We start from the raw sequence: 165,245 nt of genomic DNA, 5'->3' as shown, positions 1-165,245 counted from the left end.
GCAACTTTTCAAACTTACCCGGTTTCCAGCCCCGTTGCAAATCCATCTCTCAGGACCTGCACCGGTCAGAAACCCGTTCTTCACCCGAACTGAAGCACTCTAAAGAGCTACCAGAATCTGGTGTTGAATTGGGGGTTTGGCCGCCCGCGGAAACCAGCTCTTCGCTGTCTCCCTCGCGGCGACTTAGAAAACATTACACCCACTCTGCCCCCACCGCAAATCCCCTCAACGCCGGTCGGAATCCCCGCCGTTTCGGGGCTGGAGGCGTCATCCGCACCCAGGACCGCGTGCCGCCGTCGTGATCCTGTTCTGTGGGCTGCAGCACATCAGACACGTGCCGGCACAGTTGGTCGTTAATGCACAGAAGGGCCGGCAACCTGATGGTTGCCGGCCCTTCTCAAGCAGCTGGAATCAGCGGTGCTGGATTACCAGGAAGACTTGGTGATGCCCGGGAGCTCACCGCGGTGAGCCATGTCGCGGAAGCGAACACGGGAGATACCGAACTTCTGGAAGGTTCCGCGGGGACGGCCGTCGATGATGTCGCGGTTACGCAGACGGATCGGGGACGCGTTGCGGGGCAGCTTCTGCAGGCCGAGGCGTGCAGCTTCGCGTGCTTCGTCGGTGGCGTTTGCGTCGACGAGGGTCTTCTTCAGTTCGAGGCGCTTTGCAGCGTAACGCTCAACGATGACCTTGCGCTGCTCGTTGCGAGCAATCTTGGACTTCTTAGCCATGGTTTAGCGCTCCTCTCGGAATTCGACGTGCTGGCGGATCTTGGGATCGTACTTCTTCAGAACCATGCGGTCCGGGTCGTTACGACGGTTCTTGCGGGTTACGTAGGTGTAACCCGTGCCCGCAGTCGACTTGAGCTTGATGATCGGACGTACGTCCTTGTCCTTAGCCATTAGAGCTTCACTCCCCGAGCAAGGATGGAGGCGACGACAACGTCAATGCCGCGTACGTCGATGGTCTTGATGCCCTTTGCAGAAACCTGCAGCGTGACATTACGGCGCAGGGACGGAACCCAGTAGCGCTTCTTCTGGATGTTCGGATCGAACCGGCGCTTGTTGCGGCGGTGCGAGTGCGAAATGCTGTGCCCAAAGCCCGGCTCGGCTCCGGTCACTTGGCAGTGTGCTGCCATGACTTCTCCTCAAAAATTGAAAGTAATGATCCGCATATCTGCTGCTGGATCATGCGTCCAAGTGCGACCCAAAGTGATCAGGGTGAACGGTTAGTCACGCAACTTGAGCCCCTAACTACCGGCTACCCTGGAGAAAATTACCGGGCCACCGGAGCAATTGCGCACGCTCCGCGCACTTAGCGCCTACCAAGTCTACGAGTTCGGGCAATTAAAGACCAATCCGGCCTCTGATGGTGTATACGGGTCTTGCTCCGCCTCTCCCGAAGTCACAGCGTGTGCACCGGTCGTTTCACAGGAGAATGAAAGCTTCACGGCGCACCTTTGAAGCATGAAGACACAGCTCCTGCCGGCACCCCCGGCTGATAGCCGCTCCGGCCGTCCGGAGCTTCGTACAGGTCCACGGGGCCCCTCCGGGTCCCAATACTTTGTGGCACAGCACCGCCGACGGCGGCTCCGCGCTGATGCCCTGACTGTCACGGCCTGGAGCTCAGTGGCCGCCGCCGTCGCGCTGTGGCTGGCCGACGGCGGCGCAACAGTGATCGATTCGGCCGGCTCCGCGTTGACCGCCTTGGGGATCGTTGCCGGTTTGACGGGGATGGACCTGGTCCTGCTTATGCTGCTCCTGGTAGCCCGAATCCCGCTGATCGACCAGACCATCGGGCACGACCGAGCCCTGGAGTTCCACGGCAAACTCGGTAAACCCTCGCTCTATCTCCTGCTGGCCCACGGCCTCCTGATTGCGGTGGGTTATGGAATGGCTGAGGGGCTGGACCCCATCAGCGAATCGGTTGCCTTGTGGGTCCAGGTGCCTGATATGTGGTTGGCCTTCATTTCGATGGCCCTGTTCATCGCAGTAGTGGTCACGTCCCTGGCGGCTGTCCGCCGTCGTTTTCCGTACGAATTCTGGTACGCCGTGCACCTGCTGACGTATGCCGCCGTCGGCACGTCGATCCCGCACCAGTTCAGCGTAGGCGCGCTCTTCGCCGAAGGTACGTGGCAACGCTGGTACTGGATGGCCATCTGCATCGCCACGGGGACGGCCCTGCTCTACTACCGCGTACTGCAGCCGGTCCTGGCCACTTCCCGGCACCAACTCACGGTCAGTCGGGTTCAAACCGTGGCCCGTGACGTTGTAAACATCGAGATGACGGGGCGTCAGCTCAATCGGCTTACCGGCTCCGGCGGCAGGTTCTTCGTCTGGCGGTTCCTCGCTCCCGGGCTCTGGTGGCATCCGCACCCTTTCAGTCTGTCGTCCGAGCCCCGGGTGCCGGGCACCAATGGCGAGGGCTCGCTGCGGATCACGGTCCGCAACCTGGGCCGAGGCTCGTCACAGCTTCTCCGGCTGCGGCCCGGCACGAAGGTTGCCGTGGAAGGACCCTACGGACTCTTCGGCACGGCAGCGCGGAGCCGGGAGAAGGTGGTCATGATCGGTGCCGGAATCGGGATCACTCCCCTGCGTGCCCTGCTCGAAAGGACTCCGTTTACTCCCGGGAACGCCACTGTCCTGCTGCGCGGACACAGTGAACAGGAGCTGTACCTCAGCTCCGAAATCCTGGAAATCTGCCGAAGCCGCGGCGTCAGGCTCTTCCACCTCACAGGTCCCCGCGCCGAGCGGAGTCCCCACAGCTGGTTGCCCGAGGACGCGGTCCGCAACGGGCACAACCTCGCGGCCTATGCCCCGGACATCGCGGATTCGGACGTGTATATCTGTGGTCCCGCAGCCTGGGCCCGCAGCGTCATCGCCGATGCCGGCAGGGCGGGCGTTCGGCCGGAACAGATCCATCACGAAAGGTTTGACTGGTGAAGGCACGGGGAGCAGTTTCAGCAGCGCTGGCATCAGCCGGCATCCTCCTTGCAGGCTGGCAGGCCGGCGCCCAGGTGGCTGAGATCCGCAGATCAGTAGTTGCAACATCCGCCGGAACCAACGCCGGCACGACATCCGGGGGCGCGACTTCCGGCCCCGGAAGCGCAAGCTCCGGTTCCTCAGATTCCGCAGCGGCGGCTGAGTCGTCCGGATCGTCGGGAGCCGGTGCGGCAGCAGCTGGCGGCGGAACCTATGCGGGTGCCGCTGTCCAGACGAGGTTTGGAACCGTCCAGGTCCAGATCACGGTGAAAAGCGGCGTGATCACCGATGTGACGGCACTCCACCTCACCGACGACGACCGCAAGTCCGTCCAGATCAGCAATCGGGCGGCCCCGCTGCTGCGGAGTGAAGTACTGGCAGCCCAGTCCGCGAATGTCCAGACCATCAGCGGCGCCACCGTCACCAGCGATGGGTATCTCACGTCCCTCCAGGCAGCCATCGATGCCGCAAACCTCTGAGAGCCAGGTGGCAATGACATGCCGGGAAGCCATGAAGGCCAGGACGTTCCAGTGCATGGGCACGGTCATGAGCCTGACCTTTCCAAGCGGTCCGGCTGCGGAAGGGCACCCATCCGATGACGAGATCGCAGCTGCCGCCGCCGTCGTCGAACGTCTTTTCCTGGACCTGGACCAAACGTTCAGCCTGTACCGGCCTGATTCGGAAGCGAGCCGGCTCGCCCGCGGTGAGCTAGCGCTCCGGAATGTGTCAGCCGGCATGCGCGAGCGGTATGAGGAGGCGCTTGACTGGCGGCACCGCACCGAAGGTGCATTCACTCCAGAAAGGTCCGACGGCGTGCTGGATCTTTCCGGTCTGATCAAGGGCCACGCGATCCGTGAGGCGGGGACTTCGCTGCTCGCGCTGGGCAGGCATGACTGGTGCCTGAACGGCGGCGGCGACGTGCTGGTCACAGGGTCGCCCAAGCATGGAATCGATGAGCCGTGGCAGGCCGGGATCGTTGATCCCGAGGACCGCGGCACCCTGGTGGCCGCATATCCCCTCGGCGCGGGAAGAAAGCACGCGGCGCTGGCCACATCGGGTTCCGCTGAACGAGGCGACCACATCTGGGGGCAGCCAGGCGCAGCCCGGGCTTTTATCCAAGTCTCCGTCGCGGCAGCAGACATCGTGACCGCGGACGTCCTGGCCACGGCGATTGTGGCCGGCGGTGCGCCAATGCTGGACCGTGCGACGGACTGCTGGGATATTTCCGTGCTTGCAGTCGCGGCAGACGGGCAGCTGCTGGCGACGCCTGGTTTCCGCCGCTAAGGACGGGTCAGCTGGGCGTATTTCGGTGTGAGGCCGTCCCCGGAGGACTTGCCGGTCAGTCTACGGACCACCCACGGGGCGGCGAAATCGCGGACCCAGTGTGCGTTGGCGCGGATGGCTTCGGTCCGGCTCAGCTCAGGGACCGGCGTCATGGGCGGGACCTCGATCGAGTGATTGTGTTCCAGGACCGTCAGCACACGCTTTGCCATGTTGGCATGCCCGGCGGCGGACATGTGCATCCGGTCCTGCGCCCACATCCCCCAGTCGTAGTATTCGCTGAAGCGCCAGTAGTCCACCAGCAGAGCGCCGTGATCGCCCGCGATGCCGCGGACGAGCTCGTTGTAGATGGCGGTGCGGCCACGGGTGGTGCTGAAAATTTTGGAACCCCGGGAGTCAAAACCGGTGAACATCACCACCGTGGCGCCGGTGGCGCTCAACTTCCGGATGCCGGCGTCGTACTCCACCAGCAGGTCATCGATGTCGATCTTGGGGCGCAGAATGTCGTTGGCTCCTGCATATATGGTCACCAGGGTGGGTTTAAGCTCGACGGCGGCGTCCACCTGCTCTGCCATGATCTGGCGGAGTTTCCTACCGCGGATCGCGAGGTTGGCGTAGCCGAAGCCCGGATCTGCAGCGCCCAGCTGCTCCGCTACCCGGTCTGCCCAGCCACGAACGCCGTTGGGGCGCGCCGGGTCGTCATCGCCGACGCCTTCCGTGAAAGAGTCACCGAGGGCTACGTAGCGGGCCGAAAAATCCATAGCGCCAGTGTGTCATCAGTTGCTGGGAGCAACCAAGTGTGGGCGCGGCGCCGGTCAGGGACGGCACCCGGGCTACGGCTGGTTTTCGCGCAGGATCCAATGATCATCATCGAGCCGGGCCACAATCTTCTCCCCGATCCGGGCCAGGTCAGCGACGTCACGAGCCGTCAGTGCGTCCAGGAACTTGGTGCGGACCGCTTCCACGTGCCCCGGTACGAGGGCCACCAAAGTCGCCATGCCGGCGTCGGACAGGTGGGCCGAGGTGACCCGTGCATCGCCCGGATGCGGCCGCCGTTCCAGCCAGCCGCGCTTTTCCAGCTTCGTGACCACATGCGACAGCCGGGACAGTGAGGAACTCGTGCGGGCGGCAAGTTCACTCAAGGGAAGAAAGCGACCTTCCGCCTCCGACAGCATGGCCATGACGTTGTAGTCGAACAGCGACACCTTGCCCGCAGCGTGCAGTTGCGTGTCCAGGGCGGCAGGAAGCATGGTGTTGATGCTCAGCAGGGCTAGCCAGGCACGGCGTTCGTCGGCATTGAGCCAGCGCGGTTCGGTCATGCGTACATTCTAGGTTCCTTGCCTCCTTGACAGTTCAAGTGACCTCATATCCTCCCGGTAGGCTGATTGTATGTATGTTGTGTCGCTGAGCTACAAGGTGCCCGAGGACGTAGTGGAGTTCCATCTGGAGGCCCACGTCGACTGGCTAAAGGGTGCTTTTGAGGACGGTGTCTTTGTTGCCGCCGGACGCAAGGTGCCCCGGACCGGTGGATTGCTGCTGTCCAGGGCAGACCGTTCCACGCTGGATGCCAGCCTGGCCAAAGACCCCTTCTACGTGAACGGCGTTGCTGACTTCCAGGTCACCGAGTTCGCGGCCAACAGGGTTGCCCCGGGCTTTGAAAACCTCCTCGACGCCTAACACTCCGCTGCGTTGGCCCGGGATTTTTCCGCCAGCTTTTTCAGCCCACCCTTCTTCGGCACCTTGACCGGTTCGGGCCACCGTGGGCTGAGTGCATCTCCCAGCGTGGTGCCCCTGATCTTGCGGCCGAACAGGGGCAGCACCCAATCGTGGACCCAGCGCCGTTGATGCCTTTCCCATTCCCGCAGGCTCAGCCGGGCCGGCGGGTCCCATTCCTTCGGAACGAACTTGTGCGGTACACCGAGTTGATCCAGCACCTGCCCCGCGAGGTACTTGTGGCCCGCCTTTGACATGTGAAGCCGGTCAGCGTCCCACATCCGCCGGTCATGGAACGCGTCCAGGCACCAGTAGTCCACCAGGACCGCACCGTACTTCACTGCGATCTCGCGCACGCGCTCGTTGTAGCTGGTATTGCGCTTCCTCAGAGGCTCAAGGAGCGCCGAAACCTTGACGTCGAAGCCCGTGAACAGGACCACCGTGGCTCCCGTTCCGGCAAGGCGCGCCACCAGATCTTCGTAAGTTTCCATCAGTGCGGCCACGTCCGTGCCCAAGTCCAGGATGTCGTTCCCGCCGGCATAGAGAGTCACCAGCGTTGGCTCCATGGCCAGCGCCGGTTCAAGTTGCTCGCTGATGATGTGCCTCAACCGCTTACTCCGGATGGCCAGGTTGGCGTACTCCCACCCCGGTCGGGCCTTCGCCAGCTTCTCCGCTACCCGGTCGGCCCAGCCCCGGACCCCGTTGGGCAGGCGCTCATCCCGGTCCCCCACACCCTCGGTGAACGAATCCCCCAAAGCAACGAAAACCCGCCGGCCCTCCCTGACCGGAAGCAAAGGATTAGAACCCATACACACAAAGTAGCCTCCCAAAGAAACGCCGAGGTAAACGGACAGCAACAGAACTGGGGGCCGTTGGTTCTGGCGCACAGCTGGTTCTGACCAGCCTTCGGCCGGCATGCACCAGACATTGCAGATGGATTGGTTCCCGGACGGTTCGGCGACCAAGCCCTCGCAGATGCATGTCGATTGGGTCCGCGTCTACGGGTAAGGCAGGCCGGAGGAATGCCCTACAGCTCCGCTTTCCCCCGTCGCCAGTACCCCATGAACGCAACCTGCTTGCGGTCGATCCCCACGTCCCGCACCAAGTAGCGCCGCATGTCCTTGATAACGCCGGCTTCCCCGGCGATCCAGGCGTAGAAGGGCATGGCACCGGCGGGCATGTCCGGGTTCTTGGTAGCGCCGATCGCCGCAGTGTCCATCCGCGCGGGGGTCTCCCAGAGGATGTCCACATCCACGTTGACCTCCTCGGGCTCGGGGCCCGCGCCGCCGTCGGCCGCTTTGATGCCTACCCAGCCCGGCACCGGAACGGCCAGCCGAACCGCTTCCTGGAGCAGTTCCCCGTGCGGACGTGAGCGTCCGATGGCCGCACCACGGGCAAGCCAGGTGACGTCGACGTCGGCGGCGGTCCTGAGATCCAAGAAGTCAGCGGCCTGCGGAACTTCCAGGAAGGCTTGGCCACTCATATAAGGAGGCAGGCTTTCAAGGATGGCGGAGATGGCGGGGACCGCGGTCTCGTCGCCGGCGAAGAGGACGCGCTGGGCCATCCCGGGCCGCCATTCGATGCCTGAGTAGATCTCGGCAGTGACGCAGTGGGCGGCGCGGCTGTTGGGACCGATGATGGTGATGGCGTCGCCCGGCTTGGCGTTGAGGGCCCAGTTGGCGGCGGGGCCGCCGTTTCCTTCGGAGTCAAAGTGCATCACGAAGTCGACGTCGATCTCCGGGTATACAGAATCCAGGCGTGACTCGCGGACGGTGTAGGTGCGCATGGAGCCCCGGACGGCGGGATCCATGTCCAGCCATTCCCGGTACCAGCCGGCCTGGTCCATCCGGAACGCCGGCAGCGGAAGCTGGCTTCCGTCCTGCGCCAGCGACGGGATCATCAGCTTGATCCGCAGATCCATCGTGTCCCCATGGACGCCGAAGTTGCGCAAGGAATAGCCGCCGAACGTGATCCGGCGGAAGTTTGGGCTCAGTTCCAGGACTGAGGAAACGCTGACCTCGAACGCCAGGGTCATGGGCTCCGTTAATGCGGTCTCGCGGGTCTTCATGAAACAGGCTCCAGTTCGTTGACGACGTCGTTGGCGGGCGTGCGATGGCGGCCGGCGTGATGGCGGCCGATGGGGATGACCAGGGGCGTTCCCGAGACGGGATCGGGAATCACTCGGGACTCGAGGCCGAAGACCTCACGGACCAGGTCCTCAGTGACCACGTCCCCGGGGGCGCCGAGGGCCACAACGGCGCCGCCCTTCATGGCGATAACGTGATCCGCGTAGCGGGCAGCCAGGTTCAGGTCGTGCAGGACGATGGCGACGGTGGTGCCCCGTTCGCGGTTCAGGTCCGTGACCAGGTCCAGGACTTCTATCTGGTGGGCCAGGTCCAGGTAGGTGGTGGGCTCGTCCAGCAGCAGCACCTCCGTTTCTTGGGCGAGCGCCATGGCGATCCAGACGCGCTGTCGCTGACCGCCGGACAGCTCATCCACATTCCGGGCGGCGAGGTCCAGCGTTTCGGTGGCTTGCAGCGCGCGCTGCACCGCGGCGTCGTCGCCCTGGCTCCAACTGCGGAAGAAGCCCTGGTGCGGGTACCGCCCCCGGCCCACCAGGTCCCGGACAGTGATGCCGTCCGGCGCCGCGGGGTGCTGCGGGAGTAGTCCCAGCGTGCGGGCCAACTCGCGGGCCGGACGGGAGTGGATGTCCTTGCCGTCCAGCGTCACTGCTCCCGCTGCGGGCTTGAGGAGCCTGGACAGTCCACGGAGAAGGGTCGATTTTCCGCAGGCGTTGGCGCCCACGATCATGGTCACCTTGCCCTCGGGAATCTCCGCGCTGAGTCCGTCCACCACACAGCGCTGGTCATATTTCAGCGTGAGGTCCCGGGCGTTGAGAACCGCCATCTCAGGCATCCTTTCGGTTGGCCGTGACCAGGAGCCACAGTAGGAAGGGCGCTCCAAGGGCACCGGTGATCACGCCAACAGGCAGCACAGTGCCGTCAAGCAGCAGCGGCGCGATGTTGGCGGCGATGTAGTCCGCCGCCAGGACAATCACAGCACCGACGAACGCCGACGCCGGGAGGCTGGCTTTCCGGGTGAAACGCCGTGCGATGGGGCCGGCAAGGAACGCGACGAACGAAACGGGGCCGGCTGCAGCCGTCGCGACCGCTGCCAAAGCGACGGCGGCAACCACCACAGCGAGGCGGGTGCGCCCGGCCCGGATGCCCAAGCCTGCGGCAGCGTCATCGCCGAGCTCCAGCACACGGAGCGGGCCTGCCAGGGCAACGACAACTGGAATCAGGACCAGGAGGGACAGCGACAGCACGCCGGCGCGCTCCCAATTCGCGGAGTTGAGGGAGCCGTTGAGCCAGACAAGGGCGTCGGCAGCCGTCCGGACGTCCGCGCGGGTCATAAGGAAGCTGACTACGGCATGAAGGGCGGCCGCGATGCCCACACCCGCCAGGATGAGGCGGTTGCCCGCGGCGTTGCCGGCGCTGCCGCCGCCTCCGCGGAGTGAACCTCCGCGGGACACGGCGTAGATGAGGCCGGCAACGGCGAGCGCTCCGCCCAGCGCAGCACCGGAGACAGCAGCGCCGGAGGCCCCGAAGATGACGATGACGGTGACGGCGGCGGCACTCGCGCCGGAGCTGATGCCGATAACATCGGGGCTGGCCAGCGGATTTCGGAGCATGGTCTGGAAGAGGCCACCGGACAGGCCGAATGCCACGCCGATCATGGTGCCGGTCGCGGCCCTCGGCAACCTGTTCTCCATCACGATGAAACTGGCCCCTGGCATCTTTTCGCCGCCGGTGAGGTGGGCGACCAGGATCCTGAAGAAGTCCGGGATGGTCACGGTGTAGCTGCCCAGCAGGACTGAAGCAGCGAAGAGTGCGAGGACGCCGACGGCCAGCAGGGCGGTGCGAACTGGCAGATAATGCCCTCTATCGGCGCTTTTGAGGGCATTATCTGCCAGTTCGCGCGTAGTGGTGGTTGCTGGTGCCGTGGTGGTCACAGGCCGGCTCCCTTCCCGCGCCGGATGAGCCAGACGAAGACGGGCGCGCCAACCAGAGCCGTCATGATGCCGGCCGGGACTTCGCCGGGCAGCAGCACCACCCGCCCGATGATGTCCGCGCCCAGCAGCAAAGCAGGAGCCAGGACCAGGGAGAACGGCAGGATCCAGCGGTAGTCCGGGCCGGTGAGGGAACGCACGGCGTGTGGAATGACCAGGCCTACAAAGCCGATGGGGCCAGCCAGCGCCGTGGCGGAGCCGCACAGCAGCACAACCCCGAGCGCGGTGGCTCCCCTGGCCACGCCCACGCGCTGGCCGAGGCCGCGGGCGATGTCATCGCCCAGGGCCAGGCTGTTCAGGATCCGGCCGGTGGACAGCAGAATGACCGCACCTACAGCCAGGAACGGCAGACCGGGCAGCACCACCGACCAGTCCCGGCCGGCGATCCCGCCCACCTGCCAGAAACGGAAGCGGTCCAGCGTGTCCTGGCTGGAGACGAGGATGACGTTCATGAGCGAGTAAAGCCCCGCGCTAAGCGCAGCCCCCGCCAAGGCGAGCTTGACCGGCGTCGCCCCTTCCCTGCCGAGGGAGGCCACGAGGTAAACCACGACGGCGGCCCCGGCGGCGCCGATGAACGCGAACCAGATGTAGCCGGTCAGGGAGGAAACGCCGAACACGTAGATCCCACTGACCACGGCCAATGCGGCCCCGGCGTTGACGCCCATGATGCCCGGGTCTGCCAGCGGGTTGCGGGCCACACCCTGCATGGCCGCGCCGGCAAGTCCCAGGGCGCCACCGGCGAGCAGGCCAAGCACTGTTCGCGGAATGCGGGCGTGGACCACCGCATGATCGCCGTTGGCCGGATCAAACTGCATGAGCGCCTGCCACACCGTACCAACCGAGAGGCCCCTGGCGCCGACGGCCAGGGACGCGCCGGTCAGGAGGGCAAGTACGACGACGGCAGCCAGCAGCCAGGCGGCCTGCCTGGTACCGGTTCTCCCGGCCCTTCCCCCGGCGCGAACCATTCCCCCGGCGCGAACTGGCAGATAATGCCCTGTTTTTGCTTTTTTGGGGGCATTATCTGCCAGTTCGCGCGTGGTTGCGGGCGCCGCCGTCGTACCTTCCGTCATGGGACGGTACTTACTTCACAGCGCCGGTGACTGCGTCGGCTGCAGTCGCCAGCTGCGGCAGGAACGTGTCCAGCGACCACGGCAGGCTCAGCGGCGAAGATGCCGAGATGGACAGCGTCAGGGTGTTGTCCGAATCGGCAACCAGCGCACCATTCCGGACTGCCGGGATTTGGCCGAGCAGGGGGTCGGACTTGATGGAGTCGGTGGTTGCGGCGTCCGGTACCCAGGTGACAAAGATGTCGGACTTGAGCTCATTGGCCTTCTCCGCGGACCACGGGATGAAGAATTCCTTGGAGTCCTTGGAGTTGTCCTCCACAACGGGCGCCAGCTTCATGCCTATCTCCGAAAGGAAGCGGGGGCGGTTGTCGTTCGCCGTGTATACGTTGACGCCGTCGGCTGAAGCAGGCTCCAGGTTGCCGTAAATGAAGCTTTTGCCGGCGATTTGCGGGTACTTGGAGACCTTGTCCTTGATGGTGGCCTCAGTGTCAGAGATCAGCTTGGTGGCCTCTGCTTCCTTGCCCAGGGCCTTGCCAATGATGGAGGTGGAATCCTGCCAGGACGTACCGTAGGCCACCTCGGGCTGGGCCACCACGGGCGCGATCTCGCTGAGTTTCTTATAGTCCTCTTCGGTGAGGCCGGAGTAGGCGGCCAGGATGACGTCCGGGGCGAGTTTGGCGATTTCCGTGAAGTTCACGCCGTCTGCTTCGGAGTACTGGGCGGGAGCCTTGGCCGAGCCGAAGCCCGCGCCCAGCTTCTCCAGCGCGGAGTCCTTCCACGGCGTGGAGCCCTGCGCGTTGCCGCCCCATTCATTCTTGGGGACGCCTACGGGAACCACACCAAGGGCGATGGCCACGTCATCATTGACCCAGGAGACGGTGGCCACGCGCTGGGGCTGGCTCTTAATGGTGGTCTGGCCAAAAACGTGCTTGATCGTGACCGGGAACTGCGGGCTGGAGCTTGCGGTGCCCGCGTCCGAGGCCGAGGATACGGGTCCTGTAGAGCAGGCAGTCATGGTGAGCGCCGCTGCGGCCAGGACGGCTGTTGCCTTGCCGGCTGACTTGAACAGCGTGCGGCGTGTGGCACTCGGGCCGGGGAGGAAGGGGGAAGTCACGGAACTCCTTAGGTGAATGATGCGAACCCGAGTAAGGCTAGCCTATCCTTGCAAGGATTACGCAAGGTTTCCGTACCTTAATTGGTTTCTCGTGACGAAGCACACACTCTGTTCCGGGATCTGGACACGGCCACTTCACCTTTGGCAGGATGGCAGGGCCGGTCAGGACCGGCTGAACTTGGATGGAACGAGGGGCAATGAGCACGCAGAGGACCTCCCAGGTCGTCGCTGCCATGGTGAGCGGGGTGGCCGTTCTGGCCTGCTTTGCGCTGGCTAATGCGTCAGCTTCCACGCTCGACGGCAGCCGGCCGTAGCCTTTCCCGACCCGCCTCAGACGCAATGCACAGGGGGTTTCCTTGCTGCGCCCGGAACCGCTGACACTCTTGCCGTCCCCGGTGCAGGGGAATCCGACATCTTCGAGAAAGTTCAGCCATGCAGCAAATTACTTCCCAGCAGATCCGTTCCTCCTTCGTCAACGCCAGCCGGTCCGATGCCGCCAAGCTCAACCTGCCCAAAGATTTCGCCACCCTGGACTGGGACACGCTGGACTTCCTGGGCTGGCGTGACGACAAAATGCCGCTGCGCGGCTATCTGGTGGTCCCGGGGCCCAAAGGCCTGACCGGGATCATGCTCCGTGCGCCGGACGGCGGCGCCAAGAAAAACCGTTCAGTGCTGTGCGAGCTGTGCCGGGACGTTTTCTCCAAAGAGGATGTGGTGCTGTGGGTCGCCAAGCGGGCCGGGCAGTCCGGACGCGACGGCAACACCGTGGGCACCCTAATCTGCGCCGACTTCCTGTGCTGTGGAAACGTCCGCAAAGAACCGCCCGCGAATGAAATCAACCCCGACCCGGCCGCCGTCGTGCTCCGGCAGATCGACGGGCTGCAGGCCCGGACGGCCCAGTTCGTTGACCGGGTCCGGTCCCGCTGACCTCGCCCTGTGTGGCGCTCCCTCACAGCTAACGTGAGGGAGCGTCCGGGCAAAACCCACCAAAGGTGAGAGAGCGTCCGGGGGGAAGGTAGTCAGCGGAGGACGATATCCACGGGGTTCGCCTCGGACCGCCAGGCTCCTTCAGCTCCCGGCGTGCGCCGGATCACCGGGGCCGTGAGCACGCCCGAGCGGTTGGTGCGCTTGTCCCGCAGGATCTCCGTAACGGATCCGAGGTGTCTGGAAAGGTCAATCACGTTTTCCGGCGCAGCGAGGAGCAACTGGAACCCAAACTCGTGCAGCGCCTTAATACCGGCGCCGGCAAACTCCTCGGACGCCAGCACAAAAGCCTCGTCCATCATCACGGTGCCATAGGTGGTGAAGCCCTGCTCGGCAATGCCCAGCTGGTAGCTCAGCGCCGCGGCCATGATGAACGCCGTGAAACGCTGCCGCTCGCCGCCGGACATGGAACCGGTGTCAGCGTGCATGTAGACGTCGGTCTTCCTGCCGCCCTTTTTGCCCGAAAGCGCCCCCTGAACTTCGCGGTGCTCCTTGCACTGGATGAACAGATGTCCGCGGACATCCAGCACCTCCGCCCGCCAGCGCCGGTCCTCCGGCGTCTGGGAGCCGAGCCGTTTCACCAGCGTTTCCAGGGATTTGTACCGGGTGGTCAGCTCGGCGTCGTCGTCGGGACCGGCCGCTTCGGAACCGGAAGCCGCGCGGGGCGGCCGGGCATGCCGGGCCTTCAGCGCGTTCTGGATGGCGTCCTTGAACTGCTTGGCGGTGGCCGGCAGCGTCTGCTTGATGTCCAGTTCCAGGAAGCTGCCCTCATGGAAGTTGACCTGGGAGAGGATGCCGTTGAGGGGCAGGATGCGGCTGGTGATGGCGCGGCGTTCCTCGTCCAGCAGATGCAGCAGCGTACTGAAGGATTCGTGCGTGCGCTGGTTGAAGAACTGCCGGAACTCGGCCTCCTGAGCCGGAAGGCCATCGCTCACAATCGCGTGGTACCGGGTCTCGAACTCCCCTGCGGCGCCGATGGACGTTCCATGGTCCGCCGAGATGGCCATGCCCCAGTCCCGCACAAAACCTTCGAAAATCCGGGTCAGCCGCTCCGAGGTGGCCTGACCTCGGGACTCCGCAGCGTGCAGCTCGCCCAAGAGCGCCGTGCGCACGCGGTTTGCCAGGTTGTCCAGCTCGTGCATTTCGGTGATGTCGCCGAAGTCCTTGAAGTACGGCTCAAGCGCCATGACGGTAGCGTCCGACGGCGGCGACTGCTCCAGGCGCGCCCGCGCGGCTTCCAGGAGTGAATCAGCAGTGCTCAGCTGGCGGTCCAGCGCCTTGTACTCACTCTGCAGGACGGCAGCGGCCTCCGTGCTGGACTGGTGTTTCTGCCGGGCCGCTTCGATGTTGGCGCGCAGCGGTTCCAGGTCCGCCTGGGCTGCCAGTGCGTCCTTGAGCCGCTGTTCGATCCGGGCGAGCTCATCCGCGGCCACCGCTGCGGACACGTGCTCCCAGGGCCGGTGGTCCTCGGCGATATTCCGCAGAGCCTCGAGCTGGCGGCTCATCCCCTGGTGTGATTCCTCCCGGCTCTTCGCCAGCTCGGCCGCCTTGGCCAGTTCCTGCTGCAGGTCCTCCACTTGCGCGCCAACGAGCTCCAGCTTGGAGGCATTGTCGAAGCCCAGCACATAGTCCTGCCGGCTGGTGAAACGGTCGTCCTTTTCCACCGTGTGGCGGTTTCGCTTCACGACGCCGCCCAGGCTCAGGCCCTTGTCCAGCCTGGCCAGCTCGGCCGGGTCCTGGACGCACGGGTAGGCGAAGTCGAGGGCGATCCGCTCGCGGATCCATTCCCCGGCGTCCGCTGCCGCGCCCGTGGCGAGGATGTCCAGCTTGGTGAGCAGATCGCCGTCGCGCACGTCCTCCACAGCCAGCGCGCCGCCGGTCAGGGGCTTGGACACGTCCACGGCGCGCAGGGCGCCGCGAACCTTGTTGTCGTTGAGGTAACGGGTCACCTCGGCAAAATGTTCGCCGGGGACGAGCAGCGTGGTGGCGAGGTTCCGGAGCGCGCGTTCCGCGGCTGGCCGCCACTGCTCTTCCCCTTCGGCGAGGTCGATCAGCTCGCCGCCGAACGGCATCCGCTCCTCGGAAACCCCGGTGGCGGCAGCGATTGCCGCGCGGTTTTCAATGCTCGACGGCGGCAGCAGGGACTTGCGGGTTTTCAGCGACACGAGCTCCTGCTGCGCAGCAGCGAGCTCGCGTTTCTTGGTGGCATGGTCATCAAAGGCCTCGAAGCGGAGTTCCTGGAGGGCCTGGGAATCGTCCTTCAGTTCTGCCGACCGGGCGGCCGCCTGCTCATGGGCCTGTTCCCATCCCGCGAGCGTCCATTCAAGCTGTAGACCGGCGTCGGCCAGTGCGTTCCGGGCCGCTTCCTCCACCTGCTGGCGGAGCCGGAGTCCTACGCGGGCGTTGTCGAGCGACTGCTCGATCGCGGAGATCGCGTTGCCGCCCTGGTTGTTGTAGTCGGTCTCCAGCTGGCGCAGTTCCTTGGCCAGGCCGTCACGAACGGCGCGCTCAGCCCCGAGTTCCTTGGCCTTCGCCTGGGCAAGCTCCTTGAATCGCGCCAAGGTTTTCTGGTGCACCGTGACCGCGAGCTGCTGCTTGTAGGCCTCGAACTCCTCCCCGGCCAGGTCCCGGAGGCGGTTCGCATCCAGCAACGACTGGGCGTAATCCTTGTTCAGGCCGGGAACCGGCGCCAACTGGTCCCGCTGCTGGCGCACGTCCTCCAGCCGCTGCCGGATGGACATCAAGTTGCTGAATTCCTCCACCACGTCATCCGCGGCGGTGAGGGTGGCAGGCGCGTCGAGGACCTGGTCGCGGAAGAACGTGTTGACGCTGCCGCCCAGGCCCTTGCCTGCCTGGATGACACGCAGCAGCGGCAAGGCCTGGTCTGAGCTGATGCCCAGCAGGCGACGGAACCGCTCCGCGAAGGCCTTGTGGACATCGAAGATCTGGGCGTCGGAGAAGATGGATTCCAGCGCTGCCTTGGTGAAGCGCCTTTCTGCAATGTCCTCGATGGCGGGCAGATCCAGCGGCTTCCCGTCGATCAGGTAGAAACGGCCGACACTGGATTCGGTCCCATTCTTCGGCAGGTCGAACAGGGCCGATACGGTAAGCCGGGCACCTGCTGCATTGTCGAACGTCAGGGCGACGGCGGACCATGTGGCACCCGGGCGCTGGAACGCACTGGCCGACCCCTCGCCCACAGCTTTGTCGCCAACTTTGCCGCGCATGTACGTGAACGTGGTCCTCTTGTCCTCAACGGCACCGCCGGCGCGTTGGGCGGCCGCCTCGTTTGACCGCGGCCGGGCGTCAAACACCCGCAGCATGGCGTCAAAGAGCGTTGACTTGCCCACGCCCGAGTTGCCCGTCAGCAGCGTGCCATTGCGGTCCACGTGCATGGTGTGCGCCCCATGGAAGGTCCCCCAGTTGACTACCTGGACCAGGGCAAGGCGCATCTGGCCGGGGTTGGTGAGCTCCCCCATCGGCAGCATGGTCGCGATGCTCATTTGGTGTCCTCTCGTGCCGCGCTGGGGGACGCCGACGGCGATGCCGCTCCCTGGGCGGCATCGCCGCCGTCGTCGTTTGTTACTTCACCATCGGCGTCGTCGTCCCCGCCGTCCTCCTCCGCGGAAGTCTCGCCGTCGAGCTCTAGCAGCGGCTCCGTTCCCGACTTGTCCGTGGTGGCCGCAACCAGGGCTTCGATTTGAGCCGGGATGTCGCCGATGTTTTCGAAGGGCAGGGCCAGGGGGAGGGCGTTGGAGATGGTGTAGACGTCGTCCAAGCCTGTGGTGAGGAGGAGCTGGCGGGCCAGGAGTTTGGTGATGGCCCGGTTGACCACGTCCGAATCCCTGAGTGCATCCTGCTGGCCGGCAGGCTGGTAGTGGGCCACGAGGTCGGCGATTTCCTCGCGGGTGATGGTCGGATCCGTCTGGGCCGTGACGTGGCGGTCCAGCAGCAGGCGCAGGCGAAGCAGCACGATCGTTTCCACCCGGCTCAGCGCGCGCTGCTGGCGCAGGATACTGGAGCGTGTGCTGCCGCCGATGGCCTCCGGATCAACCGGGCGCAGCACGGCGATCTTTCGCTCGTGGTCCAACTGAAGGTTGAGGAAGACTTCGGACAGGCGGCTGCGCAGGATCAGCTGATTATCCAGCAGCGTGGTCCACAGTTTTTCGTCCCGGCCACCGTCGACATACGGGCCCTTCAGCAGCTTTACCAGCGCCTGGCGGACCTTCATGGACAGCACACCGGTGTCTCCCGGAAACAGCGCCGCCCCGTCCACAAATGTATCCCGGGGGGTGACGTTGAAGGGGCGTTCGGCAGCGGTCGCCGCCGGGACATGGGCTGCTTCCTCTTCAACTGCGGGCGCCGCCGTCGTGATTTCTTCAGTCATGTGAATCCTTTGCGAGGGTGACCACCGGCAGGTACGCCCTGCGGGTGGTGCCGTCTATCTGTTCGAAGTCCAGGCCGTGCCAGGCTTCGCGGTCAAAGTCGGCTCCGGCTTGAAGGGCGTGCGAGAGGAGGGCGCGGATGGTATTTATGTGCCGTTCCTCCGGCGGAAGCTGCCCCCACGCCTCGGCGAGAGTGGAGGCCCCGGCGACTGCGGCACGGACAACTTCGGGGCTGGCCTTCCCTGTCCTCGGCGAGCGCACGCGGTCTGAATCGCTGAAGGCGATGGGATCCGCGAGCCTGGGCGGCACCGCGAACTCGTCCGGGTCGTAGAGCTTGACCATGGCCAGGGACTCAAAACCGGCGTTGAACAGCACGGGACCGCGGACCAGGCCCGGGCGTTCCCGCTCGTAGGGGAGCGACCGGATGGCCTGCTCGGCCTCACGGAGTACTTTGCGGAGCCGCACGGACTGGCGAAAGTCATCGCTCTGGACGTAAGTGTTGAGGCTTTCGCTGAGTTTGCCGTAGATGCGCTGGATCTGGCTGTGCTGCTGGCGCAGTTCGGCAACGAGGTTTTTCAGGGTTTCGCGGTCCTCAGGAGACAGGCCGTCGGCGAACTGCCGGCTGAGGACTTCGCCGATGGCCGAGCGGAACCGGAGTTGTTGCTGCGGGTCCTCAAGGAATGCGGTGAAGGAGCGGAAGGTCCTTCCTTCTGGGCTCTGCCGCAGCCGCTTGTCCGCATCGAGGACCTGTGCCATGGTGGCACCCTTGCTCAGCGACTCTTCGATGATCTGGTTGCGCAGCTCGCCCACCAGGTCCTCGATACGGTCGCGCATCTTCTTGTAGTCGGCGGGCAGGCTCGCAGCCAGGTCCAGGATGTTGCCGGCGGCTTCAACGGCTTCGTCGTCGTCGAGCAGGCCGTCATAGTCGCCCGAGCTGATGTCCTCGATCAGCTGCTGACGTTCTTCGATCTCTTCCTCAAGGGATTCCAGCCGGGCGCTCTGGTCAGGGTTGGTCTCGTTGGCGAGCTTCTCCACATCGCCCAGCAGCGTGCCCAGCCGGGAACCATTCAGCGTGGACCGTTCGCTGGAGAGGCTGTCCAGGAAGGCAAGCACGCGTGCGGCTGGCTCGGTGACTTCGTAGACGATCTGGCCCGACTGGTTGCGCCTGGTCAGGAAGTGCTTGCGGGTCCACTCGTCCGCGTATTTTTTTCCGGACGGCGCGCCGTTGACGGCGCTTCCCTGTTGCTCTCCCGTACCGGGCGTCTGCCGGCGGAGCTGCTCAAGGAAGGAGTCGACGTCGGCATGGAACTCTTCCAGCGGAAGCTGAGGCCGGGTGCGGGTGAAGGACGCCTGGAGTACGGCGATCACCCAGGGTGCCGACCGCGTCAAGGCCCACGCGGGCCCCTTGGTGAGGAGTTCGAGGTCCCGGAGCCGGGCGCTGATGGCGTCAGCGGATGACCTGGCGGAGCGGGGCACACACACTCCTTCAGCTGCTGGGGGGACGTCGGCGCAGGATTCAGCGAAAACTGCCAACTACAAGGTTAACGCAGAGCCCTCGGAAGCAAGGCGGGGGACGTTTCCCGCGACCGTCCCGTGACCTACCTTCCGGTAGCATTTCGATCCCATATCAACAGGGGGTGCGGGCGCGCCGGATCTGGATAAAAATGGCAGCCAACCCTACGCTCAGTCCTACTGATCCAACGCAAGCAACGGTGCAGCAGGGGGAAGCATGCAGTTCGACTTAGATGCAGTGGAGACAGCCACCATGGTGTTCGTCGGAACGCTGGCGGTTGCCCTGCTTCTGCTGGTGTTCGTCCTGATGGCCGGGTTTATCTCATTGCTCCTCCTGGGCGTGGGGAAGCTGGCCTGGTTCCTGGCGTACAGCCTCCTGGTGGCCGTGGTCCACGGCATTAACCACGGCTGGGACAGGCTGGTGCACCACGCGTCAACGGTGGAGATTCCCGGCGAATTCCAAGGACAGTCAGCCCCTAGCACCGGAAGCTACCCGCGGGTAATATAGGGGGACAGCTGAAGGGTTCTCCAACCCGGCGGATCCTGGGCTTTACCGGCCATCCGGTTAGAGGAGATGACCCATGAGCTCCGCCACTGACAGTCCCGCAACCGACAGTCCCGCAGCAGAAACCCCCGTTGCCGCCCGCAAGATCGGCCCTGAGGTCACCGCGGAAGAAGCCCGCGCAGTTGCGGAGGCCGCCCGCGAGACCGGCTGGGACAGGCCCAGCTTCGCAAAAGGCCTGTACCTGGGCAGCTTCGACCTCAGCCTGATCCATCCGTGGCCGACAGCCGCCGCGGATGACGTGGAGCGCGGCGAGGCTTTCATGGCACGGCTTACGGAGTACGCCCGCACGCTGTCCGGCCGAGTGATCGAACGCGATTCCAGGATCCCGGACGACTACCTCAGCGGCCTGGCTGAGCTGGGCGCTTTTGGCATGAAGATCCCGCGTGAGTACGGCGGCCTGGGTCTTTCGCTGGTGTACTACGGCCGAGCCCTGGCGTTGCTGGGCAGCGTCCACCCCAGCATCGGCGCACTACTCTCTGCCCACCAGTCGATCGGCGTGCCGGAACCCGTGAAGGTGTTCGGCACGCCGGAACAGAAAAGGGAGTACCTTCCCCGGTGCGCGGCCGGCGCCATCACTGCCTTCCTGTTGACGGAACCGGATGTGGGCAGCGATCCTGCCCGGATGGGCAGCACGGCAGTTCCCACGGACGACGGCGGGTCCTACCTTTTGGACGGCGTGAAACTGTGGACCACCAACGGGGTGATCGCCGAGCTGGTTGTGGTCATGGCCCTCGTCCCGGCGCACACGGACACCGACGGCACTATGCACAAGGGCGGCATCAGCGCATTTGTGGTGGAGATGAACTCCCCCGGCATCACCGTGGAAAACCGGAACGCTTTCATGGGGCTGCGGGGCATCGAAAACGGGGTGACCCGCTTCCACCAGGTCCGCGTGCCTGCCGCGAACAGGCTGGGCCGCGAAGGCCAGGGCCTGAAAATCGCGCTCAGCACCCTCAACACGGGCCGGCTTGCCCTCCCGGCCCTGTGCGTCGCGTCGGGTCGGTGGAGCCTGAAGATTGCCCGGGAGTGGTCCAACGCGCGAAGTCAGTGGGGCCGGCCTGTGGGCGAGCATGAGGCCGTGGGCAAGAAAATCGCCTTCATTGCCGCCTCCGCCTTTGCCTTGGACGCCGTCTTTGAACTGTCCGCTGAACTCGCCGACGCCGGCCAGAAGGACGTGCGGATCGAGGCCGCACTCGCCAAGCTGTGGTCCACGGAGATCAGCTGCAAGATCGCGGACGAGTTAGTGCAGATCCGCGGCGGCCGCGGCTTCGAGACCGCCGAATCGCTGGAGGCCCGGGGCGAGCGTGCGGTTCCGGCCGAGCAGCAGCTGCGCGATCTCCGGATCAACAGGATCTTCGAAGGGTCCTCGGAGATCATGAAGCTGCTCATCGCCCGGGAAGCTGTGGACGCGCACCTGGCGGCCGCCGGTGACCTCGCCTCGGTGGACGCCAGCCTGTCCGAAAAGGCCAGGGCCGCCGTCGGGGCTTCAGGATTTTATGCGAAGTGGCTACCGAAGCTGGTGGCTGGTGCAGGGATGGACCCGAGGTCCTACAGCGAGTTCGGGCGGCTGGCCAAGCAGCTGCGGTTTGTGGAGCGGTCCTCGCGCCGGCTGGCCCGGCAGACGTTCTACGGCATGGGCCGCTGGCAGGCCAAACTGGAGTACAAGCAGGCCTTCCTGGGACGCGTGGTGGACATCGGTGCGGAGTTGTACGCGATGGCTGCGTGCTGCTCGCGGGCCGAGATGATACTCCACACCGCGCCGGAGCGGGCCGCTGCCGCCTACGAGCTGGCCGAGGCATATTGCGAGCAGGCCCGGGTCCGTGTTGACGAGTACTTTGACCAGCTCTGGCGGAATACCGACGACCTCGACCATGACCTTTCACGCAAGGTCCTGGCCGGCGAGTACACGTGGCTGGAGGCCGGCGTTCTGGACCCGTCCGAAGGCACCGGACCGTGGATTGCTGACGCAACTCCGGGGCCCTCACAGAAGGAAAACCTGCACCGGAGCTACCGCTAGCAGATAGTAAGCTTCCTTGTTATCTGTCACGAGCAGTGGTTGAGTTGTGTCATGAGCAGCCCAACAGATCCACAGGACCTTCCGCGGCGAGCCCGGAATGAGAATCTACGGAGTGAAACAGCCCGTGACGAAGCGTTCGCCGGCGGTGAGCCCACACGTTCCTACGAGCAGGCGCAGGCTGCCCCCGGTGGAACGGAGTACCGGACGGGCTCCCAACAGGTTGACCCGGCCGTTGTTGACGACCGGTCTGCCTACCCTGTGGTGGCAGACCCGCGCCTGACGGACAGGCAGACCGCCGTGGCCAGGGAGAAGGAACAGTTCGGCGGCATCAAAGTAGGATCGGCGTTCTTCGGCTGGCTCACCGCTACCGGCATGTCGGTGCTCCTGACTGCCCTGGTGGCCGCAGCGGGGACGGCCGTGGGCCTGGCCAACAACGCAAACGTCGCTGATGCCGTCAGGCAGATGACAACCAACGGCACCGTGGGCATCGTCGGAATCGTCGTCCTCCTCGTGATCCTGTTCGTCTCCTATTACTCAGGCGGCTACGTCGCAGGCAGGATGGCAAGGTTCAACGGGGCGAAACAGGGCTTCATGGTCTGGATCTGGGCGCTGATCGCCGCTGTCGTGGTGGCCTTGCTGGGGCTCATTGCCGGGCAGCAGTTCAACATCCTGGCCAACCTGAACAGCTTTCCACGGATCCCAGTCAATGAAGGGGAGCTGACCACGGCGAGCATCATTGCCGCCGTTGTGGTGGCCCTGGTTGCGCTCGTGGGAGCGGTGCTGGGCGGGCTGGCAGGGATGCACTTCCACCGCAAGGTGGACCGGGCAGGCTTTACCCCGGACGAAGAGTACGACGAGGGCTAGGCGGGCAGAACGGCGTCGACGTAGTACCAGCGGCGGTTCTCACGCACGAAGGAGCTGGTTTCGTGATGGACTCCGCGTTCGCTGTTGTGCACGAAGTGGGCTTTGAACTCCACCCAACCCTCGGTGTCCAGCGGCCCGCCCCGCCTGGTGGACAGGATGTCCAGGCGGCGCCATTCCAGGCCCGGGTCCAGTTCCAGCTCGGACGGTGCGGTGTCCGGATGCCACGTCCGCATCAGGTAGTCGGCCTCCATCAGGACGAAAGCACTGTAACGGGAGCGCATGAGCTGCTCCGCCGTGGCCGCCTCCGCCTCGCCGTCATGGAAGCGCCCGCAGCACTCGAAGTATTCCTCGCCGGACAGGCAAACGCACCTTCGGGCATTGATCGGCGGTTCAAACATGGTGCTCCTGTCCGGTAGGGCCGGGGCCACTTTGCCGTGGCCCTCGGTGTCAGTTCCGACTATAGGCGCCCTGCTGTTGTCATATCCGGTAACAGGTTCGAAACAACCTCGGGCGCACCCCGCCCGGCGGCAGTGTGGCCCACAAATAGTCCGTAAGGTAGTGGAGGGGCTGTTGCCCGTGGTGATGGGTGCCGGCACGGACTCCGCTGCTGGCAGATAGGAGAGGTGACGTGGGAGATTCGACGACGATTGCCCTGAACCTGACCTTTTTCGGAACCCTCGGCCTCGCCTTGATGATGTTCTTTGGCCTGTTCCTGCTGGTTGTTGCCACGCTGGTTCTGGCGGGACTTGGCCGGCTGGTTGCCTTGACGGTCATGGCCCTGTTCGGCAGGGTTCCCAAGAGCGAAACCGTCGCCGTGGTGCACCTGCCGCTCCCTGACGGCTCCGGCGTCGTTCCGCCAGCCGAACCCCCGGTTTCCACCGCTCGGCCAGCCGCACGGCGGAGTCCGCGTGACTGGGGAACCCTCCTGAAGCCGTCGCAGCTCCGCTCCCGGCTCCGCACCGCCGTGGTACATCACCCCTTGCTGACCGCCGCCCGCCGCGAGCCGCCTGTGCTGGCCAAGGACTGGGCCACCGCGGTTGCAGAGGCGGACGCCCGGGCCATGGCGCGGGCACGGGCGTCCGTTCCTGACATCAAGCACCCGGCTGCTGATCCACCCGGTCCCGGTGTGCCTGCGGAAACGGTGGTGGCGGTGGCCCCGCTCGTGGAGTCGGCACTGCACAAGGACCATCCTCTGCGCGACGTTCCCCGGACCTTCAAGAAGCCTTCCGCCACTGCGCCGCTGTCCCTGCTGGATACCGGTTCACTCGTGTCAATGTCCGCCCACGACAAGGCCCTGAAGCCCAAGCTGCAGGCGGACCGGCACTAAGCGTGCCCCTGGCAACAGCTCGGGCACCTTCATAAATCGTCACCGCACCTTGTTTCGTTACCCCTTGCTACGAAAAGCGAAGTACTAATTCCCCGACCGGCCGGGTGCCGCCGAATCTGTGTAGCCTCGTGACGATCCACAGCAACCGCGTGGGCAATCGAATGTGAGGAACCCTGGATGAGCCTCGGCGCACTGCGGGTATTCGGGCGGTCAGGCACGCCTGTCAGCCCGCTGACTTTGGGCACCATGAACTTCGGCGAGGGCCCGGGCGGCGCGTCCGGCGGTGCGCCTACTGGCGCGGACGAGAGCATCCGCATTATCCAGTCGGCCCTTGATGCCGGCATCACCGCCGTCGACACTGCCGACGTGTACTCCCAGGGCGAGTCGGAGCAGGTAGTGGGCCGCGCCCTCCGCGGCCGGCGCGACGACGTCTTCCTGGCAACGAAGTTTCACGGGCAGATGAGCGCCAACCCGGCCCATTCCGGTAACTCCCGACGATGGATCATGCAGGCCGTGGAGGGCAGCCTCCGCCGGCTCCAGACGGACCGGATTGACCTTTACCAGGCGCACCGGCCGGACTACAACACGGACGTGCTCGAGACCATCACCACCCTCAACGACCTGATCCGGCAGGGGAAGATCCTCTACTACGGCACCTCCGTGTTCACGCCGGCGCAGCTCGTTGAGGCGCAGTGGTTGGCCACCACCAACCACCTGATCCCGCCTGCAGCCAACCAGGTGCCCTATTCCATGCTCGTGCGCGGAAACGAGCGCGATGTCCTCCCCATTGCGCAGCAGTACGGGCTGGGCGTGCTCGCCTACGGCCCGCTGGCCGGGGGCTGGCTCTCCGGGGATTTTGTCCTCGACGCCGGCAAGCCGCCCACCCGGGTACATTCCCTCCCGGGCCGGTACGACATTTCCGGGCCAGCCAGTGAACGCAAGCTGCTGGCCGCGGATTCGCTGGCGCGGCTCGCGGACAAGCTGGAACTGTCCCTCGTGGAGCTGGCCGTCGGCTTTGCGTTGAACCACCCCGCCGTCAGCAGCGTGATCATCGGCCCGCGCAACGAGGAGCATCTCCACGCGTACCTCCAGGCCGCTGACACCGTACTGGGCGAGTCAGTGCTGGACGCGATCGACGAACTGGTGGCGCCGGGGACCAACTTCGTAGAGCGCGACGCGGGAGCCATCGTGCCGTCGCTGGAGTATGCCGAACTCCGACGTCGCTAGAACTTCCTCTTTCACTCCGGAAAGCCCTTACCTTGAACAACCATCTCGGCTAGCGTGAAACCCATGGAATTCAGGTACCTCGGAAACAGCGGCTTCAAAGTCTCGGAAATCACGTTCGGCAACTGGCTGACCCACGGCTCGCAGGTGGAGAACGATGTCGCCACCCAGTGTGTGAAAGCAGCACTCGACGCCGGCATCAGCACCTTTGACACCGCGGACGTGTACGCCAACACCGCCGCGGAGACAGTCCTCGGCGAGGCTCTGAAAGGCGAGCGCCGCGAATCGCTGGAAATCTTCACCAAGGTCTTCGGCGCCACCGGGCCCAAGGGCAAGAACGACGTCGGACTGTCCCGCAAGCACATCATGGAGTCGATAAACGGTTCGCTGAGCAGGCTGCAGACGGATTATGTGGACCTCTACCAGGCCCACCGCTACGACTTCGAGACGCCGCTGGAAGAGACCATGCAGGCGTTCGCGGACATCGTGCGGCAGGGCAAGGCCCTGTACATCGGCGTCAGCGAGTGGACAGCCGAACAGCTCCGGGCCGGCCACGCCCTGTCCAGGGAACTGGGCTTCCAGCTGATCTCCAACCAGCCCCAGTACAACATGCTCTGGCGGGTCATCGAGGCGGAGGTTGTTCCGGCGTCGGAAGAGCTGGGGGTGTCCCAGATTGTCTGGTCACCCATCGGGCAGGGCGTGTTGAGCGGCAAGTACCTGCCCGGCCAGCCAGCGCCCGAAGGCAGCCGCGCCACGGACGAAAAAGGCGGCGCCAGGATGATCGAGCGGTGGATGGGCGATGACGTGCTTACCGGCGTCCAGAGGCTTAAGCCGATCGCCGAGGAAGCCGGGCTGTCCATGCCGCAGCTTGCCGTGGCCTGGGTGCTGCAGAACCCCAACGTGGCCTCGGCCATCGTGGGTGCTTCCCGGCCGGAACAGCTCGCGGACAGCGTGGCGGCCGCAGGCGTGATCCTTGAGCCCGAGATCATGAAGAACATCGACGACGCAATCGGCTCCCTCGCCGAACGCGATCCTGCCCTGACCAAGTCTCCGCCAAGCCGCGAGGCTTAGGAGGACCATGACACTCCCGCCAGACACGTCGTCCCTTCCAGACCTCGGAGTCACCGGTTCCACCGGGGGCCTGGGCGGAATGGTGGCCAAGGAGCTATGTCGGAACCACCTACTCCCTCACGGGGCCGGAGGAACTAACCCTCGAGCGGGCGGCGGAACTGCTGACCGCAGGGACCGGGCGGACCATCACCTACCACCCCGAAACCCTCGAGGAGGCTCACGCCTCCAGGGCCCACTTCGGAGCACCGCCCTGGCAGGTTGATGCCTGGGTGAGCACCTACACGGCCATGGCAGCCGGCGAAATGGCGGGGCTGTCCCCCGACGTGCGCACCCTGACGGGCCAGCAGCCGCTGAGCCTGGCAGAGTTCCTGGAGCGGCCGCAGCTCTGACCCACCCTGGGAGAAGCGTTGACGGACACGCAGCCCCGGCGTAAACCTGTGACGAGGGGAACCAGCCGGCCTCACTGAACAGAATCGCAGCGCCATGACCAAGCAGATCTTCAGGACCCGTCGCCCTATCCGTCCCGCTTCGCACGCCGGAGAGCCCACATCCGAACCCCTTACGGCGGAGGAACTCCAGCTGGCGTCGCGGAACCATTCAATGCCGCTCGAAGCACTCCGCCGGGATCTCACACCACCGGGGCTGCACTACGTCCTGACGCACTTCGACATCCCGGACGCCGAGGCCTCCTCCTGGCACCTGCGGATCAGCGGCGCGGTGGAGCGGTCGCTGGAGCTGAGCCTGGCCGCGCTGAAGAAGGACCCTGCCATCACAGTGCCAGTCACCCTGGAGTGCGCGGGCAACGGCCGCTCACTGCTCAAGCCGCGGCCAATCAGCCAGCCTTGGGTCCTCGAGGCAGTAGGCACTGCTGAGTGGACCGGTGTGCCGCTGGCCTACCTCCTGGCGAAGGCCGGGGTGCTGGCCGAAGCCGTTGAAGTGGTCTTCACCGGCGCTGACGCCGGAATCCAGGGCGGCGTCCGCCAGCGGTACGGGCGGAGTCTGCCAATCCGCGAGGCACTGCGTCCCGACGTCCTGCTTGCCTACCGGATGAACGGCAGTGAGCTGCCGCCGCAGCACGGGTATCCCCTGCGGCTGGTGGTCCCCGGCTGGTACGGCATGACCAGCGTCAAGTGGCTGGAGTCCATCGAAGTGGTGACGGCCCCGTTTACGGGATTCCAGCAGCAGGTGGCATACCGGTACCAGCACACCGCGGACGACGCCGGCACACCGGTTTCGCGGATCAGGGTCCGTTCGCTGATGGTTCCGCCGGGCATCCCGGACTTCTTCACCCGCAAGCGGGTGCTGGCGCATGGTCCTGTAATGCTGCAAGGCAGGGCCTGGTCCGGCGAAGGAGCGGTGACCGGCGTTGACGTTGGAATCGACGGCCAATGGGTGCCTGCCCACCTCGAAAAACCACCGGGCCCGTTCGCGTGGTGCAAGTGGACGCTTCCATGGGTGGCGGACCCGGGCGAGCACGAGCTGGCCTGCCGTGCCACGGACTCCACCGGCGCCGCCCAGCCGCTGGAGCAGAGCTGGAACTACCAGGGGCTGGGCAATAATGTGGTGCAGCGGGTGAGCGTCACCGTGGAGTGAGGCCGCGCTTGAGGTGCTCGGCGTTGAGTTGGTCAAGCTCCTGATCGGTGAGGTCATCGAAGCCGCGTGCCTCCCGCTTGTCGCTCCGTGCGAACCGCATGAACATCAGGATGATCAGGGGAAGATCCACGATCTCGCAGATGAACCACAGGAGGTCCCCCGCCAGCTGCTGGTCACGGAGGGGGCCCGGGAACCAGGCCGACTGGGAGCTGGCAGTCAGGACGTGGTCAAGTACCTGGCCGTTGAGCCGCAGCAGGATGCCCGGGACTGCGTCAATCAGCAGCTCGATGAAAACGAAGACGAATTCCAGTGTGATGAAGGCGCTGGAGCGCTGAAAGTCGGCTTCCTCGATGATCGGCAGCGCCATCAGCAGGCCCAGCAGCGGAACCGCGATGGTGATCAGGGCCTCCGCCAGCGGATCCGTCCGAAGTGTGTAGAACAGCGGGGTCAGGAACGTGGAGAAGAGGGCAAGCCCGAGCAGCGGGGCCGCCATCGAGTTGCCCAGGAACCGCACCAGGCGATGGGACAGCACGGCGTTCAGCCGCACAATTCCCCTGGTCGGGAGTGCCGCTCTTGCCAGTGAGATGGGCTTTCCCAGGCCGATCAACAGCGGCACCACGAAGAGCAGCAACGATGCCTTCAGCGTGAACGCCCACCTCAGCTGTGCACTGTAGACCCCGGGAAATCCGCAGGTGAGCAGCGTCAGGGACCCTAGGCCGAGGAGGTAAAACGCCAGAGTCCTCCACAGCGGCCAGGGGTTACCTTTCGTGGCCGCCGCCCTGAGGCCGAGCCCATAGAGCAGGGCGCCGGCGCTGATCATCACCAGGGCCGCCCAGTCAATCTGCCAGGCGGCAATAACAACGTCAAGTGGGGGCACGGGTCTAGGGTAGGGGCTCTTCCTTGGAGAATGCCCTGGAGTCCGACGCCGTATACTCGGTGCCAGCCATGAGCAGTCTTCCTTCCTCCCCCGCCAGCGTCCGCATCGACGCGTGGTTGTGGGCCATCCGGGCGTACAAAACCCGTTCGGCGGCCACAGCCGCCTGCCGTGCCGGCCACGTCCGGCTCAACGGTAGCCCGGCCAAGGCGTCGGCCACCCTGGTGACGGGCGATACTGTGACCGTGCGGCAGCCGGGGTACGAACGGATTCTGGAAGTCCGCCGGCTGATTGCCAAGCGCGTCGGCGCCGAGGCTGCCTCGCACTGCTTTACCGACCACACGCCGCCCCGGCCCATCGCGCCTGCACTGGGCCTCCCGCAGCGGGACCGTGGCGCCGGGCGCCCCACCAAGAAGGACCGCCGCGAGATGGAGCGGCTCCGGGGCCCGGCTTGAGGGTAGACAGGGCCTAGTTCCGGGTGCGCGCCTGCACCAGGTTCGCGAACGGCAGCCTGCCGTAAGTTTCGACGAACTCCGCGTGGTACCGGGCCTCTGAAGTGACTAATTCAGCTGCCGGGAGCTCTTTCCAGGCGATGACGAGCGCCTCAGAATTCGCGAGCTGCCAGACCAGTCTGCCGTCCCAATGGCCTGGTGGCTTCCCCTTGCCGAAGTCCAGGAACTCCTTGATCTGCCGCCTGAGTCCACGGTTGCCTTTGCTTCCAGGCCCCGCCTTGCCCATGTAGAGGATGTCCGCGCCATCCACCCATTCGGCGTCGAGGGCCTGTTCCGGCAGCGAGGGGTCCTTCTTCTTGAAAGTTCCGGCAATGCTCTTTTTCAGGAACAGCGGCTCGAAACCCTCCGGACGCAGCACCGCGAAGATACCGGTGCCTTGCGGGATCCTCATGATCTCAAGGCTGCCGAAGGCCCTGAATCCGGCGAACCCATCGTCCTTGAGCGTTTTCTTATCAAATGGCAATGGATTTCCTTGGAATGGGGCAACCTTGGGGGATCTACGCAAGCCTACGGGGAGACGCGTCACACAAGCGCCCCGGGAAGCCAACCCTGCCGCGCACCGCAACTCCCAAAAGCGTAGAGTAGCCTAAGACGCCTGATTCTGGACGCCTTGCTGCTGAGGGAGAGATCGTGACGATTGACTGGGACGAAAAAAAGGCCCTGCTACAGGAACCAAACATCGCGGCGGTAACGCAGCTCTGCGATGAACTGATGGAAAAGAAGCCAGGGTCCATCGTCCCCTATATCGATCCCGTGCACGACGAGGACGAATGCCGCATCGTCAGCCTCCAGGTCAGCCCCGGCAAGGGCACCGAATCCGGCTTCGTGTCCCATTACAACGACGATGAAGCAGCCCGCAGGGCAACCCAGATCTACGAGCTTGCAGACCTCGACCCCCGCTATGTGATGCCTTGGAACGCCTACCCGTGGGTCCGCGACCCCGAACTTCCATCGGCGCTCAACGTCCAGGAAAAGACGGACGGCCTGCGCCCGTTCCGCCAGTTCCTGAAGATCAACCGGCGCGTCTCCGCAGTCATCGCCCACGGCACGGACGCCTCCACATTCCTCACCCTCTTCGAGAAGACATACCACTCCTCCCTGAAGAACAGCGGAATCAAGATCTACAAGGCCAGCGCCCTCGGCGGCCGCGCCTTCGCCGTCTCTGAAGCCAAGCAGGAGGACCTTCTGGCCAGGAGCGTCGAGATCTACAAAGACGCCATGCAGCGCGCAGGCATCCAGCACCTCTAGATTTACCCAGGAGGGCAACGAACGACGGCGGCACCCGGCCAGCATTGCACGTAGCCTTTTCGCCTCACCCCTCCAGCAACCTCCGCCGGTGCCGCAGCTCCTTGACCCACGCCCTGGTGACCAGATCCGGAAACGGCGAGCCGCCGCCGTCGTTCCCGCCGGGCCTTAACGCGCCGGCGAACGCGGTGCCCTTCTCCAGGTCCGAGATCAGCGGCCCGGACGCTTTGAGCGCCAGCTCCACAACCTGCGCCGCCGCCCGCTCAGTGAGCCCCAGCTCTGCGGCCCAGCCCATAAAATGCCGGCGCGAGATCCCGCTGCGCTTCCCGGCCAAGGCCAGCGCGAGGGTTTTATCGCCGTACACGACGGTTGAGGGGATGTCGTACACCGGGGCGATGGACCACTCTCCGTGCGGCTGCTGGACCATGGAGACGTTCTTGGCATGCAGATCCCCGTTCCCGCTCAACCATGCGAACACAGCTTGGAGCGCGAGGTTGCGAAGGGCCGGAAGGGGCGCGGAGCAGTACTCGGCCAGGGCACGGCAGACCTGCCCGAACCCTACGTTGTATTTGTCCGCCGGGTACAGCTTGAGCACCTGGGCGCCGTCCTCCACGGCAAGGCGCCGCACTTCGTCGGTGCCGCTGCCCGCAACCGGCACCCGGTCGAAGCGTTCCACCAGCAGTCCCGGCCGGCCGGCGACGTCGCGGATCAGCCGGACCCTGCTTAGCGGGATCCGCAGCCTCGCAGCGTACCGGAACATGACCAGTTCGTTCTCAACCACGTGCGGGAACTCGGGGGCGTTGAGTTTGAGGATGAACCGCTTGCCCGCGCTCGCTACCGGCAGGGAAATCATCCCCGCGGACAGCTTGTCCTGCACGCCCGCCAAGGCAACGGGGTCGATCAGGTCCGGATCCCCCAGCAACTGGTCGAAGTCCACGGCATGCTTCGGATCCAGCTCAACCACGTGCTCGTCCGGGTCCAGGGGTTCCCCGTGGCCCACGATCTGCACATCGCCCACCGGATTACCGCCGGCCGCGATCAGCAGCGAAAGGTCATCGTCCGCGCTCGTCTTCACGGATCGCCTCAGCGCGTTGAGCCGGCGCCCCTCAGGCAGCAGCCCGGTAAAGTAGGGCGGCGCGGCGCCCGCTGCGGCCAGCACGGGTTCGGCGGTCAGCGGCAGGGAACTGGCGACGGCGGGCCGCCCGGACGCGAGGTACGCAGGCAGGTAGGTGAACCGTGTGCCGCCGTCGTACCTTTCGAGCCTGGCAGCCAGGAAGCCCGCCTTGTAGATATCGGCGATCCGGTGCTTCACGCCGGGGCTTCCTGATCGCCGGCCCGGCCCGTGAGCGCGTTGGCGGCCTTGCTGGTCCGGGTGCCCAGGCGCAGCTCAAGTCCCAGGGTTTCAAGTACAGCGGTCAGCGAATCCAGCTGAATGCTTGGCTTGCCCTGCTCAACGAACCGGACAAAGCGTTCGGAGACGGCCGCCAAGGCGGCCAGGTCCTCTTGGGTGAGGCCCAGGGCCATCCGGCGGGTACGAACCTCGGCCGCAAGGAGGTCGCTGATCTCGGCTGCCATGAATCCTCGAATTCGGTACGATCGTGCCGCTTTGTCTCTCATCCTCAGTCTACGTCCAGTAAACGCACGGGACCAGCGGACGATTCGGAACGAACGTACCGCTGGCGTCAGCGTGTCCATGCTTCACTCCAGTTACCGGAAGAACGACCTGCGACGCGTCGTCATATCTCCCGGGCTGGTTTTACTTAGGCAAGCCTTAACTAATACCATCGCGGGGTGACCATGCAGCTTGATCTACCCCGGATCTCCTTTGCCGCGGATCTTGCGAAGTACGGGGACCAGCCCGCCATACTTGCCGACGACCAGGTGCTCACCTACCGGGAGCTCGCTGAGCGCGTCGACGCCTTCGCTCTCCGGCTCGGCACGGGGCGACGACTCGTTGCGCTGGCGGCTTCCAACGACGTGGATTCCCTCGTTGCCTACCTGGCCGCAATGGCCTCGGGGCACCCGCTGATCCTCGTCCCGGAAGACAAACCAGCAGCCCTGGCCTCGCTTGTAGCGGCTTATGACCCCGACGTCGTCCTGCGGTCTGGAAACGGACAACTCGGCTTCGAAGAACGTCGGGCCGGTTCACGGCACGTCCTGCACCAGGACCTGGCCTTGCTGCTCAGCACGTCGGGGTCCACGGGGTCACCAAAGCTCGTTCGCCTCTCGCACGAAAACCTGCAGTCCAACGCCGAGTCCATTGCCGAGTACCTGAATATAGGCCCGGATGACCGTGCGGCGACCACGCTGCCGATCTCCTACTGCTACGGCCTCTCGGTGATCAACAGCCACCTGCTCCGTGGGGCCGGCCTGGTGCTCTCGGGCCTTTCCGTCGTTGATCCATGCTTCTGGGACCTCTTCCGCAACTGCCAGGCCACGGCTTTCGCCGCCGTTCCCTACACCTTCGAACTGCTGGAACGCGCCGGCTTCGCCGACATGGAGGTGCCCAGCCTCCGCTACGTGACGCAGGCCGGAGGCCGGCTCCCGCCGGAGATGGTGCAAAGGTATGCCGAGCTCGGGCAGCGGCGAGGCTGGGAACTCTTCGTCATGTATGGCCAGACGGAAGCTACCGCCCGGATGGCCTACTTGCCACCGGAGCTGGCAGCCACCGTACCGGCGGCCATCGGAATACCGGTCCCCGGCGGGGATTTTCGCATTGATCCGGTCCCCGGGCTTGAGCACGGCGAGCTCATCTACACGGGACCGAACGTCATGCTGGGGTACGCCGAAGTCCCGGAGGACCTCGCCCTGGGCAGAAGTATCCAGGAACTGCGCACCGGCGACCTCGCCCGGAAACATCCCGCAGGTGTCTTTGAGGTGGTGGGCAGGCGCAGCCGGTTCCTGAAGATCGTGGGACTGCGCGTCGACCTCGGCCAGGTCGAACGTATGCTCGCGGATATGGGCGTCCAGTCCGCAACCGCCGGCACGGACCAGGGACTCGTCGTCGCCGTCGAAGGCGAGCAGGACACACGACTGCTGGGCAAGGTCCTTGCCCAGGGGCTCGGGTTGCCGAGGGCGGCCGTCGACCTTCACGCCGTCGAGCACCTTCCGCGGCTGGCTACCGGCAAGCTGGACTACCGGGCGGTCCTGGCACTTTCCCGGACTGACGAGGCGGAGCCGGTCCCGGATCAGGGCACAGCCGCTGCCGTCGGCCCACACAACGTAGACAGCGCCAGACGGATTTTCGAAGACGTCCTGGAGCGTGCGGACATCGCAGACACGGATACTTTTGTGTCGCTGGGAGGCGATTCCCTGTCCTACGTAGCGGCCTCCGTCAGGCTGGAGCAAGCACTGGGCCACCTCCCTGCGGACTGGCACGTGACTCCTGTCCGTGAACTGGAACCGCGGATCCTCCCTGGACCGGTCCGGAAACGTCGGCGGATCTTCGCTCCCCTTGAAACCAGCATCGTGCTGAGGGCCGTCGCCATTGTGTGCATCGTCAGCACCCATGTCGGGCTTTTCCACTGGCAGGGTACGGCTCACGTCCTCATGGCGCTTGCCGGTTACAATTTCGCGCGTTTCCAGCTCGCCGGCAAACGCGTCCCCCGCCTAAGACGGCAAGTGACCAGCCTGGCCAGGATCGCGGTCCCAAGCATGGTCTTCATCGCGGCCGCCTGCCTGGTCACCGACAACTACACACCGGCGAACATTCTGCTCCTGAACGCCATCATCGGCCCTGAAGCGGTCACCACCCAATGGCATTTCTGGTTTATCGAAGTACTCGCGTACCTTCTCGTGGCAATGACGGCCCTGCTGGCAGTTCCCTGGGCGGACCGCGCCGAGCGGCGCTTCCCGCTGCTCTTCCCCCTGGCCCTTACCGGGGCGGGACTGCTCACCCGCTACGAACTGGTCGATCCGGGCGTGCCGCACACGGCGCCGGCCCTGTGGCTCTTCGCGCTTGGCTGGGCTATCTCGCGGACGCGGAACGTGGCACAACGCGGCGCCGTCTCGGCCCTTGCAGCCCTTACAGTTCCAGGATTCTTCGAGAACTGGGACAGGGAATGCACACTGCTCGTCGGAATCCTGATGCTCATCTGGCTGCCTAGCGTTCCGGTGCCGAAGGGGCTCCGACGGCTGGCTATGCTGCTGGCGAACGCTTCCCTCTACGCCTACCTTGTCCACTGGCTCGTCTACCCACCGCTGGCACCGATCAGTCCGGCGCTGGCGGTGATAGCATCGCTCGCCGCCGGGGTGGCGTACTGGGCATTGTGCACGCGGGTCATGGGCGCTTTTGGCCCTTTACGCACTCGCTTGAAGAGGCAAGGTTAGAGATGTGAAGGTTGCGACTGCATAGAACCTCCACGCCCGGCAGGACGACCACCTTGCAGATCTGCGGCAATGCCCCGCGCTCGCGGTCTGGTAAGTCCCCTACGAGTGTGTGTAGGTAAGGCAGTCGGCGTTGTCTGCACCCGGACCCACGTGCACCTCGGCTGCGTTGCACATCAGGTGGTCGTTGTATACGCATTCCGAGCGTTGGCAGGCACCGACGTCGGCCAGCACTTTGGTCAGGCCACCGTGCGCGCCGGTATCGATGAACGTGGCGCAGGCGGCATGGTCTTCGGTGCCGCCCACCGTGATGGCCGCCGCGTTACATTCAGAGTGGTCGTTGAAGGAGCAATTGGTCACGCTGCAGTCTGCGACATGCGTTGTCATGGGGATCCTCCGTGTTCCAGCCGCCCGGGACGGGCCGCTTCCTGTCTTCACGGTAGGCCAGCACTGGGGGATCAAAAAGACCCAATTGTGTGCCCTAATTGCCAAGGGCCCGGGTGGCCTGTGGGGAACCTTAACAACAGGGCCTGATGGGCGTATTTTATTGGTGTCGGAATCCGACCCTGGCCTTGGCCGTGTCGGCTGCTTCAGGGCCGGGCAGCCGTGGAGGCACAGCTGCCGGAGCCGGAGGCGACGCAGACAGTGGGACCACGGCAGGCCAGGCGTAAGGGCTACCAGAGAGCGGAGGAACCGGTACGGAAAACGACATCCGCGTTGTCGTCGACAGGGCGCAGGAAGAGATGATTTTCATCGGGCCTGACCACCCGTACTATCCGTTGTTGGCTGGCTTGGTCTCCGCCGTTGCGGGTGCGTGGCAGCAGGGCTACGACCATCGCAGCTCGGGAGGCCCTGACCACAACCCCTACCGGTGGGGCTGCGGTGGGGGTTGACGGGTACCTGTGTCGCCTGCTGCCTGTCGATGGAGCGTTGATCCGAGCCCTGGTAGAGAGGGGCGCCAGGGAATGGGACGGCGGCAGGCCCCTCTGCCGGTGCCTGCCGACATTGCTCGGCTCGCGCCTGTGGCTGGGCCTCCCGAAGGCTGCGTGGTTCCGGGAATATCTTCCCTTAGTGCCCGGTTGGAGTAGTGATCCTGCGAACGTTCGCAGGATGGAGACCCAAGGAAGGAATCGCGATGTCCATCGACTACGACGCTCCGCGCCTGACGCCCGAGGATGAGTCGACCGAAACCTTGGACGAACTGAAGACAGATAAGACAGCGGCACGAGGGGCCGTCATCGACGTGGACGAGGCCGATCTCGCCGACAGCTTCGTACTGCCGGGGGCGGACCTTTCGACCGAGGAACTGCTCGTCCAGATGGTCCCGGTCCAATCCGACGAATTCACGTGCATGTCCTGCTTCCTCGTCCACCACCGAAGCCAGCTCGCCCGCGAAAAGGACGGCAAGAAGTACTGCACAGAGTGCGAGGGATAACCAGGGACTTCCGGCCTATTAATCCAGTCGGTGTATGATCCTTACTTCCCGTCCCTAGTCTTTGTCCACAGAGATCCTGGATGAGGTGCCATTCCGCCTTTTACTGAAGGAGCTCCCGTGAGTCACCGAAACGGCAACGCGGATTCCAGGACCCCTGCGACGGATCGCGTTGCCGGCAATGTCGAAAGCCGTCCGAACACACCCACGGAACGGCCGGGGCGTCCTTCCGAAGGACCAAACCGGCCAGTCAGCAAAGACATCATGATGGCACTCTTGGTCGGGCTCCTCGCCGGACTGCTTGGCTTGGCACCTTGGCTGATCACCGGAGCACGGCTGCCAGTGCAGAACCTTTGGGGATCGGATGTATCGCCTGGACAAATGCCGTTGGCGCTCTTGCCGCTGAGCCAGTACGAGGCCACCACATTGGTCGCCCTCATGATGACGGGCGCGGCGACCGCCGGCCTGGCGGTGCGGCGATGGTTCCCCGCGCGGCGCCACCTCGCCACATGGTGCGCAGCTACGGGTTTGCTCGCGGTGCAGGTCGCTGCGACGATTCAGGCTTTCACCGTGGTCTCTAACGGCCTGGCCGCCGGGCCGATGTCGGGCCTCTACGTTGCCGGCCTGCTGTCCGGGTAGTGGCTGCCATCATCGGAGGTGTAGTGGCTATGTTGCTCCTCGCGGCAGGATCCAGGGGCCCGGTGGCCCTTGGCGTCGGCATCACGGCGGTCCCGTTTGTGTCATGGATTGCCGCTGGCGTCGCTCATGTGGCCGGGATAGGTGGCGTCCCCCCATTGGTGACTACGTTGTGGCAATGGTTCCCAGCAGTGCTGGTGGGTGCCGCACTCGCATGGTGCGGGCTGCGCCCGGGTGTACGCGCCCTGGTGTGGCTGGTGAACCTGGCCCTGCTGTGGGTGTTGCCGGCGATATTCACTGCGGTCAGCAGCGTATTGGGCACACGCGTGCTGTTAGGCAACCTGCAGGAGATGATGGCGATGGGCAAGCAGGTGTTCACCGGAGCGCTCAGTCCTGCGGGCGGTGCGGCCCCTACAATCTTTCTGGCAGTGGCTGTCGCACTGGTCGGGACAGTAATCCGGACACGGGCCAGTCGATCCACGACGTAACCACAGGCGATAGTCGTAACTCGCCAGTCACAAGGTCAGGTCAGTGCTGGCGGAAGGAATGACCCGCACACATTGACAGGGCGTGTGACCCGTGCCATATTTTAAGCGTGAACCTGTCAGACAGCAGGACAGCAGGACAGCCTGCAGAGTCCGCCGCCCAGCCCGCTGCATCTCCCGCAGCGCAGGGGCAGGCCCAGCCCTTGGCTCGGCTCAGCGCTGCCGAAGCCGTGTTCAACGCCATCCGCTCTGACATTGAGTCCGGCCAGATAGCAGTGGGGGGCAAGCTCAGCTCCGAGGCAACGCTCGCACAGCAGTACGGAGTCAGCCGCTCGGTTATCCGGGAAGCGCTCCGTTCCTGCACCGCGCTTGGCCTCACCGTCACCAAGACCGGTAAGGGCACCTTCGTGGTCGCCAATAAGGTGGCCAACGACCTCACGTTGGGGCAGTATTCCGCCCGGGACCTTACAGAAGCGCGCCCGCATATCGAGGTACCCGCGGCTGGTCTGGCCGCAAAACGCCGCAGCGGCGAAGAACTGGAGACACTCCGGCACATCGTGGAAGCCATGTCCGCCGAAACGGACCCCGAATCCTGGGTGGCCTTGGACTCAAGCTTTCACGCCACCATCGCCCGCGCCAGCGGCAACAAGGTATTCGCCAGCGTCGTGGCGGATATACGGAGCGCGCTGGCCTACCAGTCCGAGACCCTGAACATGGTGGCGGACAGGCAGCACGCCTCTGACGTGGAACACCAGCAGATCCTCGCGGCCATTGAGGCAGGCTCAGCCGAGGCTGCCAGCTCTGCCATGGCCGAACACCTGCGCGCCGTGGGCGCCGCACTCGATTCCATCCTCAACAAGTAACCGCACTCAAGGACGCTATGCCAACCCCAGCCTCTCCCGCTGCCCAGACTGCTGCTTCCGGCACCACAACACGTGCAGCCGCACAGCTCCCGCGGCATGCCGCGCTGGCGGTGGCCGTCCGTGACGGCCTGACGGAAAGCATCCATTACGGATCGGTCATCGCGACAGCAGTGGACGGTTCCACCCTGGCATCGGCCGGCGATCCCCTGGCTCCCTTCTATCCGCGGTCCTCACTCAAACCGCTGCAGGCCGTGGCCATGGTCCGCGCCGGGCTGCAGCTGCCGGCCGACCTCCTGGCCCTGACCGCCGCCAGCCACTCCGGCGCGGCCAAGCATCGCGACGGCGCCCTGCGGATCCTCGAAATGCACGGCCTCACCCCCGACGCCCTTGAGAACAGCACTGACCTCCCGTACGGCGTCACCGAGCGTGAGGAATGGCTTCGGTCCGGCGGCCACGCCACGCAGCTGGCCCAGAACTGCTCCGGCAAACACGCCTCCATGGCCGCCACTTGCGTCATCAATGGCTGGCCGGTCGATGGCTACCTGAACCCGGACCACCCGCTCCAACAGCTCGTGGCCCGCACAGTCACCGAGTTAACGGACGAGGAGCCGCTGGGCCTGAGCACTGACGGCTGCGGAACTCCGCTCTTCGCCCTGACCCTCCGCGGTATGGCCCGCGCCTTCGGGCGCATCGCGGCGGCAAGCAGCACCTTGTCCGGCATCAGCACGTCCAGCACCTCCGACGACGGCGCGACCGCCACGCTTTCCGCGGAAGCCGCCGTCGGGCTGGCCATGCAGCAGCACCCTGACATGGTGGCCGGCGAAGGCCGGGACGTCACCGAACTCATGCGCGTGCTCCCCGGCGCAGTGGCGAAGGACGGCTTTGAAGGCATCCAGCTGGCGGGCCTGCCGGACGGCCGCGCCACCGCGATCAAGATTTCCGACGGCGGTGACCGCGCCCGGATGCCCGTCACCGTCAGCGTGCTCGAGGCGCTCGGCGTGGACACCACATCGCTTTCCGGCATCGCCACCGCCCCCGTCCTGGGCGGCGGGCGGCAGGTCGGCCTCCTGCAGGCCACAGATTTCCTGTCCGAACCCGTCAACGAAGCCCTGTGAGGACCCCATGACCATAACTAATACCGCCAGCGCCGCCAGTAGTCCGGCGGGCAACCAGGCCGGGACGCGTTCCGAGCATGATCTGCTCGGTGACCGTGAGGTCCCGGCCGACGCGTACTGGGGCGTGCATACCCTGCGCGCGGTGGAGAATTTCCCGATCACGGGCCAGCCGCTGGCCTCGAACATGCACCTGGTCCGCGGCCTGGCCGCCGTGAAACAAGCAGCCGCCCGCACCAACCGCGAACTCGGGCTCCTGGACGCCGGACGGGCCACCGCGATCGAACAGGCCTGCCAGGACGTCATCGACGGCAAACTCAGCGCCGAGTTCGTCGTGGACGTCATCCAGGGCGGCGCCGGGACCTCCTCGAACATGAACACCAACGAGGTCATCGCCAACCGCGCCCTGCAAATCCTCGGCCACCCCAAAGGCGACTACGCCCGCCTGCACCCCAACGACCACGTCAACCTCTCCCAATCCACCAACGACGTCTACCCCACCGCCGTGAAACTCGCCACGATCTTCGGGATCAAAGAGCTCCTCGCCGCCCTGGCAGAACTCGAAGAAGCCTGCGCCGCGAAAGCCGCCGAGTTCCGCACCGTCGTCAAGATGGGCCGCACCCAGCTCCAGGACGCCGTGCCCATGACCCTGGGCCAGGAATTCGGCACCTACGCCATCACCATCAGCGAAGACCGGCTCCGGCTCGCCGAAGCCGAAGTCCTCATCCACGAAATCAACCTCGGCGCCACCGCCATCGGCACCGGCCTGAACGCCCCGCCCGGCTACGCCGCCACCGCCTGCCGCCACCTCGCCGAGATCACCGGCCTGCCCCTGGTCACCGCCCCGGACCTGATCGAAGCCACCCAGGACGTCGGCGCGTTCGTGCACCTCTCAGGCGTCCTCAAACGCGTCGCCGTGAAACTCTCCAAAATCTGCAACGACCTGCGGCTGCTCTCCTCCGGCCCCCGCGCCGGATTCGGCGAAATCAACCTGCCCGCCGTCCAGTCCGGCTCCTCCATCATGCCCGGCAAAATCAACCCGGTCATCCCCGAAGTCGTCTCCCAGGTCGCCTACGAAGTCATCGGCAACGACGTCACCATCACCATGGCCGCCGAAGCCGGCCAACTCCAACTCAACGCCTTCGAACCCATCATCGTCCACAGCCTCCACAAGAGCATCTCCCACCTCGAAGCAGCCTGCCGCACCCTCACCAAACGCTGCATCCAGGGCATCACCGCCAACACCGAACACCTGCGCCTCACCGTCGAACAATCGATCGGCCTGGTCACCGCACTAAACCCCCACCTGGGCTACACCACGGCCACCGCCATCGCCCAGGAAGCACTCGCCACCGGCAAAGGCGTCGCCGAACTCGTCCTCGAACACGGACTGCTCACCGCCACGCAACTCCAAGAACTCCTCAGCCCCCAACGCCTGGCAAACCTCACCAAACAACCCACCCAGCAATAAGCCCCAGTCGATAGTCCCCACCCCAAGAGATAAAGGACTCCCCCGTGACAAAGCCCCCAATGGACGCCCAGCAACAAGCGGCCATCTCCGACCACACCATTCCAGCGCACGCCCACGCCTCCGAAGCCACCCTGCACCGGGAGGACGAGGGTTACCACAAGGGCCTCAAGCCCCGCCAGGTCCAGATGATCGCGATCGGCGGCGCCATCGGCACCGGTCTTTTCATGGGCGCCGGCGGCCGGCTCGCCACGGCAGGCCCGGCCCTGATCATCAGCTACGCCGTATGCGGCTTCTTCGCGTTCATGATCCTTCGCGCCCTCGGCGAGCTCGTCATGCACCGCCCGTCGTCAGGCTCATTCGTTTCCTATGCCCGCGAGTTCTTCGGTGAGAAAGCCGCGTTCGTCACCGGCTGGCTCTACTGGCTGAACTGGGCCATGACAGCGATCGTGGACATCACCGCCGTCGCGCTTTACATGAACTTCTTCAAGAAGTACTGGGCCCCCATTGCCGATGTCCCGCAGTGGATGTGGGCACTGGCGGCGCTTATCCTGGTGCTCGGCCTGAACCTGATTTCTGTCAAGGTGTTCGGTGAACTCGAGTTCTGGTTCGCGCTGATCAAGGTTGTTGCCCTCCTGACCTTCCTTGTCGTAGGCATCTACTTCGTCATCTTCGGCACCCCGGTGGCAGGCCAGGAAGTCGGATTCTCCCTGATCGCTGACAACGGCGGCCTCTTCCCCAACGGCCTGTTGCCCGCCATCGTCGTGATGCAGGGTGTTGTGTTCGCCTACGCGTCGATCGAGCTGATCGGTACCGCGGCCGGCGAAACGGAGAACCCCGAGAAGATCATGCCCAAGGCCATCAACACGGTCATCGTCCGCATCGCGGTCTTCTACGTCGGTTCCCTGATCCTGCTGTCGCTGCTTCTGCCGTACACGTCGTACAAGTCCGGCGAAAGCCCCTTCGTCACGTTCTTCGGTTCCATCGGCGTTGAGGGTGTGGATGCCATCATGAACCTCGTGGTCCTCACGGCAGCCCTTTCCTCGCTGAACGCCGGGCTCTATTCCACGGGCCGCATCATGCGCTCCATGTCGGTCACGGGATCGGCCCCGAAGTTCGCTGGCCGCATGAACAAGGCCGGTGTCCCCTATGGCGGAATCGCACTGACAGCCGCCGTAGCGTGCCTGGGTGTGGTGCTCAACGCTGTAGTGCCGGCGGAAGCGTTCGAGATCGTGCTGAACATCGCGTCGCTGGGCATTATCAGCACGTGGGGCATGATCGTCCTGTGCCAGATGCAGCTGGTCAAGCTCTCCAACCGCGGCGAACTGCTGCGCCCGGCGTTCCGGATGCCCGGCTCCCCGGTCACCGGCTGGGTCACCCTCGCGTTCCTGGCCGCGGTGCTGGTGCTGATGGCGTTCGATTCCCCCGTGGGCACCTGGACCATCGCCTCGCTGGTGGTAGTGATTCCCGCGCTGATGCTGGGCTGGCGCCTCTGCCGCGACCGTATTCTGGAGCTCGCCGCGGTGCGTGACGGATTCACTGGCCCGTACCCGCTGGTCGCCAACCGTCCGGCTCCCGGTGCCGGTAAGGACGCCAAGTAGCCGCCTAACCCCTTGAAGTAAGCGTCCGACGGCGGCACCCGGGTTCCGTTCCCACGGAACCGGGGTGCCGCCGTCGTGGTTTAAGTCGCCTGCTGGCCGCGGCTCAACTTCCCGTCCGGCGTTGGGGCCTAGCTACCCGGCGAGGAAAAGCTCAAGCACAGGGAGGTCGACGTCCGGCCGCTGAACGGGCAGCTTGATGGTCAGGGTGCCGGCGGGCTGGGCTCCGGGCTGCATGTTGTGTGCCTGCGCCTGCGGATCGTTTTCCTGGAGGAAGACCTCCGAGGCGTCGTTGAGCAGCTGCGCATACTCCACCTTGCCTTCGAGTCCTGGCAGGTGGACAAACTGGAAAGGCCACGCGAACAGGTGGACGTAGAGCCGGTTTCCGGACTGGGTGTACCGTGCATCCGCGGGCGGCGTGAACGTTGACGGCCCCGCGCCGTAGACGGACCGGCCGTGCAGCCGCATCCATGCTCCGATCCCTTGCAGCGCCTCGGTGGCGCGCGGATCGAAATTGCCGCGGCCGGTCGGGCCCACGTTAAGCAGCAGGTTACCGCCCTTGGAGACCCCGTCCACGAGCATCCGAATGAGCAGGTCCACGGATTTGAAGTTGAGGTTGTCCCGGTCGTAGCCCCAGCTTCCGTTGAGCGTTTGGCACGCTTCCCAAGCGACCTGCTGGTTGTCCACCAGCATGGGCCCGGCCGGCTGGTACTGCTCCGGGGTGACGAAGTCGCCCGGGATTTCCAGGCGGTCGTTAACCACGATGCCCGGCTGCAGCTCCCGGACCATGGCCAGCAGCGCCTCGGAGTCCCACTCTTTCCGGCCCTTGCCGCCCCAGAACTCCTCCGGGCCGTGCTCTGAGTAGGAGAAATCGAAGAACAGATAGTCGATTTGGCCGTAATCCGTGAGCAGCTCACGGACCTGGCCGTGCAGGTAGTCCCGGTACCGGGCCATGTCCCGGCCTGCGTTCAGGGCCTCCACATCCGGGGAGTTCCGCTGCGGATGCGCGCCGTCGATGGTGAAATCCGGGTGATGCCAGTCAATCAGTGAGTGATAGAACCCGACCTTCAGCCCCTCGGCCCGCAACGCATCCACGTAGGGACGAACAAGATCACGCCCAGCCGGGGTGTTGGTGGACTTGTATTCGGTGAGGGACGAGTCCCAGAGGCAGAAGCCGTCGTGGTGCTTGGTTGTCAGCACCACGTACTTCATGCCGGCATCCTTCGCCGCCCGCGCCCATTCCCGGGGATCGTACAGGTCCGGATCAAAGCGCCGGAAGTAGCGGGAATAGTACTCTGCGGTGAGTTCCTCAAGGTTCATCACCCACTCATGCCTGGCAGGCAAAGCATACAAACCCCAGTGGACGAACATGCCGAGCCGGGCTTCTTCGAACCAGGCAGCGTGCTGAATCATTGAACATCCTTTAGTGAGAGGAGGGGATACGCCTGCCAGCTTAAACATCAGATGTATCAGGAGTCAACGATGTATTTTCAATAGAAATTGGGGCAAACGTACCGGACAGCTCCGATGTAAGGGTTCAAACTAGCCTTCCAGCGGAAAACGAAAGACCTATGCCTGGTCCCAGATTGCCGCGTCATAAGTGCAGCTAAACATCCGACGATTGAGCGCTAAGATGTTCGCATGGCAGTCACAGATGAGGCGATCGACAAGATCAAGGACATGCTCCTGCGCGGCGAGCTCAATGCGGGCGACCGCCTGCCCCCGGAGAAAGAGCTCAGCGACCGGCTAGGGCTGTCCCGCAGCTCATTGCGTGAGGCCGTGAAGGCGCTGGCCCTCATCCGCGTCCTGGACGTCCGGCGCGGTGACGGTACCTATGTGACCAGCCTGGATGCAAAACTGCTGAACGAGGCAGTGGCCTTCGTGGTGGAACTGCACCAGGACAGGTCCATCCTGGAACTCTTCGAGGTCCGGCGTATCTTGGAACCGGCCACGGCATTCATCGCGGCAGGCAAAATAGGCGCCGAGGAACTCCTGGAACTCCGCGGCACCATGGACGGCATAGACGAGAACACCGATGTTGAGGAACTGGTAGCCCACGACCTTGAATTCCACCGGCTCATCAGCAGGGCCGCCGGCAATGCGTACCTGGAGAGTCTGCTGGATGCCCTTTCCGGCAGCACTGTCCGGGCAAGGATTTGGCGCGGCCTGACCCAGGACAGGGCCGTCGCGCACACGCTGTCGGAGCACAAGGCCATCGCCGATGCCCTGGCCCGTGGTGACGCAGAGCTGGTGCGCGCGCTCGTGACCGTCCACATCAGCGGCGTAGAGACCTGGCTGCGGCAGGCGCTCTAGCCATCCCCATGGAATGACAGAGCGACGGCCCATCACCGGGAAGGTGAGGGGCCGTCGCCGTGGAGGGCTGCTGGGCCAGGTCCGGCTGCGGGTGCGGCCTACTGGTAGAGGTTCGGCTTGATTTGGTCCGAATCGATGTTCTTGGCGTCGTACCAGAAGAAGCCGGTGTCTATGACTTTCTCCAGTTTGTCGCCCTTGATGGCGGCAACGGCGGCCTTCACTGTTTCGTACCCGATTCCCACCGGGTTCTGGGTGACGGCCCCGGCCATCAGTCCGGACCTGATGGCATCGATCTGGGCCTTGCCTGAGTCGAAGCCGACAACGGTCAGCTTGCCCTTGAGTCCCAGTTCCTCAACGGCCTTGACAATGCCGATCGCGGATCCTTCGTTCGTGCCGTACATGCCCTTGAGGCTTGGGTTGGCCGTAATGATGGCCTTGGCTGCGTCGGCTGAGAGGAGCTGGTCCCCGCCGGCGTACTGGATGGCCACGATCTTGATGTTCGGGTTGTTCTTTTCGATGTACTCCTTGAAACCGTCCCGGCGGTCCGTCCCGGACTTGGAGGTCTGGTCGTGACCGATGACAGCGATGTTGCCCGTGCCGCCGATGAGCTCGGCGAGGTGTTTGGCGGCCTCCGCGGCAGCAGCCTTGTTGTCGGTTGAGGCTGTGGTGACAGGGATATCCGAATCGACGCCGGAGTCGAAGGCGACAACCGGAATATTCTTGCTCTTGGCCTGCTCCAGCAGAGGCGTGGCAGCCTTGGAGTCCAGGGCTGCGAACCCTATAGCGGCCGGAGACTTGCCCAGCGCCGTCGTGAGCATCTGGACCTGCTGGTCCACGTCCTTTTCGGTGTTCGGACCTTCAAAGCTGACTTCGACGTTGAATTCCTTGGCCGCCTTGTCAGCACCCTGCTTCACGGCCTGCCAGAACTGGTGCTGGAAGCCTTTCGAGACGATGGCGATGTATGGCTTCGCTCCGCCGCTGGCGGCACCCCCTGGGGTACCCGCCGGGGCCTCGCAGCCGGCAATTGCTATGACACCGAGGGCCAGGCCGGACATAGTGAGGAAACTGCGCCGGTCGAAACTGGACTTGTTCATGGGTGAAAACTCCGTTGTTTTTCTCAATGGGAAGGGAATGGAATGGGGTTGGTGCAGGAGGGACAGGGGCTTGCAGGGGCCAGCTGGAGCAACTACGTTGCGGCCTCCTTCCGGCGCAGCATGTCCAGGTAGACAGCTACCAGGATGACGACGCCGATGGCCACGTTCTGCCACTCCTGCGGCACCGAGATGACGCGCAGGCCGTTGGTGAGGACGGACATGATGAGGGCACCGATCACCGTTCCCACGATGGAACCCTTGCCTCCGGCCAGGGACGTTCCACCAATCACGACGGCGGCAATCGCCTGGAGTTCATACCCCATGCCCTGCCCGGGCTGGGCGGAGTTAAGCCTGGCCGCGATGATGACGCCGGCCAGCCCGGTGAACGCCCCGGCCGCGGTATAGATCCAGAGCTTCCAGCTGCGGACATTGATGCCGGAGAGCGCCGTCGCTTCCTCGTTGGAGCCGATCGAGAAGGTGTAGCGGCCCAGCAGGGTCTTGCTCATCACCACGCCGGCCACTGTTGCCGCAGCAAAGAAGATGAAGACCGCGTTTGGAATCACCAGGCCGGCAATGGGCTTGCCCAGGGCCAGGTTCGAGAACCCCTCGGTGCCGGTGAAATAGATGGGCTTGGTTCCGGAGACCACCAGCGCCATACCCTGGCAGACCAGCATGGTGGCCAGGGTGGCGATGAAGGGCGGGATTTTCAGGAAGGAGATCAGGAAGCCGTTCACCGCCCCGATGAGCGCCCCCATCAGGATGCCGCCCACCACCCCGGCCCACAGCGGCAGGCCCAGGTAAGTGAGCACAACACCCACCATCACTGAACAGAGGCTCATGCCGGTGCCCACAGAGAGGTCGATGCCGCCGGTGATGATGACGAACGTCGCACCGAGCGCCAGGAGGCCTATGACCACAGTGGAGAGCAGGATGTCCGAGAGGTTGCCCGGCAGCAGGAACCGTGAGTTCATGACGCCGAAGAAGACCACCAGGACAATCAGCGATCCGAAGGCCAGGAGCTGCTGGAGGGACGAGCGAAGCCGCAATGTCAGCCCCTGCCCCCGGGGAGGTGAGGACGGGGCAGTTGGCGCCTTGGACTCTTTCGGCTTGGGGGTTTCTACGATGCTCATAAGGTTGGTGCTCCTGTGGTGATGGAGACGCGCCGGGTGGCAAGTTCCATGATGTTTTCCTGGGTGGCTTCCTTGTTACTGAGGAAGCCGGTGATTCGCCCTTCGCACATGACGGCGATCCGGTGGGACAGGCGGAGGATTTCGGGCAGTTCGGAAGAGATCATGATGATCGCCTTGCCCTCGGCGGCCAGCTCGTTGAGGAGCCTGTAGATCTCATCCTTGGCTCCCACATCGATGCCCCTGGTGGGCTCGTCGAAGATGAGGATGTCGCAGTCCTTGACCAGCCACTTCGCGATCACCACCTTCTGTTGGTTTCCGCCGGAAAGGTTCCTGGCCAGCTGCTTGATGGACGGCGTCTTGATCCGGAGCTTCCGGGCGTATTCGTCGGCCGTGCGGCGCAGCGATGCATCACGGATAAAACCCGCGGAAGAGTTTTCGGCGAGTGAGGACAGCATGATGTTCTCCTTCACGTCGCGTTCCAGCATGAGGCCAAGATGCTTGCGGTCCTCAGACAGGTAGCCGATGCCGAGCTTCGCGGCGGCGGCGGGGTTGGGAATCCGTACGTCGTCCGCGTTCACCTGCAGCCGCTCAAAGCTTGCCTTGTCCGCGCCGACAAGCGCCCGCGCCACTTCGGTCCGGCCCGCTCCCATGAGTCCGGAAAAGCCCAGGATCTCGCCCCGGCGCAGCTCGAAACCGATGTCCTTGAGCAGGGAAGGCGTGCTGAGCCCCGCAACGGACAGTACGACGTCGTCCGGACGCTCCGTTTCTTCCGCCGCCGGGCGCTGTTCACCGGAAATCGTGCGGCCGACCATGAGCGAGATGACTTCCCGCATGGTGGTTTCCTCTGTGTCCACGGTGTCAACGTATTCGCCGTCGCGGATGACCGTGATGCGCTGGGATATCTGCTTGAGCTCGTCCATGCGGTGCGAAATGTAGATCACCCCCGTCTCCGGCGAGACAAACCCCCGGATCAGTTCATGGAGGGTGGCCACTTCGGCGTCGTTCAGCGCGGCGGTGGGCTCATCCATGATGATCACCTTGGAGTCGTGGCTGAGGGCCTTGGCAATCTCCACCATCTGCTGTTTAGCCACCGTCAGCTGGCCGCAGCGCTCCCTCGGATCCAACCTGAGGCTCATGCGGTCAAAGAGGTCCTGGGTCTTCCGGTTGAGGGCGCGCTCGCTGAGCATTCCATAGCGGCGTGGTTCGCGGCCGATGTAGATGTTCTGCGCCACGGTCAGGTCCGGCATCAAGTTGAACTCCTGGTGAATGATGCTGATGCCCATTTCCTGGGCATGCTTCGGGCCGGCCGGCGTAAAGGCCACACCGTTAAGCTCGAACGTTCCCTCGTCCGGGACGTAGATGCCCGAGAGCAGCTTCATCAGTGTTGACTTGCCGGCCCCGTTCTCACCCACGAGCGCCAGGACCTCTCCGCGCTGTAAGTCCAGCTGCATGTTGTGCAGGGCCCTGACTCCGGGGAAGGTCTTCCCTACGCCACGCACGGACAACAGCGGTGTTTGCTCCGTGGTCATGCTTTCACCTCGTCTTGCCTGGTTAAATTCTCCGATTCCGGACGTTCCGGTTTCGACAATGCGGATTCCGGCGTGCGCAATCCGTAGGTGCGGGCCGCGGTGCCCTCCAGGAAGGCGTGCCGGGCCGCGGGGTCCAGGTCGGCGGCCAGTTCCAGGAGCACTTCCAGGGTGCGGTGGTAGGGCGCGCCCAGCGTGCTGACTGGCCAGTCCATGCCGATCATCAGCCGCTCCGGGCCAAAAGCCGCCAGGGCCTCTTCCCACAGGGGACGCAGCGCCGTAGCCGTGTATTCGAGTCCGGGCAGGTGCAGCCCCGATACCTTCGCCACGGTGTTGGGCTGCCCGGCCAGCGCGCGGAACTCCCGGCGCCAGCGCTCCAGTTCAGGATGGGGCCTGCGGCCGGCGGACATAGCGTCCGTGAGCGGCGGTTTGCCCAGATGGTCCAGCACCACGGTGAGTTCGGGGAGGTCACGGGCCAGGGCGACGGCACGGTGCAGATGGCGGGGATAGGCATCCGGAATGTCCAGGGCCAGTCCCCTGTCAGCGACCAGCCTCAACGATTCGCGAACCCCGGGCAGCTCAAGGAAGTCATCGCGTGGATCGTCGTGGACAAGGTGGCGGACCCCACGGAACTTCGGATTCGCGCCCAGCCGCTCAAGCTCCGCCTGCGCCAGGTCAGGGTGTTCCAGCGGTATCCAGCCGACGACGGCGAGTACCCAGTCGTTGCGGTCCGCGGCCGCGAGCATGGATTCCGTGTCCGCGAGGGTGTCGTCGGCCTGAACGAGTACCGCACCCCGGACGCCCGCGTCCACGAGCGTCTCCTGGGCCTCCTGTTCCCCAAAGCTGCGGAACAGGGATCCATGCTGCGGACCCAGCCAGGCATAGGGACGACGGGGCGCGCCCGGAGCGCCGGACTGCCCGGCCGCATCGACTTCGGTGGCAGAGGTTTCGGTGGCAAGGGGCAGTTCCCACAGGTGAAGATGCGAATCGATCATGACGGAATCAACCCCTGGTGTGAGAGCTCAGTCCAGAGTTCTTCAGGAATGTCTTCGGCCATCCGTGCGGCGTTGTCACTCATCTGCTCGGGGGACGTTGCCCCCACCGTCACGTTGACCACGGCGGGGTGACGCAGACCGAACTGAAGCGCCGCCGCCGGAAGCTCCACACCGAAGCTGCCGCAGATCCCGGCGAGCCGCCTGGCGCGTTCCAGCTGCGTGTGAGGTGCCTGCCCGTAGTTGTAATGGGCGTTTTCGGGTACGTTATGCCTGGCCAGCAGCCCGGAATTGTAGGCTCCGACATTGACCACTCCCGTGCCCTTTTCCACACAGCGCTCCAGCAGCGGAACCTTTGGCTGCTCCAACAGCGTGTACCGGCCCGCGAGCATGACCAGGTCCAGGTCCGCGGCCTCCACACACTCAAGGGCCGCTTCGGCCGAGTTAAGCCCGACGCCGATGGCGCGGACCAGCCCTTCGGCTCGCAGTTTTTCGAGGGCGGGCAGTCCGTCCCGGATGCCACCGGCGAGGTCGTGGACGTCGGCATCGTGAAGATAGGCGATGTCCACCTGGTCCAGGCCGAGCCGTTCGAGTGACTCCTCAATGCTCTGCCGGATCCCATGCTCGGAAAAATCCCAGACGCGGCGGCTCGTGGCAGGCACATCGAAGCCTTCCGGATCCCCTGGTACTCCCGGAGCTTCGCCGGTACCCGGGCCGGTGCCGCCCATCAGCACGCCCTGCTTGGGCGCCAGGAGGCGTCCCACCTTCGTGGACAGGACAAATTCCTGCCGCGGCTTCCCCTTCAGCACCGTACCGAGGCGCCGCTCGGATAGGCCCAGGCCGTAGTGCGGAGCGGTATCGAAGTACCTGATGCCGGCGTCCCAGGCGGCCTCGACTGTCGCAGTTGCCCTGCCGTCCGACATCGCCCGGTAAAGATTCCCGATCCCGGCGCCACCGAAGCCCAACCTGCCGAGGTGGAGCGTTCCTGCCCCGGAAAAAATACCCTCGCTCATGGCAGCTCCCAGACCAGCGGCACGCCTGAATCGTTGCCGCTGTAGTCGTCCTCGATTTCCAGAAGCTCAGCCATCCGCGCCTGCCAGGCAATATTGACAGGGTTCCCGGCGAGCTCGTGGCGCATGGCCTTGTAGTCATCAACTTCCACGACGTGGATCAGCTCCTGGCCGCTGCGCCAGATCCGCCAATTGCCGACACCTGCGTCCTTCAAGGCAGCCACCAGCTCCGCCGGTATCTCAGCGTGCGCGTCCGCATAGGCCTGGGCTGCACCGGGCTTCAGCCGGGTATGCAACACGATGGTCTCAGACATCAGCGGCAGCCTCATTGAGAGCCAGTTCCGGCACGGGGACCGTACCACCGGCCGGTAGGTCACCGCTCCAGATCTCGCCGTCGGGAAAGCTGTAACTGGCCAGCGTCTGCCGGTGCATTTCCGCGCCCGCGCCAGGTGCTGACGGCGGCCAGTAGCAGCCCCCGTGTACATCCACCGGGGTGATGAAATGCTCGTGGAGGTGGTCCACAAACTCAATCATACGGTCGTCCTTCTCTCCCGAGACGGCGATGAAATCGAACATGGAAAGGTGCTGGACCGCTTCGCAGAGTCCGACACCGCCGGCGTGCGGGCACACCCGGACGCCGAACTTTGCCGCGAGCAGAAGGATGGCGATGTTCTCGTTCACCCCCGCCACCCGCGCGGCGTCAATCTGGAGTACTTCGATGGCTTGTGCCTGCAGAAGTTGCTTGAACACCACGCGGTTCTGCACGTGCTCCCCGGTGGCTACCGGGATGGGCGCCACGCCCCGGGCGATGGCGGCGTGCCCCAGGACGTCGTCCGGGCTGGTGGGTTCTTCGATCCAGGCGATGTCGTAGGGTGCCAGATGAGCCATCCATTCGATGGCTTCCTGCACATCCCATCGCTGGTTGGCGTCGACGGCGATCTTGATGTCCGGACCCACGGCTTCGCGGGCGGCCCGGACGCGCCGGATGTCATCCTGCAGCGAGGCCCCTACCTTGAGCTTGATCTGGGCAAAGCCGTCCGCTACGGCCTCCTTGGCCAGCCGGGCGAGCTTCTCGTCGCTGTACCCGAGCCAGCCGGGCGTTGTGGTGTAGCCGGCATAACCTTCAGTGAGGAGCCGGGCATGCCGTTCGGCCCGCCCTGGCTCGGCGCGGCGGAGGATCTCCAGGGCTTCTTCCGGCGTCAAGGCATCGCTGAGGTAGCGGAAGTCCACCAGGGCAACGATCTCCTCCGGGCTGAGAGCGGCCAGCAGCTCCCACAGCGGAAGTCCGGCGCGCTTGGCTTTCAGGTCCCACAGGGCATTTACCACAGCGCCGATCGCCATGTGCATTACTCCCTTCTCCGGACCCAGCCAACGCAGTTGGGAATCATGGACCAGCAGCTTCCAGCTCGCGCCCATATCGGCGATCAGCTCTTCCACGTTGCGGCCCAGAATGTGGGGACGGAGGGCGTCGATGGCTGCGGCTTCCACCTCATTCCCCCGCCCGATGGTGAAGACAAAGCCGTGGCCCTCCAGGCCGTCCCCTGCATCGGTGCTGATGATGAGGTAGGCGGCCGAGTAATCGGGGTCCGGGTTCATGGCGTCCGAGCCGTCCAGTTCCTTCGAGGTGGGAAAGCGGATGTCAAAAGTTTCTACCGCGGTGATGACGCTCATCATGCTCCTATGTGTGCAACTGCCGTACGTTGCGTTTCGTGGCCCACCGGGCGCCAAGTCAGGCAGCCGGGTGGAGGATCTGGATTAACCTAAACATCCGATGTTTTACTTGTCAATGGGTCACTTCTGCGTAGTATTAGGGAAGCCGGGCGGCAAAAGCTCGGATGTTATCGGGAACTTTAACCCTAAAATCAAGGGAGACCATGAGTATCAAGCTGGCCCGGCTGGGCGAACTAGGACAGGAACAACCGGCGGTGATCACAGTTGACGCCGACGGGAACGAAAACTACTTCAGCCTCACGCCCCTGACCGGGGACGTCGACGGCCCGTTCCTCGCCCAGGACGGCGTCGCCCGCACCCGGAGGGCCCTCTCCGCAGGGGAACTGCCCGAGCTTTCAGCGGCCTCCAGCCTTCGGGTCGGAGCACCCATTGCCCGCCCCGGCTCTGTTGTCTGCATCGGTATGAACTACGCGGCGCATGCCGCCGAATCAGGATCCGCCCCGCCCGAAATCCCCGTGGTTTTCCTCAAGCCGTCCAACACTGTCAGTGGACCGTTCGACGCCGCCCCCATCCCGCCGTCGTCGGAAAAGTACGACTGGGAAGTTGAGTTGGGAGTGGTCATCGGGAAGGAGGCCAGCTATTTGGCAGATCCCGCCGATGCCCTGGATTACGTCGCAGGATATCTGGTGGCCAACGACCTCTCAGAGCGCGAGTACCAACTGCCCGGCGCGGCCGGCCAATGGACCAAGGGTAAATCCCTGCCCGCGTCCACACCCCTTGGCCCTTGGCTTATCCCTGCCGATGAAGTTGATCCCGGCCAGCTGCGGTTGCGTTCAGTGGTCAACGGCGAAGTCAGGCAGGATTCCTCGACGGCGGACCTCATCTTTGACGTTGCCACGCTGGTCCACCACGTGAGCCAGTACATGCTCCTTGAGCCTGGAGACGTGATTCTCACCGGCACTCCCGAGGGTGTGGCCCTGTCCGGCCGCTTCCCGTATCTCCAGCCCGGCGACGTGGTGGAGCTCGACATTGAAGGCCTTGGCCGCCAGCGCCAGGAGTTTTACCGGCAAGGAGCAGCAAAATGAACACGTCAGTAGAGACGGAATTCGACGGGCTGGTGGCCATCGTGACGGGCGGGGCTTCCGGCATTGGGGCAGCAGTTGCAGACCGGCTGGCTGCCGGGGGCGCCCGGGTGGCGGTCCTGGATCTGAACCCGGCAGGGACTCCGCACTTCGGTGTTGAATGCAATGTGGCGGACGACGCTTCGGTGCGTGCCGCCGTCGAAACCGTCACGGCTCAATTCGGCAGGTTGGACATCGTGGTGAACAACGCCGGCATCGGAGCAACGGGTGACGTCGCCGCGAATGACGACGACGAATGGGCCCGCGTGCTCAACATCAACGTCGTGGGGGTGGCCAGGGTGACACGCGCCGCCCTTCCGTTCCTGCGCCAGTCACCGTCAGCTGCCATCGTCAATACGTGTTCCATCGCGGCCACGGCGGGGCTCCCCCAGCGGGCGCTGTATTCGGCGTCGAAAGGGGCTGTCCTCTCGCTCACGCTGGCAATGGCCGCTGACCACATCCGCGAGGGCATCCGGGTGAACTGCGTCAACCCCGGCACGGTGGACACGCCGTGGGTGGCCCGGCTGCTTGGCTCTGCGGCGGATCCGGAGGGCGAGCGTGCCGCGCTCAATGCGCGCCAGCCACACGGCCGCCTCGTGGCGGCCGAGGAAGTGGCCGGGGCGGTGGCCTACCTGGCAAGCCCGCGGTCAGGGTCGACGTCCGGCACCGCCCTCGCTGTTGACGGCGGTATGCAGGGCCTGCGGCTGCGCCCGCTGGGTTAGCAGTCGGGGTTGTCCCCATCCGTAACCAAGACTGCATGCAACCTTCCCGCAGCCCACGTTCGCTTATGCTCAGTTGTGCGCCTCACAGCGCTCCACGCGCCGGAACGGCGCGGTCCAACTGAGCAGTTCAACGACGAACCACCCGGGAGACACGGCATGACCAACTGGCGCATCAGGGATTTCCACTCGGCTGACCTGGACGGGATCCTGCACCTGTGGGAAACGCTCAAGGCCACCAACGTAGAGCCCGTCTATGCCCTCTCCGAGGTCCTGGCCTCGTGCGAGAAGGACCACGCGGTGGTGGCGGTGCAGGGCGACATGGTGGTGGGTGCCGCCGTCGGACGCGCCGCCCACGACCAGGGCTGGATCGTCTTCCTTGCCACCCTGCCGGAGTACCGGAGCCGTGGGATCGGCACCTCGTTGCTGGCCGCCGTCGAAAACCGCATGGCCCCGCACGGGCTCAACAAACTCTCCGCGCTGATGCCCGAGTCAGAAACCCGGGTGGAGGCCTTCCTCAGCCGCGGCTTCGCGCTCAAGAAGAACCTGCGCTACTTCGAGCGGACCATCCCCGTGCAGCGCCAGGAGCTCGGCGCGCTGGGGCAGTTGGGCGGCCGGATCCTGGCCCGGGACCTGTGGGAAAACGTGGCCGGCATGCGGCGCGAGAAAGAGCTGCTGGAGCGGCGCCTGGTCCTCCCCCTGGCGGAGGCGGACCTGGCCGATGAGTACGGCGTGGTGCCGCCGCGCGCCGTCGTGCTCTTTGGTCCGCCGGGCACGGGCAAGACCACATTCGCCAAGGCGATCGCTTCCCGGCTCGAATGGCCGTTCGTGGAGGTGTTCCCGTCGCGGCTCGCCTCGGACCCGAAAGGGCTGGCCGGTGCGCTGCGCGAGACGTTCCTTGAGATCGCCGAGCTGGAGCACGCCGTGGTGTTCATCGACGAGGTCGAGGAGATCGCGTCCCAGCGCTCGGGCGAGCCACCATCACCGTTGCAGGGCGTTACGAACGAGCTCCTGAAGATCATTCCGGCTTTCCGTGAGCAGCCCGGCCGACTGCTGGTCTGCGCCACCAACTTCATCCGCGCCCTGGACACAGCGTTCCTTCGCCACGGCCGGTTCGACTACGTCATCCCCATTGGCCTGCCCGACCGCCAGGCCCGCGAAGCGATGTGGCAGCGCTTCATCCCGGCCCCCGTGGTGGACGACGTGGATGTGGAGCTGCTGGTGGACCGCACCGGGGGCTTCTCTCCCGCGGACATTGAGTTCGCTGCCCGGAGCGCCTCCCAGCGCGCGCTCGAAAAATCAGTTTACGGCGAAGACAGCGGCGGCGGCGCGGCCTCCACGGGCAGCGTTTCAGTCCGGGCGGCCGTCCGGAAGGGTCCCTCCACAGAGGATTACATCGACGCCATCGGCGACACCCGGACAACCGTCAGCGACGAGGTTCACCGGGACTTCCTGGAGGACATCGACCGCCTGGGCCGCGTTTAGGCTCTTAGCCGACCCCGAATTCGCCGGAACCGTGCCAACTCGCCGTGAACTTCCGGCGAACGGACACGGTTCCGGCGAACTCGGGACCCTGGAGCAACGTCACTGAGCGGCTTCGGGGCCGGCGTCATCGTAGGACAGGTTCTCGTAATCGACGTCGTCCTCCTCATCCAGCCGGTCGTCCAGCTCCTCGAGCAGCCAGGGGTTGACGCGCGCCAGGATCTTGCGGACCTCTTCCACGTCGACGGCGGAGTAGAGCACCGGGCGCGCATCCCGGTACTTGGTAACGGGCGGTTTGTCCGGCCACTTCTCGGCCAGGGCCCTGACCCTCTCGGGCAATGAATTGTGGGCGTTGTCCGCGATTTTCACCAGGGTTGCGTCGTGGTCCTCGGCGATGAAGCGGATGCCGGCCTGATAATCATCGGGGTTGTCGTGCAGGCGCTTGGTCACGCGCTCGATGATGCCCACGGCCCGCTCGGAAACGCCCATGTCCAGCAGCGCCTGCCGGGTGATAGGAGTGTCTTCGGCAATGTCATGAAGGTAACCGGCAATCCGGATGTCGTCGTCGAAATCGGCCAAGGCGTCCCCGACGGCGATCACGTGCTCGCGGTATGGCCGCTTGAGCTTATCCTTTTGGCGGTTGTGGGCCACTTCGGCCAGGACCTTGGCCGTCTCAATGGTGAAGCTGGGGGCGGAACTGTGCTCCGTGGAGTGCGCGTCTGACATGGCTCCAGCCTACGCGTCGCTCAGTAAACAGCAGGTGGCAGGTTCCTGACCATCCCTTTGAGTTTTGGCCAGATAATGCCCCGAAACTGGCTTTGACGTCCGATAACTGGACAAAACTCTCAGCGTGAAGCAGCCCGCCCGGGCCAGGCTACTGTTTCCCGTACTTCCGGTGGACTGCCTGCTTGCTGACCCCCAGGCACAGAGCGATGGCTTCCCAGGACAGCCCCGCCTGCCGGGCACTCCGAACGAGTGTTGCTTCTGCGCGTCCCACTTCCTTTTGCAGTTCGGCGACGGCATACAGCGCCTCGGCCGGACCTTTGCCATCCATTGATCCAACGAGTGTCTTCATTCGATCCACCTCCATTTTGTCAACAATAGTTGACGCCGGAAGCTTCGTCAACATCAGTTGACACCGGAGGCTGGTGATGGCTACTTCGGGCGCCTCCGCGGCTACACTTCCTGCCATATCCATGGATTCCGGGGAAGCACCGCGGGGTCAAATACTGAGAGCGCCTGCGCCAAGGTTCCGGCCGGCAGCCCCAGGGAGCCCAGCAGGTCCCTCACCCCATCCGCCGAAAGCCCCTTCAGTGCCAGGTCGCCGAGCGTAACGGCACCGTCCCGCTTGGCCAGCCGGACGCCGTCGCGATTCACAACGAGCGGAACATGGGCGTACTCCGGCACGGGCACCCCCAACAGTGAGCAGAGGTGTGCCTGCCGGGGCGCGGATGGCAGAAGGTCGTCCCCGCGGACCACTTGGTCGACGCCCTGTGCGGCGTCATCCACCACCACCGCCAGATTGTACGCCGCGACGCCGTCGTTGCGGCGCAGCACAAAGTCGTCCACCACTCCGGTGAACTCCCCGTGCAGCACGTCCCGCACCGTGTTTACGGGGACCGAGGACCGGAGGCGGACAGCGGCGGGCCGGGTGGACCGTTTGAACTCCAGCTCGGCCGGTTCCAGGTTCCGGCAGGTGCCCGGATAGGCGCCCTGCGGCGCATGCGGAGCGGACGGCGCCTCCTGGATCTCCCTGCGGGTGCAGAAGCATTCGTAGGTCAGGCCCGCGGCCGCCAGGCGGCTGATCGCTTCGGCATACACATCACCACGGTCCGTCTGGCGGACGACGGCGCCGTCCCAGGTCACGCCGACGGCCGCCAGATCGCGGAGCTGCCCGGCCTCCGCTCCCGCACGCGCCCGGTCCAGGTCCTCCACGCGCAGCAGGAAGTCCCGGCCCGTAGAGCGGGCAAACAGCCAGGCGAGAATCGCCGTTCGAAGGTTGCCCACATGCAGATCACCGGAAGGGCTGGGGGCGAAGCGGCCGGCTGCGGTCATGAAACAACCCTATGCGGACACGGCAACACACAAGAGCCCCTCAGCTACCGATGACTTCGGGGAATCCGACGTCGGTAGCTCAGGGGCTCTTGCCGTGGTTGCGGAGTGACGATGCGTGAACAAGTGTCAGTCAGCGGGGCGGCCTCCTTGCGGGAAGCGGAATCCAGGAGCCGGGTGGTGTGCCGGGAAACCTGTAGCCTGCGGGCGGCGGCGGTAGCCTTTGCCCTTGTTGCCACTATTTGAACAGAGGCCCTACAGTAGGCACAACCGGCACGGCTTTGATTGATCAGTCCGACTACTCTGTGCCGCATTCATCGACAGGAAATGATCAGATTGCACGAACTGGACGCCACGGACAAGCGGATCCTCAAGGCCCTGGACGAGGACCCGCGCGTACCCATCATGGTACTGGCCCAGCGGCTGGGCCTGGCGCGCGGCACGGTGCAGTCGCGCCTGGAGCGGATGACGACGTCGGGCGCCCTGCGTCCGAACAGCAGCCGGGTGCTTCCCTCCGCGCTGGGACGCGGAGTGGCAGCCGCAGTGAGCGCCGAACTGGACCAGAGCCACCTCAACGAAGCCATCGCCTCCCTCCGTGAAATCCCGGAGGTCCTCGAATGCCACGCCCCCGCGGGCGACACCGACCTCCTGATCCGCGTCGTCGCCAGCAGCCCGGACGATCTCTACCGCGTCTCCGAGGAGATCCGACTCTGCCCGGGGATCGTCCGCACGTCCACGAGCATGTTCCTGCGCGAGGTGATCCCCTACCGGACCACGGGGCTCCTGGAGGGCTGAGCCCCTGGCCATGAAGGCGGTCCGCCTCCGGGCCCGCACCGGGGAGCTCTCCCCATCGCGCCCGCAGCACCAGCACCGCTAGGCTGGCACGGGAATTCATTCAGGGGGGAACATGGCGGGGAACTTTTATGGCGCAGACGTGGAACAGCTGCGCCGGCTCGCAAAGGATCTGGCGGGCGGAGCCAACAGCCTCAACCTGCTCAGTCAGCAGCTCAGCAGCAGGATCAGCACCAGCCCTTGGAAAGGGCACGACGGCGACCGGTTCCGCAGCGATTGGACCTCGGCACATCTGAAGGTGCTGAAGTCGGCGTCGGCAGGACTGGAATCGGCATCCAAGGCACTGCTCGCCAACGCGGACGAGCAGGACAAGGCCAGCAACAGCGGCGGTGCGGGAGGTGCCGGCCTGGGCGGACCCGGTGGCGCCGGTTCCGGTGGCACAGAATCCGGTGGCGGGACGGTCCAGGAGCTGACCGACACGCTGAACGGAATGACCGCTGAGGAGCGCCAGGAGTACCTGAACAGCGACGAATTCAAGCAGTGGGCCCTGGCGAATCCCGAGGCAGCGAAGGCGGCCATGGACGCCGCCGCGGACTCGGGCCTGATCGACAAGAAATCCCCGGGGTACGCTGACTTCCTGAGCGCCTACTGGAACCAGCAGGCCATGCTGGAGATGGGCATCGACCTGTCCGACTGGGATACGTCCAAGGGCACTGAATACAACTGGGAGACCATCAAGAAGGTCTACGACTTCTACGGTCAGGCCTACCTCTCCAACCCGGATCTTCAGTGGGCTGGAATGGCCAACATGATCGGCCCCTCCTTCGCCGGAGGCTTCAAGGACATGGCCATGATGCGTGATCTCGCCCAGCAGATCGCGGACAACCCAGCCTCGGACATCCCGCTGCCTGTCATTGACCAGATGGAGCAGCTCGCCGGAATGACGGATGAAGAGATCCGCTACTACGAAACCAGCATGCTGGACATGAACAAGGAAATCTTCCTCGACCAGGCCCGGCAGCACGAGGCGTACATGAACGGCGGCATCGAGGAAATCAACCGGCTGCGGGATTCCGGCGCCATCGACCCCCAGACTGCCAAAGCGTGGACCCAGATCGATTCCGGCGATCCCGCCGAGGTCCAGAAAGGCAACACAGCGCTGCTTTACCGCGAGCAGAACGAGATCATTGCTGACGACTACGACAACATGCGCAGCCACCCCGGCGGCGAGGCCGTGACTTACATGGTGACCCTGGCCGGCGAGCCCTCCATCCCCGGGGCCAAAAGCTACCCCGAGGTGTTCCCGTATACGTTCAGCGTGGAAAGCCCCGGCCCGGAAAACATCCCCTTTACCAGCTGGGACAATCCCAGCCAGTTCCGTACGGACTTCACCACGGGGTTCCCGGCCGGCAACATCGCGGATGCGGACCAGCGTTGGGCCCTCATCAGCCAGGACACCCTGCCGGCATACCAAAACCTGCTGGCTAACGATCCCGCCCGCGCCCAGGAGATCATCGGCTCCGACTTCAATGACCGCGTGGAGCAGTACCGCCCCACCAACAACATTCCAGGGATCATGGACCGCTTCGTCAGCGGCTTCGACGCTGAGGTACACCAGTGAGGCGTCGTCCGCCAGTGGCCGCCGCTCTTGTAGCCTCGGCGGGGCGCGCAAGGTACCGGACCGCCGTCGTCCTGCTTGTCCTGCCCGCGCTGGCAGGCAGCCTTGCGCTCACCGCCTGCCAGCCGGCCGCGCCCACGCCCACCAACTCAACCTCCCAGGGGAGCCCAGTGAACACTTCCGAATTCTCCACCCTAGACGCCGCCGGAGTGGACCAGATCCGTGAAACCAAGTCCGCACGGCTGGACATGGGCTCAGGCACACTGCAGAAGGCCGCCGTACGCGTGACCGAGGACAGCTACGGGCCCGAAATCAACACTATGGACTCCGGCAAGATCGAACTCACCATCGTGGGGCCCGCCGGGGAGGTCAGCGGCGAAACGGACAGAATCCGCTTCAACACCACCGAACTAGAGACGGACTTCAGCGAGATCACCTACTTCCTCACGGCAGACTCCGCCGAGGAGTATTTTGACCTCATCCGGGACGGTGTGGCACGGTACGGCATCGATGCAGGATCAGCCGAACGCTGGATCAGCACCGCCACCAAGAAACCCGACTTCAAGAGCGACTTCTCCCTCACCTCCGGGACGGCCACGGGGCTGGAAGTGAACTATGACCTCCGGTACGACGGCGGTAAGGACACCCAGGTGATCATCGTCCACGTCGCACCGCTCAGCTGACGCTGCACGACGTGCGGCCCGCCTACACCGGCGGCCCGGCGTTCGATTTCAGGTTTTTCATCACCAAGGTGGACGTGAGCCGTTCGACGCCGGGCAGCGACGTAAGCTCGGCGTCGTAGAAACGCTGATAGGCCGGCAGGTCCTCGGCGATCACCTTCAGCAGGTAGTCCGGGGACCCGAACAGCCGCTGGGCCTCCACGATGTTGGGATTGTCCGCCACCCGGTTCTCGAAGATCTCCATAGTGGGCCGGTCCACCTGGCGCAGCGTCACGAACACGATCGCCTCGAACCCGAGCCCCACGGCAGCCGGATCGATGTCAGCTTTGTAGCCGCGGATCACCCCGGAAGACTCAAGGTCACGCAGCCTGCGGTGGCACGGCGCAACAGTCAGCCCCACCTCCGCCGCGAGTGCCGTGGCAGTCATCCGCCCATCCTCCTTGAGGTGACGCAAAATATTCCTGTCAATGTGGTCGATCACGCAATAACCTTACCCAAGCGACCGCCTGTTGAGCGAAAAAGGGGAGCACTTATGGCTTCGAGATCCATAGGATTTGTCCTGTAGCCACTGACAGGAGCCCCGCCATGAACCCCCAGCTGTTTTTCGCCTTTGTGCTGTTGGCGGGAGCCCTCGCGTGCACGCCCGGCGTGGACTGGGCGTACTCCATTACCGCCGGCCTGCGGCAGCGCAGCTTCATACCTGCCGTGGCCGGCCTGTGCGGAGGTTACGTCCTGCATACCCTGCTGATGGTGGCGGGCCTGGCAGCGCTGCTGGCCGGAATGCCTGACATCCTCGGCTGGATCACCGTGGCCGGAGCCGCTTACCTGCTCTGGCTGGGCATCAGCACCCTGCGTTCCTGGCGCGTAGCCTCCTTCAGCGCGGCAGACGCCGTCGGGAGCCCCGCCTCCAACCAGCTGCGCACCTTCCTCCAAGGGATGGGCACCAGCGGCATCAACCCCAAAGGGCTGCTGTTCTACGTAGCCCTGGTCCTCCAGTTCGTCAGCCCGGAAGCACCCCTGCCCGTACCCGTGCAGTCGGGGCTCCTGGGCCTGACGTTTGTGCTGCTCGCCGCGATCGTCTACACCTGCGTGGCGCTCCTGGCCCGCAAGCTCCTGCAGTCCCGGCCCGGAGCGGCGCGGAAGGTCACACTTGCCAGCGGCGTCATCATGGTGGGCCTGGGCGTGGTGCTCCTGTCCGAACAGCTGGTTCCGCTGTTCGTCTCCTAGAGTGTCCGCCTCCCGGTGCACCCTGCCTGGCCCGAACCAGGCTCAGACCTTCCGCTCCATGAACCATTCCGTGAATTCCGTGACCCGTCCGTCCGGCGCCAGGCGGATGACCCAGAGGTTGTCATAGCTGGGCCGGTCGCCCAGGTAATGCGTGAAGCCCTGCACAAAGGCCAGGTCACCGTCAGCGCCGAGCTGCGTCCATTCGAAGATCCATTCTTCGGGCTCGTCCCTTGCCGCAAGCCAGCCGTCCACAATCTGCTCACGCCCCCTCCAGGGGTCCTTGTCATTGGGACGGGTGGCGTAGACCGCGTCCTCGGTGAACAGTGCCCTGATATCTTCAGGCCGGTTGGTGGTCCACGCGGCGATGTACTTTTCCATCCAGGACCGGACTGCGTCGCTCATTTGTCCGTTGTACTCCGAGTCGGTTCAGCCCACAAGGGCACGCGGCCTAGGCGAGCGGGAGAGCAACCGTTTCTTTTCAGTCCCCGCCCAGCTGCTTCCAGTCCTGCTCCCAGAGCCTGCGCTCCTCCACGTCCTTGCGGATGACTTCAAATGTTTCGAGCTCCGCAGGCCTCCCGCGGAGCCAGCCCAACGGATTGAGGGACTTGCGGCCATTGTCAAAGACCAGCAAAGCACTGTCCGTCAGTGCGTCATTGCGCAGCATCAAATCCGTCTTGCGCCGGCGGAGTACTTCCTTTAGCGTCTCCTGCGCCCTTGAGTGGCCGCCGAGCCGCCTCAGCGAGCGTGCCCGGACCAGCAGCAGTGCCGCGGAGAGATCATCAGAGTTGAGCAGGCCATCTGTCCAGATCACCACTTCCCTGTCCCTGCCAAGCGAGTGTGCCACGGCGCAGCGGGCCAAAGCACTGGGCAACGACGGCGGCAGCGCAGCCAGTGCCTCAAGCGCGGCTTCCGTCTGGCCCGTCTCCCGCAGCGAGTGCGCCAGGGCCAGGAAGACAGACTCCTCGCCGAAGAGCACGGGGACCTCGATCCTTTCCGCGAGCTCCACCCGGGTGACCACGCGGCTGAGGTAGGTGGACGCATACTGGTTGGCGTCGTCGTCGTTCCTGGTTGACAGGCCGCGCTGCAGGAGTTCGGAGGCACGAAGGTAGCTCCGGTGCTTGTACGCCAGCAGTCCTGCCATGATGTAGCAGAGGCCAGCCCACCCCGGGTGAGCCCGGCCAACGGTGATCAGCCGCTCCGGTTCCCTGCTGGTGAAGATGGCACCGTGGACGGCCTTGGCCGCTTTACCCGGCAGGCGCTTCAGCCTGGGGACGTCGCCGTCCACGGAAATCAGCGCCGCATCACGCCCGCCCAGGACTCCGTGAATGAGCCCGCCCACGCCGTCGGCAAGTTCGCGGACCGGCGTCCTGAGATGGGCGTGCCCGAACGGCGTCAGGTCCCGGGTATCCCGGTAGATCGGCGCTGCTGCATCCCCCGCGGTCATTTCTCCATGCTACGTGGCCACGGAGACCCAGAGGCCAATCACCCATGTGCTCGCCGCCAGGCAGGCCAGGCCGAATTCCACGAGCATGCCGAGCCCGGTGGCCTTCAGGGCGGCCCAGCTCGATGCGGTAGCCGTCCCGAGGTTCCGGGTCCGGAGGAACTCACTGAGCAGGAGGCCGGCGGCAAAACCCACGAAGAGCCCCACCACGGGAATGATGAACATCCCCGCCACGCCGGCCACCACGCCGATTACGACGCTCCGGTTGGGGATCCTGTGCTGCTTGAGCTTGCGTCCTGTCAGCACGGCACTGGCTGCCATGCCCGCCAGCACGAACACGAGGCCGATCCCGAACACCACCCAGCCTGCAGTTCCGGCGCCGCCCCAGATGGCCCAAGCGAGCAGGCTGAGCCCGATCAGGATGCTGCCGGGGAGGACTGGAATGACAGTATCGGCCACGCCCACCAGGATCCCCAGGCCACACAAGATGGTCACTACCGTTTCGGAATTCATGACTCCCAGCTTATGGTGGCAGCCCTGTTCAGCGGCTTAACCTCCGACGGCAGCGCCTCCCCAGCACGGGAGGCGCCGCCGTCGAAATCTATGACCAGCGGGCAACTGGGGAGGCTACTCTGCTTCCACCGCAGCGGCGACGGCCGCCGTTACCGCAGGCGCCACGCGCGGGTCCAGCGGACTGGGCACGATGTAGTCCGCGGAGAGGTCCGCTTCCGCGAGCTCGGCGATGGCGCGGGCGGCGGCAAGCTTCATAGCGGGCGTGATCCGGCGCGCTCCGGCGTCCAACGCGCCGCGGAAGATCCCGGGGAACGCCAGCACATTGTTGATCTGGTTGGGGAAGTCACTGCGTCCGGTGGCAACCACGGCAGCGTACTTGGCTGCCACCTCGGGCAGGACTTCGGGGCCCGGGTTGGAGAGGGCGAACACGATGGAGCTGTGGTTCATCAGCTTCAGGTGCTCCTCGTCCAGCTTTGAGGAGGAAACGCCCACAAAGACGTCGGCGCCTAGGAGGGCCTCGCCAGGGCCACCGCTGATGCCGCGCGGGTTGCTGCGCTCCGCCATCTGGGCCTTCTTGCTGGCTGCGTCGGCGGCGATGTCTGCACGCTCGCGGTTGATGACGCCCTTCGAATCGAGCAGGATGACGTCCTGGATGCCGGCGGTGAGGAAGATTTCGGCGACGGCGATGCCAGCGGCGCCCGCACCGGAGACGACCACGCGAAGGCCCTCGAGGTCGCGGCCGGTCACCTTGGCCGCGTTGGTGAGGGCGGCAAGGGCCACGACCGCGGTGCCGTGCTGGTCATCGTGCATCACCGGGCAGTCCAGGGCCTCGATGAGCTTTTCCTCCAGCTCGAAGCAGCGCGGGGCGGAGATGTCCTCAAGGTTCACTGCGCCGAAGCTGGGGCGCAGCCGGACCAGGGTTTCCACGATCTCGTCGACATCGGTGGTGTCCAGGACCAGCGGGATGGAGTCCAAATCGCCGAAGGTCTTGAACAGTGCGGACTTGCCCTCCATGACGGGGAGCGAGGCGCTGGCTCCGATGTTGCCAAGTCCCAGCACGGCGGTGCCGTCGCTGACGACGACCACCAGGCGCTGGGCCCAGGTGAGGGTGCGGGCGAGTTCAGGTTTGTTGTGGATCGCGCGGCTGACCTCGGCCACGCCCGGGGTGTAGGCGATGGAAAGATCGCGCTTGTTGGACAGCGGGACCGTGCTGGAGATCGAGAGCTTGCCGCCCTGGTGGGCGTCGAAGATCTCCGCTTCGGTCAGCGCGGTGGCTGCGGAATTGTCAATGGATGCGATTGCGTCAATGGACACGTCTTTGTCTCCTGGGGCTAGCCGTGGGCGCACGGCGCATGAGGGCTCAAGCACATGGAGGCTCAAGTAGTGGATCGGCGCTTCGCAGGACCCAGGGGTGGCGGGCCCGGTGTGAAGTCGCAGCAGGTGCGGTCTGCCAACCACTCCGGTTCTGCAATGGTAGCCAGAGGCTGCGGGCCCGAAATGACAGTGGCGCCGCAAACGCGGCGCCAAAACGTTTAGTCGGGCGCTTTTGTGATCCGGATCATGCCAATAAGACGGATTTAAGGCCCTATTGGTCTAGACCAGCTACACGTTTTGATGCAGGGAGCGGGTGTCCGATTTGGCCGGAACCACGAGCGCGCAGGCCTTTTTCAGGTCTTCCTCCGCCTCGAACAGGGACAAACGCCGGTTGCGGACAGACTGGACCAGACCAGTGACCGTCAACAGCAGGACCCGGGCCGCCGTAGCGTCGTTGCAGGCCGAGGCCACAGCCTTCTCGCCCAGCGCGTCGATCTCGCGCAGCAGGGCTGTGGTGTCGTGGTCTTTGAGATAGACGCCGCGGCTGAGGCACTGCTCGACGGCGGGCTGCATCACCCTCATGTGGAAGATCTCCATCACCACCCCGGCAAGGGCCCGGCCACGGAAGCGAGCGGCCGCGTTGCGGGCTGCGGCATGCAGCTCATCCAGCTGGTGGCGGTACAGGGCCAGCATCAGATGCGTGGGCGAGGGAAAGTATCTGTAAAGCGTCCCCAGCGGAACGTCGGCCTTCGCCGCAACCTCGGACAGCTCCACAGAGTCAAGCCCTTTGCGGGCGGACCCTGCGGCGGCCTCAAGAATCCTGGCATAACGCAACTGCTGCCGCGGAGCAGAGGGGCGGGCGGCCATGGGCGGATGGTCTGAAAGGGTCTCGGGCATCGGCATTCCGGGGTTGTTTTTCATGTGCGGCGGCCAGGCGAACCCCAATCCCGTTCCGCCTGCAATCCGGTCCAACTATACGCCACGCTTTCGTGGCGTAATTAGTCAACTCCCTTGATTTTGACCACGAACACGGCACCCAGCAAGCCGATAACCGCGGCTGCCACATACAACGCGACGTAGCCTCCCCACAGCCTCACAAAGGGAAAGGCGATGAGCGGCGCAAGGACCTGCGGCAGGGAATTGGCAACGTTGATGACCCCCAGATCCTTACCGCGGTCGAGCGCGGTGGGCAGCACCTGGGTAATCAGCGCAAAGTCCACGGCCAGGTACGCACCGAAGCCGATGCCCAGGACAGAGGCTCCCGTGATGGCCCCCGCCCAAGTAGGCGCAAACGCCAGGATCAGCGAAGCCACTGCGATGGTCACCGACGACGCAATCACCAGCGGCTTGCGTTTGCCCATGCGGTCACTCAACGGGCCACCGATGACGCTGGTGACAATCACCATCACGGCATAGAGACCGGTAAGGATCAGCACGCCGAACTCCGGCTCGATCCCCTGCGTCTCCTTCAGGTGCACGGCATCCGTCAGGAAGAACAGCAGGTACAGCGTCACCATGTGGTTGCCGACGTTCACCAGCAGCCGTGTCAACCACGCCCAGGCGAAATCGGGATAGAGTGCCGGCGAAATCCAGAACCCCCTGGCAAAGGCCGCGAGGCTCAGTGGCGTACGCATCGCGGCTGGCAGGGGGAGGTCGTCGCTCTCAAAGAAATAGAGTACGACGCCGGCGAGAAGCGCGGCGGCACATAGCCAGTACCCGACGGCGAAATTTCCGCTGACGACGGCGGCAATCACCGCTCCGGCCAGGATTCCCACCGTTTGGCCCATGGCAGCCAAGCCGCCCACCGTGCCGCGCTGCGGGACCGGCACCCGGTCAGGGATGGCAGCCGTGATGGCCGCATAGGCACCGTTGCACCCGGCCTGGACGACGCACCACAGAAGCGCCATGACGGCCACGTTGGGAGCACCGGCCAACGCAATCAGGGCTGCGGCCCCCAGGACCGCACCGAAGAGAACCCACGGCACGCGCCGTCCAAGCCGGGACGTGGTGCGGTCGCTGAAGGCCCCGAACAACGGATTGGCCACGAGGGACACTGCTGCTCCGGCACCCGTGACCAGCGCCAGGATGGCCTCTTTGTCGTCTTCGCTGAAGTGGGCGGCCTGCTGGCCCAGAAGCACTTGGATGGGCCCGAAGAACGCGGCATTGATGCCCAGGTTGACCAGCACCACGCCGCTGATCCACAGAGGGCGGACACGCTGCGTTGGCTCCGTCAGCGCCGCCGTCGCGCTCGCTGCCGCTGGGCTGCCGGAAGCAGCGGGGTTTGGCACTGCTCCGGGCATGTCGGACAGGCTCATGGCTGGCTCCCCCAAAGAACGGTTGATGGATCTGAGAATCAGACTATCGTGGGCATCACCGCAGCGCTCGTACGGCGTATCGCCAGGGGCGCATAGCCCTCGAAGCACCATCCACCTAGGAGGACCCATGACTGCAGCCGCCGAAAGCCCATCCAGCTCCGTCGTCAACACCGCCGACCTCTACGATGAGCGCGGCGAAGATCTGGCATCCGTGTCGCTCCAGTTCCAGTCCTTGGGTGGCCACACGCATTTCAGCGGCCCGGCCCGCACTATCCGCTGCTTCCAGGACAACGCATTGGTAAAGGCCACTCTGGCGACCCCGGGCAACGGTGCAGTGCTCATAGTGGACGGCGCCGGCTCGCTGGGCACGGCCCTCATGGGGGACATGATTGCCGAAAGCGCCGTGGCAAACGGCTGGGCCGGCGTCGTGATTTACGGAGCTATCCGGGACCGGGAAGCGATTGCGCGGCTGGAGCTGGGGGTCAAGGCCCTCGGCAGCAACCCGCGCAAGAGCGCCAAGACCGGCGCGGGCGAGGTGGACGTGGACGTGCAAATCGCGGACGTGACAATCCGGCCCGGCGCCATGGTCTGGTGCGACACCGACGGCATCCTCGTGGAGCGCTGATCCGGAGCCCAGGGAAATTTCTGGCGGCCGGGGAACAAATTGGGAAGTAACATAGTTACTGAAAGCAACTATCAAGCTTAATTCCCCCTTTCTTCCCGTTGGAGCAGTCATGTCCAAAGCCACCGCTGTGCGAGCCGCCGGCGAAACCCTGACCCAGCGTCAGATCATCACCGTGATGGTGGGACTCATGCTTGGCATGTTCCTGGCATCCCTGGACCAGACCATCGTGTCCACGTCCATCTACACCATCGCCAACGACCTGGACGGGTTGTCGCTCCAGGCCTGGGCCACCACCGCCTACCTCATCACCTCCACCGTCAGCACGCCGCTCTACGGGAAGCTGAGCGACATCTTCGGCCGGCGCCCGCTTTACCTGACGGCCATCCTGATTTTCCTGATCGGCTCCCTGTACGCAGGTTCGGTGCATTCCATGACCGAACTGGCCATCGCCCGCGGCGTCCAGGGCCTCGGCGCCGGCGGCCTGCTGGCACTCGCGCTGACCATCATCGGCGACATCGTCTCGCTGAAGGACCGGGCCAAGTTCCAGGGCTATTTCATGTCCGTGTTCGGCATCTCCTCGGTGCTGGGTCCAGTGGTGGGCGGCGCCTTCGCCGGATCAGCCAACATCCTGGGTTTCGACGGCTGGCGCTGGGTCTTCTTCATCAACCTCCCCATCGGCCTGGCCGCGCTGACCGTCGTGTTTATCTTCCTGCACCTGCCCGCGAAGCATGTGAAACAGAAAATCGACTATTGGGGTGCCGCAGCCATCACCCTGGCCATCGTGCCCCTTCTCCTGGTGGCTGAACAGGGCCGGAGCTGGGGCTGGACATCCTTGGACTCGTTCCTCTGCTACGGCCTTGGCGTGGTGGGCATCATCTGGTTCCTGCTGGCTGAAAAGCGCGCCGGGGATTACGCCCTGATCCCGCTGCGGCTCTTCGGGAACGTTACCTTTGGCCTGTCCTCGCTGCTGAACTTCATCATCGGCATCGGCATGTTCGGCGCCATCGCCATGCTGCCCATGTACCTGCAGCTGGTCAAGGGACTCACCCCCACCCAGGCTGGCCTGATGATGATCACCTTCACCGTGGGCATCCTCACCGGCTCCATCACCGCGGGCCGCACCATCTCGGCGTCCGGGACCTACCGGATCTTCCCCATCATGGGTACGGCCATACTGACGGCCTCCGCCCTGGTCATGGGGTTCTCACTGGGTGTAGATACCGGGCTGTGGGTGCCCGGCCTGATCGCTGTGTTCTTCGGTATGGGCTTGGGTTTCTGCATGCAGCCGCTCACCCTGGCCATGCAGGTTTCAGTCCCGCCGAAGGACATGGGCGTTGGAACCTCCTCGGCCGCGTTTTTCCGCTCCATGGGCGGCGCCGTGGGCACCGCCGTGTTCATTTCCCTGCTGTTCAGCCTGGCCGCGAACCGGATTGCCGACGGCATGAAATCGGCCATGCAGAACGCGGACTACCTGGCCGTCCTTAAAGATCCCGCAGTGGCCGCCGACCCCGCCAATGCCAAGCTCTACGAGTTCTTCCAGAACGGGGGGTCCAACGATTCCCTCAACGACACCAGCTGGCTGCACACCGCCAACAGCGCCCTCACCCGGCCCATCACCGAAGGTTTCGCCTATGCGATCGACACCGTGATGATCACCGCGGCTGTGCTGACCGGCATCGCGTTCCTCATCAGCTTCGCGCTGCCGAACAAGAAGCTCACGGACGCGAAGGCCGTCGCAAAAGACGCGGTGCCAGCTCACTGACTCTTGGTCCGGAGCAACGTCACGGCAGGCAGTCTTTTGGACTGCCTGCCGTTCCGCTTTCCGGGTGGGCAGGCTCGCCGTCCTCACAAGGCGGAACGTCCGACGGCGGTGCTCGGAACGTCCCGCCGTCGCCGCCTTCTGTTCGGGCGGGACCTTCCCAAGTGGAACGTCGCCCGGTGACGTGCCACACTGTTAGCGCGTGTGCGCCGGCCGTCTGGGCCGGCACCCGAGCCGATGACGTCCGCACCGCATCCACCCGACCCCAACCCCAGGGAGCACCATGTCCACCGCCAAGGAGCAGACAACCGCGAAGATCCCCCGGCGGGTGATCTGGCTGGCCCTTGCGGGAGCGGTGGGCGGTTTCCTGTTCGGGTTCGACTCCTCAGTGGTCAACGGCGCGGTGGACGCCATCAAAGAGGAATTCGCCCTGTCAGAGGCGGTCACGGGATTTGCCGTGGCCATCGCCCTCCTGGGTTGTGCAGCCGGGGCTTACCTCGCCGGAAAGGTCGCCGATCTCTACGGCCGCATCCCCGCCATGAAGCTGGGCGCGCTGCTGTTCCTCGTCAGCGCCATCGGTACGGGCTTCGCGTTCGGGATCTGGGACCTGATCTTCTGGCGCCTGGTAGGCGGCCTGGGCATCGGGCTTGCCTCGGTGATCGCCCCCGCGTACATCTCCGAGATTTCCCCGCGGCACGTGCGCGGACGCCTGGCTTCGCTGCAGCAGCTGGCCATCACCACGGGTATCTTCGCCGCGCTCCTCTCCGACGCCCTCTTTGCCACGGGAGCCGGCGGGGCCAACCAGGGTTTCTGGCTGGGCCTCGAAGCATGGCGCTGGATGTTCCTCGGCGCAGCCGTCCCTGCCGTGGTCTACGGCTGGATTGCTTACACCCTCCCCGAATCCCCCCGCTTCCTGGTGTTCCAGGGCAAGGAAGAGGAAGCCCGCAAGGTCTTTGACTCCATTGCCCCGGCCGAGGACACTGACCGGCACATCCGCGAAATCCAGGAAGCCATCGAAGAGGACAAGCTGGCTGGCCAGAAGGGATCCCTCCGCGGTAAGACTTTCGGCCTGCAAGCAGTGGTCTGGGTCGGAATTACCCTCTCCGTGCTTCAGCAGTTCGTGGGCATCAACGTGATTTTCTACTACTCCACGACCCTTTGGAAGGCCGTGGGATTCCAGGAAAAGGACTCGCTCAGCATCTCGGTGGCCACGTCCATCACCAACATCCTGGTGACCCTGGTAGCCATTGCACTCGTGGACCGCATCGGCCGCCGCCCCATTCTGCTGGCCGGCTCCATCGGCATGGCAGCCTCGTTGGGAACGATGGCGTTGGCCTTCTCGTCAGCGGTGGGATCAGGATCGGACATTTCCCTGCCTGGAGCCTGGGGTCCTGTTGCCTTGGTGGCCGCCAACATCTTTGTGGTCAGTTTCGGCGCATCCTGGGGCCCGCTCGTGTGGGTGCTGCTGGGCGAGATCTTCCCGTCACGGATACGTGCCCGCGCGCTTGGCCTGGCAGCAGCCGCGCAATGGGTGGCCAACTTCGCCATCACACTCAGCTTTCCCGTCATGGCCGCCGGTTCGCTGCCGCTGACGTACGCCTTGTACGCACTGTTCGCGGCGGCGTCGTTCTTCTTTGTGATGTTCAAGGTGCCGGAGACCAATGGGATGTCCCTGGAGCAGGCGGAGACGCTGTTCGTCCCCAAGGGTTCCGTAAAGATCTGACCCGTCGAAGACTCCGTTACGTTTAGCGGGCGGTCTGTACAGACCGCCCGCCTGCGTCTACACGACGTGCGGTTCGTGCGACTTCAGAGAGTTCCGGCCCGCGAACGCGACGCCGATGGCAACCATCATGGCCACGGCTCCGGCGAAAAACGGGATCTGGGGTCCGAAGTGCTCCCCGAGTTGTGCGGCGGCAAATGGCGCCAAGGCACCACCCATCCAGCGCACGAAGTTGTAGCCAGCAGAGGCAACAGGCCGCGGTGAGTCCGAAACGCCCATTGCGAGCTCCGTGTAGATCGTGTTGTTGACGCCCAGCAACGCTCCGGAGATCACCACCAGAACGACGACGGCGGGAACCGAGTGCCCGGCAGCCAGCCCCAGCCCGAACAGGTCCAGCATCAGGACAAAAAGTGTCCCGGTGAGGACCTTGGTGGCTCCGAAGCGGTTCTGCAGCACCGGCGCCACAAAGACGGAGAAGACCGCCACCGCGACACCCCAACCGAAGAACACTCCCCCGATGCCGTAGGCGTCCATGCCCAGAATGAACGGGGTAAAGGCCAGGATGGTGAAGAAGCCGTAGTTGTAGAACAACCCGCTGGCCGCGGTGGTCCGGAGCCCCTTGTGCCCGAGGGCCAGCAGCGGATCGCGGAGCCTCACCTTGCGTTCGGGCAGCGGAGTCTTGGGAAGCAGGGCGATCAGTGCAAGGAAGGCCGCAGCCATCAGGACCGCCGTCCCAGCGAAGGGCGCCCGCCACTGCCAGCCGCCGAGCAGGGCGCCGAGGAGCGGTCCGAGCGAAATACCGAGACCCAGCGCGGCCTCGTAGAGGATGATAGCGGTACCCGCCCCGCCGCTGGCCACCCCGACGATGACGGCCAGCGCGGTGGCGACAAAGAGGGCATTGCCTAGGCCCCACCCCGCGCGGAACGCCACTAATTCATTCACGCTGCCGGACAGGCCGGACAGCGAGGCAAAAACAACGATGACAGCGAGGCCGATCAGGAGGGTTTTCTTGCCGCCGATGCGCGACGAGGCAAAGCCCGTGACCAGCATGGCCACCGCCGTCACCAGGAAGTAACTCGTGAAGAGCAGGGAGACCTGGCTGGGGCTGGCCTCCAGGTTTTTTGCAATGGCGGGGAGGATGGGATCCACGAGCCCGATGCCCATGAACGCGAACACCGCCGCCAAGGCCGTAGCCCAGACCGCTTTGGGCTGCTTAAGGAGGGAAGCCTTTTCAGCCTGGAAGGTTGCTTCTGCTGCCGGCAGTGTTTCTGCGAGCTGGCCATTCATGGAAGATGCTCCTAAGGGAGGTGCTGGATCAGTTCTGAAAGGTGGTGTTGATCTTGTCGATGACAGGGAGGGCAGCTGCCAGGGCGCGACGATCCTGGTCGCTGAGGGAGCTGAGGATGCCCGCCATGACGGCATTGCGCCGCTCATTCGCAGAGTCGACGGCGGCCCGGCCTTCGGCTGTGAGGATCACGCGCACGGCTCGGGAGTCGTCCGGATCCGGCTCCCGCCGGGCGAGCCCTGCCCGCTCGAGTTTGATGATCTGCTCGGTCGCGCTGGGCACCTTGACGCCCAAATTCCTGGCAATCTCCCCGACCCGGATGCCGTCGTCAAGAAGCATCTTCAGCGTGCTGAGCTGGGCCGCACTGAGTTCGCCGTCGGCATCCAGGCGCCGGACCAGGTAAACGCCGTGGCGGAGGGCCTCGCGGAAATCGCGGGCGAGCGCCTGAAGCGCCCTGTTGTGCTGTTCGGAAGTATTCATCGTTAGGCAGCCTAACAGTTAGGCTACCTAACGGTCAAGAATCAGAGAAGGAGCTTCATTCCTTCGTGGCTAGCGTCAAAGCCCAGCCGCTCATAGAACCGGTGGGCATCCGTCCGCGTCTTGTGCGTGGTCAGCTGCATGAGAGTGCAACCGCGGCGCCTGGACTCGTCGATGGCCCACTGAACCATCAGATTGCCAATGCCCTGGCCGCGAAGGCTGCCGGCCACCCGGACGCCCTCGATCTGCGAGCGCCAGGAACCGCGCCGCGAGATGCCCGGCAGGAAAGTCAGCTGGAACGTCGCGACCACAGAACCGGAGTCCACGCTGGCCGGAACCAGTTCGCCGACAGCCAGAAGGTGGGAAGGATCGGCGTCGATCGCTTTAAACGCCTTTTCATAGGGAGCCAGATCCTCGCCGCTTTCGCGCGCGGCGCCGAGGGAGTCGTCCGCGAGCAGTCCCACAATGGCTGGCAGATCGGCCGGCGAAGCGTGCCGGAGGCGGAAGGTCCCGCCGTCGACGTCGGAGGTCATCAAAGGGGTGCGGGCAACTTGGTTCTGGGTCACTGAACCAGCATTCCACACCCCAGGACGGACGCCGCGGCACGGCCGGATCCGGTCAGAGGCGCAAGACCCTGAAACTGTTCTCGGGCTCAGAGCGGCGCGAACCAGAGAAGTGACCTTCATCAGCGGGGACCGTGTCCAGATCAGTGGTTACGGGGTTGATCTGAAGGCCGCCGCAAAACGCGGGTCGCTGGTCATGGCCAAGGTCCCTGCTGAAATGGACCTGCTACCGAGATTGAAAGCCACTTTCCAGTGAACTAAGCCAGTTTCACCCAGTTAGCTTCCGTCGGGTCGCCCCCGACCGTGCAGAACCAAAGGCTCGTGATCTCGATATCGCGTTGCTCCCGGTCTACCCAAACAGTCGTCAATAACTCCCCAGCGGTCGACTGTTTAAGGGACAGCGGGTTTTCGATGCGCAGCGGAACCAGGAGAAGTTGAGCCATTCGCCGCGATTCCAGGACGGCGCCCTGCTCTACCGGCGAGGAAGCTAACAGCCCTGGCCCTGCCTGCCCGGTCGCGTTCACGCCTGTTTGGCCATCGCCCAGCAACCCGGGGCCGGTGCTGGAGAGGCCGTGGACGCCAGGGCCCCCTCTGCCGAACACTCCGGGCCCGTTCGCGCCGTCCCCGCTGACACCTGTTTCGCCGCGTCCCAGCACCCCAGCCTTTTGAGCCGTTTCGAAGGCAACATCGCGGGGGGTGGCTTGTTCGTACCCAACGACACCGTTATGTCCGGAACCGAACACGCCGGCGGCTCCATCACCACCTACTCCCAGTAACCCTGCACCAACAGAACCCTCCAACGTCTTATCCCGCCCGGCCTGGTGCACATACCCAACCGCGCCGTTGAGTCCTTGAGCGATGACGCCGTTGCCAGCCGGAATGGTACCAATGGCCCCACCCGTTGGGAAGGACACCGTGCCCTTGGCGTGAATACCATCCACGCCGTGGGACGTTCCCACCAGGACCTTGTCATCCTTAGTGGACACGTGCAGCACGAAATCTTCGACGTATCCGCCCGGTGCGTTCTCGCCATTGCTGGCCAAAAGAAGCGTTCGCTCCTCGCTAACGTTTGTCCTCCCCACCACCATGTCATCGCCAGATTCATCCGCCACTAGCCATCAAACACCTCGCATGTTCAGGGCCGGACGGATGACCGCAACGCGGAAACCCCCAAACCAACCGGCCAATAGACCGTCATTGTGCGCCCGCCTGCCAACACAGCACAAGCACCCGCACGTCCTTCTAGCCGGTTCAATCAAGCGTCAGCCGTCTCAAAGCCGCCGCCCGTGGCCATGAGGACGGCACACATGACTCGAAGCCTACTGGGCCCGCAGACAAGGGGACGGAAAAGATACAAAGGCATGAGAGCCAGGATCGAAGACACAAGGCACGACGCCGGCACACATGGTGAGTACCGGCGTCGTTGTGGACCTGCGCGAGGGTTTCCCGAAAAGCTGCAGGACCTGCGGGAGGGTTCGAGGGAAAGCGGTCAGGCTGGAGTCTTGGCGCCTTCCGCCTGGCGTTCCTCCACCAGCGTGGACACGGCTTCGAAGAGGGGATGCTCCGGAGCGAGGCCTGTAATCTGCGCCGTGGCGTCGGCCGGGCTGGAGGATGCCAGGATCTGTGCCAGTTCCGTGGCCTCGGCGTCGGCTGGGTCATTGAAGCGCAGGGCTGCGGCGATGGCGCCCAGGAGCGCCTCCGGCACAATGCCTCGTTCGGCAAGTTCCGCGGCCGGGCCGATGAACCGCTCATTGCGGCCAAGCTTCCGCAGCGGGGCGCGGCCCACCCGGTTCACGGTGTCCGGCAAGTGCGGGTTGGAGAACCGGACTAGGATCTTCTGGACGTAGGCTTCCTGTTCCTCGTTGTTGAAGCCGTGTTTGGCAACCAGGAGCTGCTTGGTCTCCTCAAGGACTGACCTTACGTCTTCGGCAACATCCTGATCGGCCATGGCATCTGAAAGCTTCTCCAGGCCAGCCTCGAACCCGAAATACGCCGCGGCTGCGTGGCCCGTGTTCACGGTGAAGAGCTTCCGCTCGATATATGGCGAGAGCTCGTCCACGAACGTCACCCCGGGGATCACCGGCGCCGCCCCGCCGAAGGGCGTGCGGTCGATGACCCACTCGTAGAAGGTCTCCACCGTGACGTCCAGGCCCTGCCCGTCTTCCTGGTTGGGTACGATCCGGTCCACGGCGGTGTTGGCAAAGACCGCCAGGGAGTCCAGGGAACCGGCGGCGTCATCCCAGCATCCAGCGACTTCCTGGCGCAGGATGTCCGTGGCGTTGATGGCGTTCTCGCAGGCCATCACCTGCAGCGGCGCCAGGGCGGTGTCGCGTGCGGCGATGCCCCTGGTGATGGCCGGTGCCACGAACTTCAGGATGTGCGGCCCGACGGCGGTGGTGACGATGTCCGCCGTCGCGATTTCCGCCACCAGCTCGGCCTCCTGGAGGGCGGAATTCAGCGCCCGGAAGTTCTCCACTGTACGCACTGTTGGGTTCTCCCCCACCTCGTGGACGGCGTAGCTGTCCGCCGCGGCAAGTTGGGCGATGAGTGCCTCTGCTACGTCGGCGAAAACCACCTCATACCCGGCCTGATGCAGCAGCAGCCCGACGAACCCGCGGCCGATGTTGCCGGCTCCGAAATGTACAGCCTTCACTACGCGTTGACCTTTCCGAACAGCTCCAGCACTTCGTCCACGGACGTCGCCGCTTCCAGCTGTGCCACCTGGGCCTTGTTGGTGAAGACCTTGGCGATGGAGGACAGGATGTGGAGGTGCTCGTTATTGATGCCGGCCACGCCCACCACGAACTTGACCTGCTTGCCGTTCCAGTCGATGCCGTCCGGGTAGCGGATCACGGATACCGCGGACTTCTTGATGTGGTCCTTCGCAGCGTTGGTGCCGTGCGGGATGGCCAGATAACTGCCCATGTAGGTGGAGACGGATTCCTCCCGCTCGTGCATCGCGGCGACGTAGCCCTCGTCCACGGCACCGCGTGCCAGCAGGAGCCGGCCAGCCTCGTCGATTGCGGCGTCGCGGGTGGTTGCTGTGCCGTTGAGGATCACACTGTCGGACGCCAGGATGTCAGAACGCCCGACGGCGGCGTGGGCGCCTTGGCCGGCCGCAGCCTCGACGTTCTCCGGGGTCACGGTGCCTGCGGCGGCTTCCGGAGCGTTGCTCTGCATGACGAGCTCAAGAACCTCGTCGTACTTCGGGCTGCTCATGAAGTTGTCCACGGAGTAGTGCACGGCGCTTGAGGTCCTGGGCTTGGCCCGCTCGGTCAGGTCCTGGTGGGTAATGACCACGTCGTAGGTGTCGTCGAGGTTGGCGATAGAGGCGTTGGTGACCTTGACGTCGGGGAAGCCGGCTGCCCTGATCTTGTTCCGCAGCACAGACGCGCCCATCGCGCTGGAGCCCATGCCGGCGTCGCAGGCGAACACAACGTTGCGGACTGGTCCTGTCAGCACTGCCGTTCCTACCCCGCCGCCGGCACCCGCGCCAGCGGCACCGGCACCTGCACCTGCACCTGCACCGGCACCGGTCAGGACAGAGGAGACGGAGCTCTTCTTTCCCTTCATGGCTTCCATGCGGCTGGTGGCATCACCGAGATCGCTCTCGTCACTGTGGTGCGTGGCCTTCAGGATCACCGAAGCGACGAGGAACGAAACGAGGGTGGCGAGGAGGACCGAGAGGATCACGCCGAGATAGCTGTCACGTGAAGTCTGAGCCAGCACGGCGAAGATGGATCCCGGGGCCGCCGGCGCCACGAGGCCGGAGTTGGTGATGGCCAGGGTGGCAATGCCGGTCATGCCGCCCGCGATCGTTGCGAGAATCAGCAGCGGGCGCATCAGGACATACGGGAAGTAGATCTCGTGGATGCCACCGAAAAAGTGGATGAGGGCCGCGCCGGGAGCCGAAGCCTTAGCGACCCCGCGGCCAAAGAACATATAGGCGAGCAGAAGTCCAAGTCCCGGGCCCGGGTTGGCTTCGAGCAGGAACAGGATGGACTTGCCCTGGTCCAGGGACTGCTGGATACCTAACGGGGTCAGCACGCCGTGGTTGATGGCGTTGTTAAGGAACAGCACCTTGGCCGGCTCAATGAAGATGCTGGTCAGGGGCAGTAGGCCGTTGTTGACCAGGAACTGGACCACATTGCCGGCTCCCGCACTGAAAGCCTGGACCAGCGGAGCAATCCCATAGAAGCCCAGCATGGCCAGCAATGCGCCCCAGATACCGGCGGAGAAGTTGTTCACCAGCATCTCGAAGCCAGGACGGATCTTGCCGTCCCAAAGGGAGTCGATCTTCTTCATGGTCCAGCCGCCGAGGGGTCCCATGATCATGGCACCGATGAACATCGGGATACCGGCACCAACAATGACGCCCATGGTGCCAATGGCACCGACCACGCCGCCGCGGACGTCATAGACCATCCTGCCCCCGGTGTAGGCGATCAGGAGCGGCAGCAGGTAGGTGATCATGGGGCCAACGAGGCCCACGTTCGGCTTGCCGGCAGCGTCGACGTCGAATCCACCGAGTTGAGGGACCGGGATCCAGCCCTTCTCGATGAAGAGGGCGGTGATGAGGCCCCAGGCGATAAACGCCCCGATGTTGGGCATGATCATGCCGGACAGGAACGTCCCGAACTTCTGGACGCCAACGCGCATGCTGGTGCGGGGTTTTGCAACCGTCTCTGTTGCCATGTGATTTCCTAACCGTGATTCCTGCTGCTCCGCAGGGATGGTTCGTTGTTTACGACGACGTACTGGTGCTCAGAGGGTGACGCCCGCCCTAGGGCGGAAACGCCTGGTTTTGTGGCTGATTACGTGCTCGAGATCCGGTGAAGCCATTCGAGGAAGAGTTTGAGTTCAGAGCTGGAGAGCTGATCCGAGTGCGACGCCTGAAGTGCGGCATTCAGGGCGATCGCTGCCACCACCACCGAGGACTTCCCGGAATCATCCGGGCCGGCACCGGCTGCTTGCTCCGCGGATACCGCAAAGATCATGGCATCCCGGGTCATGGTGGAGAGTTCGAGGTTCCGCTCAGTGGCGGGTTCCGCAATCAGCATGAGGGTCACGCCCACGTTAGCGGCCAGGATACTCCTGGCTGCTTCCCTGGGCTGGACATTCAGCTGGCCCGCCATTGCTGCCTTGTTCAGCATCTCCTCCATCAGGGCCTCGGCATCTGCAACGATGGCGGGGCGGCTTTCAGGACGGATGTTACCGAACATCACGAGGTAGAGTTCCGGCTGGTTGAGCCCGAACTGGACGTGGTTGTCCCACATCCGCCGGATATCCACCAGCGGATGTCCGGACGGGGCGAAATCCCTTTCGCCCGCAACATAGTCTTCAAAACCTGCGGCGACGACGGCGTCGAACAGACCTTCCTTGTCACCGAAGTGGTGGTACAGCGTGGGCGCCGTAACCCCGGCCAGCTGGGTGATCTGGCGGGTTGAAACGGGAGCCCCCGCAGAGTTTGCCAGCAATTCGGCCGCCGCACGCAGCAGTCGCATTTTGGGGGGAAGCTGGCCATCCAAACTCATAGCCGCTACCCTATCACCTATAGCGTTGCTATATGAACTGGATCACATACAATTTTTTCAGGCACGTTTCCGCCGTCGCACACAGCGGTTGCGGCGGGCCCCGGCATGGCGCCGGGACAACCTTGGCGGGCCTGGCTACCGGCAGAGAATGAGGACCTTCAGTGCAGAACTTCCCAGGAGTAGGCGTGAGCCCCGGCCGCATCATCGGCACCATCCGGCAGATGCCCAAACCGATCAGCGAACCTCCGGCGGGCGAACAGCTTGCCTCCGGCACCTCCGCAGAGGAAGCCACCGCCGCCCTCAAGGCAGCCGCGGGAACCGTCCATGACCAACTCAAGGCTCGAGCGGAAACGGCAACCGGGGACGGCAAGGCTGTCCTGGAAGCCACTGCGCTCATGGCCAAGGACACCATGCTCATCAAGGGTGCTGCCAAACTGATCGCCCGCGGCACCTCGGCACAGCGTGCAGTCTGGGAGGCCGGAGCGTCGGTCGCCGAGATGCTGCACAACCTCGGCGGCTACATGGCCGAGCGCGCCACCGACGTCCTGGATGTCCGGGCACGTATCGTGGCCGAGCTACGCGGTGTTCCCGCGCCGGGCATCCCATCCTCCAGTGCCCCGTTCATCCTGGTGGCCGAGGACCTGGCTCCGGCGGACACAGCCACGTTGGACCCGGAAAAGGTCCTGGCCCTGGTCACCGCCGGCGGGGGGCCACAGTCCCACACCGCCATCATCGCCCGATCCCTCGGCCTGCCGGCCGTGGTGGCTGCGGCAGGGGTCGACGAACTGCCGGACAGCACTGAGGTGTACGTCGACGGTGCCGCCGGCCTCATCAGCGTTAACCCGGATGGCGACCAGCGAGCCGCTGCGGAGGCGTGGGCCACCAACGCCTCCCTGCTGGCGGTCTTTGACGGCAACGGCACGACGGCGGACGGCCACCTGGTTCCGCTCCTCGCCAACGTGGGCGGCGGCAAGGACGCAATAGCCGCAGCGGCACTCAACGCCCAAGGTGTGGGCCTGTTCCGCACCGAGTTCTGCTTCCTGGAGCGCGACACCGAGCCCACAGTTGAGGAACAGGCCGCCGCGTACAAGGGCGTCTTTGATGCGTTCCCGGGCAAGAAAGTGGTCCTCCGTACCCTGGACGCCGGAGCAGACAAGCCGTTGCCGTTCCTGACCGACGCCACCGAACCCAACCCGGCCCTGGGCGTCCGCGGCTACCGCACCGACTTCACGACCCCCGGCGTTCTGGAACGCCAGCTGCAGGCAATCGCGCTCGCCGAAAAGGACTCGGAGGCGGACGTCTGGGTCATGGCACCGATGATTTCGACGGCGGATGAGGCAGCCCACTTCGCCTCCATGTGCGCCGCGGCCGGTATCACCAACCCGGGCGTCATGGTGGAGGTCCCCTCCGCAGCCCTCACCGCTGAATCCATCCTGCGCGAGGTGGGCTTCGCCAGCCTGGGCACCAACGACCTCACCCAGTACGCCATGGCCGCGGACCGCCAGCTGGGCCCGCTCGCCAACCTGAATACACCCTGGCAGCCTGCCGTCCTGCGCCTGGTAGGCCTGACCGTTGAAGGGTCACGTGCCGAAGGCAACAACAAACCCGTGGGCGTCTGCGGTGAGGCTGCTGCGGATCCCGCCCTCGCCGTCGTACTCACCGGGCTGGGGGTTTCAACCCTGTCCATGACAGCGAGATCCCTGGCCGCAGTGGCAGCGGTGCTGAAGACCGTCAGCCTGGCGGAAGCACAGCAGCTGGCCAAGCTGGCCCTTTCCGCCCGCAGCGCCACGGAAGCGCGCGCCTGGGTGCGGGAGAAACTGCCCGTACTGGAAGAACTCGGCCTGTAAATTGCGGACGCAGCATCACCCGGCAGGCCCCGCACCATTAGGAGGAACAATGCCCGAACGCACCGCCACGATCGCGAGCCGTTCCGGCCTCCACGCGCGTCCGGCCGCGCTCTTCGCAGAGGCCGCCGGCGACGTGGGAGTGGATGTCACCATTGCCATGCAGGGCGAGCCGGAGGATGACGCGCTGGACGCCTCGAGCATCCTCTCCCTCATGACGCTCGGTGCCGGCAAGGGCGACGTGGTGGTGCTGCGCGCCGAAGGCGAGGGGGCAGAGGCGGCGCTCGATTCGCTCGTGAAGCTCCTGGAGACGGACCTCGACGCCGAATAGGGCGGCAGTGGATTAAGCAGTCACGCCGAAGCCGTCCACCGTCCGGACCCAGCTGCTGATGGCCGCGGCGGCCGGGCGGGGGGCTGTGTGCTGGAAGACGTGGCCCTGCCCGGGGATCTCCACCAGGGTGCCTTGGGGTGCCTGCTTCGAGAGGCGTTCGCACCACGGATGACGTGCAACTGGGTCCCGGCTTCCGCGCATCACCAGCACGGGCTGGCTGACGCCCTGGACCCTGGATTCAAGGGGATAGCTCATCATGACCGGCAATTCGGTCAGGTACCAACGGGGCCCCGCGCGGACATAATCCGAAAACACAACGACGTTCGAGGACAGGCTTTCACTGAACATGGCATCGCGCGTCAGGGCGGTTGCCTGGGCCAGCACCGACTTCCTGCCGGAGTCCACCACCGGGCCCATGAGCACCACGCCGGCCACCAGCCCGGGCTCCTGCAGCGCGAGTTCCACGGCAAACTGGGTGCCCATGGAATGGCCTATCACTACGCACGAGCGGACACCGGCACCGGCCAGGGCGGCATTCACAAACGCCGCATACTCCCCCACGGGCACCTGGCGCCGCGGCTGCGGGGCGTCGCCGAAGCCCGGAAGGTCAAACGAGTAGACGTCCGCAGACATGGCGAGTTCCTGGTGCAATCGCGCGAGATAGCGGTGGGAGACGCCGATCCCGTGCAGGAGCACGTACGTTGCGCGGGGGACGCTCCCGCCGTCCGCCAGGGACACGTAAAGCCGGCCCTTCAGACCGCCAGATTCAACGTCCTTTCCGCCACTGAGTTTCATCAGCCGAGCATACCGCCACCGTCCAGAGGAGCCGTCCATAGAGACCGGGCTAGGCTGTTGCCATGGCACTGATAGCTCCGAGGATGACGTCCGGCCTGGCGGCCGAGGATGCAGAGAAACTGCAGCTGGCGCTCGAGGGCAGCCATGACATCACCGTATTCGTGGACGGGACGGTCCACCGGCTCCCGCCCCAGGCGAGGGACGCCGTGGTAGACCTCCTCGGCCGGTTCAGCCGCGGCGAAGCGGTGACGGTCAGCAGCGTCGAGGAATTGCTCACCACATCGAAGGCTGCGGAACTCGCGGGGATCTCCCACACCTACCTCCGCAACATGACGGACCGCGGCGAGATTCCAGTGGAATACCGCGGCACTCACCGGCGCATCCGGCTGGCCGCCATCATGGCGTGGCTGGACCAGCAGAAGAAGACCGAGCAGGCCAAGCAGCCGCCCGCAAAAAATGACGGCGGATCCGCCACCGCGTGACGGAGTGATAAGGATCAAGCAACGATCCTCACCAAGCCCTGAAACACGTCGCTGACCGGGGTTAAGCTTAGAATCGTGGGGAGATTCAGAGGGTTGCACGTGGTGGCGGGCATTGCCGCCATGCTGGTGGCTGCCTTTCTCGGATCAGCCATGAAACTGAATAATACGGCCGTGGTGATGTCCAGCTGCGTAGTTTTTGTGGCCGTTGCGATGTGGGCTGACAGCGCGCTGACCCGGCGCCGCCGTGCGTCCGTGACGTTGCAGCAGGCGGCGTCGCTGGAACAGGCCACCTCCCTGGAGCCGGCAGCGACCCTCGAGCCCAGACGGGAAACAGGTCCGGCCCTTCACCAGGGCATCGCTCAGCAGTCTTCCCTGGACCGCCCTGGGCAGGGGAACCAGCCCGCAGTTGGGAACGACACCTCGGGCCTTGATTCATCCGTCCTTGGCCGGCCGCCGGGTGAACCACCCAAGCGCGAAGGCAACGCCGCCTGATACTGCCGTACGCGCCCCGGCCTGATGCCGGGGCGCCTATATCCTGGGCCGTGCTGCCCAGCGCCGCATCTTGAGGGCAGCATGGAGTTCCAGCCTCGCCATACCCTTGAGCGGGTCCACTCCCAGGAGCTGACGGATACGGCCCAGCCGGTTGTAGATGCTGCTGCGGTGGAGGTGGAGCTTCATGGCCACATCCTGGACCGAGCCGTCGTTGTCGTACAGGAGTTCGAGGACGGGGATAAGTTCGCCGTTACGGTCGTGATCCTCGAGCATGCGGAAGAAGACAGATCCGGAATCCGCCCAAGAGCCCGCGCCGCCGCCAGCGGAGGCCAGCAGCTGGTAGACCCCTGTGTCGCGGCAATCCACCAGCTCCCCAAGCTGAGGATCGACAGCTGCGGCCTGCGCCGCCTGCTTTGACTGCCGGTAGGCCTCTGCCAATTCGCGCGGCTTGGCAAACCCCTCACTGATCCCCAGGATGATCCGGTGCACGGGGCGGCCCGAGCGCTTGGCCAGCTCCAGCTGGTAGTGGACCAGCACCTGGGCATGGTTTGCCCGGCCGATGGATTCCCGGAAAAGGACCACGGAATGGGTCTCCGTGCCTGCACTGAACAGGGCGACGTCCACGCCCACCGTGGCCTGCAGGGCAGCGGATCTGTGGATCAGTGTGGAGGCTATGGGGTCTGGGCCGCCCGTCCAGCCGTCCGCATCGAGGACGGTGACCACCTGCCACGGCCCCCTGCCCTGGATTTCCTTCCATCCGGCTACGGCAGCCACGGCGTTGGACTCACCGGAACATGCGGCGAGGAACTCGCGCTCGCGGCCGCGCCGGAACTCGGATTCCGCCGTATTGGATTCCAGCAGCAGGCCGGACAGCAGCTCCAGTTCCTGGTTGACGTCAGGCAGCTGGGTGAGGATCGCCGCGGGGCTTTCCTCCGCCGAGTCCTGCTGGACCCACAGGTAGCCCACGCGAAAGCCGCGCACCATCAGTGGAACGCAGACCCGGCCCAGCATCCCCAGGTCCGGGTTGGCGGGGACCACTACCGGCCGGACCGCCGTCGCGATGCCGTGCGACAGCTGCCACGCGCTGACGTCCGCGGGGACGCGTTTACTCAGCAGGAAATTGACCCGGACCCGGTCGGCATGGGACTGGTTGGAGCTGTAGGCGAGCAGCAAACCGTCCAGGTCCTCCAGCGAAAGTCCTCTACCGAGCTTCTGTGCCACATGCTCCACAAGCTGTTCCACGTCGTGCTGCTGCATGGGCCCACACTACTGGCCGCCGGAGGATTCAGGTGAACGGACACGAGGCGACACCTGACGTCCCCACACAGGACAAATGTCTAGGTAGAAGAATAAAAAACCGTGGAATCACGCGGTTTTGGCTTCGCGCCTGGCGGCACTTCGTGTCGCCTGCCTCACAGCCGGATTTATTCTGGAATCACAACTTACCCCGCGATTTCAGGCCTACCCGGCCTGTGAAACTGGAGCCCAGAATGATCATCGGTGTCCCCAAAGAGATCAAGAACAACGAATTCCGCGTAGCCATCACTGCCGCCGGCGTTCATGAATTCCTCATGCATGGCCATACGGTCCTCGTGGAGCGCGGCGCCGGCCTCGGCTCGGGCATCACGGACGAGGAATACGCGATCGCCGGCGCTGAAATTGTTGCCGAAGCGGACGACGTGTGGGCCCGTGCTGAGATGGTGATGAAGGTCAAGGAACCCATCAAGGCCGAATACCACCGCTTCCGCAAGGGCCTGGTGCTGTTCACCTACCTGCACCTCGCCGCTGAGCCCGAGCTGACCCACGAACTCATCAACTCCGGCGTCACCGCCATCGCCTATGAGACCGTTCAGGAAGGCCGCACCCTCCCCCTGCTTGCGCCGATGTCCGAAGTTGCCGGCCGCCTCTCTGTCCAGGTGGGGGCCACCTCACTCATGGCACCAGCCGGCGGAAAGGGAGTGCTGCTGGGCGGCGTCCCGGGAGTCCGCCCGGCCAAGGTTGTGGTGCTCGGCGCGGGCGTGGCGGGCACCAACGCCGCCGCGATGGCCCTTGGCCTCGGCGCCGATGTGACCATCCTGGACATCAACATCAACCGCCTCCGTGAACTGGATGCCCAGTACCAGGGCAGGCTGAAGACGGTGGCATCGAACAAGTACGAGATCGAGAAGTCAGTGGTGGACGCGGACCTGGTAATCGGCTCCGTGCTGATCCCGGGAGCCAGGGCTCCCAAGCTGGTCAGCAACGAGCTCGTCGCCCGGATGAAGCCCGGCTCAGTACTGGTCGATATCGCGGTGGACCAGGGCGGCTGCTTCGAGGACACGCATCCCACCACCCACCAGGAGCCCACGTACAAGGTTCACAACACCATTTTCTACTGCGTGGCCAACATGCCCGGCGCCGTGCCCAACACGTCCACGTACGCGCTGACCAACGTCACGCTGCGGTACGCGGTTTCGCTGGCCAACCTGGGCGTCAGGGCAGCGTTCGACCGGGATCCGGCCCTCGCTGCCGGCCTCAACATCGCGGGCGGCCATGTGGCGCACCACTCGGTGTCCGAGGCGCATAACCTGCCCCTCGTGGCCGACTGGCACGAACTGGTTTCCGCCTAGCCCCGTATTGTCCGGTCGGCTTTCAGGTATTATCAGCGCCCAGTTCCCGTGCTTCTTCTATTAATTTGAGGGTTTCGACGGCGTCTTCCGGGTCCACTGGAAGCGGCAGCGGCGATGCCGTCCCGCCGTCGAGAATCTTGTCCCCCAGCATCCGGTAGAACTCAGGGTAGGCGCCGTGTTCGGTGGGCAGGGCGTCCAAGTGGCCGTTTCGGCCCAGGACTCCGGCCCATTCCGGTGCCTCCACGCCGTAATCCTCATCCAGCGGGCTGCCGCCGGCCAGAATGTACGGCTCCTGCGGATCCACGCCCTGTTTCGTGAAACCTCCGGCCGAGCCAAGGACGCGGAAGCGCGGACCCTGCTGGGCGCAGAGCATGTTCATGGTCAGATGACTGATCACCCCGGACTCGTGCCGCAGCACCAGGAAGCAATCATCGTCAACCTTCTCGTCCGGGCGCCGGGCCAGGAGTTCGGCATGGACCACTGTGGCTGGGCCGAAGAGCTGGAGGGCCTGGTCGATGAGGTGGCTGCCAAGGTCAAACAGGACTCCTCCGCCGTCAGCCGCCGTGGCGTCGGCCTTCCAGGCCTTGGAAATTTCCGGCGACCAGCGCTCAAACCGGGACTCGAGCCGGGTCACGTTTCCCAGGGCGTCACCCGCGAGCAGCTTCCGCAGAGTCAGGAAATCCCCGTCCCACCGCCGGTTCTGGAACACGGTCAACACCCGTCCCAGCCGGCCCGCCAGCGCGATCAGTTCCTGCCCCTCCGCACTGCGCACCGCGAAGGGCTTGTCGACCACGACGTCGAGCCCCGCCTCGAGAGCGGCCTTCGCCAGCGGATAGTGGGTTGCCGGCGGAGTCCCCAGCACCACGAGGTCAAGGTTCCCGGCGCGCGCCAGCACCGCATCGCCGTCGGGCACTGTGGTGGCACCGGGGTAACGCCCGCGCGCGTCAGACTGCCGCCCGGCGTCGGACGTTGCGATGATGTCCAACGAATAGCGGGGATCAGCCGCGATCAGCGGCGCGTGGAATACGCTCCCCGAGAGGCCGTAGCCGACGACGGCGGTGCGGATGGTGGTGCGTTCAGCTTCAATCCCCGTCATAGGGGAAACGCTACCCGGCCCGCCTTCCAAACGCTCTCTCACGTCCTGTCGCCTTTCCACAAACGCTCTCTCACATCCTGCCGCCTTTCCACAAACGCTCTCTCACGTCCTGTCGCCTTTCCGGCGGCCCTCTCTCATAGATCAGGAGAGGATTGAGCAGGATCTGCAAGAGGGTCTGGAGAAAACCAGCAGGATCTGCAAGAGGGTTCCCAGGATGCGGGTTGGGGAAAACGGCGAAGGCCGGCACCTCGGGAAATCCAGAGGATGCCGGCCTTGGCCGTGTTGGTTTGTGCGAGGCGGGAGGGGTTACTTCTTGACCCAGCCCAGGGTGCTCCAATCCGGAACCTGGGACAGGCTCTGGAACAGTGACGGTCCGTAGTTTGCCAGGCCGGTGCGGACGAAGGAGATCTGCGGGCCGTTGAACACGGGACCCAGAGAGAAGTACTTGGCCATATGCTTGCGCTCAACTTCCATGGCCGCCTTGTTACGCTCGGCGTTGTCTTCGATGGTGGCCAGCTTGGCGATGTCTGCGTCCAGTTCCGCGTCGCCCAGTTTGTTCTCGCTGACCTTGGAATCGTAGTACTGCTTCACGGAGTCCGTTGCATCGGCTCCAACGGTATAGCCGGAAAGGCTGAGGTCGAAGTCACGGCCGCCCATGACCTTGTTGAAGTCCGCGGAGGCGCGCTGGTCGATGCCCACATCCATACCGCCTGCCTGCAGCTGCTTCTGCAGCGTCTGCGTGGTGGCGAGCGACGTGGGGTCGTCGCCGAAGTTGCTGATCCTGAAAGCGGCCGGCTTTCCGTCCTTCTCCATGATGCCCGACGCGTTAGGAGTGTAGCCGGCGTCGGTCAGGACCTTCTTGGCCGCATCCGCGCCGGTTTCCTTGACCGGGTAGTTGTCCTGGTAGTACTCGGAGAACGGCAGGAGCATCATGGAGCCGGAGCTCGGCTCGTCCCAGTTCAGGCCGTTGAAGCGGACCTTGCGCACGGCCGCGCGGTCAACAGCGGTGAAGATGGCCTTACGGACAGCGACATCTGGAACCTTCTGGGCGTTGATGTTCATGCCACCTGCGAAGAGCCGTTGCCCGCGGCGGACCTCGGAATCCTTGGTCCCGTCCACCTGCTTGTAGAGTGCGACCGTATTCGCCGACATGGCGTCAATTTCGCCGTTCTTGAAGGCAGCGATCTGTGCACTTGACTCCAGCTGACGGAAGGTGACACTTTCCAGGACAGGCTTGGTTCCCCACCATTTGTCATTCGCGACGGCCGTTACGGTCTTGGCTGCGCTGTCATACTTGTCCAGCTTGAACGGCCCGGCCATCCATTCCGGGTGCAGGTTGCCGTTGAAGCCGTTGTTGAAAATCTCGGGGGAATTAACATTAGGGTTGATTAGGCCGAAGAAGAGGGAGTCCAGCGGGTAGACCGGTTGGCTGGTCTTGACGATGACTTCCTTGTCGCTGCTGCCCGCCTCCACCGAGTCAACGAACTGATAGGCGCCGGAGTTCACGATGTCGTAATCGGGATTTGAGCCCTTGAGAATGTTCCAGGTGTTCTGGAAGGCCTTGATGTCGATGGGCGTGCCGTCGTTGTACGTGGCCTTAGGGTTGACCTTGATGGTGATGGTCTGCTTGCCATCCTTGATCTCGCTGTCCACCGACTCGCAGAAGTCCTTGTTGGGGGTGGCCTTTCCCACGAAATCGAACTTCCAGCACCCCCCGATGCCGCCACTTGACACCGTTACCGGATTGATCGAAGCCATCAGTGCCGAGTTGTCAGAACTGTTGCCGTTGTTGGAGAACCCGTTGAAGTCCGGGCCGATACTGAGCAGTGGAAGCGTGACCTTGCCGCCCTGCTGAAGGTCCTTGGCGTCCTTGGCATTGATGCTGATCAGTTTGGAGAGATCGCTGCCGGCTTGCTGTCCCTTGGCGGACTCCGGCCCCGTGGGTGAGCCTCCCGAGCCACAGGCCGTCAGCGTCAGAGCCGCAGCAATGACCGCCGCTCCGCCAATTCTGGTCCGATTCTTCATGGTGTTCCCTTCATTGGTGCGAGTGGTGGTGCTTGTGATGGGTCGAAAAAATCTACGGTGCATCGTGGTCCGCCGTTTCATGGACCACCAGCATGTCCTCGTCCAGTTCGCCATCGGGGAAGAAGCAGGCGAATTGCTGGTCCGGAGCCGGTACGGGTCCTGCCTCGAGCGCCTGGGCTGCGGCTGACGGCGGATCGTATTCCAGGGGCGGTTCCAGGGTGAGGCACTGTTCCTTCTTGGCCGCAGGCAGGGCGGCGAAGACGGGGCAGCGGGTGGCGAAGTTGCAGCCCTTGGGCGCCTCCAAAGGAGATGGCAGGTCTCCTTGCAGGATGATCCGTTCGCGTGTGCGTTCCAGATGCGGATCCGGCACCGGAATGGCGGACAGCAAAGCTCGTGTGTAGGGATGGCGCGGATTGTCAAAGACCCGGTCCACCTCGCCGATCTCCACAATCTTGCCCAAGTACATGACCGCCACGCGGTTGGATATGTGACGCACCACGGAAAGATCGTGCGCCACCAAGAGGTAGCTGAGGCCCAGTTCTGCGCGGAGCTTGTCCAGGAGGTTGATGACGCCTGCCTGGACGGAGACGTCCAGGGCGGACACGGGCTCGTCCAGCACCACCAGCCTCGGGTTTACGGCCAGGGCCCGGGCTATGCCAACGCGCTGCCGCTGGCCGCCGGAGAACTGGTTGGGGAAGCGGTTGACGTGGTCCGGCTGCAGGCCCACGAGCTCCATCAGCTCCATGATCCGCTTTCGGATGGCCGGCTTGGCGAGGCCGGCGTTCTGCAGCGGTTCCGCCAGGACCTCGTATACCGTGAACCGCGGATCAAGGGCACCGGTGGGATCCTGGAAGACCATCTGCAGTTCCTTGCGCATGGCACTTTTGGTCTTGGCGTCGGCTGCGTCCTTGTTGCTGATCCCGCCGATGACCACCTCCCCGTCCTGATCACTATGGAATTCCATGATTTCCAGGAGAGTGGTGGTTTTGCCCGAGCCGGACTCCCCAACGATCGAGAAGCACTCGCCCTCGCGGATGTCGAAGCTCAGGCCGTCCACGGCCTTCACCGTGCCGATCCGCCGTTTGAGGAGGGCGCCCTTGGTCAAAGGGAAATGCTTGCGGACATCCTTGAGCTGGAGGACAGCGCGGCGTTCCTCGCGAGGGATGAGATCAAACCGGGATTCCGGCCGCGGCGGCGCGGAGAAGACCTCGTGGACGTCCACGTCTGCGCCCAGGGAAGCGGACTTGATGCAGGCCGCACGGTGAAGGGCCCCTCCCGGGACGGGCGCCAGAGCCGGCTCACCGTTCAGGCATGCCTCCGAGACCAGGGGGCACCGTGGCGCAAAGGAACAGCCCGTGGGGGTGCGGACCAGGTTAGGCGGGATGCCCTCGATCGGGACCAGCGAGGCCTTCTCGGCCACATCCACCCGGGGCACTGCCCCGAGCAGTCCCATGGTGTACGGCATTCGCGGGTTGTAGTAAATGTCATCCACTCCCCCGGTTTCCACCGGTTTGCCCGCATACATGACCATGATGTCGTCGGCCATGCCGGCCACCACACCCAGATCGTGCGTGATCATCACGACGGCGGCGCCCGTTTCCTCCTGCGCGGTGTGCAGCACCTCCAGCACCTGGGCCTGGATGGTGACGTCGAGGGCCGTCGTCGGCTCGTCCGCGACCAGTACCCGGGGGTTGTTGGCGATCGCGATCGCGATCATCACCCGCTGGCGCATGCCGCCGGAGAACTCGTGGGGGAAGGCCCTGAGGCGGTCCTTCGGGCTGGGGATGCCCACCATGGACAGAAGTTCGACGGCGCGGGCTTCTTTGGCCTGCTTGCTCATCGTCGGGTTGTGGATGGTCAGGGCCTCGGTAATCTGGGCGCCAACCGTGTACACCGGAGTGAGGGACGACAGCGGGTCCTGGAACACCATCGCTATGTCGTTGCCGCGGTAGGCGCACATGGCCTTATCGTTGAGGCCCAACAGCTCCTTGCCCTTGAGCATCACAGAGCCGCTGACGTCCGCCGTGGTGGGCAGCAAGCCCATGATGGCGAGCGACGTCACCGACTTTCCTGACCCTGACTCCCCCACGATGCCCAGTGTCTTGCCCGGCATCAGGTCAAAATCCACTCCGCGGACCGCGTGCACCAGGCCGTTTTCGGTATTGAACCGGACGTTCAGGTCCCGAACGGAAAGGACGGCACCGTCCATTGGAAGGGATCGGTCCAGGCCCGCAATGTGCAGGCGGTCAGCCGGGGAGGGCCTGGAATCCGCCGGTTCGAGGTACGTTTCGCTGCTCATGCCTGCTTCTTCTTTGCGCTGTTTTTCCTGGCGCTTCCTATGGAACTGGAGCTGGGGTCGAACGCGTCCCGCAGGCCGTCATTCATCATGGCAAGGGACCCTGTCAGCAGGAACATCACTGTCAGCGGCACCCAGAACATCCACGGGAAGGTCTGAACCTGGGAGGTGGCGCTGCCGATCAGGACGCCCAGGCTGACGTCCGGCACCTTGATGCCTATGCCGATGAAGGAGAAGGCGACTTCAGCGAGGACGGCGCCGGTGACGCCGCGGGTGATGTCCAGAACCAGCAGCGAACCGATATTGGGGACCAGGTGCCGCCACACGATCCTGCGTGGCGGCACCCCCATGTACTGGGCGGCTTTGACGTAGTCCCGCTGCATGAGCGACATGGAAAGGGAGCGGATCAGCCGGGCGGTGCCCATCCAGCTGAAGACCAGCAGAACGATAATCAGTAGCAGCCAGCTGGGGAGGTCCCTTTTCAGCCCAGCACCGCCACCGCTGGTGGCCACGGCAACCACTAGCAGTGCCGGCATCATGATGAGCGCTTCGAGAACGAAGAGCATCACCTTGTCCACCTTGCCGCCGAAGTAGGCCATGGTGCAGCCGTAAACCGCAGCGATCAGCACCGAAACAAGTCCAACGATCAGCCCGATCAGGATGGAGATCCTGGTGCCCTCCACGGTCATGGCATAGAGATCGATGCCCGCCTGTGAAGTGCCCAGGAAATGTTCTCCCGACGGCGGCATGGCGATGTTGAAGGGGTCGATTGTCTCCTTGTCCCAGGGAGTGAAGAACCCGCCCACAAAGGAGAAGACGGTAAGTCCCAGGAAGACCACGAGGCCGGCCACGGCGGTCTTGTTGCGCATGAAGCGGCGGAAGATGATGGTGGATTTCCCGATCACCACATCGGCGTTTTGGAGGTGCGCCTCCTCTGCGACGGCCGCGGCATCCACTGCATTGAGGTTTGTCATGGCTACTGCACCCGCACTCTCGGGTCGACAAGCGTCGTGGCGAAGTCGGCCAGGATGGCGCCGAGGGCGAAAATGACTGAACCGTAGGCCAGGGTGGCCGTCGCGGCGTTGACGTCTTGCAACGAGATGGCGTCAATGCTCCAGGAGCCGACGCCCGGCCAGGCGAAGATTTTCTCGGCGAAGAAGCCGCCGGCAAAAATGGCCGGAATCGTGAAGGCGATGCTCTGGGCCACGGGAATGAACGAAACCCGGAGGGCGTGCCGCGTGATGGCCTGGTTGCGAGTGAGTCCCTTGGCACGGGCTGTGCGGACAAAGTCGGCATTGACGTTGTCCAACAAGTACTGCCGCTGGGCGATCTGGTAGGAACCCCATCCCACCAGGGTGATGGCGATGGTGGGCACCGCGTAATGCGCCAGCATGTCGACGAATTGCGGCCAACCGGGTTCCATTCCGGGGGTGGAGATGCCCGTGACAAAGAAGATGCGTTCTCCCACCGTCTCGTTGACATTGATGGCGCCCAGTTGGACCAGGAAGTAGGCGATGGGTGCAGGCACGATATAGGCGAGGTAGCTGTAGGACGTGATGATCCGGTCCTGGTACTTGTACTGCCGGGCGGCCGAGTAGACGCCAAGGGCAACGCCGATGACGAGCGTCAGGATGATGGCTCCCAAAAAGAGCCGGGTTGAGATCCACACACGGTCGCCGAATTCAGCGTTGATGTACGCCCCGTTAGGGCTGCGGCCCCAGTCCCAACGGGTTACGATGCCGGTGAGCCAATCGACGTAGCGTTCCCAGGGACTGAGGCCGGGATCCAGGCCTTTCAAGCGCATGGAGTTGGCAACCTGCTCGGGTGTGGGGCGAGGGATCCGCTCCTGTTCCAACAGTGCAGGCTTGAGGGAAGTGACAGCCAGGAAGTACCCGGCGGAGGTGGTCAGGAAGATCATGAAGACATACGTGATGCCGCGCTTGGCGAGGTACTTAAGCATGTGGCGGCTACTTCTGTATCGTCGCCGCCAGGAATCTGCCCGGATACCGCAAGTGGGCCCGATGCTGTGGCGTCGGGGTGTTGAGCTTAACAACATTCACGCGCTTGATCCTTCCGTCTTCCCGGGCGGCGGGGGTTGCGTCACCACTCGGGATTGTGCACCAGCGGGTAGCTGGTCTCCCGCGGCCTTTGCAGGCTAGTTCCTGGTGGACTATGGTGCGGGTCACATTCCAGAGGAAATTACCACACAAATCCTGTCAATAAGCGCGATAATGGGCGAAAATCACAAGTCCAGTACGGAATCGTTATGAATAGTTTCGTGTAGTTGATTTGACTGGCAGATTTCCCGGATTCCCCGCTGTCTAACCGCCTCGTACGACCCGTGTGACAAGCTCCCGCCACGAATCGGCCAGCCGCTCCGGAGTGACGCCGTGAACGCGGACCGCATGCAACAGCCGTTCGGGGTCCAGGGCGGCGCTGAGGGACGTGGCCATCAACCAGGGATCCGCGTCCATCCCTTCCTCGCGGAGAAGGTACTCTATGTGGCGGTGCCATAGCACCACAGCCGGGACCTCAAACCGGTTGGGGCCAGAGGCCTCCGCTGCCCGCGCGAGATCCCCGTACTCCAGCACGAAGGCGATCCGTTGGGCCCCGAAGGCGATCAGCCGGTCCAGGCCCGGCGCGCCGGGGCCCAGCGGGGGCGGACCAAACATGAAGCGGCCCTGGAAATCGGCCTCCGCATCGCTCAGCAACGCCACCATCAGGCCTGCGCGGCTGCCGAACCTCCGAAAAACAGTTCCCTTGCCCACCCCGGCAGTTTCGGCAAGCCGGTCCATGGTGAGCGCGTGTGCCCCGCATTCCTCGATGAGCCTTCGGGCTGCTTCCAACAGGCGCTCCCGGTTCCGGGCAGCATCTCTGCGTTCAGGGGAAGCGCCGGATAGTGATCCGGGCTCCAACGGGATGAACCTCACATCCCATATTCTAGACCCCGGGAATAACATCCGGACCGTAGTCCGTTTAGTGTGGTGAAGGCGTCAATTGCCTCCACACTTCAACTGGTTCGCGGTCCGCCGCAGCCCGACCCAAGGAGTTCCTATGTCCAAGAGCACCGTACTCACCCTCGTCGGCAGCCTCCGCGCCGATTCCACCAACCAGAAACTTGCCGAGGCAATCCAGCTGAACGCTCCGGAACAGATTGACGTGGTCATCCACGAAAGCCTGGGCAACATCCCGTTCTACAACGAGGACCTCGACGTTGACGGCCAGGTCCCCCCAGCTGCCGCCGCCCTGCGTGCAGCAGCGAACGAAGCCGACGCGCTGCTCCTCGTCACCCCCGAGCACAACGGCACGGTGCCGGCTTCGCTGAAGAACGCCATCGACTGGCTGTCCCGCCCGTTCGGGGCAGGCGCCCTCGCTGGCAAGCCGACCGGCGTCGTTGGCACCGCGTTTGGCCAGTTCGGCGGGGTGTGGGCCCAGGACGAAGCGCGCAAGGCAGCTGGCATCGCCGGCGCCCAGGTCCTCGAAGACGTCAAGCTGGCCGTTCCGGGCTCGATGGTCCGCTTTGCGGAACTGCACCCGAAGGATGATGCCGAGGTTGTTGAGCAAATCAAGGGCGTCTTTGACGCCTTGGCCGCCGTCCGGTCCGTCGCCTGAGACCAGCCGAGGTCCAAACGCCCCGGGAACCGCAAGGTACCCGGGGCGTTTGTTATCTCCCCGTGAACGGCCCTGGCTTGTTATGGGGAAGTGTGACCAACTCTTGTCCCAACCGGTACCAGCCCGGCATTCTCTGCCGCTTCGGATCGCCGTAACGTTAATGAACGGAACGTACCGGGACAGGAATGCGGTGCAGGCATGGCAAGCAGGCGGAGTGCTGGAGCAAGGATGACGGCGGCGGCAGCGGTAGCGCTGGTATTTCCGCTCTGGCTCGGAGCGTGCACCGTCGGGCCGGGGTCTCCAACTGGTACGGTAGCGGGCGGACAGGCAGCAACACCCGAGGACGCCGCAGCCCCCGCCCCCCAGCCGGCACCACCGGCCGGATCCTCAACGGACAATGCTCCTGATCCCGGCCCCCTCCCCGCTACCACGCCCAGCGCGTCGCCGGAAAGTCCTGCCACGCCAGACCAGGGCACCGGTGGAGCTGGCGGCGCCGGCCAGGCCGAGGCCGCCGTCCCGGGCACCGCCCCTGTATCCGGCGCGAATGCTACATCGGCTCCTCCGCCGCCGCCTGCCACTCCTGCCCCGGGCAACGTCGGCGGGACCAAGACGGTCACCGCCTACTACGTGCTCCTGGATGACGGGGGCAGCGGCGGTGTGCGCTTTGGCTGCAATGACAGCCTGGTGGGTGTCCACCTGCCCGCCGCCGGCTCCACGGAGCCGCTGCGTGCGGCAATGGGCGCCCTCCTGGACGGCGCTGAGCCCCCAGCGGGTGACGCCTACAACTCCTTGCAGGCTTCAACGCTGAAGTTCCTCTCCGGCAGCTTCGATGGCACCACGGTGACGGTCTATCTGTCCGGCACCATCCGGCCGGGCGGGGTGTGTGATGTCCCGCGGGTGGAAGCACAGCTCACCCAGACCGCGGTGGCCTCCGTAGAAGCCATCCGGGCTGACATCTATGTTAACGGGGTTGCCCTGACCGAGGCCTTGAGCCTCAGATAAACCCCTGCGCTTAGCTCTCGAAAAGCGCGTCCATGGCTGCGTGGCTCCGGGCCCCCGCCAGCTCGGACCAGTTGCCGCCGCCCAACACCCCGCCTGCCACCTTTGACACTTTTGTATACGCGGCCTTGGCAGTATTGCCGCCGATGCTGATGCGCTGCACGCCGGCGTCGTGCAGTTCACTCACAGATGGCGCCCCCAGTCCGGCGAGCGCGTTCAGCGGCGCGTCAATCCGGCGCGACAGTTCGTGCAGGATGTGCAGGTCAGTCACCCCCGGCACAAAGATGCCGCTGGCCCCTGCCGCCAAGTAGGCCTCCGCACGTCGAACGGTCTCCTCGAAGGCCTGCTCCGGGTAATTCCCGGACAGGTAGGTGTCAATGCGGGCATTGATGAAAAGGTCGACGCCGGCCGACGCCGCGGTCTTCCTGATCAGGTTCAGGCGCCGGCACTGTTCGTCCACCCCGGTGAGGGGCTGGTCGCCTGAGTCCTCGAAGTTGACACCGATTGCGCCGGAGTCGAGCACCGCCAGCACCGTGTCCCGGAGGAGTCCTGTGGCATAGTCACTTCCGCTGCCTGCGTAGCCGGTTTCGATGTCAGCCGTCACCGGGAGGCCGGTAGCGGCGACGATCCTCTTCAGCGCGTCCATCGCCAGTGTTCGGGGGAGGTTATTGCCGTCAGGGAAGCCCAGGCTCCAGGAAATCGCCGAGCTGGAGGTGGCAAGGGCACTGGCCCCGGCCTCCTCCACGAGTCTGGCGGATGCGGCGTCCCACACGTTGACCAGGACCAGGGGCGGAGTGCCGGCCTGATGGAGGGCATGGAAGGCGGCTGCGTTGGAGGCGGCGTGCGTTGGCGTTGTCATTGCTCCATTCCAGTCCCTGAGCATGCCGACGTAAAGTCACGGGGCGAGCAGGTGCACCACATATCAACAAAGGTTGCCTAAAGGGCAACACACGGTTGTATCCTGAGCGTGTGACTTACGAAACACTTGATACGGCAGCAGCGCTGCTGCCAGCCGAAGCCATCGACGCAATCGAACGCGCCGCCACGTCCGCCCATCGCCACGATGACCTCTTCTCGGATCGCGCAGCAAACATCAGGCAGTCCGCAGTACGTGATGTTTTTGACATCTCCATGCGGCCCGGGCTGGTTTCCCTCGCCGGCGGCAGCCCCTACCTGCAGTCCCTGCCGCTGGACCGGCTGGCAGCGACCGCGGCTGCGATCATCGCCGATGAGGGACTCACCGCGCTGCAGTACGGCGGAGGCCAGGGCATGGAAGAACTCCGCACGCAGATCTGCGACGTGATGGCGGCCGAAGGGATCCTTGACGCCATCCCGCAGAACGTGGTGATCACCGCCGGTTCGCAGTCCGCGCAGGACGTTGCCACCAAGGTGTTTTGCAACCCTGGAGATGTTGTCCTGGTGGAAAACCCTACGTACGTGGGCGCCCTTAACACTTTCGAGGCCTACCAGGTGCAGGTGGAGACGGTGGAAATGGATGGTGACGGACTGGTACCGGAACTGCTTGAGGACAAAATCGCCGCACTCCAGGCCGCCGGGAAGAACATCAAGTTCCTGTACACCATTCCCAGCTTCAACAACCCGTCAGGGATCACCCTGGCTAAGGAGCGCCGCCAGCGCATCGTGGAGATATGCCGCGATTCGAATATTCTGGTGCTCGAGGACAACCCCTACGGCCTGCTGAAGTTTGACGGGGAGCCCCTGGAACCACTGCGGGCGTCCAACCCGGGCGATGTTATCTACATGGGCTCGTTCTCCAAGATCTTTGCGCCCGGGCTGCGGATCGGCTGGGCCCTGGTTCCGGAACACCTCCAGCGGCGCTACTACCTGGCTTCCGAGTCGGTTACGCTGTGTCCGCCCACGCTCAACCAGATGCTGGTGTCGGCTTACCTCCGGGAGTATGACTGGAAGGGTCAGATCGCGACCTACCGCGGGCTGTACGCCCAGAGGTGCCGCGCAATGCTGGATGCCCTCGACGAACACATGCCCGACGGCACCAGCTGGACCACCCCGGAAGGCGGCTTCTTCGTGTGGGTGACCCTGCCCGAGGGCGTGGATACTTACCCCCTGCTGCAGAAGGCGATCGACGCCGGCGTCGTGTTTATCCCGGGCGCGGCCTTCACGCCGTCCGATGAGCCGTCCAATAAACTGCGGCTGGCGTTCAGCGCGGTGCCCCCCGAAGCCATTGCGGAAGGGGTTCGCCGCTTGGCCCCCGTGCTGCGGGAAGCCATCGCGGCGCTGTAGCGTTGGCATTGAGTCTGGCAGGAATGACCATTGAGCAAAGGAGCACACAGATGAGCGGAATTATTGTTGTTGGGGTTGACGGCAGCGGAACCGCCAAGAAGGCCGCCGAGGCCGCACGCGATCTGGCTGCCGCCCTCGGCGCCTCGTTGCATGTGGTGTCAGCCTTCGACAGCGACCGCACGGAGGTCTTTGGCAGTGGCAGCGACCAGTGGATCGTCTCCGACGCGGACGACGCCGAGAACGTGGCCCGGACCGTTGCAGGCTCTCTGGCGGGGGACACCAAAGTGACCTACTCGGCAGCGCGAGGCAAGCCCGCCGAGGCACTCATCAAGGAGGCCGGGCGCCTGGACGCCAGGATGATCGTGGTCGGTAACCGCAGGATGCGGGGCATCGGCCGGGTGCTGGGGAGCGTGGCGAACAGCGTGGCCCACAACGCTCCATGCGACGTCTACATCGCCAACACCTACGACGCCGATTAAGTGGCCCTCGGGCACCATGCACCGGCGCTTGCCGTGCATGGTGCCCGTTCTCACGCCCTGACCCAGAGGCCCTATTCCCACCCGGCCTATTGAAGCTTCCGCTGCACGCGCCGGGCTAGACCTTCGGCCGGCCGCCACAGGACGCTGCCTAGACCAGCCAGCCGCGCAGCAACCACCACAGGCCTGCCATCACCAAGCATCCGAACAGTGAGCCGGCCACTACCTGCGCCGCCGTGTGTGCGCGGAGCGCTACCCGGGACCAGCCGACAGCCGGTATCAGCATCAGCAAAGGCAGCCACCCGGGCCCCAGCATCAGCACGGAAATAGCGGTGGACGATGAAATGGCTGCCGCGTGGCCGCTGATCTTCCAGAACGGGCTCACGGCGGCCAGCACCAGGATGCCGCCCACGATGGCCAGGGTCATGACCAGCACGCTCCGCGGCGCGCCGACGGCTTCCAGCACCTGCAGCCCCGCCAGCACCGACACGAGTGCCATGAGCAGCACGGGTGCACGCTGTTTGCGGTTGCTGACGTGGTGGTCCGTAACCTTACCCAGCCTCACCAGGCCCAGCAGCAGGAACAGGGGAAGAACGCAGACAAAAAGCGCCGCCAGCGCTCCGTACCCGACGGTCCCCGGGAAGCCCGCCTCGATGACCGGGCTGATCAGCAGCTGCACCGTCACCACCACAGGGGGCTGGAAAATCTCTGTCAGCCATCTGGCCGTCCGGTTTTTGGCCCGAAGGGCTGTGTTGTCCACGGTTGCCAGCCTGTCAGCGTGCTCAGTCAAGCAGGAGCGCCGGCTCCTCAAGGATCGCGGCGACGTCGGCCATAAAACGGGCGGAAAGGTCACCGTCCACCACGCGATGGTCAAAGGAACCGCCGAGGGTGGTGATCCAGCGCGGGATGACTTCCCCGTCCAGCACCCACGGCTTCTGCTTGATGGTTCCGAACGCCACGATGGCCACCTCACCCGGGTTGATGATAGGCGTCCCGGTATCAATTCCCAGCGCACCGATGTTGGTGACGGTCAGGGTCCCGCCCTGCATTTCGGCAGGCTTGGTCTTGCCCGCCCGCGCGGTGGTGGCCAGGTTGTTGAGGGCCAGCGCCAGCTCCTTGAGTGAAAGGTCCTGCGCGTCCTTGATGTTCGGAACCATGAGCCCCCGGGGGGTGGCGGCGGCGATGCCCAGGTTCATGTAGTGCTTGACGTGGATCTCGGCGGCGTCCGTGCCGTCCACGTTGTCCACCCAGGTGGCGTTGACGCTCGGGTTCCGGGCGGCGGCCCAGATGACTGCCTTAGCCAGGATCAGCAGCGGGGACACCTTGATGCCTTCGAAGTCCCGGGAGACCTTCAGCCGCTTGACGAACTCCATGGTGCGGCTGGCGTCCACGTCCACAAAGATGCTCACGTGTGGCGCGGCAAACGCCGATTCCACCATGGCCTTGGCGGTTGCCTTGCGGACGCCCTTGACGGGGACCCGTTCGATCCGCTGGTCCTGGGGCTTGCCGGCCCTGCCCCAGAAACCGTCCGCCTTGTCCAGTTCCGCGTCGCGCTGGGCCTGGTAGCTGACCAGGTCCTCGCGCGTGACCTCGCCGCGCAACCCGGTAGCCACAACATCGGCGAGGTCGATCCCCAGGTCCCTGGCGATCTTCCGGACCGGGGGCTTGGCCAGGACCCGGTTCACCAGGCCGGTGAGGGTCCCGCCCAGAGTGGGACGGTTGTCCACAAGGCCTGCGGGATCCGCTTCCACAGCATCCGCCCCGGGACCCGATGAGGTTTTTGCTGCCGCCTGAGGTGTGGGGACGGATTCGGGGACGGGCACGGTACCTGTGGCAGTTTGAGCGGACCTGCGCGCGCGCCGCTTGACGGCGTCGGCCTTGGGCCCGGAACCTACCAGCGGACCGCCGGCCAGCGCGCCGCCTGACGTCTCGGCGTCGGCCTCGGGGAGCTTCCCGTACAACGGCTGGACCGGCGACGCCGGCGCGGGGACGTCCGCTGGCGTCGGATCACCGGACACCTCGTCGGAGACGCTGATGATGGCCGTCCCGACGTCGATCGTTACCCCTTCGGGGACCAGCAACTCCGTGACAGTCCCGGCAAAGGGGGACGGCAATTCCACGAGCGACTTGGCGGTCTCGATCTCGCAGAGGACATCGTTGATGGCGACCGTATCCCCCGGCTTGACCTTCCAGGAGACGATTTCCGCCTCGGTCAGCCCTTCGCCCACGTCGGGCAGGTTGAACTTATTGAGAGTCATGATGTCCTCGGTTTTCGGAAGATCCGGCGGCCTGCGCAGGAAGCGCCTGCGGGAACTGGCCAGGAAGATCGATCAGCAAGCGTAATGGAAGGAGGTCCTGGGAGCCGCGCCTAGTACGCCAGGGCGCGATCCAGGGCCTCAAGGATCCGGTCGATGTCCGGAAGGTAGTCTTCCTCAACCTTGGCCACGGGATACGGCATGTGGAAGCCGCCGACGCGGATCACCGGGGCTTCCAGGGACAGGAAGGCCCGCTCGCTGATCCGGGCCGCGATCTCGCCGCCGAGGCCGCCAAACGTAGGGGCCTCGTGTGCCACAATCAGCCGGCCCGTTTTGTTGACGGAGTCCGTAACGGTATCGAAGTCGATGGGGGAAATCGAGCGCAGGTCGATGACTTCAACGCTGCGGCCGTCCTCGGCAGCGGCGTTCGCTGCAGCGAGGGCCACCGGGACAAGGGGACCGTAAGCCACGATGGTGGCGTCGGCGCCTTCGCGGAGCACATGCGCCTTAAACGGATCCTCGGCCGCGCCGGCGGTCTCGACATCCACATCGCCCTTGAGCCAGTAGCGGCGCTTGGGTTCGAAGACGATGACGGGATCCTGGCATTCGACTGCCTGCTGGATCATCCAGTAGGCGTCGTGCGGGTTGGACGGGGTGATGATTCGCAGGCCGGCGGTGTGGGCGAACAGCGCCTCCGGGGACTCGGAGTGGTGCTCCACCGAACCGATGCCGCCGCCGTACGGAATGCGGATGACGACCGGGACTGTGAGGTTGCCGTTGCTGCGGGCGTGCATTTTCGCCAGCTGAGTGGTGATCTGGTTGAAGCCCGGGAACACAAAGCCGTCGAACTGGATTTCGCAGACCGGACTGTAGCCGCGCAGCGCCAGTCCGATGGCCGTACCGATGATGCCGGACTCCGCGAGCGGCGTATCCACCACCCGGTCGGGGCCGAACTCTGCGATCAGCCCGTCCGTTACGCGGTAGACGCCGCCCAGGGGCCCGATATCCTCGCCCATCAGCAGTGACTTCGGGTTATTTGTCAGCGCTGCGCGGAGGCCTTCATTGATGGCCTTGGCAATGGTCATGGTGGTCATCAGTTGCCTGCCTCTGTGATTGCCTGCCCAGCCGGCGTCTCACCGGCCTGTGGCTCGCCGGCAAATCCTGCACTGTATTCCTCGAACCACGCCAGCTCCTCCGCAACCAGCGGGTGGGCCTCCACGTAGGTGTTGGCGAAGGCAGTACGGATGTCCGGGGTCTCCAAGTCATGGGTGGTTCGCCGGACATAGGCTGCGAGCTCGTCCCCGTCAGCCTTGACCTTGGCGAAGAAGACATCGTCAGCAATTCCCTCGGAGCGCAGGTACTTCTCCAACCGGGCCAGTGGATCCTTGGCCCGCCAGGAATCCTCTTCCGCGGACTGGCGGTACTTCGTGGGGTCGTCCGCCGTGGTGTGGGCGCCCACGCGGTACGTGAACGCCTCGATCAGCACCGGGCCCTTGCCCTGGCGCGCGTGGTCCAGCGCCCACTCGGTCACGGCATGCACGGCTATGACGTCATTGCCGTCCACCCGCACTCCTGGAAACCCGTAGCCCTTGGCCCGGTTGGACAGGGGGATGCGCGTCTGCACCGTGCTGGGCACGGAGATGGCCCAGTGGTTGTTCTGGCAGAAGAACACCACCGGCGCGTTGAAGGACGAAGCGAAAACCATGGACTCATGGACATCGCCCTCGGAACTGGCGCCGTCGCCGTAGTACGCCATGACAGCTGCTGGCGGCTCGGTGCAGACGGGATCTGACGCCGCGGCGAGCTTCTGGTCGCGCTGAATGCCCATGGCGTACCCCACTGCGTGGAGGGTCTGCGCTGCCAGCACGAGTGTGTAGAGGTGGAAGTTGGTGTCCTTGGGATTCCAGCCGCCATTCGAGACGCCGCGGAACTGGCGCAGCAGCTCGGCCAGGTCCACGTTGCGGGTGAGGGCCACCCCGTGCTCACGGTACGTGGGGAAGATGTAGTCCTGAGGCTGGCTGGCGCGGCCGGAACCGATCTGAGCGGCTTCCTGGCCGGTCAGCGGAACCCACAGGGCCAGCTGTCCCTGCCGCTGCAGGGCGGTAGCTTCCACGTCGAAGCGGCGGATCCTGGCCATGTCGGCATAGAGTCCGCGCAACTTGTCCGGATCCAGTTTCTCCGCATATTCGCTGTAGACGGGATCATTCACCAGTTTCCCGTCCGGGCCCAGGAGTTGGACCATCTGCGCCGGGGGCTCGCCCATGACAGCCTCGGCTTCCGCCTCAAGCTGGTCGTCTACCGCGGTTCCATCGAACTCGGTGGAGGGCAGTTGTGTGGTGCCCATACCGTCTCCTTGCTTGCCGCATACGGATGCGTTGCAATGTCGCTGGGATATATGCCGCTACAGGAATGCATTCCCCTGGTCGCATATATAATGGCTTACTGCTCCTTACTTTATCTTCAGTAGGTGGCGCAGCTGCTACATGTTAAGCGCTAGGAACCGCGTGGCGCCTTTGTATACTTCGCACACACCGTGAGGAAGCGCGTATTGGCCTCCGCTTCACCAATGGTCACGCGGACGCCCTCATCGCCAAAAGCCCGCACTGACAACCCCTGAGTGCCTGCCAGCTGGGCGAATTCAGCGCTGTCTGCACCGAGATCAAGCCAGACGAAATTGCCCTGGGCTGCCGGAATAAACCAGCCCAGCTCCCGCAGCCCAGCCGTCACACGGTCACGCTCATCCACCAGGCTTTGTACCCTTTCTACAACCTGCGGGTAGTTCTCCAGTGAGACGATTGCCGCCCTTTCCCCGATCTGCGACACGGCGAAGGGCGTGGCGGCCACTCGAAGGTACTGGGTGAGTTCCGGGTTCGAGACGCTGTAGCCCACGCGTAGCCCGGCCAGGCCGTGCGCCTTGGAGAACGTCCGGAGAACCACCACGTTGGGATACTTGCGGTACATGGCGATACCGTCCACCGCGTCGTCGGCCCGGACAAACTCCTGGTACGCCTCATCAATCACCACGACGACGTCGGACGGCACGGCCTGGATGAACCGCTCAGTTTCCGTCGTCGTCAGGATGGGGCCCGTCGGGTTGTTGGGAGTACACAGGAGAATGACCTTGGTTCGGACGGTGACGGCTGCCGCCATGGCCTCAAGGTTGTGCCGGCCATCCGGAGTGAGCGGAATCCGGACGCTTTCTGCGCCTGCCAGGCCCACGCTGATGGGGTAGGCCTCGAAGGAACGCCAGGCGTAGATCACTTCGTCCGCTTTGCCGTCATCATTCTGGCCGGCAAAGGTGCTCAGCAACTGGTTGAGTGCGCCCAGGCTTCCGGCACCGGTGACGATGTCCTCAGCCGGAACATCCAGGAACTCCGCCAGCGCTCCGCGGAGCTTGCTGCTGAGTGGGTCCGGGTAGCGGTTGAAGTCGGTCTGGTTCGCGATGGCCTCCATCACCGCAGGGAGCGGGGGGAGCGGGTTTTCGTTTGAGGACAGCTTGTAGCTGACCATCCCGGCAACGTCGACCGGGGGCTTTCCTGCGGCGTAGCGGGGAAGCCTGCCCACAACCGGGCGCGGACGGATTCCCCCGGCGAGGGTCTCTGATGAAGTCATGCCAACTAGCCTACTTCTCCCCAGAAGCGGAGAACGGGGCCTTCAGGGGTCACCCGGGTCGGCGCTCAGGGCAGTGTGACAGCATGGGCACATGCGCTCTATCATCGTTCGGGTCCTGATCAACGGACTGGCCCTCTGGATTGCAAGCTGGATCCTGCCCGGCCTGGACATCTCCACTTCAGCCACCACCGCAGCCGTGGCCAAGACCGGCGTGACCCAGGGGACCGATACCATCGGCATTGTCCTGGCCTACCTGTTCATTGGCGTGATCTTCGGCGTGGTGAATGCCTTTGTCCGTCCTCTGGTCAGCTTCCTCTCACTGCCGATCACCATCCTCACGCTGGGCCTGTTCACCATCGTGATCAACGCAGCCATGCTCTACCTGACCTCGTGGATCAGCAGCTACACTCCGGTACAGTTCAGCATCGACTCCTTCTTCTGGACGGCGGTGCTCGCCGCGATCATCATTACCGTCATTTCCCTTGTTGCGGGAAGGGTCCCGGGCGCCCGCGGCCGCTGATGCGGCCGGTGGCGGGCGGTTCGGGCGCGTTCGCGCGGGAGAGTGTAAACCGCGTGGCTGTTACGGCGCCGCCAACTCCGAGCACACCAGACAGCACGGCCGTGGAATCGACAAGTGAGGGATCGTCGCTGGCCCCAACGAGCCGCGCCCCGTCCTGATAATTTGTGATCGCATGACCGGGGCCCATTCCCGGGGCCACTCCATACTCCGTCCACACCGGATTGTTCATGGTGACGGTGACACGGTTCCGGGTGTCCGGGCTGGGCGCGCCATCGCCGCCGGGAACCCAGTCCGCCCGGTGCTCCAGGTGGAGGGTAGTTATGCCGGCGGCGGGAGCGATCGCGCCTACAGGGGATCCGGCGGTCAGCACGTATTTCACGTCGTATTCATCCAGGAACAGCTTGTCGGCGGCGAGGTTCATCGCATGGATTCCGCCCTGGCTGTAACCAACCGCCACCACTGGAGCGCCCTGCTCCGCGCCGACTGCTTTGAGCGCCTCGCGAACAGCAGTGTTGACTTCAATCGAGCTATATCCCAGGCCTTCGGCAATTCCCGCCTCATCAAAGGGATTGCTGCCACCTATTTCCGCAGCGGGCTGGGTGCCGGGAATGACAACCACGTACGCCTTGTGCCCGCCGTGCTCGACCTCAATGACCTCGATAGAGCCGTCACCGCGCTCGTCGATCAACCTGATCCGCTCCAACAGCCCTGCCGGGGATGCCTCGAAGTCAACTCGGGATGTTTCTTCCCGTTTGACCCAAATTGGGCGTGGCTTTGCTACCGGGAGAGGGCCCTCGGCCAAGCTTTTGACGAGGGGGCCCACTGCAGTCAGGTCTCTCCCTGCTTGAGCCTCCGCCCGCATCAAGTCGCCAAAATGATGAGGTGAAAGTCCCAGCAAGGCGCTTAGCGTCAGGGGTGCGTTCGCCGTCACCAGTTCCATGGCGCTTTCGCTAGGAACCCCCGTCCTCCAGAAGTCCACCCACGAGGTGACCAGGTCGCCGGGGCTCGAAATACCAACCGACCGGGCAAGGCCGGACGCTGCCTCCGCTAATTCGTAACCCCGCTTGCTGGCCCGCACCTGGCTGCTGATGCGCTGCAGCTCCAGCCGGACAGCCTGAACGCTCCGCTGGGCCTCTCCGACCGCCATCACAGCAGCAGTGCCGGACGACCGTTGGTCGTTTTGGTAGGGGCAGAGATCTTCCCAAACCCGGCGCGCCTCTACTTCCACAGCACTCAGCTCATCTGCGAGGCCATCGAGCTTCTCGGCGCCGCCCATGAGTTCCTCGAACTGGAAGCTGATTCCCCCGACGCCGCCTCTGATTTCGAGGCTGCCAGCCTCACCGGGGCCTCTGACCTGGACCGGCCCGCCGCTGCCGGACGGGGTTACCTCGGTCATCCGTACGGTCCTGACAGATTTCCGCAGGGTTCGGCTTCGGCTACCGCCCGGGCGTGGCTGTTCACGGCGGATGCGGCGTCCTGGAGCCGGTCACGGGCCCGCCCGAGCGCTGCCTCCTGCAGGGCCACTGAATTTCGGTATGCCCTTCCGGCGGGCGACTGCCAGTCCAGGAGCTGGATCTGGCGGAAACCCGATAAGACCCCCTCGACGCGACCCGTGCAGCCAGCGACCCTCGCCGCGAGCTGCTGGACTTCATTGCCGCGGGCCAGGGCCGCCCCCATGTCCCCGGCGGCTGCATCAATGCCCATGCCGTACTCCCCACTTCGGTACCCGATGCCTGTTCTATGAGCCCCGACGTTACGGATGCCGGCCCGGTAGCGGTAGCGCCGCCGTCGGCTATGTGGACAATAAGGCAGCCGAAGGCGCTCGGGCGAAAAGGGCCAGCCGGGGAGGACGAGTCACAAGCAGGAGGCCGGCTTAGGCACGGCAGGAGTTCGTGAAACAATCAGCACATGCCTGAAACTGCCGCCACAGCTGATACCCGTACGCCCTCCGGACGCCTGGCCCTGGCCGCATCACCGGAACAGATCGCGCTCGGCCCGCTGGACGGCCGGTACCAGGCAGCCGTTGCGCCCCTGGTTGATTACCTGTCGGAGGCCGCCCTCAACCGCGACCGCGTCGCCGTCGAGGTGGAATGGCTCATCCATCTGACCAGCAACAACGTCCTCCCCGGCGCGGGCCCGCTCACCTCTGAACAGCAAGACCAGCTCCGCAGGATCGTCACCGAATTCGATTCCTCCTCTGTGGCCGAACTGGCCGATATCGAAGCCGTCACGGTCCACGATGTCAAAGCCGTGGAGTACTACATCGGCCGCCGCCTGCCCGCCATCGGCATCGAAAATCTGACCGCGATGGTCCACTTCGGCTGCACCTCCGAGGACATCAACAACCTCTCCTACGCACTGGGTGTAAAGGGCGCTGTGGAGGACGTGTGGCTGCCGGCAGCCCGCGGCCTGGTTGCGCAGATCAGCAGGATGGCCGAGGACAACCGCGCCGTTCCGATGTTGTCGCGCACGCACGGGCAGCCGGCAACACCCACCACGCTCGGCAAGGAACTCGCCGTCATCGCGCACCGCCTGACCCGGCAGCTGGACCGCGTCGCCCGGACCGAATACCTGGGCAAGATCAACGGCGCAACGGGCACGTACGCCGCCCACGTGGCCTCTGTCCCTGGAGCCGACTGGCAGCACGTGGCCAAGTCCTTCGTCGAGGCCCTGGGCCTGACCTGGAACCCGCTGACCACACAGATCGAAAGCCACGACTGGCAGGCAGAGCTGTACGCCGACGTCGCGCGTTTCAATCGGATCCTGCACAACGTGTGCACCGACATCTGGAGCTACATCTCGATCGGCTACTTCGTTCAGATCCCGGTTGCCGGCGCCACAGGCTCCTCGACGATGCCGCACAAGGTCAACCCGATCCGCTTTGAGAACGCCGAGGCCAACCTGGAGATCTCCTCCGGCCTCCTGGACGTGCTCGGTTCCACCCTGGTGACGTCCCGCTGGCAGCGCGACCTGACCGACTCCTCCAGCCAGCGCAACATCGGAGTGGCGTTTGGCCACTCCCTGCTGGCCATCTCCAATGTGGCAAAGGGCCTGGACCGGCTGGACGTTGCCGAGGACGTCCTGGCCGGGGACCTGGACACCAACTGGGAAGTCCTGGGCGAGGCCATCCAGATGGTCATGCGCGCCGAGGCAATTGCCGGCGTCGAAGGCATGGAGAACCCGTACGAGCGGCTCAAGGACCTCACCCGCGGGCAGCGAGTGGACGCTGCCCGCATGCAGGAGTTCGTCCAGGGCCTTGGCCTCTCAGCGGACGCTGAAGCCCGGCTGCTCGCCCTGACCCCCGGCAAATACACCGGCATCGCGGACCAGCTGGTTGACCACCTGAAGTAGGACGCCCCACAAGAAACGCACGACGGCGGCGCCGGGCTCCCAGGGGTCCGGCGCCTTCCGTTTGGCCCGCCGCTCTTTCCTGCCCAGTTGCAACCCCCTGGGACAGGCGTGTCGGGCAGACACGCGGGGTAGTGGACCAAGACACGGAAGCAACTGGGCAGGAACGTCAGTGCACGCGCGTACAAGACCGTGCCCCGCCTGCCCCAAAGGTGGGAAACTGGGTGCATGAAGCTGCTCCTTATCCGCCACGGACAGACCCCGGGAAACGTGCTCGGCCAGCTGGACACAGCCCACCCGGGACCGGGGCTCACCGAACTGGGCGAGCGGCAGGCAGAGGCGATGGCACGGTCGCTGGCAAACCAACCCATCAGCGCACTGTACGCCTCCACACTGCTCCGCACCCAGGTGACGGCCGCGCCCCTGGCCAAACTGCACGGGCTTGAGGTTGAAGTGCTGGACGGCCTGCACGAAATCGAAGCCGGGGCCCTGGAGAAACTGACCGACCACGAGTCGCACAAACGCTACCTGGGCACGGTTTTCGCGTGGGCCGCCGGGGACTTGGACCGCCGCATGCCCGCCGGGCCGGACGGCCATGAATTCTTCGAGCGGTTCGACGCCGCCATCACCCGGGTTTCTGAACGCGCCGTACAAGAGGGGGACGGTGCCGCCGCGGCCGTGGTCAGCCATGGCGCCGCAATCCGTACCTGGGCGGGCCGGCGCGCGGCAGACACAGACCACGCGTTCGCCGCCAGGCACGTGTTGTCCAACACAGGCATCGTGGCGCTGGAAGGGGATCCCGACGCCGGGTGGACGCTGATCCATTGGGACGGCAGCCCGGTGGGCGGGCTCGCGCTGGCCGATCCGACAGCCGAGGACCCCACGGGCGAAGGAAAATAATCCGGCACGGCCACGCCCGTGGCCCCGCGTGACTGCAGACTCCGGCCTGCAAGGGGAGTCCCGAGAGAACACGGACTGTTCTCTGGCCGCTTACGCGAAGGAAACACCGCGGTAACGGTGCGCTCTTAGGCTTGTCAGGCATAACCCTTCGGCGAATCGAGGCAGTCATGCAGACCAACCCCCGTCTCAACATCCGGCAGGTCACCTGGTCCAACCCCGTGGGTGCCGACCTGCGCAGAGCCCAGCAAGCGGAACTCGACGCCCGCTTTGGTACCCCTGACCACGAACCGGGGACGCCGCCGTCGGGCGCTGACTGTGCTGTGTTCCTGGTGGCGTACGACAAGGGCTCGGGGCAGCCAGTCGGCTGCGGCGGCCTCAGGCTGCTGGATGCCAGCACGGCAGAGATCAAGCGGCTGTACGTCCTGCCCTATACGCGCGGTTCGGGTGTGGCGAGTTCCATCCTTGCGGCCCTCGAGGCCGAGGCCTTCAAGCAAGGGATTACACGGATCAAGGCCGAGGCGGGGTCGGCGCAGCCGGACGGCCGGCACTTCTACGAAAGCTCAGGCTTCGAGCCCGTGCCCAACTTCGGCCCCTACGCCGGCGTGGAGCACTCCTACTGCTATGCCAAGACCATCGACTCGCACAGCGCGGCACATACCGCCATGGCCTAGTCCGCACCGCACCCTGACGGCGGGGCCACAAGCGCGCTCCAAAACATTCATGGCCTGTTTACGCACCGGGCCCTGGCTGTTTCGGAAACTGGATCAGACTCGAATGTCACTGGTCGTTTATCGAATCGATAGCTATAAACGTCCACAATCCTCGAGTCCAGCTATAGGCTGGCCGGACAATGCTCCGATTCCAGTCCAGAAATGAGTCCTGATCGTGCGTAAACTGCAGACCCTGGCTGCCGCCGCCGTCGTCGTTACCCTGCTCGCTGGCTGCGGAGGCGGCGCGGCCACCCCTGCAGCTTCCGGAGGGTCTTCCTCCGCCCCGGGCGGAGGGACAGGCGAGACACTGGTCATCTATACGAATTCCAACGGCGAGGGCCGGGGTGAATGGCTGACCGCCAAGGCGGCCGAAGCCGGCTTCAAGATCGAAGTGGTGGGCGCGGGCGGTGCCGATGCCACCAACAAACTGATTGCCGAAAAGAACAACCCCATTGCGGACGTCGCCTTCGGGCTCAACACCATGTACTTCGCCCAGATCAAGGCCGCGGGCGCGCTCGAGCCCTACGAACCAGCCTGGGCGGCCGACGTGGATACAGCGCTCGGCGACACTGGATCTGACAAGGCTTACTGGCCGCTGGTGAAGCAGGCCATTCTCCTGGGCTACAACTCGGACAAGATCACCAAGGAGGCCGCACCCAAAGACTGGACGGACCTCTGGACCAAGGACGAGTTCAAAGGCCGCTATGAGCGGGTAACCGGACTCGGCACAGCCACAGCACAGTTGGTGTTCGCCGGCCTGCTGACGCGCTACAAGGATGATTCCGGCGATCTGGGCATCTCTGATGAAGGCTGGAAGCAGGTGGAGCAGTACTTCCAGAACGGCAGCCCGGCTGTGGCCAAAACCGACCTTTTTGCCCGGATTGCATCCGGTGAGGTGGACATGGGGCAGATGCCTTCCTCGATCATCGCCGAACGTGAGAAGTCCTTCAAGGTTAATGTGGAGACTGTGACGCCGTCCGTCGGGGTTCCGCTCGCCGTCGAGCAGGTTGCCCTCGTCAAGGGAACTGACAAGAAGGAACAGGCTCAAAAGTTCATCGACTGGTTCGGCAGCGCGGATGTCCAGGGCGCCTGGGCGCAGCAGTTCAACTCGATGCCCGTCAACAAGGACGCCGCCGCCAAAGCCAAGCCGGAGGTAGTGGAGTTCTTCGCCGGGCTTAAGCAGCAGGACATCGACTGGGACTTCGTTCAGAAAAACATGGGCGCCTGGGTGGAGAAAATCGAACTCGAATACATGACGTAGCCGCCCCCTCTCCGACACGTCCCACTCAGACAGGCTTCCCCATGATCCGCTTGGACAACATCGAAGTTTCCTTCGGCGATTTCGTCGCCATCCCCCACCTGGACCTCCACGTCAAACCCGGGGAGTTTTTCACGCTGCTGGGTCCCTCCGGTTGCGGAAAGACGACGGCGTTACGCACCTTGGCGGGGTTCATCGAGCCCACCAGGGGAGCCGTCCATGTGGACGGGAAAAACGTGACACGGCTGCCCAGTGACAAGCGGCAGGTGGGCATGGTGTTTCAGAACTATGCCCTGTTCCCGAGCATGAGCGTGTGGGAGAACATCGCCTTCGGGCTCCGGGTGCGGAAGGAAAAATCCGCCGACAGCGACCGCCTGGTGCGCGACATCGCCCGCCGGGTCGAGCTCAGCGATGAGCAACTCCACAAGAATGTGGCCGAACTGTCGGGAGGCCAGCAGCAGCGCGTGGCTGTGGCCCGGGCGCTGGTGCTGCGGCCTAAAATCCTGCTCCTGGACGAGCCGCTGTCCAATCTGGATGCCAAGCTGCGCCACCAGCTCAGGCAGGAGCTCAAGGACTTGCAGAGCGACTTCGGCATCACCACGGTGTACGTCACCCACGACCAGGATGAGGCCCTGGCCATGAGTGACCGGGTGGCGGTTTTCAACAAAGGCGTGGTTGAACAGGTGGGCACTCCGCAGGCCATCTACGATGAGGCCGCCACGGAATTTGTCTGCAACTTTATTGGTGACAGTTCCCCGCTCACGGCAGAGTTCATCAGCGAACTGAACCGGCTCTCCGGCGCCAATCTCAGGCCGGATGCCAAGTCCTACCTCCGGGTGGAAAAGGCGTCACTGACCGCACCCCTGAACGGGGGTGCCGCCGTCGGACTTGCGGGAACGGTGGTGTCACGCACCTACCACGGCCTGCACAGCCGCTATGTAGTGCGCAGCCACGGCGCGGATGTCCGGCTGCTGGTCAAGGAGGACGGCGGCGCCCATCCCGAGCCCGGCACCCAAACCACTATTTACGTCCAGCCCGGCCATGTGCTCCAGTACCATCCCGAAACCGGCGTGGCGCTGGCCGGGAAGCACCAGGCCGTGGCCCTGCCATGAGCGGAGCGTCCGTTAAGAACGGCGGCGGGAATGCTGGCTCCGCCAGGAGTATGCTCCGAACCCCCTTTGTCCTGATGGTCGGCGCGGTGCTTACTTGGTTTATCGCAGCCTTCCTGGTCTGGCCCAACCTCAACGTCCTGATTTCAACCTTCTTTCCAGACGGCGGCTTCTCCGGGCGGGCGTCCGAGAAGCTGTTCTCCTCCCAGCGCGCCATGAAATCCCTGGGCAACAGCTTCCTGCTGGCGCTGGCCCTGTCCATCACGGTGAACGTTGTGGGCATCTTCATTGTGCTGGTCACGCACTACTTCAAGATCCGCGGCTCCCGGATCCTGTTCTTCGGCTACGCCACCACCTTCATCTACGGCGGCATCGTGCTGGCCGCCGGCTACAAGTTCATCTACGGCGACAAGGGGATTGTCACGTCCCTGCTGCTGACGGTGTTCCCCGGCATGGATCCGGCATGGTTCTCCGGTTTCTTCGCCGTGTTGGTGGTGATGACGTTCGCCACCACCACCAACCACATGCTATTTGTGGGCAACGCGCTCAAGGGCGTTGACTATCAGACTATTGAGGCGGCGAGGAACCTGGGCGCGTCCACCTGGACCATCTTGCGGCGTGTTGTGCTGCCCATGCTCAAACCCACGCTTTTCGCCGTCACTATCCTGTCCTTCCTGACTGGCCTGGGTGCCCTGAGTGCCCCGCAGGTGCTGGGCGGCCGCGAATTCCAGACCATCACGCCGATGATCCTGACCTTCGCCAACACCGCCACATCACGGGATTTGGCTGCGCTGCTGGCCGTCATCCTGGGCGTCTCTACCATCCTGATGCTCGCGGTGATGTCCCGGCTGGAGAAGCGCGGCACCTACTACTCCCTGTCCAAAGTGTCCTCGGCCTTGCAGAAGCAGCAAATTACCAACCCCGCCGCCAACGCCGCCGTGCACGCCATCGCCTACCTGCTGTTTGCGTTGTACACGCTGCCCGTGGTGCTGATCGTGCTGTACTCGTTTGCCGACGGCGCCGCCATCCAGACCGGCCAGATTTCCCCGGGCAGCCTGACCCTGGACAACTACATGCGGGTCCTCACCCAGCCGTCCGCCCTCCGGCCGTTCATTGTCAGCGTCGTTTACAGTGCACTGGCGACCGTGATTGCGGTGGGCGGGCTGCTGTTTGTGGCCAGGCTCCTGCAGAAATACAAGAACTGGGTTGCCTCCGTCTTCGAATACCTGCTCCACATCCCCTGGATCCTGCCCTCGGCCCTGCTCGCCTTGGGGCTGATCATCAGCTATGACCACCCGAATCCGCTGGTGGGCGGGGCAGTGCTCACGGGAACCACGGTGATCCTGCTGATTGCCTTCGTGACGGTCAAGATCCCGTTCACGCTCCGCATGCTCAAGGCGTCATTCGCGGCGGTCAACACTTCAATGGAGGAAGCGGCCGCCATTATGGGCGCCCGGACGCTGTACGTGTTCCGCCGCATCCTGTTGCCCTTGGTGCTGCCGGCGGCCGCAGCCATCGCCGCCCTCAACTTCAACAGCATGCTGGACGACTACGACACCGCCATCTTCCTGGCCCATCCGCTGGTCCAGCCGCTGGGGCTGGTGATCAAGGCGAACACGGATGGCGCCGAGGGCGTGGAGGGCGTGGCCAACACCTTCGTGTACACGGTCCTGCTCATGGTCATCACAGGTCTGACCATGTACCTCGTCTACGGCCGGTCCGGCAAACGGCGCTCCGGCGCTGGCTCCGGCACTACCGGGAAGCGGCGCGGTACCGTTCCACCTGCCCCCTCGCCTACGGCAGAGGCCCGGATCGCCGAGGTGGCGGACAGCAGGGCACCCGCCCAGGCGCCCGTCTCCTAGACAGCCTTAAGAGACGCTCCCGACGGCGGCGCCCGGCTGGCGCTTTCCCTTCAAGCCGAGGAGACGGTCGCGCAGCGGCTGGGCATGTTCGGCCAGCGCCAACCGCATCAACGCCGACGATGCCAGGCTCAGGGCCTGCGTCTGGAGCCGTCGGCGCCGGTCATAGGCAGCGAGCGCCTGGTCCAGCGGGGCAGTGTTGAGGAGATCGGCCAGGGTCACTGCATCCACCAAAGCCTCGCAGGCGCCTCGGCCGAGGTTCGGCGTCATGGCGTGCGCGGCGTCGCCGATCAGTACTACACGGCCCCTGACGTAACTCCGGAGCGGCGGCGCGGTCCAGATCCGCTGGACGAGGGAGAGTTCCGGGGTGGCAGCTGCGAGCACGTGGCGGATTCCCGAAGCGTGGCCGCCATAGCGACGACGGGTCAGCTCGAGCGCTGACGCCACGTCGATCTCCGCAGGCCCGAGATCGGAGCGGTAGGCGGCATACCAGTTGGTCCCCCGCGAGGCGGGGCCGATGCCGAACAGGTCCCCCCGCCCCCAGTACTCGCCGACATGCTCAGGCCGAACGGGTAAGGGAAGGATTCCGCGGACGGCGACGTAGGGCGTGAGCCGTGCCCCGGCCGCACCGCCCCAGACCTTTCGGCGCACCCCGCTGTGCACGCCGTCGGCGCCCACCACCAGGCCGGGGCCGGACGGAACGTTGTCCATACGGCAGGTGATCCTCCGGACGGACCGCGGCACGGCAGCATCCAGCAGGCGCAGGAGGTCAATCCTGGACACTCCGATGACTCCCTGCCCGTCAACAGTCACCCACGGATCGCCTGCGGCGTTGCGGATGGCACCGCTCCCGATCACTGGGCTCCCGCTGCGAAGGGCCTCAAGAATTCCGAGCACCTCAAGAGAACGCTGCGCCTGAGGCCACATGGCGAGGGTGGTCCCCACGGTTGGCAGTTCCGGCCGTTTCTCGTAGACACTGACGTCGAAACGCTCCGGATCGAGCCGGGCCGCGAGTGCCAACCCGGCGATGCCGCCACCAACGATCGAGATCGTATTCATGTCGGAAATTCTACTACATTTGTAGTGAATAGGAAGAGCCGGGCTAGACTTTGCAGCATGCCTGACAGACGCCCCCAGCTAGCCGATGCTGCCTTGGCTGTGGTGGCGCAGGCTGGCCTGAAGGGACTCACCCACCGGGCGGTCGACGCTGCGGCAGCGGTGGCCGAAGGCACGACGTCGAACTATTTCCGCAATCGCGCCGCCTTGGTTGATGCCGTGGTGGACCGGCTGGAACAGCTGGATGTTGAACTCCTTCAGTCGTCAAGCCCGGCCGGACCGCCCGCGAACGTGGGCGAAGTGGCCGAGCAGGTCACGGGACTGATCTTTGCCCTGATGGAAGAGCACGCCACCCTCACCCGGGCACGCCTGGCCATGTCACTGGACCGGCCTGAGTCCGTAACAGCGGGTCATTTCAGGCTCCTCGCCGGCCTGGAACGGACCCTGGCCGGCCTCGGAATTCCGGACGCACCGGGCCGCGCCCGCGATGTTGCGGACTACTGCGACGGCCTCCTGGTGCATCAGCTCACCGCCCGGCGTGCTGAGCACCCGGATCCTGCCTCCACCGCAGGGGCGATCCGAAGGCTGCTCGCCACCTGAAGGACCAGCTAGGGCGACGGCCAGCCCGTGTACGCCTCGGCCAGGTAGGCCATGCCGTGCCTGGAGGAGACCACTGAGTTCAGTTCCCCAAGCTGGCGGGCCCGCGAGAAGTCGTCTGCCTCGGCGGGCGTGTGCAGCATGGTGGTCATCCAGTAGGAGAACTGTTGGGCCTTCCACACCCGGTCCAAGGCCCGGCTGCTGAACGAGTCCAGGAGCTGCGTGGAGCCGGAGCGGAAGTAGCTGTCCAGTCCCTCAAACAGCACCTTGACGTCGTGGATCGCCAGGTTGAGGCCCTTGGCGCCGGTAGGCGGGACGGTGTGGGCGGCGTCGCCGGCTAAGAACAGGTTGCCGTGGCGCATGGGTGTGTGGACGAAGCTGCGGAACGGCAGGACCATTTTGTCGATGACCGGGCCTTCCTTGAGTTCAAACCCGTTGCCGTTGACGCGGCTGCGGAATTCTGCCCAGATCCGGTCATCGTCCCAGTCCGCCACGTTCTCCTTGGAATCGCACTGGAAGTACATGCGCTGCACTGACTCGGTCCGCTGGCTGATCAGGGCAAAGCCGTTGGCCGAGTTGGCGTAGATCAGTTCATCGGCGCTATGCGGGGCCTCGGCCAGGATGCCGAACCACGCGAAGGGGTATTCATGGAAGTACCATTTGCGGTGGGCCTCCGGAATCTGGAACCGGCAGTGGCTGCGTGAACCGTCCGCGCCCACCACGAAATCCGCCTGGATCTCGTACTCCACGCCGTCAGCGTCCGTGAACCACACCCTGGGCTTACCCTCGATGTCATGGACCGCCGTGTCCGTGACGCTGTAGCGGACATCGCCGCCGTCGGCCTTCCGCCTGGCGGCAAGGTCCAGGAAGACATCCGTCTGCGGGTACAGCCAGACGGATTCCCCCACGAGTTCCTTGAAGTCGATGCGGTGGCTTTCGCCGTTGAACCGCAGCTCGATGCCGTCGTGCCGGTCGCCGTCCCGCAGCACGCGGTCGGAAATGCCGCTGTCCACCAGCATGTTCACGGTGCCGTGCTCCAGGATGCCCGCCCGGACCGTTTCGGAGATGTCCTTGTGGCTGCGGACTTCGATCACAGTGGAGTCGATCCCGGATGTGGCCAGCAGGTGGGAGAGCATCAGCCCGGCGGGACCGGCTCCCATGATGGCGACCTGGTTGGTGATGATCTTGCGTGTTGCCATGACTGTCTCTCGCTTCGTTGCGGGGCCGCGGCTGGTGCAGCGCCGGTTGGTGCGTCTGGCTAACAGTGTGCGTCGTCAGGCATGTCCGGCGTTGTGCCAATTCCATTGAACGGAAGAGGATTATGGGGCGGGATCGGCCAGTCGCCGGGCGATGCCCCGCGCAGCGGTCTGCAGGGCCGGGACCAGCGCCGGCAGGCGCATTTCACGCAGGGGAACCACGACGCCGAGCGCCGCCACCGCGCGCTGCTTGCTGTCCAGCACCGGCACCGCTATGCCCCAGGTGTCCGGATCAACAACCCCGGCCAACTGCGCGAAGCCCTGATGGGCTGTCTCGCTGAGCCGGGAGCGGAGGGCATCGACCGTCACCTTTCCGTCCGGATCCGAGAAGTGTTCCAGATAGTCACGCTGGAGCGCCTTGGCCTGGTTGGCCATGAGGGCCAACCCCACGGAGCTCACATGGACGGGCATCCTTCCGGCCACCCGGGCCCGGTTCGCCACCGACCCCCGGCGGGACAGCCGCTCCACAAAAAGCGCTTCCCAACCCTCCAGGACGGCCAGGTTCACGTTCTGGTTGAGGACCTGCTGGATATCCTCCATGAATGGCACGGCGGCCTGCCGCAACGCCAGCGTGGGCGAGTTTCGGTTAACCAACTCCCACAGCCGCAGCCCCAAGCGCACCGTACCGCCTGCGCCGGTCTCCAGCAGGCCATGTGCCGCGAGCTGACGCACCAGCCGGTGGGCTGTGGTGAGTGGAAGCCCCGCACGGGTGGCGATCTCGGAAAGCTGGAGACTACTGGCACCTTCAGGAAACGCGGAGATCACCCGGACAACACGGTCCACCACAGAGTCCCCGGAGACTGAATTCGCCATGGCCGCCTCTTCCATTCAATGGCAAGTATCGGCCCAGACTACACCCGATGCTTCAGCAGACGCGCGCGGCGCCAGAGGGTGGGCGCCAGCACCACCGCAATGCCGACGGCGGCACCGATCACGGTCTCGATGATGCGGTCCCGGAGCAGGATGGCGGGCGAGGCCGGCACCACCAGGAGCGTGGAGACCAAGGCCAGGGGCGTGACGAACAGTTGCGCCAGCAGGTACTGCCGGATGATGAACATCTCCGCCCCGAACTGGCAGAGCGCCATCACCAGGACCGTCTGCCAGGGCTCCAGGCCAAGCAGCAGGATTCCGGCCAGCACCACCAGGCCCAGGACGGTGCCGATGATCCTCTGCACGCCTCGGCGGACCCGGTGCCGGGTAGTGTGCCCCACGAGTGGGACCACCGCGGCCACCATGGCCCAGTAGTTGTGGCCGAAGCCGAGCCACAGCCCGGCCCACGTGGCCAGGGTTCCGGCCAGTCCGGCGGCCACGAGGTAACCGGAACCTTCCAGCCATACCGCTCTCCGCTCGTCCCGCGTGCGGCGCAGGGGCCGCGGGCGGGCCCAAGGCGTGCGGTGGCTGGCCAGCAGCCGCGACGAGAAGCCGATCAGCAGGCAGAAGGCAGTGGTCAGGACAGCAACCAGCATGCCTTGCCAGAGCGGCGGCTGGTTGGGGATGGAAGCGATGGCCGCGAAGGCGAAGATGTGGAACAGTGAGCCGGCCGGCCGGAGCCGCCACCATGAGACCGCCACCGAACAGGCGCCGGCCAGGAGGGTGGTCGCCAGGACGAGGAGCCAGGTGGTGGTTCCCCCATCCAGCCCCCAGGCTGAGCCCATCAGGGCCGCGAGGGATGCGAGCAGGATCACCAGCAGCATCAGCAGGCCGGCGCGGAGCTGGAGGGCAAAACGTGTCCCGTGGAGTTCACCGCGGCCGTAGATGCCAGTGAAGGCGCCAAAAGAGGCGAAGATCGCAAGATCCAGCCGGCCCAGCAGCACCAGGGTGATGAGCGGGACAAAAACTCCCACTGCGCACCGGATAGCCGGATGGTGGTCCTTGTTGCCCGGGGCAATGCTGAACATTTCAGCGAGAATCTTCACGTGCGGAGGGCGCCTTTCCTCGGTAGAAGCCGTTGATATCTGACGAACGGCCGCACTGACGTTCCCCGTAAATCCTACGTTCCGCAGCGTTCGCACGATCGGAACGGCGGGGCAACACCGCCGAAACAGCGCCACGTGATCCTTGAGACATGAAGCCCACTGCAAGGAACCCTGCCGCGGCTGACTTGAGCTGCGAAGTCTGCGGCATGATGCCGGAACCCACGAAGACCCGCCTCACCTTGGCCAATGTGGCCGTCATGCTCCCGATCGAACTCCTGGTCCACGCCCTGGTGGTTGAAACACAGCTTCCCTACGTGGCCAAGGTCCTGGTACTCACCCTGACGGCCACCGTCTTGGTGATCTGGGTGGCGGAGCCGTCCGCTGCCCGCGTACTGCGGAGCTGGCTACACGCCCCGGCGCTGCGCCACCGCAAGCGGCTGGGCACTGCGCCGGCGCTCTGGCGGGCACGCACGGTGCTGCGGGACCAGCCCGGCTCGCTGCAGAAAATCACCCAGGCGCTGGCCCGCCTGGACACCAACATACTGAGCATCCACGTCCATCCCGTGCCGGGTGGTGTCCTGGACGAGTTTGTACTCTCAGCCCCCGGAAACCTCAGCGAGCGGGAGCTCCTGGACGCGCTCCACGACGGCGGTGGCTCCCATTCCCATGTGTGGCCAACCACTGCCCTGGCCATGGCGGATGGGCAAACCAAGGCCCTGAGCCTGGCGGCCCGGATCGCCGATGCACCCGACGAACTGCCGCTGGCGGTTGCCGAACTGCTGCGTGCCCGGATCGTCCCGCCTGCCGAGGCCGCCGTCGTCGTAGAAACGGACGACGCCGGCACACGGCTGAAGATCCCTACCGCCTGGCACGGGCCCATCACCTTCGTCCGTCCCGGCGAACCGTTTACGCCGGCGGAGTCAGCCCGCGCCCATCGGCTCGCGGAGCTCGCCGAAATCCTGTCGCACCGGCCGGCGGCGGCCCGCTCGTAGCGACGGCGGCCCGTCCGTGACCCACCCGGCCCAGCCAGACGGCCCAGCTTCTAGCTGGCCGCCATCCGGATGGTCAGCGCTTCCGGCTCGATGGTCATCAGGACATGCTTGCCTTCGCCCTCGTGGTCGCCGTCGAGCTGGTAGTCCTCTTTGTGCTCCAGGGTGATTTCCACGGATTTGCCCTGGAAATATTCAACGGACGTGTCCTTTCCGCGTCCTTTGCCGATCACTCCGGCGACCACGGAGAACCAGCCGAGCTTGCCCCTGGGCGCCAGGACCACCACGTCCAGGAGGCCGTCGTTTACGGAGGCGTCGGGGAAGATCTCCAGACCGCCCTGGACTTGCCCGCAGTTCCCCACCATGACGCTCCGGACCCGGCGGTGCGCCACGGCCTTCCCGTCGATAACGATGGTCGCCTTGACCGGCTTGCCCGGCAGGTTCCGAATCCCGGCATCCACGTAGGCCAGCCAGCCCACCTTGTCCTTGAGGTCCTCGTTGGTGTCGGCCATGATGGTGGCGTCGTAGCCCACTCCGGCCATCACCAGGAAGAACTGTTCCTTGTCCGGATCGCTGCGGACTGCTCGCACCACGTCGATTTTGCGCTCCCACCCCACCAGCGCACCCTTGATGGCGCCCTCCACATCCGTGACGTCCATGCCCAGGTTCCGGGCGAGCAGATTCCCCGTGCCCAGTGGGACCAGGCCCAGCGGGGTGGGAGTCCCGGACAGAACCTCAGCCACGCACCGCACGGTGCCGTCGCCGCCGGCGGCAATGACGACGTCGGCCCCTTGCTTGAGTGCCTCCTTCGCCTGTCCGACGCCGGGGTCCTCCTTGGTGGTCTCAAGCCAGATGGGCTCGCCCCAGCCGTTGTTGGCGCAGTGCTTGGCCATCATGCCGCGCACGTCGACGTCAACCGGTTTGGCAGGATTGACGATGATGGCCGCACGTTTAGGGGAACTGGAGCTGTTGGCTGGCATGGTGTCCTTTGGATGACGTTTGGAGAGAGTGCGCCTTGGAAGTAAGCATACTTGCTAATTTCCTCCGGGCAGGGCATCGGCGGCAGACTACAGTGCCTTGACCGCGCCCAACACCTTGGCCAGCGACTCCTTGGCGTCGCCGAAGAGCAGCGAGGTCTGCGGCTCGTACAGCAGCTCGTTCTCGATCCCCGCGAAGCCCGGCCGCATGGAACGCTTGAGGAAAATCACCTGGCGGGCGTCGGCCACTTCCAGGATGGGCATGCCGTAGATCGGAGAGCCTGAGGAGGTCTTGGCCGCCGGGTTCACCACATCGTTGGCGCCCACCACCAGCGCCACATCCGCCGTCCTGAACTCGGAGTTGATCTCACCCATCTCCTTGAGGGACTCATAGGGCACGTTGGCCTCCGCCAGGAGCACATTCATGTGCCCCGGCATCCGGCCGGCCACGGGATGGATGGCGAAGTCCACCTCGATTCCGCGCGCCTCAAGCGCCAACGCCAATTCCGCGGCCGTGTGCTGGCCCTGAGCCACAGCCAGGCCGTAGCCCGGCACAATGATCACCCGCTGCGCGTAGCCCAGCAGAACTGCCACATCCTCCGGGCTGGACGACCTGACCGGACGTTCGCTCACGGCCGTGGACCCCGCCGTCGAACCTCCCCGGAAGGCGCCGAACAGGATCCCTGCCACGCTGCGGCCCATGGCCGCCGCCATCGCCCGCGTCAGGATGGTACCGGAGGCACCGACCAGAGTGCCCGCCACCACCAAAAGCACGTTGCCAAGCACCACGCCGGACGCGGCAACAGCAAGGCCCGTGAAGGCGTTCAGGAGCGAGATGACGATGGGCACGTCCGCGCCGCCCACCGGCAGCACCAGCAGCGCTCCGGCTGCCAGGCCCAGCACCATGAGGAGGACGGCGAGCGCCAGGGAACCGGTCAGGACGACGGCGACGGCGGTGCCCACCGCGGCCAGCAGCACGGCGGCCATCACGACGGGCAGCCCCGGGAACACCACCGGCCGCGTGGTGATGAGTTCCTGCAGTTTGGCGAACGTGACGCCGGAACCGGCAAAGGACACGGCGCCCACGAGCAGCGTAAAGACGATGGCCAGCCGCGTCCACGGGTCTGCATTGTGGCTGAGCTCAAGGAGCGCCACGAGTGCGGCGGCGCCGCCGCCCACCCCGTTGAAAAGAGCCACCAGCTGAGGCATTTGGGTCATCTTCACCCGCCGCGCCACGGGGGCGGCCACCGCCGTGCCCACCGCAATGGCGGCGATAATCCAGGGGATGTTTTCGAGCCTGGCGGACAGGAACACGGTCACGACGGCGAGCAGAGCACCGAAGGCCCCCACCAAGTTCCCGCGGCGCGCGGTGCGGGGCGAGCTCAACCCGCGGAGGGCCAGGATGAAGAACACCGCGGCGGCGAGGTAGAGCAGCGCGGTCCAGACAGGACTGAGGAGGGTCATTTGCCCTCCCCTTTGCGCGTGGCCTCTTTGCGCCCGTGGAACATGTGCAGCATCCTGTCCGTCACCACAAAGCCGCCCACCAGGTTTGCGGTAGCCAGGACCACTGCGAGCAGGGCCACAGCCAGGACCCAGGGATCCGCGGCCTGGCCGGCCACGATGATGGCGCCAACCAGGATGATGCCATGGATGGCGTTGGCCCCGGACATGAGCGGGGTGTGGAGAGTGCTGGAGACCTTCGAGACCACCTCGAAGCCCACGAAGACCGCCAGCACGGTGATTGTCAGCAGGCTCATACCGTCCATCAGAGTGCCCCACCGTCTGATGCTTCGGACGCGAGGGTGGGTGGCGCCGGGACAAGCGCCGCGAGCGCTTCCGCCGTCGGCAAGTGCCGCACCGCGCCGTCGTGCGTCAGGCACGCGCCGGCCAGCACGTCGTCGTCGAAATCGGGTATCACCATGCCGTCCCGGATCATCAGGGCGAGCAGGTTGGCGACGTTCTTGGCGTACAGGCGGGACGCGTCCGAGGCCATGGCGGACGGAGCGTCCTTCAGCCCCACCACCGTGACGTGGCCCTGGCCGTCCGCGGTCGGGACCAGGATGTCCTCCCCGGGAACGCAGCCTTCCACGTTGCCGCCGGACTCCGCGGCGAGGTCGACGACGACCGAACCGGGGCGCATGCCCTGCACCATCTGACGGCTCACCAGAAGCGGCGCGCGCCTGCCTGGGACCGCCGCCGTCGTAATCAGGACGTCCGACTGGGCGACGTGCGGGGCGAGGAGCTCACGCTGGAGGGCGCCGCGGTCCGCACTCAGTTCGCGGGCGTAGCCGCCGGACGCCTCGGCGGTTTCGAGGTCGAGTCTGATGAAGGTGCCACCCATGGAGGCTACCTCGTCCGCCGAGGCGGGGCGGATGTCATTGGCGGAGACGCGGGCGCCGAGACGCTTGGCGGTGCCGATGGCCTGCAGACCGGCCACGCCGGCGCCGAGCACCAGCACGCGGGCGGGCGGCACTGTTCCGGCGGCGGTCATGTACAGCGGGAAGAACCGGGGCAGCCGGATGGCGGCCTCAAGCACGGAGCGGTAGCCGGCCACCAGGGCCTGGGAGCTCAGGGCGTCCATGGACTGGGCGCGGGAGATGCGGGGCACCAGTTCCAGGGCGAAGGAGGTAACGCCAGCGTCGGCCAGCGCCTGCACTGTTGCCAGCTCGGACGACGGCGAGGCCAGGCCGATGGTGACTGCACCCCTTTTCAGGGCCTTGGCTGTTGCCGTTTCGAGCGGGCGGACGTGGGCGAGGACGTCCAGTTCGCAGCTGTTGAGGTACGGGACCATCTGCGCGCCGGCCTGGACATAGTCGTGGTCGCTGCACCCGGCGGAGTCGCCAGCAGTGGATTCGATCAGGACGTCAAGGCCCAACCCCGCCAGCTGTTTCACAGTTTCCGGGGTGGCAGCCACCCGCCGCTCACCCTCGTGGCGCTCCCGCGGTATGCCGAGTTTCACCGCCAACTCCCCTCACTGACGAGTGCGGCAGCGCCCTTCGGTTGGCCCCGCCTCTAGTCCGGGGCCGCGCTTCGCGGAGCGGCACTGCTGCACGTAGTTGGCTAGAGTCTATGGCCCTTCGCGCGAACTGACAGCCAATTCCCCCAGATTCGCGTTTTGGGGTTATACCTTCCTGTTCACGCGCTACGGCCGTACGGTCAGGTCTCAGAAATGAGCTTCGCCGCTCTCGCATCGCCGCAGTCCTCGCAACGTAGGAGCACATGGATTCCACGCCCAAGATGCTTCCCAAGAGTCGAGAAGGCTCCAATTTCGTATTTTTCTGACGAGAATGGCACTAAGCTGACGTATACAAGGAGAACAGGTGAAACATGCTAATACGTTTCGAAGTCGAAAACTTCCGTTCCATTTGCGCGCCCGTCGAGTTGTCGATGGTTGCCGTGGATGGGGATCGCGCAGAAGCACGCAAGGTTCCCGCACTAGGTGAGAGCCTCCTTCCGGTGGCAGCAATATTCGGACCCAACGCATCGGGAAAATCGAACATAATTGCCGCGCTGACATGGTTGCGGGATGCCGTTCAGCACTCGCTTCGGCTATGGGATGACGAGATTCCAATCGAGCCGTTTGCCTTCAACGGATTCGGTACCAAACCGTCCATTTTTGAGATTGAATCTGTAGTAGACGGTGTTCGATTTGAGTATGTCCTCCACGTCGACCAGCAGGCGGTCCGCTACGAAGGCCTGTTCCACTACCCGGAGAAGAAACGCCGCCGCATCTTCGAACGCGAAGGCGGTGAGCTCAAACTTCAGCGAGGATTAGGGAACTTATCCGGGACTAGAGAACTACTCACTGACCGCACGTTGGCGCTCTCCGTCGCAAGACGCTTCGACGAACCTTTAATATACGGATTCTCACGTGACTTTCTAAGTACGCAAACGCTTGGGCTGACAAGACGCCCTCGCGGCTTTGGCGGAGGATACCGTCCTTCCTATATGGGGGGCTCGTTTGCTCGTTCCACGACGCGTTGGTTCCAAGATTCTGCCTCTGACGAACCGACGCTGTTCGATACGGACGAGAGCATGAACTCGCAGTACGAGGATCGCTCGCAGGCCTTAGCACTACTTAGGCTGGCTGATCTCGGAATAGAAGACGTCGTCTTTGACGAGTCCGAGGTTTCGCACTCGGATTCATCAGATGGCATGCGAACGCGGACGCAGCGAAGAATGCGCTTAGTGCACAAGACCGCCGACGAAAGAGTTCCATTGGACTTCTCAGCCGAGTCCGAAGGAACGCGTACGTGGTTTCAACTCATCGGACCGGTTCTTTCCGCTCTGAGATCTGGGTCTCTTCTTCTTTTCGATGAGTTGGACGCAAGCCTTCATCCAACGCTCTCCGCGGAACTGATTCGGCTATTCCACGATCCACTAACCAATCCTAGAGATGCGCAACTTGTATTTACTTCGCACGACACCAGCCTCTTGAATCACCTAAATCGCGATGAAGTCTGGCTCACCGAAAAGTCCGAAGCGGGCTCCACTCGTCTTGGGGGACTCGCCGAGTTCGCAGGCGAACGCGTCCGGAAGTCTCAAAACCTCGAGAACGCATACCTGCACGATAGATTTGGTGCCCTGCCTGACGTCGACCGTACAGATCTGTTGCGTACTCTCGGATTGATTGGTTGACCATTGGTTGCGAAGCGGACTAAAGCTAAGGACCTGAAGCGCCGAACAGGAAAGAGGCCAGAGCGCAAGACAGTTCTCATTTTCTGCGAGGGTGAAGCATCTGAGCCCGACTACATTAAGGGACTCAAGAAGCTTCCGGAGATTCGCCAGAACACATCGATTGGCATTGAAGTCGACCCAGACCAGGGAGTGCCTTTGACGCTTGTCGAGCGCGCAGTTCAACGTAAAGAAGTCGCCCAAGAGATCGACGAGTATTGGTGTATTTTCGATGTTGAGTGGCCAAGGCATCACCCAAACCTCGATAAGGCTCGTGAGCTCGCAGCAACACATGGCATCCAGTTGGCCATATCAAATCCATGTTTCGAAATATGGTTGCTACTCCATTTCGACTACGTCTCGGGATTCGTCGACACTCCGAGCGCGGAGAGTCGGAGCCGACACAAGGAGGGCAGGTCTGGCAAGAGGCTCGATGCTTCCAAGTACATGCCGCTGAGACGGGAAGCCGTCAAGCACGCCACCATGCTTGAAGCCAAACACAAAGGGGATGGGACAAAGTTTCCGGACAATAATCCGTCATCCTCCATGTACAAGTTAATGAACGTCATTGACCCGCTACCGTAGTGCCACCGACCAAGCGATTGCGTCGGGACAAACACGTCCGTCCCAAGGTCATTACCGCTTCGCCGAAAGGTCCGCTGAGACCAGTTTGGCCGTGGCCACGATCTCCCGGCTCACCGCCGCCAAATAGGCGTCCGGATCCGGTTGTGCGGCCACGGACTGGGCTTGCAGGGACACGTTGACCGCGGCCGCCACCTTGCTTGGCCCGTCGTACACGGGGGCCGCGACGGACATGAGCCCAAGTTCAAGCTCCTCGTCCAGCAGACACCAGCCCTGCGCGCGGACCACGCCCAGCACGGCCAGCAGCTCCTTGGCCGTGCCGAGGGCGCGCGGTGTCAGCGGCTTGATGTCGGCGGCGGCCAGGTAGGCCTTCAGCTCATCGGGCGACAGAGCCGCGAGCAGCACCCTGCCCATGGACGTGGCGTAGGCCGGGAAACGCGTGCCAACGGTAATGCCAACGTTCATGATCCGGCGCGTGGTCACCCGGGCGATGTAGGCGATGTCGGTCCCGTCCAGCACGGCGGCCGAGGTGGACTCCCCCAGTTTGAGCGACAGTTCCTCCAGGTGCGGCTGGGCCAGCTGCGGCAGGGACAGCCCGGAAAGGTAGGCGTAGCCGAGCTGGAGTACCTTGGCGGTGAGCGCGAACGTCTTGCCGTCGGTCCTGACGTAGCCCAGCTCCACGAGTGTGTGCAGGAAGCGTCTGGCAGTGGCCCTGGTCAGGTCGGTCCGCGCGGCAACTTCGGTAAGGGTCATCACCGCGTGGTCTGTGTCGAACGCGCGGATCACGGCCAGCCCGCGTGCCAGCGACTGCACATACTGGTCGCTCGCCTGCGGGGCGGCCTGCGCTTGGACTGGTGCGTTGGTCATGGTTACCAATCCTATTTCCCCGGCGCGAACTGGCAGCTAATGACCTCAAATCACGGATTTGAGGGAATCTGCTGCCAGTTCGCGCCGGGAAGAGTGAGGTTAGAGTCCGACGGCGGGGCCTGCTTTGAGCGGGACCGGAACCAGGTCCTGGAGCTCCTCGAGGGTGCAGCCGAACGTCTCGCGGACACTGACGCCGTCGGGACCTGTAAGAAACACTGCCTTGTCCGTGTACACCCTGGTCACGCAGCCGATACCTGTCAGCGGGTAAGTACAGGCTTCCACGATCTTGGACGCGCCGTCGCGGGTGAGCAGGGTCATCATCACAAAAACGTCCTTGGCACCCGTGGCCAGGTCCATAGCGCCGCCCACCGCGGGGATCGCGTCCGGGGCGCCGGTGTGCCAGTTGGCGAGGTCCCCCGTGGCCGAGACCTGGAACGCGCCCAGCACGCAGATGTCCAGATGTCCGCCGCGCATGATCGCGAACGAGTCTGCGTGGTGGAAGTAGGACGCACCAGGGAGCTCAGTGACGGGGATCTTGCCCGCGTTAATGAGGTCGCCGTCGATCTCGTCCCCGACCGCCTCAGGACCCATGCCCAGCATCCCGTTCTCCGTGTGGAGCGTGATGTTCTGTTCCGGCAGCAGGTAATTCGACACCAGCGTCGGTTGGCCGATCCCCAGGTTCACGAAGGAACCGGCGGCGATGTCCTTGGCGACCATTCGCGCCAGGTCGTCCCGGCCCAGAGGTTTGTCACTGGTCTGAAGATCCTGGCTGGTTGTCTGCGGGCTCATCAGGCCACCTTCACAATGCTGTTGACGTAGATTCCTGGGGTCACGATGTTCTCCGGGTCCAGTCCTCCGGCGGCGACGATTTCGGAGACCTGAACCACCGTGTGCTTGGCAGCGGCGGCCATGATGGGGCCGAAATTCCGGGCGGTCTTGCGGTACACCAGATTGCCCTTGCCGTCGGCCTTGAGCGCCTTAATCAGTGCGACGTCGGCATGGATGGGCGTCTCGAACACCTGGCCGCGACCGTCGATGATGCGCGTCTCCTTGCCTTCGGCGAGCATGGTGCCGTACCCGGTGGGCGTGAAGAAACCGCCGATGCCAGCCCCGGCAGCCCGGATCCGTTCGGCAAGGTTTCCCTGCGGCACCAGCTCCAACTCGATCTCGCCGGCCTTGTACTTCTCGTCGAAGTGCCAGGAATCGGACTGCCGCGGGAAGGAGCAGATCATCTTCTTCACCCGGCCCTCCTTGATGAGCAGCGCGAGGCCCTGGTCGCCCTGGCCTGCGTTGTTGTTCACCACGGTGAGGTCCGTGGCGCCGCAGTCCATGAGCGCATCGATGAGTTCGAACGGCTGCCCGGCGTTGCCGAATCCGCCGATCATCACTGTGGAGCCGTCCTCAATGCCGGCTACCGCCTCGCCGACAGAATCAACAAAATTCAGCATCGCCCTAGGCCTTTCCGTTGTTAATGCCGACGGCCGCGGCAGTGACGTTCTCAAGCACCACTGCCAGGCCCTGGCCCACCCCGATGCAGATGGCCGCGACACCCCAGCGCTCACCCGAGGCCTGAAGGCTGCGGGCCAGCGTGCCCAGGATCCGGGTTCCAGAAGCGCCCAGCGGGTGGCCCATGGCGATGGCCCCTCCGTGCCGGTTCACTATCGAATGATCGATGCCCCAGGCGTTGATGCAGGCCAGGGACTGCGCGGCGAATGCCTCGTTAAGTTCGACGGCGCCCACCTGGTCCCAGCGGATGCCCGCCTTCGCGAGGGCCTTGTTTGCCGCTTCCACGGGCGCATACCCGAAGTACTGGGGATCGTTGCCGTGCGCGCCACGGCCGGCAATGCGGGCGAGCGGTTCGAGCCCCAGCAGGCCGGCGGCGCTCTCGCTGCCAATCCAGGCTGCGGAGGCGCCGTCGGATAACGGGGAGGAGTTGCCGGCGGTGACGGTGCCGTTCTCGGTACGGAACGCGGTCTTCAGGCCCGCCAGCTTCCCCGCCGAGGAGCCGGCGCGGATGCCTTCGTCGCGGACCAGGTCGGTGCCCGGCACCGGGGCCACGAGGTTGTCGTAGAAGCCGTCGTCCCACGCGGCGGCGGAGAGGTTGTGGGAGTCGGCGGCGAACTCGTCCTGCTGCTCGCGGGTTACACCGTACTTCTCGCGGAGCCGCTCGGTGGCCTCGCCCAGGGAGATGGTCCATTCCTTCGGCATGGCCTTGTTCACCAGGCGCCAGCCCAGCGTCGTGGAGGCCAGGGTCATGTCCCCGGCGGGGTACGGCTTCTCCGTCTTCGGCAGCACCCAGGGTGCGCGGCTCATGGACTCGGCGCCGCCCACCAACACGAGATCAGCGTCGCCGGCGTTGATCTGGCGCGACGCGATGATCGCGGCGTCCAGGGACGAACCGCAGAGCCGGTTCACGCTGGTGCCGGGGATCGACGTCGGCAGTCCCGCGAGCAGGGTGCCCATGCGGGCGATGTTGCGGTTTTCCTCGCCGGCGCCGTTGGCATTGCCGAACACCACCTCGTCGATACGATCGACGTCGAGTTTCGGGGCGCGCTCAACGGACTCCTTGATCACGTGCGCGGCGAGGTCGTCCGGGCGGATAGATGCGAGGCCGGAGCCGAATTTTCCGAACGGGGTGCGCACGGCGTCGTACACAAAAGCCTGGTTCATTTCTTCCTCTGATTCTGTGGGTCCGCTGCTGCGTTGTCCATTTCTGCGTTGTCCATTTCATGGAAGACCTGCTGGGCAGTCTTGAAGGCGGTGTTGGCCGAGGGGACCCCGCAATAGATGGCGGTCTGCAGCAGGATTTCCTTGATTTCATCCCTGCTCAGGCCGTTGGTGAGGGCCGCGCGGATGTGCATGGCCAGCTCTTCCCAATGCCCGTGCGCCACCATGGCGGTGATGGTCACCGCTGAGCGCATCTGCCGGGTCAGGCCCGGGCGAGTCCAGATGCCACCCCACGCGATCCGCGTGATCATGTCCTGGAAATCTTCGGTGAACGCGTCCTTGTTGGCATTTGCCCGGTCCACGTGTGCGGCGCCCAGGACCTCCCGGCGGACCGTCATGCCGCCGTCGTAAATCTCCTGGCTGGTGGCGTCCGGCTGGACTGCTCCATTTCGCGCACCGTCCCTGGGTTCAGTCCGACTCATTTGGCTGCTCCCCGCGATTCGCTCCACGTGATCAGGTTCCGCAGGAGCTCAGCAACATGGCCCGGTGCCTCGGCGGGAGCTAGGTGTGCCACGCCTCCCAGCGTTACGGCGCTCGCTGTGCCTCCGCCGGCGGTGATGCCCGCCGCCACTTCTTCAGCGAACGACGGCGGCGCAACAGTGTCTTCCGCGCCCGCGACCGCCTGGGTGGGCACGCTGATGCTGCCCAGGTGGGCGCGGACGTCGTAGCCCGCCAATGCCTCGCAGCAGAACGCGTAGCTGAAGCGGTCAGTGTCGCGGAGGGCGTGCAGGAGGCGGCTGCTCAGCTCAGGTTCGCGGTCCATGAAGCCCGGCGCGAACCAGCGCTGCGCCGAGCCCTGGATCATCACAGGTGTGCCTTGGCCGCGTACGGTTTCGGCGCGTTCCAGCCAGCCTTCCGGCGTGCCCAGCTTGGCGCCGCTGCACTGGACGGAGAGGCTCTTGAGGCGTTCGCCGTGCTTGATGCCCAGTTGAAGACCGGTGGCCCCGCCCAGCGAGACACCGGCGTAGTGGAAGGCCTCGCCGGGAGCGATCGAGTCCACGAGGTCCACCACAGCATCGGCCAGGCCCGCGACGTCGAACGTTTCGGTGGCTGCCGGTGAGACGCCGTGCCCGGGCAGGTCCCAGGCCACCACGTCGACGTCTTTGCCAAGCAGCGCAGCGGTCTGGGTCCACAGGATCGACGAGGTGCCGAGGGACGGGCCCGCCACCAGGAGGGGGTGGTCGCCCAGCGGCCGCTGGGGCGAGAGCAGCACGGCTTTCAGGGTCGGTTTAGCCACGGTTGGCTCCGTTCGCGTCGGTGTTCGTCTGAGACTTGGCCGGTGAGGCAAAGTCTGTTGAAGCAAAGTCAGGGAAGGCGGTCAGGATGCGCCGGGAGATTTCGCCGGCCTGGCCCAGGTAGCTGGCCGGGTCCAGGAGTTCGTCCAGCCGGAGGTCCGTGAGCTGGCCGTTGGGCACGGCGTCACGGAGCAGCCGCCGGTAGGTGCCCGCCTGTTCGCCCGCGGGGACCTGAAGGGTCTGGTCCACCAGGTCCTGGAGCTGCTGCTTGCCGGTCCGGCCGTCCTTGTCCTCCAGCAGAGGGCCGACGGCGGCGCCCACACCCTCGGCGAGGAGCAGCGGACCGGCGAGGTTCAGGTTGCGCCGCATGGCATCAGGGAAAACCTGCAGGCCGTCGGCGAGTTCCCTGACGTGGCCGGCGGCGCCGAGGGCCAGACGAAGGAGCTCGCGGAGCGCCGGCCATTCGGTGTGCCAGGCACCATCCGGGCGTTCGTCGTTGAAGTTCGCGGCGGCCGCATGCAGCTGGGCGGCCAGCTGCGGTGCCTGGAGGGCGGCGGCGCGGACGAGCACCGAGAGCACCGGGTTCTGCTTCTGCGGCATGGCAGAGGACACGCCGCGCCCTGCCGCCCGCGGCTCCGCAAGCTCGGCCACCTCGGGCCGGCTCAGAAACAGGACGTCGGCGGCGATCTTGCCGAACGCGTCCAGCACCGATGCCAGGGCGTTACCCAGGGATGTGATGGCGAGCCGGTTGGTGTGCCACGGCACCGGCGCTGTGGCGAGGCCCAGGTGCTTGGCCAGGGCGTCCGCCAGCGTGAAGGGATCGGACGAAGTGCCGGTGGTCAGCGCGCTCCCTGCCGCCAGGGTGCCCGCGGCTCCGCCGAACTGGACCGGCAGCTTCAGCTCCGCCAGCTGCTGACCGGCGGCGGCGACGCCGTGGAACCACTGGACGGCCCGGAGCCCGAACGTCAAGGGAAGGGAATGCTGGGTCAGGCTCCTGCCAACGCACAGCGTGTCCGCATGCTGTTCGGCCAGGGCGGCGAGCGCCGTCGTCGTACTCTTCAGGTCGGCGAGGAGCGCCTCAACGGTGTTCCGCGCGAGCAGCATCAGGGCAGTGTCCAGCACGTCCTGGCTGGTCAGCGAGGCGTGCACCGCCTTTTCCGCGCCCACATTGGCCGTGTCCAGCGCCTGGACGTGTTTCCGGAGGTCGGCCAGGAGCGGGATCACCGGATTGCCGCCGCCCTGGGCCCGGTGCGCGATGTCCGCTACGTCGTAACGGCCAGCCTTGGTGGCCGAGGCCACGACGGCGGCGGAACCGGCCGGCGCCAGGCCTGCCCTCTCCAGCACAGCGGCCCAGCCGGATTCGACGGCGAGGATGGCCGCCAGCACCGCACTGTCACCGGTCAGGGCCGCCACCAGGGGCGACGCCGAGACTGGACTCAGCAGACCGACGTCGGCTCCTCGGCCGAATCCGGACGATCCCGCGAAACTGGCTGGGCCGCTCACTGGAAGTCCAGGAAGACTGTTTCGCCCTCACCCTGCAGGCGGACGTCCCAGGTGAGTCCGCCGTCGGGGTCCCGGCGTGCGATCAATGTCCGGCGGCGTTCCGGATCGAGGGAGCTCAGCAGCGGGTCCTTGGCGAGGGCTTCCTGGTTCTCTGGCAGATAGATGCGGGTGAAGAGGCGGTTCATCAGGCCACGGGCGAAGACGACCACCGAAATGAAGGGCGCGGCGCCGGGCGAGGTGGGGCCGGGGTTCACGGTGGTGAACGTGTACACACCCGAGTAGCCCACGGAACCGCGGCCCCAGCCGGTGAAGGTGTAGCCGTCCCGGACCAGGGAGCCGGTCTGCTTAACGATGTTGCCGTCCGCGTCAGGCTGCCAGATCTCCAGGATCGCATCGGGAACGGGTTCGCCGGCGCCGTCGTACACCGTGCCTTGGAGGCGGATGGACCCGGGTGATCCCGGTGCAAGAAGTTCGTTGTCCTTCTCGTAGGGCAGGGCGTAGCCGTAGAACGGTCCGACGGTCTGGCCGGGAGTGGGGACAAGCTTGGTGGTCTGGTTGCTCATTGCCTATTCCTCGTCCCCTGCTGCGCCAAGCGCCTCGTTTTCGGTCCAGGTCCGCTTGGAGCCGGTCAGGACGATGTCCCAGTTGTAGCCCAGGGCCCATTCGGGCTGGGTGAGCTCGTGATCGTACGTGGCCACCAGGCGGTCGCGCGCGTCCTGGTCCACGATCGACTGGTAGATCGGGTCAAGCGGGAACAGCTGATCTCCCGGGAAATACATCTGGGTGACGATCCGCTGGGTGAAGTCGGTGCCGAACATCGAGAAGTGGATATGCGCCGGGCGCCAGGCGTTCACGTGATTTTTCCACGGGTAGGCGCCGGGCTTGATGGTGGTGAACTTGTAGGAACCGTCCGGGCCGGTGATGCAGCGGCCCACGCCCGTGAAGTTGGGATCCAGCGGAGCCGGGTGCTGGTCGCGCTTGTGGATGTAGCGGCCTGAAGCGTTCGCCTGCCAGATCTCCACGAGCTGGCCCGCCACGGGGCGGCCATCACCGTCCAGGACCTTGCCCGCCACGATGATTCGCTCACCCTGGGGTTCGCCGTTGTGCTGGATGGTCAGGTCCGCTTCCAGCGCGTGCACGTCCTGGTGTCCGAAGGCCGGGGAGTACAACTCTATGGTTTCCGGATCCGCGTGGTGCAGGCTCTTGGTGGGGTGGCGGAGGATGCTGCTGCGGTACGGTGCGTAGTCCAGCCGCGGCTGGGTCTCGGCGGGGGCGCCGTCCTTGACCGCCCGTGCATAGGCGTCGCCAATGGCGTTGATCTCTGCACTGAGATCCTGCTGTGTCTCCACTGCGGTCTCCTTTTCTCCTGGTGCTTGGTGAATGGTGCTTGGGTTGGTTTTGCTGGGGTCCGTGTCAGCTTCGATGCATATGGTCGTATTGGACGGCATGGCGGACCGGGGCATTGGGCGCGCCGTAGCCGTCGTAGCCGCCGCGGCGTTCCACCATTTCGAAGAACACGCTGCCCACGGTGGCGGTGTAAAAGTGCAGGAACTCGCCGTCGTCGTCGCGGTCGTACAGGAGGTTCAGTTCCTGCAGAGTGGCCAGGAAGTCCGGTGCCAGGCCGAAGCGGGCATCCAGGTCCTCGTAGTAATTGGCCGGGATTTGCAGGAACTCCAGGCCACGGGACTGGCAAGCGCGGGCCGTTGCCACCAGGTCATCCACGGCGAACGCAATGTGCTCCTGGTACGTCTTCCGGGGGCCCTCCACGTCCTGCTGGATGAGCGGCGCCAGGTTCAGAACCAGCCGAACCGAGCGGTCCTTGGTGAGCATCACCTGGGAGCGGACCAGGCCGGTGGGGCTCGGCACTTCCGCGAACGGCTGCGGTTCCAGGGCCAGCGCGCTCGTGTAGAACAGGACTGCCTCATCGAAGTGCTGCCAGGGCTGGGCCAGGTTGACGTGGTCGATCACTGCTGACGCGCCCGACGCCCGCACCTCCAGCCCCTCGCCGAATTCATGCGTCCAGGCCGCGGTGCCGTCCGGGCTTCCCTGGCAAAGGAAGATCTCTGTGGAGTCCGGGGCCGCGAACCCCTGGAACACTTCCTCGTTGGCCTGGCTTTTCCGCGGCACCGCGGGAGCCTTGAGCTGCTGGGCGCGGGCGGAGGCAATCACCGGGGAGTCGACGTCGAAACCCAGCGCAGCGATGACCGGCGCCGCGCTCCCTGCCGAAGGCGCGGCCTCGTTGATGATTACCCGGGCGTGGCCCATGGTCCAGAGCTGCACATCCTTGGTGCGGTGGCGGCCGTTAGATTCAAAGCCCAGCTGGCCCAGGACTTTTTCCAGTCCTGCGGTGTCAGCGGCCCGGACCTCAGCGAAGTTCCAGCCTGCGGGTTCGGCCACCTGCGGCAGGGTGGCCAGTTCCATGGGATAACGACGGCGGCCCGGGGCCGTCGTGCGGCCAGAACCAGTGCCAGCGCCGCCGGCCGCAGTGGAGCCGGCGGGGTCCGGCGCGTTGGCGTCCAGCCACTTCGCGCTCTGTTCCTCCAGCCAGATAAGCGAACGCATGGCGTCGACGGCGGTGCGCTCAACGTCAGACTGGCGGAAGACGTCGTTGAAGATCTCCAGCGACACGGGACCGGAATAGCCTGCGCGGACTACATGGCCCATGAACTTCGCAAGCTCGAACTGCCCCTCGCCCGGGAACACCCGGTAGTGCCGGCTCCAGGAGAGCACATCCATGGACAGCTTGGGCGCATCTGCCACCTGGACGAAGAAGATCTTCTCCGGGCTGAACGCCTCGATGGGAGCGGTGTCCCAGGCTCGGGACAGGATGTGGAAGGAGTCCAGGCACGTGCCCAGGTTGGGGTGGTCCACGGCTTCTACCAGCCGGTGGGCGTGCTCGTAGTCGCTGACGTACTTGCCCCAGGCCAGGGCCTCGTAGGCAACCCTGACGCCGTGGTCCCCGGCCATCTGTGCCAGGCACCCCAGCTGCTCCGCGCGGAGGTCATCACTGTCGATACTGGCCGTTGCCACGTTGGAGCAGACCAGGACGGTGTCCATGCCCAGCCTGGCCATGAGCCTGAACTTGGCCTCGGCCCGGCGGAGGTTGGCGGCCAGCAGGTCCTCGGAGACGCTGTCGAAATCGCGGAAGGGCTGGTAAAGATCCAGGGTGAGGCCAAGATCGGCTGCCATCTTGCGGACGTCCTCGGGGGCCAGAGGCGACGTGACCAGGTCCTGCTCAAAGATCTCGATGCCGTCAAAGCCCGCGATGGCGCAGGCCTGCATCTTCTCCTTCAAGGTGCCCGAAAGGCAGACGGTGGCGATTCCGGTGCGCATCAGGCGGCCACCTCTTCGGCTGCCACAAGCTCCAGGAAGTGCGAGCGCATGCGGTCCGGGTCAGGCTCAAGGCCGGTGAAGATCCGGAACGCGTCTGCAGCCTGGCCCACGGCCATACGGCCCCCGTCCAGGACATCGCAGCCCTTGGCGCGGGCGGCGCGGACCAGCTCGGTGTCGATGGGGCGGTAGACAATGTCGGCCACCCAGTGCCGGCGCTCCAGCAGGTCCAGGTCCAGCGGGACGCCGGGGTGCGCAGCCATTCCCACCGGGGTGCAGTGCGCCAGACCGTCGGCCAGGGGCATCAGCCGCGGCAGCTCCGCCGTCGTACGCGCCGTTACCGTGCGGTCCGGGAAGTAGCCGGACAGTTCGGCGGCGCGGGCCGCGCAGCGGGCTGGGTCCACGTCCACAAGATCGAGTGTCCGCACACCGGCGGTGAGCAGGGCGTAGGCGACGGCGGAACCGGCGCCGCCCGCTCCAAGCTGGACCACGCGCTCCAGGTTGGCGCCCGGCAGGCCGGAGGCCAGGGCCGAGCCAAAGCCAGAGAAGTCGGTGTTGTGTCCGATGAACCGGCCGGATTCGATCACCACGGTGTTAACGGCGCCGAGTTTGAGCGCGTCCGGGGAGACCTCGTCCAGGTGCTGGAGCACCAGCTGCTTGCACGGGTGGGTGACGTTCAGGCCGTTGAAGCCCAGGTTGCTGGCGCTCTGCAGCAGCTGGCCCACGGAATCTCCGGGAAGGCCGAGGTCAAGGAGGTCGATGGGGCGGTACAGGTAGCGCAGGCCCTGCATGTCAGCTTCGTGTTCGTGCATGTGGGGGGTGAGTGACGGCGTCACGCCATCGCCGACCAGTCCCACAAGGTAGGACTCAGTTCGATTACTCATCCGTGCAGCTCCTTTGATAACGGCACCGGGCGGGCGGCGGCGCTCAGGGCGTACGCGGCGGGCCAGGTAGGGATTACAGTACAACAGTTGTTCACTTCTTGCACTCTTGTTCTAGATGCGAACAATAAGTACGACGGCGATGTGTCCGAAGGGTGATTTGGCCCGCCTGGTATCTGCTCACCGCTGGGGAAGCCTCGCGGTCAGTTCGGCAGCGGCCTCCTGGAGCAGCGGCACCTGGGCAATCAGCGCGTCCAGGCTGAGCCGGAAGACCGGAGCCGCAGTGGCCAGCGAAGCGAACACGTGGCCCGAGGCGCTGAGGAGGGGGACAGCCACGGCGCGCATGCCAATTTCGTTTTCCTCATCCATGACCGCGTAACCGTTGCGGCGGACCAGCTCCATCTCCGCACGGAATGCTTTCCGGTCCGTAATGGAATGCTCCGTCAGCGGCTCCAGCTCCAGCTCGTCCAGCAGGCGCTCCCGTTCGGAATCCTCTGCGAAGGCCACCAGCGCCTTGCCAACGGCGGTCGTGTGCAGGGCACCCAGATGGCCGGGGTCGCTGGTGACGCGGAACATCTGCGGACCATCCACCTTGTTTACTGTGAGGTGGTGGTGGCCGTCGCGGACGCTGAGGATGGTGGCCTCCCCCGTCTGTTCCGTCACGCGCCGGAGGACAGGCATCGCCGTGCCGGCGAAGCCGTGATGGTTGGACACCCGCTGGCCCAGCTGGAAGATGCGCAGGCCCAGGTGGTAGCGGCGGCCCTCCGGCTCGTAGTCCACAAACCCGTCCCGGGTGAGGGAACCCAGAAGCCGGTAGGTGGTGCTGAAGGGAAGCTCGGCCCGGCGCGAGATCTCCGCCGCACTGGCACCGCGGGGCTCGTCCCCCAGGAGGACCAGCAGGCCCATGGCCTTGCCAACCATGTCCGTCCGCTCGGAAGTGCGCTCAGCCTTGGACGGTTCAGGTGCCTTGGCGTCAGCGATGACTTCATCGGCCGCTGTGGTTTGATTCACATTCATACGTCGATGTTGCCACATCGTGAGAGCTATTTCTAGATGGTGATTATTTTCTTGACAGGTGACTGCCCTCACAGTCATCATTGCTGTATCGCACAAGTAGCTCCCACCATGTGGCTACTAGTCCGGGTCTTTCCAAAGGACTTCAGCCATACCGCGCCAGCCATGCACCCCAGGGCAGCGGCGGCTTCGACACTCCAGATCCATCCGCGACAATGTCGTCACACCAAAGGAACTCCATGAGCCACACCCTTCCGTCCGCCGGGCCGGGCACCGCTGCCCCGGCCGGGACCCCGAAGAAGGCAGCCCTCGCCAGCTTCCTGGGCAGCGCCGTCGAATACTATGACTTCTTTATTTTCGGTTCCGCGGCCGCCCTGATCTTTCCCAAGGTCTTCTTCCCGGATGCGGACACCAACGCGGCGATCATGTCCTTCGCCACGTTCGGCTTCGCCTATGTCGCACGGCCAGTGGGCGCCGTTATCCTGGGCCACTTCGGCGACAGGGTGGGCCGCCGGAAGGTCCTCATGTTCACCCTGCTGCTCATGGGCGCCTCCACCTTCATCATCGGCTGCCTGCCGGACTTCCATACGGTGGGTTGGTGGGCTCCCGTCCTCCTGGTGCTCGCGCGCCTCTGCCAGGGCCTGTCCGCCGCGGGCGAGCAGGCCGGCGCCTCCTCGATGACGCTGGAGCACGCACCGGACAACCGCCGGTCCTTCTTCACGTCCTGGACCCTCACCGGCACCCAGGGCGGCCAGATCCTCGCGGCCCTCGTCTTCATCCCCGTCCTCGCCCTGCCCGATGAGCTCAAGTACGGCATCGGCTGGCGCATTCCGTTCTGGCTGAGCGCCGTCGTCGTGATTGTGGCCTTCTTCATCCGCCGCACCCTGCACGAACCGCCCGCTTTCGAGGAAGCCCAGAAAACCGCGCAGATCGCCAAACTCCCCGTTGCCGATCTACTCAAGAGCCACTGGCGCGACGTCCTCCGCGTCATCTGCTGCGCCTTCATTGCAGCCGTCTCCACCGTGTTCGGCACCCTGGCCATCAGCTACGCCAAGACCGTTGCCGGCGTGGACGGAACCACCACCCTGTGGCTGGTGGTCGGCGCCAACCTGGTGGCCCTGGGCACCCAGCCGCTCTTCGGCCGGCTCGCGGACCGGATCGGCCGCAAGCCGGTCTTCATCTACGGCGCAGTTGCAAGTGCGATTCTGACGCCCGTGTTCCTGCTCAGCCTGGAATCCGGCAGCGTCGCGCTGATGTTCCTGGCCGCCATCGGTTTCTTCTCCTTTGGCTATGCAGCCTCGAACGCCGTCTGGCCTTCCTTCTACGCCGAGATGTTCAGCACCAAGGTGCGTTTCTCCGGCCTGGCCATCGGCACACAGTTGGGGTTCCTGATGGCTGGCTTCGCCCCGGCCATCGTGGCAGCCATGGGCGGCATCAAGGCCGGCGGCTGGGTCCAGATCAGCATCTTCACGGCTGTGATCTGCACCATTGCGGCTGTTTCCGCCCTCACGGCCAAGGAAACCTTCAAGGTCCCCACCAAGCAGCTGGGGCTGAAGTAGCACCTGCCGCAGCCGGGCCCCGACCCTCCTGCCCGGTTACAACCCGGAAGCCCGGCGTGTCCCAAGGACACGCCGGGCTTTTCCGCGCCATGGCGGCCGCAACCGGGCAGGAGCACCCGGTGTACCAGCGCCAGGTTGCCCGGGTCAGGATCATGCTTCGGACGCCCGCTGGTCAGTTGCGTGCAGTCGGCACGTCAGAGGGGTCATCAACGCCGGAGGAACAGCCTGCGACATGAAGTTCTTGTTCACGCACAGGTGAGGCTACCCTAAGTAGTCCACTCTTTTTTCTTGCCCCTTCGAGTCAGCCCTGCAAGGCGGTTTCTTGTGCGTTCCTTTCTTCGGCCCCCCGCGCTCATCGCTGCGGCACTGACCCTGGCCCTTTCCGGCTGCGGTTTCAGCGGTACACAAACGCAGGCCGGCCAGGCCGCCGCCACGGCTGACACAAACCAGCGGATCGTGGTGGATAACTTCCGGGCGCCCGTTGCCAACTGGGCCCTGGAATCCGATGCCGCCTACATCCTTTCCCTGTCCGGCTGCCTGGAGACGCTCACCAGCTACGATCAGGCCGCGGGCAAGGTGATCCCCATGCTCGCCACGGAATGGAAGCAGTCCTCGCCCGTGGACTGGGACTTCAGCATCCGGCAGGGTGTGTCCTTCCAGGACGGCACGGCGCTGACCGCCGAGTCAGTGGCGGCGGCATTGAACCACGTCCTGGACGCCAAGGTCCCGGCCCGTGCCTTCAACCGCACCATGATCAGCAACGTGACCGCAGTGGACGGGCAGACCGTCCGCGTCAGTACTCCCGCTGAAAACCCGCTGGTGCCGTACCGTCTTGCCAGCGTGAACACCGGCATCCTGGCGCCCGCCGCCTACAAGGACGGCGCCGTGGACCCGTTCGGCCACTGCACCGGGCCGTTCACACCCGTCTCGGAGAAGGCAAAGCAGTCCCTGACGCTGGACCGCAATGAGCATTACTGGGGCGGTGACGTGCAGCTTGCCGGAGCCGAGGTCCGCTTCATCACGAACGGCGCTACCCGTGCTGCCCAGGTGCAGACCGGCGAAGCGGACATTTCGCTATCCATCCCCGTCTCCAGCCTGTCGACGCTGAAGAGCGCTCCCGACGTGACGGTCCTCGGCGCCGACTCTCCCCGGACCGCCACGCTGTACATGAACAATGGCCGCGCACCCCTGGACAACGTGGACGTCCGCAAGGCCATCCGTGATTCGCTTGACCTGGACGCGCTGGCAGCCAGCGTGTACGAGGGTGCTGCCCTTCCGGCCACCGGCCCCTTCGCCCCCTCCGAGCCATGGGCAGGGGAAAAGTCGGAGGAACAGAAGCAGGACCTCGACGAAGCCCGCAAGCTGCTTGCCAGCGCCGGATACACCGCGGACAGGCCCTTGGAAATCATCGCCATCGTGGAGCGCGCGGAATTCGCCGATGTGGCGGCGGTCATCCAGGAAAACCTCAAGAACATCGGCATCCCCGTGACTATCCAGTCAAAGGAATATGCCGCTGCGGAACCGGACGTCCTGGCCGGAAACTACGACATGCTGCTCAGCCAGCGGAACCGGCTGATCGATATCGCGGACCCCATCGGGTTCCTGACCGCCGACTACACCTGCGCTGGCACGTACAACCTGAGCCACTTCTGCGATCCGGAGTACGACAGGACCATCACTGAAGCCGCTAAGACAGTGGATACCGGCCGGCGCTACGAGCTGTACGCAAAAGCCGGAAAAATCCTCAAGGAGCAGGCCGTCAACGCGTGGCTCGTCAATGAACAGGCCACGGACGCTGCCCGGACCAATGTCCTCTCCTACGTCCAGGATCCCCTGTCGCGCTACGTACTGACGGCGAAGACAGCAAAGTCCGGGTCCTAGTTCCGCCGTCAGGAGGCCGCTGGAAATGATCCCCTTCATCGCCAAGCGCACTGCCACCCTGGTGGCAGCCGTCGCAGTGTCCTCGTTTGCGGTGTTCCTGATCCCGTACTTCACCCCGGGCGACCCCGTCCGGAAGATCATCCGTTCACGGGTTGCAGGGGATGCAGTGGATAACGGTTCCGTGCAGGCTCTCGGCGAAAGCCTGGGCCTGCACGATCCCCTGGCCGTGCAGTACTTCCGGTGGTTGGGCGACGTGCTCAGCGGCGACATGGGACTCTCGTACGTCAGCCGCACCGCAGTGGCGGGCCAGGTCCTGCCGGCGCTGACAGTGACGCTCAGCCTGGTCACCATGGCCCTCGGCATAGCCGTTGCGGTATCCCTCCCCCTGGGAATCATCGCCGGGCTGCGGCCGGGGAGCGCCCCGGACAAGACAATCACGGCTGTGACCCAGGCCCTTATCGCCATGCCGGAATACTGGGTGGCGCCTGTGTTGGTGCTGGTCTTCGCCCTGAAGCTGTCAGTGCTGCCCTCAGCGGGCTGGACTGATCTTTCATCGGCAGTGCTTCCCGCCCTGACCCTTGCCCTGCGGCCCATCAGCTATTTCACCTCGGCCGTACGGGCCGGCATCATCGACGCCGCGGCCGCCGACCACGTACCGGCAGCGCGCGCCAGGGGCCTGAGCCATGCCCAGTCCGTGCTGCGCCACGTGATCCCGAACGGGCTGGTTCCCCTGTCCACCCTGTTCGCAGTCTGGTTTGCCGGCCTGCTGGGCGGATCGGTGATTGTGGAGGTGATCTTCGCCGTCCCGGGTATGGGAAGACTGCTGTTCGACGCCGTGATCAACAGCGATATCCCCGTCGCCCAGGGCGGGGTGGTAGTGGTGGTGGCACTCGCCGTCGGTGTGACCACCCTGGCGGACTTCGTCCACCGGCTCCTGAGCCCTGCCGTGGGAGGTTCCCTTGCGTAGCCGGCCGACGATCACCGCCATCGCTGCGGCAGTCCTTGCCCTCATCGTGCTGGCGGTGCTGCTGGCCCCGTGGATCTCGCCGTACCCACCGGCGGAACAGAACCTGGCGGAACGCCTGGCGCCTCCGTCCCAGGGCCACTGGCTGGGAACCGACAACCTGGGCAGGGACACACTGAGCCGCGTCCTGGAAGGCGGCCGGTTCTCCATGTCGGTGGCCGCACTGGCAACGGTGCTGACCTGCTTCCTGGGCGTGGCGATAGGAATCCTGAGTGCACGGCGCCGTGGCTGGCTGGACGAGTTCCTCACCCGGACCAATGACGTGCTGCTTGCCATGCCGGAGATGGTTGTGGCGCTCTTCATCGTGGCAGCCCTGGGCACCGGATTCGGGCCGCTGCTGCTCGCGCTCTCAGTCACAGGGTGGACACCTTTCGCCCGCCTGGCGAGGACCCTGGCCTACGATGTCTCGGCCCGAGGGTTTGTGGAGGCGGCCCGCGTGGTGGGCTGCCCGCCGTCGTTCATTATCTTCCGGCACGTCCTGCCCCACCTGTCCGCGCCGATCCTCGGCCAGGCAACGCTGAGGTTCGGGCAACTGCTGATCAGCGTCGGGGCACTCTCCTACCTGGGGCTGGGCGTCCAGCCGCCGCAGTCCGACTGGGGTTCCATGCTGGCCGCTGCCCAGCCCTTCGCGGACCGCGCTCCCCTCGGAATCGTTGCCCCCGGCCTGGTCATCTTTACCGTTGCGCTCTGCGTGACCCTGCTCGGCCAGCGGGCAGCCCGTATGGCAGCGGCACCGCTTCTCCTGCCCGTGGCGGCGGACACATGACCAAGAGCGCGAGCCTCGTCCTGGACGGCCTTGAGGTGAGTCTTGCCCCTGCGTCCGCCACTGGTCCGTCAGCGGCGGGCGCGCACAGCGGACCGCCCCTGCTGTCCGGTGTCTCGTTGTCGGTGGATCCCGGGGAGTTCGTGGCCCTGGTAGGCAGCTCGGGCTCCGGAAAAACCCTGACTGCCATGTCCTCACTGCGCCTCCTGCCCCCGCAGCTGGGGATCACCGGCGGTTCCATCCGGCTCGGCGGCCTGGACCTGACCCGGGCAACCGAGCCAGAGCTGAACGCTGTCCGCGGCGGCCGGCTGGGAATGCTGTTCCAGCAGCCCAAGCGGATGTTCAACCCGAACCGCACTATCGGTCACCACCTCAAAGAACCGTTGCGCCTCCATGCCGGGCTCCGCGGCAGGAAGGCGCGGGCCAAAGCGCTGGAACTGCTGGACGAGGTGGGCTTCGCGGATCCTGCCAAGGGAGTCCGCGCCTACCCGCACCAGCTCTCCGGCGGTATGGCCCAACGTGCCATGACCGCCCTGGCGCTGGCCGGACAGCCGGACATCCTGCTGGCCGATGAGCCCACGTCCGCACTGGACAAGGTGCTGGAACGCCAGGTTCTGCAGCTGCTGGACAGGGAGCGCCGGGAACGCGGCCTGGGCGTCCTGTACATCACCCACAACATCGCATCAGTTGCCTCCTACGCGGACCGAGTGCTCGTCATGAACGCCGGCAGCATCGTGGAAGCCGGTCCTGCCAGTGAACTGCTGACCCGCCCTAGCACCGCTTACGCCCAGCAACTCCTGGCGGCCGCACGCCTGGCCCCTGAGTCCCGCCGTCGTCCGCCCTCCACGGAACGTGAAGTCCTGATCCTGGACGGCGTGGGCAAACGCTTCGGGCCACGGCGGCGGAAAACCGGGCACACAGCGTTGGAGGACGTCTCCCTGACCCTTAAACGCGGCGAGATCCTGGGCGTCCTGGGCCAATCGGGATCCGGCAAGAGCACGCTGGCCCGGACCATCGTAGGGCTGGACGCGGCCAGCACGGGCACCATCACCCGGCAGCTGGGCGAAGCCGGCACAGGCGAGGCCACAGCTGTCCAGCTGGTGTTCCAGGAACCGCACGGCGCCTTTGACCCGCGCATGACCCTGCGCACCAGCCTGCACGCACCGCTCCGGAAACGTCCGGGGCTCTCACCGCAGCAGCGCGACGCCCGGATCGGTGCTGTGATGGACGAGGTGGAGCTGGACGGGAGCCTGCTGGACAAGCGGCCCGGCCAATGCTCAGGCGGACAGCTCCAGCGGGCCACGATCGCCCGCGCGCTCCTTCTTGAACCGCAGGTACTGATCTGCGACGAGGCCACCTCGGCCTTGGACGCGCTTACCCAGCGCACCATCCTCGGCCTGTTGCTGCGGCTCCAGCGTGAGCACGACCTGTCGCTGATCGTGATCTCGCACGACATGGACGTTGTCCGGTACATGTGCGACAGGGTGGCCGTACTTCTGCACGGCCGGGTGATCGAGGTCGCCGAAACCGGGGAATTCTTCGCGGCTCCCCGCCATCCGCACAGCCAGGCGCTGGTCTCGGCGGCGATCCCGTGCAGGACTGACGGCCTGTGGACGGTGCTGGACGTCGCGAAGCCAGCCCGCGCGCAGAGCGCCGTTGTGCCGAATGTTATGGCCGGCCGGTTTCCAGGACCGACGCCAGGTCGAAGCTGACAGGCTCCTCCAGCTGCTCATAGGTGCACGATTCCGGATCCCGGTCCGGCCGCCAGCGGGCAAACTGGGCGGTGTGGCGGAAGCGCTCACCTTCCATATGGTCGTACCTGACCTCCACCACCAGTTCTGGCCGGAGCGGCACAAAGGAGAGGTCCTTCCCGGCGCTCCAGCGGCTGCCCTCCGCGTTCCGCGGCGTGCGTTCGCCGTCCTCCTGCTTCGCCCAGGCCCAGGGGTGCCCATCGAAGCCGGTGACCAGCGGCTGGAGTTCCTTGAACAGTTCCTGCCGGCGTTTCATCGGGAAGGCGCCGATCACGCCCACGCTGGCCAGGCCGCCGTCGTCCTTGTATAAGCCGAGCAGCAGTGAGCCGATCGCGTCCGGACCGCTTTTGTGCACCCGGTATCCGGCCACCACGCAGTCGGCGGTGCGCTCGTGCTTGATCTTGAACATCACCCGCTTGTCCGGCTGGTAACGGCCGCCCAGCGGCTTGGCCACGATTCCGTCCAGGCCGGCGCCTTCGAACTGCTGGAACCACTGCTCCGCGACCTCCTTGTCCTGGGTGGCGGCGGTGAGGTGGACGGGAGCCCGGCTGCCGGCGAGCGCCTTCTCCAGCGCGGCCCGCCGTTCGGCAAAGGGCCGGCCGGTGTAGTCGTCGTCGCCCAGGGCCAGCAGGTCGAAGGCCACGAACTTGGCCGGGGTCTGCGCGGCCAGCAGCTTCACCCGGCTGGCCGCGGGGTGGATCCGCTGCTGCAGGGCGTCGAAATCCAAGCGGTCCCCCGAGGCGCCCACCAGGACGATCTCGCCGTCGAGCACGCACCGCGGCGGCAGGTTCTCCTTCAGCGCCTCCACAAGCTCCGGGAAGTACCGGGTCATGGGTTTCTCGTTGCGGCTGCCGATCTCCAGGTCGTCCCCGTCGCGGAAGATGATGGACCGGAACCCGTCCCACTTGGGCTCATAACTGAGGTCCGCTTCTTTTGGGAGGCCACCAATGCCGCTGACGGCCTTGGCGAGCATGGGCGGGACGGGAGGCATCACGGGAAGTTGCATAGTGCCCATTCTTGCCCGAGGGCCGCTCCGGCGGTAGGTCTAACCCGCCAGAAGCCAGACCGCAAGGATCAGCACCGGGGCCGCGGCCGCCGTCGAAAGCAACACGGTTTCCCGGGCCACCGTCTTGCCGCGGCTGTAACGGTTGGCAAACAGAAACACGTTCTGGGCGGTCGGCAGCGCGGCCATCAGCACAACCCCCAGCAGCATGTGGTGCTCAAGATTGAAGACGAACCGTCCGACGGCGAATGCCACCGCCGGCATGACGGCCGACTTGAGTGCCGTGGCAGTCAGGATCTCGGCCGTGTGGCCGCCGCTGTGCAGGATCCGGTTTCCGTGAAGGGACATGCCGAAGGCCAGCAGGACCACCGGGACGGCCGCCCCGCCCAGCAGCGATAACGGCGCCATGACCGGCTCGGGCAGCTGCACGTGGAAGGCAGCCAGCACCACGCCCAGGAGGGAGGCGATGATCATGGGGTTCCGGAACGGCTGGGTCAGCATCCGACGGGGCGAGAACCGTCCGGCCGCGGACAGGTCCAGCACCGTGAGGACCAGCGGCGCGAACAGGAGGAGCTGTACCAGGAGCACAGGCGCCACGGGCGTTGCATCGCCCAGCGCGTAGACGGTGATGGGGATGCCGATGTTGTTGGCGTTGACGTAGGAACTTGCCATCGCGCCCACGGCGGTCTCGGCGAGGGGCCGCCGGAACCAGAGCCGGCTCAGCGTCACATACAGCAGGGCCGTGATTCCCGCCGTAAGCAGGGCCAGCGGGACATAGGCGGAGAAGACCACCGCGAGGTCGGATTTCAGGACGACGGTGAACAGCAGCACGGGGTTGGTGATGAAGAACGCCGTGCGGGTCAGCGCCGACACCGTGGGCTCGCCGCCCAGCCCGCATCGGGCAGCTATGTATCCCACCGCGATGACGACGCCGATCACCGCCAGCCCGATCAGCACGCCACCCACAGAGCTACCTCCTTCCGGCCCGCCTGAAATTCTTGTATTACAGGCTCCCAACTTATCTGACATGCGGCTCGCCCTCGACACAGCGCCGCGCGGGACTGTAGACCTTAACGATGGTCACCGTCGGCTTCCACGCCTCGCATGAACAGATCAGTCCAGGACAGCTGCTCAAGGATGTCCAGCACGCGGAACAGGCCGGTTTTGATGCCGCCATGTGCTCTGATCACATAGAGCCGTGGTCCGCCAGGCAAGGGCATTCGGGTTTTGCCTGGTCTTGGCTGGGCGCGGCACTGGCCACGACCAACCTCACGTTCGGGGTGGTGACGGCGCCCGGCCAGCGCTACCATCCGGCCATCATCGCGCACGCCTCGGCCACGCTGGCCAGCATGTTTCCCGGCCGTTTCTGGCTGGCCCCCGGCAGCGGCGAGAACATGAACGAGCACGTCACAGGCGGGGCGTGGCCGCCCAAGGAGACGCGGCAGCTCCGGCTCGAGGAGTGCGTGGACATCATCCGCCGCCTGCACCGGGGCGAGGAGGTGACGCACCACGGGCTGGTGACTGTTGAGCAGGCGCGGATCTGGGACGTTCCCGAACCCCCGCCGCCGCTCATCGCTCCGGCCATCAGCGTCGACACCGCCCGCCGTGCCGCCGCTTGGGCGGACGGCCTGGTGACGGTGAACCAGCCCGCCGGAAAGCTCAGGGACATGCTGGCCGCCTACCGGGACAACGGCGGCCAAGGGAAGGCGGTCCTCCAGGTTCACCTCTCCTGGGCGCCGAAGGAGGAGGCCGCCGTCGCCATTGCCCTGGACCAGTGGCGAAGCAACACCTTCGCGCCGCCCGTCACTTGGGATCTGCCCACCGCCGCCCACTTCGACGGCGTCAGCACCCATGTAGGCGAGGACCAGGTCCGAAAATCCGTGAACGTCTCCGCGAGCCTGGACCAGCACGCGGAGTGGCTGGCCGGGTATGCCGGCCTCGGCTTCGACGAGCTGTACCTCCACTTCGTGGGGCAGGAGCAGGCACCGTTCATCGACGCATTCGCCGCGGACGTCCTGCCGGAGCTCCACCGGACGCCTGACCATTCGCCAGTGAAGGAGACCGCGCCATGAGAATCGCCGAAACCTCGGACCTCTGGTGGAAGAACGCCGTCATCTACTGCCTGGACGTGGAGACCTTCTTCGACGACGACGGCGACGGGACCGGCGACTTCGCCGGCCTCACCCAGCGGGTGGACTACCTCGCGGCCCTGGGGGTGACGTGCATCTGGCTGATGCCCTTCTACCCGTCGCCGGACCGGGATGACGGGTACGACGTAACGGATTTTTTCAGCGTGGATCCCCGGCTGGGCACCATGGGCGATCTGGTGGAGTTCATCCGCACGGCAAAGGACCGGGGCCTCCGGGTAATCGCGGACTTTGTGGTCAACCACACGTCCAACCGGCACCCGTGGTTCGTGGAAGCCAGGAAGTCCACCGACAACCCGTACCGGGACTACTACGTCTGGCGGAAGGACACTCCCCCTGACACATCGTCCGAGGTGGTGTTCCCGGGCGAGCAGACGTCCCTCTGGACCCAGGACGATGCCACCGGGGAGTGGTACCTGCATATGTTCGCCGAGTTCCAGCCGGACCTGAACGTCACCAACCCCGCGGTGCGGAACGAGATCGCCAAAGCCATGGGCCTGTGGCTGCAGCTCGGGCTGGACGGCTTCCGGCTGGACGCCGTCCCGTTCTTCCTGGAAACCCGCGGCGAGCCCAAGGACGAGGCCGCCAACATCGACCCCCACGAATACCTCAGTGCGCTGCGCAGTTTCCTCAACCGCCGGAACGGCAGCGCCATACTGCTGGGCGAGGTGAACCTGCCCTACAAGGAGCAGCTGGAGTACTTCGGCGGTTCCGTGGGCAACGAGCTGAACATGCAGTTCGACTTCATGTCCATGGAGCACATGTACCTGTCGCTGGCCCGGCAGGACGCCCGCCCGCTTGCCGAGGCGATCAAGGGCCGGCCGCCGCTGCATCCTGACAATCACTGGGCCATGTTCGTCCGCAACCACGACGAGCTCACGCTGGACAAGCTCAGCGACGCCGAACGCCAGGAGGTATTCGCCGCGTTCGGCCCCGAAAAGAACATGCAGATTTACGGCCGGGGCCTCCGCCGCAGGCTGCCGCCCATGCTCGGCGGTGACGCCGGCAGGATCCGGATGGTGTATTCGCTGATGTTCTCCCTGCCCGGCACCCCCGTCCTCTTCTATGGGGAGGAGATATGCATGGGCGAGGACCTGAGGCAGAAAAGCCGGGCTGCCGTGCGCACCCCGATGCAGTGGAACACGGAGAAGAACGGCGGCTTCTCCTCAGCGAGGGTCTCCGACCTGGTGGCCCCGCTGGTCCGCGGCGAGTACGGCCCGGAGAAGGTGAACGCCGCAGCCGCCAAGCGGGACCCCGACTCACTCTGGAACTTCATGGCAACGCTCATCGAACGCTACCGCGAGTCCCCGGAACTGGGCTGGGGCGAGTTCGCCATGATCGACCAGCCCGAGCCCGCGGTCTTCGCGCACACGGTCAGTTCGGCCGGGGCCACGCTGGTGCTGCTGCACAACTTCGGCGAGGACAAGGTGAAAGTGGCGGGTAAGGCCGGTCCCGACGACGCTCCGGCCCGCGCCTACAAAGGCGCCATCCTGCTGGAGCTGTTCGACGGCGACAACGTTCCGCTGGAGCCCGACGGCGCCTTCACGGTGGAGCTTGGCCGTTACGGTTACCGGTGGTTCCGGGTGCACCGTCCGGGTGACCGGCTGGCGCCGTAGCCAAACTACCGCCTGAGAACCGGGACACTCGGTTTTCCCCAATCAAAGGGCCCCGAATGCATATGCGCGCATCCGTTACTTTTGTAATGACAGCGCCCTACAGATGCTTGTCGTAGACTTCCCTGAACTTGAGCAGGATACCGTACTGCGAATTGGGATCGGCAGGATCGATGGCGAACTCGTCGATCAGCACGCCTTGCTGGTTGTACTCCTTCTCATCGATACGTACGCCCCATTCATAGTTGCCGTCCTCGGCGAGCTGGCCGTTGGCATGCCATTTCTTGGAATTGCCGTGCATGGTGCCAAGGCGGCACGTGAACTCCGAGCCCAGTAGGCCATTCTCGTCCCAGGTGCGCGACAGGCCGTCCCTGAGGCCCTCCTTGTACGTCGATTCGCTCTCGATGGCGCCGTTCGGAAAGCGCCAGACTTCGATACCGGTGAAGGGCTCATCGTTCCAGGTCTGAAGCTGGCCCTCCCACTCGAGGTCGTCGCCGTCGACACGCGGCAGCGATGCTTGATCAGTCAATCCAGGCCTCCGACAAATTCTCCAGCATCCCATCGATTGTCTGCTCCACAGTGAGATCCGACGTATCAAGCCAAAGCCCAAGGCGGGGAGTCTCTTCGCGAAGATGCCGATCGAACGCGGCGACGGACCATTCCGCACCATATCCGCTCTTTTCACGCGCCAGTTCGCGCACCTCCACCACCCCCACTTGCGGGGCCAGGACGAATAGGTACAGCGGCCGGTGCTGCACCATTGAAATCATCCTCGGCAGGTCGCCGCCAAGGTAGAGATCCTGCACCACTGCCGTGATTCCGGCACGTGCGTACTCAACGGCGGTTCCCGCTGCGAGGCGCTGCCGAAGATGCAACTGTGCGAGTGCCTCGCTGCTTAAAGGGCTCGACATCGCGGCCTGACCCGACACAATCATCCGGCGAAACATATCGCCGCGCACATGTGCCGCCCGGTTCAGTCGTCGTGCCAACGCGTCGGCGACCGTTGATTTCCCTGAGGCCATCAGACCAGTAATGAGCACTACGGACGGTTCTTCGAGCACGCACCCACCGTATCAACCAGAGGTGGAGTTCTTGATCTGTTCACCAGGTTGTCCTTCTGAAACCGTCCAATAGCGGTCATCAGGAGATTCTTCGCTGAACCCCTATACCAGTCCGGGCGAGAAGGCTACGATTGGTGCCTGAACGAGGGGTATTTGAGGGGGTCTTATGGGTTGCCTTACATACCGTAAAGGGTCGGCGTAAGCCCACCCTGGAAGGAGAGCCACCATGCCAATTGACGCCATTTCTGCAACCTTCAACCAAGTAGCCCAGATGGATATCCACTCCACAGCGAAAGAACTCAATGAAGCTCTCGGGCCGACCCTGGTAGCTGTGCTCGCCGGAGTTCGTGACCGAAAGCTTCCTTCCGAATGGGCAAAGCCCGATGGCCCCATTCCCCGGGACGGTTCAGTCACCAAACTTAAGACAGCCTTGCGCGTCTGGCGAGCCCTGAAACTTCACCACGACGAGCATATTGCACGGTCCTGGTTCATCGGTCTCAACCCTCTCCTCGATGAAACCACGCCTGTGGAGGCCTTCAACAAGGGCATGAACAGAGAAGTAATCGAGGCGGCGAGAGCGTTCCTGGACGCCAACGTTCATTCATGACCCTGTACTTGCTGCGCGAGCGGAAGCCATCTTTCGGTGGTTCAGAGCATGTGGACCGCGCGCTGGCGCTGGTCGTCGAGGAGCTGCAGGACCTGACCTAGGTACAGATACGTCACGCCGACGCCGAAGACGGGGTCGCGCACACCGTGGCTACTTCCTCAGGGGCCAGCCGGAGACTGCGTGGCCGGCCCGGGGGGGGTGCCGGCCACGCAACGGCTGCCATTGCCTCAGCAGACCGGAACGCACCGCTCGAACGGGGGAACTCACGATGCGCCGCCCCGGCACCCGGCGCAGTCCGAAATCACACCCCCAGATGTGTATATAGACCGGCACCGGAAAACCCGGGCACAAAGTAAACCTGGAAACAGGCAAATCGTGACGCGACACTCCCTCACGGGGAACGGCCATGATAAAACTGGCGGGGCAGCTGCCATCCAAAGGCAGACGATAGCCACAGTCGATTTAGCCGGTAACTTCCCGACATTGCCACCGCAGGCAGACCCGCCGTCAGCGGCTCGGGCTAGGCTCGAGAACATTGTCCTGAGACTCTTTGTCTTCGACCCTAGCCGCCGATGACCTCTTTAAAGAACTCATCAGCCGCCGCCCTGGCGACACTGTGAGTGGTTACAGAGTCCGCATCTCATCGTGGGCTTGCCTGAGCCGGGCCAGGGCCCGGGTGCAGTCGCTGCACCCGGGCAGGTGCTGGTTCAGTTTCGCCTGTTCCCCGGCCGATGATGCCCCCACGGCCACACGGGCCAGGAGTCTGGCGAAGCGCTGACATTCTCGCTTCTGTTCCGTTTCGGCGTAGGCGGTGAGGTACGCCACCCGCAGCCCCCGCCGGGCTCTTCGTGCCAGGGCCGAAACTGCGTTGGGTTCAATTCCCAGGACCGGTGCAGCTTCCCTGGGGCGAAGGCCCTGGATGTCAAGGAGCCGCAGGACCTCCTGCCAGCGCGCAGGCAGGGACGCGAAAGCACACGCCGCGAGACCGCACTCCGCCGCCTCCTCAACACGGGCAAGGCCCGGATCCTCGCAAACGGCTTCGGGAATACTGGCCACGGGCTGTTCCTTGCTGGTGCGGTTCCAGTGATCGGCCGCGCTGGTACGGATCACCCGGTACAGGTAAGGACGGAACGGACCAACCGGGCCCTTGCCCTCCTTGAGCGCGGAAAGGATTTTCACGAAAGAGTGGGACACCAAGTCTTCCGCGTCAGCGTGATGCCGTACCAGGCTGCACGCGAAGGCAACACCTGCGTCCCAATGCAATTCATACAGCCCGCAGAGTCCACCGGTACCGCCGCCGGGGTCTTCGGGCATCAAAGGCTCGCCTCTATCTCGCCCGTCAAAGGATCCTCGCGGGGCGTCTCTGGCTTCCTGCACGGCCCTCCTGGGGCTTCTGCCGGTCCTGCCAGGTGACTCTGTTGCTCTGCGTCCGCTTGGCTGACAGGTCGGCTGTTTGCTTTCGGGCAGTGCGGTGATTGCGTGGCCGGACGGGATAAGGCCGGCCACGCAATGGCTGCCAATTTGCTTAGGCAGACCGCCACGCACCGCTCGAAATGGGGGGGAACTCACGGTGCGTCACCCGGCACCCCGGCACCAAGCCGAAAACACACTCCCCACTGCGTGCAAAGACCAGCACCGGAAAACCCGGGCACTAACTTCACGCCGCGACAAGAAAATCGTGACGCGCGGACACACGACCGTCCACCATGCGGAAGGGCCCCAACTCGCGGGACCCGGTTCAACAGGAATGTCTCACCGCCTATGTCGGGGGCGCTTCCGCAGTGGAATGCCGGCCCTACCGCCCGTTCCTTGTATGAAAGGCAACGCAGACCGTGTCACAACGAGAACAGACCAAAGGCAGCCAGCACCCGGGAGCTGACAAAGAGGACCCTGCGTACGGCTGGCGTCACGTTCCGCGCAGTTGGCGGTTGTTCTTATGTACTAGCCGGCCTCTTCGACGAACGGGTATCCATGCGTCTTCCCTCCATCGACCTGCGTGACTATCCCCACGGCAGTTACCTCCACAGCCAGTCATTGAACTGGATTTATGCCAATGGGCTGGACCCCTTCGCCATCCCGCACGGGAAAGTGTCGATTATCGGGAATCATCTGACCGCGCAGGTATCAGACGATGTCTGGCGCACCATCCCTATGCAGACGCCACCAGAAGATTACGGCCTCACCCGCAGGGCCTGACCTGGACTCCGGTACCCGACCGTCTGAACCGAGACCTGGGCTAGTTACAAAGCACCCGGGGCGGGCTTCGGCGGACTCCTTCTGATTGACAACTTATCAACGCCGAACAGCTGTCCCCCTCACCTGACACGTAACAGAAACCTCCGGAGACAATGAGCCCTAGAATTCCCAACCAGCCGCACAAGGCGGTCCTTGGCACCGCCGTCGGAACAACGGTCCTAATTGCGATGGGAGCCTTCATCCTTTCGTTCGCGGCACTGACGGACCTGGCCGGGCGGTCCGGCATCGAAGCGCATCTCGCCTGGATCTGGCCCATCATCGTGGACGGCATGATCGTCGCGGCAACAGTGGCAATCGTTGCCCTTAACGGACACAGCCGCCGCGCGATGATCTACCCGTGGACACTCCTGTTCTTCGGCGCCATCGTCTCCACTGCCGCCAACTCGGTCCACGCCATCCTTACCGTGGACGATCTGCGCTCCGGCATCCCGCCTGTGGTGTCCGCACTGGTAGCCGCGATGCCCCCGGTAGTGCTGCTGGCGATCACGCACCTGACCGTTCACATGTACCAGAAGCGGGCCGAAGTAGCCCAGCTTCACGAAGACCTTGCCGCCCTTGAGGAGGCCTACCACGCTCCGGAGCCCGGCGAGAACCCTCCGCGGCACTCCCCTCACATCGCCACCCCGGCAGCACCCGAAATTGTCTCACCGCCAGTAAGCCCGACGGCGGCCACCGCGGCTCCCATGAAGACTGCGCCCACCACTGCAGAAGGAAAAACACAAGCCAGCACCAAGACTCCGGACGACGGGCCGGCGCCCCTATACGAGGAGACTGTCCAGGCACTTACCCCCGGCCCAGCCACCGATGGCGATACCCGCGTGCGCGAGCCTGCCAACGCATAGCTCTGAAGCGTGCAGTTCCAAGCTGCCCCTCGGACGGGGGGATCAAATACTAAAATCAACGAAGGATTCCTCATGAGCCATCCACCGCAGCCACAGCCGAACTCCTCCCAGCCCCCAGTCATGTACCCGCAGCCCTACCACCCGGGCCCCGGCCGGATCATGGCGCCGCCGCAGCCAAAAGGCCTCTCCATCGCTTCCATGGTCCTGGGGATCTGCAGCATTTTCCTCGGATGGACCTTCATTGCCCCCATCGTCGGATTCGTCCTGGGCATCATCGGACTCCAGCGCGAACCCGCCGCCAAGGGAATGGCCGTCACAGGCGTGATACTCAACGGCCTCATGCTGCTCGGCTGGGCACTCCTGTTCCTTTTCGGCCTCAGCATGCTCGGCCTCGCAGCCAGTACCACCGCGGTCCACGCCTAAACCCGGATACACCGATGACACTTAGTGCAGTCGAAGGGACTACCCCACGAGGTAGTCCCTTCTGCTTTAGCCCGCCTGAGCGAAGAAACATTGACGAGCGTCTAGTCCGTCTGGACGTCGCCGCAGTTCAGGTCTGTTAACCGTACAAACTGAGCACACGCGAAACAGAAATGGTTCCTGGCGGGTGTTCAGCGGTTAAACATCTGTAAATCCGGTTGCGCCTCAGGGCTTCACTGCTCCCACGGCGACGCCGTTGCCGCGGGGAGTATTAGTCAGCCAGCCGATGTCCCGGAGGGTCTTATAGTCGGACGCCTCACCGTCAGGCCATTGCTTACGCACCCGTGAGAGGGCCTCTGTCACTGCGCAATTCCACGGGAGGAACTGCTCTCCGTCGACGTCGCCGATGGTGACGAGTCCTTCGCCGAGAAGATTAGCAAGGTAGGGCAGGACGTGATGGTGTCCGGTCACCGGAGGGACCGGTCCGGCCCGTTGGATGAGGTAGCTGAGCATACCCAGACTCATATAGTCGTCCTGGTTCTCAGCCAGCACGAGGCTGATCAGCACCGGCTCAGGCACGAAGGCCGCACCTTCGGGGATGGGCGTGTTCAACTGCTGGTAGACACCCCCGTCTCTATCCACGTTCGGGGGGCTGCAGGTCCACGAATATCCGACTTTGCGCATTGGCTCTCCTGTTCCGGCTGTAAACCCGCCTCCGACCCGTCCCCGCCCCGAATCCGCACGCGGCGTTGGGCGGTATCAGGCCGGTCCTGTCCCTGGGTAACTGCCCGAGGCTGAAATCATGACGTTGAAAGCGCTCCGGTCTGCTGATGATCGCGTTCCAGCTGCCACAGGCACGGATACTGACTATGTTCTGCGGCCGGCACCTTATGCAGGGCTCCGAGTCGCGGCCTCGGAGGCTGCGGCTTGTTTTGATTCCTCTTCGGTGACGGGAGGGGTCAGCCAAAGGTAGTGGTTTTTGGTATGCCTGCTGGTATTTGCAGAGTAGGTTCCCCGATATCTTTGGGGGCCCCTCTCGGCAGCAAGCCCGAGTCCTTCCCGATACAAGGCAGCCTCAATTTCTGTCACCGCACGCGTACCGAGCCCGAAGATTTCATGGACCAAATCATCACGCGAGCGTGTGATCAGTTGCCCCACGGTTCGTATGCCGTGCCGCAGCAAGGCGTTGCGGCCCCGCGTTGAGAGCCCAAGGTCCATGAGCGGCCGGGCACGGCCTATTTCCAGCCGCCGGGCACTTGAGTCATCCATAGCCACATAGTCCTCGTCCGGCATGACCGGTTTTTCACCGCGCTGAAGATGTTCATCATTCATGAACTCTTGACGGCACCGGCCCCAATTCATGACGGAGGAATGCGGAAGCCGGACACCCAAGCACGGACTCCTTGTTGGACACGAGACTGTTTCAGAGTCCGACGTGCGATCCCAGGACGGCCCGAGACCCTAATCTGGGCTTACGGTGATGAGCCGCGGGTTTGGGGCCCTGCTGGGACGGACGGCACGTCGTCGCCCGGTCGTGATTAATCGGCTCATTTCTCGATAACTCCCTAGCGAACGGAAGTCAATGACCACGAATTGTCGCCGCCCCAATCATCCAGCAGTGCGGTTTCACGCAGATCCTTCATCACGGGCGCCTCCCTTGCCGTACCCCTTGTAGCCGCCGGTGCGGCCGGCGCCTCCTGGGCCAGTCCCAGCCCCACTCCGCTCGCCACAGTGACCCTGGGACCCTCCACATATGCGCATCCCGGGCTGGTCCACACCCTGGCTGACGTCGAGGTGACATCGTTGAACGTCGCTGGCAGCGCGCAGCCCTGGTTGGGTGGCTGGAATCGGCTCGTTGCCAATGGCCGCTCGAATTCCGGATGGCAGCCACGACCGGTAGAGACAGTCATCCGCGGCGGCGACGGCCAAAACTACGGCCCGTTGTTCACCGACATCCACGCCGCATACCAAAACGCCCTGCGGTGGCGGATCTCAGGCGAGGCAGCCCACGGGGCAGCTGCCGTGCGGATCCTCAACGCCTGGTCCGGGATGTTGACCACAGTCACCGGCAACGCCGACCGCTTCCTCGCCGCAGGCATCTACGGCTACCAGTTCGCGAACGCGGCGGAGCTGGTGCGGGATCACCCAGACTTCGAGTTCGAGCGATTCCGCGGCATGCTTCTGAACGTCTTCCACCCGATGAACGAGCACTTCCTCACCAACCACAACGGTGCCGTCATCACCAATTACTGGGCCAACTGGGACCTGTGCAACATGGCATCCATCATCGCCATCGGCATCTTCGCGGACCGCGACGACCTGGTGGACCGCGCCGTCACCTACTTCCAAAGCGGTGCAGGCAACGGTTCACTGCCGCATGCCGTGCCGTTCGTTTACGAGGACGAGGGCTTGGCCCAATGGCAGGAGAGCGGCCGCGACCAGGCGCACAGCATGATGGGCATCGGGCTGATGGGTGCCTTCTGCGAAATGGCCTGGAACCAGGGCATCGACTGCTACGGACACGACAACAACCGCTTCCTCAAGGCCGCCGAATACGTCGCCAAGTACAACCTCGGCAACGACGTGCCCTTCACCCCGTACACGTGGCAGTCCGGCCCCTGGACCACCGCCTCCCACGCCGGCTGGCACACCCAGACCGTTCCCAGTGAGGGCGCCCGGGGTCAGGGCCGCCCTGTCTGGGATCAGGTTCTGGGACACTACTCCGGCCGCAAGGGGCTGGACACTCCTTGGGTCAGCCAGATCGCTGCCACCCTGCGGCCCGACGGCGGCGGCGGAGACTACGGCCCCAACTCCGGCGGATATGACGCCCTGGGATTCGGCACCCTCATGCAGTACCCGGCACAGACCGGCAGGCGCGTCTCCCGCCTGCAAAGCTTCAATTTCCCGGACCGCTACGTCCGACACACGGGTTCGACAGTCCGCCTCGATCCCTCTACCTCGCCGGTCAAGGACTCCCAGTTCCGGGTCGTCCCGGGGCTGGCCAGCCAGGCCGACGGCCGCATCTCGTTCGAGTCAGTGGACATGCCCGGCTACTTCCTGCGGCACTGGAACTACACATTCAGTCTCGTGCAGAATGATGACTCCGCGGTGTTCAAGGCCGACGCCACATTCCTTCCTGTCACGGGGCTGGGCCACAGCAACCTCACATCATTCCGGTCCCACAACTATCCGGACCGGTATATCAGGCACAGCAACTACGGACTCAAGCTGACGACAATCGCGAGTGACCTTGACCGCGCCGACGCCACTTACCGGATGGTCGACTGAACCGCTGCTGGTGGGACACTCCGCCACGGTCGCAGCTTCAGGCTTTCGGTCTGCAACGGGATCCGCCCCCGGGACGTCTACCCGATGGAACGGGTGAGTCTGCTGTGCCCCGGTAACCACTAGCGCAGCGCTGTGCCGCCGAAGCCGGACGCGTTCACCATGCCGCCTGGACGGCGCCGTCGGGAAGCGCACGGCGCACAGTCCCGGTAATGATGTTGAGGCCCACCTCCGGATCCAGGCTGCCTACGTTGTACGTGCCCGGCAGGTCCCCGGTCCGGGAGCGCCTCCAGCCCTTCCCAGCAGAAATGTGCCATGTCGCTGTAGCCGGTTTCGACGGCGGTTCTGTGGGCGGACAGGAGCTGGGCAGCATCACGTGCGAGCGGGGCTGCGGTGCGGGCCGCTGCGATGCTTGCCCTTACGCAGTTTGCCAGTGATGTTCCAGGGCCGATCTCAAAGAAGATCTGTCGTGCGTTCAGCTCACGTCGCTGACGCCATAATCAGCGGAGCTGAAAGCACCGCCCACAGCTAGCAGGACAGAACGGTTCTGATGGCAAGCTCGCCCGTGGAACGCAACGAAGTGACGCCACCCCACCTGAAAAGCGGGCGTGGAATTCCAGGTGTCAGTCGGCGTCCGTCCCGGGCCGGGGAGGGGTTGCGCTTTGCAGCTCGAATGCGGCACGCAGACCTGCCCTGGCGCGGATGAGCAACGCTGATACCGCGTTGGCTTCGATACCCAGCATCGGTGCAATGGTTCGTGGCTTCTCACCCATGACTTCGGTGTACCAGAGCACTGTCCGCCACCGCTCCGGCAGGGAACGCATGGCAGCGGCGACGTGCTCATGCTCGAACACGGACAGGACCCTTTCCAGCCCCTGGTCATCCTCTTGGCCCTTGTGCAGATCCTCATCCGGTGCGGGCTGCTCACGCCCGCGCCTGTTCCAGAATGTCGACACTACTGACCGGAGTGCCGTGTTCAGATATGGGCCGAACATATCAGTGGGCCCGTATCCGTTCCTGATCGCTCGGACAGCCTTCGCAAACCCGTCATGCAGCACGTCCTCAGACTCCTGGGCCCCCGACATCAGCCCGCGTATGAACCGCAGCCCCGGCTCCCGGTACCTCTCATACAGGATGGCCATCGACTCAGGGTCACCGGACCGCACACCGGCAATCAGATCGGATTCAAGACCCAACGGCCCCTCCGGAGCCAGGATGCCATTGGACTCCCGTGCGGCCGCTTTCTCCCCACCGCCAGGGATATCAGTCGTCGGCTCGGCGCCGGCTGCGCCGCGGGCATGCCCCTCCCACGGCGAAGCGTGCTCCAGTGTTTCCAGGTGGATCCCCCCTCCGATGCCCAATAGACGGAGCGCACTTGTGGCGCCTCATTCACCTCACCTCGCGGAGGCCTGTTTTGTGACGCGAAATCACAAATGTTATGAAAACGTTCACCCATGCGTCTTTGCGTCACGATCCGCGCATCCTTCGGTTGTAAAAGGGGTGGGCTCAGGGCCGACGCATGTTCCGCCAGTACTCAAAGGACTCTGCAGTTACCAGCGGGTGCCAGAGAAGACCCCCAGGGTGCCGGCCCTGACCGCTCACTCAGCACGCACAGCTATGCCTAACCCTCCGGAACAATTGAAAAGGAAACACCCCATGGCAAAAAAGGTAGAAATCACCCTCGTCGACGACCTCGACGGCAGCACAGCAGACGAGACGATGCTGTTTGGAATCGACGGCGTGAACTACGAAATCGACCTCAGTGGAGAAAATGCCGCCAGGCTAAGGAGCGCCCTCGCCGAGTTCACGGCTGCCGGCAGGAAAACCACAACTCCGACCACTACCCTTGCCCGTCGCCAACGCCCAGGCATTACCTCACCAGCCAAGATTCGCCAGTGGGCAACGGAGAACGGCTACGTGGTGAACAGGCGGGGGCGGCTCCAGGCGGAAATAGAACTCGCCTACCACTCCAGCAACAGCTGAGCAGCAGCAGGGGGCTCTCAACACCGGTCGCCATGCACGGTCGAAGGTCATGCTGCTTCGCTCCTGTGAGGCGAAACGGTCGCAGTCGGCGCCAGGGAAGTCCATGGAAGGGCCGGGCTGTGGTGCGGCCCTGTCAGGTCCGAATGTCTCGTAATCCTCTTGGGAAGGCATGCGGGTAGTATGAAATATCAGCATGCGAAGCTTTGGGGGTGATCGCGTATGCCTGAAGGATCAGACACGAGGCTAACGGTATCTGTGAGCCTAAGGGATTTTGAGGAACTCACGCGTCAATGGGCGGGCTATCTGGCCGTAACCAGGACTGGGACAGGCCCTGTTGACCCGGTTCTTGCGCTAAGAAGCACTGGCGGGGTTCTGCGGTCCCTGGATCAACTGCTGGGCTCCCTTGACATCGAGGACAGCACTCCGCGGGGTGACCCAAGACAGTAGTGGGTCCTTGGTGGAATTCCGGCCGTCATAATGTGATTTGTTCATGTTCTTTATGACCAAAAGTCGGCAGCTTTTTCATTAGCTGGTTCTGTTAGCGCTATCAACCCTGCGTTAGGCAGGAATCGCTACCGCCCGGAGTCCGCATGTTCCATGCTTTACGCTTTGTCAGCTTCAACCCCGCATGCCCGGCATCATGTTGAAGTTCGCTCCAACTGAGCCGCTGCCAGAACACAGGGGCGAGCCCGCCGGCGGTCTGGGCCCGACCGGACTTTACGCCTTCCCGCAGGGGCACGATCTCGTCGCCGAGGCCTTGGCCGCCCTTCCCGTTCGGTGGCAGAGAGCCCTGTGGTACCTGGACGTGGAAGGACTCACGCCGCGCGAGGCCGGCACGCTTCTCGATATCGCGCCCGACGCGTTTTCGGCCCTTCGCCGGCGTGCGCAGAAGGGGTTCCGTGAGGCCTACAGTGTGCTGTATCTGCGCCACGCCCAGAACGACGGCTGCGAGTCCATGTTGGGGATGCTGGCTGGAACCGCCCCAGATATCAGCGCCGGGATTGCCCTGGATGCCAGCAAAGTAGCAGACCGGGGCACAGTGGGCGTTTCACCTTCGCACCTGCCGGACCTGCCCAGGGGCACTTGAATCCAGCCGGCAGGGTGGCCCTTGCCAGGCACGTTAAGTGGATTGTTCTTCTTCCACCGTCGAGATGACGTTTTCGACTGCCCTGATCACAGCGCCTGTGCAGCGCAGGGAGGTTACGGGGTCAAAGTCCCCGTCGCTGGATGTGGCGAGGAACGATTTCCAACATTCCTCGAGTTCACCGAGCTCGGCAGCGCCGACACGGACGGTGGCGTCCGGGGCAACTGAATCATCTGCAATTCTGAACAAAGCATTCCTCATGCCGTCTTAACCGCCGAGCGTGCAGACCGTGACGCCGTTTTCCCGAGTAAGGGGATCGGTCCCAGGATTTCCAGTGTCCGTTGGGTCCCCCCTTCGCTTGCTCCCGGGACGAATCAACCGTTGTCACCGTGTTTTGGGCAGTGCGGATCCGTCGGCTTCGGATACGCGGGGTGGTAACGCCATCGTGGGCAGCTACAGTCTGGGTAGACGTTCGTTGCCCTGGTCCATGAGGACTCCGATCCGGTCCCAACTATCGGATCAGTCACGGGCCGCTCCGGAAACATGTGCCCCTGTGGCCTCAGGCATTGGCGTTCGAGCCAGTGCGGTCCACGATGCTCCCGGAGACAGCGACTTCCCGCACTGCCCAGATACCGGCGATGGCGTCATCCTCATGGATGTAAGCCTCCGAGGTGAGCATCACCGAACCATCCACTGCGACCATTCGGAACCGGTGACGGCCCTCTTGATCCAGATACAGTTCAAAGCCAGCGGTCATCTCGCTCTCCTAACCTACGCGGCGCCTTCATGCCCCGACTCAAACAAAACCGTCACCTTTAGTACCGCCCACGCCGCAAATCGTGACGCATCAGATCCGGAGGGTCGGTTTCCGAAGACCTCTTTTGTCCCAATTGGCGCAATTGACCAGGCCGGTATGCTGGGGCCGATCAGTACATTCGGGACGTTCGGCTTCCACCGCCCGCACCGACGTCAAAGATGTCAATCCAGGAGTCACCAACAGGAACTGGAGAGTGCACCCCATGTCACATGTGCGACGCTTCGACCACGTCGGCATCACCGTTGCTGACATCGACAGAGCAACGGCTTTCTTCGTTGGGTTGGGTCTTGAGGTCGAGGGCCGGACGTTCATGGAGGGCGAGTTCGTGGACACCGTCATCGGCATACCCGGCTCCCGCAGCGAGATCGTCATGCTGCGGCCGCCGGATGGAGGTGCCGGCCTGGAGCTGTCAAGCTTCACCCAGCCTGACCACGAGCCCGGGTCTCCGTCCGCGATGTCCACCGAATTGGGACTGCGCAACGTGGCGTTCGAGGTGGACGACCTTCAATTGGCCCTCGAGCGGGTGGCAACGGATGGCTACGGCCTGGTGGGCGGCGTCGGCCAATACGAGGACATCTGGCGCATGGCGTACGTTCGGGGACCGGAAGGAATCATCGTGTCCCTGGCCGAGCGGATCGGATAGCGCCACCCCTGCCAGGTCTGACCAGAATAGGAAAAGGCCTCCAGAGGTGCTTAATTAGCCGCGATGCCCTTCGGCTGCGGACCCTGCGACCTGCCGGCGTGTGCGTGTCCGGCCCCTGCTACGGAACGGGGCCGGACACGCTGTCCGCTGCTGGGTCGCGGACCGGTGTGCCCTCCCAAGGGACGAGTCCGTTGGGGGCGGTGCACGTGTGTCTGTGACGTCACTCCGGCGGCATCTCAGAGTTCCACATCAGCACCCCGCCAGGAATCGCAGACACCCATATAACCCACATCCGCTCGAATCGTGACGCAGGCAGGGGCAGCCGGCCGCCCCTGCCTGCTTCCATGTGGTTACATGTCGCACATCACGTTGCTATGACAGGACTCTTGACGCGCAGGGCGAGACGGGCCTGCTGTTGCTCGTCAGCGTATTGTTAGCGCGCAATGGCAGCTGGTACCGGCATGATCATCCGTTCCCGACGATCGCCCTCCGGATACTAAGGGCGAGGGATCCCCACAGTGCGGTCGGCCGGGCAACCGGCCGGCCGCACGCCTTTGCCAGCGGTTACACCTCCCGGCGCAACACCTTAACTTCCCAGGGTCGAAGACCCAAACCTTCATCGGGAGGGTAGTTCCCCAAAACCGGGACCGCCTCCGACCAGGCAGAAATCCCGACGTCGGCCGTCTGGGCCGTTCCCGAAAAGTTGCCTAGCACCAGCATCTCGGCGTCCGGCAGCGAGCGCCGGAAGGCGTAGACGTGCTCGTCGTCGGGCAGCAGCATCGTGAAATCCCCGTAAGCCACCACCGGGTCAGTGTGGCGCAGCGCTATGACCCGGCGGTAGAAGTTGTAGACGGATTCCGGATCATCCACCTGCGCTGCGGCGTTGATGGTGTTTGCGTTGGGGTTCACGGCGATCCACGGCGCGCCCGTGGTGAAGCCGCCGTGTCTGGTGGCGTCCCACTGCACAGGGGTGCGGGCATTGTCCCGGTTGAGCGGCGCGAGGGCAGCCAGAACTTCAGCGTCGGTGTGGCCAAGATGGGTGGTGGCTTCCCGGTGGTGGTTGAGGACCTCGATGTCCCGGTAGTCGCTGATGGCGCCGAAGGCCATGTTGGTCATGCCCAGCTCTTCACCCTGGTAGACGTACGGTGTGCCGCGGTGCAGGTGGAGTACGGCGGCGAGCATTTTGGCTGACAGTTCACGGTACCCGCCGTCGTCGCCGAAGCGGGAAACAGCCCGGGCCTGGTCGTGGTTGCCCCAGTAGAGGCTGTTCCAGCCCCGTTCCCCCAGGGCATCCTGCCAGCGGCCCAGCGATTTCTTGAGGTCGGTCAGCAGGAGCTTCTTGGGCCGCCACTTGTTGCCGCCCTCTTGGTCCAGGGCCACGTGCTCGAACTGGAACACCATGTCCACTTCTTCGCGTTCCGGATCTGTGAACAACAGGGCGTCCTCCACAGTGACGCCGGGCATTTCCCCCACGGTGAGCAGGTCCTTGTCCCTGCCCGCGAAGACCTCCTGGTGCATTTCTTGGAGGAACTCGTGGATCCGTGGACCGGAAATGTAGTGCGGGCCGCCGTCGCCGTACAGCATGCCGTCCGCCTTGGGCCCCTCCGGCAGGGCCGGATCCTTGGAGATGAAGTTGATGACGTCCATCCGGAAGCCGTCCACGCCGCGGTCCAGCCACCAGTTCATCATGTCGTAGACGGCGGCCCGGACTTCCGGGTTTTCCCAGTTCAGGTCCGGCTGCTTCTTTGAGAACAGGTGCAGGTAGTACTCTCCGCTCGCGGCGTCGTATTCCCACGCCGGTCCTGAGAAGGCGGAGCCCCAGTTGTTTGGCTCGGCGCCGGGCGTACCTGGTTCCGCCCCCGCCCGGGGCGGCCGCCACCAGTACCAGTCGCGTCTCGGATTGTCCCGGGAGGAGCGGGACTCCACGAACCACGGGTGTTCGTCCGAGGTGTGGTTCACCACGAGGTCCATCACCAGCTTCATGCCGCGGGCATGCAGGCCGGTGAGGAGCTCGTCGAGCGTGGCAAGGTCCCCGAACACCGGATCGATGTCCTGGTAGTCGCTGATGTCGTAGCCGTTATCATCCTGCGGTGAACGGTAGACCGGCGAGAGCCAGACGACGTCCACGCCCAGGTTGTGCAGGTAGTCCAGCCGACCGATGATCCCGCGCAGGTCGCCCACGCCGTCGCCGTCGGAATCGGCGAAACTGCGCGGGTAAATCTGGTAGACCACGGCACTCTTGAACCACTCCCGCCCGGTATGGAGGCCCGCTTCTGGCTGGGTTTCCTGGCTGGTCATCCGGTTCCTCCTGGTACTCGCACGGCATGCAGGCTCAGTGAACGCCATTCTTTCGCCGCCCGCAAGGCCTTCCGGTACCGGAATTGCCGGAATCTTGAAGAAATCCACGGGCCAAGCCTGCGGGCGCCACCACGGAATGTACGAAATGAAAACAAGCCTCCGGGCTTCCGGCGTCGCCCTGGCTTACACCGGCCTCGGTGCCGGCACAGGCCTTCTGGCCGCCGTCGGCGTCACCCTGATAGGTGTGGCCCTGCCGGCCCTCGTCCAACGGGACGGCAAGGTCCGCCCCTGACAATCACCCACAGCCGTCGAGCCGCGGCTAGACTGGACAGATGCCGAATGTTGGGGGGGCCGGTGTCTAGAGGTATCTGCCTCGTCATCGAGGATGACGAGGACATTGCCGGACTGATTTCGTTCGTC

The 165,245-nt window shown here is 64.8% G+C and carries 163 protein-coding genes (1 of these 163 cut by a window edge); 71 read left to right on the top strand and 92 right to left on the bottom strand.

The genetic code is table 11. The features are described from left to right. Positions 1–425 precede the first annotated feature (425 nt). The 3 genes from rpsN to rpmB are packed head-to-tail and all read right to left on the bottom strand — an operon-like array spanning position 426 to position 1,138. Positions 426–731 carry a 30S ribosomal protein S14 gene (gene rpsN, locus J7E83_RS16665; RefSeq protein ID WP_050687445.1) on the bottom strand — a complete coding sequence of 102 codons (306 nt, stop codon included), beginning with the start codon at positions 729–731 and terminating at the stop codon, positions 426–428. A 3-nt stretch (positions 732–734) separates the two neighbouring features. Continuing rightward, the gene (gene rpmG / locus J7E83_RS16660) at positions 735–902 is read right to left on the bottom strand and encodes a 50S ribosomal protein L33 (RefSeq protein ID WP_013602737.1); all 168 of its coding nucleotides are present in this window, start codon (positions 900–902) and stop codon (positions 735–737) included. Then, positions 902–1,138, bottom strand: a complete 237-nt coding sequence (gene rpmB / locus J7E83_RS16655) for a 50S ribosomal protein L28 (protein ID WP_104043693.1) — start codon at positions 1,136–1,138, stop codon at positions 902–904. The genes rpmG and rpmB overlap by 1 nt, the downstream gene beginning before the upstream one ends. A 328-nt stretch (positions 1,139–1,466) precedes the next feature. Here rpmB and J7E83_RS16650 point away from each other — a divergent pair, with 328 nt between their 5' ends. The 3 genes from J7E83_RS16650 to J7E83_RS16640 are packed head-to-tail and all read left to right on the top strand — an operon-like array spanning position 1,467 to position 4,265. Then, on the top strand, positions 1,467–2,942 hold the full coding sequence (locus tag J7E83_RS16650; protein WP_214964447.1) for a ferric reductase-like transmembrane domain-containing protein: 1,476 nt from the start codon (positions 1,467–1,469) through the stop codon (positions 2,940–2,942). Continuing rightward, positions 2,939–3,460, top strand: coding sequence for an FMN-binding protein (locus tag J7E83_RS16645; protein WP_214964445.1), 522 nt, complete (start codon positions 2,939–2,941; stop codon positions 3,458–3,460). The genes J7E83_RS16650 and J7E83_RS16645 overlap by 4 nt, the downstream gene beginning before the upstream one ends. After that, positions 3,444–4,265, top strand: a complete 822-nt coding sequence (locus J7E83_RS16640) for an FAD:protein FMN transferase (RefSeq protein WP_396020564.1) — start codon at positions 3,444–3,446, stop codon at positions 4,263–4,265. The genes J7E83_RS16645 and J7E83_RS16640 overlap by 17 nt, the downstream gene beginning before the upstream one ends. Here the strand turns inward: J7E83_RS16640 and J7E83_RS16635 are convergent. Next, positions 4,262–5,023 (bottom strand): SGNH/GDSL hydrolase family protein, encoded by a 762-nt coding sequence (locus J7E83_RS16635; protein WP_214964443.1) that lies wholly within the window; start codon positions 5,021–5,023, stop codon positions 4,262–4,264. The two genes, J7E83_RS16640 and J7E83_RS16635, sit on opposite strands and share 4 nt — an antisense overlap. Positions 5,024–5,095: 72 nt before the next feature. Further along, entirely contained in the window at positions 5,096–5,581 is a 486-nt protein-coding gene (locus J7E83_RS16630; RefSeq protein ID WP_214964441.1) for a MarR family winged helix-turn-helix transcriptional regulator, read from the bottom strand. 70 nt (positions 5,582–5,651) lie between these two features. Between J7E83_RS16630 and J7E83_RS16625 the strand changes: the two genes are divergently transcribed. Continuing rightward, entirely contained in the window at positions 5,652–5,939 is a 288-nt protein-coding gene (locus tag J7E83_RS16625; protein ID WP_214964440.1) for a YciI family protein, read from the top strand. Here J7E83_RS16625 and J7E83_RS16620 read toward each other — a convergent pair. From J7E83_RS16620 to J7E83_RS16595, 6 genes are all read right to left on the bottom strand, one after another. Beyond that, positions 5,936–6,784 (bottom strand): SGNH/GDSL hydrolase family protein, encoded by an 849-nt coding sequence (locus J7E83_RS16620; RefSeq protein ID WP_214964439.1) that lies wholly within the window; start codon positions 6,782–6,784, stop codon positions 5,936–5,938. The genes J7E83_RS16625 and J7E83_RS16620 overlap by 4 nt on opposite strands. Before the next feature lie 218 nt (positions 6,785–7,002). Further along, positions 7,003–8,043 (bottom strand): siderophore-interacting protein, encoded by a 1,041-nt coding sequence (locus tag J7E83_RS16615; RefSeq protein WP_214964438.1) that lies wholly within the window; start codon positions 8,041–8,043, stop codon positions 7,003–7,005. Beyond that, on the bottom strand, positions 8,040–8,882 hold the full coding sequence (locus J7E83_RS16610) for an ABC transporter ATP-binding protein (RefSeq protein WP_214964437.1): 843 nt from the start codon (positions 8,880–8,882) through the stop codon (positions 8,040–8,042). The genes J7E83_RS16615 and J7E83_RS16610 overlap by 4 nt, the downstream gene beginning before the upstream one ends. Before the next feature lies 1 nt (position 8,883). Further along, positions 8,884–9,909, bottom strand: a complete 1,026-nt coding sequence (locus J7E83_RS16605; protein WP_214964485.1) for an iron chelate uptake ABC transporter family permease subunit — start codon at positions 9,907–9,909, stop codon at positions 8,884–8,886. A gap of 77 nt (positions 9,910–9,986) precedes the next feature. Beyond that, a complete protein-coding gene (locus J7E83_RS16600; RefSeq protein WP_251043980.1) occupies positions 9,987–11,012 on the bottom strand; it encodes an iron ABC transporter permease in 1,026 nt (341 codons plus the stop codon). Positions 11,013–11,127: 115 nt separating this feature from the next. Further along, entirely contained in the window at positions 11,128–12,228 is a 1,101-nt protein-coding gene (locus J7E83_RS16595) for an iron-siderophore ABC transporter substrate-binding protein (RefSeq protein WP_214964435.1), read from the bottom strand. A gap of 432 nt (positions 12,229–12,660) precedes the next feature. On the opposite strand from J7E83_RS16595, the gene J7E83_RS16590 reads away from it, so the two are divergent. Next, a complete protein-coding gene (locus J7E83_RS16590) occupies positions 12,661–13,155 on the top strand; it encodes an FBP domain-containing protein (RefSeq protein WP_214964434.1) in 495 nt (164 codons plus the stop codon). Positions 13,156–13,247: 92 nt separating this feature from the next. Here J7E83_RS16590 and J7E83_RS16585 read toward each other — a convergent pair whose 3' ends face one another. The 3 genes from J7E83_RS16585 to J7E83_RS16575 are packed head-to-tail and all read right to left on the bottom strand — an operon-like array spanning position 13,248 to position 19,073. Continuing rightward, positions 13,248–16,715, bottom strand: coding sequence for an ATP-binding protein (locus J7E83_RS16585; RefSeq protein WP_214964432.1), 3,468 nt, complete (start codon positions 16,713–16,715; stop codon positions 13,248–13,250). Beyond that, positions 16,712–17,599 (bottom strand): DUF4194 domain-containing protein, encoded by an 888-nt coding sequence (locus tag J7E83_RS16580; RefSeq protein WP_214964430.1) that lies wholly within the window; start codon positions 17,597–17,599, stop codon positions 16,712–16,714. The genes J7E83_RS16585 and J7E83_RS16580 overlap by 4 nt, the downstream gene beginning before the upstream one ends. Next, entirely contained in the window at positions 17,592–19,073 is a 1,482-nt protein-coding gene (locus J7E83_RS16575; protein ID WP_214964429.1) for a DUF3375 family protein, read from the bottom strand. Before J7E83_RS16575 ends, J7E83_RS16580 begins: the two co-directional genes overlap by 8 nt. 253 nt (positions 19,074–19,326) lie before the next feature. On the opposite strand from J7E83_RS16575, the gene J7E83_RS16570 reads away from it, so the two are divergent. The 3 genes from J7E83_RS16570 to J7E83_RS16560 all read left to right on the top strand — a co-directional run bounded on the left by J7E83_RS16570 (position 19,327) and on the right by J7E83_RS16560 (position 22,555). After that, positions 19,327–19,617, top strand: coding sequence for a hypothetical protein (locus J7E83_RS16570; RefSeq protein ID WP_214964427.1), 291 nt, complete (start codon positions 19,327–19,329; stop codon positions 19,615–19,617). A gap of 73 nt (positions 19,618–19,690) precedes the next feature. Next, complete coding sequence (locus J7E83_RS16565) at positions 19,691–21,691, top strand: acyl-CoA dehydrogenase family protein (RefSeq protein WP_214964424.1); 2,001 nt, start codon at positions 19,691–19,693, stop codon at positions 21,689–21,691. A 51-nt stretch (positions 21,692–21,742) separates the two neighbouring features. Beyond that, positions 21,743–22,555 carry a TIGR04086 family membrane protein gene (locus J7E83_RS16560; RefSeq protein ID WP_214964422.1) on the top strand — a complete coding sequence of 271 codons (813 nt, stop codon included), beginning with the start codon at positions 21,743–21,745 and terminating at the stop codon, positions 22,553–22,555. On the opposite strand, the gene J7E83_RS16555 is transcribed toward J7E83_RS16560, so the two are convergent. Next, positions 22,552–22,953, bottom strand: a complete 402-nt coding sequence (locus tag J7E83_RS16555) for a YchJ family protein (RefSeq protein ID WP_214964420.1) — start codon at positions 22,951–22,953, stop codon at positions 22,552–22,554. The two genes, J7E83_RS16560 and J7E83_RS16555, sit on opposite strands and share 4 nt — an antisense overlap. Before the next feature lie 230 nt (positions 22,954–23,183). Between J7E83_RS16555 and J7E83_RS16550 the strand changes: the two genes are divergently transcribed. From J7E83_RS16550 to J7E83_RS16530, 4 genes are all read left to right on the top strand, one after another. Further along, a complete protein-coding gene (locus tag J7E83_RS16550; RefSeq protein ID WP_214964417.1) occupies positions 23,184–23,882 on the top strand; it encodes a hypothetical protein in 699 nt (232 codons plus the stop codon). Positions 23,883–24,059: 177 nt separating this feature from the next. Beyond that, complete coding sequence (locus J7E83_RS16545) at positions 24,060–25,109, top strand: aldo/keto reductase (RefSeq protein WP_214964415.1); 1,050 nt, start codon at positions 24,060–24,062, stop codon at positions 25,107–25,109. Positions 25,110–25,172: 63 nt separating this feature from the next. After that, entirely contained in the window at positions 25,173–26,177 is a 1,005-nt protein-coding gene (locus J7E83_RS16540) for an aldo/keto reductase family protein (protein ID WP_214964413.1), read from the top strand. 483 nt (positions 26,178–26,660) lie between these two features. After that, positions 26,661–27,770, top strand: coding sequence for a sulfite oxidase (locus J7E83_RS16530; RefSeq protein WP_214964411.1), 1,110 nt, complete (start codon positions 26,661–26,663; stop codon positions 27,768–27,770). On the opposite strand, the gene J7E83_RS16525 is transcribed toward J7E83_RS16530, so the two are convergent. Then, a complete protein-coding gene (locus tag J7E83_RS16525) occupies positions 27,757–28,647 on the bottom strand; it encodes a cytochrome c oxidase assembly protein (RefSeq protein WP_214964409.1) in 891 nt (296 codons plus the stop codon). The genes J7E83_RS16530 and J7E83_RS16525 overlap by 14 nt on opposite strands. 68 nt (positions 28,648–28,715) lie before the next feature. Between J7E83_RS16525 and J7E83_RS16520 the strand changes: the two genes are divergently transcribed. Continuing rightward, positions 28,716–29,099 carry an RNA-binding S4 domain-containing protein gene (locus J7E83_RS16520; protein ID WP_214964407.1) on the top strand — a complete coding sequence of 128 codons (384 nt, stop codon included), beginning with the start codon at positions 28,716–28,718 and terminating at the stop codon, positions 29,097–29,099. Between the two features lie 13 nt (positions 29,100–29,112). Here the strand turns inward: J7E83_RS16520 and J7E83_RS16515 are convergent, their stop codons facing one another. Continuing rightward, complete coding sequence (locus J7E83_RS16515) at positions 29,113–29,619, bottom strand: hypothetical protein (RefSeq protein WP_214964403.1); 507 nt, start codon at positions 29,617–29,619, stop codon at positions 29,113–29,115. 167 nt (positions 29,620–29,786) lie between these two features. Between J7E83_RS16515 and J7E83_RS16510 the strand changes: the two genes are divergently transcribed. Further along, on the top strand, positions 29,787–30,404 hold the full coding sequence (locus J7E83_RS16510; protein ID WP_214964401.1) for a uracil-DNA glycosylase: 618 nt from the start codon (positions 29,787–29,789) through the stop codon (positions 30,402–30,404). A gap of 64 nt (positions 30,405–30,468) precedes the next feature. Here the strand turns inward: J7E83_RS16510 and J7E83_RS16505 are convergent, their stop codons facing one another. Both J7E83_RS16505 and J7E83_RS16500 read right to left on the bottom strand, forming a co-directional pair. Beyond that, positions 30,469–31,713: a HipA domain-containing protein gene (locus J7E83_RS16505; RefSeq protein WP_214964399.1), complete on the bottom strand. Its 1,245-nt coding sequence runs from the start codon at positions 31,711–31,713 to the stop codon at positions 30,469–30,471. Next, positions 31,710–31,976, bottom strand: coding sequence for a helix-turn-helix transcriptional regulator (locus J7E83_RS16500; RefSeq protein WP_214964397.1), 267 nt, complete (start codon positions 31,974–31,976; stop codon positions 31,710–31,712). The genes J7E83_RS16505 and J7E83_RS16500 overlap by 4 nt, the downstream gene beginning before the upstream one ends. Positions 31,977–32,198: 222 nt before the next feature. Between J7E83_RS16500 and J7E83_RS16495 the strand changes: the two genes are divergently transcribed. Beyond that, positions 32,199–34,730 (top strand): AMP-binding protein, encoded by a 2,532-nt coding sequence (locus J7E83_RS16495; RefSeq protein ID WP_214964484.1) that lies wholly within the window; start codon positions 32,199–32,201, stop codon positions 34,728–34,730. A gap of 99 nt (positions 34,731–34,829) precedes the next feature. Here J7E83_RS16495 and J7E83_RS16490 read toward each other — a convergent pair whose 3' ends face one another. After that, positions 34,830–35,114 carry a DUF1540 domain-containing protein gene (locus J7E83_RS16490; RefSeq protein ID WP_214964395.1) on the bottom strand — a complete coding sequence of 95 codons (285 nt, stop codon included), beginning with the start codon at positions 35,112–35,114 and terminating at the stop codon, positions 34,830–34,832. A 748-nt stretch (positions 35,115–35,862) separates the two neighbouring features. Between J7E83_RS16490 and J7E83_RS16485 the strand changes: the two genes are divergently transcribed. The 7 genes from J7E83_RS16485 (at position 35,863) to J7E83_RS16455 (ending at position 42,324) form a co-directional block, all read left to right on the top strand. Continuing rightward, positions 35,863–36,162: a DUF4193 domain-containing protein gene (locus J7E83_RS16485; protein ID WP_214964393.1), complete on the top strand. Its 300-nt coding sequence runs from the start codon at positions 35,863–35,865 to the stop codon at positions 36,160–36,162. A 117-nt stretch (positions 36,163–36,279) separates the two neighbouring features. Continuing rightward, positions 36,280–36,798 (top strand): hypothetical protein, encoded by a 519-nt coding sequence (locus J7E83_RS16480; protein WP_214964391.1) that lies wholly within the window; start codon positions 36,280–36,282, stop codon positions 36,796–36,798. Between the two features lie 23 nt (positions 36,799–36,821). Next, complete coding sequence (locus J7E83_RS16475) at positions 36,822–37,283, top strand: hypothetical protein (RefSeq protein ID WP_214964389.1); 462 nt, start codon at positions 36,822–36,824, stop codon at positions 37,281–37,283. Positions 37,284–37,390: 107 nt separating this feature from the next. Further along, positions 37,391–38,143 (top strand): FadR/GntR family transcriptional regulator, encoded by a 753-nt coding sequence (locus J7E83_RS16470; RefSeq protein ID WP_396020563.1) that lies wholly within the window; start codon positions 37,391–37,393, stop codon positions 38,141–38,143. Positions 38,144–38,160: 17 nt separating this feature from the next. Next, positions 38,161–39,258 carry an asparaginase gene (locus J7E83_RS16465; RefSeq protein WP_214964386.1) on the top strand — a complete coding sequence of 366 codons (1,098 nt, stop codon included), beginning with the start codon at positions 38,161–38,163 and terminating at the stop codon, positions 39,256–39,258. 7 nt (positions 39,259–39,265) lie between these two features. After that, positions 39,266–40,726, top strand: a complete 1,461-nt coding sequence (locus J7E83_RS16460; RefSeq protein ID WP_214964380.1) for an aspartate ammonia-lyase — start codon at positions 39,266–39,268, stop codon at positions 40,724–40,726. A 59-nt stretch (positions 40,727–40,785) separates the two neighbouring features. Continuing rightward, complete coding sequence (locus tag J7E83_RS16455) at positions 40,786–42,324, top strand: amino acid permease (protein WP_214964482.1); 1,539 nt, start codon at positions 40,786–40,788, stop codon at positions 42,322–42,324. Positions 42,325–42,456: 132 nt separating this feature from the next. Here the strand turns inward: J7E83_RS16455 and J7E83_RS16450 are convergent, their stop codons facing one another. Further along, the gene (locus J7E83_RS16450) at positions 42,457–43,734 is read right to left on the bottom strand and encodes an alpha-L-fucosidase (protein ID WP_214964378.1); all 1,278 of its coding nucleotides are present in this window, start codon (positions 43,732–43,734) and stop codon (positions 42,457–42,459) included. A 228-nt stretch (positions 43,735–43,962) separates the two neighbouring features. On the opposite strand from J7E83_RS16450, the gene J7E83_RS16445 reads away from it, so the two are divergent. Further along, positions 43,963–44,634 carry a FadR/GntR family transcriptional regulator gene (locus tag J7E83_RS16445; protein WP_214964376.1) on the top strand — a complete coding sequence of 224 codons (672 nt, stop codon included), beginning with the start codon at positions 43,963–43,965 and terminating at the stop codon, positions 44,632–44,634. 98 nt (positions 44,635–44,732) lie between these two features. On the opposite strand, the gene J7E83_RS16440 is transcribed toward J7E83_RS16445, so the two are convergent. From J7E83_RS16440 to J7E83_RS16410, 7 genes are all read right to left on the bottom strand, one after another. Next, entirely contained in the window at positions 44,733–45,728 is a 996-nt protein-coding gene (locus tag J7E83_RS16440) for an ABC transporter substrate-binding protein (RefSeq protein WP_251043939.1), read from the bottom strand. A 92-nt stretch (positions 45,729–45,820) separates the two neighbouring features. Then, on the bottom strand, positions 45,821–46,858 hold the full coding sequence (locus tag J7E83_RS16435) for an ABC transporter permease (RefSeq protein ID WP_214964373.1): 1,038 nt from the start codon (positions 46,856–46,858) through the stop codon (positions 45,821–45,823). Next, on the bottom strand, positions 46,855–48,387 hold the full coding sequence (locus J7E83_RS16430) for a sugar ABC transporter ATP-binding protein (protein ID WP_214964371.1): 1,533 nt from the start codon (positions 48,385–48,387) through the stop codon (positions 46,855–46,857). Before J7E83_RS16430 ends, J7E83_RS16435 begins: the two co-directional genes overlap by 4 nt. Next, positions 48,384–49,379: an amidohydrolase gene (locus tag J7E83_RS16425; protein WP_214964369.1), complete on the bottom strand. Its 996-nt coding sequence runs from the start codon at positions 49,377–49,379 to the stop codon at positions 48,384–48,386. Before J7E83_RS16425 ends, J7E83_RS16430 begins: the two co-directional genes overlap by 4 nt. Then, complete coding sequence (locus J7E83_RS16420) at positions 49,376–50,389, bottom strand: aldo/keto reductase (RefSeq protein WP_214964367.1); 1,014 nt, start codon at positions 50,387–50,389, stop codon at positions 49,376–49,378. The genes J7E83_RS16425 and J7E83_RS16420 overlap by 4 nt, the downstream gene beginning before the upstream one ends. Beyond that, positions 50,386–50,700 carry an L-rhamnose mutarotase gene (locus tag J7E83_RS16415; RefSeq protein WP_214964365.1) on the bottom strand — a complete coding sequence of 105 codons (315 nt, stop codon included), beginning with the start codon at positions 50,698–50,700 and terminating at the stop codon, positions 50,386–50,388. The genes J7E83_RS16420 and J7E83_RS16415 overlap by 4 nt, the downstream gene beginning before the upstream one ends. Continuing rightward, complete coding sequence (locus J7E83_RS16410) at positions 50,693–52,057, bottom strand: L-fuconate dehydratase (RefSeq protein WP_214964363.1); 1,365 nt, start codon at positions 52,055–52,057, stop codon at positions 50,693–50,695. Before J7E83_RS16410 ends, J7E83_RS16415 begins: the two co-directional genes overlap by 8 nt. Before the next feature lie 203 nt (positions 52,058–52,260). Here J7E83_RS16410 and J7E83_RS16405 point away from each other — a divergent pair, with 203 nt between their 5' ends. From J7E83_RS16405 to J7E83_RS16395, 3 genes are all read left to right on the top strand, one after another. After that, positions 52,261–53,142: a fumarylacetoacetate hydrolase family protein gene (locus J7E83_RS16405; RefSeq protein ID WP_214964361.1), complete on the top strand. Its 882-nt coding sequence runs from the start codon at positions 52,261–52,263 to the stop codon at positions 53,140–53,142. Then, the gene (locus tag J7E83_RS16400) at positions 53,139–53,900 is read left to right on the top strand and encodes an SDR family NAD(P)-dependent oxidoreductase (RefSeq protein WP_214964359.1); all 762 of its coding nucleotides are present in this window, start codon (positions 53,139–53,141) and stop codon (positions 53,898–53,900) included. The genes J7E83_RS16405 and J7E83_RS16400 overlap by 4 nt, the downstream gene beginning before the upstream one ends. 156 nt (positions 53,901–54,056) lie before the next feature. Continuing rightward, on the top strand, positions 54,057–55,382 hold the full coding sequence (locus J7E83_RS16395) for an ATP-binding protein (protein ID WP_214964357.1): 1,326 nt from the start codon (positions 54,057–54,059) through the stop codon (positions 55,380–55,382). 99 nt (positions 55,383–55,481) lie between these two features. Here J7E83_RS16395 and J7E83_RS16390 read toward each other — a convergent pair whose 3' ends face one another. From J7E83_RS16390 to gluQRS, 3 genes are all read right to left on the bottom strand, one after another. Then, positions 55,482–56,105, bottom strand: coding sequence for a phosphohydrolase (locus J7E83_RS16390; protein ID WP_214964354.1), 624 nt, complete (start codon positions 56,103–56,105; stop codon positions 55,482–55,484). Positions 56,106–56,253: 148 nt separating this feature from the next. After that, complete coding sequence (locus J7E83_RS16385; RefSeq protein WP_214964352.1) at positions 56,254–56,469, bottom strand: AsnC family protein; 216 nt, start codon at positions 56,467–56,469, stop codon at positions 56,254–56,256. Between the two features lie 86 nt (positions 56,470–56,555). Then, positions 56,556–57,434 carry a tRNA glutamyl-Q(34) synthetase GluQRS gene (gluQRS, locus tag J7E83_RS16380; RefSeq protein WP_214964350.1) on the bottom strand — a complete coding sequence of 293 codons (879 nt, stop codon included), beginning with the start codon at positions 57,432–57,434 and terminating at the stop codon, positions 56,556–56,558. 324 nt (positions 57,435–57,758) lie between these two features. Here gluQRS and J7E83_RS16375 point away from each other — a divergent pair, with 324 nt between their 5' ends. From J7E83_RS16375 to J7E83_RS16365, 3 genes are all read left to right on the top strand, one after another. Beyond that, positions 57,759–58,226 (top strand): Lrp/AsnC family transcriptional regulator, encoded by a 468-nt coding sequence (locus J7E83_RS16375; RefSeq protein WP_214964348.1) that lies wholly within the window; start codon positions 57,759–57,761, stop codon positions 58,224–58,226. Positions 58,227–58,338: 112 nt separating this feature from the next. Beyond that, positions 58,339–59,844 (top strand): WXG100 family type VII secretion target, encoded by a 1,506-nt coding sequence (locus tag J7E83_RS16370; RefSeq protein ID WP_214964341.1) that lies wholly within the window; start codon positions 58,339–58,341, stop codon positions 59,842–59,844. 14 nt (positions 59,845–59,858) lie between these two features. After that, positions 59,859–60,524: a hypothetical protein gene (locus tag J7E83_RS16365; RefSeq protein ID WP_214964339.1), complete on the top strand. Its 666-nt coding sequence runs from the start codon at positions 59,859–59,861 to the stop codon at positions 60,522–60,524. Between the two features lie 22 nt (positions 60,525–60,546). On the opposite strand, the gene J7E83_RS16360 is transcribed toward J7E83_RS16365, so the two are convergent. Next, positions 60,547–61,002 (bottom strand): Lrp/AsnC family transcriptional regulator, encoded by a 456-nt coding sequence (locus J7E83_RS16360; RefSeq protein WP_214964336.1) that lies wholly within the window; start codon positions 61,000–61,002, stop codon positions 60,547–60,549. A 104-nt stretch (positions 61,003–61,106) separates the two neighbouring features. Here J7E83_RS16360 and J7E83_RS16355 point away from each other — a divergent pair, with 104 nt between their 5' ends. Next, positions 61,107–61,748 (top strand): LysE family translocator, encoded by a 642-nt coding sequence (locus J7E83_RS16355; RefSeq protein ID WP_214964334.1) that lies wholly within the window; start codon positions 61,107–61,109, stop codon positions 61,746–61,748. A 42-nt stretch (positions 61,749–61,790) separates the two neighbouring features. Here J7E83_RS16355 and J7E83_RS16350 read toward each other — a convergent pair whose 3' ends face one another. The 6 genes from J7E83_RS16350 to J7E83_RS16325 all read right to left on the bottom strand — a co-directional run bounded on the left by J7E83_RS16350 (position 61,791) and on the right by J7E83_RS16325 (position 67,331). After that, entirely contained in the window at positions 61,791–62,150 is a 360-nt protein-coding gene (locus J7E83_RS16350) for a nuclear transport factor 2 family protein (RefSeq protein ID WP_214964331.1), read from the bottom strand. Positions 62,151–62,226: 76 nt separating this feature from the next. After that, complete coding sequence (locus J7E83_RS16345) at positions 62,227–63,192, bottom strand: hypothetical protein (protein WP_214964328.1); 966 nt, start codon at positions 63,190–63,192, stop codon at positions 62,227–62,229. A gap of 9 nt (positions 63,193–63,201) precedes the next feature. Next, positions 63,202–63,702, bottom strand: coding sequence for a DUF456 domain-containing protein (locus J7E83_RS16340; RefSeq protein WP_214964326.1), 501 nt, complete (start codon positions 63,700–63,702; stop codon positions 63,202–63,204). A 114-nt stretch (positions 63,703–63,816) separates the two neighbouring features. Further along, complete coding sequence (locus tag J7E83_RS16335) at positions 63,817–65,016, bottom strand: NADP-dependent malic enzyme (protein WP_214964316.1); 1,200 nt, start codon at positions 65,014–65,016, stop codon at positions 63,817–63,819. 288 nt (positions 65,017–65,304) lie between these two features. Then, entirely contained in the window at positions 65,305–65,913 is a 609-nt protein-coding gene (locus J7E83_RS16330; RefSeq protein WP_214964479.1) for a TetR/AcrR family transcriptional regulator, read from the bottom strand. 101 nt (positions 65,914–66,014) lie between these two features. Next, positions 66,015–67,331: an MFS transporter gene (locus J7E83_RS16325; protein ID WP_214964313.1), complete on the bottom strand. Its 1,317-nt coding sequence runs from the start codon at positions 67,329–67,331 to the stop codon at positions 66,015–66,017. Between the two features lie 127 nt (positions 67,332–67,458). Here J7E83_RS16325 and rraA point away from each other — a divergent pair, with 127 nt between their 5' ends. From rraA to J7E83_RS16310, 3 genes are all read left to right on the top strand, one after another. Continuing rightward, positions 67,459–67,956: a ribonuclease E activity regulator RraA gene (gene rraA, locus J7E83_RS16320; RefSeq protein WP_214964310.1), complete on the top strand. Its 498-nt coding sequence runs from the start codon at positions 67,459–67,461 to the stop codon at positions 67,954–67,956. 109 nt (positions 67,957–68,065) lie between these two features. Then, positions 68,066–69,718, top strand: coding sequence for an MDR family MFS transporter (locus J7E83_RS16315; protein ID WP_214964308.1), 1,653 nt, complete (start codon positions 68,066–68,068; stop codon positions 69,716–69,718). Between the two features lie 280 nt (positions 69,719–69,998). Next, complete coding sequence (locus J7E83_RS16310) at positions 69,999–71,438, top strand: sugar porter family MFS transporter (RefSeq protein ID WP_214964306.1); 1,440 nt, start codon at positions 69,999–70,001, stop codon at positions 71,436–71,438. 57 nt (positions 71,439–71,495) lie between these two features. Here J7E83_RS16310 and J7E83_RS16305 read toward each other — a convergent pair whose 3' ends face one another. The 7 genes from J7E83_RS16305 to J7E83_RS16275 all read right to left on the bottom strand — a co-directional run bounded on the left by J7E83_RS16305 (position 71,496) and on the right by J7E83_RS16275 (position 79,294). Continuing rightward, a complete protein-coding gene (locus J7E83_RS16305; protein ID WP_214964304.1) occupies positions 71,496–72,722 on the bottom strand; it encodes an MFS transporter in 1,227 nt (408 codons plus the stop codon). A 28-nt stretch (positions 72,723–72,750) separates the two neighbouring features. Further along, a complete protein-coding gene (locus J7E83_RS16300) occupies positions 72,751–73,200 on the bottom strand; it encodes a MarR family winged helix-turn-helix transcriptional regulator (protein ID WP_214964302.1) in 450 nt (149 codons plus the stop codon). Between the two features lie 41 nt (positions 73,201–73,241). After that, positions 73,242–73,730: a GNAT family N-acetyltransferase gene (locus J7E83_RS16295; RefSeq protein ID WP_214964477.1), complete on the bottom strand. Its 489-nt coding sequence runs from the start codon at positions 73,728–73,730 to the stop codon at positions 73,242–73,244. Positions 73,731–74,017: 287 nt separating this feature from the next. Beyond that, the gene (locus J7E83_RS16290) at positions 74,018–74,803 is read right to left on the bottom strand and encodes a hypothetical protein (protein WP_214964300.1); all 786 of its coding nucleotides are present in this window, start codon (positions 74,801–74,803) and stop codon (positions 74,018–74,020) included. A 446-nt stretch (positions 74,804–75,249) separates the two neighbouring features. Continuing rightward, positions 75,250–76,413, bottom strand: coding sequence for a mannitol-1-phosphate 5-dehydrogenase (locus tag J7E83_RS16285; RefSeq protein WP_214964298.1), 1,164 nt, complete (start codon positions 76,411–76,413; stop codon positions 75,250–75,252). Then, entirely contained in the window at positions 76,413–78,455 is a 2,043-nt protein-coding gene (locus J7E83_RS16280; protein WP_214964296.1) for a PTS mannitol transporter subunit IICBA, read from the bottom strand. Before J7E83_RS16280 ends, J7E83_RS16285 begins: the two co-directional genes overlap by 1 nt. A 119-nt stretch (positions 78,456–78,574) precedes the next feature. Then, on the bottom strand, positions 78,575–79,294 hold the full coding sequence (locus J7E83_RS16275) for a TetR/AcrR family transcriptional regulator (RefSeq protein WP_214964294.1): 720 nt from the start codon (positions 79,292–79,294) through the stop codon (positions 78,575–78,577). Between the two features lie 161 nt (positions 79,295–79,455). Here J7E83_RS16275 and ptsP point away from each other — a divergent pair, with 161 nt between their 5' ends. Together ptsP and J7E83_RS16265 are read left to right on the top strand one after the other, a co-directional pair. After that, positions 79,456–81,141: a phosphoenolpyruvate--protein phosphotransferase gene (ptsP, locus tag J7E83_RS16270; protein ID WP_214964293.1), complete on the top strand. Its 1,686-nt coding sequence runs from the start codon at positions 79,456–79,458 to the stop codon at positions 81,139–81,141. Positions 81,142–81,190: 49 nt separating this feature from the next. Then, a complete protein-coding gene (locus J7E83_RS16265) occupies positions 81,191–81,469 on the top strand; it encodes an HPr family phosphocarrier protein (protein ID WP_214964291.1) in 279 nt (92 codons plus the stop codon). A 12-nt stretch (positions 81,470–81,481) separates the two neighbouring features. Here the strand turns inward: J7E83_RS16265 and J7E83_RS16260 are convergent, their stop codons facing one another. Beyond that, positions 81,482–82,264: an alpha/beta fold hydrolase gene (locus J7E83_RS16260; RefSeq protein ID WP_214964289.1), complete on the bottom strand. Its 783-nt coding sequence runs from the start codon at positions 82,262–82,264 to the stop codon at positions 81,482–81,484. Positions 82,265–82,326: 62 nt separating this feature from the next. On the opposite strand from J7E83_RS16260, the gene J7E83_RS16255 reads away from it, so the two are divergent. Beyond that, on the top strand, positions 82,327–82,746 hold the full coding sequence (locus J7E83_RS16255) for a helix-turn-helix domain-containing protein (RefSeq protein WP_214964287.1): 420 nt from the start codon (positions 82,327–82,329) through the stop codon (positions 82,744–82,746). A gap of 75 nt (positions 82,747–82,821) precedes the next feature. After that, positions 82,822–83,238, top strand: a complete 417-nt coding sequence (locus J7E83_RS16250; protein WP_214964285.1) for a hypothetical protein — start codon at positions 82,822–82,824, stop codon at positions 83,236–83,238. Between the two features lie 36 nt (positions 83,239–83,274). On the opposite strand, the gene J7E83_RS16245 is transcribed toward J7E83_RS16250, so the two are convergent. After that, positions 83,275–84,495, bottom strand: a complete 1,221-nt coding sequence (locus tag J7E83_RS16245; RefSeq protein ID WP_214964283.1) for a CdaR family transcriptional regulator — start codon at positions 84,493–84,495, stop codon at positions 83,275–83,277. Positions 84,496–84,728: 233 nt separating this feature from the next. Here J7E83_RS16245 and ald point away from each other — a divergent pair, with 233 nt between their 5' ends. Beyond that, positions 84,729–85,847, top strand: coding sequence for an alanine dehydrogenase (ald, locus tag J7E83_RS16240; RefSeq protein ID WP_214964280.1), 1,119 nt, complete (start codon positions 84,729–84,731; stop codon positions 85,845–85,847). 22 nt (positions 85,848–85,869) lie between these two features. Here the strand turns inward: ald and J7E83_RS16235 are convergent, their stop codons facing one another. From J7E83_RS16235 to J7E83_RS16210, 6 genes are all read right to left on the bottom strand, one after another. After that, positions 85,870–86,943, bottom strand: coding sequence for a Gfo/Idh/MocA family oxidoreductase (locus J7E83_RS16235; RefSeq protein WP_214964278.1), 1,074 nt, complete (start codon positions 86,941–86,943; stop codon positions 85,870–85,872). Positions 86,944–87,249: 306 nt separating this feature from the next. After that, positions 87,250–88,968, bottom strand: a complete 1,719-nt coding sequence (locus J7E83_RS16230) for an ABC transporter family substrate-binding protein (RefSeq protein ID WP_214964275.1) — start codon at positions 88,966–88,968, stop codon at positions 87,250–87,252. Between the two features lie 52 nt (positions 88,969–89,020). Beyond that, positions 89,021–91,267 (bottom strand): ABC transporter ATP-binding protein, encoded by a 2,247-nt coding sequence (locus J7E83_RS16225; RefSeq protein ID WP_214964272.1) that lies wholly within the window; start codon positions 91,265–91,267, stop codon positions 89,021–89,023. Continuing rightward, positions 91,264–92,238 (bottom strand): ABC transporter permease, encoded by a 975-nt coding sequence (locus tag J7E83_RS16220; RefSeq protein WP_214964269.1) that lies wholly within the window; start codon positions 92,236–92,238, stop codon positions 91,264–91,266. Before J7E83_RS16220 ends, J7E83_RS16225 begins: the two co-directional genes overlap by 4 nt. Positions 92,239–92,240: 2 nt before the next feature. Next, positions 92,241–93,224, bottom strand: coding sequence for an ABC transporter permease (locus J7E83_RS16215; RefSeq protein WP_214964266.1), 984 nt, complete (start codon positions 93,222–93,224; stop codon positions 92,241–92,243). A 361-nt stretch (positions 93,225–93,585) separates the two neighbouring features. After that, on the bottom strand, positions 93,586–94,194 hold the full coding sequence (locus tag J7E83_RS16210; RefSeq protein ID WP_311379735.1) for a helix-turn-helix domain-containing protein: 609 nt from the start codon (positions 94,192–94,194) through the stop codon (positions 93,586–93,588). A 124-nt stretch (positions 94,195–94,318) separates the two neighbouring features. Between J7E83_RS16210 and J7E83_RS16205 the strand changes: the two genes are divergently transcribed. Continuing rightward, positions 94,319–94,876, top strand: coding sequence for an NAD(P)H-dependent oxidoreductase (locus J7E83_RS16205; protein WP_214964260.1), 558 nt, complete (start codon positions 94,319–94,321; stop codon positions 94,874–94,876). A 228-nt stretch (positions 94,877–95,104) separates the two neighbouring features. Continuing rightward, positions 95,105–95,878 carry a GerMN domain-containing protein gene (locus J7E83_RS16200; protein WP_214964257.1) on the top strand — a complete coding sequence of 258 codons (774 nt, stop codon included), beginning with the start codon at positions 95,105–95,107 and terminating at the stop codon, positions 95,876–95,878. 10 nt (positions 95,879–95,888) lie between these two features. On the opposite strand, the gene J7E83_RS16195 is transcribed toward J7E83_RS16200, so the two are convergent. Continuing rightward, positions 95,889–96,734 (bottom strand): isocitrate lyase/phosphoenolpyruvate mutase family protein, encoded by an 846-nt coding sequence (locus J7E83_RS16195; protein WP_214964254.1) that lies wholly within the window; start codon positions 96,732–96,734, stop codon positions 95,889–95,891. Positions 96,735–96,844: 110 nt separating this feature from the next. Here J7E83_RS16195 and J7E83_RS16190 point away from each other — a divergent pair, with 110 nt between their 5' ends. Then, on the top strand, positions 96,845–98,137 hold the full coding sequence (locus J7E83_RS16190) for a PLP-dependent aminotransferase family protein (RefSeq protein ID WP_214964250.1): 1,293 nt from the start codon (positions 96,845–96,847) through the stop codon (positions 98,135–98,137). Positions 98,138–98,187: 50 nt separating this feature from the next. Continuing rightward, complete coding sequence (locus J7E83_RS16185; RefSeq protein ID WP_214964247.1) at positions 98,188–98,616, top strand: universal stress protein; 429 nt, start codon at positions 98,188–98,190, stop codon at positions 98,614–98,616. Between the two features lie 148 nt (positions 98,617–98,764). Here J7E83_RS16185 and J7E83_RS16180 read toward each other — a convergent pair whose 3' ends face one another. The 5 genes from J7E83_RS16180 to J7E83_RS16160 all read right to left on the bottom strand — a co-directional run bounded on the left by J7E83_RS16180 (position 98,765) and on the right by J7E83_RS16160 (position 104,480). Further along, positions 98,765–99,403, bottom strand: coding sequence for a phosphatase PAP2 family protein (locus J7E83_RS16180; protein WP_251043936.1), 639 nt, complete (start codon positions 99,401–99,403; stop codon positions 98,765–98,767). Next, positions 99,396–100,871, bottom strand: a complete 1,476-nt coding sequence (locus J7E83_RS16175) for a dihydrolipoamide acetyltransferase family protein (protein WP_214964244.1) — start codon at positions 100,869–100,871, stop codon at positions 99,396–99,398. The genes J7E83_RS16180 and J7E83_RS16175 overlap by 8 nt, the downstream gene beginning before the upstream one ends. A 110-nt stretch (positions 100,872–100,981) precedes the next feature. Then, complete coding sequence (locus J7E83_RS16170) at positions 100,982–101,962, bottom strand: alpha-ketoacid dehydrogenase subunit beta (protein ID WP_214964241.1); 981 nt, start codon at positions 101,960–101,962, stop codon at positions 100,982–100,984. Then, on the bottom strand, positions 101,962–103,212 hold the full coding sequence (gene pdhA, locus J7E83_RS16165) for a pyruvate dehydrogenase (acetyl-transferring) E1 component subunit alpha (protein WP_214964238.1): 1,251 nt from the start codon (positions 103,210–103,212) through the stop codon (positions 101,962–101,964). Before pdhA ends, J7E83_RS16170 begins: the two co-directional genes overlap by 1 nt. 149 nt (positions 103,213–103,361) lie before the next feature. Beyond that, on the bottom strand, positions 103,362–104,480 hold the full coding sequence (locus tag J7E83_RS16160) for a histidinol-phosphate transaminase (RefSeq protein ID WP_214964235.1): 1,119 nt from the start codon (positions 104,478–104,480) through the stop codon (positions 103,362–103,364). 91 nt (positions 104,481–104,571) lie between these two features. Here J7E83_RS16160 and J7E83_RS16155 point away from each other — a divergent pair, with 91 nt between their 5' ends. Beyond that, positions 104,572–105,000 (top strand): phage holin family protein, encoded by a 429-nt coding sequence (locus tag J7E83_RS16155; RefSeq protein ID WP_214964232.1) that lies wholly within the window; start codon positions 104,572–104,574, stop codon positions 104,998–105,000. Here J7E83_RS16155 and J7E83_RS16150 read toward each other — a convergent pair. After that, complete coding sequence (locus tag J7E83_RS16150; protein WP_214964229.1) at positions 104,954–106,396, bottom strand: PE-PPE domain-containing protein; 1,443 nt, start codon at positions 106,394–106,396, stop codon at positions 104,954–104,956. The two genes, J7E83_RS16155 and J7E83_RS16150, sit on opposite strands and share 47 nt — an antisense overlap. Continuing rightward, complete coding sequence (locus J7E83_RS16145) at positions 106,393–106,704, bottom strand: WXG100 family type VII secretion target (protein WP_214964226.1); 312 nt, start codon at positions 106,702–106,704, stop codon at positions 106,393–106,395. The genes J7E83_RS16150 and J7E83_RS16145 overlap by 4 nt, the downstream gene beginning before the upstream one ends. A 204-nt stretch (positions 106,705–106,908) precedes the next feature. Here J7E83_RS16145 and purB point away from each other — a divergent pair, with 204 nt between their 5' ends. The 6 genes from purB (at position 106,909) to J7E83_RS16115 (ending at position 114,187) form a co-directional block, all read left to right on the top strand. Beyond that, complete coding sequence (gene purB, locus J7E83_RS16140) at positions 106,909–108,351, top strand: adenylosuccinate lyase (protein WP_214964224.1); 1,443 nt, start codon at positions 106,909–106,911, stop codon at positions 108,349–108,351. 225 nt (positions 108,352–108,576) lie between these two features. Then, positions 108,577–109,248, top strand: a complete 672-nt coding sequence (locus J7E83_RS16135) for a histidine phosphatase family protein (RefSeq protein WP_214964222.1) — start codon at positions 108,577–108,579, stop codon at positions 109,246–109,248. A gap of 167 nt (positions 109,249–109,415) precedes the next feature. Next, positions 109,416–109,919: a GNAT family N-acetyltransferase gene (locus tag J7E83_RS16130; protein ID WP_214964220.1), complete on the top strand. Its 504-nt coding sequence runs from the start codon at positions 109,416–109,418 to the stop codon at positions 109,917–109,919. Between the two features lie 214 nt (positions 109,920–110,133). Then, a complete protein-coding gene (locus J7E83_RS16125; protein ID WP_214964218.1) occupies positions 110,134–111,219 on the top strand; it encodes an extracellular solute-binding protein in 1,086 nt (361 codons plus the stop codon). 41 nt (positions 111,220–111,260) lie between these two features. Continuing rightward, entirely contained in the window at positions 111,261–112,328 is a 1,068-nt protein-coding gene (locus J7E83_RS16120; RefSeq protein ID WP_214964216.1) for an ABC transporter ATP-binding protein, read from the top strand. A gap of 50 nt (positions 112,329–112,378) precedes the next feature. After that, the gene (locus J7E83_RS16115) at positions 112,379–114,187 is read left to right on the top strand and encodes an iron ABC transporter permease (RefSeq protein WP_251043935.1); all 1,809 of its coding nucleotides are present in this window, start codon (positions 112,379–112,381) and stop codon (positions 114,185–114,187) included. Positions 114,188–114,193: 6 nt separating this feature from the next. Here the strand turns inward: J7E83_RS16115 and J7E83_RS16110 are convergent, their stop codons facing one another. Next, positions 114,194–115,243 (bottom strand): FAD-dependent monooxygenase, encoded by a 1,050-nt coding sequence (locus J7E83_RS16110; RefSeq protein ID WP_214964204.1) that lies wholly within the window; start codon positions 115,241–115,243, stop codon positions 114,194–114,196. Positions 115,244–115,300: 57 nt separating this feature from the next. On the opposite strand from J7E83_RS16110, the gene J7E83_RS16105 reads away from it, so the two are divergent. Beyond that, the gene (locus tag J7E83_RS16105) at positions 115,301–115,840 is read left to right on the top strand and encodes a TetR/AcrR family transcriptional regulator (protein WP_214964201.1); all 540 of its coding nucleotides are present in this window, start codon (positions 115,301–115,303) and stop codon (positions 115,838–115,840) included. An 8-nt stretch (positions 115,841–115,848) separates the two neighbouring features. On the opposite strand, the gene J7E83_RS16100 is transcribed toward J7E83_RS16105, so the two are convergent. The 3 genes from J7E83_RS16100 to J7E83_RS16090 form a co-directional block, all read right to left on the bottom strand. Beyond that, the gene (locus tag J7E83_RS16100) at positions 115,849–117,036 is read right to left on the bottom strand and encodes a 4-hydroxybenzoate 3-monooxygenase (protein ID WP_214964198.1); all 1,188 of its coding nucleotides are present in this window, start codon (positions 117,034–117,036) and stop codon (positions 115,849–115,851) included. 120 nt (positions 117,037–117,156) lie between these two features. Then, entirely contained in the window at positions 117,157–117,906 is a 750-nt protein-coding gene (locus J7E83_RS16095) for an IclR family transcriptional regulator (protein ID WP_214964195.1), read from the bottom strand. A gap of 38 nt (positions 117,907–117,944) precedes the next feature. Then, a complete protein-coding gene (locus J7E83_RS16090) occupies positions 117,945–119,009 on the bottom strand; it encodes an FUSC family protein (RefSeq protein ID WP_214964192.1) in 1,065 nt (354 codons plus the stop codon). A gap of 149 nt (positions 119,010–119,158) precedes the next feature. Between J7E83_RS16090 and J7E83_RS16085 the strand changes: the two genes are divergently transcribed. Beyond that, entirely contained in the window at positions 119,159–120,001 is an 843-nt protein-coding gene (locus tag J7E83_RS16085; RefSeq protein WP_214964189.1) for an ACT domain-containing protein, read from the top strand. A 50-nt stretch (positions 120,002–120,051) separates the two neighbouring features. On the opposite strand, the gene J7E83_RS16080 is transcribed toward J7E83_RS16085, so the two are convergent. The 4 genes from J7E83_RS16080 to J7E83_RS16065 form a co-directional block, all read right to left on the bottom strand. Continuing rightward, entirely contained in the window at positions 120,052–120,978 is a 927-nt protein-coding gene (locus J7E83_RS16080; RefSeq protein ID WP_214964186.1) for a diacylglycerol kinase family protein, read from the bottom strand. Between the two features lie 87 nt (positions 120,979–121,065). After that, on the bottom strand, positions 121,066–122,439 hold the full coding sequence (locus J7E83_RS16075; RefSeq protein ID WP_214964183.1) for an NAD(P)(+) transhydrogenase (Re/Si-specific) subunit beta: 1,374 nt from the start codon (positions 122,437–122,439) through the stop codon (positions 121,066–121,068). Further along, positions 122,436–122,741: an NAD(P) transhydrogenase subunit alpha gene (locus J7E83_RS16070; protein WP_214964180.1), complete on the bottom strand. Its 306-nt coding sequence runs from the start codon at positions 122,739–122,741 to the stop codon at positions 122,436–122,438. Before J7E83_RS16070 ends, J7E83_RS16075 begins: the two co-directional genes overlap by 4 nt. Continuing rightward, positions 122,741–123,934, bottom strand: coding sequence for a Re/Si-specific NAD(P)(+) transhydrogenase subunit alpha (locus tag J7E83_RS16065; RefSeq protein ID WP_214964177.1), 1,194 nt, complete (start codon positions 123,932–123,934; stop codon positions 122,741–122,743). The genes J7E83_RS16070 and J7E83_RS16065 overlap by 1 nt, the downstream gene beginning before the upstream one ends. A gap of 368 nt (positions 123,935–124,302) precedes the next feature. On the opposite strand from J7E83_RS16065, the gene J7E83_RS16060 reads away from it, so the two are divergent. Both J7E83_RS16060 and J7E83_RS16055 read left to right on the top strand, forming a co-directional pair. Continuing rightward, positions 124,303–125,613 carry an ATP/GTP-binding protein gene (locus J7E83_RS16060; protein ID WP_214964174.1) on the top strand — a complete coding sequence of 437 codons (1,311 nt, stop codon included), beginning with the start codon at positions 124,303–124,305 and terminating at the stop codon, positions 125,611–125,613. Between the two features lie 3 nt (positions 125,614–125,616). Beyond that, the gene (locus J7E83_RS16055) at positions 125,617–126,234 is read left to right on the top strand and encodes an RloB family protein (protein ID WP_214964171.1); all 618 of its coding nucleotides are present in this window, start codon (positions 125,617–125,619) and stop codon (positions 126,232–126,234) included. Between the two features lie 51 nt (positions 126,235–126,285). Here J7E83_RS16055 and J7E83_RS16050 read toward each other — a convergent pair whose 3' ends face one another. From J7E83_RS16050 to J7E83_RS15995, 12 genes are all read right to left on the bottom strand, one after another. Next, positions 126,286–127,098, bottom strand: coding sequence for an IclR family transcriptional regulator C-terminal domain-containing protein (locus J7E83_RS16050; RefSeq protein ID WP_214964168.1), 813 nt, complete (start codon positions 127,096–127,098; stop codon positions 126,286–126,288). A 99-nt stretch (positions 127,099–127,197) separates the two neighbouring features. Further along, the gene (locus J7E83_RS16045; protein WP_214964165.1) at positions 127,198–127,887 is read right to left on the bottom strand and encodes a 3-oxoacid CoA-transferase subunit B; all 690 of its coding nucleotides are present in this window, start codon (positions 127,885–127,887) and stop codon (positions 127,198–127,200) included. After that, positions 127,887–128,546, bottom strand: coding sequence for a 3-oxoacid CoA-transferase subunit A (locus tag J7E83_RS16040; protein WP_214964162.1), 660 nt, complete (start codon positions 128,544–128,546; stop codon positions 127,887–127,889). Before J7E83_RS16040 ends, J7E83_RS16045 begins: the two co-directional genes overlap by 1 nt. A gap of 4 nt (positions 128,547–128,550) precedes the next feature. Continuing rightward, complete coding sequence (locus J7E83_RS16035; protein WP_214964159.1) at positions 128,551–129,768, bottom strand: thiolase family protein; 1,218 nt, start codon at positions 129,766–129,768, stop codon at positions 128,551–128,553. After that, a complete protein-coding gene (gene pcaC, locus J7E83_RS16030; protein ID WP_214964156.1) occupies positions 129,765–130,247 on the bottom strand; it encodes a 4-carboxymuconolactone decarboxylase in 483 nt (160 codons plus the stop codon). The genes J7E83_RS16035 and pcaC overlap by 4 nt, the downstream gene beginning before the upstream one ends. Further along, on the bottom strand, positions 130,244–131,062 hold the full coding sequence (locus J7E83_RS16025) for an alpha/beta fold hydrolase (protein ID WP_214964153.1): 819 nt from the start codon (positions 131,060–131,062) through the stop codon (positions 130,244–130,246). The genes pcaC and J7E83_RS16025 overlap by 4 nt, the downstream gene beginning before the upstream one ends. Next, on the bottom strand, positions 131,055–132,563 hold the full coding sequence (locus J7E83_RS16020; RefSeq protein ID WP_214964150.1) for a lyase family protein: 1,509 nt from the start codon (positions 132,561–132,563) through the stop codon (positions 131,055–131,057). Before J7E83_RS16020 ends, J7E83_RS16025 begins: the two co-directional genes overlap by 8 nt. Next, positions 132,560–133,126, bottom strand: coding sequence for a protocatechuate 3,4-dioxygenase subunit alpha (pcaG, locus tag J7E83_RS16015; RefSeq protein ID WP_214964147.1), 567 nt, complete (start codon positions 133,124–133,126; stop codon positions 132,560–132,562). The genes J7E83_RS16020 and pcaG overlap by 4 nt, the downstream gene beginning before the upstream one ends. Positions 133,127–133,129: 3 nt before the next feature. Further along, entirely contained in the window at positions 133,130–134,011 is an 882-nt protein-coding gene (gene pcaH / locus J7E83_RS16010) for a protocatechuate 3,4-dioxygenase subunit beta (protein ID WP_214964473.1), read from the bottom strand. After that, complete coding sequence (locus J7E83_RS16005) at positions 133,977–135,896, bottom strand: sugar phosphate isomerase/epimerase and 4-hydroxyphenylpyruvate domain-containing protein (protein ID WP_214964144.1); 1,920 nt, start codon at positions 135,894–135,896, stop codon at positions 133,977–133,979. The genes pcaH and J7E83_RS16005 overlap by 35 nt, the downstream gene beginning before the upstream one ends. After that, a complete protein-coding gene (locus J7E83_RS16000; RefSeq protein WP_214964129.1) occupies positions 135,896–136,777 on the bottom strand; it encodes a shikimate dehydrogenase in 882 nt (293 codons plus the stop codon). Before J7E83_RS16000 ends, J7E83_RS16005 begins: the two co-directional genes overlap by 1 nt. 177 nt (positions 136,778–136,954) lie before the next feature. Then, positions 136,955–137,791 (bottom strand): IclR family transcriptional regulator, encoded by an 837-nt coding sequence (locus tag J7E83_RS15995; RefSeq protein WP_214964126.1) that lies wholly within the window; start codon positions 137,789–137,791, stop codon positions 136,955–136,957. A gap of 236 nt (positions 137,792–138,027) precedes the next feature. On the opposite strand from J7E83_RS15995, the gene J7E83_RS15990 reads away from it, so the two are divergent. The 6 genes from J7E83_RS15990 (at position 138,028) to nikE (ending at position 144,727) form a co-directional block, all read left to right on the top strand. Continuing rightward, positions 138,028–139,347, top strand: a complete 1,320-nt coding sequence (locus tag J7E83_RS15990) for an MFS transporter (protein ID WP_214964123.1) — start codon at positions 138,028–138,030, stop codon at positions 139,345–139,347. 56 nt (positions 139,348–139,403) lie between these two features. Next, complete coding sequence (locus tag J7E83_RS15985; RefSeq protein ID WP_214964120.1) at positions 139,404–139,583, top strand: hypothetical protein; 180 nt, start codon at positions 139,404–139,406, stop codon at positions 139,581–139,583. 88 nt (positions 139,584–139,671) lie between these two features. Continuing rightward, on the top strand, positions 139,672–141,228 hold the full coding sequence (locus tag J7E83_RS15980; RefSeq protein ID WP_214964117.1) for an ABC transporter substrate-binding protein: 1,557 nt from the start codon (positions 139,672–139,674) through the stop codon (positions 141,226–141,228). A 25-nt stretch (positions 141,229–141,253) separates the two neighbouring features. Further along, a complete protein-coding gene (locus J7E83_RS15975; protein ID WP_214964114.1) occupies positions 141,254–142,195 on the top strand; it encodes an ABC transporter permease in 942 nt (313 codons plus the stop codon). After that, on the top strand, positions 142,188–143,018 hold the full coding sequence (locus J7E83_RS15970; protein ID WP_214964111.1) for an ABC transporter permease: 831 nt from the start codon (positions 142,188–142,190) through the stop codon (positions 143,016–143,018). Before J7E83_RS15975 ends, J7E83_RS15970 begins: the two co-directional genes overlap by 8 nt. After that, complete coding sequence (nikE, locus tag J7E83_RS15965) at positions 143,015–144,727, top strand: ABC transporter ATP-binding protein (protein WP_214964108.1); 1,713 nt, start codon at positions 143,015–143,017, stop codon at positions 144,725–144,727. Before J7E83_RS15970 ends, nikE begins: the two co-directional genes overlap by 4 nt. On the opposite strand, the gene J7E83_RS15960 is transcribed toward nikE, so the two are convergent. Both J7E83_RS15960 and J7E83_RS15955 read right to left on the bottom strand, forming a co-directional pair. Next, positions 144,684–145,772, bottom strand: coding sequence for an ATP-dependent DNA ligase (locus J7E83_RS15960; RefSeq protein WP_214964105.1), 1,089 nt, complete (start codon positions 145,770–145,772; stop codon positions 144,684–144,686). The genes nikE and J7E83_RS15960 overlap by 44 nt on opposite strands. 39 nt (positions 145,773–145,811) lie before the next feature. Beyond that, complete coding sequence (locus J7E83_RS15955; RefSeq protein ID WP_214964102.1) at positions 145,812–146,735, bottom strand: AEC family transporter; 924 nt, start codon at positions 146,733–146,735, stop codon at positions 145,812–145,814. 110 nt (positions 146,736–146,845) lie between these two features. On the opposite strand from J7E83_RS15955, the gene J7E83_RS15950 reads away from it, so the two are divergent. Further along, complete coding sequence (locus J7E83_RS15950; protein ID WP_214964100.1) at positions 146,846–147,841, top strand: TIGR03885 family FMN-dependent LLM class oxidoreductase; 996 nt, start codon at positions 146,846–146,848, stop codon at positions 147,839–147,841. Continuing rightward, entirely contained in the window at positions 147,838–149,532 is a 1,695-nt protein-coding gene (locus J7E83_RS15945; RefSeq protein WP_214964099.1) for an alpha-amylase family protein, read from the top strand. Before J7E83_RS15950 ends, J7E83_RS15945 begins: the two co-directional genes overlap by 4 nt. 97 nt (positions 149,533–149,629) lie before the next feature. Here J7E83_RS15945 and J7E83_RS15940 read toward each other — a convergent pair whose 3' ends face one another. Both J7E83_RS15940 and J7E83_RS15935 read right to left on the bottom strand, forming a co-directional pair. Next, a complete protein-coding gene (locus tag J7E83_RS15940; protein WP_214964098.1) occupies positions 149,630–150,058 on the bottom strand; it encodes a toxin-antitoxin system YwqK family antitoxin in 429 nt (142 codons plus the stop codon). Continuing rightward, complete coding sequence (locus J7E83_RS15935) at positions 150,051–150,590, bottom strand: AAA family ATPase (protein ID WP_311379734.1); 540 nt, start codon at positions 150,588–150,590, stop codon at positions 150,051–150,053. The genes J7E83_RS15940 and J7E83_RS15935 overlap by 8 nt, the downstream gene beginning before the upstream one ends. A 226-nt stretch (positions 150,591–150,816) precedes the next feature. On the opposite strand from J7E83_RS15935, the gene J7E83_RS15930 reads away from it, so the two are divergent. Next, positions 150,817–151,197 (top strand): hypothetical protein, encoded by a 381-nt coding sequence (locus tag J7E83_RS15930; RefSeq protein WP_214964097.1) that lies wholly within the window; start codon positions 150,817–150,819, stop codon positions 151,195–151,197. Between the two features lie 624 nt (positions 151,198–151,821). Here J7E83_RS15930 and J7E83_RS15925 read toward each other — a convergent pair. After that, positions 151,822–152,511 (bottom strand): RNA polymerase sigma factor, encoded by a 690-nt coding sequence (locus J7E83_RS15925; RefSeq protein ID WP_214964096.1) that lies wholly within the window; start codon positions 152,509–152,511, stop codon positions 151,822–151,824. A 657-nt stretch (positions 152,512–153,168) separates the two neighbouring features. Here J7E83_RS15925 and J7E83_RS15920 point away from each other — a divergent pair. From J7E83_RS15920 to J7E83_RS15910, 3 genes are all read left to right on the top strand, one after another. Continuing rightward, positions 153,169–153,393, top strand: a complete 225-nt coding sequence (locus J7E83_RS15920) for a hypothetical protein (RefSeq protein WP_214964094.1) — start codon at positions 153,169–153,171, stop codon at positions 153,391–153,393. A gap of 152 nt (positions 153,394–153,545) precedes the next feature. Then, positions 153,546–154,295, top strand: coding sequence for a DUF2637 domain-containing protein (locus J7E83_RS21235; protein WP_251043932.1), 750 nt, complete (start codon positions 153,546–153,548; stop codon positions 154,293–154,295). Positions 154,296–154,367: 72 nt separating this feature from the next. After that, positions 154,368–154,718, top strand: coding sequence for a DUF4190 domain-containing protein (locus J7E83_RS15910; RefSeq protein ID WP_251043931.1), 351 nt, complete (start codon positions 154,368–154,370; stop codon positions 154,716–154,718). Between the two features lie 222 nt (positions 154,719–154,940). Here the strand turns inward: J7E83_RS15910 and J7E83_RS15905 are convergent, their stop codons facing one another. Together J7E83_RS15905 and J7E83_RS21615 are read right to left on the bottom strand one after the other, a co-directional pair. Beyond that, positions 154,941–155,399: a hypothetical protein gene (locus J7E83_RS15905; protein ID WP_214964092.1), complete on the bottom strand. Its 459-nt coding sequence runs from the start codon at positions 155,397–155,399 to the stop codon at positions 154,941–154,943. A 204-nt stretch (positions 155,400–155,603) separates the two neighbouring features. Next, the gene (locus J7E83_RS21615) at positions 155,604–155,933 is read right to left on the bottom strand and encodes a DNA-directed RNA polymerase subunit alpha C-terminal domain-containing protein (protein WP_396020565.1); all 330 of its coding nucleotides are present in this window, start codon (positions 155,931–155,933) and stop codon (positions 155,604–155,606) included. 375 nt (positions 155,934–156,308) lie between these two features. On the opposite strand from J7E83_RS21615, the gene J7E83_RS15895 reads away from it, so the two are divergent. Beyond that, positions 156,309–158,003: an AbfB domain-containing protein gene (locus J7E83_RS15895; protein ID WP_214964087.1), complete on the top strand. Its 1,695-nt coding sequence runs from the start codon at positions 156,309–156,311 to the stop codon at positions 158,001–158,003. 620 nt (positions 158,004–158,623) lie between these two features. On the opposite strand, the gene J7E83_RS15890 is transcribed toward J7E83_RS15895, so the two are convergent. Then, positions 158,624–159,361, bottom strand: a complete 738-nt coding sequence (locus J7E83_RS15890) for an RNA polymerase sigma factor (RefSeq protein WP_214964084.1) — start codon at positions 159,359–159,361, stop codon at positions 158,624–158,626. 295 nt (positions 159,362–159,656) lie between these two features. Between J7E83_RS15890 and J7E83_RS15885 the strand changes: the two genes are divergently transcribed. Next, the gene (locus J7E83_RS15885; RefSeq protein WP_214964081.1) at positions 159,657–159,983 is read left to right on the top strand and encodes an Lsr2 family protein; all 327 of its coding nucleotides are present in this window, start codon (positions 159,657–159,659) and stop codon (positions 159,981–159,983) included. 640 nt (positions 159,984–160,623) lie between these two features. Continuing rightward, positions 160,624–161,070, top strand: a complete 447-nt coding sequence (locus tag J7E83_RS15880) for an RNA polymerase sigma factor (protein WP_214964077.1) — start codon at positions 160,624–160,626, stop codon at positions 161,068–161,070. Positions 161,071–161,103: 33 nt separating this feature from the next. Here the strand turns inward: J7E83_RS15880 and J7E83_RS15875 are convergent, their stop codons facing one another. Continuing rightward, positions 161,104–161,316: a hypothetical protein gene (locus tag J7E83_RS15875; protein WP_214964074.1), complete on the bottom strand. Its 213-nt coding sequence runs from the start codon at positions 161,314–161,316 to the stop codon at positions 161,104–161,106. Between the two features lie 310 nt (positions 161,317–161,626). Further along, a complete protein-coding gene (locus J7E83_RS15870) occupies positions 161,627–161,824 on the bottom strand; it encodes a DUF1508 domain-containing protein (protein ID WP_214964071.1) in 198 nt (65 codons plus the stop codon). 262 nt (positions 161,825–162,086) lie between these two features. Here J7E83_RS15870 and J7E83_RS15865 point away from each other — a divergent pair, with 262 nt between their 5' ends. Next, positions 162,087–162,527: a VOC family protein gene (locus J7E83_RS15865; RefSeq protein ID WP_214964068.1), complete on the top strand. Its 441-nt coding sequence runs from the start codon at positions 162,087–162,089 to the stop codon at positions 162,525–162,527. A 564-nt stretch (positions 162,528–163,091) separates the two neighbouring features. On the opposite strand, the gene J7E83_RS15860 is transcribed toward J7E83_RS15865, so the two are convergent. Continuing rightward, positions 163,092–164,825 carry an alpha-glucosidase gene (locus tag J7E83_RS15860; protein ID WP_214964064.1) on the bottom strand — a complete coding sequence of 578 codons (1,734 nt, stop codon included), beginning with the start codon at positions 164,823–164,825 and terminating at the stop codon, positions 163,092–163,094. 145 nt (positions 164,826–164,970) lie between these two features. Here J7E83_RS15860 and J7E83_RS15855 point away from each other — a divergent pair, with 145 nt between their 5' ends. Together J7E83_RS15855 and J7E83_RS15850 are read left to right on the top strand one after the other, a co-directional pair. Beyond that, positions 164,971–165,117 carry a hypothetical protein gene (locus J7E83_RS15855; protein ID WP_214964061.1) on the top strand — a complete coding sequence of 49 codons (147 nt, stop codon included), beginning with the start codon at positions 164,971–164,973 and terminating at the stop codon, positions 165,115–165,117. 62 nt (positions 165,118–165,179) lie between these two features. Then, on the top strand, positions 165,180–165,245 hold the 5' end (the start) of the coding sequence (locus J7E83_RS15850) for a response regulator (protein WP_311379733.1). Its footprint extends 303 nt past the window's final position; 66 of the gene's 369 nt are visible here — the first part of the coding sequence; the start codon lies at positions 165,180–165,182; its stop codon lies off the right edge, out of view.

The organism is Arthrobacter sp. ISL-48, from assembly GCF_018613805.1.
In the GTDB taxonomy this organism is placed as follows: domain Bacteria; phylum Actinomycetota; class Actinomycetes; order Actinomycetales; family Micrococcaceae; genus Arthrobacter.
Note: the sequence above shows the minus strand (reverse complement) of the source record. Positions and strands in the feature narration are given on the sequence as shown.

What these genes read in the sequence shown, in the direction of transcription:
- rpsN (WP_050687445.1), bottom strand. Translation starts at nt 731, where the DNA reads ATGGCTAAGAAGTCCAAGATTGCTCGCAACGAGCAGCGCAAGGTCATC.
- rpmG (WP_013602737.1), bottom strand. Translation starts at nt 902, where the DNA reads ATGGCTAAGGACAAGGACGTACGTCCGATCATCAAGCTCAAGTCGACT.
- rpmB (WP_104043693.1), bottom strand. Translation starts at nt 1,138, where the DNA reads ATGGCAGCACACTGCCAAGTGACCGGAGCCGAGCCGGGCTTTGGGCAC.
- J7E83_RS16650 (WP_214964447.1), top strand. Translation starts at nt 1,467, where the DNA reads ATGAAGACACAGCTCCTGCCGGCACCCCCGGCTGATAGCCGCTCCGGC.
- J7E83_RS16640 (WP_396020564.1), top strand. Translation starts at nt 3,444, where the DNA reads ATGCCGCAAACCTCTGAGAGCCAGGTGGCAATGACATGCCGGGAAGCC.
- J7E83_RS16635 (WP_214964443.1), bottom strand. Translation starts at nt 5,023, where the DNA reads ATGGATTTTTCGGCCCGCTACGTAGCCCTCGGTGACTCTTTCACGGAA.
- J7E83_RS16630 (WP_214964441.1), bottom strand. Translation starts at nt 5,581, where the DNA reads ATGACCGAACCGCGCTGGCTCAATGCCGACGAACGCCGTGCCTGGCTA.
- J7E83_RS16625 (WP_214964440.1), top strand. Translation starts at nt 5,652, where the DNA reads ATGTATGTTGTGTCGCTGAGCTACAAGGTGCCCGAGGACGTAGTGGAG.
- J7E83_RS16620 (WP_214964439.1), bottom strand. Translation starts at nt 6,784, where the DNA reads ATGGGTTCTAATCCTTTGCTTCCGGTCAGGGAGGGCCGGCGGGTTTTC.
- J7E83_RS16615 (WP_214964438.1), bottom strand. Translation starts at nt 8,043, where the DNA reads ATGAAGACCCGCGAGACCGCATTAACGGAGCCCATGACCCTGGCGTTC.
- J7E83_RS16610 (WP_214964437.1), bottom strand. Translation starts at nt 8,882, where the DNA reads ATGGCGGTTCTCAACGCCCGGGACCTCACGCTGAAATATGACCAGCGC.
- J7E83_RS16600 (WP_251043980.1), bottom strand. Translation starts at nt 11,012, where the DNA reads ATGGTTCGCGCCGGGGGAAGGGCCGGGAGAACCGGTACCAGGCAGGCC.
- J7E83_RS16590 (WP_214964434.1), top strand. Translation starts at nt 12,661, where the DNA reads ATGCAGCAAATTACTTCCCAGCAGATCCGTTCCTCCTTCGTCAACGCC.
- J7E83_RS16585 (WP_214964432.1), bottom strand. Translation starts at nt 16,715, where the DNA reads ATGAGCATCGCGACCATGCTGCCGATGGGGGAGCTCACCAACCCCGGC.
- J7E83_RS16580 (WP_214964430.1), bottom strand. Translation starts at nt 17,599, where the DNA reads ATGACTGAAGAAATCACGACGGCGGCGCCCGCAGTTGAAGAGGAAGCA.
- J7E83_RS16570 (WP_214964427.1), top strand. Translation starts at nt 19,327, where the DNA reads ATGCAGTTCGACTTAGATGCAGTGGAGACAGCCACCATGGTGTTCGTC.
- J7E83_RS16565 (WP_214964424.1), top strand. Translation starts at nt 19,691, where the DNA reads ATGAGCTCCGCCACTGACAGTCCCGCAACCGACAGTCCCGCAGCAGAA.
- J7E83_RS16560 (WP_214964422.1), top strand. Translation starts at nt 21,743, where the DNA reads ATGAGCAGCCCAACAGATCCACAGGACCTTCCGCGGCGAGCCCGGAAT.
- J7E83_RS16555 (WP_214964420.1), bottom strand. Translation starts at nt 22,953, where the DNA reads ATGTTTGAACCGCCGATCAATGCCCGAAGGTGCGTTTGCCTGTCCGGC.
- J7E83_RS16545 (WP_214964415.1), top strand. Translation starts at nt 24,060, where the DNA reads ATGAGCCTCGGCGCACTGCGGGTATTCGGGCGGTCAGGCACGCCTGTC.
- J7E83_RS16540 (WP_214964413.1), top strand. Translation starts at nt 25,173, where the DNA reads ATGGAATTCAGGTACCTCGGAAACAGCGGCTTCAAAGTCTCGGAAATC.
- J7E83_RS16530 (WP_214964411.1), top strand. Translation starts at nt 26,661, where the DNA reads ATGACCAAGCAGATCTTCAGGACCCGTCGCCCTATCCGTCCCGCTTCG.
- J7E83_RS16520 (WP_214964407.1), top strand. Translation starts at nt 28,716, where the DNA reads ATGAGCAGTCTTCCTTCCTCCCCCGCCAGCGTCCGCATCGACGCGTGG.
- J7E83_RS16500 (WP_214964397.1), bottom strand. Translation starts at nt 31,976, where the DNA reads ATGGCAGCCGAGATCAGCGACCTCCTTGCGGCCGAGGTTCGTACCCGC.
- J7E83_RS16495 (WP_214964484.1), top strand. Translation starts at nt 32,199, where the DNA reads ATGCAGCTTGATCTACCCCGGATCTCCTTTGCCGCGGATCTTGCGAAG.
- J7E83_RS16490 (WP_214964395.1), bottom strand. Translation starts at nt 35,114, where the DNA reads ATGACAACGCATGTCGCAGACTGCAGCGTGACCAATTGCTCCTTCAAC.
- J7E83_RS16485 (WP_214964393.1), top strand. Translation starts at nt 35,863, where the DNA reads ATGTCCATCGACTACGACGCTCCGCGCCTGACGCCCGAGGATGAGTCG.
- J7E83_RS16465 (WP_214964386.1), top strand. Translation starts at nt 38,161, where the DNA reads ATGCCAACCCCAGCCTCTCCCGCTGCCCAGACTGCTGCTTCCGGCACC.
- J7E83_RS16460 (WP_214964380.1), top strand. Translation starts at nt 39,266, where the DNA reads ATGACCATAACTAATACCGCCAGCGCCGCCAGTAGTCCGGCGGGCAAC.
- J7E83_RS16455 (WP_214964482.1), top strand. Translation starts at nt 40,786, where the DNA reads ATGGACGCCCAGCAACAAGCGGCCATCTCCGACCACACCATTCCAGCG.
- J7E83_RS16450 (WP_214964378.1), bottom strand. Translation starts at nt 43,734, where the DNA reads ATGATTCAGCACGCTGCCTGGTTCGAAGAAGCCCGGCTCGGCATGTTC.
- J7E83_RS16445 (WP_214964376.1), top strand. Translation starts at nt 43,963, where the DNA reads ATGGCAGTCACAGATGAGGCGATCGACAAGATCAAGGACATGCTCCTG.
- J7E83_RS16440 (WP_251043939.1), bottom strand. Translation starts at nt 45,728, where the DNA reads ATGAACAAGTCCAGTTTCGACCGGCGCAGTTTCCTCACTATGTCCGGC.
- J7E83_RS16435 (WP_214964373.1), bottom strand. Translation starts at nt 46,858, where the DNA reads ATGAGCATCGTAGAAACCCCCAAGCCGAAAGAGTCCAAGGCGCCAACT.
- J7E83_RS16430 (WP_214964371.1), bottom strand. Translation starts at nt 48,387, where the DNA reads ATGACCACGGAGCAAACACCGCTGTTGTCCGTGCGTGGCGTAGGGAAG.
- J7E83_RS16425 (WP_214964369.1), bottom strand. Translation starts at nt 49,379, where the DNA reads ATGATCGATTCGCATCTTCACCTGTGGGAACTGCCCCTTGCCACCGAA.
- J7E83_RS16420 (WP_214964367.1), bottom strand. Translation starts at nt 50,389, where the DNA reads ATGAGCGAGGGTATTTTTTCCGGGGCAGGAACGCTCCACCTCGGCAGG.
- J7E83_RS16415 (WP_214964365.1), bottom strand. Translation starts at nt 50,700, where the DNA reads ATGTCTGAGACCATCGTGTTGCATACCCGGCTGAAGCCCGGTGCAGCC.
- J7E83_RS16410 (WP_214964363.1), bottom strand. Translation starts at nt 52,057, where the DNA reads ATGAGCGTCATCACCGCGGTAGAAACTTTTGACATCCGCTTTCCCACC.
- J7E83_RS16405 (WP_214964361.1), top strand. Translation starts at nt 52,261, where the DNA reads ATGAGTATCAAGCTGGCCCGGCTGGGCGAACTAGGACAGGAACAACCG.
- J7E83_RS16400 (WP_214964359.1), top strand. Translation starts at nt 53,139, where the DNA reads ATGAACACGTCAGTAGAGACGGAATTCGACGGGCTGGTGGCCATCGTG.
- J7E83_RS16395 (WP_214964357.1), top strand. Translation starts at nt 54,057, where the DNA reads ATGACCAACTGGCGCATCAGGGATTTCCACTCGGCTGACCTGGACGGG.
- J7E83_RS16390 (WP_214964354.1), bottom strand. Translation starts at nt 56,105, where the DNA reads ATGTCAGACGCGCACTCCACGGAGCACAGTTCCGCCCCCAGCTTCACC.
- J7E83_RS16385 (WP_214964352.1), bottom strand. Translation starts at nt 56,469, where the DNA reads ATGGAGGTGGATCGAATGAAGACACTCGTTGGATCAATGGATGGCAAA.
- gluQRS (WP_214964350.1), bottom strand. Translation starts at nt 57,434, where the DNA reads ATGACCGCAGCCGGCCGCTTCGCCCCCAGCCCTTCCGGTGATCTGCAT.
- J7E83_RS16375 (WP_214964348.1), top strand. Translation starts at nt 57,759, where the DNA reads ATGATCAGATTGCACGAACTGGACGCCACGGACAAGCGGATCCTCAAG.
- J7E83_RS16370 (WP_214964341.1), top strand. Translation starts at nt 58,339, where the DNA reads ATGGCGGGGAACTTTTATGGCGCAGACGTGGAACAGCTGCGCCGGCTC.
- J7E83_RS16355 (WP_214964334.1), top strand. Translation starts at nt 61,107, where the DNA reads ATGAACCCCCAGCTGTTTTTCGCCTTTGTGCTGTTGGCGGGAGCCCTC.
- J7E83_RS16350 (WP_214964331.1), bottom strand. Translation starts at nt 62,150, where the DNA reads ATGAGCGACGCAGTCCGGTCCTGGATGGAAAAGTACATCGCCGCGTGG.
- J7E83_RS16345 (WP_214964328.1), bottom strand. Translation starts at nt 63,192, where the DNA reads ATGACCGCGGGGGATGCAGCAGCGCCGATCTACCGGGATACCCGGGAC.
- J7E83_RS16340 (WP_214964326.1), bottom strand. Translation starts at nt 63,702, where the DNA reads ATGAATTCCGAAACGGTAGTGACCATCTTGTGTGGCCTGGGGATCCTG.
- J7E83_RS16330 (WP_214964479.1), bottom strand. Translation starts at nt 65,913, where the DNA reads ATGCCCGAGACCCTTTCAGACCATCCGCCCATGGCCGCCCGCCCCTCT.
- J7E83_RS16325 (WP_214964313.1), bottom strand. Translation starts at nt 67,331, where the DNA reads ATGAGCCTGTCCGACATGCCCGGAGCAGTGCCAAACCCCGCTGCTTCC.
- rraA (WP_214964310.1), top strand. Translation starts at nt 67,459, where the DNA reads ATGACTGCAGCCGCCGAAAGCCCATCCAGCTCCGTCGTCAACACCGCC.
- J7E83_RS16315 (WP_214964308.1), top strand. Translation starts at nt 68,066, where the DNA reads ATGTCCAAAGCCACCGCTGTGCGAGCCGCCGGCGAAACCCTGACCCAG.
- J7E83_RS16310 (WP_214964306.1), top strand. Translation starts at nt 69,999, where the DNA reads ATGTCCACCGCCAAGGAGCAGACAACCGCGAAGATCCCCCGGCGGGTG.
- J7E83_RS16305 (WP_214964304.1), bottom strand. Translation starts at nt 72,722, where the DNA reads ATGAATGGCCAGCTCGCAGAAACACTGCCGGCAGCAGAAGCAACCTTC.
- J7E83_RS16300 (WP_214964302.1), bottom strand. Translation starts at nt 73,200, where the DNA reads ATGAATACTTCCGAACAGCACAACAGGGCGCTTCAGGCGCTCGCCCGC.
- J7E83_RS16295 (WP_214964477.1), bottom strand. Translation starts at nt 73,730, where the DNA reads ATGACCTCCGACGTCGACGGCGGGACCTTCCGCCTCCGGCACGCTTCG.
- J7E83_RS16280 (WP_214964296.1), bottom strand. Translation starts at nt 78,455, where the DNA reads ATGGCAACAGAGACGGTTGCAAAACCCCGCACCAGCATGCGCGTTGGC.
- J7E83_RS16275 (WP_214964294.1), bottom strand. Translation starts at nt 79,294, where the DNA reads ATGAGTTTGGATGGCCAGCTTCCCCCCAAAATGCGACTGCTGCGTGCG.
- J7E83_RS16265 (WP_214964291.1), top strand. Translation starts at nt 81,191, where the DNA reads ATGCCCGAACGCACCGCCACGATCGCGAGCCGTTCCGGCCTCCACGCG.
- J7E83_RS16260 (WP_214964289.1), bottom strand. Translation starts at nt 82,264, where the DNA reads ATGAAACTCAGTGGCGGAAAGGACGTTGAATCTGGCGGTCTGAAGGGC.
- J7E83_RS16255 (WP_214964287.1), top strand. Translation starts at nt 82,327, where the DNA reads ATGGCACTGATAGCTCCGAGGATGACGTCCGGCCTGGCGGCCGAGGAT.
- J7E83_RS16245 (WP_214964283.1), bottom strand. Translation starts at nt 84,495, where the DNA reads ATGCAGCAGCACGACGTGGAACAGCTTGTGGAGCATGTGGCACAGAAG.
- ald (WP_214964280.1), top strand. Translation starts at nt 84,729, where the DNA reads ATGATCATCGGTGTCCCCAAAGAGATCAAGAACAACGAATTCCGCGTA.
- J7E83_RS16235 (WP_214964278.1), bottom strand. Translation starts at nt 86,943, where the DNA reads ATGACGGGGATTGAAGCTGAACGCACCACCATCCGCACCGCCGTCGTC.
- J7E83_RS16230 (WP_214964275.1), bottom strand. Translation starts at nt 88,968, where the DNA reads ATGAAGAATCGGACCAGAATTGGCGGAGCGGCGGTCATTGCTGCGGCT.
- J7E83_RS16225 (WP_214964272.1), bottom strand. Translation starts at nt 91,267, where the DNA reads ATGAGCAGCGAAACGTACCTCGAACCGGCGGATTCCAGGCCCTCCCCG.
- J7E83_RS16220 (WP_214964269.1), bottom strand. Translation starts at nt 92,238, where the DNA reads ATGACAAACCTCAATGCAGTGGATGCCGCGGCCGTCGCAGAGGAGGCG.
- J7E83_RS16215 (WP_214964266.1), bottom strand. Translation starts at nt 93,224, where the DNA reads ATGCTTAAGTACCTCGCCAAGCGCGGCATCACGTATGTCTTCATGATC.
- J7E83_RS16205 (WP_214964260.1), top strand. Translation starts at nt 94,319, where the DNA reads ATGTCCAAGAGCACCGTACTCACCCTCGTCGGCAGCCTCCGCGCCGAT.
- J7E83_RS16200 (WP_214964257.1), top strand. Translation starts at nt 95,105, where the DNA reads ATGACGGCGGCGGCAGCGGTAGCGCTGGTATTTCCGCTCTGGCTCGGA.
- J7E83_RS16195 (WP_214964254.1), bottom strand. Translation starts at nt 96,734, where the DNA reads ATGACAACGCCAACGCACGCCGCCTCCAACGCAGCCGCCTTCCATGCC.
- J7E83_RS16185 (WP_214964247.1), top strand. Translation starts at nt 98,188, where the DNA reads ATGAGCGGAATTATTGTTGTTGGGGTTGACGGCAGCGGAACCGCCAAG.
- J7E83_RS16175 (WP_214964244.1), bottom strand. Translation starts at nt 100,871, where the DNA reads ATGACTCTCAATAAGTTCAACCTGCCCGACGTGGGCGAAGGGCTGACC.
- J7E83_RS16170 (WP_214964241.1), bottom strand. Translation starts at nt 101,962, where the DNA reads ATGACCACCATGACCATTGCCAAGGCCATCAATGAAGGCCTCCGCGCA.
- pdhA (WP_214964238.1), bottom strand. Translation starts at nt 103,212, where the DNA reads ATGGGCACCACACAACTGCCCTCCACCGAGTTCGATGGAACCGCGGTA.
- J7E83_RS16160 (WP_214964235.1), bottom strand. Translation starts at nt 104,480, where the DNA reads ATGACTTCATCAGAGACCCTCGCCGGGGGAATCCGTCCGCGCCCGGTT.
- J7E83_RS16155 (WP_214964232.1), top strand. Translation starts at nt 104,572, where the DNA reads ATGCGCTCTATCATCGTTCGGGTCCTGATCAACGGACTGGCCCTCTGG.
- J7E83_RS16150 (WP_214964229.1), bottom strand. Translation starts at nt 106,396, where the DNA reads ATGACCGAGGTAACCCCGTCCGGCAGCGGCGGGCCGGTCCAGGTCAGA.
- J7E83_RS16145 (WP_214964226.1), bottom strand. Translation starts at nt 106,704, where the DNA reads ATGGGCATTGATGCAGCCGCCGGGGACATGGGGGCGGCCCTGGCCCGC.
- purB (WP_214964224.1), top strand. Translation starts at nt 106,909, where the DNA reads ATGCCTGAAACTGCCGCCACAGCTGATACCCGTACGCCCTCCGGACGC.
- J7E83_RS16135 (WP_214964222.1), top strand. Translation starts at nt 108,577, where the DNA reads ATGAAGCTGCTCCTTATCCGCCACGGACAGACCCCGGGAAACGTGCTC.
- J7E83_RS16130 (WP_214964220.1), top strand. Translation starts at nt 109,416, where the DNA reads ATGCAGACCAACCCCCGTCTCAACATCCGGCAGGTCACCTGGTCCAAC.
- J7E83_RS16120 (WP_214964216.1), top strand. Translation starts at nt 111,261, where the DNA reads ATGATCCGCTTGGACAACATCGAAGTTTCCTTCGGCGATTTCGTCGCC.
- J7E83_RS16115 (WP_251043935.1), top strand. Translation starts at nt 112,379, where the DNA reads ATGCTCCGAACCCCCTTTGTCCTGATGGTCGGCGCGGTGCTTACTTGG.
- J7E83_RS16110 (WP_214964204.1), bottom strand. Translation starts at nt 115,243, where the DNA reads ATGAATACGATCTCGATCGTTGGTGGCGGCATCGCCGGGTTGGCACTC.
- J7E83_RS16105 (WP_214964201.1), top strand. Translation starts at nt 115,301, where the DNA reads ATGCCTGACAGACGCCCCCAGCTAGCCGATGCTGCCTTGGCTGTGGTG.
- J7E83_RS16100 (WP_214964198.1), bottom strand. Translation starts at nt 117,036, where the DNA reads ATGGCAACACGCAAGATCATCACCAACCAGGTCGCCATCATGGGAGCC.
- J7E83_RS16095 (WP_214964195.1), bottom strand. Translation starts at nt 117,906, where the DNA reads ATGGCGAATTCAGTCTCCGGGGACTCTGTGGTGGACCGTGTTGTCCGG.
- J7E83_RS16085 (WP_214964189.1), top strand. Translation starts at nt 119,159, where the DNA reads ATGAAGCCCACTGCAAGGAACCCTGCCGCGGCTGACTTGAGCTGCGAA.
- J7E83_RS16080 (WP_214964186.1), bottom strand. Translation starts at nt 120,978, where the DNA reads ATGCCAGCCAACAGCTCCAGTTCCCCTAAACGTGCGGCCATCATCGTC.
- J7E83_RS16075 (WP_214964183.1), bottom strand. Translation starts at nt 122,439, where the DNA reads ATGACCCTCCTCAGTCCTGTCTGGACCGCGCTGCTCTACCTCGCCGCC.
- J7E83_RS16070 (WP_214964180.1), bottom strand. Translation starts at nt 122,741, where the DNA reads ATGGACGGTATGAGCCTGCTGACAATCACCGTGCTGGCGGTCTTCGTG.
- J7E83_RS16060 (WP_214964174.1), top strand. Translation starts at nt 124,303, where the DNA reads ATGCTAATACGTTTCGAAGTCGAAAACTTCCGTTCCATTTGCGCGCCC.
- J7E83_RS16050 (WP_214964168.1), bottom strand. Translation starts at nt 127,098, where the DNA reads ATGACCAACGCACCAGTCCAAGCGCAGGCCGCCCCGCAGGCGAGCGAC.
- J7E83_RS16045 (WP_214964165.1), bottom strand. Translation starts at nt 127,887, where the DNA reads ATGAGCCCGCAGACAACCAGCCAGGATCTTCAGACCAGTGACAAACCT.
- J7E83_RS16040 (WP_214964162.1), bottom strand. Translation starts at nt 128,546, where the DNA reads ATGCTGAATTTTGTTGATTCTGTCGGCGAGGCGGTAGCCGGCATTGAG.
- J7E83_RS16035 (WP_214964159.1), bottom strand. Translation starts at nt 129,768, where the DNA reads ATGAACCAGGCTTTTGTGTACGACGCCGTGCGCACCCCGTTCGGAAAA.
- pcaC (WP_214964156.1), bottom strand. Translation starts at nt 130,247, where the DNA reads ATGAGTCGGACTGAACCCAGGGACGGTGCGCGAAATGGAGCAGTCCAG.
- pcaG (WP_214964147.1), bottom strand. Translation starts at nt 133,126, where the DNA reads ATGAGCAACCAGACCACCAAGCTTGTCCCCACTCCCGGCCAGACCGTC.
- pcaH (WP_214964473.1), bottom strand. Translation starts at nt 134,011, where the DNA reads ATGCCGTCCAATACGACCATATGCATCGAAGCTGACACGGACCCCAGC.
- J7E83_RS16005 (WP_214964144.1), bottom strand. Translation starts at nt 135,896, where the DNA reads ATGCGCACCGGAATCGCCACCGTCTGCCTTTCGGGCACCTTGAAGGAG.
- J7E83_RS16000 (WP_214964129.1), bottom strand. Translation starts at nt 136,777, where the DNA reads ATGAGTAATCGAACTGAGTCCTACCTTGTGGGACTGGTCGGCGATGGC.
- J7E83_RS15995 (WP_214964126.1), bottom strand. Translation starts at nt 137,791, where the DNA reads ATGAATGTGAATCAAACCACAGCGGCCGATGAAGTCATCGCTGACGCC.
- J7E83_RS15990 (WP_214964123.1), top strand. Translation starts at nt 138,028, where the DNA reads ATGAGCCACACCCTTCCGTCCGCCGGGCCGGGCACCGCTGCCCCGGCC.
- J7E83_RS15975 (WP_214964114.1), top strand. Translation starts at nt 141,254, where the DNA reads ATGATCCCCTTCATCGCCAAGCGCACTGCCACCCTGGTGGCAGCCGTC.
- nikE (WP_214964108.1), top strand. Translation starts at nt 143,015, where the DNA reads ATGACCAAGAGCGCGAGCCTCGTCCTGGACGGCCTTGAGGTGAGTCTT.
- J7E83_RS15960 (WP_214964105.1), bottom strand. Translation starts at nt 145,772, where the DNA reads ATGCAACTTCCCGTGATGCCTCCCGTCCCGCCCATGCTCGCCAAGGCC.
- J7E83_RS15950 (WP_214964100.1), top strand. Translation starts at nt 146,846, where the DNA reads ATGGTCACCGTCGGCTTCCACGCCTCGCATGAACAGATCAGTCCAGGA.
- J7E83_RS15945 (WP_214964099.1), top strand. Translation starts at nt 147,838, where the DNA reads ATGAGAATCGCCGAAACCTCGGACCTCTGGTGGAAGAACGCCGTCATC.
- J7E83_RS15930 (WP_214964097.1), top strand. Translation starts at nt 150,817, where the DNA reads ATGCCAATTGACGCCATTTCTGCAACCTTCAACCAAGTAGCCCAGATG.
- J7E83_RS15925 (WP_214964096.1), bottom strand. Translation starts at nt 152,511, where the DNA reads ATGCCCGAAGACCCCGGCGGCGGTACCGGTGGACTCTGCGGGCTGTAT.
- J7E83_RS15920 (WP_214964094.1), top strand. Translation starts at nt 153,169, where the DNA reads ATGCGTCTTCCCTCCATCGACCTGCGTGACTATCCCCACGGCAGTTAC.
- J7E83_RS21235 (WP_251043932.1), top strand. Translation starts at nt 153,546, where the DNA reads ATGAGCCCTAGAATTCCCAACCAGCCGCACAAGGCGGTCCTTGGCACC.
- J7E83_RS15910 (WP_251043931.1), top strand. Translation starts at nt 154,368, where the DNA reads ATGAGCCATCCACCGCAGCCACAGCCGAACTCCTCCCAGCCCCCAGTC.
- J7E83_RS15905 (WP_214964092.1), bottom strand. Translation starts at nt 155,399, where the DNA reads ATGCGCAAAGTCGGATATTCGTGGACCTGCAGCCCCCCGAACGTGGAT.
- J7E83_RS21615 (WP_396020565.1), bottom strand. Translation starts at nt 155,933, where the DNA reads ATGGACCTTGGGCTCTCAACGCGGGGCCGCAACGCCTTGCTGCGGCAC.
- J7E83_RS15885 (WP_214964081.1), top strand. Translation starts at nt 159,657, where the DNA reads ATGGCAAAAAAGGTAGAAATCACCCTCGTCGACGACCTCGACGGCAGC.
- J7E83_RS15880 (WP_214964077.1), top strand. Translation starts at nt 160,624, where the DNA reads ATGTTGAAGTTCGCTCCAACTGAGCCGCTGCCAGAACACAGGGGCGAG.
- J7E83_RS15870 (WP_214964071.1), bottom strand. Translation starts at nt 161,824, where the DNA reads ATGACCGCTGGCTTTGAACTGTATCTGGATCAAGAGGGCCGTCACCGG.
- J7E83_RS15865 (WP_214964068.1), top strand. Translation starts at nt 162,087, where the DNA reads ATGTCACATGTGCGACGCTTCGACCACGTCGGCATCACCGTTGCTGAC.
- J7E83_RS15860 (WP_214964064.1), bottom strand. Translation starts at nt 164,825, where the DNA reads ATGACCAGCCAGGAAACCCAGCCAGAAGCGGGCCTCCATACCGGGCGG.
- J7E83_RS15855 (WP_214964061.1), top strand. Translation starts at nt 164,971, where the DNA reads ATGAAAACAAGCCTCCGGGCTTCCGGCGTCGCCCTGGCTTACACCGGC.